This window comes from Mucilaginibacter aquaedulcis (genome assembly GCF_030409325.1).
GTDB classification, from domain to species: domain Bacteria; phylum Bacteroidota; class Bacteroidia; order Sphingobacteriales; family Sphingobacteriaceae; genus Mucilaginibacter; species Mucilaginibacter aquaedulcis.
In genome coordinates this window covers 230,687-439,674 of the sequence record NZ_JAUFPR010000008.1, presented here as the reverse complement: position 1 = coordinate 439,674, position 208,988 = coordinate 230,687, and the positions used below count along the sequence as shown (strand labels likewise).

Here is a 208,988-nt window from a genome sequence, read left to right as displayed (position 1 = left end):
AAGTTTCAGAACCCTTTCCTCTCAGACTTTCGTCCTCCGTAGCGGGCTGCAAAAGTGCAAATTGTTTTTCATATCCGAAAATTTATTTGAAGTTTTATTTGGCGCTTTATTCCGCTTCTTCTTTCTCACTCCCCTTCATAAGCCCCACTTCAACTAACCTTCTAAGAACAATCCCGCTTCCTAGTTTGCGGGGTGCAAAGATAGATACTTTTCTACCTCATCCAAACTTTTTTACCCCAATTTCATTACTTTTCTATGATCTGTCTGTTTATCAAGCACTAAATTTATGTAGAGGCTGCTTATCGCTCTTATCTTTGGCTAAGGATGCGCGTTTTATAGCTGAATTAACTTAACTTTTAAATCATACTGAGTTTTCTTGTCTACATGTGTATCTTTAATAATAGGTCATTATAGGCATGTAACAGATCGCGCCATCACAAACTTCGATATACATTATATATATAGTAACGTTTTAACAGTTTCGGGTGATCACCTTTACTATACATAGAACAATTAAAGCATTGATAATTTTAATAGTTGCAGTATATATACTACATTGGGCATCGTATCTTTATAAACTCCAAATCAGGAATAGTTAAAAGATGTTAAATACACCTTTATATATAAGCGGAGCCAAAACCGCGTTATATATTAGCCGATAAATAAATAATTGATTGATTTATATTATTCCCCTATCTTTGCAAAATGTTTAAAAAGCAACTTACGTTATTAGCCAGTGTTTTAGCTCTGTTAATTATCACACTTGGTAGTTGTAAAAGCAAATACGAAAAGTTAAAGGCAAGTAACGATTATGCCAAAAAATACCAGGAGGCTATTAAGTATTACAACAAACAGGACTATAACAAAGCCTTAGGCTTGTTTGAAGTGTTGGTTGAACGCTACCGCGGACGCGCCGAGGCAGAGGATCTGTTTTACTATTACGCCTTCACCAACTATAAACTGAAAGATTATACTGCAGCAAGATACCACTTCAAAACCTTTGCTGATACCTATCCATCAAGCACAAGGGCCGAGGAATGCCGTTTCTTTTCAGCTTATTGCTATTATCTTGATTCGCCGATATACTCACTTGATCAGGACAATACTTTAAAGGCTATTGAGTCGTTACAATTGTTTATCAATCTTTATCCAAAAAGCGACCGTGTTACGGAGGCGAGCAAATTGATCCAGAATCTGCGCGACAAACTGGAAACCAAGGCTTATGCCAACGCTAAGTTATATTTAACTATCAGTGATTATCAATCGGCAGTTATTGCCTTTAATAATGCACTGCGCGATTATCCGGATACCAAGTATGGTGAGGAAATGGAATTCCTGACTATCAAGGCACAATACTTATACGCCAGCCATAGCCGCGAGGAAAAACAAGAGGAACGTTATAACCTGGCAGTAGTTTACGCTAACCAGTTTAATGAAAAGTTTCCCTCAAGCAAATACGGCAACGAAGCCAAAGGACTTATAAAGGATAGCGAAAGAGGTGCACAATATGCTAAACGCATTATGGCCGAAGCCATGAACAACTATAAACTGGCCGAAAAATTAGCTAAAAAAGACTCTGTTAAAACGCTACCTCCATCAGAAAAAAATCAGCCACAAAAAATACCATATTAAAAAAATTATATATGACAGCAAATAACACCAACAAACCAGCAGTAGCGAGCAGCACTGTAACCCGCGATTTACGCGAGCTGGATGTAAACACTCACAATATATATGAGTCGCTTGTAATTATGTCAAAAAGAGCGAACCAGATATCAAACAATATTAAAGAAGAGTTACACCAAAAACTTTCTGAGTTTGCATCGTCAAACGATAACCTGGAAGAAGTTTTTGAAAACCGCGAGCAAATCGAGATCTCTAAACATTACGAAAAACTGCCAAAACCATCATTGGTTGCAGTTCAGGAATTTTTAGATGATAAGGTTTACTACCGTAACCCAACTAAAGAAGCATAAGCTTTTTAATTCAAAAGTTAAAAGTCAAAATTCAAAATTCAGGCGTAGCCTATTTTGAGTTTTGGCTTTTTCTTTTTAAGTATATTTGTGAGTTGAGATTCTTTTGAATTTTGACTTTTGAATTTTGACTTACTCAAATGCTTGAAGGTAAAAATATTGTTCTGGGCGTTTGCGGCAGTATTGCTGCATATAAATCGGCCCTGTTAGTAAGACTGTTAGTTAAAGCCGGTGCCAATATACAAGTGGTAATGACTCCCGATGCTACCAACTTTATAACCCCTCTTACACTTTCAACGTTATCTAAAAACCCTGCTCACGTTAATTACTTTAAGGCCGATACCGGCGAATGGAACAACCATGTTGAGCTTGGGCTTTGGGCCGATATGCTCATTATAGCACCGGCCAGTGCCAATACCCTGGCAAAAATGGCCAATGGGTTGTGCGATAACTTATTGCTGGCGACCTACCTTTCGGCCAAATGCCCGGTGTATTTTGCACCTGCTATGGATCTGGATATGTGGCTGCATCCTGCTACCCGCGCAAATGTGGCCAAACTGCAATCATTCGGCAATACGTTAATACCTCCTGGTAATGGCGAACTGGCCAGTGGACTTTATGGTGAAGGCCGCATGGCCGAACCTGATGAAATTGTGAGCTTCCTGACTTCAACCTTAAAAAAAAAACAGCTCTTAGCTAATCAAAATATCGTTGTTACCGCAGGGCCAACTTATGAGGCTATAGATCCGGTTCGCTTTATAGGTAATCATTCATCAGGTAAAATGGGCTTTGCCATTGCTGATGAGCTGGCTGCCATGGGTGCAAATGTTACCCTCATTACAGGGCCAACCGCGCAAATAAGTAAACAGCCTTCGGTGAAGCGAATCGATATAACATCAGCTGCAGAAATGCTGACGATCTGCCAAAGCAATTTTGCTGAAGCTAAAGCCTGCATCATGAGTGCTGCCGTGGCCGACTATACTCCAGCCCATGTGGCACAACAAAAGATAAAAAAGCAGGATGGAAACTTAAACATTGAGCTTAAAAAAACTACCGATATCTTAAAGACACTTGGCGAGCAAAAAACAAAAGATCAGGTATTGGTGGGCTTTGCGCTGGAAACCAATAACGAAGAAGAAAACGCGATAAGCAAACTGCAAAGGAAAAATCTTGATTTTATTGTGTTAAATTCGCTTAACGATGCCGGGGCCGGTTTTCAAAAGGATACCAATAAAATAACCATTATTGACCGTAACTTGCAGAAAACTGTTTTCGACCTCAAAACCAAAGATGCCGTGGCACAGGATATTTGCCTTAAAGTAGCTCAACTGATTAACCAATGAAGAAGATATTCCTTTACATACTGTTAGCCATATTCGGGTTTCGTGCTGCAGCGCAGGATCTGAATGCCAGGGTGCAGGTGCTCTCACCTAAAATATCGGGCAGCAACAAACGCATTTTTCAGACTTTGGAAACTGCCATGAAGGAATTTTTAAATGGTCGTAAATGGAGTGCCGATGCCATACTTCCGCAGGAACGCATTGACTGCAACTTCGTACTTAATGTAACCAACTGGGATGGCAGCAGTAACTTTAGCGGCGAATTACAGGTACAATCATCAAGACCGGTTTACAATGCTACTTATAGCTCAACACTGATAAATCTGAATGATAAGGATATTGACTTTGTATATAACGAAGGGCAAACCATTGATTATACCGATCAAAGCTTCCAGAACAACCTGAGCTCCATCATGGCTTTTTACGCCTATGTTATTATCGGGATTGATTATGACAGCTTCTCCTTATATGGTGGTTCGCCATATTTTGCCGCAGCTCAAACGGTTATCAACAACGCGCAAACGAGTTCATACCGGGGATGGAAAGCCTTTGATGGTAATGTGAATCGATACTGGCTGGCCGAGAATCTGAATAATAAAGTTTACGAGCCGTTGCGCAGCTTTATATATGATTATCATCGCAATGGTTTGGATGTAATGGCAGATGATGCAGCCAAGGGGCGTAAAGAAATATCATCTATCCTCCCATCGCTGCAGCAAATAAACCGGCAGCGTGTAGGCTCAATGTTGCCCCTTATATTTTATACCGCAAAAAGCGATGAACTGGTGTCGTTATTCAGTAAAGCCGAACCACAGGAGCGTCTGCAGGCTATGAACATACTGGTTCAAGCCGATCCGGCAAACGGCAACAAATATCAAACGCTGCAGAAATAGGTTATACATACTCTAAATAAACAAAAAGAGGCACATTTATTTTGTGCCTCTTTTTGTTTATGAGCCCGTCTATCCTACTCTTTTTCAAGTACTATCAAAAAAATTTCACAAAACTCTTGCAAATACGAAAATCATCGTAGATATTTGTACGAAGAAATTCGTATAAGAGCAAAATGGATATAAAACCAACAGAAAGCGAGCTGGAGATACTACAGGTGATGTGGAGCAAAGGGCAATGTACCGTACGTGATGTGCATGAAGAGCTGGCAAAAAATAAAGATGCCGGTTACACCACTACCCTCAAGCTAATGCAGATCATGCATGATAAAGGTATGGTTGAACGCGATACATCGTCAAAAACGCATTTATATAAAGCATTGTTTAGTCAGGAGCAGGCTCAAAGCAACGCTTTGGATAAAATATTGTCTACTGTATTTAAAGGCTCTACCTCCAACCTTGTGATCCAGGCCTTGGGCCAGCACCGGGCATCACAGGATGAAATAGATGCTATTAAGAATTATCTTGATCAATTTGATAACAATAAAAAATAAACGCCATGCAAAGTTTGTTCTATAACATAAGCCAGGTTTTAGGTATTACCCTTATCCATTCAGTATGGCAGGGCCTGTTGGTGTGGTTTGTGCTGCGCCTGTTATTTACATGCACACCATCTATGTCAACAGTTAACAAGCATAACTGGAGCATGGCTGCATTGTTGGCTATAGCTGCGTGGTTCACCGGCACTTTAATTACACAGTTTCAAAACCATACCTGGGTTAGTTTATCGGCAGCTGCATCGCCAGAGTTTTTACCTTATTTTAATTTCCCTTTAAAAAACACCGCCCACACTGTAACCACGAGTTATTATAACTATGTTATTGAAGGGTATCTGCCTTATGTTTCGGCATTCTATTTTGCTGGCCTGGTTTTCAATATACTCAAAATGGGCCTCAACTGGCAAAAAATAAGCCTCATCAAAAGAACCATGATACCTGCCCGCCAGGTACAGGTATATGCCGATAACTTTTGCCAAAAGCTGCATATCAAGAAATATGTAAGTGTAAACTTTAGTCGCTTTATTGATGTACCCTGTATGATAGGCTTTTTTAAACCTATCATATTATTACCGGTTACATTAACAACCTACCTGTCTGTTACCGAAATTGAATCTATTTTATTGCATGAGCTATCGCACATTAAACGGAATGATTATCTGTTAAACATGGTTCAGCAATTTGTAACCATACTGCTTTTCTTTAATCCCTTCGCCCAATTAATTAACCGAATTATAAACCAGGAACGTGAAAACCACTGCGACGACCTGGTGATACAAACCACTGCCCAACCATTAATTTACGCGCAGGCGCTTTTAAAACTGGAACAATCAAGGCAAGTGAATTTACCGCTGGCCCTGGCTGCAACCGGAAAAAAATACCATTTATTAAACAGAATTGAACGCATCATGAAACCACAAAAACCCATAGGCAACATACGCCACCTGTTAGTGGCCTTAGCTATAATAACCGCCAGCATAAGCAGTGTAGCATGGTTAAACCCTACCGTAAAAGATGGCAAGCTATTCATAAAAAAAGTCAGCTATCCAAAAGCAATGGTTAACCTGTTTACTGATACCATTAAAAAAGATACTGCTAAACGTAAGCCCCGTACAGCTGCTAAAAAAACTGCGAAAGTGCAAACCCCGCATAATAACAAATTCAAATATACTGATGAGCATAATGGCCTTAACGATGCTGAACTTAACAGGCTTACAGCCGAAGTTGCCAAACATGCCCAGGCCATGAGTAAATACTATGACAGCCCCGAGTTTAAAAAACAAACCGAGCTGCTGGCTCAAAAAGGCAAAGCCATGGCCGATTATTATAACCGTCCCGAAATGAAACAACTGCAGGAAAATCAACAGAGAATGGCAGATGAATTTCAAAAAGAATGGGGTGATAAAAGCCAAACAAAAGAAATGAGTGAGCAAATGAGCAAGATGGGTGATAAAATTGGTGAGTACTTTAACAGTCCTGAATTTAAAAAGATGAACGAGGAGCTCAGGAAAAAGTACAATATCCCGGCCGATAAGCAATATTTTGACGATAATAAGGACGAAAACTACCGGAAATATCAGGCCGAGCTGCAAAGCAAAATTTCACCGGAGGTGAGGGCTCAAACAGATCAGTTAAAAAAACTGGGCGAGCAAATGCGCAGCCACTATGATTCGCCTGAATTTAACAGAAAACGCGATCAGCTAAGGGCTATGGGTGATAGCATGAGAAGAATGTATGCAAACCAGGATATGAAATTAAAACAAGCCGAAATGAAAAGAATAGGCGAACAGATGCGCGGCTACCAGAACAATCCCGAAATGAAGAAAGAACAAGAGCTATTACAGCAAGCATCTAAAAACCTACGCAACTATACCCAAAGCCCTGCCTTTAAGAAAAAAATGGAAGAGTATCGGAAGCAAGCAGAGTCATACGATTTTAAGTATGACTATAAAGTAGATACTGATGTTAAAAAAGACACGGTTCAATAATTTTAAATAGCGAGGTCAATACCCTGAAATTCGTAATTTAGTATCCTTAATAAAATAAGGATACTTTTTTTATGCTTCAAAAGCTAACCATTAATAACTACGCGTTAATTGATAACCTTGAAATAAGTTTTGGCAAGGGGTTAAATATACTCACCGGCGAAACCGGTGCCGGTAAATCGATCATATTGGGTGCGCTTTCGCTTATTTTAGGGCAGCGTGCAGAAAGCCGTTATTTTTTCAATCAGCAAAAAAAATGTGTTATTGAGGGCCTTTTTAAAATTGGCGATTTTCAGTTAAAGTCGTTTTTTGAAGATAACGACCTGGATTATGAAGCCGAAACCGTTTTACGCCGTGAAATATCAGCCGATGGCAAATCAAGGGCATTTGTAAATGATACCCCGGTTAATCTGACCGCGCTGAAACAACTTGGCGAAAAACTGATAGATATACATTCGCAACATGCCACCCTCGAAATAAATGATCCTGAATTTCAGCTGCTGGTAGTTGATGCCGTTGCCAAACATGACAATCTGTTGCAAGATTATCAAGGTAAATTCAGGGCTTACCGAAAGTCAGTAGCCAAATTGAATGAGTTGATAGCGGAGAGTGATAAAGCCAAGGCCGACTTGGATTATTTTCAATTTCAGTTTGATGAACTTGAAAAAGCAAACCTCAACGCCGATGAGCAGGAACTACTTGAAAAAGAACTTTACGCCTTAAATAATGCTGAAGAAATAAAACGCAACCTTTTTGGCGCCTATTATTTAATGCAGGAAAGCGAGACTTCGGCCCTGACCCAACTGCGTGAAGCCGGTCAACAGTTAGGTACGCTCGAAAAATTTGATGCTGAAATTGAAGAACTTCACCAGCGGCTTAACAGCACCATCATCGAATTAAAGGATATCGCGGCCGAAATTGAGGTAATTGAACAGCGCACCCAAACCAATGATGCCCGTGTTGAAGAAATTAACACCCGCCTCAGCCTCATTTATAACCTCCAAAAAAAGCACCGCGTAAACACCAATGCCGAATTGTTGGAGATACAGGAAGACCTTTCTGACAAGATACAGAAAGTATTATTCAGCGATGAAGCGGTAGAGCAACTACAAAAACAGCTGACCACTGATAAAACAGAACTGGAAAAACTGGCAGCCCAACTTACGGCCAATCGGGTAAAGGCTATTCCGGCTATAGAAAAACAGGTATTGGCTACATTGGCAGAAATGGGAATGGGAAATTCAGCACTAAAAATTGAAATCTCTCCCCTATCTATTAAAGGAGCTGAAAAAGCAGACCGGGATAATTCACACTCAGGCGGATTGGGGGCCAATGGTGCCGACCAGATCAAATTCCTGTTTTCTGCCAATAAGGGACACGCGCTGGCCGAAATGAGCAAAGTAGCTTCGGGTGGTGAGCTTTCTCGTTTAATGTTGAGCATTAAATCGCTTATTGCACAGTACACCGCCCTGCCTACTATTATTTTTGATGAGATTGATACAGGTGTATCTGGCGAGGTAGCCAACAAGGTTGGCCAGATCATGGAACAGCTTGCGGGCAACCTGCAGGTGATCACCATTACGCACCTTCCACAAATTGCCAGCAAGGGCGAGTTTCATTACTTTGTTTATAAAGATGATTCGGCAGCTACTACCTATACCCGCATCAAACAATTGGATAAAAAGGAAAGGGTATTGGAAATTGCCAAGATGCTTAGTGGAGATAAACCTGGAGAGAGCGCGCTACAAAATGCGAGGGAACTTTTAGAAAGTTGATATACATTTAGCACACAAGAAAAATTCAAGATATAAAAAAAAGCGCCCGACTAATTGCCAGGCGCTTTTTTTATGCTTTCTGAATAATTATTGTGTAGAGTCTACCAACACAACTTTCACCTTGATATTATCTGCAGGTGCCTGAGCCAGATGAGCACCGTTAGCACCCTGTGCGTATATAGTTACCGAACCAACAGATGATGTATAGCTATAAGAGATACCGTTGTATACTTCGGGCAGTGCCTCATAGGTTGCTCCATCATCATAAGAGATGTAAACCAATACTCCGCCATTTGCTTGTGCATACTGATCTTGTTCTGGCAGATCTTTAAGAGTTGATGACCATGATTTATTACCTGCATCATCAGTGTAAACTGTCCAGCCAGTTGTTCCGTTAACGGTATAAATTGCAGTAATATTAGCCGGTGTAATATACTTTTTAGTACATGAAGTTGCTGCCAGTAATATGGTGCAGCATACAAGAGTCAAGATTTTTTTCATACAGTAATGTTTTGTAGTTATTAGTAAGACGTAAATTAATTAAAAAGGTTTAACGTTTTTTGCTTTCTTTTATTTTTAGCTAAAATGAACAACCATGTTAAAACAAAAAACCCGGCCAATGGCCGGGTTTCGTTTATTTAAAAGGGTTTGCAATTATTTCTGCTCTTCCTGTTCAGGCTCTTTGCTTTCGCCTTTTTCATCAATGATAGTGATCTGACTGGTTTCCTTGTCAAAATCAACTTTCATAACATCGCCCTCGCTCAATTCGCCTTTTAGTATTTCTTCAGCAATTGGATCTTCCAGGTATTTCTGGATGGCACGTTTTAACGGACGTGCGCCAAATTGCGAATCATAACCTTTTTCGGCAATAAACTCTTTAGCTGCTTCGGTAAGTTCAATTTTGAAACCTAAACCGTTAACTCTGCTAAACAAGTAAGCTAATTCAATATCAATGATCTTGAAGATCTCGTCTTTACCCAAAGAGTTAAACACGATCACATCATCAATACGGTTCAAGAACTCTGGTGCAAAAGCACGTTTTAAAGCGTTTTCAATAACACCTCTTGAATGTGTTTCGGCTTGTAAGGTTTTAGCGTTAGTGCTGAAACCAACACCTTGTCCGAAATCTTTAAGCTGACGGGCACCAATATTTGATGTCATGATGATGATGGTATTCCTGAAGTCAACCTTACGACCCAATGAATCTGTCAACTGACCTTCGTCTAACACCTGCAACAGAATATTGAATACATCCGGGTGAGCTTTTTCAATCTCATCCAGCAAAATCACTGCATAAGGTTTACGACGTACTTTTTCAGTTAATTGTCCACCTTCTTCATAACCCACGTAGCCCGGAGGCGCTCCTACCAAACGTGAAACCGCGAATTTTTCCATGTATTCGCTCATGTCAATCTGTATCAGGGCATCCTCGGTATCAAACATAAAGCGGGCAAGTTCTTTTGCAAGCTCAGTTTTACCAACACCGGTTGGACCTAAGAAGATGAATGAACCAATTGGTTTTTTAGGATCTTTCAATCCTGCGCGTGTACGTTGTATGGCACGTGTTAATTTTTTAATAGCCTCATCCTGACCAATGATCTTGCTTTTCACGGTATCAGCCATGTGCAGCAATTTCTGGCTATCAGCCTGACCAACCCTTTGTACAGGGATTCCGGTCATCATGGATACTACTTCGGCAACATTATCTTCAGTTACAGTGTAACGTTTTGATTTTGTTTCGGCTTCCCATGCAGCTTTAGCCTGATCAAGTTCAACCAGTAAATTCTTTTCAGTATCACGCAGTTGTGCGGCTTCCTCATATTTCTGGCTTCTTACAACTTTGTTTTTCTCAATCTTGATCTGCTCAATCTTCTGCTCAATATCCAAAATGTTTTGTGGCACATGGATGTTGGTTAAGTGAACGCGTGATCCTGATTCGTCTAAAGCATCAATAGCTTTATCCGGTAAAAACCTATCGGTAATATACCTTGTAGTTAAAGTAACGCAGGCATTGATAGCTTCCGGAGTATAAGTTACGCCATGGTGCTCTTCATATTTTTCTTTGATCCTGTTCAGTATTTCAATGGTTTCTGCAGGAGTTGCAGGTTCAACCATTACTTTCTGAAAACGACGGTCAAGAGCTCCATCTTTTTCAATATACTGGCGGTACTCATCTAAGGTAGTTGCGCCAATGCATTGAATTTCGCCCCTGGCCAAAGCAGGTTTAAACATATTTGAGGCATCCAATGATCCCGAAGCACCACCAGCACCTACTATAGTATGTATCTCATCAATAAACAGAATTACATCAGGTGATTTTTCCAATTCGTTCATTACCGCTTTCATGCGCTCTTCAAACTGACCGCGGTATTTTGTACCGGCAACCAAAGAGGCCAAATCAAGTGTAACTACACGTTTATTGAACAATACACGTGATACTTTACGCTGAACAATGCGCAGGGCCAATCCTTCGGCAATAGCCGATTTACCAACACCTGGTTCGCCTATTAATATAGGGTTGTTCTTTTTACGACGTGATAATATCTGTGATACCCTTTCAATCTCTTTTTCACGACCAACAATAGGGTCAAGCTTACCATCTTCGGCGGCACGGGTTAAATCGCGGCCAAAGTTGTCAAGCACAGGAGTCTTTGATTTAATATCAGAAACCTTTTTAGGCTGACTAAATGACTCTTCTTCTTTAAAATCATCATCGCCACCTGTAGGTGATCCTGGCATTTCGTCAGTAACATCATTTTTATGTGATTCAACCTCGCCTTTAAATACTTCATAGTTTACATTAAACTGCATCAGTATTTGTGAGGCAATGTTATCCTCATCGCGAAGTATGGAAAGCAACAAGTGCTCGGTTCCAATTACATCGCTTTTAAATATCTTGGCTTCAAGATAAGTTATCTTAAGTACTTTCTCGGCTTGTTTAGTTAACGGGATACTGCCAATATGTACGTTTGTTCCAATAGTTCCTTTAACGGCATCTTCAACGGCGCGGCGTAGTTTGGCCGTATCAACGTTCAAACCTTTGAGCAATTTAATTGCTACTCCGTCTCCGTCCCGGATAAGCCCCAGTAAAAGATGTTCGGTACCAATATAGTCGTGTCCCAGGCGTAAAGCCTCCTCTCTGCTATATTGAATAACATCCTTAACCCTCGGCGAAAATTTAGCTTCCATATATACCTTTCTTATTATGAACGTCCTAATCTATTAATTTTGTTTTTACAAACCACGACGCTTGTGTTAACATTTATCAACAATATTGCCAACATTTAACGGTTTGCAGAAACAGACATTGATATGATACGCAAGCTATTAAAGTTTAGCTTTATTCAGCAATTTTAATCTCAAAACACCTAATTAGTCGCTATTTTTTACAATATACAAACTAAATACACCTATTTGATACAAAAAATTCAAAATAGTTTAAACATTTTAACATTTATTTGAAAGCAATGCAGCAAAACAGGCATTTCGTCACTATATATGACAATTAGGCATTAACTTGTCAATTGGTTAGATTTATACCTTATATACGTAAAACTACCCGTATCAGTTGCCATTATATACTGTTTAACGCAATAATAACATAACAAGTATAATTCGCTTTTTGCTTTAGCTTACGCTACATTTTTAATTAAAACCGCGTGATCAGTTAAGTGATAGTAATAATGCCCGATTTTTTGCCTTCGACATCACTATTTACAAGTCTCTCTTGCTGTGGTTTACAGGCGATTAGTGCGTAAATAAAATCCCCATTTGCGGAAAAAAATCTGCTCACTACTTGATATTTGACAGGGTTAATACCTGCGATATTTGCCTTACCACAAAACTCAGGTGGCATTACTACAGTTAATATATGTAAAGGTGCGATTTTTCTCCGCCAAAAAGACCATATAATTGTCAATAAGCAACTGAAATATAACACCTTACAACAAAATTATATTTAATTTCTGATGCGTAATTGGTAAAATAGGATAATGGTATTGAACTAAGTGATCAGCCCTGAACACGCCTTTTGGCTATAATGTTAATTTAAATTGTTTTAGCTTTTTACGCATTGCATTAATTACTCATTTAACAGATATTTGCCTCACTAATTATACTACCAGCATGGCAGACGAAAAGATCATATTTTCAATGGCTGGGGTTAGCAAGATCTATCCCCCGCAAAAAACAGTTTTAAAAAATATTTACCTGTCCTTTTTTTACGGGGCCAAGATCGGTGTTATTGGTTTAAACGGTTCGGGTAAATCATCTCTGTTAAAAATTATAGCAGGCATTGATAAAACCAATATAGGCGAGGTTGTTTTTTCGCCGGGTTATACCGTTGGCTACCTGAGCCAGGAGCCAGAGCTTGATCCTGAAAAAACCGTACGCGAAATAGTTGAGGAAGGCGTTGCCGAAACTACTGCCTTATTAAAGGAGTACGAAGAAATAAATGAGAAATTTGGTTTAGAAGAATATTACAGCGATGCCGACAAAATGGATAAGCTGATGACACGCCAGGGCGAACTGCAGGATCAGATTGATGCGGTAAACGCCTGGGAACTGGATACTAAGCTGGAGCGTGCCATGGATGCTCTGCGCTGCCCGGAACCTGATACTAAAATTTCGGTATTATCGGGTGGTGAGCGTCGCAGGGTAGCACTTTGCCGCCTTTTATTAAAAGAGCCCGATGTTTTATTACTTGATGAGCCTACCAACCACCTGGATGCCGAATCAATTGATTGGCTGGAGCAGCATTTACAACAATATAAAGGTACCGTTATAGCCGTAACGCACGACCGCTACTTCCTGGACAATGTAGCCGGATGGATCCTGGAACTTGACCGAGGTGAAGGCATCCCGTGGAAAGGCAATTATTCTTCATGGCTTGATCAGAAGGCTAAACGTCTGGCTCAGGAAGAGAAAAGTGAAAGCAAGCGCCAGAAAACACTGGAGCGCGAGCTGGAATGGGTACGTATGGGACCTAAAGGCCGTCACGCTAAATCAAAGGCCCGTTTAGGCAATTACGAAAAACTGGCATCTGAGGAAACGAAGGAACGCGAAGAAAAATTGGAGCTGTTTATTCCGCCGGGCCCGCGTTTGGGTAATGTGGTGATTGAGGCCAATGGCGTAAGCAAATCATACGGCGATAAATTATTGTTCGATAACCTGAGCTTCTCTTTACCTCCGGCAGGTATTGTGGGCATCATCGGGCCAAACGGCGCGGGTAAAACTACCCTATTCCGTTTAATCACCGGGCAGGATCAGCCAGATGCGGGTACTTTCCGTGTGGGCGAAACCGTTGCCTTAGGTTATGTTGACCAGATGCATGATGATCTTGATCCTAACAAATCTGTTTGGGAAAACGTAACCGGCGGACTGGAAACTATTATGGTAGGTAACAAACCATTAAACTCACGTGCTTACGTATCTAAATTTAACTTTAATGGTGCCGATCAGCAGAAAAAAGTAGGCGTACTATCGGGCGGTGAGCGTAACCGGGTGCACCTTTCTATCACCCTGAAAAAAGGATCGAATGTATTGTTGCTGGATGAGCCCACCAATGATATTGACGTAAACACGCTGCGTGCACTGGAAGAGGCTTTGGAAAACTTTGGCGGCTGCGCCGTAGTGATCAGCCACGACCGCTGGTTCCTGGATCGTATCTGTACACACATCCTTGCTTTTGAAGGCAACTCGCAGGTATACTTTTTTGAAGGAAACTATTCAGATTATGAAGAGAACCGCAAAAAACGCCTGGGTGATGTAGCGCCGAAGAGGATTAAGTATAAGAAATTGACGGTGTAATATTGAAATAAGACTTACGAAGTTTTAAAAACTTAGTAAGTCTTAAACCATCCGCTCGCCATTGTTTGATATCCCGAAATGACGCGTTTTTTATTTCTCATCTTTATCGGGAACTTTTTGCCCCCAACTGAATTTAACTTCCCCGTTAATTTCCTGTCATAATGTGCAAGTCTCCCCAAAAATATACCTAACTATCAATTCCTTATATCAACTCACTAAAAAAATTCCTAACTTGCCGTTTTCTAATATTATAAACACAAAAGGCCATGACTGAGACGCTGGACATCAAGATCACCAAAACCACTCACTCCCGTTTAGCTGAAACGGATTTTGACAACTTACCATTCGGAAAAACATTTTCTGACCACATGTTTGTGGCCGATTATGCTGATGGTGAATGGAAAAACCTCCAGGTCATTCCCTACGGCGAAATTGGGCTTAGTCCGGCAATTTCTGCATTACATTACGGCCAGGCATTTTTTGAAGGTTTAAAGGCCTACAAACATGCCGATGGCAAAGTAACTATTTTCCGTCCCGATAAAAACGCTATCCGCTTTAACAAATCGGCCGAGCGTTTATGTATGCCGACACTGCCCGAAGAAATATTTTTACAAAGTATGGCAGCCGTAGTTGATATTGACCGCGACTGGGTGCCATCAAAAGCAAACCATGCGCTGTATATCCGTCCGTTCATGTTTGCTACAGACCCATACCTGGGTGTAACACCATCATCAACTTATAAATACATGGTGCTTGCAGGCCCGGTTGGCCCTTATTTTTCAAAAACACTGCGTGTAAAAATTGAAACATACTACACCCGAGCTGCCGAAGGTGGTATGGGCTTTGCAAAGGCTGCCGGCAATTATGGCAGCTCAATGCTGCCAGGCCGTAAAGCAGCGGAGGAAGGCTTTGACCAATTAATATGGACAGATGCTAAAGAGCATAAATATATTGAAGAAATGGGCGCGGCTAATGCCATGTTCCTGCTTGACGGTAAACTGATCACCGCCGAAGCTAAAGACACTATTCTGGATGGTGTAACCCGCGATACTGTAATTGCTTTAGCTAAAGAATGGGGCATTCCGGTTGAAACCCGTAAGGTTTCTGTTGCCGAAATAATTGAAGGTGCCAAAAATGGTAAACTTACAGATGCTTTTGGCGCAGGCACTGCAGCAACTATCGCCTCTGTTGGTTCTATCAGCGTTGATGGCGAGGAGTATTTCCTGAACGATCCTAAAACTCGCGAGTTTTCGCAAAAAGTATTAGCTACGCTTGATGCTGTAAAATATGGCAACGCTCCTGATACTTATGGCTGGAACTACCTGGTAGGTTAATAAATAAAAATTTAACCACAATAAAAAAAGGTGCGTCAAATGATGCACCTTTTTTATTAAAATAATATTGGATGTCATGCTGAGCCCGTCGAAGCATGGTGAACAGGGCCTCTTCGCTCGATCCTTCAACAAGCTCAGGATTACAGGCCTCTCTCCTTCTGCTCTTAAAAACTACAACCTTCCGCAGGCTTTATTCCTTCCTTGTCGACAGTTAAATAAGGCTTGCCTTTTTTAAAGCCCACTATCCAGATGGTATCAAAATCATCATCCGGCCATTGCAGGTTGCCAACTTTTAAGCCAAGAGCTTTTAATACAGGCTTTAGCTGGCTGTGTTCCCACACAATAAGGATGGTTCCTTTTTTACTGCTTAACTCCGAAGCTATGCCTTTAGCATCTTCTTCTTCAAATGCACTGTTAATAGCTAAATTGTACTTAATAGCAAAAGGTGAAATAGTTTGGAACATACGCCCCCTTGAGGTAGATTTCCCCTGATTTAACGCCGGTACATAAACACGATCGGGCAATCCAAATTTAGCCTTTAATACTTCGGGTAACTTCAGGGCCCGGTTTAATCCCGCGCAAGACAGGTTATCGCCATCAGCGGGCTTTTCTGCATGGCGGATAAAGATCAGTTTCAGATTTTTACTTTGCGCATTGGCACAAGATACCAGGCACACTGTAAACAATATGAATAAAAGGGATAAAGCTATTTTTTTCATGATAAGGATGTGATGCAGAACCCAGACACTCTTAAACTCATCACTCATCTATTCTACACTAACAGTAAGGCCTTCCTGCTGTAATATTTTACGGTATATTTCCATTTCGGTAAATGACCCCTCCAACACCGGGCATTTGCCTTCATTGTGCACTTTCCATGCTATTTTTTCAGCCTGCGCTTCGGAGTAATCCAGGTATTTCATCATGCAGTGGATCACGTGATCAAAAGTATTAAAATCATCGTTCCATAATATAAGGCGGTGAACTTCTTTAAGCCCTGCCATTAACTCCTCGAGGGTAAATGTTTCTTCCTGTGTTTCGGTTGGCATACGTAACTACAAATTTACTTAAAACAAATAATAAATGTGTTAAAATTGTGTTTAATGGGCTTAAAAATCATGTTACAATAACTCCCGACCCTAAAACCCCTAAACTCCAAAAACTCATGAAAAAGGCTTCGTCCTATTTTATTTTAGCATCCAGCATGCTCTCATTTACAGCAGGTATAACCAAAGCACAAACCGGCAAATCTGCACAAACCACCTTACAAGCACCACCTAACATTATTACTGTTGATGGCAACCTGAAAGACTGGGGCGACAGTCTGCGTTATTACAACGATGAGAAGAAGTTTTATTATACACTGGCCAATGATAAAACTACACTTTATGCGGCTATTCGCATTCCCGAACGTATGGACCAGATGAAAACCCTGCATGCCGGCATTACCTTGGGTATAGATATTCATGGCAAAAAGAAGGAAACCTTTGCTATTACCTTCCCGCTTGCCGATCCAGGCTCGGCACCTGAGTTTCCAAAGCCACAGAGCGATAACGGAGAAATTACAAAAGAAGACCGTGATGAGTTGCTGCGTGAGCGTGTTACCAAACTCCGCAACATTAAGGTAGAAGGGTTTAAAGATATTGAGGGTGATATGATAACCACCTCAAATACATACGGCATTAAAGCAGCTATTGATTATGATGCACAAGGTAATCTGGTGTATGAGCTGGCTATCCCGCTTCAGTTTTTTCATGCGGATGAAAAAGATATAGCCAAAAACGAGTGGGCCTTTAACTTTAAAATAAACGGAGTTCAACGACCGGCAGGTGCAAACGGTAGCGCGAATAGTGATCATCAGAGCGGCGGCGGAATGAGTGGCATGGGAGGTGGCGGCGGCAGAGGTGGCCGTGGCGGCGGCATGGGAGGCGGCGGTGGTCGCGGTGGCAGAGGAGGCCGTGGCGGCGGTATGGGAGGAAACAGCACAGATGGAGCATCGCATAGTGAAATGTCAAAATCATCTGATTTCTGGGAGAAGTTTTACCTGGCCAAATAGTAAAATATTTCTGTTTTTGATATGCTGTTAATATGATGATCATCCCGGAACACTTACGAAGTTTTAAAAACTTCGTAAGTGTTTAAACAGTATATAAAAGAATATCAAAATTAAAAAGTCAAAAACCCTGATCAGATTTTTGACTTCTTAATTTTGAATTTTAACTTACTCCTCCTACTCTACCTTATATTTATAAACCTGCCTGCCCAGGTTACCATCGGCATCAATACCTTCAACAACAACCCGGTAAGTACCCTTGGCATCGGCATTGAAAAACGATATAGCAGCGTTCCCCTCTTTATCAGTTATGATAGATGGTTTCCAGTATATGGTTGACCTCAGATCCTGCATTTGAGTATTTGTTTTAGGATTATCATATTGCGGCGAATAAAACTCCCTTGCCTTATAATATCCCTTGGGCGAATAAGTAACCACGCCTGGAGCATAACGGTTGTAAACAGCTCCTTCATCTCCCCTTTTGGTGGTGATCACGAGCAATCCGTTTCCTCCTCTTGATCCGTATATGGCCGTGTTACCACCCGACCTCAAAACTTCGATGCTGGCGATATCATTTACAACCAGGTTATCCAAATAATCGCCCTCCATATAAATACCATCAACTATCAGCTGCATGGCACCGCCGCCCCGGGTAGTATATGGCCTGCCGTTACGAAATATTACCCCCAGGAGCCTGCCCTGTAATATGCTTGATAAATACGGGCCACCCATATTTTCCAGATCTTTATAGGTAAGTACCTGATCGGCATTGCCGGCGCCATTTAAATTAGCCGAGTGTTTTACAGCTGTGGTACGTACATCGCGCACAACAACTTCTTTCAGTAAAATGGTATGATTGCCAACGCCATATTTTACCTGTTCATCAAATAGCTTTTTACTGTTTTGCAGATAGGCCGGGCTAACTTCATTAATATTTACCTGAATATCGGGAGCGTTTTTATTTTTACTAACAACCTGCGGAGCAATATTATCCAGTTCAATATCCAGATTTTTCCTGTCCTTCGCCGTGCGGGCCTGTACCACAAACTTTATACTATCCCTGAAAACAAGATTACTAAAAGTAAATTTACCCTGATTATCTGATACGGTATCTAAAACAAAGGTTCCACCAGCGGTGGTAAACAAGGTAACTTTACCATTTGGAACCGGTTTACCGCCAAAGGTTTTTAAATGTCCTGTTACCTGTAACGTTTTCTCGGGTTGGTAAACAATTGGAGGGAAGGTATTATTGATCAATTGCTTCCACTCAAACCGACGGTAACCCTGGGTAAGCATCAGTACATCCAGATCGGCTTTGGTTTTTCCGTTTTCATTATTGAAATAGTAGCCAGGTTTTTCAATATAGCCTTTCAAATCTGACGTAAGCAGGGTATTTGACAGGATACTTTCTTCGGCTGTTTCATCAACAGGCACTTTTGACATATCAATAACCGAACCCGAGAAGCTACCCACCACTGGCTTATCTTCCTTATTTTTAGCATTCAGATTTATGGTAACCTTTTGCCGCGGAGCATATTGCTGACTTGCCGAAGATACGGCAACCTTAAGCTGATCATTACGCTGAATATAAACCAACCGCTCATTCAATGGTTCGCCCGATGCCGAAAATAATGTAAACTGAATAATACCCGACGGAAACTTACTTTTTGGCACAACGCCGTTAAAGGTTTTGGCACCGTCAGGACTTTTAGCTGCATAATAAATTTCGCCGCCACCCTGAGCCACCAGGGTAAGCCCACCGGCAGATGTTGCATTATGTAATATGGTACTTCCCGGGGATATTTTTACGGATAGATTATCATCATTTGAATTATCAATGCTTAATGCATAACCATTATCAACAGCAGCGGGCAAATTAAAATCCCCTGCAGAACCATCGGCATAGGTTACGTGTGCCTTATAAGTTTTCCCGATTTCGGGCTTAAGTTGAAATATGCCCATACCCAAATGAGTAGAATTAAACGTAGTAACCACTTGGTTTTGATTGTCAACAATATTCCCTTTGATATCAACACCTAAATCATCGGCCCCTACGGCTTTAAAGGCAACCTTTAAACTGGCACCGTTTACCAGATTTCCGCCCTCCGGAAAAAATTGCACATCAACCTGGTTTGATACAGCTTTTACAGCTATAACTTTGGTTGCTGTTTTTTTATTGGCCAGTTTAATGTTGGTTATAATGTGCCCGGAGCTGGCAACATTTGCCATTGGAGATATAAAAGCAACATCTATATTTCCTTTATCATTAGTAACGCCCTTACCCTTAGCAGCAGTTTTACCATTAAACTCAACCCGGTAACTTACTTCGTTGCCTGCATAAGGTTTGCCATCCAGATCACTATAATTTATGAGCGCCCTAACGTTTGGTTTTCCGTTCTGATCGCTGTAAGTGAAATTGCTTTTGGTAAATACGGTATTGCTTACACTATTAACAATGGATATGGTTTTATCAAAAAAGTAAGCATCCCCAAAATTACGCATCCAGTTGGTATAGGCTCTGATGCGGTAATTGCCTTCCTGCAGGGTATCCGGCAATGCAAAATCGCCATTTGCCAGTCCGCTCTGTAATGGAAGTTTAATACTGCGTTTTATAGAGTCGTTTTCATCAATGAGATCAACGTTTAAAATATCACTATATATAGATAGCTGGTGTTTGCTGCCAATGGTTACATAAGCCTTAAACCAGATATCGTCGCCAACGGCATAATAGGGTTTATCAAGATGGAGGTATACTTTTTCCTGCGGACGCTCGGAACGCCATTTATCAAGCTGGGCGATCAGTTTGCTTATAAAATCATCTCCGGGGCCAGTAAATCCAAAAATTGCGGTAACAACCAGGATCATGAACAAGCCGGCGGATATTTTTTTGTATTTCATGGTAATGCATTAATATTCAAGCTACACAAAATATCCAATAGGTGATGAATTTGTGTGAGGTTTTAGGTTTTTGTAAAAGTTAAATATACCACAAATCAGCCGTTGCTAAATCGCGGTTATAGAAACTATTTTGCGGTTTGACGGTGCCTAAACCATAAGGTTTAATGACATTAAAAAAAATTCCTTAAAATTTATTCTTCCACATCATGCTTTCAACCGGGCGTGTTGTGGGGTTGTTATATTTAGCGTTGTTTTTGGTATTGTACATGGTTTCAATATCGCCCTCAACTACAAAATAAATCAGCTGTCCTATGGGCATACCGGCGTAGATGCGCACAGGTTGGGCGCATGAAATTTCAAGTGTCCAGGTGTTGCAAAAGCCAACATCACCTTTACCGGCCGTGGCATGAATATCAATGCCCAAACGGCCAGTGCTTGATTTTCCTTCCAGAAAAGGCACATGACGGTGTGTTTCGGTGTACTCCATGGTAACCCCCAGATAAAGCGTATTTGGCTGTAATATAAAGCCATCTTTAGGTATCTCAAAACCATCAATCTCATTATGCAGCTTTGCATCAAGCACCCTGTCGCGATAGGTAGCCAGGTGTTTGCCCAAATGTACATCGTACGAGTTGGTACCCAGGCATTCGCGTTTAAAGGGTTCAATTATAATATGGCCTTTTTCAATTTCCTCAAGAATGCGCTTATCTGATAATATCATGCTGGGGCTAAATTATAATTAATTAAAACAATTGGCAATACAAGGTATCAAGTAATTCTGTGTTAGTATTTGATAATTAGTATCAAGTAGTTAGTATCAAGTATCACGACAGCTCCATTATATCATTTTTTAAACTTAACTACTTAATACCTGATACTAACTACTTGATACTTTATCACTAAAATATTTTAATTAAATTTATTTGACATAAGTTTGCCACCTATTTTGCAACTTTACTTATTATGGCAATAGCATACAGGCAGCGTATTGATGACGATACCGAATTTGCACTCTGGAAAATTGAAGAGGAGGCTAACGACCTGTACAACCAATTACAGCTTGACGAACAGGAAAAAGCGTATGTTGAAAAACTAAGCAATGGCAAACGTCACTTGCACTGGCTTGGCACCCGCGTACTACTGCGCAAAATGCTGCATACTGATGAATATATTGACTGCAAAGTTGATGCCCACGGTAAGCCTTACCTGGTAAATTTGCCATACCATATTTCATTAAGTCATTCTTTTGATTATGCTGCCGTGATGATCAGCAAAACCCATAAAGTGGGTATTGATATTGAACAAATTAAAGAAAAGGTGGAACGTATTGCCGGCAAATTTATGCAGGCCGACGAACTGGCCTTTATTGAAGAACAACACAGAATTGAGCAGCTATACGTTTGCTGGTGCGCTAAGGAAGCTGTTTATAAATGCAACGGGGAGAAAGAAGTATCATTTGCTGATAACATTTTTTTAGATCCGTTTAACTTTGAAACCAAAGGGCAACTCAGTGCCCATCTCCATAAAATAGATATCAGTCTTGATTATACCGTAAACTATATGCAATACGAAGATTATATGATAGGTTACGTAAAGGGACAAATGTAATGAAGAATAAAAAAGTATTTTTTCAGGACTGGGGTTTGATCGACTATCAGCAGGCCTGGGATAAACAGGAAGAACTGTTTTCTGCATCAGTAAAAACCAAACTTAATAACCGCAATTCCGAACTGGCTTATGAAGCGGCAGCCAAAACACTGGTACCAGCCGATACCTTTGAGCCTTTTACACCTGATGAAGTTTTTAACTACCTGGTATTTTGCGAACACCCGCACGTGTATACCTTAGGCAAAAGCGGCAAGCCCGAACATTTACTGCTCGACGAACAGGGATTAAAAGACAAGCATGCCGTTTACTATACCATTAATCGCGGCGGCGATATTACCTACCATGGGCCCGGGCAAATTGTATCATACCCGATACTTGACCTCGACAACTTTTTTACCGATATACACCTTTACCTGCGTAAGCTGGAAGAAGCTGTAATACTCACCCTTGCCGATTATGGCCTGCAGGCTGGCCGATACCCCGGTTACACCGGCGTTTGGTTTGATGCTGATAATGAGAAAGCCCGTAAAATATGTGCCATGGGTGTACGCTGCAGCCGCTGGGTAACCATGCATGGCCTGGCCTTTAACATCAATACCGATCTGGATTATTTTAATAATATAGTTCCCTGTGGTATAGACGATAAGGCAGTAACGTCTATGCAGAAAGAATTAGGTAAAGAAGTTGATATAAATGAGGTTAAAAAAATCCTGAAACATCATATTTCCGTACTATTTGGTATGGAGATTTTATGATGAAAGCATTCTTTTTAATTTTACTATCAATAAGCAGTCTTTCTGCTTGCTCAAAGAACATTGGTTCGATGGAATCAAACATAACTGCACCTATGCCTCAAATACCTATTGTCGACACATTAAATTACCTTGCCCTTGGCGATTCATATACCATTGGTGAATCGGTAGCTGCCAGTGAATCATTTCCGTATCAGCTTGCTGCTTTACTTCCTGGTCATAAAGTAAACACACCTACCATTATTGCCAAAACCGGGTGGACAACCGACCAGCTTGTATCTGCCATTGACAATAGTGATATTAAAGATAAAACCTATGATATTGTTACTTTGCTTATAGGTGTGAATGATCAGTATAGCCGTGGCAGTCAGGAAAACTACCGTACAAAGTTTATACAGGTTTTAAATACAGCCATCAAATTTGCCAAGGGCGATAAAACCCGGGTGTTTGTACTATCCATACCTGATTATGGAGTAACTCCATTTGCCAATGGTAAGGAAGCCATTATTGGCCCCGAGATTGATCAGTTTAATAACATCAACCGCCAGGCAAGTGCCAATGCAGGTGTCCATTATATAGATATAACACCGATATCAAAACAAGCGGCTGATAACCTAACCCTGATTGCTAACGACGGACTTCACCCATCTGCCATTATGTACCATTATTGGGTTGAACAACTTAAACCGGTTATAATCAGCCGACTTAATAAAAAATAATTTGTGAATTATATACTTTAATTAACACTCCGGCAAACTGATGGGGATGTTAATGGCCAGCCCGCCATCGGATGTTTCCTTGTATTTAGAGTTCATATCAAGCGCGGTTTGCCACATGGTTTTCACTACGGCATCTAAACTTACCTTGGCTTTTTCCGGGTTACTTTGCAAAGCAAGCTGCGACGCGGTGATGGCTTTAATAGCGCCCATGGTATTGCGCTCTATGCAGGGTATCTGCACCAGGCCGCCTATTGGGTCGCAGGTTAAGCCGAGGTGATGCTCCATAGCAATTTCGGCAGCCATCAATACCTGCCTTTGTGTGCCACCCATACATTCGGTTAAAGCTGCAGCAGCCATCGCCGATGATACGCCGATCTCGGCCTGGCAACCGCCCATAGCTGCCGATATGGTGGCACCCTTTTTAAATATGCTACCTATCTCTGATGCTGTTAACAAAAACTGGATGATCTTTTGCTCGCTGTTGCCGTCGCAAAAAGTAATGTAGTATTGCAGCACTGCCGGTATCACCCCCGCGGCACCGTTGGTGGGAGCCGTAACCACTCTGCCAAACGAGGCGTTTTCTTCATTCACAGCAAGCGCGAAACAACTAACCCAATCCAGTATATTTTTAAATCCGTCGCCGGTTTGGCGTATGGCAGCAACCCACTCCTCATAGTTGGTATAGGTACGATTGCCGATCAATTTACTATTGAGTTTAAAAGCGCGACGGGCTACGTTTAAGCCGCCAGGCAATTGGCCGGTGGTATGGCAGCCCCGGTATATACACTCCTTTAAGGCCTTGAAGATATTTAACACACCTGTGCGGGTTTCCTGCTCGCTGCGCCAGGCAAGTTCGTTCTCCATTACCACTTCCGATATTTTTAAACCGGTTTTGATACACCAATGCAGCAGGTCGGCAGCGGTATCAATAGGAAAAGGCAGATCAACCTCCTGCTTGGTTGGGCCGGTGGCCCCTTCTTTTACCACAAAGCCGCCACCGATGGAATAATAGGTTTCGGATACGGCCCTTCCGTTATTTAAAAAGGCCTGAAAAGTTACCGCATTAGGGTGAAATGGCAAGCTCTCGTTAAATAAAAACAGCAGGTCATCCACTACAGAAAAATTAATTTCCTGTTTACCTGTTAACTGTAATTTATGGGTATTAGTTATGGCCGAAATTTTGGGAACTATCTGGTCAACCTCAAAGGTTACCGGATCATCTCCGCTAAGGCCCAGGAGTATAGCTATATCTGTACCATGCCCCCTGCCGGTTTTAGCCAATGAACCGTATAATAATATCTTTACCTGTTCAACCATAGGTAACAGCCCCTGTTCTTCAAGTCCTTCAGCAAACTGCTGCGCAGCCCGCCAGGGGCCAAGTGTGTGCGAACTGGAAGGCCCTATGCCTATCTTAAACATATCAAAAACCGAAATTTGCTCTCTCTGCATCAGGTCAAAATTATAAATAAAATATCATTCGTACTTTGTAATAAAAGGACTATGTATTTAATTTTCATCCAAATATTTTATATTTTGCAGTAACAAACTAAACCGTTTACTTAAACCAAAAACCAAATGCAAAATTATGACCCTTCTTCGGCGCCATCATCTGCCGCGCTTGCAGCCATGTTTGGCGCATTTTTAATCCCTTCGCTCATTGTTGGTATTATCTCTATCATTGGGATGTGGAAAGTATTTGAAAAAGCAGGGAAACCCGGATGGGCAGCCATTATTCCGATATATAATGTTATAGTTTTACTTGAAATTGTTGGAAAACCAGTATGGTGGATAATATTATTCTTAATACCGTGCATTAATATCATATTCGGCATCTGGACACTTAATTTATTAAGCAAAAGTTTTGGCCAAAGTGAAGGCTTTACAGTTGGCCTAATATTATTGGGGTTTGTTTTTTACCCATTACTTGGCTTCGGAAATTATCAATACCTGGGCCCTGCCGGAGCTGGTGCGGGAGCAGTTGGGTTTAAACCGTTTGACCCATCAAAAGATTATAAAGATCCTTTTAATACAAACCCGCCGCAGTCTTAATGTCGTCGGGTTATCTTCAAGTGAAAATATTTTGCAGTCAGTTGAACTTTGTTCACTGGCTGCAAAATCATTTAATCCCCTGTCCATTCAAATATATAACCGGCATTGATTGCCCCGGATGCGGTTTCCAGCGATCAGTGATGGCCCTTTTTCAAGGCGATCTTCAAAAGAGTTTTGCTTTATATCCTCCGGCAATTCCTCTGCTCCTGTTTTTTGCTTATGGCATAGCTGATGCTTTTATAAAGTTAGATACCCCGACATCGGCCGTAAAGAAAACCTTATTTATGTTTGTAGGCAGTATAGTGTTGGTGAGCTATGTGGTTAAAATATGGGGCTTTTATGTCCTCTACAAAACATCAGCCTGAGCTATGATATGGCTGTAATCTTTAACAATAGTTTGCAGAAATAACATATCATTCATTTCGGCAGGAGGCGTAACATTTAAAAGTTCCTTAATACGCTTTGCCATGTTATAAACCAACATACTGTTCCGGCTTTTTATATAGTTATTGATCACTTCATTAATCAACTCTATATCCTGCTCACTTAGCCTTGCTGCCTCGTTAAAAATGGGTTGATAATCATCAGCTTCAGGCTTAAAGGCAATATTGTTCATTTTAGTGCGCGGGTTAGTACGGATAAGTGTTGTACCAGCCACCATATCACCAAGCCGTTGTGATTTGTCTGATACGGCAACACAGATCAACCCACACACACCTCCGCTTAAAGTAAAATCAACTATGCGGAACAGCCAGCGCAACAGGTATTGCCCAAACTTTGGGCGTGCACCATCAAGACTTACTACTTTAATTTTCATTATACGCTTGCCCACGCTCTGGCCTCCCATCGCGGTTTCGCACACCAGATCATAGAAGACATATAAAACACCGATGATCAGAACAACAATCCCTATCAACATATCCTGACTATGATTTATACTTCCGGATAAGCCTATAGTCATAAATGTTGTGAAAAAAATAACTACAAATATTCCTACATCAATTATATAGCCCACCATACGTTCGCCAGCTCCGGCTACCTCATAATCAATATCTATATTCTGTGAAGTGGTTATCCTTATGGTTTGCATGCAGTAAAAATATAAAGATAAATATGCTTTTTTTTGTTGATATATGTATATTTTCTAATTATTTTAAACCAATATTAAATATACCGGGTATTCATGCGCGAACCGCTTTTTGTTAAACAAAACTCCACTAAATGGACAAGCTTTGAGCAATCGCCAACTGACGACCCTGACGAACTTGCTGATCGTTTTATACAAATTACCGATGATCTGGCATATGCCAAAACCTTTTATCCTAAATCAAAAACTACGGCATATTTAAACGGTTTGGCGGCAGGGCTGCATCAATCCATCTACAAAAACAAAAGCGAGAAGAGCAACCGTTTCCTCACCTTCTGGAAATACGAATTACCATTATTGTTTAAAAGTTATCACAGGCAGCTGCTTTATTCCTTTTCGTTTTTCATGATCTTTTGCCTTATAGGGGCACTATCGGCTAAATATGATGAAAACTTTGTTCGCCTTATTATGGGTGATAATTATGTGGATATGACCAATGCCAACATACTCAAAGGCGATCCGTTTGGTGTTTACAAAAGCGGCAACGAGGTAAGCATGTTTTTTTCAATAGCGGCCAACAACATTTATGTTTCGCTGGTAACTTTTGTAAGCGGCATCATATTTACGGTGGGCTCGATTTTCTTTTTATTTCGCAACGGGTTAATGCTGGGTTCGTTTCAGTATTATTTTTTTAGTAAAGGATTGGGCATACAATCAATCCTGGTGATATGGATACACGGCACTTTAGAAATTTCCTCTATCATTATAGCAGGCGCGGCAGGCATTATTCTGGGCAACAGCATTTTATTCCCAAAAACCTTTAACCGTATGGTTTCGTTAAAAAAAGGTGCCAGAGATGGCATGAAGGTAGCTGTAGGCATTATCCCTATTTTAATTGTGGCGGCTTTTTTTGAAGGCTTTGTAACCCGGCATACAGAAATGCCCGTTTGGCTCAGCATAACAATTTTAGCATTATCGCTAATATTTATGATATGGTATGTAATTATATACCCTAACAAAATTTATAAAACAACCCAAACCTATCATGCAACCCAAAGTTGAGTTAGCCAGAATACGTGATTTTGGCGAAATTATAAACGACACCTTTCTATTTGTCAGGCAGAACTTTAAGCCTCTGCTGAAATACTTTTTTATTTTTTGCGGTATTTTTATTGCAGGCAGCATTATAAGTGCAAGTCTTATGCAACTCAAAATGGTGGGTGCCATGAGCAGCATCAGCAGTGGTACTTACAACAGGGAATACCGGCCATCCATTTTTAACTTTTTTGGTATTGAGTACGCTTTCACTATCATTTTCGCATTACTGAGCTTTGTAACTATGCAGGTTACTATTTTAAGCTATATAGCTTTATATAAGGCTAAGGATAAACAAATACCCACCTCCGAGGAAATGTGGGGATACATCAAATATTATTTTTTGCGTGTATTAGGCAGTTCCATTTTACTGAACATACTTATTGTTTTTGCATTGCTTTTTTGCATTATACCGGGCCTTTATCTTGCCCCCATATTTGCATTGATATTTCCGATCATGGTGATGGAAAACACCAGCTTTGGATATGCCTTTAACCGTTCGTTTTATTTGATCAAAGAAAACTGGTGGGTAACCTTTGGTTCGCTTATAGTGATATGGATAATTTTTTATGTGTGTATGATGGTAATTACTATCCCGGCAACTATCATTAACACCATGAGCTTGGTTTTGCATTATTCATTTTCAAAACCGGCCGCTGTAGCAACAGCTGTCCTTCAGCATGCCTGTCAAATATTCACGGTGTTACCTATAACCACTTTGTGCCTCTGTTACTTCAATTTAACAGAAAGTAAGGATGGCACAAGCTTGTTAGATAAAATAAATAAGATGAGCACCACAAACCCTGATACCGATTTACCGCCCGAACAATATTAATGATGCCGCGCCTGCTTTGTATTATTCTTTTTGTATTGTCTGTTCATTCAGTGCAAGCCATTGTGGTGGATAAACCCGCAAAACATACTACGCCATTAATACTTAAAACAGATAGCTCAACAGTAGCTGTGCGTTATTTAGACAGCACTTCATTAAAAGCCTATACCACGCTACCCGAATTTCAATATAAGGATGATCTGCAAAAAGATCCGTCCTGGTGGACTCGCTTTTGGGCCTGGTTCTGGAATCTGTTTAAACCCATCAAAATCAATAAGCACGATCCCAGTCCTTTTCTAAAAATATTACTCAATGTGTTTAAGTATTTGATTATTGCCTTGGGCATAGCTACCGTGTTTTTTATGGTGCTTAAACTGGCTGGTATTAATATGCTGAATATTTTCAGGCGAAAACCGACGTTGGCAGGCTTGCCATTTACCGAGTTATTAGAGGATATTCATGATATTGACTTTGATAGTGAAACCGAAAAAGCTATAACGCAACATAATTACCGTTTGGCTGTTCGGTTGCTTTATCTAAAATGTCTTAAACAACTCAGCGATGCCGATTTAATAAAATGGCAGATCGACAAAACAAATAACGCCTACATCAACGAACTTACTGATAGCGAAAAACGGCAATTTTTTAAAACCTTAACCCTCCAGTTTGAATATATCTGGTACGGCGAATTTCCTATTGATGCCCCGGTTTTTAAAAAGATAAGCACTTTGTTTCAGGATTTTAACAAGAGCATAGCATGAAAGATTTCAAGATCTATATCACTATTGCCAGCTTGTTAATTATTGGTTACTTGGTTGCACAATACAATAAGCCCGCACCGGCTAACTGGCTGCCTACCCTGGCTTATCATGACAAAATTCCTTTTGGAACGTTCATTTTACATGACCAGTTAAACCAAATATTTCCCGGGGCAGCTATCGTAAACACCAATAAGTCTGTTTATAATGCATTTCATAATAAAGGCCTGCATAATGGCAATTACATGATCATTGCCAAAAAGATAAGCCTTAACAAGTTTGATACAGATGAGCTATTAAAATACATTAATGCGGGCAACTCGGTTTTCATGTCGGCATTTGAGTGGCAGGGTTACCTTGCCGACTCACTGAAAATTGATACGCGTGAAGCTTATTCAAAAAAGAATGTGTCACTCAATTTTGTCAGCAGCCAATTAAAAGCACAACACAATTACTCATTTAGCCGCGATATTGTAACCCAATATTTTAGCGGGCTTGACAAAGCAATGGCTACCGCAATAAGTAAAAACGATGCTGATCAGTGTACATTGTTAAGCTATAAATTTGGCAAGGGCAGCCTTTACCTGTGTGCCACACCCGAGGTATTTACCAATTATAGCCTGCTTACCCAACAGGGTGCCGATTATGCGGCTAAAGCATTATCATACATGCCCAACGCCAATTATGTTTATTGGGATCAATATCAAAATGGCGATATTCCGGAAGATGAATCACCGCTGCGGGTATTTTTCGGCAACGCGAGTTTACAATGGGCTTATTACCTGAGCCTGTTCAGTATGGTAATATTTATCATTTATGAGGCAAAACGCAGGCAACGAATCATCCCGGTGATAGAACCCCTACAAAACTCGACAGTTGATTTTGTGACCGTTGTTGGCCAGGTTTATTACGAAAAACGCAACAACAGCAATATCGCGCATAAAAAAATAACTTATCTGTTAGAGCATCTGCGCGAGCATTACCGTTTAAAAACCAGTAAGCTCGATTACGAGTTTATTAGGCTTTTATCTCAGAAAACGGGCATCGACAGGCAGTTTGCTGACGATCTGATCAATGTTGTCAATTACATCAGCGTTCAGCAGCAGGTAACAGATATGGAATTAATAAACCTTAATAAACTGATAGAAAAGTTTTACAGCCAATCCGGATATAATGGAAAATGAAAATTTTGAACAAAGAACCGATCTGAGCAAACTAAGCGCCGCGGTTGATCAAATTAAAAACACACTTGCCCGCATCATTGTAGGGCAGCAGGAATCTATCGACCTGCTGATTGCCGGTATACTCGCCGACGGGCATATCCTGATAGAAGGTGTACCCGGAGTTGCCAAAACACTTACTGCCAAACTCCTGTCAAAAGCTATTGATGCCCAATACTCGCGCATACAATTTACACCCGATCTGATGCCTTCTGATATACTGGGTACATCGGTATTTAATCCTAAAAGTACCGAATTTAAATTTAAGCGTGGGCCAATTTTCGGCAACATTATATTGATTGATGAAATTAATCGTGCTCCGGCTAAAACGCAGTCGGCATTATTTGAGGTGATGGAGGAGCGCCAGATTACCATTGACGGCCAAACCTACAAAATGCAGGAACCTTTTACCGTACTGGCTACCCAAAACCCTGTGGAGCAGGAAGGAACTTATCGCCTGCCCGAGGCCCAGTTAGATAGGTTTTTATTCAAGATAGAGATCAAGTATCCGTCGCTTGCAGAAGAAATAACAATTTTAACGCAGCAACATCAGCAAAAAACAACAGATCAGCTCAGCGATATTTCACCTGTTTTATCCGCTGACGATATTATTGCTCTGCGCCAGCAGGTACGCACACTTCATGTTGAAGCAAAACTACTGGAGTTTGCTGCCAAAATTATTTACGAAACCCGTAATCATAAATCATTATTCCTGGGTGGGTCGCCGCGGGCATCGCTGGCGTTAATTAATGCGGCCAAGGCGCTGGCTGCAATAAGAGGGCGTGACTTTGTAACACCTGACGACATTATTTATATAGCTGCTCCCGTATTAAGGCATCGTATTATGCTTACTCCTGATAAAGAGATGGAGGGCGTAAGCCCTGACGACGTGGTAGCTCAAATTATACAGAAAATTGAAGTACCCAGATAATACACCTCTGTGAAAAATATAGTCAGCCTGTTTTATAAAAATCTCTTTTTAACCAACCGTTTATTTGGCGGCCTGGCTGGCTGTGTGGTGCTTTTTATATTGTCGTTCTTCTTTCCCTGGCTGGGTATCATCCCCCAACTTGTTTTTTGGTCACTGATTGCGGTAATGTTGATTGATATTATCTTATTATATAAAACCCCAAAAGGTGTATTTGCCAAACGGCACGCTCCTGAGCGGCTAAGCAACAGCGATGACAATGAACTGGGTATTTATATTGAAAGCTCTTATACATTTCCTATAAGTGCAGGCATTATTGATGAAATACCTTTCCAGTTTCAAAAACGGGATATATGGTTTAGAACTAACCTAAAACCGCGCGAACGCAAGCTCATCAATTATCTGCTGCGCCCAACCCGCAGGGGCGAATACGAGTTTGGCGATATCAGGGTTTACATTAAATCTCCATTAGGGCTTATCAGGCGTCGCTATAATTTTGAACAGACCGAAACACTACCTGTTTATCCCTCGTTTCTGCAAATGCGTAAGTATGAGCTGATGGCCATCTCCAACAGGCTAACCGATATTGGCATTAAGAAAATACGCCGCATTGGACATAGTATGGAATTTGAGCAGGTTAAAAACTATGTTGCCGGCGATGATTACCGTACCATAAACTGGAAGGCTACTGCAAGGCAAGGCAGCTTAATGGTAAACTCCTATGTTGATGAAAAATCGCAGCAGGTATACTGTATCATTGATAAATCAAGGGTAATGAAGATGCCTTTTGAGGGATTAAGTTTATTGGATTATGCTATAAATGCCAGCCTCGTGTTATCAAACGTAGCATTGTTAAAAGAAGACAAAGCCGGGCTGATCACTATATCTGAAAAATTGGGGGCAGTAGTACCAGCCGATAGGCGTCCCGCGCATTTGAATAAGATACTGGAGGTTTTATATAAGGAAAAAACCAGGTATCTGGAAACTAATATGGAGCTCCTGTACAGTACCGTTCGCAAGGTGATCAAACAACGCAGCCTTGTTGTATTTTTTACCAATTACGAAAGCATGAACGCCCTGCAACGGCAGCTTCCTTATTTAAAAAGGTTGGTTAAATACCACCTGCTCCTGGTGGTGTTTTTTGAAAATACCGAGTTAAAAACACTAAGCGAACAACCTGCGACAGATGTGGAGGGCATCTACATTAAAACTATAGCCGAAAAATTTGCCTATGATAAAAAGCTCATAGTAAAAGAGCTTGCAAAATATGGCATCCAGTCAATTTTAACCAGCCCGCAAAACCTTACTGTGAATACTATTAACCGTTACCTGGAGATCAAGGCTAAGCAGAAGATATAATTTACAGCGATAATAAAAGGTCTTGCTTCCTCTTCCCCTATCCTGCTTTAGGGAAATTGATGCCTGCAGTTGCAAGGTCTTTTATAATTTTTTCCTGAAGGGCAATTTTTACGGTTAAAAAGTTAGAAGGATTAACCCACACATTTACCAAAAACCGAATAGAATCAATCTCTAAACTGCTGATACCAATGCGCGAGGCCGGAGTTTTCAGCACGTTCCCCGTTGTATCAATGGCATTTTGTATTATAGTTTTTACCTGTTCAATATCGTTGGCATAAGCAACCTTTACGTCAAAATCCAACCGGCGTTTACCCTCACGGGTAACATTAACTATAACCTCATTAAATAATTTACCATTAGGGATGATAACGGTTTTGTTATCAGCTGTAAGCAACACCGTATAAAAAATTTGTATAGAAGTTACCTTACCATCCTGCCCCTGTGCTATAATGCTATCGTCGAGTTCAAAGGGTTTTAGTAAAAGTATCAAAACACCACCTGCGAAGTTTTGGAAAGTGCCTGACAGGGCCAAGCCTGCCGCCACACTAAAGGCACCAATAATGGTGGTAAATATGGTCATCTCCAACCCTATGATATTCATTACCCAAATAATGAGCAATACATACAGGGTGGTAATACTAAGACTTAAAAAGAAGGGTTGTAATGATGAGTGTATGCCTCTTTTGAGCATCCGGTTGCGAAGCCGGGTACGCAGGAATCTTATTACCCAAAGGCCTATAAAAAATATGATTATTCCACCAATATACTTGGGGCCGTGATCAAGCAGCCAGGTATGGAAATCTTTATAAAAGTCCTCTACTTTATACATACTCTTATCTTTCATAAACGATGAAAGCAAAAGTAAATTTATTTACCGTAAATGGTAACAAAAAGTTCCGGGCCTTTTATCAGTACCCAATCAACTATGGTACTGCGCACTAATTTTGATGTTTGAACTATGATTTTCATGGTATTGAACCTATTCAAATGCTATGCCTAAAAACTTAGCTTTAACATTTGTTATGCAAAAATACACATACATGTTACCTTAAATATTAAAAATTAATCAAATGATTAATTAATGACTATCCGTTTACGTTTACATGACTATGAGCCTGTATAAAAACAAAATCCCTGTCTGGAAAACCAGACAGGGATTTGTATTATTTAAAAGCATTAAGCTTGTGATAATTACATCATGCCGCCCATGCCGCCGCCGCCCATTGGTGGGCCACCAGCTGGAGCATCTTCAGGATCATCAGCCAATACAACTTCTGTTGTTAACAACATAGCTGCAATTGAAGCTGCGTTCTCTAAAGCTACACGACCAACTTTAGTTGGATCGATAACGCCTGCACCAATCAGGTTTTCGTATTTATCGGTACGTGCATTGTAACCAAAGTCGGCAGTGCCTTCTTTAACTTTTTGCACTACGATTGAACCTTCGATACCTGCGTTTTCGCAGATCTGACGTAAAGGCTCTTCGATAGCACGACGGATGATCTGGATACCAGTGTTCTCATCTTCGTTATCACCTTTAAGATCAGTTAAAGCAGCTACCGCGCGGATGAAGGCAACGCCACCACCTGCAACAATACCTTCTTCAACAGCAGCACGTGTTGCGTGTAAAGCATCATCAACACGGTCTTTTTTCTCTTTCATTTCAACTTCTGTAGCAGCACCTACGTACAATACAGCAACACCGCCAGATAATTTGGCTAAACGCTCTTGTAATTTTTCGCGGTCATAATCAGAAGTAGTTGATTCGATCTGAGATTTGATCTGGCTTACACGGCCTTTGATCTCATCGGCAGAACCTGCACCATTGATAACAGTAGTGTTGTCTTTGTCGATAACGATTTTCTCAGCAGTACCTAAGTAAGAAAGGTCAGCATTTTCTAATTTGTAACCTCTTTCTTCAGAAATTAAAGTACCACCAGTCAGGATAGCGATATCCTCTAACATTGCTTTACGACGATCACCAAAGCCTGGAGCTTTAACAGCAGCAACTTTCAGTGAACCGCGGATCTTGTTAACTACTAATGTAGCTAATGCTTCGCCATCAAGGTCTTCAGCAATGATCAACAATGGTTTGCCAGTTTGTACTTGTTTTTCAAGGATAGGAAGTAATTCTTTCATCGAAGAGATCTTTTTATCATAGATCAGGATGTAAGGATTTTCTAATTCTACTTCCATTTTGTCAGCATTGGTAACAAAGTAAGGAGAAAGGTAACCACGGTCAAACTGCATACCTTCAACAGTTCTAACTTCAGTTTCAGTACCTTTAGCTTCTTCAACAGTGATAACACCGTCTTTACCAACTTTAGCCATAGCTTCAGCAATTAATGAACCGATAACCTCGTCATTGTTAGCAGAAATTGAAGCTACTTGTTTTATTTTGTTATTGTCTTCACCAACAGTTTGTGACTGGCTTTGCAGATTTTTAACAACCTCAGCAACAGCTTTGTCAATACCGCGTTTCAGATCCATTGGGTTAGCACCAGCTGCAACGTTTTTAATACCAGCAGTTACAATAGCCTGAGCTAAAACGGTAGCAGTAGTAGTACCATCACCTGCAATATCAGCAGTTTTTGATGCAACTTCTTTAACCATTTGAGCACCCATGTTTTCTAAAGCATCTTTCAGTTCGATCTCTTTAGCAACAGTTACACCGTCTTTAGTGATAGCCGGAGAACCGAATTTTTTATCAATAATTACGTTTCTGCCTTTAGGACCTAATGTTACTTTAACTGCATTAGCTAAAATATCAACACCGCGTTTTAGGGCGTCGCGTGCTTCCACATTGTATTTAACTTGTTTTGCCATTTTTTTTGTTATTGAATTATCGAGTTATCGAATTAGTTATTTTAATTCTCAACAGCTCAATAATTAAGTTTTTAGATTTTTAATTGATCTCTTTTTGATTTAATGATGTAGAATAACTCCGCATCTGTTAAATCAATAATTCACTAATTAGTTACAGTACCGCGTAAATATCAGATTCGCGCATAATTAAATACTCTTTACCTTCATAAGTAATTTCGGTACCTGCGTATTTTCCATATAAAACCTGGTCACCAACTTTTACAGTTAAAGGCTCATCTACTTTACCATCGCCTACGGCAACAATAGTTCCACGCTGAGGTTTTTCTTTAGCGGTATCCGGGATAATAATTCCCGAAGCGGTCTTCTCTTCGGCAGCTGCAGCTTCCACCACAACTCTGTCTCCGATTGGTTTAATGTTTAATGACATAGTTATATCTGTTTATTTTATTTAAGTTTCATGTGGCATTCCTCATCAATTATGCCAAGCAAACGTAATGGCAAATATTGACAGGTTAAACTGTTGTAATGTCAGCTAAAAGTTATTTTGATTTTTAAGCTTAACAATATTTTAATACGTCCAGTGCCATCATGGCAGTTGGCATATTTAACAAAAAAGGCTTTGGAAAGCATTCCAAAGCCTTTTTTTATACTCTTCAAATTGATAATTACTTAGCCGGTTTATCAGCAGGTTTGCTTGCAGGAGCAGTTGGTACTGTAAGCGGTGCACTTGCAGGAGCTGATGGTTTTGAAGCTTTTTCAATTTGGTTACGCAAAGCAGGGTTATCGCTGCTTTCGCCGCCGCCTTTAACAGCAACGTTAATAGCCAATGATAAAACCATAACGCTTATAGCCAATACCCAAGTACCTTTTTCTAAAAAGTCGCCTGTTTTTTGAACACCCATGAGTTGTGATGAGCTTGAAAAATTTGATGACAAGCCTCCGCCTTTAGGGTTCTGGATCAGAACGATAAGCCCTAAAAGGATACAAGCGATAACTGTAATGATGATTAAAACTAAATACATTTCTTTATATTAATTGGTTTTCTTTTCTAACTGCTCAATTTGGATGGCAAAGTAACGGCTTTTTTCCGGGAATTTCAACATCAATTTTTTATAGGTAGCAATTGCTTTATGATAAAGCATCTGATCGGCATATATCTGCGCCAGTGTTTCGCTTACCAGTTCATTCCTGTCTTCAGAGCTTTTCTTGGCCTTATTTTCATTATCTAATTTATCTATAGCAGGCGGGCGTATCTGTGGCTCCTCCTGTATAAATCTTTCAATAATAATATCTTCTTTCCGTCTTATTTCAGGAACATCACTTTGAGGCGTTTTTTCAAGATCCTCTAATGATCTTACATGAAAAATATTTTCAAAGTATTGCTGTTGCAAAGCATCTGAAGCCTGCTCTTTCAGCTCCGCTGCCTGGGCCTGACCCGGAACTACCGGTGCCGGTGCAGCTAACTGCGGACTTGCATAAGGCTGATAAGTAGCCGCATACTCACGACGCGTTTTATCAAGCCACCACATAAAAGTATAAGGCATTTTTTCATCATTATACTTAGATACGTCCTGGCTTTCAGCGTTGTTATCAATCTGAGCTCCTTGCGTGTATGTAACCTCAGTTTCTGCCGGAGTGGCTTCTTCTTTGGTTTCTGCATTATTTTTTTGATCGGCTGCCGAGTTGTCAAACACAAAGTAATCAGTGCCGGCTATGCTTCCAATGATCCAATCTTCTGATTCAAGGTTAATATCCGGTTCACTTATCTTGTCTTTTTCTTCATTAACCGGGTTGGCAGTATTATCTTCTGTTTGCTGAACATCGTGCCCTGAAAAGCTGATATCTTCAATACCAACAATTTCATCATATACATCATCTTCAATATTGTGTTCAGGCTGCTCCGAAACTACCGAATCATTCCTGCTCTGGTCATCATGATCAACAATGATATCTTCAGCATTTAGTGCTTGAACCGGTTCGGTTTCACTTTCGACTGAAGATTCAATTACCGGTGCTTCTGTTTCTGTTATTTCAGATACAGCACCAATATTGAAGTAATTTTCGCTTGCATTTGTGTCAGTTTCATTAACAGCTATAGTATTTGAAACCGGTGCATGCCCTACAATTTGATCGGGAGATACGATAGCCAGGCTATCAATATCATTAATAAGCTTGTATAATGAATGAGGTTCAAAATAGGCGGCAGCAGTTTGTTTTAATTCTTCATCGCGGTTTGCATGGGCCAGCAGGGCATGCAGCATGCCACTTTGCGGAAACTCATTTACAAGTTGCTGCAAATCATTGCTGTACATTTGCCCGGTATTGGCCGGGTTAGCCAGCAATTCCAGTAATATTTCGTTCTGCCTGTTATTCAAATCTTGATCCACGTGGTTGAAAGTACGAATTGCCTACCAATTAGAAAAGGCCTTGTTAAAAATATCTTCGGTTAACTGCTTTGTGATCTCCTGTATCAGATTTTGTTCCTGCGAGGCGATATCCCCTCTGAAGTTGGCAAACCTTGTAAAAGATTCATCAAAATTGATCTTCTTATCAGCGTCATAAACAAATTTCACCTTCACCGTAATACTTAGCCTGTTAGCATCGGCAATAGGTGCCACGTTGTTGGCTACCGCCTCAATAGATACGGGAGCAATGCTATAACCTGTAATACTGCCCGACATGGTGGCATCGGCCTCACCCCGGCTAATACTCAAACGGCTCTGCGTACGGATCCTGTCTTTCAGGGCCTCGGTAAATGTTTGGCTCAGGTTGTTAACTACAAGCGGTGCCGTGTTTTCAAAAAACTGCACGTTGATGGTTTTCAACGCCGGCGGAATCGAAGCGTTTTTGAGGGTATAACAGGATGATAAAAATAAACTTAATGAACAAACAATGATAACCCCTAATACTTTTTTCATTAATTATAAGTTTAGCTCTTTTATTTTCCTGTATAATGTTCTTTCTGATATACCCAGCTCGTTGGCTGCCAGCTTACGTTTTCCTTTATGCTTTTTCAAAGCCTTACGTATCAGATCCGATTCCTTTTCAATCAACGATAGCGATTCCTCTACCTCTTCGGCCTCGTGCGTTATATTGTATGAATCAACATTGGCATTGTTTGCATTGTTGTTGGTATTGGTATTAACGGGCTGTTGCAAAGTAAATTGCGTTTCTGGGTTACCGGGTAGTTCAATATCCCGGTACAACTGATTAAGCGTTTGTGAATGATTGCTGTAATTAGCAGCCACACCACCATGTTCAATAATATCAGCTACCAGTTTTTTTAACTCCACCATATCCCTTTTCATATCAAACAGCACTTTATAAAGGATATCCCTTTCAGAAAAATCCTCTTTAGGCTGATTGTCCAAACGCATAGGCAAATTACGATTGCCAGTTTCATGTGGAATATAGGTAAGCAATGTTTGTGCGGTAATAATACGGTCTCGCTCCAGAACGGCCAGTTGTTCGGCCATATTTTTTAGCTGCCTTACGTTACCCGGCCACGAGTAATTAATTAATACCTGCTGAGCCTCGTCGTCCAACTGAATAGGCGGTGTACGGTATTTGTCAGTAAAGTCAGATGTAAACTTTCTGAAAAGCAGGTAAACATCCTCTTTCCTGTCGCGCAAAGGAGGTATCTTTAACGGAACAGTATTTAAACGATAGTACAGGTCTTCCCTGAATTTTCCACTTTTTACGGCATCATATACATCAACATTGGTAGCAGCTATAACGCGTACGTTTGTTTTTTCAACTTTTGATGAACCTACCTTTATATATTGCCCCGATTCCAGTACACGCAACAAACGCGCCTGTGTACCCAGCGGCATTTCGGCTATCTCATCTAAAAAGATGGTACCACCGTTTACGGTTTCAAAGTAGCCTTTACGCTCGCCTACTGCGCCGGTATAGGCACCTTTCTCATGTCCGAATAACTCAGAATCGATAGTACCTTCCGGGATGGCGCCGCAGTTTACCGCAATAAACGGCCCGTGTTTACGAGGACTCATCTGGTGGATGATATGCGAAAACACCTCCTTACCACTACCACTTTCACCTGTAATCAGTACCGAAATATCGGTAGGCGAAACCTGGTTGGCAATATTTATAGCCCGGTTAAGCAACGGCGAATTGCCGATGATACCAAAACGCTGTTTAATTTCTTGTATGTCCATAATAAGATAGAGTCAAGATATTAGAGTCAAGAATCAAGAGATTGTTTCGGATTTCAGTACGTGCTCTCTAAATGCAAAAACCATTTTTTGAACCTCCGCTACAGCCTCCATACAATCCCTTAATTTATTAATCGACCCATAGTTTCTACGCTCACATATTAATAATTGTGTTTCAAGTTCAAAAGATGATGATATAGATATTGATAAAAACTCAGCAAAATGCTTATTTGTATTTTTTCCTGAGCCTTCAGCTATATTTGAAGGGATTGAACACGAACTTCTGTTTATTTGATCTATCAAATTATACCGTTCATTTACTGGTAGATCTTTGCTAAAGTCAAATATTAAATCAGTCAAATCCATTGCTTTTTGCCATACTTTTAAATTCTTAAAATTATGCCGCATTCAATTCCTATCTTATCTCTTGATTCTTTTCTCTTGTTTCTAACTAAACCACTTTTCCTATCAAAGTAGCCGAAGTTGATCTTTCAATCAGCACGTTCACATATTCGCCGGGCTTGTAGTTTTCACCAACCGGGAATATCACCATGGCATTCTGATCGCTGCGGCCACAATAATCTTTATCTGATTTTTTAGAGTACCCTTCTATCAATACCTTTTCAACTTTGCCTATACGGGCCTGCATCCGGTAAAAAGAATACTCCTGCTGTTTGGCCACAATTTGTGCCAGGCGGTTTTGCTTTACTTCTTCAGGTATATCATCCTTATAACGTTTGGCTGCTAAAGTGCCGGGCCTTTCGCTATATTTAAACATGTAGGCAAAATCATATTTCACGTAATCCATCATGGATACAGAATCATTATGCTCCTCATCGGTTTCACTGCAAAAACCGGTTATCATATCGGTTGATATGGCACAATCCGGAATAATACGGCGAATAGCATCTATCCTGTTAATGTACCATTCGCGGTCATACGTACGGTTCATCATTTCCAGTATGCGGCTGTTGCCTGATTGTACCGGCAGGTGAATGTAGTTGCAAATATTTTCGTAATTACTAATGGTATATAATACATCGTCGGTTATATCCTTTGGATGCGAGGTTGAAAACCTCACCCGCAAATCAGGATTGATCAGGGCCACCATCTCTAACAGGTTAGCGAAATTAGTGACAGAAGCCTCACCTGGATTCTCTCCAGAGGTAAGTACTTGTTCTGAACTTGAAGTCTCAGCCTCAGAGCCTGCTTTCCATTTATACGAATCCACATTTTGCCCTAACAGGGTAACCTCGCGATAGCCTTTGTTAAACAGATCTGTACATTCAGCAACTATTGATTGCGGATCACGGCTGCGTTCGCGGCCGCGGGTAAATGGCACTACGCAAAACGAGCACATATTATCGCATCCGCGCATGATAGATACAAACGCGTTAATACCATTACTGTTTAAGCGTACGGGGCTAATATCCGCGTAAGTTTCCTCACGGGATAGCAATACGTTCACCGCCTTTTGGCCGCTATCAACCTGGTCTATCAAATTAGGCAGATCACGATATGCATCCGGGCCAACAACTACGTCAACCAGCTTTTCTTCTTCTAAAAATTTTGATTTTAAACGCTCGGCCATGCAACCCAGTACACCTACTACCAATCCCGGGTTTTTAACCTTCGAAATCGTAAATTCCTTTAAACGGTTACGCACGCGCTGCTCCGCGTTTTCGCGAATGGAGCAGGTATTTATAAAAATAACATCAGCTATATTATGATCGGTAGTGGTTTCAAAACCTTGCTCCGATAATATTGACGCAACAATTTCACTGTCTGAAAAATTCATGGCGCAACCATAACTTTCAATATAAAGTTTGCGGCCATTGTTTTTACCGGTCACAGGCTCCAAAACTAAAGCCTCGCCCTGCCTGCTCTCATCGTGTGTTTTATCCGGGATAACCAAATCCATCATTCATTCAAAAATTAGTTTGCAAAAATACATAAAATTTAAATACCCAAATGACATATTGGCAGCATTTAACAAAATCAAAGTTTTATTGTTATATTCCTGAACTAATATCAATTGTTTACCAAAGCGCATGAGTATAGTAACAAACCGGCTTAAAAAGGCGTTAAACCTAAACAACAATTATAACAATAAGAAAACGAACCGGTAAATGGAGCTTAAGTTTTTAAAGCATAGGTGGCAAAAAATATTTTTCAAATTTTTACTGATCCCCTTCATAATTATTCTGCTCCTTGCTTTGGTCATTAACCAATACTGGTCGCCAATTTTAGCCAGTAAGGTACATGATGTTGTTTTAAACAGCAGCGATGGTTTATACAAGGTTGATTTTTCTGACGCCGAACTACATGTGCTTGAGGGTAAAATAACACTATATAACATCACACTGCAACCCGATACAGATGTTTATAAGCAGAAAAAGAAACAACATCTTGCGCCTAACAATCTGGTTGAGCTTAGGGTGAAAAAGTTAGTGCTGCTGAATATACACCCGCTAAGTTTATATTTCAGGCATAAGCTCAACATAGGGCGGGTAATTTTAAATGAGCCCGAAGTAAACATAAGCTATCAGCTTAACCATACTAAGGATACTGTAGTAAAAGACCATCGTACAGCATGGCAAAAAATCTCGAAAAGCCTGAAGTCAATCCACATTGGCCAAATATTACTGAACGATGTAAAGTTGAAATACCAGGACTATTCGGGCAATAAGGTAGTTATATCCGAATTAAAGGAGATGAACCTGAATGCGACCGACCTGCTCATTGATTCGCTGACGCAAACAGACCATTCACGATTGCTTTATTGCAAAGATATTATCACCGAACTAAATAATTACACCGGAAAAACACCCAGCGGGCTTTACACTTATAAAATTAAATACCTCAAGCTTTCAACCCTAACCTCAAAATTAAACATCGAGGGACTGCATTTGGAGCCTGCTCAAACAGGTGTGTTTTTTAATAAAAGCCAGCATGATCGTTTCGGGCTAAATATTGATACCTTACAGCTTAACCATTTCGATTTTTTAAACTATCACAAATACCGGCGGTTAAACGCTGCAAGCCTGGAACTAAGCGGGGGCATATTGAGGGTATTCAGTAACCCTTACGGCAAAAAAGATTCTACAGTTAATCGTGTAAATACCTTCCCCCCTATGATGATTCACCAGATAGGGACCGATATGCGGATAGATACCGTTCGTATCCGTAATTTTGATGTAGAATACTCAGAACTCAATAAAAAATCAAATCAAATAGGCACCCTTACCTTCAATAATACAAGGGGATATTTCTATAATTTAACCAACGATAGCGAGGCCCTTGCCAAAAATAATATGGCAACAGTACAGCTTACCACCTACTTCATGAACCGTGGTCGCCTCGATGTGCAGTTTAATTTTAATTTAACTGATAAAAACGCAGCTTTTACATACAAGGGAGCTTTGGGCCCAATGGATCTGGAAGTACTTAACCCGGCTATTATGCCACTGGCCATGGTTAAAGCATCATCGGGCACGGTTAAGCAATTAAGCTTCGATATTCAGGCCAATAGTAAAGTATTTAAGGGTAAGGTGGGCTTTTTATATAATGACCTTAAAGTAAACATATTTCAGGCCGATACGGTTAACGACCGTTTGAAAAAACGTTCCATCATGTCCATATTCGCGAATTTATTTGTTATTGAGCACAACAATCCGGATACTATTGGCGATGCGCCTCGAATTGCAAATGTGATCTATTCCCGCCCCAAAGACTCGCCGTTTTTTAAAACCATGTGGAAAACACTGCTCGAAGGCATAAAACCATGTGTTGGCTTTGATGATAAAAAACAAAAAGAAACCAAACACCGAATTGAAGAGCATCAACAAAACAAAAAAGACCGCCTGAGCAAAAAAGCCGAACGAAAAAAAAGAAAAGCTGAACGCAAAAAGGAAAAAGAACTAAAAAACGCCCAACGCCGTTTACAAATGGCTACTGCAGCAGAAGTTTAAGGTTGATACCAAAATTGGTGAATGCCGTATTAAAGGTTTGCGAGGTATATGGCCTTGTTAAGTTTGAATCATAAAACAAATTCAGGTTAAAACGTTGGTTGATCACGTAATCAACTGACGGCCGCACGGTGATGTTTTGCGCTCCTGATGATATTTCGGCATCTTCCACATCGGCACGATATATCAGCGTTTTATTATCACGCAGTGAAAAATCAAGCTTAAAGTTAACATCATTGTCTTTACCCGGGCCACCTAACCACCCAAAAGGGAAATGGAAATTTTTGGTATGGTAACCAAAACCAAAAACAATTATCCGCTCATTTTGCTGAGCCAGCTGGCTATTAAGCATACTCAGGCTCAAAGCCCTGCTCTGCCTGTATTCTAAATTAGTGGTCATGCTGTTCTTGAACCTCACACTTGCGCCAAGCAAGGGTACAAACTGTTCAAAAATTGTAACCTGCGAAAACTGGTATAACGGCAAAAAGTCGTTGTTCAAATCCCTTGAATTAGCAGCGCCATTGGCTTCCTGGTATTGCAGCAGTGAGGTAAATCCGTTTACGTTATAGGATGAACGATAGCCATGACTCAGATCAAATGAATCAAAAATATCCTGTAAAAATGGTATTTTACCTAAACCGTTATAAGTGATCTGCCAGTTAGGAATTGGTATGGTTGGGAATTGACTAAGATTGCTGCTTGATGCCTTTTTACCGGTATACGCAGCCAGGAAAGCAGGAACAAGTACGTTCTGCGAGTTTGGACCATAACCATCTGCATACCCATCTGTACTTCCTGATGAATTTGGATTTAACGCGCCCAGCCTTTGCGAAATAATGGCTCGATTATCCAAAAGCTTCTGGTATACCGGCGAGGTATTATTTACACCCGTACTTTTTTTGAATGCCGTAGCAATTGTTAAAAAGGATATGCTGTAGTTACCGGTAGTTACAGGGCTAAGAGTTTCAATATTGTTAGTTGTTGGCAGGTATTTAAAGTTAGCCTGGTAATTACGATCCTGGGTTTTAAAGGCGATCAGCTCAATACGGAGATCTTTAATAGGTTCAATAATCCCCCTGAAGTGCATGTCTTCGTTAAGCGTAGTAACATACAATTGGTTTTGGAGGGTATCACGGGTTATCCAGCCATTGGTTACTGCCTTGGCTCTGATATCTGCCTGGCTGCCCAATAAGAACCCTAAGCCCGGAGCGCCGTAATTAGCATCCGATCCAAAAAAGCCCGATTGCGGCAAATAACCCGGTAAAAATATACCTTGGGTACGGGTATAGGTTCCGCTTAAGTTTTTAATACTTGTTAATAAGTTAATGAGAAAATTACTATCCTTTGAATTAGGGTTGTTGGCTTTACGTATAAACGGGAACTTATTATAAAGCGCAATCATATTCAGGGTTGGGTTTATTTGTATAGCCCTTGAGTTTTGAATACTATTACCAACATCATACGATGGATCATCTATAGCAAAAAGCGGTTGGGTTTGCCAGTTAAAGTGCGCGCTGTACCTGGCCACTACGGCTGCCCAATCCATACCCGGAATTTTGTTAAGAGGCACCGTGTAGTTAAAGTTGATAGTGTGATTATAGTTGGTGGTACGGCCAAGCTTTTTAAGGTTATCCCAAAGGGTATCGCGTTTTAAACCGTTTAACCGGCCGGCTGGCTCATCAACTACCGAAAGGTTGGTGGCATCAATATCCATCTGTAACGACTTGGACAAATTCCACCCGATACCGTATACCCTGGTAATGTTAAAATACTTGTTGAAAGTGGTGGTTGGCACCGGGATAAAGTTATTCGGGTCATTATCCCTCAGTGTGTTTTCTGAATAAAAACGATCAAAGTTGATACTGAAGTTTAACCTTGATGGCAGTATACTGAAGTTAATATCGCGGAACAGGGCAAGTAAATTACTCTTGATGATCTTAGCAAACGGACTATAGTACTTAGGCTGATTGGTATAGTTATAGGCCAGCGTAAAGTTATAGGTCTTTTCCAAATCGCTTTGTGTTACGAAGTCATGATGCGTGTACTGTGTAAAAGCGTACGAAGCGTTTAAATTTTCAACATCCCAAATTCGGTTGGGTGCGCTGGCGTCTGTTTTGGCTTTGTGTACATTGGTGAAGTTTATACTCTTTCGCAAAGTATAATCAACGGCCGCGTTTCTTATCGAGTCGCGCTCCTGGCTGCTGGTAGCTGCCGCAAGGGAAGCTTTGAGTTCCACATCGGGCGAGCCAGGATCATATTGTGGCATACTGATCTGCTTTGCCAGGTTTACGTAGGCCGGTATATGGATACCGCTTTTATCCGGGAAAAACTTTCCGAGTTCCATGTTTGCTGATACATCGTAGGTTTGGTCATCACTACGGCTGCGGTCATTCAGCCTGGAGTCAAGCGTACCGAAGCCTATAGTTGTTTTAGATCCGGCTACGGTAATATCGGCAAAATCGGCAAGCTTGGCATCAAAGCGGGCAGTGGCGGCCCAACCTCCCCGCTGATCAAAATCGGTTAAACGCATCTCATCAAACCATACAATGCCCGATTTATCTAAACCATCATCAACATTAGCCTGTGCATCGCCTTTTAATGGATTCCGGACACCCAGCATAATAGTACGCAGGCGGCTCAGATCTGGCTGACCTTTGATATACACCACCTGATCACCCTCCACATATTTAAATACATCGGTATAAGGTACATTGGAGTGGTTCCGTTTTAACTTGGCCCGGGTTAACAGATCAAGTTCCAGATCAATGGCGTTAGCTGTTGGCCATATCGCGTCCGGATCGCGGGTGCCGGGCTGGGTAACTTTCAACGGTACCTGGTACTCATAATAGTTATCCTGGTAGTCAACACCCAAGCGTACAAAAGCATTCAGGTCATTATCTTTTAGCTGTTCACCTTCGGCGTGTACAAACATTTGCAAACGTTTGTAAGAGCGCAGGTCATTGTAGAATGTCTTGAAGGCCGCTCTTGAATATCCATCACGCAAACCTTTTACGGTTAATGATAATGACTGCTCATTTAGCTTGGTATCGGTTTGCAGGTTGTTATAATTACGCTGGCGGTTAATACCGGGAGGTACCACATAAGGTATTGGTGTACGGTTACCATTTTGCTCAATATTTACTGCCTGTACATCAAGGGTTGAGTTATCAAGTGGTGGATTTTGTATAATTGGATCAGCAATTACATTTAGCGGATTCCTTTCGGTATTAAAAGTACGCCATTCGCCGCGCACGAGTTGCAGTGTGGCGAAACGCAATATGGCGGTATCGGCAAAGTTGGTCATGAACATACGCATAAAACGTATGGCCTTGAAATCCTGAATATTACCTACCTGACTCTGGTAAGCCGTAATTGGTATGCGGAACTGATACCAGTTAATCATTTGGGTTGTACCGTTAGCCAGTTTTACCGAAGCAGTAACTTTATCGCTGATATTATTTTGACCAACTATCATATCGCCGGGACGGATAGATACCCTATATTGAAAATATGAATCTTCCTGGCTCATGTTGTTGTCACGGTTGATATCCTCGCCATCGGGCAGCGATGTAGATGCTGAGTTCTGGATACCCAATTCTGCCTGTGACTGCTCAGCGGTTTTGGAGTTACCTTCTGTACCGTTGTATTTACTGTACCTGTCTAAAATCCCTGCTCTGGCCTGGTCAAGTTCGGGGCCCTGGTAGTACTGATAATCGTCAGATGAGGGGTCATTATTAATAGCATTGGCTGCCTGGGCGTTCAGTTGCCCTTTGATCTGGTTAACTATCGGAGCAAACTTGGTTCTCTCATCGTTATCATTCAAACCGTCTAAACCCACATCCTGCAACTTGCGCGAATCTGGATTATTATCAAAAGCATTAATTACCGGTTGCAGTTTTGAAACCCTGCCCCAATTGGTTTCATCCACCTGTGACAAGTCGCCGTTTACAGGTAAGCTGTTCTCTAAACCTTTACGTCCGTCTTTCAATATATCCTCAGATAAACTACCGAGGTTAAAATACAGATCACCACCAGCCGAGTTAGGTTTGTAGATAAAAGGATCAAGTACCCAAAATTCAATATAAGCCACATTCAATGATTCAAAATCATTGGTTTCCATTTTCCTGAACATACCACCCCAGCGTGTTTTTGGATTTTGCAATGTACCATCCCCATTAATACCGGTAGTTACGTAGTTATATGGCCCGCGCACGGTTGGGTAAAAAGCCATATTGAGTGTAGCCAGGCTTAGTTGCTGCCCCGTTGCCGATTGCTTGTAAGGAAACACCTCCTGCTCAATTACCTGCCTTACATAATGGTTTGAAAGCTCCGACCTTGAAATCGGGATACTGCCCACGTTGGTATAAAATATAGGGTCGATGTTATAGAATGCAAGCCGGGCCCGGTTATAGCCATAGCTCAAATCGTTAAAGGTAGCAGATTCCGGGAAAAGCTGCGGAGTACCTGATATTTGCCAGGTATTGGCACTTTTTATATCAATAATGGATTGGCTGTTCTCAAAATCATCAAGGTACGAAGTTCCGTTTTTGGAGCCTGCAAAATTTAACGCGCCCGGGCTTCCGGGTAATAATTGAGCAAACTCTCCTGTAAAGTTTATGGACGACGGAACCTTGGTATGTATTCCCGGGATCTTATCAACCAAACGTGTTAGCAGCCTCGACTCTGAACTGTAATTGGCATCAAAACCCCATATGGTGTTTGAAATGGATTCGTCGCCGGCCACTTCGTTTTGGGTAATTGGCTGTTCTGTTAAGTGCATCACGGTGGCACCAACGTTCAGTTTATCATTAACGTGATAATCAAACCGTGAACCATATAACGATTTCTGCTGAACACCAAACAGTTCATTATTTTCAAGTTTTACGGTAATAGGCTGCCCTGATGAAAGTAAAGCCTGGTTAAGTATCCGGATCCGGCCTGCGTTATAATCAACCGTATAATCATTTCCCTCCTGGAGTTTTAAAGAGCCTGCCGTTACGTTTACTGACCCTTGTGGAATATTCACCGCGTTAAGCTGATACTCCGAACCACCCGTAGCCGTATAAGTACCCTTAATTACATACCTGTTTAAATTGGGGAAATATTGCTGGGCTATGGTTTTGGTTGAATCATATAGCGGCTGGTAAACATACCGTTTGATCAGGTCCTGTTCTCCGGGATTAAATTTAGCGGCAAGGTCAGACCCAAAGGGTTCCAGCACCGGGAACGAAATGCGGCCGTTTTGCGAATCAATAGTTACACCTTCTAAAAAGTCAAAATACCCATCGGGCTGTTTGGCATTTTGCTGGTTGAGGTTATCGAGCCCAGCTATTTGCAGCCAAAGTTTTCCTTTGGTGGTTTGGCCTTCCTCCATCACTGTTTTCTCGATGCCCGATTTATCGTCGAGCCGGGTAACGGTCAGTTTAAAATCTGTATTACTGATCTGGAAAGCACCCAGCGAGTAGATGTTTTTCATCATCAGATCCCAGCTTGGCAGGTTGGTTTTAAGCAATTCGTTTTTCAGCAACTTAACAAACAGCACCTTGGGCGCGTTAGGATCAACCGCTACATCACTGCTAAACTCACCAACCTGGTACTGTACACCATTTACTGTATACTGATAGGCTACTGCCAAAACCTCATCATTATTCAAGGGGTAATTAAGCGATATATAACCTAACTGTGGATGCAGTGTAAATTCCTTATCGGTAAGTTTACGTGCATAGGTAAGTTTGGAATAGTTATCGGTATTGCCTGTTGTTTGAAAATATGTAGCTATTGAGTTGGAATTAGTTAAACGCGCATCGCCAGGCAGGTTGTTTAATAGTGTGTTGGATTGCTGATTAAATCCCGGGCCCTTAAAACCGGCAGGTAAAGCGCTGAAACCCGCGCCACCCTGCACACGGGTTTTGTTGTAAGGATTGTTTTCGCCCAGATCCAAAAACGCAACAATGTCCCTTGAATCGGTTGTTACGTTGGTACGGTTAGTTGTCCAAACCTCAATTTTGGTAATATTTATATTGGAGCTGATGATGGGAATGTTAGCCAGCGCCCGGTTATAATTATTTCGGAAGTATTGTGATAAAAAGAAGTGCTTGTTGGCCTCATAATCTGCCGGGGTTAACCTAAACTCGCCTTGCTGCGAACCATTGGTAATAGTAATGGTTTTTGACTCTGACCGTTGTTGCGACAAAATACTCGTTACATCAAGCCGGCCAAACTTCAATTTGGTTTTTACACCAAAAAGGGCTTGCGTACCTGTTATTAAAGAGGTATTTAAAGGCATACTAACCGTACCGGCCTCCACCTTTTGAATGATCTCATCGGGCGAGCCTGTATAGTCGAGCTTTATCTGGTTATCAAACTGAAACTGTGCGTCGGTATTATAATTGGTGGTTATTTTTAATTTATCACCAATATTTCCGGTTACGTTAAGCTGTATCTTTTGATCGAAATTAAAATTGAACTGGTTGCGTTGGCGTGTTGTGAATAAAGGGTTTTGGTTTTGGTTTAGTTGTCCGGCTAAGATCATCTCTGCCGAGCCTTGAGGTCTGATATCAATGTTTTGGCCTCCGAATATTTGCTCAAAGGTTCGGCTGCGTACTTTTATTGATGGTATAAATCCTGGCTGCTGTGAATCGTAAGCATAATTATCGGCCAGTTGTTTATAGTACATCCGTTGATTTACCTTTCCTTTCAGCTTTAAATACTGGGCAAAAGTGAGGTATTGTGGCGGCCGGTATAATAAATTACCTACACGCTCGTACAGGATGTACATGTTTGTTGCAGGGTCGTACTCAATTGTACGCACCATGTTAGGCGGATCGGGATCGAAAATACCTTCCCTAAGCCTTACGTTTTTAGGTTCGGTTAAATTTACGGGTGCGCCTGGTTGCGTCGTATCTCTTTTAGCACCCGGAAGCCGTTGTTGTGCATATACACTACCACCCAGCCCACTAAACGCCAAAATGAACAACACACTTATAATAATATTATAAGTAAATATTTTTATCAAAGGTTAGTAAGAAATTTGTACGTAATTATAGAGTTTTTAAGGCGAACTTTATAAGTTGTTCAACGGTTAATTCTCCATTATTTTTATTCAATTCCTGATCCAATACCTTCTCGGCCGCATTCTTCGCAAACCCAAGCATAACAAGTGCCGAAAGCGCTTCGTCTTTAACTGTTTTGCTTACAGGCACAACAGTTAAAGTGTCCGGACCTTCTTTGCGCAGTTTGTCCTGCAGCTCCAGGATTATTCGCTGGGCCGATTTAGGTCCTATCCCTTTAATTCTTTGTATTAAAGCAACATTGCCGCTAACAATGGCTGCTTGTATTTCGGCAGGGGTTATTGATGACAGCATCATTCGCCCTGTATTTGGCCCGATGCCAGATATGGATACCAGGTGTAAGAACAAGCGGCGCTCGCCATCGTCGGCAAAACCGTACAAGGTAAGCGCATCCTCTTTTACGTGCTGCCAGATAAATAGTTTGCAAAATTCTGCTTCACCCAGCCTGGAATATGTATTTAATGATATATTAATGTGATAACCTATGCCCCCCGCATCTATAACTACATATGACGGACTTTTGAATACCAATTTACCACTAATATAATCGTACATAATATTTATTTTTTATACATATAATATCAAGTTTTAGTATCAGGGATGAAGACTGGTGCAAGAATTTATGTGCAAGAGTCTTAAAATCTTGATACTTGATACTAAAACTTGATACTCTTTATTTACCTGTAAGTTTACTAAAAATGCCTGTAGGTTTTGCGGCTTCAGCTTTAGCCTGTGCGTCAACTACTGCAATAGTTACCATGTTTACAATTTCACGAACCGAGCTTCCCAATTGCAACACATGCACCGGCTTTTTCAACCCTAACAATATTGGCCCAACAGCCTCTGCCCTACCTATTTCCTGTAATAATTTATAGGCAATGTTACCCGATTCCAGATTAGGGAATATCAGGGTATTTGCCGGCTTTCCGTTCAGGGTTGAGAAAGGGAAATTATCGGCAAGCAAATCTGAGTTTAGGGCAAAGTTGGCCTGCATATCACCGTCAACTACCATATCAGGATAGCGTTTGTGTAGTAAGCGTACGGTTTCCCTTGTTTTTTCAGGTACCGGCCCATCGTTTGAGCCAAAGTTTGAGTATGAAAGTACAGCTATCCTCGGGTTTACATTAAACTGTTTAACCGAGCGCTCAACAAGCACAGTAATATCAACAAGCTCCTCAACCGTAGGGTTTTCATTAACAGTAGTATCACCAAAAAACACAGGCCCTTTTTCGGTTATCATCATATACATACCCGCCACACGGTTTACACCCATTTCAGTACCGATAATTTGAAGTGCCGGTTTAATGGTTGTAACATAGTTTTTGGTAAGACCGGATATCAAAGCATCGGCCCTGCCAAACTGAACCATGCAGGCTCCGTAATAGTTGCGGTCAATCAACAACTTTCTGGCCTCGAACAATGTTATGCCACGGCGCTGACGTTTTTTATACAAAAACTCCGCGTACTCTTCCATGTTTTCACAGCCTTCACGAGGATCAATGATCTGCACATCACCAAGATCGAGCTCGTTTTCGCTCATGATGCGTTTTATACGCTCCACATTACCCAATAAAATTGGTGTGGCTATACCCTCTTCTTTAACGATCTGAGCCGATCTTAAAATTTTGTAATTATCAGCTTCCGCAAATACCACGCGTTTAGGGCTCTGTTTTGCCTTGTTGGTTAAGTTACGGAGCAGTTTATCGTTGGTGCCTAATCTCAGTCTTAATTCTTCATGATATGCTTCCCAGTCGGTAATAACTTTACGTGCTACTCCTGAGTCAATGGCTGCTTTAGCTACTGCTGATGATACCTCAACAATAAGTCTTTGATCCATTGGTTTAGGAATGATATAATCCTTACCGAATTTTAAGTTGGTAATATTATAAGCCAGGTTAACCGCTTCCGGAACCGGCTTTTTAGCCATCTCCGCAATAGCATGCGTAGCGGCTATCTTCATTTCCTCATTAATAGCGGTAGCCCTAACATCAAGCGCGCCCCTGAAAATGTAAGGGAAACCTAAAACGTTGTTCACCTGGTTAGGAAAATCGGAGCGGCCAGTGGCCATAATAATATCGTCGCGGGTTTTAATAGCCAGATCATAAGTGATCTCAGGCTCGGGATTGGCCATGGCAAACACGATAGGTTTTTTAGCCATAGCTTTCAACATATCCGGTGTTACCACATTACCTGCAGAAAGGCCAACAAACACATCGGCATTTTTCATGGCATCGGCCAGTGTTTTAATATCGGTACGGGTTGTTGCAAATTCCAGCCTGATGTCGTCAAGATCGGTACGATCAGGTGTCAGCAGTCCGTTAATATCAAACATCACCAGGTTTTCTTTTTTAACACCGAGTGACAGGTACATTTTTGAACAGGATACCGCTGCGGCACCTGCACCATTAACTACCATTTTTATTTTATCAAGCTTTTTGCCCTGTATCTCACATGCATTCATTAAAGCGGCCCCGGATATGATGGCCGTTCCATGCTGATCATCGTGCATTACAGGGATATTCATTTCGGCCTTAAGCCTGCGTTCTATCTCGAAACAGGTTGGTGCCGATATATCTTCGAGGTTTACACCACCAAAAGTGGGCTCAAGCGCTTTTACAATTTTTACAAAGTCGTCAACATTTTTGGCATCCAGTTCCAGATCAAAAACATCAATATCTGCATAAATCTTAAACAGCAGCCCTTTACCTTCCATTACCGGTTTGCTGGCTTCGGGGCCAATGTTGCCTAAACCCAGTACGGCTGTACCATTACTGATAACAGCCACCAGATTCCCCTTGGCGGTATACTTGTATACATCCTCTACATTTTCAGCAATGCGCAAACATGGCTCGGCCACACCAGGCGAATAAGCCATGGTTAAATCACGTTGCGAATTGGTAGGCTTAGTAGGAACTACCTGTATTTTTCCGGGGCGACCTTGTGAGTGGTAGTTTAAGGCGTCCTGTTTACGGTTATTATTCTTGTTCATTTCTCAAAATTCAAGCGCTCAAAATTACAATTCTTTTTATGGTAAGCTGTATAAAAAAACCCGGCTTTGAAATATATCAAAACCGGGTTATTCATACTCAGGCCTTTAACCTTTATTTATGTTTTTATAATTGTTTAGCATATGAGCTATACTTATAATAAAAGCTTATATAACCTTTTTAGCTTTTTGACTGACCGAGGCGCTGGTTGAAGCCTCATCGCCATTGGCAACCTTAATGGTTACCCCTACTGGTGCCTTGTTACTTTTCAGGTGATTCCACACTTTCAGATCCTGTACCTCTACCCCATATTTATCGGCAATAGCGGCCAGCGTTTCTCCTCTTTTAACTTTATGACGCGAGGGTAAGCGGCGTTCAGGTTTATTCTCGGTGTATGATGCATAGGCTACCTTTGGCTCAGTTAGCACAGGCTCGCTGGTACCGTTCAGTACATTGTAAAGGGCGGCATAATTTTCCTTGGCGGTTTGAGGTAATATCAACCTTCTCGGCGTGGCTGCACTGCCGTTGACAATCAGCCTGCGATAAGCCGGGTTTAAAACGGCCAGCTCATGAATATCTACATTCAGAGCCTGCGAAACACTGCTCAACGTAACGTATTTTTTCACCATAACGGTGTCGGTCTTTATCGAAAAGTTACAAGCCTGCGCAACTATGTTATGTTTATTAAAATAATGCATCACATAGTTCATGGCAATAAAGGCGGGTACATACCCGCGCGTTTCGGTAGGCAGGTACTGACGGGCGCTCCAGAAATCATTAGCACCTGCTTTTTCAACAGCACGCTCCACATTACTTTTGCCACAGTTGTATGAAGCTATGGCCAGCAGCCAATCGCCAAATTCCTGGTAAGCATCTTTTAAATAAGCAGCGGCAGCGTAGGTGGCCTGGATAGGATCACGACGCTCATCAATATAACTGTCAATATTAAGCCCGTACAATTTACCTGTGGTGTACATAAACTGCCACGGACCGGTAGCCCCAACCCTTGAAACCGCATTAGGATCAAGTTTGGATTCAACTATCGACAAAAACTTTATTTCTTCGGGGATACCCGCATCACGGAAAGCTTTCTCGTAAATGGGGAAGTAATATTTAGAAAGCCCCACTACCTGGCCCATCTCGTCGCGGTTTTGCATGTACAGGTCAATGTAACTTTGTACGTATTCGTTATACTCCAGCGGAATATCTTTACTGATAGAATCTAATCTGCGTTCATAAATACCTTTGAGCGGTGCCGGTGCTGCAGGCGCTATCGTTTTGTTAACAACAGCGCGAAGTGTGGTATCTCTAAAAACGGGTAGCCACTGAAAGTTTAATTTTGCTGAAGAAAGTGTTTTAGCATGGACAATTTGCAATAAGAAAAGGCAGATGGTAAGCGTAAATAATCTCTTCATTCTTTAGGGTTTTAATTAAAGAAGACACATGCCGACAAGGGCGAATTTTACTAATTTATCAAATTTTTTAAAGTTCAAGGAAATATTTTGAAAAATTCAGCAATTCCTGCTCGTTAAAATGTTTGGTTAGCAATTGTAAACCTAACGGTAAACCCTTACTATTATTGCCCACCGGTAGCGATATAGCCGGTACGCCGGTTAGTGAGGCTTGTACGGTAAATATGTCGGAAAGATACATTACAATAGGATCTTTTTCGGTTGTACCAATTTTAAAGGCAGGTTCAGGAGCCGTTGGCACCAGTATAAAATCGTATTCGTTTAATATCTGATCGGTTTTTTCCTGTATCAGCCTGCGTACCTTTTGAGCTTTGGCGTAATAGGCATCATAGTAACCAGCGCTGAGTACAAATGTGCCCAGCATGATACGGCGCTTCACTTCCTTACCAAAACCTTCTGACCGGGAACGTTTATAGGTTGACTGCAGATCATCGGCCGACGGGCTGCGATAACCATAATGTACACCATCAAACCTGGCCAGATTGGATGATGCTTCGGCCATAGCTAAAATGTAGTATGCCGGTACCAGGTAATCTAATTGCTCAAATGCTATCGGCGTTACAGTATGCCCTTCGGCGCGAAGTTTATCAATATATTTTACAAGCTTGTCTTTTATCTCACCATCAACACCGGGGCTCGAAAGTGCTTCCTGCAAATAGGCTATCTTTTTTTTGCCCGGCTTTTCTATATGATTTGAAAACGCGGGTACATCTTTTTGTGCCAGCGTACTATCGTACTCATCCGGACCGGCCATTACCTCCAGTAAAAGGGCAGCATCTTCAACCGAACGGGTAATTGGCCCAACCTGATCAAATGATGACGCAAAGGCGATGATACCATGTCTTGATATGCGGCCATAGGTAGGTTTAAAACCTATTACCCCGCAAAATGATGCAGGCTGCCTTACAGAACCACCTGTATCTGTCCCGATGGCGGCATGGCACATGTTGGCCTGTACAGCAACTGCCGAACCGCCCGATGAGCCACCAGAAACCCGTGTTTCATCGGCCTGGTTTTTTACCGGACCAAAGTACGAGGTTTCGTTAGCGCCGCCCATGGCAAACTCGTCGCAGTTACAACGACCAATAATTACTACATCTTCGGCCAGTAGCCGTTCAACAATGGTTGATGAATAAATAGAGGTGAAATCTTTTAATATTTTTGATGAAGCGCTTACCTGGTGCCCCTTATAGCAAATGTTATCTTTTATGGCGATAACCATACCGGCCAGTTTTCCGGCGGTACCGTTTTTTATACGGATGTCTACGTTTTTTGCGTTGATTACTGCTTCGTCTTCAAAAACTTCGTTAAAAGCATTGAGGTGAGCATTCTTTTTAATTTGATCGAGGTAGTTTTTTACCAGTCCTTCTACTGTAATTTCCGCACGTTGCAACCCGCTCCTTATTTCACTTAAAGAGGAATAAAATTTAGCCATGGGGCTAAAATAAAAAACTTATCTGTTGAAATAAGAAATAATTCAACAGATAAGTGTATATACTTTGGAAAATCAATAATCTAAATTAAACCGGGGATACTTAATGTATTAAGCTTTTGGTTTTTCTTCAGTTGTTGATGTATTGCTTTCGCCGTTTTGCGCGTCTTTAAATTCTTTAACGCCTTTTCCTAAACCTCTCATTAGTTCAGGTATTTTTTTACCGCCAAACAATAAAAGTATTGCAATGATGATCAGAATAATTTCTGGTGCGCCTAATCCACCCATGATTTTTAAGTTTTATGTTATGTAAATATTATTTATGACTTGAATTCTTCGTGTTCTGTTTTTGCAGGCTCTTCCGCTGTTTTTTTAGTAAGGTCGATATGAGTTTCGGTTGCCGGCTCTTCTGCTGTACTTACGTAGTTATCCGAAATTGGGATTGTATTGGGTACAGGGTTTGAATACGGTGTAGTATGCTCTGCTGTAACATTTTCGCTATGTTCAGTCTCAGGAGCGGTAGTATTCTCAATCTGCGGGGTTTCCTGAACCTTGGTTTCGGTCTTTTTATCCTCGTAGTTGTTTATCTGGTTATTGATCTCACGTTTTACATCTTCAGAGGCATCTTTAAAATCACGAATGCCTTTACCCAAGCCACGAGCCAGATCTGGAAGTTTTTCGCCCCCAAATAGCATCAATGCTGCAAAAAGTATCAGTACCATCTCACCTGTACCAATATTTAAAAATAAAAAAACTGAACTTAACATAGCATTTTTTTTAAGGTTACAAATATATACAATTATAATTTCATAAAGTTCATAACTAATTAGTTAGGTGCCAACCATATTTTAGGGTTCACCGCCGATACGCCTTTGTAAATCTCAAAGTGAGCTTCCGTTTCACCGGTTGACGGATCGGTTGCTACCGTTCCTAAAACCTGTTTGGTTGTTACCTTTTGTCCTCTGGCCACACTAACTGATCGCAAATTGGCATACACCGTAAAGTACTCCCCATGCCTGATCATCACCAGGTATGTACCGCTTACGTCAACTACTTTTATCACGTCGCCATCAAACACAGCCCTCACATTGCCTCCCGGCGTTGTACGAATATCAACACCTGTGCTTTCGCTCTTAATACCCTCAGGCGTGCTGTAAACACCAAACCCTTGTGTTATACCCCCATTGGCTACCGGCCATGGCAAACGGCCCCGGTTACCCAAAAAGTCGTTTGATAATTTGGCTGCCTCCGGCGTAGCATTCAATATACTTGAAGTAGTACGCACTACAGGCTTAGCTGCTACCGCCGGCGGCGTTTTATTTTCGGCCTTGGCCTTTGCTGCTGCTACACGTGCCGCTTCCCGCGCCTCTTCTTCGGCCTTGCGCCTTGCCTCTTCAATTTCCCTGCGAATGGCAGCACCAATCTCCTTGTTGGTTTTAGCAATTTTCACTTGCAAATCACGCTGCTGCTTTTTAAGCTGCCCTTCATGCTGCGACAGATCGCTTACCACCTTCACCTGGTTGTTTTTTTCTTTACCCAGGGTTTCTTTTTCCTTTTGCTGATCAGCCAGCAAGTTACTTTTCTCCTGCTTGTTTTTATCAAGCTCGGTTATTTTTATATGCAGGTCTTTTTGAGTACCCTGTATGTAACCCGCCTGGCGCTCGCGATAAGTACCAAACTGCTGTAAATATTTTAAACGTTTGTAGGCCTGGTTAAAATCTTTCGCGGCAAAAATAAACATCAGCTTATTGTAAGCACTTTGATTGCGGTATGCAAAAAGTACCATGGCCGCATATTCTTTTTTTAGCTGGTCAAGCTGCTTTTGTAAGCTATGTACGGTATTATTGCTCTCGGAGATCTGGTTATCTAAATTTCTTACCTCCGAATTAATAATATTTATTTTTTCTTCTCTCAGGTTTATCTGGGCCTTTAACAAGCTCAGCTGCTTTAAAGTAGCTCTTTTATTTTGAGAGGTTTCCTGGTAATCTTTATTTAATTGCTCCAGTTCCTCTGATAATTTATCACGTCTTCGTTTTAACTCGGCACTGCTTTGTGCATGCACATCAACCGCAATAAATACCGCTATTATAAAAAATACTGCTTTTAGAAATTTCATTAAACAAACATAATTAATTATTTGGCCGGTTCGTAACTGGCGGGAATACTGAACGGATATTCCTGCTGCACATCAAAGTCGGCTTTTGTGTAATGCAAATTAAGTTGTATTTTTTTATCTTTTACTACAGATGCTATATCTATTTGCGATGGCATTACCCTATTTGTTGCCTGTATAAAGCTATTATTAATCACCTGTAATGATTGCCCCTGGCTTTCATTTGATAAATTGGTTTGCGTAACCTTTAAATCGGCACCTATTAAAAGCTTGTATAACAGATCATGAAGGTTACCGCTAATGGCTGTAGTGCCGTCGGCATTAACAAAATCGGCATTTTCATTCAACAGCTCGGGTATTGCATTACCAATAAGTAATGATTCAAGCGTTTTATAATTTACCTCAGGGCTTGCAAATTTATATACATAGCTAAATGGCTTGCGTAAATACACACCCTGTAGCCTGTTGATCAGCAAAATACTATCAGGTGTAATAAGCGCGCGAGCGGCCTCAACACCTAAAATTGCGGTGATGGAAACCCAGATCCGTTTATCGCGTTCGATGCGTATATTCAGGGTTACATCATTGCTGTTATTACCAATGCTAAGTTTGGTTTTGGCTTTACCTGCAAACGTGTTAAAATTTACCTGCTTGGCACGTATGGCTTCCAGCTGGCTGCTTTTTTTGTTATCAACCGGCTTTGCTGCCGAGTCGGCCTTGCGGGTTACCAATACATGTTTTTTTGCCGCGCAGCTTACCATAGTAAGCAAACAACAGGCTATTAACAATCTATTCAATGTACTTTTTTTCATTTATCTTACGCTCTAATGCCGGCGACTGATCACCGTAGCCTTTGGCTTTTTTCCAATTTGCTACCGCGGCATCTGTATTACCAAGGTAAAACAATATATCGCCATAGTGCTCATACTTAGCCGAACTATTTTCTTTATCATGCGCCAGTGCCTTCTCCATCCAAACCTTTGCTTCGGCATACTTCTTCTGTTTAAACAATACCCATGCATAGGTATCTTCAAAAGATGGGGTATTGGGTTGAAGCTCGTTTGACCGGGCCGACATCAGCGCTGCCTTATCCAAACCCTCACCTCTTAACGATAGATAATAGGCATAATTGTTCAAGGTATAAGCATTGTCGGGATTATAAGTCAAAGCCTTTTCATAAGCCGCATCAGAACTCTTGTTATCATTCAAAGAATGATAGCAATCTCCCAGTAATGAAAAACTTAACGAAAGTAGATCCTTATCCTGAATTTCTAATGAAGTTGCATTGTTTACGTATCCCAGGGCTTTTTTAAAATCTTTCTTTTGCGCCCAGGCCACACCAACCATATAATTCATCCAACCCTGGTTAGGGAACAACGACAGGGCATTTTCACCATCCTTAATGGTGGCTTCCATATCGTTTTCACTTAACTCGATACGTACCAGCTGCTCATGCACGGCGTATACCTGGTTGTTAAGTTCAATTGACTTCTTGTACGCAGCTTTTGCTTCTTTGTACTTTGTATTTTGCAGCAGCATATCGCCATAAAGTGCGAATGCTTTGGCATCAGCGGGATGGGCAACCGTTAATACCCTGCTTAACTCCAAGGCGCTGGATTTGGCGCCCGCATCCGGAAACTTGGGAAAATATCCACTGATGATACGTACCTTTTGATCAATGTTGATATCTGGGTTTGAGAAAGCCAGTACTAACTGATTAAAGGAGGCATCATTGTTCTTTTTATCACGATAGATATCGGCAAGCGCTAAATGCACCATGCCATTATTACTATCCAGTTTTTCTGCCTGTTGTAAAACTTTAAGCGCCTTATCCGCCAATCCGTTTGAGTTATAAATTTCGGCCAGCAATAAATAGTAACGCATTTGCCCCGGATTGTTATTGATGGCTTTTTCAATTTCGGCAGCTGCCTGATCAACCTTACCTTGCTTGAGGTAAATTTTTTGACGACTGGCTAAAATATCATCATTGGTACCCGTAATGGCCTCCAACTGGTCATAAACCTTAAGCGCGTCATCATATTTTTTTAAAATAACATATGCGTTTGCCTTGTCAAAATAATAATCAGGCTTTTCCGGGCTAATTCTGATGAGCTGGTTAAACACATGCTCAAGCTTGTTGATATTATTACTTTTTTCGTAACTATCGGCCAGGGCAGCCCAGTACCACTCGTTATTGGGATTAATAGATACCGCTTTCTCCAGTAAAGGTTGCGCACCGGCATAATCGTTCTGACCTTTTTTAATATTGGCCAGTTCAAACATGGAGGCGTCATTTGCCGGGTCTGTTTGTAAAACCCGTTCAAACATTTCGGCAGCGTGTTTGGTATTTTCGATAGTTTTTTCGCGAATGGCCGAGAAAAAAAGCTGCTTAACCATCATGCTATCGAGCACGGTTAATGGCTTGGCTGCAGGCGGCTGCTTTTGCGCATATACATCATGGGTCAGGAAAAAGGAAATAAGAAACAGGGCAGCTACAACATTACCTGTTTTAAATTCTTTTTTTCTATATGCTAACCCCGGGTTTTTCATTATTGTATCTTTTATGAAATCAGGGCTATTTAACCGCGGTGTGGCCAAATCCGCCTTCACCACGTGTGGTTTCATTTAATATCTCCACCTGATCCCAGTTCACTTTTTCGTGTTTGGCTACTACCATTTGTGCAATACGATCGCCATGGTTAATTTGAAAATCATCTATCGAAAAATTGATGAGCAATACTTTCACCTCTCCCCTGTAATCGGCATCAATAGTACCCGGCGAATTAACAATGCCGATACCATGTTTAAAAGCCAGTCCGCTGCGCGGTCTTATCTGGGCTTCAAAACCCTCGGGCAGTTCAATAAACAAACCTGTAGGGATCAGTTTACGCTCCATTGGTTTAAGGACAATGGTTTCGTCTGTATCGGCACGCAGATCCATGCCTGCGGCGTGAGCCGTTTCATAAGCCGGTAAGCTATTGTTTGATCTGTTAACTATCCTGATGATCATCGTTTACTAAATATAGCTTTTAATTGTTTACGTTCTGTATAAAAGGCAACTCCTACAAATGCCAGCAACATAGCGTTACCTACAAATATATTACGTTTAAATGTGCTGAACGACAAATAAACGAGTATTATTGATGATACGATATAGATTAGGTTTTTTTTAAGGTTGTATGGTATTGGGTAATTTTTTTGCCCCCAGATGTATGACATGATCATCATGCTGGCATAAGCGATCAGTGATATCCAGGCAGATGCCATGTAGCTGTACTTTGGTATAAAAATTACGTTAAGCACTATGGTAACGATGGCGCCGATGCCTGAGATATACAAACCATACTTTGTTTGATCAGATAGTTTGTACCATATGGATAGGTTAGTATAAATACCCAGACTTACATAACCCAGTAGCAAAGGTGGCACTACCGGCAAGCCAACCCAGTAAGCTCTATTATTTACGTAGTGTTTCAAAATTTCGATATTGGCCACCACGCCCACGAACATGATGCACATGGTTATCACAAAATAATCCATGATGCGGGAGTAGGTTTGGCCCGCGTTTTTATTTTTAGCATGACTGAAAAAGAAAGGCTCGGCCCCCATGCGAAACGCCTGGTTAAAAAGACTAAGAAATACGGATATGCGCGCACAACCCGAATAAATACCAACCTCATGTTCGCTGATGTTATCAGGCAGTAGTTTTCCCAGTAAAATTTTATCAAAGTTTTCGTTTACGATGTATGACAAGCCTGCAACCATTACCGGCCAGCTGTAGGTAAGCATGTTTTTAAACATTACGCCATCAAAACTAAATTGAAGTTTTAACAACTCGGGCAGTAATAACAATAAGGTTATAAAACTGGCCACCAGGTTTGATAAAAATATGTAACCCACCCAGCCCATTGAAAACCATTGTTTGCACCATGCAGCTCCGGCGATATTGTTTTTAATAATGTATGGAACTATCCATATAAAAATAAGGTTGAGTGATACGGTAACACCTATGTTGATAAGTTTAATACTGCCATATTTTATTGGCCTGTTATCTGCACGGAGTTTTGCAAAAGGAATAGCACACCAGGCATCCAGCACCAAAATACCTGCAAAATAGCGGATGTAAAGTTCAAACTCAGCCTGCGGTGTGTCTTTACCTATTTTGATCAGCCCCGCTATAGTATGGGTAAATGGAATAGTGAATATTAAAAATACTACCGTTACCATGAATACGGCCCAAAAGCTATTGTTATACACCTGAGCCTTCTTGTCCTGAAATTTATTCAGATACCTGAAAAAAGTAGTTTCCATACCAAAGGACAGCACAGCCTGCAAAACAGATGCATAGCTAAACATGGTACTGAAAATACTGTATACATTAGGATTATATGCTCGGGTATAAAGCGGGGTAAGTAGGGCACCCAATAAACGCTGAACTATGGTAGTTACTCCGTAAATAGCAGTTTGCCCTGCAAATTTTTTAGCCGTTGACAATGTTGATTTATAGTGGGGTAATTAAATAATAAAACCTGTAAAACTACAGGCTCCTTTTTACAACCTCAAAATTACGATAGTTTTTTAAATCGCCCTCATTGGTTTCAACAGAAGTTACTACTGCGTCCTGGGGGCCCTCATTACACCAGTCCATAAACATTTCAAGTGTGGTATCATCGGCTTCGGCAGCTATAAAAACATCGCCATTAGGCTCATTTTTAATAAAGCCGCGTACACCCAGCTGATCGGCAACCGCCTTGGTTGATTTGCGGTAGAAAACACCCTGAACTTTTCCTTTTACTATAATATCGAGATGCCTGATCATTTTTAAGCTTAAGTATTTATTTGTTGATTGAGTAAATTAGGTTTTAAACTTTACAAAGTAACTCAATACTACTCAATCAACCTAATAAGCTATTAAACTAACTTGCGTACTTTACTTTCAGGGGTCATGGCGAGTCCGTCTAAACCGGTAATAAGATTTAGTCCCGGCGTTTTACCAACCTCAAGAGTACCTTTTTCATCATCAATCCCTAAAAAGGAGGCACCATTAATAGTTCCCCACTCAATTAGTTTCTGGGTGCTGATTGCAGGGAATTTTTTCTGGATAGTACGCATTTCGCTCAGTATACATAAACTTGTGTTTGATGCCAGGCTATCGGTACCCAGGGTAATATTAAAACCCTGATCAATAAAGAGCTGTATTTTGGGAAGATAACCCTCAATATATAAATTGGCATTAGGACAAAAGCACCAGTTTATTTTACGATCAAACCGCTTTATGAAATAAATGTCCTTTAAATTGGTGCATGTATTGTGAACCAGCAAAACCTTTTGTTTGTTGGTTAACAACGGAATGATGGATTGCAGCGAGTTACGGGCTTGTGGTTTAAAATGACTGATATCCATACCAAAGTATTCGTAAAGCTCAATAAAGCTCCCCAGTTTGTACCGGTAAAACTTGTTTTCATCTTCACACTCCTGGTTATGTATACTGATCAGATTATTTCCTAATTCACTATGTTTCCTGATCAGTTTAAATAACTCTTTTGATACCGAATAAGGGGCATGAGGGGTAATAGAGCATGACTGCGGCTTAAACTGGTTCATTAAATCTACCGCGTTACTAAACACGGCCTCGGCGTTTTGAGGCAAAAAGCCAAAAGTTTCTACAAAGGTATGGTAGTATAACTTACTGGCTGCCTTAACCGGAATGGTTGAATTAGTGTTCGAGATATCGCCAACGGCTACTATCCCGTTATTGTACATTTCTTCATCTGCTTTCTGGATAGCCTCAAGAACTTCATTATCATCGGCTTTTCTGAAAGCCTGTACATCTTTTATAAAACTTACTAATCCGCGATGAGGCTGAATTTTATCTTTTAAATGCGATAGCTCAACATGGCAGTGGGTATTTATAAAACCCGGGCAAATGATACCACTTAACTGTTCAATTGGGCCTTTAGGGGGATTATTATGGTCTGTAACAGCGATGATCTTACCCTGGTCATCAACAGTAACAATTCCATTTTTAATAGGATCGGCATAAACGGGAAAAACGTAATCGGCTCTAAAACTTTTCATTAACTATTAACTTATTATCTAACTCAAAACGTTTTTCATCAAAACAATCCTACAAAATTAATACAATTAACTTTTAGTTACTGTTTTTAATCACTTAAAAAGAATGACTTTAAAACGAGACAGATTTTTTTAAATTTAAGTACTTTTGCGTTGTGAATAATGCAAAAGGTAAAATAGACATCCGCAGCCTTAGCCTGGAAGCCTTGCAGGAGCATTTTATCCGTATGGAGGAAAAAAGTTTCAGGGCTAAACAGGTTTATGAATGGCTTTGGAAAAAATCATGCTTCTCTTTTAACGAGATGAGCAATATTTCAAAAGAACTGCGCACCAAACTTGATGAAAACTTTGTTATCAACAATGTTAAGATAAACTCATCCCAAGTTAGTGCTGATAAAACTATAAAAAATTCTTTTATTTTACATGATACCCATTTAATTGAGGGTGTTTTAATTCCTACTCCCGGCCGTATGACGGCCTGTGTATCATCGCAGGTTGGCTGCAGCCTTACCTGCAAGTTTTGTGCAACGGGATACATGGAGCGTAAAAGAAATCTTAACCCCGATGAAATTTATGATCAGGTAGTACTGATCGACAAGCAGGCCCGTGAAAACTATGGCGTGCCCCTGTCAAACATCGTTTATATGGGCATGGGCGAGCCATTGCTGAACTACGCTAATATGATGAAATCTGTTGAGCGTATTACTGCGGAGGATGGCCTCAACATGTCGCCGAAAAGGATCACGGTATCTACAGCAGGTATTGCCAAAATGATCAAAAAACTGGGCGATGATCAGGTTAAATTTAATCTGGCCCTCTCATTGCATGCCGCAAACGACGAAAAACGCAATACCATAATGCCTATCAATGAGCAAAACTCATTAAAGGCGCTGGCCGAAGCTTTAAAATACTATTACGCCAAAACCAAAAACCCGGTAACTTACGAGTATATTATTTTTGATGGCGTTAATGATAATATTAAAGATGCCATAGAGCTGGCTAAATTTTGCAAGCACCTGCCCTGCAAGGTAAACATCATTGAATATAACCCCATTGCCTTTGCCAGCTACATTAATGCAGGCGAAGACAAAGTAGAAGCTTTTGCCGCTTACCTGCAAAAGCAAGGCATCAACACCCACCTGCGTCGTAGTCGTGGTAAAGATATTGACGCTGCCTGCGGACAATTAGCCATTAAAGAAAAAGCCAAAACAGCCGAAGTTTAAAATATCTGCCTTAAATTCATGGCATGAAAGTGCTGCGCGGTTACCTGGCCGATTTTATTTCCCTGCTTTTTCCTGAGCTTTGCCCTGCATGCCAGGCCAGCCTGGTAGCTAATGAGCATATCATTTGTTCGGATTGCACCTACAATTTACCCTATACCAACTTCCACTTACAGGCTGATAATATTGTAGCCCAGCAATTTTATGGAAAAATTAATGTACAGGCGGCTTATGCCTTGTATTATTTTACCAAAGGAGGCAAAGTACAAAACCTGATGCACCACTTTAAATATATGGGAATGCAGCAGATAGGAGGCCTGCTTGGCAACATGGCTGGTGCTCAACTGATCCAAAATCCTGTTTTTAATGCTGTAGATGTGATCATTCCCGTACCGCTGCATAAAAGCCGGCTTAAAGAACGGGGATATAATCAAAGCACCTGCTTTGCCAATGGCCTGGCGCAAAAATTAAATGCCGTTGTTGAGGATAACAATTTACAACGCGCGGTAGCCACAGCTACCCAGACTCATAAATCGCGCTTTGCCAGGTTTGAGAATATGCAGGAAGTATTTGTGGTTAGGCAGCCCGAAAAGCTAACCAACAAACATGTGCTGCTGGTTGATGATATTATAACCACCGGCTCAACATTAGAAGCCTGCGGCATAGAACTGCTTAAAGTACCCGGATTAAAATTAAGCATAGCTACCATTGCTTATGCGCAGTAAGGGCAGAAATTCTAAACTCTAAATTCTAATAAAAAAACAACTTGTAAATCGGAAATCTAACATCCGATATCCCAAATGCCTATTGGTGTTGGTAGCGACTCAGCTTATCGTACAGCGTTTTGGGGTCAAAGGGTTTGAGCACAAAATCGTTCATACCGGCTTTGTCAATTTCGCTCATCTGGTTATTGAGCAATGATGCCGTTAGGGCTATGATAGGTAATTGCTGAAAATAAGGTTCTTGCTTTGCACGGATGATCTGCGTGGCTTCCAGTCCACCCATTTCAGGCATGTGAATATCCATCAGTACAACATTATAGCCCCGGTTTGTTTCAATTTTATGAATGGCTTCGATACCATTTTCGGCAAAGTCAGCATCAGCACCCCATTTCTTCAGGATCTTATTGATCAATAACCTGTTTATCTGATTATCATCAACTACTAAAATATTTATTTTAAGTCCTGTATCCACAATGTTCTTCTTGCTGCTTAAATAGTTATCTGCCTTGTTAAAAGTAATCGTAAACCAAAACGTAGAGCCCTGCCCCTTCACACTATCAACATTTATTCTTGAATCATGCAGCTCTATCAGTCTTTTACTAATAGCCAAACCTAAACCTGTACCTCCGTATTTACGCGTGGTATCTGCCTCGGCTTGTTTAAATTGTTCAAATATGGTGTTCAGCTTATCAGCAGCTATGCCAATCCCGGTGTCTGAAACAGAGAAACGTATACGTACGTCCTTTTCGGTTTGCTGAATAACTTTCAGATCAATATTGACGCCGCCATTATCCGTAAATTTCACGGCATTGCTTACCAGGTTCAATAATATCTGGCATAAACGGGTACGGTCACCTAATACAACTTTGGGTATGGCCTCATCAATACTTTGACTAAGATAGATATTTTTTTCATCTACCTTATAACGCATAGATGTGATGATACTTTGAATAAGTTCATAAATATCAACGTTGGCCTTTTCCAGTTCAATGTTGCCGGTTTCAATCTTGGTAAAATCCAGCACATCATTGATCAGCGTCATCAAGTTTTCTGCCGAAAATTTCAGAATGCTGAGATTTTCCTTTTGCGACTCATCCGCGTTCTCATCCTGTAACAGGTGCGATATGCCAATGACTGCATTAAGGGGTGTACGTATTTCATGACTCATCACCGAGATAAACATATCCTTGGCCCGGCTTAGTTGCAAGGCTTCTTCCTTGGCTCTTATCAATTCTATCTCGGCTTTCTTCTTAGCCGTTATATCAATAATTACTTCAATATATTTATCTACCTCACCGGCACTGTCAAGTATTACCGAGTTGATAACCGAGATCCACAATGGCTGCCCATCTCTGCGATAAATGAGCAGATCAACCTCAAATGATTGTTTGTTGCGCGATAGTTCACGTGCCTTTTGAATACTGGCAACATCAGTAAGTTCGCCCTTAAGCACATCGCCCAGGTGATTGTAATGAACATCGTTAATAGTGTAGCCGGTAATGTTTTCAAAGGCTTTGTTCACCCATTCTACCTTGCCCTCGCTGTTATTAATAATCACTCCGCTGGTGGTGTTACTTGCTACAAGCGAAAGTTTGGTAAGCTCTTCTTCAATTTTTTTGCGTTCGGTAATGTCAACCATTACACCAATTTGCCTGTCAACCTTACCGGCCTCATTAAACAATGGACTATTTGTTAGAGACACCCAACGCGGCGTACCGTCTTTTTTATATAATTTGATCTCTATTTCGTAAGGCTTATTTTCTTTAACAGCTTTTATTGCGCTTTCAAATACAGCCAGATCAGTATCTTCACCAACAAGTGTTTTACCCATTACCTTACCTTCCAGCTCTGCAAAGGTATAGCCTATGATGTTTTCAAGAGCCTCATTTAGCCATAATACCCTACCCTCCGTATCCCTTATAAAAATACCGCTTGGCGATTTACGTGCCGCGAAAGAAAGGATCTCCAGCTCATGTTCAATTTTTTTGCGGGAAGTGATATCGATGATCACCCGTATATATTTATCAATTTCGCCTGCACTGTTACGGATCACCGAATTGATAACAGATATCCATATCGGTGTGCCATCCTTATGGTTCATTAAAAGCTCAACCTCGTATGATTTCTTGTTTTTTATCGAGTGTTCTAATTTTTCAATGGCAGCCTTATCAACCGGCTTACCTTTCAGGGTGACCCCTAAATATTTATTTTCAACATCGGCTAAAGTGTAACCGGTGATATGCTCAAACGCATCGTTCACCCAAACCACTTCATCGGCCTCGTTACTGATCACAACCCCATTGCTAACCTTACTGGCTACTAATGATAATTGTTTTAGTTCTTTTACAACCTGTTTCTGATAGCTCACATCCCGGCCGCTGGCAAACCACTTTTCGTTGCTAAAGGTTGCCGCCCAGCTTATCCATTTAATGGTATGGTCGGAAGTAAGAATCGGCGTTTCAAATTCAAGTTTATTTTGGCCGCTTAAACCTGCCTGTAGTTTGTTTAAAAACTGCTCACGTTCCTTTTCCCTAAAGAAATCCCATATCGGTTTACCAAGCACCTCTTTAACACCATAACCTAAAACAGGTTTAACAGCCTTGTTAATGCGCTCGATTTTGAAATCGCGGTTCAGAATACAATGAATATCGGGCGAACTGTCAAAAAGATCATAAAACTCCTTATGAAGGGCAAGGCTTTGCTCAAGCTGAAGCGTTTGTTTGCGCAGCACAAAGTGCGACATCACCTCGGCGGCCAGTATTTGTAAGGCATCGCGCTGCTCGGCTGTAAGTTTATGCGGAACGCTATCAACAACACAAAGTGAACCTAAGCGGTGCCCATCAGGATCAATTAAAGGCGCGCCGGCATAAAACCTGATGTTTTCTGTGGTAACGTAGATATTATCCTTAAATGTTTCATCAAGCAGGGTATCATCTACCTCCAGCAGCTCATCTGACTGGATGGTATAATTGCAAAAAGCGCCGGCACGGGGTGTTTCCCCCCTGTCGGCGCCATGTTCTGACTTATACCATTGCCTGTCGGCATCAATTAAAGTGATGAGTGCTACTGGAACATTACATATATAAGAAGCAAGCCTGGTTATGGCGTCGTACTCCTTTTCGGGCAATGTGTCTAATACATCATATGACCGCAGGGCTGCTAATCGTTCTTGTTCTGTTAATAAGTTTTCCTGCTGTCCTATGATCATTAATTATTCCGAGCCGTTCTCTCTGTACAATGGGTAATCGTACATCAGCTTATGAACCTTTTTACGTACTTTTTTCAAAGAAGGTTCATTTTCCGGATTGGTAATTACAGCATCTATCAGTTCAACAATGTGCTCCATTTGTTTCTCTTTCATGCCACGGGTTGTGATGGCTGCAGTGCCCACACGTATGCCTGAGGTAACAAACGGCGACTTATCATCAAAAGGCACCATGTTTTTATTTACGGTAATATCTGCATTTACCAGGGCGTTTTCAGCAGCCTTACCGGTAATGTTTTTATTGCGAAGATCGATCAGCATTAAATGGTTATCGGTACCACCTGAGATGATCTCATACCCGCGCTTAACAAAAGCTTCGGCCATGGCCGCGGCATTCTTTTTAACCTGAACAATGTATTTCATATAGCTATCGCTCAGAGCCTCGCCAAAAGCAACGGCTTTGGCAGCAATGATATGCTCAAGCGGGCCACCCTGCGTACCCGGAAAAACAGCCATATCTAATAATGACGACATCATCCTTACTTCGCCTTTAGGTGTTTTGATACCAAATGGATTTTCAAGATCTTTACCTAACATGATCAGGCCGCCACGAGGGCCACGTAAGGTTTTGTGTGTAGTTGTAGTAACAATATGGCAATGCGGAAGCGGATCGGTTAATAATCCCCTTGCAATTAAACCTGCCGGATGCGATATATCTGCCAATACCAGAGCGCCTACTTTATCAGCCACTTTGCGTATAAACTCATAATCCCAATCGCGTGAGTAAGCCGAAGCTCCGCAAATGATCAGTTTTGGTTTTTCTGCAAGTGCAACACGCTCTAATTGTTCATAATCAATAAGGCCGGTTTCCCTAACCACACCGTAAAAGTGAGGCTCATACAATTTACCGGAAAAATTAACCGGAGAACCGTGGGTTAAGTGACCACCATGAGAAAGATCAAATCCTAATATTTTATCGCCGGGTTGAAGAACGGCCAGCATAACAGCAGCATTTGCCTGGGCTCCAGAATGTGGCTGAACGTTTACCCACTCGGCATTGAACAGTTGTTTGGCTCTTTCAATAGCGATGGTTTCAATTTCGTCAACAACCTGGCAACCGCCGTAATAACGTTTACCCGGTAAGCCTTCGGCATATTTGTTGGTAGCAACAGAACCTGCCGCTTCCATAACCTGACGGCTCACAAAATTCTCAGACGCTATCAGCTCAATGCCCTCTTCCTGGCGTTGCTGCTCTTCATCCAATAACTTAAAAATTAATTTGTCTCTTTTCATTATATATAATTAAAAACGGCACTAAGTTAGTAAAAAGCTTAAAGCTAAATGCCAAAGGCTTAAAGCTTTTTTGTTTTGCCATTGTAGAAATTCATCATTTAAAAAGCTAAAAATAAAGATGCTTTTGGCTTTTAGCCTTCAGCATTTAGCTCATCCCTGGCCGATATGCGGAAATTGTTGTAGCCAAGCCCTATCTGTATATCTATAAGTTCCTGCTGCAGCATCTCCAGTACGGCCAAAAAATTATAAACAAAATGCACCTTATTTTCTGAGTGACCGGCTATAGCCTTAAAATCAAGCATCTTATTGATCTTCAGCAGATCAACCACGGCTTTCTTCTGTTTTTCAATAGTGTATGGGTATTGTACTACCGTATGTTTTACCTCTTCGCTCCGGTTCAGATAATTACGCATCAGGCGTTCATGAACCATCATCAGCCGGTATAAACTCAATTCAGAAAGTTCTTCGCCAGGCTGCGTAACCTTTTCTACCTGCTCCAGATCATGCTTAATGTTGCCTCGCTTTTCCTGCTTAAAACGTTCATCTTCAAACGGACGAAGTTCATCACACAGTTCCTTGAACTTTTTATACTCGATGAGTTTTCTGATCAGGTTTTCCTTGGTATCGGCCTCATCGCCGGCTTCGTCCGCATCATAACGTGGTAGCAGCATTTTGGCTTTGATACGCATCAGCGTGGCGGCCACGAAAATAAACTCACTGGCCAGCTCCATGTTAAGACTGGTCATTTGATGTATGTAGTTTAAAAAATCGTCGGCAATGCGGGCTATAGGTATATCGTGAATATCCAGCTCGTCCCTTTCAATAAAAAAAAGCAGCAGATCAAAGGGGCCTTCAAATTGCGGTAATCTTATAGCAAAGCTGTCATCGGTCATAAATCTGCTCAAAAATAAGATTTTTTTAGTATTAAGTAGTTAGTATCAGGTATCAAGACAGCAGCCTCTTTTTCTCAAGCGCTGAAAAATACTTGATACCTGATACTAATTACTTAATACCATTGCTAAAACAATTAATACATTTATATGGCCTGTTTTTATAAATAAAATAACTTACTTTGTAAGTTAAATATTCTTACACATGTCAATGCAGGTACCAGCCGGAGATTTGTTAAAAAACATCAACTATCCATCTGACTTAAAGCAACTTAACGAAAGCGACCTTGAAAGGGTTTGCCAGGAACTGCGCCAGTATATCATCGATGTGGTATCAGTAAACGGGGGCCATTTTGCCGCCAGTTTAGGCACAGTGGAACTAACAGTTGCACTTCAATATGTACTTAATACACCGTATGATCAACTGGTGTGGGACGTAGGCCACCAGGCTTACGGTCATAAAATACTTACCGGGCGCCGCGACGAATTTCATACCAACAGGGTATATAAAGGCATCAGCGGATTTCCAAAACGTTCAGAAAGCGAATACGATACATTCGGCGTAGGTCACTCGTCAACATCTATATCTGTGGCATTGGGGATGGCTGTAGCATCGCAATACAAAGGTGAAACAGACAGGCAGCACGTGGCAGTTATTGGCGATGGCGCCATGACAGCCGGGATGGCCTTTGAAGCCCTAAACCACGCCGGTATTGAAAACTCAAACCTGCTGGTTATCCTGAATGATAATAACATGTCTATCGATCCTAACGTGGGTGCTTTAAAGGAATATCTTACAGATATTACTACCTCAAAGCCCTACAACCGTTTCAGAGACGATATAGCCCATGTACTCGGAAAGATCTCAGCCATTGGGCCGGATGCCTTTAAAATGGCTCAAAAGATAGAAAAGAGCATCAAAGGAACCCTGCTTAAACGCAGCAATTTTTTTGAGGCCTTAAAATTCAGGTATTTTGGCCCTATTGACGGACATGATGTAAATCATCTGGTAAAGGTTTTAAAAGATCTGCGCGATATACCGGGGCCTAAACTATTGCATTGCATTACCACCAAAGGTAAAGGCTATGCTTTGGCAGAAAAAGATCAAACCAAATGGCACGCACCCGGCTTATTTGATAAAATAACCGGCGAGATCAAAAAAACAAAATACGATAAGCCACAGCCACCCAAATATCAGGATGTGTTTGGCCTTACCATTATTGAACTGGCCGAGCAAAACCCTAAAATTATGGGTATCACCCCGGCCATGCCTTCAGGCTGTTCACTTAACCTCATGATGAAGGCCATGCCAACACGTGCTTTTGACGTGGGCATAGCCGAGCAGCATGCAGTAACATTTTCGGCAGGTTTGGCTACACAGGGTTTAACACCTTTCTGTAACATATACTCCAGCTTTATGCAGAGGGCATATGATCAGGTGATACACGATGTGGCTATCCAGAATTTAAATGTGATCTTTTGTTTAGACCGGGCCGGCCTTGTTGGTGCTGATGGCCAAACACACCATGGTGCCTATGATCTGGCCTTTATGCGCTGCATACCTAACATGACGGTATCGGCACCTATGAATGAGGAAGAATTACGTAACCTGATGTTTACCGCACAGCAGGAAAACATGGGACCGTTTGTGATCAGGTATCCGAGAGGCAGTGGTGTTATGGTTGACTGGCAGCGTCCGTTCAAAGCCATACCTGTGGGTAAGGGCCGTAAAATATGTGATGGTGATGATGTAGCTATTTTATCAATTGGCGCCATAGGTAACGAAGTAGTAAAAGCTACTGCCGATCTGAATGCAGAAGGCTATTATCCGGCACATTATGATATACGGTTTGTTAAACCACTTGATGAGGCTCTGTTACATGATGTATTTCAAAAATTTGATAAGGTAATTACTGTTGAAGATGGCTGTATTGAAGGCGGCATGGGAAGTGCCATACTTGAATTTATGGCCGATAACGGTTATCATAAAACCCAGGTAAAACGCCTGGGAATACCTGACAGACTGGTGGAACATGGCGAACAGCCCGAGCTTTGGGCCGAATGCGGTTATGATGCCCCGGGCATTATTAAAGAAGTTAAAGACTTTGGTGCAAAACGAAACACGCATACCATAGCTTCATAAAAGAACAAAGAGTGGTTGATTAAGTGAGTGGTTAAGTGGTTATCAAAAAAGAAAAACCAATCACCACACACCTAATCAACCACTCTTTTTTCTATCAATGCGTTTTATAGCTCGCCAAATCGTTGTAAATACTGCGGAATGAACTGCGGATGCCAAATGTGATCAACTTAGTTTTATCATTGAACTGGCTATTTTTTTCGGAGCGATATATACCGCCCAATTCAAGACGCAGGTTATATTTAGGGTTGATCAGGTAGGCTACTTTACCTTCCAGGTAAACCATGTTGGTGGTTAGGCCCTGGCCGGTATAATTACCATATTGCCTTGCAGGGTCAATGTAGCCCTGAAACAGGTCTTTACCAAAGTTAAGGTAATCAGTATCTAAACCATAGTGGCCGTAATCGGCTTCAAAAGAGTAATCAAACCTTTTGTGCGAGTAGTTTAACAGGGCCACACCTTCACGGAAGTTTGCACCCCACGGATGCGCCAACGGCTCGCCATTTTCTGCATAGTTGATCACCGAACTGCGTTCAGAATAAGTGTATGGTTTTACGTTGTTGGTTTCAACCAAATAGTTTAAGCCTGGTATGCTAAACAAGTTTGCGCCTCTTAAACCCAACTGCCAGCCATATTTATTTCGGGAACTGCCCGAGCTTGAAAAAAAGTTTTTAGCCTCAAACTCATCCAAAGCAAACTGACCGTAGGCTGTTATTCCGTCGCTTAGCTTGTATTTTCCTGTAAAGCCTAACAGTGCGTTATCCGGTGAGCCGTTTGTGGCCTCAAGCGGCCTTAAAAAGGTTATGGGATTTACATAAGTGAAATCAAATCCGCGCGGGTGCCCTTTATCATCCTTCGCCCCCCATACAACAGCATCAAAGAAGCCTAAGGATAAACGGTTGCTCACATTCCAGTCGAGATAATGGAAAACACCATATTTTTTCCTGTCACCATCATCAACCTTGATCGATAGCGGATCATCAAAATATGCCCACATGGCCATATATTTCACGTTGCCCAACGTAGCCGTTAACTTAACAAAGGGGTATGGAGAAGCATAATCAGACAAAAGCTCTGACCGGTAACCGTCGCCAATAAATGTTTTATCGCGCCCCGCGGTTATATTCAAATATTTACTGGGTGTGTATGATACCAGCGCCGTAATATACGACCACCGGTACTCATTACCATAAATACCTGCATAAGCCTGTCCCGGCGCTATACCTATCTGGTTGGTATAATTTGCCAGATAAGTAGGTAATACGGCCCTGTTTTCGTAGGCACTTACATTGTAATAAAAATTGCTGCCAACGGTACCGCCTATCTGCAAACCAAGCGTACCAAAATTGGTATTGCGTTTTCCCTCAAAATCACGACTGAGGTTAAAATCAGGTAACAGATCTGTGTAAAAAGTGTAATTGCTGCCCTTAACATCTATTTGGTGCTCATTAAAAAATCGCCCTTTAAGTCCGCTTAAATTCATGATAGAATCGTAGCTGTGCCTTAGCAAAGAATCATCTGCAAAAGCTGGCTTTAAGGAACTATGAACACGTGTTTTAGTTGAGTAAATATCGGCATCAAGTTTTTGGTAAAACTGATAGGTATAAGGCTGATATACAGATTGGGCTTTTGCAATTCCACTTACCAAAAAAAGTAGTATAAAGCTGGTAAATAGTTTCCTCATATGTAGAATTGAAAAGGTAAATAAAGATTATTCAAAATAGTTTAGTGTGTTAAAGCCCCCTTTTTTCAGGTATTCGTCTTTTTTAACCAGATGAAGGTCGGCCTGTACCATATCGGTTACTAATGCCTGAAGATCATATTTAGGTTTCCACCCTAATTTCTCAAATGCTTTTGAGGCATCACCTATTAACAGATCAACTTCCGTAGGCCTGAAGTATTTGGCATCAACCTTAACTACAGTTTGGCCAAACTTTAAGTTGTCCATATTTAAACCAAGCTCAGTAACTTTTTGCTGGTCAATATCAATAATCACGCCACGCTCATGCTCATCTTTACCGCTAAATTCAACTTCAATACCTAACTCATTGAAGGCTATTTTAATAAAATCGCGCACGGTGGTGGTAACGCCTGTAGCAATCACAAAATCTTCGGCTTTGTCCTGTTGCAGCATTAGCCACATAGCTTCTATGTAATCTTTCGCGTGTCCCCAATCCCGTTGTGCGGAAAGATTTCCCACATACAGGCAATCCTGCAGGCCTAAGGCAATCTTTGATGCGGCACGGGTAATTTTGCGCGTAACAAAAGTTTCGCCACGGATAGGGCTTTCGTGATTGAATAAAATACCGTTACAGGCATACATACCATATGCCTCCCGATAATTTACAATGATCCAGTATCCATATAATTTTGCTACAGCGTAGGGTGAGCGGGGATAAAAAGGTGTGGTTTCGCTTTGCGGAACGGCTTGCACCAGGCCGTAAAGTTCAGATGTTGATGCCTGGTAAATACGTGTTTTTTTGGTTAGTCCTAATAATCTTACGGCTTCCAGTATACGCAGGGTTCCTACGCCATCGGCATTTGCGGTATATTCGGGAGTTTCAAAACTCACCTTAACATGGCTTTGGGCAGCAAGGTTATATATTTCGTCGGGTTGAACTTCCTGTATTAATCTGATCAGGTTAGTAGAATCAGTCAGATCGCCATAATGGAGCTTAAACTTTACATTGGGCTCATGAGGATCATGATAAAGGTGATCAATACGTTCGGTATTGAATAATGATGACCGCCGTTTTACCCCATGCACCTCATATCCTTTTTTCAGTAAAAACTCGGCTAAATAAGCACCGTCCTGGCCAGTGATGCCAGTAATTAAAGCTATTTTCATTAAGCAATTCGTAAAAATTAGGTCATGCAATATTATCTAAATTAATTGAAAGATTTGCATAACACTTTGATAAAGGTATTTTTACGTATTATTTAGGGGAAAAAATACGCATATTTAATATTTGCGATGCCTAAAACTTTAAGGCCTTATCCGCAAACTAAATACCGGAAACTTCATTCTCTAATTCCTGGTACCACTCCGCGCCATACTTACGTATAAGCGGATCTTTTAAAAACTCATGCACCCGTACTTTAAGTTCATCGCCAAATGTGCAAGCAGGGCTGCAAATACTCCAGCGATCGTAATTTAATACATCAAATTCAGGGTAAGCCGTAATACGGATAGGGTACAAATGGCACGAGATCGGCTTTTTCCAGCTGATGGCACCTTCCTCATATGCTTTTTCAATACCACATTTAGTAATACCGTTTTCCCATATTACATAAGCGCATTCTTTATTTATATCAACACAGGGTGTGGTATAGTCGCCTTCAAAATCCTTAACATAAGTACCCACCTTTTCAATGGTTTTGATGCCTTTGGCAGTAAGGTATGGTTTTACTTTTGGATATATCTCATTTAAAATATCAAGTTCATCGGCATTCAGGGGCGCGCCAGAATCACCTTCCAAACAGCAGGCTCCCTTGCACTTATTCAGGTTACATACAAAATTTTCCTTCACTACATCCTCGTGCACTAATACGTTGCCAACCTCTATCATACTTTTATTTTTAATTTTTTATTGGGTTTAAGGGATATTTTAAACCTGTGGCTCCCTGCAAATCCATTGTAACACTTCCCAATATAACCTCAACATGCGCCTTTACAGGTATCCTGTTGCCATCATTTGTTATCCAAAGGTACAACTTACTATCCTTACGAAAAATACGTCCCGGAATAATGGTTGGATTAAATTTTAAACAATTGAACTTACCCATTGAACAACTTACTACCTCGGTACCTGCATAAGTTATCCCCATGGAGTGAAAGCCATCTTCCAGGAAATACTGCAACTCAAACTTTTCGCCGATCTTCATCTTTGAAACATCAATAGTACGGGCAAAATAATAGGCCGATACAAAATCAAATGTTTTGCCTTTAAACTGATATACCCCTTTATTAGCTGTAACCTTGCTGTCTTTTTGATCAAAGGTTACATTATCGCTATGTTTCCATTTACCCTCGCGCCTGTTCTCGGTGTAAAAATAGGGCTGCAGTGTGTTTTCATCAACGTACGATTCATATTTGTTACGCACCTTATAGAAAACATCAAACGAACCGGCCGTTTTACCTTCGGCAATTAAATGGAAGGCCGGTTGTCCGTCAAATTTTTTATCACTGGCTTCTACCCTTATGTTGGCCTCAGCTGCGGTAAAAATGCCATATTTCATTTTATAGCTCAGCTTCTCTCCTACCTTAAAAACCGGATCATCTATTTTTTTCAGTTCCTGAGAAAACGTGTTGCCAAAACATAAAAGCAAAAACAAAACACAGAATGAGTATTTTCTCATAGATTTTTTTAAGATTAATGAAGCCAGTTCCTGATACATCAGGATGAAGATATGACAACTGCAATTATAAATGGTTTAAATCCACTTTTATTGCCCTGTCATATAAATAGCTCAGTAATCCCTGAAATAAAAAATCTGTTAGTCAATGCGTTTGTAAATAGGTACAGTTGAGCAAGGTTCGCCAAACATGAGGCTTTTAACTACAGGCGTCAACTTTTTGGTTAACTCCACATAGGCGGAAACCGGCACCTCGGTATCGCCGCAACCCTTTAGTACAATACGCTGATCACGGTATTGTTCAAAATCGGCCTTTGCCATTTCTTTTTCGAACAGCACGGTTTCCAAAACATCCTTATCACCAAATACAACTTCGCGCGCGTAAGGTGCCATACGATTGGCCAGCAGCATATAGGCCCAGGCAGGTACTATGGCATCGGCACTGCAGGTAATACCTACGTTCTTGCCTTCGTATTGTACCCAGTCGTGCTCTTTTACAAACTCCCTAAAATCCTTTTCACGCAGGATAAGGCCATGGAACAGGTTTTCTTTGATGTCATAAACAACACGCTCACCGGCAGGATAAAATGCCGCAGGGTCTAAAGTAACCAAACCACTTTGAGCCACTTTATTCACTATATTTTCCTGTATATCCATAATTGTTGAAAATGATAAATGCTTAAAATTCCAAGCTCTAAATTCTAAAACCTAAACTCTAAAAACTAAATTTTAAGTCAGAATATTAGATAAAAAAAATCCGGGAACAACATTAAGCTGCTCCCGGATGTAAAATTACTTTAAAAATCTCTTATAACAATTTTGCTCTGTTATCTTTTACATTGGCGTTATCTTTCAAGGCCTCTAATATTTGTCCTTGTGAACGCTGCAATAATGTTTGAGCTATCTGTTGTTTTTCTCTTACCGTGTTTGTAAGTGCCGGTGGATTAGTAAACCCATCAACTACATAAACATAAACACCTTGCTGACCGTTAACCGGTTTTGATAATTTGTTTGGCTGTGAACCAAAAACAGAACCGATAACCTTGTACTCTAACGATGCACCAGGAATAACCGGGTTAGCAAATACAATGTTCTGAACCGGAACAGCTTTGGTGCCTGCTTTTTGAGCAACCTGATCAATTGATGATGATCCGTTCAGTGCTGCCTGGAATTTCTCGCCCAGTTGTTTTGCTTTAACGTCGTTACGTACGGCAGGCTCAATTTGTTTTTTAACCGCATCAAGTGATAATACACCTTTGGGTTTAATTGCGCTTAACTGGGTAATGATATATTGATCGCCAACGGTGAATACTTTATCAGTAATGTCACCTTTTTCAGCTTTATAAGCCCATCTAACTACTTCCCTTGCATTGTCTAAACCTGGCAGGCTCGCGGCAGTACCGGCAAAGTCTTCAGCAGCTCTTTTCTTTAATCCTTCTTTTTTAGCCTCAGCATCAAAGTTATCTTTTGTTAACGCTCCCAAAAATTTCTGAGCAGCGCTGTAAGCAATAGTTTGCGTTTTGCTGCTGGCCTGTATCGGCTTATCAACAACAGCAACCTTAATAACTTTTACTGAACCTTTTTGATCTTCTACCTGAATCAAATGAACACCAAATTGTGAAGTAACCACAATAAGATCACCTTTGTTGGCTTTATAAGCCGCGTTGGCATACTCAGGAGTGATCTGGCCGCCTGCACCCATCATACCGTTAACATCAAATGATGGAATATCACCGCCTTTGCTGCCGCTGCCTTTATCAACTGAGAAAATTGCTGCAAGTTCTGCAAATGATTTACCACCCTGAATCAGTTTTTTAACAGAATCGGCACGGGCTATAGCTTTCTCTACACCGCCTTCAGTAGCCGGGTTAAATAATATATGCCTGGTTTTAACAGAATCAAAAGTTGTTTTAACATCTGTTAACTTTGCTATTTTGTAGCTGCCGTTTGATACATAAGGACCATATACAAAACCTTTAGCTGCATTGAACATTACGGTATCTAACTTTGGCTCAAGACCACCTTTTTTCTGAAATGCCAAAGGCGCTTTTGTTTCAGAGTTGATCTGTACAAACAACGAATCGTTGGTGCTGGCTTTAAAGCTTTCGGCAAGTTTATCAGCCTGAGTCTTAATTGCTACTGAATCTTCTTTTGATGGCGCTGCATTAAAGCTTACATACTCAAATGACCTTACATCCTGCGGGTTTTTAAACTCACCTTTGTGCGCATTGTAGTAAGTGTTGTAGTCATCGTCAGTTAAGGTAACTTTCGCATCGGGAATAGATGAATACTCCAGAGTTGCGTATTTAAAGTTTACCAATTTATTTTTAGCCTCGTAATCGTCTTTAGCTTCCAGTGAGTTAACATACAAACCACTTGTAACCAAAGCCATGTATTTGGCCTGTTTTTTTGCCTCAAATAATTGCATCAGGAAATCGGCCCATGCTTGTTTCTGGGTAGGATCTGCCTTACCTGAATTTAAGTAAGCTTTAAACTGCTCCAATTTGTTTCTGTCGAACTGACCTGTTTGAGGATCAGAGAACTGACGTGCTATCTGTTGATCAGGGTTGTTACCGCTAACCATTGATGTACTTTCGTCGTCACCAACTACGATACCTGTTTTTTCGATCTCTTTTTTCAGCAGAAGCTCAGACAGGAATGAATTCCATGTAGTTTCCTGCAAATAGCTGGTGATCTGCGGTGAAATGTTTTGACCAGATTGTTTAAACTGGGCTGTACTTTGCTCCAGCCTTTTATTAAACACATCATAAGGCACCTTTTCGCCGTTTACAACGGCCAGTTCATTGTTGTCGTCTCTAAAAAAAGAGCCGCCCTTGCTAATTACTTCACTTGCAATAAAAGCAAAAAGCGCGAAACCAATAAATGCGGCAACTATCGTCCCCATTCTTTCGCGCATGTAACCCATTATCCCCATATACTTTTTATAATTATTGTTCTATTCTTCAAAAGAGGGCGCAAGATACAATTTTTAGTAAAATTCTATAACACAAAATTTTCCTGATAAAAAAACGTTATTGCGTTGCATTTTCGTCTACGTGAAACAAGCCTTTGCTATTCCTTAATTTGGGATGCACAAACTTATCATCGCTCACAAAATCATCACCATTCATCACATTGCCGCCTTCCATAGTAATTTCAACGGTTTTATGAGAATATATTGTTTTAGTGGCCGAATCCCAAAATAACTGTTCAGACTTATAGGTTTCGCCCTTGGCATTAGTTGCCACTACATTTTTCTTAAATTCATAAAGTTTATCACCGTTATGAATGATGCCGGTGTCGGCAATAATGGTACCATCTTCTTTACCGGTCTGTTTGTCGTAGTGGATCACCTTGATACCTTTAGGTGCTATTCTATAACTTTTTTTAGGATTTTCAGGATTGTACTCTAATACTAATGGTGCAGTTAAATGGAAAACCACCTTTGCCGAATCGCTCATAATGAGATCAACACCGATAGTTGGCGCTACTATAATACCCACTTCATTGGAGGCTATTTCCTTAACCTTATTCAGATCATTCTCGCACGATGATATGGAAAACATAAGCACGGGCAATAACAACAGGCTCAGCCTTTGTAAATTTTTCACCCGGTTATACATGTTGTTAATCAAATTTATATTTCTGGAACCACCTGTCGTTCAAGGTAAAGCCCAGGTGAAGGTTCACATAGTTCTCTCTCACTAAACCATTTACCAATGAACCTCTCCGGCCAACCTCTGCCGAAATATTTATTTTATAAAAGCTGCCATTGTTAGGGCGCAGCGGCAAACCTAAACCCGCAGTAACCGCGTATCTTTTGATCCTGGTGTTGTTTACAACCATGTAGGTTTCATCATAAATACCACCTAAACGGTAATCAACAGAAGCAAGATAGTTACGCAGGGTAGATATGTTAGGAGTATACTGACCACCAATGTTAATGGTACGGCTGTCTGTTAAACCCTGGTTTACGCCTCCAATGCTAAGGTTTGACCATTTGCTCATGGTATAATCGGCACCTACCAGGAATTTACCGTCGCTTTGAAAAGATATACCGAAACGGTTGGTTTGCGGAAGTTTAATTTTTGATTTTGGATCCTGTTTACTAACAACACTATCCAGCGGAATATCCTCATTACCGTTTGAGTCATTGGTGTACTGGCTCACAATAAAGCTGCTTGTTGAATTAAGTTTTGAACTGGCCGATGCCGAGTATCCTAAAACAAGGTGTTTGGTTTCAGAAAAATCAAACGAGTACTGGATACCGTAATCATAGTTTAAGCCTCCAATGGAATTACTTTGCTCAATTTTTGAGTTAATAGTTCCGCCAAGACCAGGGATCTCGGTAGTGCTAATATCTTTTAATGTACCAAATATGTACGATACGTTACCACCCAATAACAAGTGTTTGCCTATGCCAAAACCATAACCAAAATATGCTTTTGATAAACCACCGTCGCCGCTGTAAGTATAATTGGTAACATTGGTATCGGCAGGTGACGTTGTACCTGAACCTTTAACCGAGTTTTTATAGTTATAGCCACGCTCGCTGTAAGGTAATAAACCAAAGCTTAATGCCGAACGTTTGGTTACCGGTACCGCAAAGGCCACATGGCTTAACCTGAAGTTACTGTTGGTTTGGCTGGCCGAACCTGTTTGGTTTAAGGTTAAAAAGTTTGCATAAACACCTATATCAATAGTAGTAAGGTTTATGGCGCCATACGAAGCCGGGTTTATAACATTGATATTGTTGAAATAGCCAATCTTGTTGGTAGCTACACCTATACCGCCCATAGCCACATTTTGAGGCATTAACTGAGGGTCGATATCGCCTATACCGTACCGTGAGTATGGAGAGCTTGAAGTAGCAGTTGATTGTGAATGTGCCGCGAATGAAATAGCAGCAAATAAAAATGTTATTAAGAACCTGGTATATTTAATCATTATGCTTTTGTATAGCTGCGTTTAATCCTTTTAAAACCAAATAAGGTTCAATTTTAATATAGGGGGCAAAGATGCTATTTTTCAATAGAGTATCAAAAAAAATACTATCGCCCCCGCTTAGTATAATATTCAATTGCGGGCTTTTGCTTTTATAACTTTCAATAAACCCGCACAATTCATATTTTATTCCGTTTTGCACACCTGAGCGTATGGCAGCTTCTGTATTGCCGCCGTAGGCTGTGTTAAAGTTTGCATCTGCACTAATCAGTGGCAGGCCTGCCGTATAATGATTTAAAGCCTTATAACGCATATTTAAACCCGGCGATATACTGCCGCCAAAATAATTTGCCCCGGCATCTATATAATCATATGTTATGGCTGTGCCACCGGTAATTACCAGGTTATTTAAGTGCGGATATAAATGGTTTGCACCAATAACGGCCGCTAATCTGTCTGTACCAAGTGTTTCTGGAGTTAAATAATGGTTTTGTATACGGGTTTTAACCAGGGTGCTGAAATAAGTGATCTCAACTTTTTGGCTCAAGTTGGTTTGCCAGGGCTCAATATGTTTTTTAACAGACGATATTATGGCCCTGTCAACCTTATAATTGCTCAGAAAATTTTCCACCACGGTAGCATCAACCATTTCAAACTGATCAACTACCAGCAATTCATTCAGCCTAAAAACCGCGATTTTTGTATACGTATTACCAATATCGATAACCAGATTGGTCATCAGGCCTTCACCAATGATAATATTGATTCAAAAATAGCAAGTCCGTCTTCATTAGCCACCAGGCTATCAGCAGCACGTTCAGGGTGTGGCATTAAACCAAATACGTTCCTGTTAGCATTACAGATACCCGCAATGTTTTGTAAAGATCCGTTAGGGTTAGCCTCGGCCACAATGTTACCTGCCTCATCGCAATACCTGAACAATATTTGCTCATTATCATTAAGCTTTTTCACTACATCAGCATCGGCAAAGTAATTACCCTCGCCATGAGCGATAGGGATCCTGTATGCCTGCTCCTGTACTAATTGAGCGGTAAGTAATGATTGGGTTGTTTGCGGCTTTAAATAAATGTTGCGGCAAATAAACTTACGATTTTCGTTATGCAGTAATGCACCATCCAGCAAACCGGCTTCGGTTAGTATTTGGAAACCGTTGCAGATACCCATCACATAACCACCTTTTGCTGCAAATTGAATAACTTCCTGCATAATTGGCGAAAAACGTGATATGGCACCAGAACGAAGATAATCGCCAAAAGAAAAGCCCCCTGGTAAAACAACAAAGTCAACACCCTGTAAATCATGGTCTTTATGCCATAATCTTACTACCTGCTGACCCATTATTTTTTCTAATACATATATGATGTCTTCATCACAATTAGATCCGGGAAATATAACTACTCCAAATTTCATGTTACAAAACTAATATAACCGCTGAAATTTGAACGAATGTAAAAGTTAAAAATTGTTAAACTGAAAGCAGATGATGCTGATTAGCAGCAATAAAAACAGGCTTTCGTAAAACCATTTGCGGGTTGCATACAGAAAAAAATAGGCAAAAAACACCGCAACAGGCGCTATACACAATAAAAAATGATTTAAGTGGAATGAGGCGTTCACATAAAATGAAAATGCCGTGATAAAAAAAATAAAAAATAACAGCTGAAAAGATTTTCGTATTTGCACGTAACTTTTGAAAAAATTTTGCTGCAATTTGAAAAAACAGAGCACCAGGATCACAATTACAGGCACAAGCAGCAGGTAATTATAGGAGTTGATGCTGATATGATCCGGGAACTTTGTAGCCAGCGGCCGCCAGATATTGGAAAAACTGGAGAGTTTATCGTTTAAATAATATAGCACAGCCAGGAAAAAAAACACGGTACCATAACCCAGCATGCCAGATATCCATTCGCGCCAGTTGAATGGCTTAAACAGCACCAGTGCTATCCAGATCACTAAAAATAAATAGATGAACGGAAAATAGATCAATGACCCCAGTGCCACGATCATCCCCAGATCATACACGGTAGATTTTGCATCATCGCCTTTGTATAAACTGAACAGCTTAAACAACATCCAAATGATCAGGAAATTACAGATAAGCGGGGCGCTCAGCACCAAAAAAGGCGCAAACAAACCCGACAGCGTTACATACATCAACGCCGGTAAAAATGTGGGTTTACCCAGTAGATTATAAAAATTAATGAGGTAATTGAGCAGCAGCGCCTGTATAAAAACAAATACCGAGGCCAGCAGGATATTTAAAACCGGCGAAAAAGCGTATTCATACGAGATAGGTACCAGCAACCTGGCAAAGGGCTCAACAAATATAAACTCCACCCGGGCCGGAACATGGAACAGGTACCCCACGCGCGACAAGAACAATACTACTATTAGCCATAAAGCATTCAGTGGATTAAAGGCTCTGAAAATATTGATCATAAAGGCGCGCTGTTTTTCGGGTGGTAAAATTAGCACAAAAACCTTTTAAGCTACAATGCTTTGTGGCTTTGCATATCGCTTTATCAAATCATCAACTATGCGGGCGGTATCGTCAGGAAAATTTACGATTACTTTTTTATCGTCCTGTATCCAGTTATTCAGATGCCCGGCAAATTTATCATTGATTTCATTAACCACGGGCACACCCATTTTTGATGCGGCAAGCGCGTTGCATTGCTGCTCATACTGCCCTTTCATGGGTATCATCAGCACTTTCTTTTTTAGGAATAAGGCTTCTGCAGGCCCTTCAAAGCCGCCGCCCGTAAGCAGGCCTTCACAATTGGCCAGGCTTTTATTAAAGGCTTCGTTATTTACCGGAAATATCTCAACATTACCTTGCCGGTATGGTGTTTTTTGCCGTTTGGAAAAAATTTGCCACTTGGCATCGGTCAGGCTGAGGTGCTTCAAAAGTGTTTTATCATCATAAGCCGGCAGATATACGGTGTAGTGCCCCAGGTTGGCCGTTTCCATTTCGCGGATGCCGCTCCTGATCACCGGGGTATTTATAAAATCATCATACCGGTCAAAATGAAAACCAACATGATAAGTGGTTGGCGAATAATATTTAAACAACCACTCGGCATAATTCCATTTGGCAGGCCTTGGTGTTTTTGGTGATACAAACGAACACTGATGGCTTAATGATACTGAAGGCACCTTTTGCAGGCGGCAAGCCCAGGCACTTACCGGTTCAAAATCATTAATAATTAAATCGTAATGATTTAGCGGCAAGCTGTGCATATCGCGCCAAAGCTGGGGCAGGTTCATGATCTTAAATGTTGCCCAGTTATCAACCCCACCCTTTTTGCCAAACACAAAGCTAAAACCATGAAATTTATATTTAAGCGGCTGCGTAAGCGAAACTTCGGCCTCGGTGCCACTTATTAACAGGTCAACCTCGCCATATTGCTGTAGTAAAGGCACAATTTCGCGGGCCCGGCTTATGTGTCCGTTACCGGTTCCCTGTATGGCAAAAAGTATTTTCATGATAGTAACGGTGTTTTAAACTCCTGTAAGGCAACAGCATAAGCCAACCTTTGCATAGTTTTAAACGTGATGATTCATAGTTTTAGTTGCGGCGGTCAAGTTACAAATTAGTATCAAGTAGTTAGTATCAAGTATCAGGATTTCTTGTAAACAGCTGATCGCTTTTTAAAGTCATGATACTTGATACTAACTACTTGATACTAACTACCTGATACAATTAATGAGGCTCCTGTTTAAAGCGTTCCAACAAAGTTTTAACATCAAGCTTGGCATCCAGATCTTCGGCATCTGTTTTATCATCTTCGTCGGCATCGGTATTAAAATCGTCGGGGTTATATTTGAATATTTTCCACTCGCCATTCATATATTCCAACGAGGTAAGGCTCTCTACCCAATCGCCCGAGTTTAGGTATAGCACTGAACCCGTTTTATCGGTATTTTCAATAGCCCTGATCTCGGCGTGGTGAATGTGACCGCAAATTACGTATTGGTAGTTTTTGTCGACGGCAAGGTCGGCGGCGGTTTGTTCAAACTGGTTAATGAATTTTACAGCCTCTTTGAACCTGGCTTTTACTTTTTGCGAAAAGCTCATTTTTTGACGACCAAAAGCCGTTAAAAACCAATTGGTAAGGCTATTGATCAGGATAAGCGAATCATAACCAACGGCGCCCAGCTTGGCCAGCCATTTGGAGTGCTGCATGGTAACATCAAATATATCGCCGTGAAATATCCAGGCCTTTTTACCATCGATGTTGAGTACTATTTTATTGAGTAACTGGAATGACCCCAGGTTAAAATCGGTGAATTTGCGCAGCATTTCGTCATGGTTACCGGTGAGGTAATGTACGGGGATGCCATCTGTTACAAATTTGAGGATGCGGCGTACCACCTTCATATGTGATTCGGGCCAGTATGATTTACTGAACTGCCATATATCAATAATATCGCCGTTGAGGATAAGCATTTTAGGTTTAATGCTCTTTAAATATTTAAGCAGTTCTTTGGCATGGCACCCATATGTACCAAGGTGCACGTCAGATATTACTACGATATCAACTTCACGTTTCGACATTAAAATTGGGGGGTTAATTGCTCATCCGGCAGATATTGCCAGTTAATGGTTTTCATTGAATTGCTTAACAAACGATTACTCGTCGTCTTCGTCTTCATTAACATTTAGTTCATAAGGGCTCATATAAAATGCGCCAACCAGTAGCAGCAAACTTATAACAACCAGATAGGCGTATTCAAAATTCATCACATAATGATTTTAACAAATGTCGGTAAACCAAATTATCTTATTGTTAAGACGTTATTAAATATAAAAGGTTACTTCGGTAGGTGAAATTTCTTTTTTATACGTTCAATCTGCTTTAAATGATGCTGCAGGTGTATACGGGTAAACTTAAACCACTCCTTAGCATTAAGCATACCCAGGTTAGGGTGCGCATAACGTACCTTGGCCGGAGAATTTGCTACCATGGGCATAACCTTTTCAATGCGTTGCCTGAATTTGATCAGCAGGTTTCTCGCATCTTCTTCTGTGATCTTGTTGCCCTCGGTACCATCAGGGGTTTTGATGGGCACCGGAGGAAAACAGCCAAACATTAAAACAAAGTGTCCTTGCAGGGATAAACCCTTTGAAGTTGGCGGACAGTTACTGTTTGAGCAGCGTTCCATAGCTATCATTGAGCCTGATGAGGCTTTCATGATATGGCTGTAAACCTCCGAAAACGACCAGCTTCCATCGGCCGGGGTTTCGGCAAATAGCTCATCAGGGATAACATCCAGTTGTTCGCGATAAGTAGTTAATGCCGCTTCAATGGCTCTGTACTCCCTGGCAATGTTCATAACATTAAAGTTAGCTCTTTTAAATGAGTAATCTGCACCGGCACATCAGGAGGCTGCGGGGCATTGAAAGGATTAAAATAAATAGCATCCATACCAAAATTAAGCGCGCCGTATACGTCGGCCTCCAGGCTATCACCTATCATTACGCTTTCCTCTTTAGTAGCACCGGCCAAATTTAAAGCGTATTCAAATATGGCTTTATCGGGTTTATTCACTCCTGCATCTTCAGATACAATGATGTGCTGAAAATAGCCCGCCAGGTTGGAGCCCGCGATTTTTAACTGCTGCGATTCCTTAAACCCGTTTGATATTAAATGCAGTGTGTACTTGGCTTGAAGATACTGTAAGGTTTCGTGCGCGTGCGGGAACAGGTTAGTTTTGGTAGGGCATAATCTTACGTAAGCATCCTCAAAATCAACAGGAATAACATCCGGGTCGAGGCCAAGCTCTATAAATGTTTTTTTGAAACGAGCCTCGCGCAGCTCATCCTTGGTGATCTGCCCAACATGGTATTGCGCCCAAAGCTGGTGGTTATGGCGGGTATATGTTTCAATAAACACATTGGCCGATGATAAGCCTATGGTATGCAGCTGGTGAATATGATAAAGCTCATGCAGGGTTTCTTCGGCGTTTTTATCAAAATCCCAGATGGTATGGTCAAGATCAAAGAAAATGTGTTTGTAGTTTTTCATTTCGGAGTTCGGGTGTTTGATTTTGGATTTATTTAAATCAGGGGTTCAAAATCAAAACACTTTTAAAAATTCAAAATTAAAATTTTCTACGACCAAATCCGAAATCGAACATCCGAAATCCAAAATCATCAGGCTTTTTCGCCAAAGGCAAGGTCGCCGGCATCGCCCAGGCCGGGAACTATATAGGCCTTGCTGGTCATTTCTTCATCAATAGCACATGCCCATATTTTTGCCTTGGGCAAGTTAGCACGTACATGGGCAACACCCTCGCTACTGGCTATAACGGCAGCTATGTGCAGCTCCTTAATTTTGTATTGGGCCATCAGTTCTTTGCAAACTACCACTACACTTTGCCCGGTGGCCAGCATGGTATCGCACAAAATAAATATCTTATCGTCGAGGTTTGGGGTTGATATATGATCTACCTGTATAATGAAACTTCCGTTACGTTTTACTTTTCGATAGGCGGTAATAAACGCCGAAGGTGATTGATCAAAATAATTCAGGAAACCCTGCTGAAAAGGCAGCCCGGCCCTTAAAACAACTCCCAGCACCGGTTCATCAGCAGAAATATTTACAGTAGCTGTACCCAATGATGTTTGCACTTCCTTGGGCTCGTACTTGAAGCTTTTACTGATCTCATAAGCCAGTATCTGCCCAAGCTTTTCCTGGTTATATCTGAATCGTGTTTTATCCTGCTGAATTTCGGCATCACGCAGTTGGGCCAAAAATTGGTTGGCCACGGAGTTTGTTTTGTTCAGGATAAAAATCATGACTTAAATTTAATTCTTTTAAACCACAATAACGTATGTCGTGTTTTAAATTAATATGATTGGGCCGATAAACTATTGCTGACATACAGTTGTCATTATCATGTACTTATTTTGATCCATCAAAACCTATTACCGGATTATTCGTATTTTTACATAGTAACATGGATTTTAATTTAACTTCACAATACTCACCTACCGGCGACCAGCCCGAAGCTATCAGGCAGCTGGTTGAAGGTGTAAATAATGGCGATCCGTTTCAAACCCTGCTGGGTGTCACCGGATCGGGCAAAACATTTTCGGTTGCTAATGTGATACAGCAAACGCAAAAGCCAACATTAATATTAAGTCATAACAAAACACTGGCAGCACAGCTTTATGGCGAATTCAAACAGTTTTTTCCGGAAAACGCGGTAAACTATTTTGTATCGTACTATGACTATTACCAGCCCGAAGCATTTATACCTACCACCAATACCTATATTGAAAAAGACCTGCAGATAAACGAGGAGATTGAAAAACTTCGTTTACGTACCACTTCGGCATTGATGTCGGGCCGCAGGGATGTTATCGTGGTATCGTCCATATCATGTATTTACGGTATGGGTAACCCCGATGATTTTGCCGACTCGGTTTTCAAGTTCGCGGTAGGTACGCGCATTAGCCGCAACGCTTTTTTGCACCGCCTGGTTGAAATTTTATATGCCCGCACCACAGCCGATTTTAAACGCGGTACTTTCAGGGTGAAAGGCGATACAGTTGATATTTTTCCGGCCTATCTGGATTATGCCTATCGGATCTCTTTTTTTGGCGATGATATTGAAGAACTCAGCAGCTTTGATGTGAGCACCGGCAAAACGGTTGAAAAAATGACTCACATGGTGGTTTATCCCGCCAACTTGTACGTGGCCCCCCGTGAGCGTTTTCTGCAATCTATCTGGGCTATACAGGAAGAACTGGAAACCCGCAAAAAGCAATTTATTGACGATGGCCGTTTCCTGGAAGCCAAACGCCTGGAAGAAAGGGTTAACTACGATCTGGAAATGATACGCGAACTGGGCTACTGCTCGGGCATTGAAAATTATTCGCGCTTTTTTGATGGGCGGCAGCCCGGGGCACGTCCTTTCTGCCTGCTTGATTATTTCCCCGATGATTATCTGATGGTGATTGACGAAAGTCACGTAACCGTTCCTCAGATCAGGGCAATGTATGGCGGCGACAGGTCGCGTAAGATCTCATTGGTCGACTATGGTTTTCGCCTGCCTGCGGCTTTGGATAACCGGCCGCTCAATTTCCAGGAGTTTGAAAAATTGGCTCCCCAAACTATTTATGTAAGTGCTACCCCCGGCGATTTTGAATTGGAAAAATCTGAAGGTGTAGTGGTTCAACAGGTAATACGCCCAACTGGCCTGCTTGATCCCGTTATTGAGATTCGCCCGGTGATAAACCAGGTTGATGACCTGCTTGACGAGGTTGACAGAACCATAAAAATGGGCGACAGGGTATTGGTTACCACCCTCACCAAACGTATGGCCGAAGAGCTGGCTAAATACATGGACAGGCTTGGCATTAAATGCCGCTACATACACTCCGAAGTAAAAACCCTGCAAAGGGTGGAGATTTTAAGAGGTTTACGCCTGGGCGAATTTGATGTACTGATAGGTATCAATCTGCTGCGCGAAGGACTCGATTTGCCGGAGGTATCTCTGGTAGCTATTTTGGATGCCGATAAAGAAGGTTTCCTGCGTTCGGAAAGATCGTTGATACAAACTATTGGCCGAGCTGCCCGTAATGATCGAGGCAGGGTTATCATGTATGCCGATAAAATAACCGACTCGATGCAGATCACTATGGACGAAACTAACCGCCGGCGCGATATTCAGATTGCTTATAATACCCAGCACGGTATAATCCCTACAACAGTAGGTAAAAGCCGCGAGGAAATCATGGAGCAAACATCTGTTGTTGATTTTAAAGGTGGCGTGCAGCAAGCCTATGTAGAGGCTGACACTGTATCACTGGCTGCCGACCCTATAGTGCAGTACATGACCAAGGCCGATCTGAAAAAATCAATTGACAATACTAAAAAAGAAATGCTGGCAGCCGCCAAGAATATGGACTTTTTACAGGCCGCCAAATTACGCGACGAAATGTTTGCCCTTGAAAAAATGATGGAGGAAAAGTTTTAGATGAAAAACATCTGAATCAGAATTTCCAGAATTTATGAATTTTAGAATGTAATTACGTCATTTTGTTATTTCTCAATTCTGGAATTCTGATTCAGACAACCTTATATCATAATAAAACAATTTTAACGTTATATAACTTATATTTGTAAGCTAAAAATTAATCAGATGCTTCTAATTCGTTTTTTACTCATATCAATTTGCATATTATATATAATACGCAGCTTAGCGCGGTACTTATTACCGGTACTTTTTGAAAGTGTGGTAAATAAAGCGCAGCAACAACATAGCCAGCAACAGCAACGTCAGTCAAGAAAGCCTGAGGGCGCTATAAAGGTTGATTACATTCCGCAGGGCAAAAAGAATACTGTTCCCGATTCTGAAGGTGAATTTGTTGATTACGAAGAGATAAAATAATTCGTATGATACCCGAAGAAATATATAAAAGACGCCCTAATCATAATAATACCCCTGAGTCTATCACACTGATCGTTATCAACTATATTGTATTTGTAGTTGCCTTACAATTGTTTGCCACCTGCGCCAAAATCAATACTTTTTTTTGGGTTGCCTTAGGTGCGCTTGCCCTTTACAATTTTTTCAGCATCCGTAAATATCGTGAGGATTACGGCAAACCCCAGGCTATAGCTTACATAATAAGCATTGGCGGCCTGCTGCTGCTGTTTTTCCTGATGCGCAGCCGCGACCTCAATTGTTAAGCAATTCCTTTACAAACTAATAATTCCTATTCTCATTCAAATTTCTATTTTTGAGGAATATATATTACCCATTTTCCAAAAAAACGTAAATGAACAACTGGTTTAAACGTAATGGTACTCATTTGGCCGTTATTGCACTTTTTATAGCTATATGCTTTTTTTTCCTCACACCTGCTTTTCAAGGTAAAACATTAGGCCAAAGCGATGTTATTGGAGCCCAATCTACCCAAAAAGAAATAATGGATTACCGGGCCAAGGATACAACCATACTTTGGACCAATCAAATATTTGGCGGAATGCCCGCTTTTCAGATCTGGGCACCTTATCCTGATAATATCACCACGCATGTTGTGTCGGCAATAAAAGCTACATTCCCTAACCCGGTTGATACCGTACTCATACTTTTATTGGGAACCTACTTTTTATTCATTGTACTTAAGTTAAACCCATGGCTTGCGGCAGCCGGTGCAGTTGCCTTTACGTTTTCCTCATATAATATAATTTTACTGGTTGCTGGGCATTCCAATCAAGCCTTTGCTATAGCATTTTTTGCACCAATACTTGCCGGTATTATTCTAACCCTTAGAGGTAAACATATTTTAGGTGGAGCTTTAACAGCTTTTTTCCTGGCTATGGAAATAAGGGCCAACCACGTTCAAATGACCTATTACCTATTATTATCATTAATAATATTAATTGGGATTGAACTGTATCATGCAATAAAAACAAAAAACTTACAGGCATACTTAAAGTCAATGGCTTACATTGGCGGAGCAACTTTGCTGGCACTTGCTGTAAATGCTTCAAGCTTATGGAGCACTTATGATTACGGAACTGAAACCATTCGTGGAAAATCAAACCTAACACAAACTGCTAAAGAACCAAGTAATGGCCTTGATAAAGATTACGCTTACCAATGGAGCCAGGGTGTTGGTGAATCATTCACATTTTTAATACCTAACGCCTATGGCGGCGGTTCAGGAACCGAAGTACTTGATCAAAATTCAGAAACTGCTAAAGCACTGATAGCAAAAGGGGTTCCGGAAGATCAGGCCGTAAATTATACCCGGCAAATCACCGCCTCAGTACCGGGCATGACTACCTATTGGGGTAATAAACCAGGTACAGCAGGCCCATATTATTTTGGAGCAGTAGTTTGCTTTCTGTTTTTGTTTGGCTTGCTTATCATCAAAAACCGCATTAAATGGTGGTTATTAGCTACAGTAATATTAACCATGTTCCTTTCATTTGGCAGAAATCTACCATTTTTGTCTGACCTGTTTTTCAACTATTTCCCTTTATACAATAAATTCCGTGCGGTTGAGTCTATATTGGCTGTGGCCAGTATCTGTTTCCCCATACTTGGCTTTTTGGCAATTCAGGAAATTATTGAATCAAAAGATCGTACTGTTATTCTGAAAAAGCTATTGCTTTCATTATACATCGTGGGTGGTCTTGCCTTATTATTTGTTGTAGTTCCTGATCTTATCTTAAGCTTCAGGGCCGAGGATCAGGCTACCGGTATTGGTTATTTAACTCAGGCTTTTCAAAATAATGCAGCCATGGCCAATGATGTTGCTGCTGCTATTGTTAGAGACAGGATATCCCTGGCCCGGATGGATGCCATACGTTCATTGATATTTGTGCTTTTAACTTTTGGAGTTGTTTGGGCATTTATCAAACAAAAAATGAATGTGCTTACCTTATCCATAGTTTTACTTGCCTTAACATTAATTGATATGTGGCAGATAGACAGGCGCTATTTAAAAAATGAAAACTTTCAGGATAAGATTGAAACAGCCCAGGCTATTAAACCTCGTGAAGTTGATCAGTTTATCGTGAAAGATCCCGATCCGGATTACCGTGTATTTGATGCAACAGCTGATTTCAGGTCAGATTCATTCAATCCTTTTTTCCATAAGTCTATAACAGGTTATTCGGCTGCAAGGTTAAAAAGATATGAGGAATTGTATTTAAGCCAGTTTACCAAAAGCGTTAATCAGGATGTTTTGGATATGCTGAACACCAAATACATTATTTCATCTGACCCTAAAAATCAAAACCTAAAGATGCAGGCCAACCCTACTGCGTGTGGCCATGCGTGGTTTGTGAAGAGTGTTAAGTATGCAGATAATGCCGACCAGGAAATGCAGGCCATCAGTAGTTTTTCTCCTAAAGATGAGGCCATTGTTGACAAGCAATACAAAAGTATTATCGACGAAAAATCATTAGGGAGCGACCCTGCCGGCACAATTACGCTTACTCATTACTCACCCGATCATATGACTTATAAAAGCGGTTCTACTACTTCGCAGATCGCTGTTTTCTCTGAAATTTATTATAACAAAGGCTGGAAAATGCTGATCGATGGCGTGGAGAAACCATACTTCCGTGCCGATTATCTTTTACGTGCAGCGCAAATACCTGTTGGTAACCATACTATCGAATTCGATTTCCACCCAACCTCATACTATGCTGGAGAAAAAATCTCTTTAGCAGGTTCAATACTATTGGTATTGGCACTGGGTGGTGCCCTTTATACCGAAACCAAAAAGAAACAAGCAGAAGTGAAACCGGCTGCTAAAAAAGTATAAAACTTTAACTGATATAAGAAAAAGCGATGGGTTAACAACTCATCGCTTTTTTTATGGGTTGATCAGTCGTTGGTACGTTTGTTTTTGAGCCAATACCAACCCAGATTAAAGGCTATAACTACGTGATTTAGTATTGTTGGTACCAGCCCATAATAACGTTTCATAATGTCGAAACGTTCCTGCAAACTCTGCTTGTGCTTCTTTTTCGACATTCCCCCTACCAGGTATTTGGCTACATGCCGATTTACGTTCACTATAGTTTTGGCCTTTTTAGCCGCCCGGATTATCCAGTCGATATCCGCACTAAGTTGATATCTGCTATCATAGGGTTCAGCCAGTGTACGCCTGATATATATAGCCTGGTGGCTGATGCTCATGCCATATTTAAAGCCGCGCCAGGTAAATTTTGCGGGCGCCTTATGCCTGCGCTGGCCAAGGCTTTGACCTTCATCATTGATCATTTCGGTTTCGCCATAGTATATATCGGCATCATTTGCACTGGCAAAAACCGCGGCCACTGTACCGGAATCATAAAACTCATCTCCCGAGTTCATGAATATTATATAGTCGCCTGTTGCTATAGCCAAGCCCTTGTTCATGGCATCATAGATACCTTTATCCTTCTCGCTGATAAGCTTGCTGATACGCTTTTCATATTTACCGATAACCTGCAACGTACCATCGTTTGACAGGCCATCTATAATAATGTATTCTATATTAGCATATGTTTGCCCAAGTACCGAAAGCATGGTACGTTCGATATCGCGCACGTTGTTGTATACAATGGTAATAACCGTAAGTTTAGGGTTAAACATGGTTACCTCCTTTGTAGCTCAGCAATTCATGGTACAGAGCGATATGCTTTTTAGCGATAACTTCTTCCGAAAAGGTATCCATTACCGTTTGCCGGGCCTGTTGCTGTAGTTTATCCTTATCAGCATAGCCTATCACCCACTCCATGCCATCTGTAAAGCTCTCAGATGAACGATAAGTAGCCAAATAGCCATTGTATTCATGCTGCACCATATCGGGTATTCCGCCTGTTGTAAAGGCTATAACAGGGGTTCCGCAGGCAAGGCTTTCCATTACCGTGTATGGAAGATTATCTTCCAGCGATGGGATCAGGAATGCATCGGCAGCGGCATAGTGTAGTGCCAGTTGTTCATCATTATTGATAGTGCCCAAAAAACTGGTTTTGAACGGAAAATCGGGCACACCCTCGGTGCCTCGGTTACCGAAAACAACAAGTTCTACCTGGTCGGCTTTGGCACCTAAACGTTGTTTTAGTAATTCCATGCTTTCCAGCAGGTACTGGGTGCCCTTGTGCAGGTCTTTTCGTGAGGGCATAAAGCCGCTCAGGAAAATGAACTTATCTGTAGGCAAGCCCGCTTTTTCTTTCGCATGCTTTTTATTGACCGGTTTAAAAACATCGGTTTCAAGAGTGTTGGGCAATTGTTTTACCAACTTACCACGCATCAGGCTGCTGCTGAGTACCGACTGTTTCATCCATGAACTTGGGGCGGCAATGGCAAAATCAAGCACCTTGTAAGCCTCATGCTTTTGCTGCCAGATCCGGTGTGAGATGTCATTTTCTGAAGCCTCGATCAGCAGTGGGCAATTGCCACATTGGCGCATATAATGATCGCAGGTATAGCGTACATGGCAACCGCCGGTAAAAGCATTACTATCATGGAAAGTCCATACAACGGGTTTATTCAGTTTGGCTATCTCGGCAAGGTGCCGAGGATTTAAAAAGCCATGGTTTATCCAGTGCAGATGTATGATATCGGCATTTTTAACTTCCTGGTTATGAATCACCGACCGCCCGAACCAGGTAAATGAAAACGGCGTGCGCGATAGGGGTTTCAGGTACTTTTTGGCCCGTAACCGCTCCAGGATAATGGTTGCAGCCGTGTATGCCTTTTGTACCGCGTTGGAGTTAAAAGTAAGTACCTTTGGATTTTTTCCAAACTTATAATGTACAATAACCTTTGAATCGATACCCTGGCTGAGCAGTGCCCGGTTCAGGCGCATACAGGCCCGGCCCGCGCCGCCATTGCCATCATAAGTGTTCAGATGCACTACTTTTAACATGGCCCAAAAATACATTTATTAGTAGCAACCTGAATAAAATTTGAAGGGCAAAAACTCGTCTTGTTTTTGGAGGTACATCGCCGGGCAAAAACTTCTTAAAGTTTTATTTTAACAAATTTTCAGCAGAAAATTTTCAAAAACGGATCGCTTTTTATGAAAATCGGGGGCTTTTATTCGTATTTAACCCATTTTAAAGCGTTTTGATAAGGTTTTTTCAGGTTTAAAAAGTTATAATATATTGACTATCAATACACTGGGTAACCACCTGCTAATTCTGGATATTTCCCGGCTTTTAATGCAATAGCCCGGCCTTACTTTTTTAGTATGCCGGGCTATTATTATATAAAGATACGGAATTTCTGGCAGGCAGTCATTTTGAAAGGCGTAAGGAATCTCGAATGTTCAACATATCGTGAGCATAAGATCTCTCCTCGTACCTCGTTCGAGATGACAAGTATAATAATAAGCGCTTACCCCATCTTTTGCCTTACGTAGCGTACTACGCGTTTGAGCAGGTTGCCTTTGCGGTGGGCCAGGAAGTTTTTGATGGCGAGGTAGGCTCTTTCGTCCTCCTCTATTACATCGGGGAATTTTTTTACGGGTTGCTGTGAGATATGCACATCATACATGCTTTCACGGTTGGAGTGTACGCCTGTACCATCGTGCCCGATGTTGTTGATGAGCGAGCGTGAGGGGTTCAGCGTTAAACCGCCTCTTAAAAAGATGGAGGCATACCAGCGTATGGCCCATGAATTATTTTTGCCGGCTTTAAATTCCTGTACCTGTCGCCAGAAATTCATTTTGCCTTCGATAGAAAAACGGAGAATATCAAGCGGATCAAACCGGGCTATCAGTTTATCAATATCGGGTTCAAAATGGTTCCAGGCGCGTGCCCAGGTTGCCCAGCCCCAGCTGCTGGCCGCACGGTAAAAGAATGACTCGGGCAGGCCCTTATCCTTCAGGTTGTACATGTACGCGCCAATATGCATCACCTTTTCCTGCTTGGCATAATAGGTTAGGGCCTCATTAAAATACTCGAGGGTATAGGGTGACGACAGCAGATCATCTTCAAAAACGATCACCTTGCCATACTCATAAACCAGTTGGGTTACGCCGCTGATAATGGATTCGGCCAAACCAAGGTTTTGGCTGCGCTCAATGATCTTTACTGATTTAAAACTCCACGTTTCCCTGATTACCTGCCTCACCTGCTCCACCTTTTCACGGTCGGCATCAGTTTTAGGGGCATCACTAAATATGTACAGCCTTGACTCATCTGCAAGCACATTTTTTTGCAAATGGATCAGCGTACGGCGCGTATGATCGGGCCGGTTATAAACAAATAACGCAATAGGGGCAAGTTGCTGCATGGGTAATCAAAAAATCAGAATAATTCGGGTTGCTGACTGGCTTTTTTACACAAAACGGTATAAGCGTTCGCAAATTGTTCACTTACTTTTTTTCCGAAGATTTTACTCAGATTTTGCTTCACTTTAAACTCGGCAGTGATGCGCAGATTGGTGAGCAGGCTCTTCTTTTTTTTCTGGTTGATGTAAGTATTGAACCTGGTTACTTCCGGATCAATAAGCGATACCAGATCGTTCTCTACCTCAAAACCTTCGGTACTTAACAGGTAACGCAGCGATGTTGGCGTGTACACGTTGATGTGCCCGTAAGCCAGAAAATGCTTAATGCGGGTATCAACATTAAATTTATAATCGCGCGGTACTTCAATAACACAATATTTGGCCACCCGCCTCATTTCGCGTAGCAGTAGACGTTCATGCTCTACATGCTCCAGCACGTGCGACAGGATGATCAGATCAAAGCTATCATCAGCAAAAGGCAGTTTATAACCATCAAACACCTGCACCGCGGTAAGATTTTTGATTCCGCGCGAGCGGATATGATCAACCCCGCTGGCCGATATTTCTACCGCCTGGTACTCGGGCGCAAAGCTATTATCTGATAAAAATTTCAGTATACTGCCATCCCCGGCGCCAACTTCAAGCACATTTTTAAAGGAAAGACCGCGGCACACCTCTATAATGTGCTGCCCCTTGTACTTGCCGCTCAGCGTACGCCAGGCTTCGTCGTGCTTTTCATAAAACTGATCGTACGCGGTTTTAACGTTACCGCTAATTATTGATTCCTGCATGGGTTTACGAATGTAAAACTATACCCTTTAGTTTCTGTTTCAAATAAATAAAAAATTATTTTTTTATCGCCAAAGGAGCAAAATTGTAATAAAATTTAAACACTGGTACCGGGCGTTTTCTTCTTCAAAATACGGTCGAATATAATATTGATATCTTCTGATATTTTTAAAAAGTAAGCCAGTGCGGTATATATAATACCTATAATGATACTGCGGTACACCATATCTATATATACGTTTTTAATGGCCGGTAAATAAAGACCTACCAGCAAACATAAGGTACTCATAAGCAACACCCATAAATGTTCGCGCCCGAAAGGCTGCAAATCGAATTTTATCTTCACAAACACGGTATAAGCCAGGTTAAGCAGAAATACGGTAAGCGCGTAAGTTACAGCTGCCCCCATCATCCCCAACCGCGGAATAAGCGCCCAGTTTAACAACACGCATACAATAACTGCCGATACGATAAATACGGTAGTGAGGCGGTAGTATTTTGAAAAATTCATGATGTAACCATTTACCCCCCCGGTCATATCAACCAGAAAACCTATACCCACTACTATAAACACACCATAAAAATTGGCATACTCCGGCTTGTGCAATAACATGATGATAAACGATTTATTAACCACCAAACCTATAAACAACAGGCAGCCTATAAGCATTTGCACCACCGATGTTTTATGATAAATCTTGCCGATCTTGGCCAGATCATTTGCCGCCCATGATTGTGCTATGATTTGCAGGGAGGTGCGGCTCAGGGCCTTGGCCGGTAAACTAATAACTACAGCTATGCTGAAAAACGTGGCATATACCCCAACAAAAGTTAAGGACTGCTTAGTTAATAAGCTGAGCATAATGTTATCCAGATTTTGAATAAGCACATAGGAGCTGCCGCTTAAAACCGTGTAAAAACCGTAGTTGAAAAATTTACCTTTATCGGCTAACAACTGAGGCGACATGCGCGAGAACTTAAAATTTTTGCCTTTGGAGATATATACCAGCAAAATGAGCGACACGCATACATTGGCTACAATGTAGATAAATAAAAAATCGTGATAACTGATAACCGTAAAAGCCAGCAACACCACACTCACCAGTGTAAATAACCGCAAACCGATCTCCCGTAAAAAGGACGACAATACATTTTTAAAAACAGTAGAAGCCATGCTTTCCAGTGTGGCATAAACCATAGTTAAAAATGATAGCGGGATTATAAAGTAGGCATACTTTACCAGTAATGCCCCGCCCTTATTTTGACTATAATGGTTTAATATAGGCTCTCTGAACAGGTAGAACACGAGGGTAAACAACGCGAAGCCCAACAGAGTCCACAAGGCGGTAAATGTGGCAAAGCCGCCGTGGGTTTTATCGTCACTGCGGTAATAGGGAAAATATTTTAAAATGATATTACTGATACCTACCGATGCTATTTGCGCATACAACAGCGATATAGTGATCATGAGCTGAAAAAAGCCGATCTGCTCGAGCGTTAAAAATCGCTGAAATAAAAATATACCATTAACAAAGCCCAGGGCAACACCGCCATACAGTATTAAAGTATTTAAAAAGCCCTGCTTTTGTAATAGGTTCATTTGAATATGTTAGTTGTTGCTTTGCTGAGTAAGCATAGCCATTTTTTTATTTAAACGTTGTCATTTCAAACCCTCGGTGATGAGACAAAAGCCCATGATGAGGTAGCTTCATCAAATCAGGCTATTTATCGACTCACCCCGACATCGCTGCGCTTGTCGACCCTCTCTTCAGCTTCGCTGGAAAGAGGGTAAAGGAGTTTTTTCTTTACCATTTATCTTTCATCCATTCTCCTCCCATCTTTTCGCCACAGGCGAAGAGAGGGTGGTCCAGCGGAGCGTAGACCGGGTGAGTCTTTTGCATACAATGCATTGAACTCCCCTCGCTCCCCGCACTTATCTCCCCGCTCTATCCTTTAAGCTTTGCTGAATAATACTATCCAATATGGCTATTCTTTTTTCAATGTTATAGTTAGCCAATATATGTTCGCGCCCTGCTTTGCCCATTTGCGCGGCCAATTCAGGCGAACCTGCCAAAGTTATCATATGCTGTGCCATGCCGGCAACATCATACTCATCAGTAAGTAAGCCGGTAACACCATCAACTACAGCCTGCTTGATACCGGCGTGGCGGGTTGATATAACCGGCAACGCCGAGGCCGAAGCTTCCAGTATGGTATTGGGCGTACCTTCCATATCACCATCATAGGCTGTAACCGAATGCTGCACAAAGCACCGCATTTTTTTCATCAGTTCAAGTATCTGCGGGGTTGATTGTTTGCCAGTAAAAGTAACCTTTTCAGCAATACCCAATTCGCAAGCCTTCTGCCTGGCAGCATCAAGCAGTGGGCCCTCACCTACCATCCATAAACGGGCATCGGCAAACGCATGGGTTACCGTTTCAAAAGCCTGCAGCGTTATCAATGGTGCTTTTTTACCTACAAAGCGCCCTACCGCCAAAAAGTTTGGTGCCGATTGTGCCACATTAACCGGGCTGAACAGGTTTACATTTACACCGTAAGGATTCAGGAAAAGCTTATTGGCCGGGGCACCTAAATTAAGCAGTGTCTGGTACATATCTTCAGACACTACGACAATGGCGGTGGCATAGGCAAAGGCTTTTTGGTACAATGCCTTGTATTCGGTAACTGTGGGCTGGTGATGCGCGTCGGCCCCATGAAAGTGGATCACTAAGGGTACACCCGCCATTTTACAGGCCGTAGCTACCCGAGCGCCAACCATGCCATACTCGGCAAGTATCACATCAACTTTTTGTTGGGTAAGATATTTAGCGAGGGCTTTGTTAAGCTCAGCTATGTTATCCTTTTTGAAGATACGTTTTTTAATAAGATATAACAGCACAGCCAGCGGCGAACGGATCAGGAATTTCCCTTTATCATCATATACCGGGAACGCGCCGCCATACAAAACCTTTTTATGGCCCACCAGCCTATCAACATGGGCTTGTACAAAAGTTTCTGAATAGGAGTTTTTATTGGGCTTTATGATGCATAAATTATACTCCATACCCATTACTTCAATTTTTTACGAACATAGTATCCTCTGAAAATACTTTCAATTTTTGATTTGAGCTTGCTGAACATCCGTTGCCCTTTTTGTGTGGCATTAACAGGTTTGGGATGAAAGAAGGCTGCCTCAAAGTCGTCATTCTTTTCCAGCACGATGTGGGCATAGTCGCCCACGTTCCAAACGTTTTTACGCTGATACAGGATCACCTCGGTACCGGTATCGGCAGCCAGTTTGCCAATCACCTCAAAGGAAATATGTTCATCAACGGGTTGCATGGTTTCGGGCTTGTTCACTAATGACCATTTAAGGTTATGCGGCGTAGGTACCGTTAAAATGATCTTGCCTTTATTGCGCAATATTTTGGCTAATGCGGCATGCACGTCGGGCCTGTCGTTCACGGCAATGTGTTCGTAAACATCCATAAAAACAATCAGGTCAAACTGCTCATTAAAAGTATCGGGCAGTAATATGGTTTCCCTGAAGTTCAGTTTATCATCAGCAAAAAGCTTTTGGGCTATCTGGATGGAGAGCGTACTGATGTCTATCCCGGTAATTACGGCATCGGGCCAGCGTTTATGCATACGTGAGCATACGTTGCCCATGCCGCAGCCAACTTCTAAAATACGCAGGGGTTTTGAGGGAGCAAAGCGTTTAATGGTTTTCCAGGCATATTCAATGCGCGGATTGATCTTGATATAATCGTTCAGTTTATTTTTAACGTGCTCATCATAATAAGACACAACGGTTTCGCGATTCAGATTTTGGACCATTACAAATACAGAGAATATATTTAAAGCTATGCTTGCGCTACAAAGTTAATAAATAATATTAAAGCGGTTTTTGAGCTACAATTACATAAATGGCTCCGTCGCGGTCGCGCTGTGGTTGCGAGCTGATTTTATCAAACAAAATAATGAATGTTTGCATAATGAGAGCAAAAAGCGGCTTCAGAAAACCAGGCAGCTTTTGATATATACCATCCTGAAACAACTGCAGGCCACTTGCCGGCAGGCCCAGCAAACCAAAAAACGAACTGATCTGAAAGCCCTCAGCCTCGATGATCCTCCGGAGGCCGGCGCTCGTCCAGCGCCAGTAATCATTAGGGGTTGGGTGATAAAACCAATACCCATGCGTGCTGATGAGCATTGAACCGCCTGGTTTTAAAATGCGGTAGGCCTCCTGCAAATAGCCTGCGGGGCTATCCACATGTTCCAGTACCTGGTTTGATAATACCAGATCGGCATAGTTATCGGGCAGGGTGGTTTTGCTGTCAAAATCAATATGATGTTCGGCCAGGGGGTTAAGGTCAAGGTCGATGCCCAGGTATTTGCCTACCATGGGTTCAAGCACTTCGCGGTAAGGCATATCGCCGCAGCCAAAATCGGCCAGCAGCAGTTGCTTGTTAGCCTGGGTAAGCTCCTTTATTTTTTCAATAGTCCTGTTTTTTAATTTATACAGGGATACATAACGCGGATTAAATAGGGTTGGCTTAAGCCTGTTGCCTTTCATGGGGGCCAAATCTAAGTTTTTTATGCAAATGCAGCAGTATATAACACAAAAAAGCCCTCCGTTTTGCGGAGGGCCCTGTATGTTAATTTACCTTACCAATTATTGGCTGGTAAATTTTTTAGCGTTGATTTTTCTTTCGTTCTCGTTCAGGTATATTTTACGCAAACGGATGCTTTGAGGAGTTACCTCAATGTATTCATCAGCCTGGATATACTCCATTGATTCCTCTAACGAGAATTTAATAGCAGGTGCTATACGTACGTTGGTATCACTACCTGATGCACGCATGTTGGTTAACTGCTTGCCTTTGGTTAAGTTAATAACCAAATCATTATCACGGATGTGCTCGCCTAAAACTTGACCTTCGTAAATATCAACTCCCGGATCAACGTGGAACCTGCCACGATCCTGTAGTTTATCAATAGCGAAAGCGGTAGTTTTACCAGTATCCATTGATACCAATACACCATTTAAACGGCCCGGGATCTGACCTTTCCATGGTTCGTATGCTTTAAAGCGGTGAGCCATGATAGCCTCGCCACCGGTAGCGGTTAACACGTTGTTACGTAAACCGATAATACCACGTGCAGGAATATCAAACTCTAAGTGCTGTAAATCGCCTTTTGGCTCCATGATCAACAGATCGCCTTTGCGTTGTGTTACCAACTCAATTACCTTACCGGCAACATCGCCCGGTACATCAACGATCAGGGTTTCAACCGGCTCACATTTAACACCATCAATTTCTTTGATGATAACCTGTGGCTGACCAACCTGCAACTCATAACCTTCACGGCGCATGGTTTCAATCAGTACTGACAAGTGGAGGATACCACGGCCATACACTAAGTATGAATCAGGCGATTCGGTTTCAACAACCTTAAGCGCCAGGTTTTTCTCCATCTCTTTGTACAAACGATCGCGCAGGTGGCGTGAAGTAACAAATTTACCTTCTTTACCAAAGAAAGGTGAAGTATTGATGGTGAACAACATGTTCATAGTAGGCTCATCAATGTGGATTACTTCCAGTTGCTCTGGTTTTTCAAAATCAGCAATAGTATCACCGATGTCAAAACCTTCAATACCTACTACGGCACAGATATCGCCCGAGCTAACTTCAGTAGCGCGTACTTTACCTAAACCTTCAAACGTATATAGTTCTTTAATTCTTGATTTTTGGATAGTGCCATCGCGTTTTACCAATGATACCGGCATGTTTTCTTTGATGGTACCACGAGCTACACGACCGATAGCGATACGACCTACGAAAGATGAATAATCTAACGAGGTGATCTGCATTTGCAGTGTACCTTCGGCAATAGGTGCAGGCGGGATGTTTTCAAGTATGGCATCCATTAACGGGAAAATATCTTCAGTAGGTGTTTTCCAGTCGGTGCTCATCCAGCCTTGTTTTGATGAACCGTAGATAACAGGGAAGTCCAGTTGATCTTCAGTTGCTTCAAGGTTGAAGAATAATTCAAAAATTTGTTCGTAAACCTCATCAGGGCGACAGTTTTCCTTATCAACCTTGTTTACAACAACAATAGGTTTTAAGCCTAAAGCCAATGCTTTCTGAGTTACAAAGCGGGTTTGAGGCATGGCGCCTTCAAAAGCATCACAAAGTAATAACACACCATCAGCCATTTTCAATACACGCTCAACCTCACCACCAAAATCGGCGTGACCAGGGGTATCAATAATGTTGATCTTAACATCTTTGTACCTTACTGAAACGTTTTTGGATACGATGGTAATTCCTCGCTCACGCTCCAGGTCATTATTATCCAGTATCAGCTCACCGGTTGATTCGTTATCTCTGAATATTGAACAACTGTGTAATATTTTGTCAACCAATGTGGTTTTACCGTGGTCAACGTGTGCGATAATCGCAATGTTTCTTATTTTTTGCATGAAAATGCTCCCTAAAATTTGGCGCAAAGGTACGTTTAATATATGAGATTTTAAAGTATTGGCAACTTATAGACAAACATTTATGTAAAAATCATGTCAATAACTGCCAATCTGAGATAACTTAACACATTGATTAGGCAAAGTTTGCATAACTTTAATACAGAATTAAAGATGTTCGGCAACACAAACTTTGCTTGATTATGTAAGCTTCTGACAGCGATACTCACTGTATCTTTTGGCTAACTTATATACGTTGTCATTTCGAATCCTCTCGTTGGGGCAAAAGCCAGGCGAGGGTGAGAAATCTTCTGCGCTATGCTCTGCCGACAGTTACAGGGAGTACAGGATTTCTTCTTCGCACCCACCCCTCCCAACTTATGGAAATGACAGAAATTTTATGCGTTATCTTCGCTCCCCGCTCCATACACTCCCACCAATCACCTACCTCCCAAACGCCCAAACCAAAAACTTAGGCATAGCTTTGGCCCAGGTGGTGGTGTCATGGCTGCCGTTAACTACCTCTACATATTGTATATCGGCTGGGCGGGTGTAGCCCTTGTTTTCCAGTTCTTTGATCAGGTCAATGGTATCGTCAATAGAATCTATGATGCCGTTTTGATTACGGTCGGTGCTTTCATCTTTTGTACCGGTTTGCAGCCAGAATTTTAACTCAGGTTTGCCTGCGGTATCACGGATCACTGAATGCATAATGCGGTCGGTATCGCTGTAGCCTTTGCCCAAATCCCTGCTCCGCCACCAGAACGAGCCCGAAAATACACCCACTTTATCAAACGTGGCACTGTTGTTCCAGGCAATATCAAAAGCCGATAAGCCTCCTAATGAAGATCCGGCATAGGCAGTAACTTCAAAATCACTGATACCTGTTTCTGCTTTTATCTGCGGTAATAATTCTGTTATAATAAACTGCGTGTACGCATCGGCCTTTGAGCCACGCTTTTTAAAATCGGGTTTGCCAGCTACGCCGTATTCCTGCAATCTGTCGTCACTTGCGTGCAGGGCAGCTACCAATACGGGCTTTATGCGGTTGGTATTATATAACTGCTCAAGCGCTGCTTTCACTTCCAGGTTATCCAGCTCTTGCCCGTCGTTCAATAGCAACAGGCTTAGCGGTTCTGTAACTTCATGCTCATCGGGCATTAAAAGGGTACAGGTAACCTCGCGGTTAAGCAAAGCAGAGTTTATAATTATATTTTTTTCGGTTATCGTCATTTCAGTTTCAGCCCAGCCCCAATACATCGTTATTCAAATTTTAAGGCCGCAAAAGTAAGCTATCTTTTTATTTTTTCAGAAAATTGGCCTCACCTAAATCCTCTCCAAAGGAGAGTACTTTAACTTAAAATCCTTCAAAACCCTCTCTTTTGGAGAGGGCAGGGTAAGGCTTTTACGTTCAATATAACCTTTAATCAATCAAGCAGTTGTCTTTCTCAAACAAACCTCTTAACTTACAGTCACAAATAAAAAAGACATTATTTTGACCGAAAAATATCACCGCTGGCACTCACCCAACCTCAACACCCACCTGGAAATGCTGGTATTTGGCGACCGCGGTTTCCCCGTGATCCTTTTCCCCACAACCAAAGGCCGTTACTACCAAAATAAAGATTTTGGACTTATAGAGAGTGTACGCTGGTTTGTTGATGAAGGTTTGGTAAAAATATATTGCCCTGATACTATTGACGATCGCAGCTGGTACGATAAGGGCATACACCCTGCCGACCGCGCCCGCAACTATACCTGGTATGATAAAATGCTGGTTGATGAACTGGTACCCTGGGCCATGCATGAAACCGGGGTAGGTAAAGTAGCTATGGCAGGCTGCAGTTTTGGCGGATACCATGCCGCAAACTTCGCCTTTAAACACCCCGAAAAGGTGGCGCACCTGTTTACCATGGGCGGTGCCTTTGATATCAGAATGTTTACCGACGGCTTTTACAATAACGATGTGTTTTTTAATAACCCGGTCGACTTTTTACCGGGCGATAATAACCAGGCGTTGTGGAACATCAATATCATCCTCGGCACATCAGAGCACGACATCTGCAAAGAATATAACATACAGCTATCAAACATTTTAGCCCAAAAAAACATTAATCATTGGTTGGATATCCGCCCAAATGCCATTCACGACTGGCCAATCTGGCGCGAGATGTTCCCGCATTATTTATCAACCATCAAATAGACGATGGAGTGAGGTTAGAGAAAAGAACAAAGACTAAAGGAAAAAAGACTAAGGACAGCAAGAGTTAAGAACTAAGATTCAAGATAAAATTAACATTAACTGCAAACTACCAACTGCAAACTGAAAAACATCATGAAAAAAATAGGCATCTTATTCGGACAGGAAAATTCATTTCCGCAAGCCTTTGTTGACCGCATCAACCAAAAGGCCGAAAAAAACATCTCGGCAGAGTTTGTTCGCATTGATAAAGTGCTGCAGGCCGAACCGCTGGACTATGCTGTAATTGTCGACCGTATATCGCAGGACGTCCCTTTTTACCGGGCGGCACTCAAAAACGCTGCTATAAGTGGTACTGCGGTTATCAACAACCCTTTTTGGTGGAGTGCCGACGAAAAGTTTTTTAATAATGCCCTGGCTGTAAAGCTGGGCGTGCCCGTACCCAAAACGGTGATCCTGCCTTCCAAAGAACTACCAGATGATACCACAGATAAATCATTCCGCAACCTTGCCTACCCTTTAGATTGGGACGGGATATTTAACTATGTAGGGTTCCCGGCCTATATGAAACCCTTTGATGGCGGTGGCTGGAAGGAAGTTTACCAGTTGCAAAACCGCGAGGATTTTTTTAACAAATACGATCAAACCAAACAATACGTAATGATGCTACAGGAAGAGGTAGTGTTTGATGATTATTTCCGCTGCTATTGCATTGGTGGCAAACATGTGCGCATTATGCAGTACGAACCGCGCAATCCGCACCACCTGCGTTACGAGCATGGCAAGGCCCCGGCCAGCAAAAAACTACTGGATGCGGTTAAAGATTACGTTATAAAACTGAACCAATACCTGGGCTATGATTTTAATACCGTTGAGTTTGCCGTACGTGATGGTATCCCCTACGCTATTGATTTCTGCAACCCGGCTCCCGATGCCGAAGTAACCAGCGTTGGCCAGGAAAACTTTGACTGGGTAGTAGAAACTGCCGCCGATTACGCTATTGAACGCGCCAAAAGCCAGAAAGACGGCCTGGATAACCTTACCTGGGGCGAATATGTAAAAACCTCGGCTGCCAAAACACCGCTGGTAAGCGCGAAACCCAAACAGGTAAAAGAGGATGTTTCTGTGGGCAAGGTTGATCATCCTATTGAAACTGAGGGTAAGGTAAAGAAGGTAGCTAAAGCAAAAGCTCCGGCGGCAAAAGCTGCTGCCCCCGCAAAGGCAAAAGCCGAACAAAAAGTAAAGAAAGAAAAAGCAGCAAAAGAAAAAGAAAAACCTCAAAAAACCGGAAAGATATAATATAAGTGCAGGGTAAGCGCGATTCCCCTCTTGAGAGGGGCGAAGGGGTGTGTTTATTGAGTATTAAGGTTTTATATCATACTAAAGAACACACCCCTGCTACCGCACTGCCAAACACACCCCCTCTCAAGAGGGGAGTTTGAAAAATATATACAAGTGCAGGGCAAGTGCGATTCCTTCCCTCGGGAAGGAGGAGGAAGGGGTTTTGCAAGCATGCAAAAAACACAAACTGTCATCTCGAACGAGGTACGAGGAGAGATCATATACATGCAGCATACTCGAGTACAAGATTTTTCGCTATCGCTCAAGAGATAGTTTCTTCCTACGGGCGAAATGGCATTGAAGATTAGAAAAGAAAACCAATTATGAACGAGTTTACCTTAGGTGTTGAAGAAGAATTTATGGTGATTGACCCTGTAACGAGGGAGCTAAAATCGCACGAGCAAAAAATTGTGGATAGTGCGCAAAAGATCCATGAAGACCAGGTAAAGGCAGAAATGCATCAGGCCGTGGTGGAAGTTGGCACCCACATTTGCCATAATACCCAGGAAGCCCGTGCCGAGGTAAGTAAGCTTCGCACCACTGTGGCCCAGCTTGCCGGCGATATTGGCCTGCGTATTGGTGCTGCGGGCACTCACCCCTTTTCGCACTGGCAGCACCAGTTGATTACAGACCATCCGCGGTATTTTGAAATTGTTGATGAAATGCAGGAGGCTGCCCGCTCAAACCTCATTTTTGGTTTACACGTGCATGTGGGTATCCAATCGCGCGATATGGCTATTCATATTGCCAACCAGGTAAGGTATTTTTTACCGCATGTGTTTGCGCTATCCACCAATTCGCCTTTTTGGGAAGCACGTAATACCGGATTTAAATCATTCCGGACTAAGGTTTTCGACAAATTTCCACGAACCGGCATACCCGATGTTTTCAGCAGTATTGAGGAGTATGATAACTATATTAAACTGCTGGTAAAAACCAATTGTATTGATAACGCCAAAAAAATATGGTGGGATATCCGGGTACACCCATTCTTTGAAACCATAGAGTTTCGCATTTGCGATTGCCCTATGCTGGTTGATGAAACCATTGCCTTTACAGCGCTGTTTCAGGCATTATGTGCCAAACTTTATAAGCTGAGGCAGCAAAACATGAAGTTTATCACCTACTCGCGAGCCCTTATTAACGAAAATAAATGGCGCGCCGCCCGTTATGGTATCGACGGCAAGATGATTGATTTTGGTAAAGAGATGGAAGTGAACACACGGTCGCTGGTATTAGAGCTGCTTGACTTTGTTGACGATGTGGTTGACGATCTGGGCTCGCGCGATGACCTGCAATATGTTCACAAGATACTGGAACACGGCACCGGCGCCGACAGGCAGTTAGCCATTTACCAACAAAATAATAACTTTGCAGACGTGGTAGATTTTATTACCTCACAAACTTTAAAGGGATTATAACAAATGGCAATAAATAAACCGGAGATCAGGGTAGCGATACTTGATCTGTATGATGGGATAGCAAACGAGGGGATGCGCGGTTTCCAGGATATTTTAAACAGCTACAAAGCACAACACGATCTGAACCTAAACTACACCATTTTTGACGTGCGCAAGCGCTGCGAAATGCCGGGAACAGATTTTGACATCTATATTTCGAGCGGCGGCCCCGGCGATCCGCTGATCACCGAAGGTACCGAATGGGAGAAAAAATATTTTAACCTTACCGATAAGCTGGAAGATCATAACCTTTCAAACAACAGTGATAAAAAGCATATGTTGTTTGTGTGCCATTCTTTTCAGCTCATGTGCCGCCATTATAAACTGGGCGATATTAATATGCGCAGATCACCTTCATTTGGGATCTTGCCCGTAAATAAAACCCAGGCAGGTATTGATGAACCTGTTTTGGCAGGCCTTGCCGATCCGTTTTATGCTGTTGATTCGCGCAGTTGGCAGGTGATCAACCCTAACCAACAACGTTTTGAGGAGCTGGGTATGCAGCTGGTAGCTATTGAAAAAGAGCGCCCACACATTGATCTGCCACGGGCAATGATGGCCATCCGCTATAATGATTATTTTTTTGCAACCCAGTTTCACCCCGAGGCGGGCACTATCGGCATGAAAAACCTGTTGCTAAAAGATGAAAAAAAGCAGGAAGTGGTAAATGAGCACGGCGAAGCCAAATACAATGAAATGCTTGACCGGTTGAACGATCCGGATAAGTTAACTCATACCCGCCAAACACTCATCCCTAATTTTTTAGACCAGGCGGTGCTGAGTTTGCAGGATGCTATATAACAAATTAAGAAACTACGTTTTTGATCAACTGCTGGTTAAGGTAAACCAGCAGATCGTTTAAACTCTTCATTCTTTCGGCCGTGAGGGCATCATCAGAGTTAAAGAAACGGTAAAAATTCAGGTCAAGGCAATCGATAAAAGCAAGCAGCATACTGGTAGTAAAAACATACTCACCGGGGGCGTAAGCTATAGGGCATAATAAAACACCGCAACTTTCCTCAGCAAAGCTGATAAAGAAGCTGTTGTGCGTGTTTTGCTCTATTTCAATTATATATGCCCGCTCTGCCATAGTATACTATACTGTTGCCAATTGTAGACATTATTACCCGGTTATGGCCTGCTGTAAAATATTCAGCGTGGCATCATCGCCAGATATATAGTAATCCATATTGGTATAACTATAATGTACATCATAATTTTTGCGCTTTATAAGGCCTAACAGAACCTTTTCAAATTGCGCCTTTCCTACTTTAAGTAATCGTCCGAAGCCCATGATATTTGATTTAGGTTAAATATAAGTCAAATACTATGCCCATTTATAACTGAGGGTCAGAGTTCTACCATTAGTTTTACTGTTTCAGTTTAATTATGATGTCTTTAGCCTCGCTATTATCCGGATCAAGTTGTAACGATCTTTTATAATTCAGCAAAGCGTTCTTTTTATCGCCTTGTTTGTAATAGGCCTCGCCCAAGCTATCATAAACATTCCCTGATGCCGGAAAAAGTTTCACATTATATTCAAAAATGGCTATCGCGTCGCTTAACTCATCATGGCTTAAATAATTATATCCAATCTCATTCAGTGTGCTCTCATTATCAAAATCATACTCGTCGGGCTTTTGAGCTTTCAGGCTTTTATAAAATGCCAGCACCTGCCTGGCGTTCTTTATATCAGGGTGCTTTTGAATTTCGGTCAAAACAGACCGAGCTGCCTGGCGGTAAGGCTTGTCATCTAAAATAGCTTCAATGGCATCACTTAATTGGTAAACATTATCATGCCTATTGTTAGTTAACAAAATAATGGTCCTGTTTTTTGGGCCGTCCGTTATTTCCTGAGCCTGGTAACGCATGGCTATACCATCATGAACATGCCTCATCAGCTGATCACCATTCATAGCGCCGGTACCCAGACCGCTTTGCTTTCCCGGAGCCACAGGGGTAATAATAGCCCGGGTTGAAGCAGGACTGATGATCCTGAAGTTTTGAAGACACTGCGCCCAGGTGTAAAAATCATCGAGGTTAAGGCAGGTCCATCCCATGATAGGGTAATCTAACACATCCTGTTTGCCATCGTCATTAAATGATTTGGCTACGAGTGTATCATTATCGGTTGGGTCAACAATCCCATGCTCGATGCCATAGGGTTTTAATAATTTTTGTTCGATAAAATCCTTGATAGATAGCCCCGATATCTTCTCGATGATCTGCCTCCTCAAAAAAGTATTGTTGTTGTTATATGCATATTTGCTGCCGGGCTCAAAATCAAGCTGCTGTAAAGCTTTAAGATCTTTCCAGTTATCGGCATCCCCATGCACGGTTTGATATTTTACCTCGGGCAAACCGCTGGTATACTGCAACAGATTTTTAATACTGATCTTATTAGCCCAGGAAGGCAAATCGGGGAAAAACTTTGATACCTTATCATCCAGACTTAATTTGCCCTGCTCCTGCAACACCATAAGGCCAACGGCATCAAATTCCTTTGCAATTGAACCTATATGAAAACGGTATGCTGTTGTAAGCGGTATTTGTTTTGAGGCATCCGCATAACCTATCGCGGCTTTGTATATTACCTGGCCTTGATCAACAACCAAAACATTTCCGTTAAAAAGCCCAAGCTGGTTGGCATGTTGCAGGTAAGCCTTTATTTTTTCGGATTTGGTTTGCTGGGCAACAGCACAATTGCCAAAAATAATGACGGTAAAACACAATAAAAGGCAGCTTTTGTAAAGGTTGATCATGGTATATGAATGTGTAAAACTCAGACGCTTCAGTTAGCCATATAGTTACACCGAATGAGAACTTTAACGATGTGCATCTCATTTTAATGTCATAAACAAATTTAAACATCAGATGTTTAATATAAAACATCATATCTTTGTGGGGTAAATAATTAACATCATGGAAAAGAGAGAATCGCTTAGCAACCGTGTTATCAAGCTAATTAAAAATGATATTGCACAGGGTAAGTTTAAGCTCAACGAAAAGATACCTGCCGAGCCCGAGTTGATGCAATTATACAGCGTGGGCCGCTCCAGCATCAGGGAGGCCATTAAAACACTCGCCATATCGGGCATACTGAAAGTACAACAGGGCTCAGGCACTTTTGTAAACTCATTTGTGAGTGCCGAAACCATTGAACAACGCCTCAAACGTGCCGATTTTGACCAGATTAACGCTGTACGTAAACTACTGGAGGGCGAAATAGTAAAGCTGGCAGCCCAAAATAATTCTGCAATACACATAACTCAAATTGAGCAGAACCTCGAAAAACGTAAACTGGCCATACAATCAGAAAACCGCCAGGCCTGTGTTGATGCCGATATTGCCTTCCACATGGCTATAGCCCAGGCCTCTCTCAACAACGTACTGGCCGATCTGTACGAAAGCTTCACCCTCATCATCCGCGATTTTTTTTCAAAAAGGGAGGCGCAGGGCATCAGTCATTTTGCCATGAGCCATCACTTACATGAGCAGCTGTTTAAGGCCATCAAGGCGCAGAAAGTTAAACAAGCCGGCCAGTTGATACAGCAAATTTTAGATAATAATTATTAATACATAAATCATGACCATACTAACTTTCACATTGATATTACTTGCCGGTGCCTACCTGGCCGGTTTGGTTGGCTCACTTACCGGCTTAGGCGGCGGGGTAGTTGTAATACCGCTGCTAACCCTCGTGTTCCATGTAGATATACGTTACGCCATTGGGGCGGCCCTGCTGGCATCCATAGCTAATTCATCGGGCGCTGCAAGTGCATATATCAAGGAGGGCATTACCAACGTACGCTTAGGCATGTTCCTGGAAATTGCCACTACCATAGGTGCGGTGTGCGGCGCATTAATAGCTGTGTACACCCCTACCAACACCATAGCTATATTATTTGGTGCCATCCTGCTATTTTCTGCCGCTATGACTATCCGCAAAAAAAACCAGGAGGCATTAACCGAGGGCAGCGGATTATCCTACAAATTAAAACTCAATAGCAGCTACCCCACCAAAAACGGCGAGGTAGAATATAAACTTAAAAATGTGGGTGCTGGCTTCTCCATCATGACCCTGGCAGGTGTTTTATCTGGTCTGTTAGGTATTGGCTCTGGGGCGTTGAAAGTTTTGGCTATGGATTCAACCATGCACATTCCTTTTAAGGTGAGTACCACTACCAGTAATTTCATGATAGGTGTTACTGCCGCGGCCAGTGCCGTGGTATATCTGCAGCGCGGATATATGGACCCGGGCATCGCCTTTCCGGTAATGCTCGGTGTTTTGGGCGGAGCATTCACCGGTTCAAAATTGCTTACCCGCATGGATCCTAAAATACTTAAATACATCTTTTGCGTTGCCATCACCTTTGTTGCTGCCGAAATGATATTTAACGGCTATAACCACAAATTTTAAAAATCATTATCATGAAAAAGATACTTTCAAAAACACTTGTCCCCGATCAGGATATTGAAAAACTAATAGGCTACCTGCTCAGGTATGGCGTAGTAACCGCAAGCCTTATAGTACTTACAGGCGGCATTATTTATTTATTTCAGTATCAGCACAGCGCTATCCCCCAATACCATGTATTTATTGGCGAAAAGGCAGGCTATACCACCCTGACACAGATATTTGGCGGGGTTGAATCTCTTAACGCCAAGGGCATTATACAATTCGGGGTTTTGGTGCTGATCGCGACACCAATCCTGCGCATCTTTTTCTCGTTGGTAGGATTCGTATTTGAAAGAGACAAGCTTTATATCCTGATAACCCTCATTGTGCTAAGCGTAATGATGTTCAGCATTTTTGGCGGACTAAAGGTGTAAGATCGACTCACCCCGCCTGCGCTTCGCGCAGCGCCCCTCTCTGCTTCGCAAAGAGGGGGATTTTAAAGAGTAAAAGCCTCGCCCAATTCTCTCAAAAAAGTAATAGCCTATGAAAAGGCAGATTTTTGGAATTGTATGGCACACCAACAACTCACCCGACCTACGCTTCGCTGGACTCCCCTCTCTTCGCCTTCGGCGTAAAGAGGGGACTTGAAAATGGATAAAAGATTAAAGAAAAATTCCTTCACCCTCTTTCCAACAAAGCTGAATAGAGAGTAGACAAGCGTAGCGATGTCGGGATGAGTCGAATCTGGAATATCCCCATATAAAACCAAAAGAGCCATCATGCAAACTGCGTGATGGCTCTTTTTAATATCCTTTAAACGGTATTACTTGTTATCCGTATTGAACAATTTTGACTTATCAACTTTTTCAACCATCATACCATCGGCAAGTGTTTTGGATATGGCCGAATATGGGGCCGACACTACTTCTTCACCGCCTTTCAATCCGGTTAGGATTTGTATATAAGTATCGTTCTGAATACCTGTGGTTACCTGCACTTGTTTTAACTTACCGGCATTGTAAATAAATACATATTCCTTTGCCGGTGCGCTAATGGCCGGTTTATTTTTATCATCATCCTTTCCTGGGGCTGCTGTTTCCTTCTTTTGCTCACGTGTGGTTACCGACTGTATAGGAACCGACATCGCTTTAACATGATTGGTATTAATATCAACCGTAGCGGTTAATCCCGGGCGAAAAGGCGACGGGTTATCAACCGTTTTTTTCAACAACGCGGCGTAAGAGTTGGCATCTATCCGCACCTTTACGGTAAAGTTGGTTACCTGATCGGCAGTGGTGCCTACCACGTTGGCCGAGCTTCCTATCTCAATTACTGATCCATTGAATTTTTTACCCAAAAAGGCATCAATTTCAATATTCGCGCCATCGCCTAAGCTAATGCGGTTAATGTCGTTTTCGTTTACATCAACATTCACGTCCATTTTACTCAAGTCAGATACCGTCATGATCTCAGTACCGGCAAATTGCTGGGTACCCAAAACACGCTCACCTTTTTCTATCAGTAGTTTTGACACTACGCCGTCAACAGGCGAGTAAAGGCTGGTTTTGGCCAGGTTATCCTGAGCTTCCTTAACTGATGCTCCTGATTGCAGCAGGCCAAACTGCGCTCCTACCAGGTTTTGCTTGGCAGCTTCCAAACTGGCTTTAGCGTTTTCATAACTGGCCTTGGCATTATCAAATTCAGATACAGTAAGCACCTTACTTTCAAAAAGTGTTTTGCTGCGTTTAAAAATAGCTTCCTGGTTTACAAAGGTAGCCTGAGCCTGCTTAAGCATTTGGGCAGAGTTACCAACGCTTGCTTTTTGAGTGCTGTATGATGCCACTGCCCTGTCATACCCCGACTTTAATATATCCGGACGTACACGGCAAACCAGCTGGCCTTTTTTAACCACATCACCTTCTTTAATAGGAAGCTCAACCACTTCGCCAGAAACTTCCGACGTTATTTTAACCTCCACATGCGGTTTAATTTTTCCGCTGGCCGATACCGTTTCATCAATATCGCGCACATCAGCCTTTTCGGTTGCTATCTGGGTAAGGGGCGGTTTACCAATTAAACCGGTAGCTTTAGCTATGATGAGCAGCACAATTATAGCTCCCAGGCCAATCAAAATATATTTAGTAGTTTTTCCCATGATTATGCGGTTGGATATTTTTATGATGTTTTAAATTAAGCCTGTTTGTTAAAGCGTTATCGCGTTGCCCAAATAATAATCAATCACCTTGCTCCTGAAAATCAGCTGATATTTTGCCTCTATCATATCAAACTGCGATTTATTCAGGTTGGTTAACGAGGTGTTATAATCAAGCGAGTTAACTAAACCAACTGTGTAACGCTGCTGGGTAATATTAAACGCGTCTTTATTAGCATTATAGGTTTGCGTGGTTGATGTATACTTTTTCTCGGCCGCACGCAGGTCCCAAACTGCCTGGTAAATAATTTTGCTTAAGTTATTGCGAGCCAGTTGAGCGGTTACCTCAGCATTTTGAGCCTGTATCTTTGCTTTACGTACGGAGGTACGGGCACTAAATCTGCCAAAAATAGGTATCTGTAAACTCACACCTGCGGCCTGGTTAAAGTTGTCACTAAACTGTGTAAAAAGCGGATTAGCCTTAAAAGAACTTTGGGCAACCGGAGCAACCACTACCTGTTGCGTGTTTTGCACAATACCTATGGGGCTAAACTGTCCGGTGAGCGCTGTATTATACGGAATATTTTTGGCTCCTGAATAGTAAGAACCCGCCTGCCCAAATAAGGTAACTGTTGGGTAATAAGCGGCCCTTGCTACTCTGATAGCCTGCTCATATGATTTTTGCTGAATCTCGGCAAGCAGCACATCCGGGTTCACGGTTAAAGCTGTTTTTAATATATCCTGTGGATCATATAGTGTTTTAATATCATTAAGCTTGCTGATATCCGGTTTTTCAACCACTATTTCGGTAGCCGGGTTCATTTCCATGTACTGCTTCAGGGCAAGCATGGATAGCTCCAGCTGATTTTCTGAATTGGTATAATCCAGTTCGGAAGTGGAAACCTGTGCCTTGGCCTGCGACAGATCTGCCAGGGTTTGATTACCTACGTTAAAGTTCTTTTGGGCACGGTCTAAAGTTAGCTTTGAAATATCAATTTGCTGTTGCGATGCCTTTACCAGATCCTGGTTGGTTAATACCTGCAAAAAGGTTGTAACCACGTTTAGTATTAAATCATTCTTAACTTTGGCGGTTGAGGTTTTATTGGCATCAAGCAATATTTTGTTCTGAATTACCTGATTGCGCAACTGCCCACCCTGAAATACAGTAATTTGGGCGGTTACGTTACCATTGATGGCAAAGATGCGTTGGTTAATGAACTGGTTGGTTGAAGGGTCAATATTACGACCGAAGTTGAATGTTCCCTGTGGGTTTGCAGTAAGGCTGGGTAATTGATTATTTTTTGATTGTTTCAGATCTTCATCAGTCAAGGCCTCGGTAAACTGGGCCTGCTTAATGGTCAGGTTACGCTCAAGGGTAAGATCTATAGCTTTTTGCAGGGTTATTACTTCCTGGGCCTTAGCATAAAAACTTATTGCTGTGAACAGAAAAGTGCAAACAAGAGTTGTTTTAACGGGTAGTGATAGTTTCGGTTTCATAAAGTTTTTCTGTTACAATGGTAAGCATCGGATGCTTACCTTGCAATGTTCATTTTTGTTTATTTTTAAATTAAACATTTAACTCTCGATTTTTATATGTATCTGGTTAAAACACCCTGGTTGCTTAAAAAGCTATATCCCGAACTCATTTGGAAAATAAACCAACCAACTAACCGCTGCATTTATCTTACTTTTGACGATGGACCTATACCTATTGTTACAACACACATATTAAATATTTTAAAACAATATAATGCCAAAGCCACCTTTTTTTGCATTGGCGATAATGTGACCAAGCATCCCGATATTTTTGAGCAACTAACGGCCGATGGCCACGCCATTGGCAACCATACCTACAACCACTTAAAAGGCTGGAAAACAGACACGACAGTATACTGCGATAATTATCTGCAAGCCGACGGGATATTGAACACTCCCCTCTTTCGCCCACCATATGGCCGTATCAAAAAACAGCAGATCAAAGCCCTGCAGGTAGCCCGCCCCGATATTAAAATATTTATGTGGGATGTACTCAGCGGTGACTTTGACATCAACCTAAGCCCCGAGTCCTGCCTGCAAAATGTTCTGAAACATACCGAAGCCGGGTCGATAATCGTTTTTCACGACAGCCTGAAGGCTTATGACAGGGTAAAATATGCACTGCCAAAGGCATTGGAAATTTGGAGTAAAGCGGGGTATGAGTTTGGGGTATTGGCGTGAAAGATTGGTTGGTAGGTACGAAGCAATCTTTTTAAGCAATCGAACAATGCCTATCGTATACCCGCTCTTGGCCGCGGGAGGGCCAGTTACTTTTCCTTGATGAAAAGTAACCAAAAATCAAGACAAAAAAAAGCTTCTACCCACAGGCAAAACTCCCGGCCAGCTTTTTTGTCAGGTATTTACCCGCAATCTTTTCATTCCAAGCTTTTTATTCAATATTATAAATTCTGTTAATTCCTTAATTCGATAAATTCTCGTTCAAACATTCAGCAGATCAGCTTCAGGCGAAAGGCAGGCAGAACATGTTGGCCTGTGTGTTAGGAGGGGCATTAGCAAACCTTGCCGAAGCAGGGCAATGAGCGAACGAAGTCGAGGTAAGGTTTTAGCAGCCCGTGGTTCTGACTGCTTTGCGGGGTAAAGGCCTGTGCGGCAAAGAAGCCTCTCTGCTGAAAGCCTTTTTGGTTACTTTTGTGGCGACAAAAGTAACTGGCCTCCCCGCGGCCAAGAGCGGGTGCACGCCAGATCTGCTCGCTATAGATCCTTTGCTATACTCAGAATGACACGTCAATATGAAAATGAGATTGCTTCGTTTCTCTTACTACGCGCTCAAAATTACTCCAATCCTCCCTTCTTATTCAACTTATTTAGAACCACTCCAAATAACATTTACCCGATTGACTAACAGGTTTTAGGTGTAATTTTTGTAAATTCGCCGCACTGAGTTCACATCGTGAATTTGGTGGTAAATTATTTTACTTTTCACCTAAAAAATCAAATACAAATGGCTTTTGATTTAGATATGATCAAAAAAGTTTACGACCGCTACAGCACCCGTGTGGATGCTGCCCGCAAAGCGACTGGTAAACATCTTACTTTAACCGAAAAAATATTATATGCCCACCTTTCTGAAGGCGATGCTCAAAAAGCATTTGGCCGCGGAGTGGATTATGTTGATTTTGCACCAGACCGCGTGGCGATGCAGGATGCAACTGCTCAAATGGCCCTGCTGCAATTTATGCAGGCTGGCCGTCCGCAGGTTGCTGTGCCTTCTACCGTTCATTGCGATCACCTTATACAAGCAAAAGTTGGCGCCGTTGCCGATTTAAATACAGCCGTTGATGTAAACCGCGAGGTTTATGATTTCCTGGCCTCTGTTTCTGATAAGTACGGTATCGGTTTCTGGAAAGCCGGTGCTGGTATCATTCACCAGGTTGTTTTAGAAAACTATGCCTTCCCGGGCGGTATGATGATCGGTACCGACTCGCACACGCCTAACGCGGGTGGCTTAGGTATGATCGCCATTGGTGTTGGTGGTGCCGATGCCTGCGACGTTATGGCCGGCTTACCTTGGGAGCTTAAATTCCCTAAACTGATTGGTGTTAAGTTAACCGGTAAACTTTCTGGCTGGACTTCAGCAAAAGACGTTATATTAAAAGTAGCAGGTATCCTTACGGTAAAAGGTGGTACCGGTGCTATTGTTGAATATTTTGGCGAAGGTGCCCGTTCACTTTCAGCTACAGGTAAAGGTACCATCTGTAACATGGGTGCCGAAATTGGCGCTACTACATCTATCTTCGGATATGATGAAAAAGCTGCCGCTTACCTTTCAGGTACTAAACGTGGCGACATTGCTGAATTAGCTAACGCCATTGCCGAGCACTTAACCGGCGACGAGGAAGTTTACGCTAACCCTGAGCAATATTTTGATCAGGTGATCGAAATTAACCTGAGCGAATTGGAACCACACGTGAACGGTCCGTTCACTCCGGATCTGGCATGGCCTATCTCTAAATTTGCTACCGCTGTTAAAGAAAACAACTGGCCTGCAAAATTAGAAGTTGGTTTGATCGGTTCTTGTACCAACTCTTCATACGAGGATATTACCCGTTCTGCATCTATCGCAAAACAGGCTATTGATAAAAAATTAAAAACACAGGCTGAGTTTACCATTACTCCGGGTTCTGAACTGGTGCGTTACACTGTTGAGCGTGACGGCTACCTGGATACTTTTGGTCAGATGGGCGGTGTGGTACTGGCTAACGCATGCGGACCATGTATTGGTCAATGGGCCCGTCATACTGACGATCCTACCCGTAAAAACTCTATCATCACTTCGTTTAACCGTAACTTCGCTAAACGCCAGGATGGTAACCCTAACACACACGCTTTCGTAGCATCTCCGGAAATTGTTACCGCATTTGCTATCGCCGGTGATTTAACTTTCAACCCGTTAACTGATACTCTTACCAACGAAGCTGGTGAGCAAGTTAAGTTTGACGAGCCTCAAGGTATTGAAATGCCGGTTAAAGGCTACGCTGTTGAAGATGCAGGCTACCAGGCCCCAGCCGAAGATGGCAGCACAGTTCAGGTTATTGTTGATCCAAAATCATCACGCCTGCAATTGCTGGAGCCATTTACTCCATGGGAAGGTACCGACATTAAAGGCTTGAAACTGTTAATTAAAGCTAAAGGCAAGTGTACTACCGATCATATCTCTATGGCTGGCCCATGGTTGAAATTCCGTGGTCACCTGGATAACATCTCTAACAATATGCTTATCGGTGCTATCAACTATTTTAACAATACTGCTGATAGCGTTAAAAATGAAATTACAGGCGAATACGGTCCGGTACCTGCTACCCAGCGTGATTACAAAGCGCATGGCATCGGCACCATCGTAGTAGGCGACGAAAACTATGGCGAAGGTTCATCACGTGAGCACGCGGCTATGGAGCCTCGTCACCTTGGTGTACGTGCCATATTGGTAAAATCTTTTGCCCGTATCCACGAAACCAACCTTAAAAAACAAGGTATGTTAGGTATCACTTTTGCTGATCCAGCAGACTATGATAAAATTCAGGAGGATGACGTTATCGACATCGATGGCTTAACTACTTTTGCCCCTGGCCAGCAGTTAACCGTTGTATTGAACCACAAAGATGGTTCGGTTGAATCGTTCCCGGTAAACCATACTTATAACGCTCAGCAAATTGAGTGGTTTAAAGCTGGTGGCGCCCTAAACATCATCCGCAAACAAATGGCATCGTAATTATTTCGGATATAGGATTTTCGATTTCGGAATGTTGAATATTGAAAAAGCCTCCCTTATCAGGAGGCTTTTTTTGTTAGCGATGCAATCGCTAAACCATATTAAGCACTCGTTGCAAACGAGCGCAAGAGATAAGGTAAGTTATCCTGCCTTGTGCTCGTCTGTGACGAGTGCTTAACGTGGTTTTGCGTTTATAACGCAAAACCACTATCAATAAATACTAATTCTATTATACCATTTTGCCCGGCGTAAGCAGCGGCAGAGCTATATAAATAATGTTCCGGCTCAGCTACAATACCCGCCCTAACTGGATTGTAATTAATGTAATCAAGCTTTTGCGTTAGAATATAAATATTATCACACGCTATACCGTGATAACCGTCTTGCCATACTTTGTAATCCTGTATCCGGGTATTGTATCTTGCATTGTACTGAAAGCGATAAAGCATCCAATCCCGGCGACTCTCCGGCTCATCATTTATCAACTTAATTATTTGCTTATTGGTATGCTTTTTAAGATCCCTGATGATGTCTGGCAATACGGCCGGATGTTTGGAAGAAACAAGCATATGCAAATGGTTACTCATTAAACAATAAGCATAAATTTCAAGTCCTTTTTGCTGTTGACAATAAATTAATGATTCAACAATAAGTTGTTTATAAGCGGGACGGGTAAAAATATCGACCCAATCCACTATGGTAAATGTTACAAAATAAATTTCCTCGGGGTCTCTGACACGATATTGATGGGACATGGTTTTAGGTTTTCACTAAAATATAAATTTTTAGTGGCGATGCAATCGCCATCCCACATTAAGCGCTCGTTATAAACGAGCGCAAGTTAAGAAGTGTAGAGAGTTCAGGTGGACTATTACTCCCCCTTTAGAGGGCTGAGGGGCTCTTCACCACCCTTTTCAGCACCAACAGAATTTGACCGTTGAGGCTGTAGCCACTTATATTGTTCTGGTAAAGATTAATCAGCTTATCATAGTATAATACTACCACAGGCGATTGCTCCATCACAATTTGATCCATTTGCTGATACAGGGCATACCGGGTAGAATCATTTTTAACATGATAGGTTTGTTCAAACAGGTCATCAAATTGTTTATTGTTGAAACCCGTATAATTAGGACCGAAAGGAATTTTGTTTTTGGAGTAGAAAACGGAAAGATAATTTTCACCATCGGGATAGTCGGCTATCCATTGGCCGTAAAAAAAGTTGATGCCATTTTTTGATACTAACTCACGCAGACTGGCGCCCTGGGTAATTTCTACATTAGTTTTAATGCCTATCCTATCCAGCTGTCCCTGTACATACTCAATCAGGCTCCGGTAGCCTACTGTGGTGGCTAATGAAATCTCTGGCAGGTTTTTACCATCCGGAAAGCCGGCTTCCGCAAGGAGTTCACGGGCCTTTTCAGGATCATAAGTGTAACCTTTTACTGATCTGCTAAAGCCCGGCATCCCCTCCGGGATGAAACCTGCGTAGCCGGGCGTTCCCATACTGTTGCGCAGGTATTTCATCATTTTTTGTCTGTCGACAGCATAATTAATGGCCTGCCTTATTTTGAGTATCTTTAGGGGTGATTTTTTAACAATAGCCAGGTTGCTATCAACCAAAATACCCAGGTACATGGTATTTAAATAAGGCGCTGTGTTTAAAACAAATTTGCCCTTATACTTTTGAGTAACCTTGCCCGATTTGGTTAGTATATCATTGCGGTAACTTCCATCAATATCATTTAAAAAATCAAGCTTCTTTTTTATGAACTCCAGAAAAGAGGTTTGTTTATCGGCTATGAACGAAGCCTTAACAGCATCCAGATAAGGCAAACGGACACCATTTTTATCCCTCTCCCAGTACTTTTCGTTTTTTAGCAGTACCATCACCTCCCCTTCCTTCCAGTATTTGAACTTAAAAGGGCCAGTACCTACCGGGTGACTTCTGAAATCCTTACCATAAAACTCCACCACTTCTTTTGGTACTACAGAGCAATACTGCGCGGTAAGCATACTCAAAAAAGGTGCGAAAGGTTGTTTAAGCCTGATGCGGAAAGTACTGTCATCAGGCGCTGTAAATGCATTTTTCCCTTCTATTTTATCACTGAATATCCAGGAACCGGATGAAGCCACCTTAGGGTCAATTAAACGGCTAAAACTATAAACAAAGTCAGCAGCTATTGCTTTGCGGCCAACGCCACCGGTAAAATGAGGGTCGTCATGAAAATAAACATCGTTGCGTAAGTGAAAGGTGTATAATAAACCATCGGCAGATACATTCCACGTTTTGGCAATACAGGGTATTACTTTAAGGCTGTCATTGATTTGCACCAGACCGTTAAAAATCTGGTTATCCATCCAAATAGTATAGCGGTTACGGCAAAAGGCAGGATCGAGCGAGGTTAAGCCCTCTTCAAGATTAATGTTAAAAACCGTTTTATGCGATTCCGGAGCATCTGTATGGCAAGCTGTAAGCTGAAGCAACAACACACAAAACAGTGATAAGAGCCATTTATTCATTAAGGGCTAATGTAATAATTATTGGCTTAGCGTAATTAAGCTTTACCGATTTATTGCGGGTGAATAAGGTAAGCTCAGGAGGATTCCCTCATCTTATGAGATGCCGAAATAAATTCGGCATGACGTTGGGAGAGCCGTGCTGCCGCGGAATTAGCACAACGCATCTCGTAGCAGATAAGTTCAATAATAGATTCTTCGTTCCTCAGAATGACAAACATAGTTTTTCTATAAAACAAAAAGCCTTCTCAAATGAGAAGGCTTTTTAATATCATAAATCCGAAATCAAAATTCCGAAATCCTTTTATTCTTCAACAAGGCTTTCGCCGGTAACGGTATCTTTAATTTTGGCTTCCAGTTCTTCCTGTAGTTCCGGGTTATCCAATATCAGTTGTTTAACCGCGTCGCGGCCCTGGCCAAGGCGGGTTTCGCCATAGCTGAACCATGAACCTGCTTTTTTAATGATATTGTATTCAACACCCAGGTCAATGATCTCACCGGCTTTTGAAATACCTTCACCAAACATAATGTCAAACTCGGCAATACGGAACGGAGGTGCCACTTTGTTCTTAACGATCTTCACTTTAACACGGTTACCAGATACCTCGTCAGTATCTTTAATTTGAGATATACGGCGTACATCCAAACGTACCGAAGCATAAAACTTAAGAGCATTACCACCGGTAGTAGTTTCGGGGTTACCGAACATTACACCAATTTTATCGCGCAGCTGATTGATAAATATACAGCAGCATCCGGTTTTTGCAATGGTACCAGTTAACTTACGTAAGGCTTGCGACATTAAACGTGCATGCAGACCCATTTTTGAGTCACCCATTTCACCCTCTATCTCAGCTTTAGGAACTAACGCTGCAACGGAGTCGATAACTAAAATATCGATAGCTCCCGAGCGGATCAGGTTATCTGCAATTTCCAGTGCCTGCTCACCGTTATCAGGTTGAGAGATCAGTAAGTTCTCTACATCAACACCTAATTTTTTAGCGTAAAAACGGTCGAAAGCGTGCTCTGCGTCAATAAATGCAGCAATGCCGCCTTTCTTTTGCGATTCTGCAATAGCATGAATGGCCAGGGTTGTTTTACCTGACGATTCCGGGCCGTATATTTCAATAACTCTTCCTTTTGGCAAACCGCCTACACCTAAAGCTATATCAAGGCCTAATGAGCCTGTTGATATTACTTCTGTAGCCTCAATAACAGAATCGCCCAACTTCATGATGGTACCTTTTCCGTATGATTTTTCAAGCTTATCTAACGTAAGCTGCAGTGCCTTTAATTTATCTGAATTATTTTTATCTGTGCTCATCTTAAAATTATCTTCAACAAATATAAATGTTTATTTTTGATTTACTAATTTTTTTAGTAAAATATTAAATTCAGGTTGTCATGCTTAGTTGAAGCATGGAGGGAAGCCATTACACACGATCCTTCGACAAGCTCAGGATGACAGGCCCTTTTTAGGACAAACTCCTCTAACAAACTTAGTCAACCTGATAAACTCAACCAACTAATACGCTAAATATCTTTATCCACACTTCGCTTTTTGAGCTCTTTGGTAATGGTGTTGAGGGCCTTTTTCTTTTTGGCCTCTTTGGCCTTTTTAATTTTGGCGGCCTCGGCACGGAGCAGCGCGGTCTCGGTATTGTTGCGTTCGTAGTATTTGCAAAACCAGGTTATAGGGCATATTTCGCATTTAGGGCCGCGGGCCACACAAATGTACCGGCCATGCAATATGAGCCAATGGTGGGCCACACCTAATATATTCTGAGGTAAAAACTCTGTTAACTGTTTTTCAACCGCAAGCGGCGTACGTGCGTTGGTGGTAAGCCCTATGCGGTTACTCACCCTGAAAACATGGGTATCAACCGCTATGGCAGGCGCATCAAACACTACCGATGCTATAACATTGGCGGTTTTGCGGCCTACGCCAGGCATATTTTGCAGATCATTAATACCTGATGGCACCTCACTGTTAAAAACATCAACCAGCATTTTGCCCATACCTACCAGGTGCTTGGCCTTATTGTTTGGATAGCTTACACTGCGTATATAAGTAAATACCTCTTCTGGAGTTGATGCCGCAAGAGATTCGGGCGTAGGGAAACGCTCAAACAGCGAAGGAGTTACCTGGTTAATACGTTTATCTGTGCACTGGGCAGATAATATTACGGCTACCAATAACTGGAACGGATTATTATAATGAAGTTCGGTAACAGGATTGGGCTGCTGTTTTGAAAAATGTTCAACAAAATGGCGGTAACGTTCGGCCTTAAGCATTTTTAAATTGAATGGAAAATAAGGATCAATTGATCATAATAAAAACATGGTTAAACATATATTATAATATGTATTAACCATATGTATGATGCTATAAAATTTGTGTAAAAATAGAAAGGTTCATAAATCATTTATTGGGTTTTGGTTGCTGCCATTTGCAAAACATCAACCTTATCAACAATTATGATCTATGAACCAGTACCGTGGTGGCTTAACGTAAGCTTTTCGAGTAATCAAGTATCTGGTGTATGGTTTGTACCTTTGGTTTCTTGTTCAAAAGGTCCAAATCAGCACGAATTGAATTATAAAAAATCACTTCGTCGGCATCCAGATTTTCTTGTCCATTCTCGTTCATTAGAGCTTGGTTAGCACTTCCATTTAACGTTTTTGTAAAGGTTTCATCCATAAGCTTTATTGTAATAAATTTTATATGATTTATAACGGTGGCTTAAAGATAATATTTTGTTAAATGAAAATTAAATGAATTTTTTTATTGCTGTTAACGCACTGTTTTTAACTAAGTAGCTGAATAATTGATTAATGCGCAACCTAACTATTTATTATTACGCTATATAAATTAATTATTGAGCAATAATAATCTTCCGCGGCTGCTTAATTCTTCAAACTCATCTCCTTACTTTGCATCATTTTGCGCAGATTATTGAGCGCATAACGCATACGGCCAAGGGCGGTGTTAATACTCACCTCGGTAATATCAGCAATTTCCTTAAAGCTCATATCCCCAAAGTGACGCATAATCAACACTTCCTTTTGCTCAGATGGCAGCAGCTGTATCAATGATTTAAGATCTTTATGGGTTTGTTCACGCACCATGCGGTCTTCGGTGCTTTCATCGTAATTGCCTAAAACTTCAAAAATATCAAAGTCGTCGCCATTGCTTACCATAGGGGCACGTTTTTCGCGGCGAAAATGGTCAATAACTAAATTATGTGCAATGCGGGTTACCCAGGGCAAAAATTTACCTTCTTCATTATATTTTCCGGCCTTAAGGGTGTTAATCACCTTTATAAAGGTATCCTGAAAAATATCTTCGGCCAGGTATTCATCTTTTACCAGCAGGTAAATGGAGGTGTATATTTTAGTTTGGTATCGTCTCACCAATTCTACAAGCCCTGCTTCATCACCGGCAATGTATAGATGGATTAAATCCTGATCACTTTTCAATTGAAAATCCATAGAAGGTACTACTTAAACTTAATTTTTTAATTAATAAAAATGTCTGAAGTAAAGTATATCCTATAGCGTGCTCCTTAGGGGTTAAGAAATTGTTATCCCAAATAAAACAATTTCCGGGCTAAAAAACAAATTATATTTTTTTACTTTCTTCTTGTCTATCAGTTCAATTGGGCCACAATTACACCCATTTTGTTCATAATTGTATTATCCCCTGGGTTTGACTTCAGGAACTCCAAAAGGTTTAATCAGGCTTTCAATTATTTTGAAATTTTGTTCTCTGTTTGCCGCATTAAGTGTTTAAAAGTCAACAAACTGTAAACTCATTAATTTATTTAAGGCAAAGCCAAAAACAAAGCAAAACCGATTTGGATTCTGCTAAATATTTTAGGATTTTTGCACTTTCAAAAAAGTTCATGGCAAGTACATCATTGTTCACGGTATAAATATTGTTTGCAACGCAATATTTGACAATTAAATGATTTATGAACCCATGGCCATAATGAACTAATTCAACGAATGACTAAAGAAGCAGAAAAAGACCCGCAAAAACATATCATCATTAAAGGGGCCAGGGTACACAACCTAAAAAACATGGATGTGGCCATCCCCAAAAACAAGCTGGTAGTGGTTACGGGCATGTCAGGATCAGGCAAATCATCACTTGCCTTTGATACCTTATATGCCGAAGGTCAGCGCCGCTATGTTGAAAGTCTTTCTTCATATGCCCGCCAGTTTTTGGGCCGTATGAATAAACCCGATGTTGACTATATTAAAGGTATAGCACCAGCCATAGCTATTGAGCAAAAGGTTATTACCAGTAACCCACGCTCAACTGTTGGTACCTCTACAGAAATATATGATTATTTAAAGCTGTTGTTTTCACGCATCGGCAAAACCATTTCGCCGGTATCAGGCCAGGTGGTTAAAAAGGATTCAGTTACCGATGTGGTTAACTTTATCCTGTCGCTGCCCAATGAAAGCCAGGTCACCATACTTGCACCCCTATACCCGCATAACAACCGCAGCTTAAAGGAAGAGCTTGCCGTTTTAATGCAAAAAGGCTTTGTAAGGGTTGAGTATGAAAATAAGCTATCAAAAATTGAAGCCCTGCTGGAGGATGAATCCATAGGCAATGCCTCATTAGTTGCTGAGGTACACGGCGAAAAAAAGGCCAAAGGCAAAAAAGCTAAAGCCGAAGCTGAAACTGAAGATACCGTAACTGTAGATACCGAAAACCCAACCCATTACCCTGGTGTAAGAATTGTGATTGACCGTGTATCAAAAAACGAAGAGGACGAAACCATAAGCCGTTTGGGCGATTCTATACAGACCGCTTTTTTTGAAGGCAAGGGTGACTGTTATGTTCGGTACCAGGAGCCAGATGCCGATGGTGAGGTGGAGCGCTTTTTTTGCGACCGCTTTGAGCTCGACGGAATAAAATTTGAAGAACCTTCACCAAACTTTTTCAGCTTTAACAACCCATACGGTGCCTGTAAAAAATGTGAAGGTTACGGCAAGGTAATTGGTATTGATGAAGACCTGGTGATTCCTGATAAAAGTAAAAGTATTTATGAAGGTGCCATAGCTCCATGGCGCGGCGAAAAAATGCGCGAGTGGAACGACCAGCTTGTTAAGCATGCCCTGCAGTTTGATTTCCCGATACACCGCCAGTACAACCAGCTCACCGAAAAACAACAACGCCTTTTATGGACAGGTAATAAATACTTCCGCGGGTTGGATGAGTTTTTCAAGGAGATGGAGGCACAAACCTATAAAATTCAATACCGGGTAATGCTGTCGCGCTACAGGGGCAAAACTACCTGCCCGGAGTGTAAGGGCAGCCGTCTGCGTCAAGATGCATCGTACGTGAAAATAGGCGAACGCTCTATTACCGATGTAGTATTGATGCCGCTGGATAAGGCCCTTGAATTTTTTCAGGGTTTACAACTTAACGATACTGATGCCAAAGTAGGCAAACGCCTGCTGATGGAGATCACCAATCGCCTGGTATTTTTAAATGATGTGGGTTTGAGTTATTTAACGCTCAACCGTTTATCAAACACCTTATCGGGCGGTGAATCACAGCGTATTAATCTGGCTACCTCTTTGGGCAGCAGCCTGGTGGGTTCGGTTTATGTACTGGATGAGCCAAGTATTGGCCTGCACCCACGTGATACCCAGCGCCTGATAGGTGTGCTTAAATCGCTTCGCGATGTGGGTAACACCGTATTGGTGGTTGAGCACGAGGAAGAGATCATGAAAGCCGCTGATCATATTATTGACATCGGCCCCGAAGCCGGCACTCATGGCGGCGAACTGATATTTACCGGCACCTATGACGAGATCATTAAGGATGATAACAGCTTAACCGGCCGTTACCTGAGCGGGAAGGATGAAATAGCCATCCCTGCGCACCGCCGCAAATGGAACGATTTTGTGGAGATCAAAGGCGCCCGCGAAAATAACCTGCAGCATGTTAACGCTAAATTTCCTTTAGGGGTGCTTACTGTAGTTACAGGCGTATCGGGCTCGGGTAAAACCAGTTTGGTAAAACGCATACTTGCCCCTGCCCTGCAAAAAGCATTAGGCAATTACTCGGGCGAGCAAACCGGAGCTTATGACAGCATTGATGGCGATTACGCTAAAATAGAACAGGTTGAACTGGTTGACCAGAACCCTATCGGCCGTTCATCGCGCTCAAACCCTGTAACCTATGTAAAAGCCTGGGATGAGATCCGTAACCTGTATGCATCGCAGCCGGCAGCTAAGGCAGCCGGACTAAAACCATCGGCCTTTTCTTTTAACGTTGAAGGCGGCCGCTGCGACGTATGCCAGGGTGAAGGCGAAGTAAAAATTGAGATGCAGTTTATGGCTGATATTTTCCTAACCTGCGAAACCTGCGGAGGTAATCGCTTTAAACAACACATCCTCGATATTACCTACAATGAAAAGAACGTAGCCGAGGTGCTGCACATGACCATTGACGAGGCCCTGGAGTTTTTTGCCAAAGAGCCTAAGATTATCTCCAAAATAAAGCCTTTGGTTGATGTTGGTTTGGGTTATGTACAGTTGGGGCAATCGTCAAATACTTTGTCGGGTGGCGAGGCACAGCGTATCAAGCTGGCATCATTCCTGGTGAAAGGGAATAATACCCACAAAACACTCTTTATTTTTGACGAACCTACCACCGGCTTGCATTTTGCCGATATTAAAAAACTGCTCAAGTCATTTGATGCCTTGCTGGAACACGGCAACACTATTATAGTGATTGAGCACAATATGGATGTTATTAAATGCGCCGACTGGATAATTGACATTGGCCCTGAAGGCGGCGACCGTGGTGGCAAGGTGGTATTTGAAGGAGTTCCTGAGGATCTCATTAAAGAGAAAAAATCACATACCGGCTTTTATTTAAAAGAGCGGTTTGGTAAGTAAACAAACCGGTTTGATATTAAAACGCCTTTCTGTTTTGCAGAAAGGCGTTTTTGTTTACAGGTATACTGTGAAAAAAGTATACAATTAAGCTTTTATCTTGACATTCCTTAACGGAATATTTAAATTTACTGATACGCCTTACCTGTCACTGTCCATTACCTAAACACACTTTTTTAAATTTTAAGTATCATGGCTGGTACAAAGGAGTTTTATGATGATATACGTACCTTGTTTGATGGGCATATGTCGCAAAGCCAGGTTGATGGCGTTGAAAGTATATTAACAGCTGTAGCAAATGCCGGCATTACTGATGACCGAAAAACTGCCTATATGCTGGCTACCGCTTTTCATGAAACAGCCAAAACCATGCAGCCCATTAATGAATTTGGAAAAGGTGCCGGGCACGATTACGGCCGTAAGCTAAAAATGGGCGGCGGACCTGGCCAGCGCATCCCCTACAATACTCCTGATAAATTATATTATGGCCGGGGCTACGTACAGTTAACCTGGTACGAAAATTATGATGCCATGGGAAAGCTGCTGCACATTGATCTGCTTAATAACCCCGAACTCGCCTTGCAGCCAGCTGTAGCAGCTGCTATCATGATCAAAGGGATGACGGGAGGCTTTTTCACCGGCAAAAGCCTGGGCAGCTATTTTAACGTTAACCTTACCGACTGGATCAACGCCCGCAGAATAATCAATGGCCTCGATCTTGCAGCAACTATTGCAGGCTATGCCAAAACTTTTTACAAAGGACTAACGGAGCAGGCTGTGGCCGAAAATTAGAATGGACTATAATTAGCTATAAAATTTCTCCAACGAAATTTCGCGAAGATCTATTTCCTCTCTTCTGTTTTCAACAAGATCATTTAGCTGGGCCTTCAACTCAGGGTTATGCCTCCAGAAATCAGGATTAATATTTACAACGCTTGATAACAGATCACCCTCATACATATCACCTTCAGCAAATAAATCATGATTTAATTTTTCCATCGCAAGCGGAATAAGAAATGATAAGCCAATCTCCTGCCCTATCATTAATCTCAAATTCTCTATAGTATACTCACTAAGAGGGCGGTTAACGAGCTCGTAAATTCTTTTTATTAAAGGTGTTTGAACATCATCGGGGTGGACCACAGGCATCGCCTTTAAATTAAACAGCGATTGATAACGCCAGTCATTTTCAAGCTTCATAGTAATCTTAAAAATCCTTTAGGCTCTTACTGCCCGCCTGTTTTCAGGTACATATAGATAATGCCGCCAACAACAATAATGGCAAGCACTATTAAGCCGGTAACTCCTTTCTTTTTATCCTGGCGCATTAGCCAAATCAAAAAAGCTACCAATGGCAACACAAAAATTGCCCAGAAAATAAGTGAAGGAATATTCATATGCGCTCCCTTACCCCTAAAGAGGATAAATTAGTTTGTAAAATTATCAAAATATTTATTAGTGAGCCCCCTTATTCTCTCTTTCGGGGTAATAGCCAATGATGACAGTAACTAAAAAGCGGTCATGCTGAGCTCCGTCGAAGCATGGTGGACAGGCCTCTGCGCTCTATCCCTCGACGGAGCTTAGGATGCCCCTCTTTTCGAGTGTTTTTATCTCTCTGTACCTGACCTCTCCAATTCCCCCTTTAGGGGGTTAGGGGGCTTAAAAAGGCATACGTGCCAGCGGTGCAATATTTTGCCCGGTAAACTCGCCTTTTAAATATTTATAGTAACCGGCAATGGCTATCATGGCCGCGTTATCTGTACAGTATTCCATTTTGGGGATAAAACTTTCCCAGCCATTTTTGGCACACATTTCCTTTAACCCTTCGCGCAGGCCTGTATTTGCCGATACGCCCCCAGCCAGTGCAATCTGTTTTATGCCGTATTCTTTAGCGGCCTTTTGCAGTTTGTTAAGCAGTATGGTGGCAATTCTTTTTTCTACCGAGGCGCAAATATCAGGCAGATTCTGGCTAATAAAATCCGGATTCTTAGCTACGTTATCTCTTATGAAATAAAGGATGGAGGTTTTAAGCCCGCTAAAGCTAAAATCGAGTCCGGGGATTTGTGGTTCCGGAAATTTGTAGGCATCCGGGTTACCCTGGCGCGCGTATTTATCAATAAGGGGACCGCCGGGGTAAGGCAGGCCTAAAATTTTGCTGGTTTTATCCATGGCTTCGCCCGCGGCATCATCCAGTGTTTCGCCAATAACTTCCATGTCAAAATGGTCTTTCACCAGCACGATCTGCGTATGCCCGCCCGATACGGTAAGGCACAGGAACGGGAACGACGGTTTATGATCGCCAATAAAATGAGCCAAAATATGAGCCTGCATGTGGTTAATATCTATCAACGGCAGGTTTCTGGCAAGGGCAAATGCCTTGGCAAATGACACCCCTACTAAAAGCGAACCTAAAAGTCCCGGTCCGCGCGTAAAAGCTACTGCATCAACATCATTTTTGTTTACTTTTGCATTCACTAAAGCTTGTTGAACAGCAGGAACAATATTTTGCTGATGAACCCTTGAGGCAAGCTCAGGGACAACACCTCCGTACGCTTCGTGAATGGTTTGATTTGCAATTACATTGCTTAGTATCAACCCATCAACACAAACAGATGCAGAGGTTTCATCACATGAAGATTCAATTCCTAAAATTACAGGCACGTTATTAAGTCAAAAATCAAAAGTTAAAAGTCAAAAATAACAGTCTTAGCTTTTGATGGGTTATAAATACATTTTAAAAAAGTAAAACATTTCAAGCGCTTTTGAATTTTACTTTTGAAATTTTAATTAAACACAAAGTTATTAAAAAAGTACTCAATATAGCGTTAGGGATAGTGTTGTTCATTTTATTGACACTGAGCATACTTTTACTGGCTTTTCAGTTTAAACCCGTACAAACCTGGGCGGCTAAACAAGCCACTGCCTACCTTACCGACGAGCTTCATACCAAAGTTGCTATCAAAAGTCTTTATATACGTCCTTTTACTTCTGTAGTACTGGAAGGCCTTTACGTACTTGATAAAAAACAGGACACGCTATTGAGCACGCCCAAACTGGCTGTTGATATTGATGGATTTTCGCTTTTTAGCAGCATTAAGCAGCGGGTTATCAACTTTGAGTCTATTGAACTGGATAATGGTTCGTTCTATCTTAAAAAACAAAAGGACAGCACCACTAACCTCAAATTTATTCTTGATTATTTTGCCGGCGATACCACCAAAAAAGACACCACTAAAAAAACTCCAGGCAAACCGTGGACACTTAACTTTGATAAGATCGTTATCAACAACTTCCATTTCCGCTATAAAAATCAGCTGATTGATACGGTAGAGAACAAGGTTAACTTTGATGATATAGATGTAAACCATTTCAGCACGGTGGTTACAGGAATGGATATTAAAAACCACCTTTTTAAGGGAAATGTTCAGCACCTTACCCTGCAGGAAAAAAGTGGCTTTTATGTTAAGGACTTTACGGCCCATACCACTATTGATACCAACCAGATACTGCTGCTGCATTTATCCATACAAACCAAACACTCACATCTGAAAGATTATTTCCGGATGAGGTTTAAGTCATTTGATGATTTTGACAACTTTGAGAACCGTGTAAATATGGATGCCAATTTCAAAACATCGCGCATATCATCAACCGATATTGCCTACTTTACCAGCGGGATGGGCAAGGTAAGTTTTGATCTCGGTATTGATGGGCAGGCTAAAGGCCTGGTAAATAACCTGAGAGCTAAACACGTTACCATTACCGGCGGGCAGGCCACCTTTATCAAAGGCGACTTTAACCTGCGCGGATTACCCGATTGGGATAACACCTTCCTTGAACTGAAGTTTGACCAGATAGCATCAAACAAAAAAGACATGGATTACCTGATCAGTCATTTTTCGGGTACACCTACTATGAAAGCACCGGCTATTATTGGCAAGTTTGGCAATATTAACTTTACGGGCAGGTTCACCGGTTTACAAAATGACTTTGTGGCCTACGGTGTATTCAAAACCGGGCTGGGCAGGTTTGATTCAGACATTAACCTTAAGATTGATAAAAAAGGAACCCCAAGCTACAGCGGCAAACTTGATGCCTTTAACTTTGATCTGGGTACCCTCCTTGATGAGCAAACCCTTGGCCGCACCACCTTTAATGCCGATATTAAAGGCAGCGGCGATGAGCTTAAAAACCTGAGCGAAGTGGTTGATGCCCACATCAATTCCATTGATTTTAAAGGATATACCTACAATAACCTCACCGTTAACGGCTCATTTATCAAGAAACTGGCCAATGGGCACATCACCATTAATGATAAAAACGTTAAACTTGATTTAAAGGGCAGCGTAAATTTAAATCCTCAGTTGCCTGCATTTGATCTGACTGCCTCTGTTAAGGATGCACGCCTAAACAAGCTAAAACTGATCACTGATACCATTACCATCAGCACCCAGTTAAAAACCGCGTTTTCGGGTACCGAGCTGGATAATATACAGGGTAACATTTTACTTTCCCCGGCACGGGTGGTTGATCCGCGGAATAATTACCTGGTCGATTCGCTATACCTTTCATCTACAGGAACGGGCAATAACCGGGAGATTGCCCTGCGGTCAGACTTTGCAGATGCCAGCATCAAGGGCCGTTTTGACCTGGCTACGCTTCCATCGTATTATAAAACTATTGCTAAAAAGTATATTCCATCAATAAAAACAACCATTGTTACGCCCAAACCACAGCAGTTTGCGTTTAACCTCAGGCTTAAAAACTTAGACCCGCTTACGGCCATATTTGTACCCGATTTAAAGATTCCCGATCAGGGAACGTTGGTGGGGCAGTTTGATTCTGAAAAGAAAATGGCCACACTTTCGGGCTATATCAAGACCTTTAAATATGGCAAAACTGTTTTCCACGATTTTATTATTGACGAAAACACGACCGACAGCATGCTGGGCCTCAACTTATCATTAAGCCGGGTTGACCTTACTGACAGTTTATTTATTAAGGATATTAACATTACCAACTTTGTTAAAAACGACAGCTTAAATTTCAACGTTAAGCTATCTGATAAAAACGCGGTAAACCAACTCGACCTTTACGGCCTGGTGCAGTTTGGGCGCGATACTACAGCCAAGCTGATGCTGCTACCTTCTGATGTAATACTCGAGAAACAAAAATGGCACATACAGGAGCAGGTGCGCATTCGCCTGCTTGATGGCAAAACACAGGTTCAGGGCTTTGAGTTATCCAACGGCCCGCAAAAGGTACGCATCAACGGCTTTATCTCTGATAACCCTGCCGATGAGCTTAAGCTTTCTTTTGAAAAATTCAATATGGGTACGCTCAATCAGCTTACCCGAACATCGGGCATATTTTTAAAAGGCAATTTGGATGGGGATGTAAAATTCACCTCCATTACTAAATCGCCCGGGGTAGACGCCCATCTGATCGTTGATTCACTGTCAATGAACAAGACACTCATTGGCAAGGTGAAGATCGAATCAACTCTGGGTAACGACCGTAAGCAGGCTAACATGAAGTTGAACATCCTGAACCGCGGCCTGGAAACCATGAATATTGCCGGGATATATGCCTTTGGGCAAAACACTGATGACAACCTCGACTTTGATATTAAGATGAACCAAACCGAGGCTATCATCTTCGCCCCTTTTATCAAGGATCTGGTATCAAACGTTAAAGGCAATATTTCAACCGATCTGAAGCTGAGCGGCAAGCCTTCAAATCCGCAATTGAACGGTACCTTAACACTTGAAAATACCGGGGTAACGGTTAACTACCTGAAAACCGCCTATACAGTTAATAATAAGCTTAATGTTAATAACAGCGTTGTTGATATCAAAAACATGGTGCTGAAGGATGTTAAAGGAGGTACAGGAACCGCCAACGGAACTGTTGACTTAAACAATATTGATAACCCCAATATACAAGTGGTTGTTGATGCACGCAACCTGATGGCCCTTAACACCACTTTTAAAGATAACCACCTTTACTATGGTACTGCTTACGGCACCGGCCGATTTAGCTTTAAGGGCCCGGTTGATAATATGAAGATTGATATTACCGCACGTACTGAGGCGGGTACTATTTTCAATATCCCGCTTAATACCTCATCAACCGCCAGCGAGTATGACTTTATTAAGTTTGTAAGTCACAAGGATACCGTTAAAGCTCCTGCAAAACAACGCGCATTTAATGGTGTTACCCTAAACTTTGACCTTAGCGCCGATGAGAAAACAATTGTTAAAATTGCCACCGACTACGGCTTGCTGGAGGGCAGTGGTGTTGCCAACAATTTAAAGCTGAACATCAACAGCCTTGGCGATTTTGAAATGTATGGCGACTTTTTAATAAGTACCGGTAAGTTTGAGTTTACAGCCAAAAACTTCATCAGTAAAAACTTTACTGTTAGTCAGGGAGGTACCATCAGGTGGACGGGCAACCCATCAAACGCCGAGATAAACCTTAAGGCCCTGTATGAGGTGCGTACCTCCAAGGCCCCGCTTTATACCGCGGCAGGCTTGCAGGCGCCCACATCATCGCAACAAACGTTGGTACAGGCTCAACTGATCCTCACCAAATCGTTATTGCAGCCAATGATAGATTTTGATTTTAACTTCCCTACTGATCCATCGGTAAAGGATGATCTGTCAACCTACTTGGCCGATAATAATAACCGCAGCCAGCAGGCTATCAGTATCATTGTACGCCGTTCTTTTTCGTCAAACAACAACAATAACTTAACTAACCAAGTAGTAAGTACTGCCAGCGAAGCGGTAAGTGAGTTTGCGTTTAACAAACTAAACAGCCTTATATCGCAATCAAACATCAAGTATTTCGATTTAAATATACGCTCGTTTAATGAGGCCAGCGCGTCGTTAAAATTTTATGATGGCAGGCTATCTTTTAGCGGCAGCTTATTCAACAATAACGGCACAAATGACCCATTCAATAACAACAATACAACGTTGTTTTCAAGAGGCAATTTAACTAAAGACTTTGAGGCGCTATACCAGATCAGGAAAGATGGAAACCTTACAGCCAGGTACTCCTACCGGCTTTTGAACAATACATCGCTCAATACTTTAAACAACCTGGATTTTCAGTATGTAAACGGTATTGGTTTAGTGTACACCCGCGACTTTGATACATTCGGCGAGTTTATCAGAAACATATTCAGGAGAAGCCGGCGCGACAGAGCGCCGGTTACTCCGAACCCGGTACCCACCAATACTGGCGGAACACCGGCTGTTAAACCTGATGACGAGGAGAATTAATTAATGATCGCGCATGATGGCGTGATCCATTTTATCTCTCTTGGTACGTAAATATAATTCGTTGTGCGGGTTTGATGCTATTTCAATTGGCACGTTCTCAACAATTTCCAAACCGTAACCGATAAGGCCGGCACGCTTTTTAGGATTATTGCTCATCAAACGCATTTTTGAAATACCCAGGCTACGTAATATCTGCGCGCCGATACCGTAATCGCGCTGATCGCCTTTAAAGCCTAATTGAATATTGGCTTCAACAGTATCAAATCCATTTTCCTGCAACTGGTAGGCTTTCAATTTATTGATAAGGCCTATGCCCCTGCCTTCCTGGTTCATGTAAACTATAACCCCTTTCCCCTCTTTGCTAACCATCTCCATGGCCTTGTGCAGTTGAGGACCGCAATCGCAGCGGCATGAGCCAAAAATATCTCCGGTAACACATGAGCTGTGTACACGTACCAAAACAGGCTCACCGGGCTCCCAGGTGCCTTTAACAAGGGCCAGGTGGTTTTCGCCGGTATCAAGTTGGGTATAGCCAATCATATCAAAATCCCCCCATTGGGTAGGCATCTTTACAGTTACCTCTTTCTTAACCAATGTTTCGGCCCCCAAGCGGTAAGTAATAAGATCTTTTATAGATACTATTTTGAGATTAAATTCTTTAGCCATGATCATCAGATCAGGCAGGCGAGCCATTTCGCCATCCTCCTTCATGATCTCACATATTACACCTGCAGGCTCAAAGCCGGCCAAAACAGCCAGGTCAATGGCAGCTTCGGTATGGCCAGTTCTGCGCAGTACACCTCCATCTTTGGCAATAAGCGGAAAAATATGTCCCGGCCTGCCCAGATCTTCGGGTTTGGTTAATGGATCTATCAGCGCCAAGGTAGTTTTTGAACGGTCAGATGCGGAAATACCTGTGGTACAACCATGACCAAGTAAATCAACAGAAACTGTAAAATTAGTTTCGTGAGATGTTGTATTATGACTAACCATAGGTTCAAGCTCCAGTTCGCGGGCACGTTGCTGGGTAATTGGCGCGCACACCAGTCCCCTGCCATAACGAACCATAAAATTGATAGCTTCGGGCGTGGCGTTACGAGCGGCGGTTAAAAAATCGCCTTCGTTTTCACGATCCTCATCATCAACCACAATGATCATTTTACCGGCTTTTATATCTTCTATGGCTTCCTGTATCGTATTTAGCATTATATTGAATTTGGGATAGCTCAAATAAATGAGCCATAAGTATTTAAATAATAAACAAATTTATGATATATATAAATTATTCTGGTCGGTATTATGTAAAATGCATGTAACTGCAAATAATGCTGATATACATGATTACGAATAACTTATACAGTTGAGTTGCTTTTACGCTTAATTAATTTATTAAAAAAGCGCTTATATATCTCCATATCAAATATAACAGAATCAGTAGCAGCTTTATAGGAAAGGAAAAGCCCTATAGGGGTAAGCACTATGATAGCTATCCACATACCGAAAAAGGTTGATACATTACCCGCCTTAACAGATTTTTCACCAATGGTTGATATGATATAATATATGAGGAAAAAGATCACCGAAATTACTACCGGCAAACCCAATCCGCCTTTACGTATAATAGCACCCAATGGGGCTCCAATTAAAAACAAAGCTATACAGGCTGCAGAAAGCGTGAATTTTTTTTGTACTTCAGAGGCATAACGGCGTATGGTCATAGAATCGGCCTTGTAGCGGTCGGTACGGTTTTTCAATACATCCTTTACAGACCTGATTTCTGACATGGTACTTGATAATGCCATAACCTGTTCTGTAGGTTTCATGGCTTTTAACACCCCACCCTTATCGGCTGGCAGGTATTTTTTCTGCGTTGGCTTCGCCGGAAGTGCAAAGTACTTGATATAGGGGGTAATTAGTTTATAATTCGCTACAATACTGCCGTTAACCTGCTGCTGGACAGAATCAACAAAAAACTTCAGCTGTTTTAAGTTCATCATTTGTGATGCCGACTTAAACTCATTCTCATCGGTACGGGCCAGCTTAAAGCTTGAAAGATCAAACTTCTGCTCAGTTTCCTTAAACCGGAATCGCTGTAATTGTCGTCTTGGGTCAAAATCACCTTCAGCTTTAGATTCTTTGTAGCTAACACCGTTTTTCAACTTCAGTACCAGGAATTTATCGCCCATCGTTCTGAACATCACTCCCTCCTTCGCCATAGTTACATCTGTATTACTGCCATCGGCAGAGCGTTGGTATATGGTAATATCACGAAGTGTTTGGCCATCAGGGTCTTTGTGTTTTACCCGGATGGCATAGCCGGTAAAGTTATTGCTGAAAACGCCTTCGGGCAACAGATCGGCCGATTTTTGCTTGCGCGCATCATATAGCAGCGAATAATATTTAAGGTTGGCTACCGGCAACATATAATCTGAAAAAAAGAATGCTGCAATACTCAGTATCGATACAATAACGATCATGGGGTACATAGCCCGGCGCAGGGATATACCCGCTGCTTTGATGGCTACCAGTTCATAATTTTCGCCAAGAGCGCCATAGGTCATGATGGTTGAAAGTAGTACGGACAAAGGCAGGGCCATAGCCACATTAGTGGCCGAGTTGTACATCATAAGCTCCAGTATGGTATACCAGGCAAATCCTTTGCCTATCAGATCATCGATGTATTTAAATAAAAACAACATCAACAATACAAACATTACGATGAAAAGCGTAACTACGAAAGGCCTTATAAATGATTTTAGTAGTAAAAGATGTATCTTTTTCATCAGCACAATTTGTATTAACAGGCGTAAATTACCTTTTGAACCCGCTAACCTTCATTAACGCACAAAAAGTAATTCACCATACAAAATTAGCTAAAATTAAGTTCCCTTAAGCACCCAATGTACTGATGAGGTATTCGATCTGGTTATCCCATATCAGCTTGCGCTCGGCAATGGCATCTTCAGTGGCAAAATCAGTGATGCTTAATGCCACATCATTGGTAAGTTCATCCTGCAGAATTTCCATTTCAAAATAAAACTGCGGATCATCCTCAACCCACTTAAACCTAACCAGTTTATTTTCTTTTATAATAAGCAGCTTTGCTTTTTGCGGTTCGCCATCCCAGATAAATGTATAAACCTGGTCTCTTATGTTCACATCATCAGCAAACCACTGCGCCAAGCCATTAGGCTCATTTAAAAATGGGAACAGTATTCTGGGAGATGATTTTATCTCATACTCAATAACAAATTTCTTTTTCTCGGACATTGGGGTTTATACTTGTAGGCTGTAAAGCCGTAAATGTTAGCATTTTTTCTAAAGAAAACGAATTTCTATTATATATCCAAACTTTTTAGACCTACCGATTGTTAACGCCCTTACAAACCCACAAAATAATGCGTAAAACCGCTATTTTGACATGCAAATAAAAGCAAGCCTACCAGCAAATCAACACCTAAACACATACAAACCCGTAAAAACACGCTCCAATTAGTAATTATATATCTGATTAGCAGATTGATGCATAAAATTTAATATTTTTTAAAAGTAAAACGAATTTCTGCTATATTTGCAATCCTTTTTAGGGAGAACCATATTCTTAATAAAACGGCGGGGTAGCTCAGATGGTTAGAGCGTAGGATTCATAACCCTAAGGTCGGCAGTTCGATCCTGCTCCCCGCTACTTGAAAAAAGCCTGTTGCATTTAGTTGTAGCAGGCTTTTTTGTTTTTGTTAACGAAATTCATGGCTGCTTATGCTTATATCAAATAAGTAAAATCAAGCTCAAATCAGAAATTAATAATTTGATTATATGGCAGTTGCTCCTTATTACCGCCATATCAACCAATTCTGTCTTTAAAATAATGGCAGCAATCGTTCAATGAATGAACCGTTCAACAATTTCAATATATATTGATCAGTGGAGAAGCTCCAATAGGTGAATCAATTGGAGTAAAGATTTACCAGGCTCGCAGGATGGGACTTGTCAATCATTTTTTGAGGAGAGATCAAAAAATTAAATAACCTATTGGGCAGATTTATAGATTCAGGCGATTGAAATTTGCGGTAAACGCTGAGTTTAATTTAACCAATGAATACAGTTAGGGCATTAAATTTCAAAGTTGAATTCAAGGATTAATGATCTCATCAATGTCTATATAATAAAGGGGCATCTGAAAATCAGACACCCCTTTATTCAATTTATTATTTTACTTGGCATTCACTAACAAATTCAACGTTCCGAAATTACCACTTACGGTAACTCCTGAAGCATCAACAATTTTCAGTGGCAATGCATAGGTAACTTTAGGGTCCATTAGGTTTGTATTAAATTTAATAGGGTATTTTACCTTCCTTTCACCCGCCGGGATAGTTATTTTGTTTGACAACGTATAATCTGCTGCAGGCAGTAATGGGTATGATTTCCCATTGGCTTTGTTAAACTTATTTAAAACGGCTGTATCAACCGCCATTGTAACTGCTACATCAGCTGGATTTGCGTTTGGTGCAGCATAGTTTACATATATGTAATAATCATATGGGGTAGCTTGTACCGCTGCCTTTACATCCATAGAATTTCCACCACCATTGCCTGCCAGACTGGCTGTTGGCAATTCAACTATAGGGGTATCTTTTGTAAAATCGGGTTGTGGAAGACTATCCTTGCAGGAAGCCAATAAAACCGTAGCCAGTAAAGGCATCAGGCATTTTAATACACTGTTCTTTTTCATCCTCATTCTTGTAAAATTTTCAATTATTATTTAACGTCCCAGAACACCCTTGATGTGAATTGGCTTATAGTACCTTCGGCCAAAGCGTTATCGGGGTTGTAGTTATATTCACTTTGCGGGTACGGCATCCTCACAGGAACCTTACGGGTTGTGGCAGCCGGATTGTTTGATATCGGAATATCAGCCGGAAGCCCTAATCTTCTGTAATCACACCATGATTCAATGTCGTTAAATCCGTTCATTGAAGCCCATTTCTGTTTGATGATCAAAACAAGCTTATTATCATAACTTACATTTTCGGCACTTAGGCTGGTACCCGCGTTAACCGGTGCATCCCAGTTAGCTACAGGTTGTGAGTTATAATATGCCGCAGCATCGGCCGCTGTTAAATCAAGCGCAATAAATGATTGTGTTATAGCAGCCTGATAAAAAGTTTTGGCATCTCCGTTGATTAAACCTCTTTGAGCGGCCTCGGCCTGTAAAAACAAACTTTCAAAATCGGTAATTATAGGTTGTGGTTTAGTTGCATCGGAAGGGAAGGCAACCAGGCCCGGACCTATAGAAGATACAGAGTCTATCTTATCATTGATGGTTGCCGTAGGGCCAAATTGACGGCCTACGTAAGTACTTCCCTTACCCTCGTTAATAGTGGTGTAAAACCTGCCTAAACGGGCATCTTTATTGTTCTGATAAAAATCAACCGAGTATTTTGACGCTAAATAATATTGATGACCACCGGTTGTGGTTTTGTCAGTAGCCGGGGTATACCCAAATTGTGAATAAAAAGGGTTTTGTTTACCATTGCTATTAACATAACCAGGTTGAACATTTGCTGTTTCACCGGCACCAATATAGCCAAAGCCATTTGCTGTAATTTTAGCGATTTCCGCCTTGATGTAATCTGTTCTCCCCGGCATTTCTGTTTGACGAAGCAACAGGCGTAATTTAATGGTATTTACCAGTTTGCCCCATTTGGTTAAATCGCCGCCGTACACAATATCATAAGATAAATCACTGCTGGCTAATTTAGGGGAACTTTTTAGCAAGGTTGCTGCGCTGTCTAACTGTTTAGCCAGGTCTTCATAAACGGCTAAGTCTTTATCATACTTGGGGCGAATAAATTTTACTGACTGCAAAGCCTGAGAATATGGAATATTTCCATAAAAATCAACCAGATACTGAAAGTCATAAGCTTTTAAAGCTTTCGCGAAGGCTACAAAATAAGGCTTGTTAAGTGTTTTACCTTGCTGCTCCAGGTAATAATAATCTTCAAGATTATCATATAGGTTAGGCCATGTTTTCGTTGCTCCGTCATAGTTTGATGTAATATTATAACTACGTTCTTCTAAAAAGCCCGAAACACTACCGCTGAAGTTCCAATAACCAATCCACGGTGACGCAAAACGATAAAATTCGTAAGATCCTGTTGTTGAAGATACTGTTGTATTTAACGCATTGGTTAATACTAAACCCGGATAAGCATTTGTAGAGTTATTTGGATTGTCATTAATATCAAAACTCTTTTTGCAGGCACCCAAACTGAGCGCAAGAAGTGCCACTGTAAATATTCTTTTCATCTTTTCTGTTTAAATTATAGGGTAATGCTTGCGGTAAAACCATATATACGTGTTGGCGGAGTTTGGTTAAGGTTATTGTAACCCTGCGCATTATCTGTACCTACGTTTATTTCCGGATCTGTATAAATGTTAGACTTAGGCCTGAACATAAACAGGTTCCTGCCTACCAATGCAATGCTGGCCTTTTTCACGAATTTAATTCCTCTTAAGAAACTCGCAGGTACATCATAATTTAAAGACAATTCTCTGATCTTAATAAAATCGGCACTGACTACGTAGTTTGACATTACATTATTGCGGATACCATCTGCCCAAAAACCGCCGCCACCAGTGTTGGTAGTGATATTGGTATTAGGTGTATATACGCCAGGTGATGTTTGTATTACTGAGTTTGGATATACAAAGCGCTCTCTGCCTCCCTCTGCCGAGGTATAGCTTACTCCCGAGAAATCAAGTGTGCTGGCAATTCCATTGTAAAATACGGCTCCGCTTCTAAGTTCGGCAGTTCCTGACAATGTGAAGTTTTTAAACGAGAAACTGGTGGTAGCACCTATGATATTCTTAGGATTTGTTTGGCCAAAATCTTTCAATGCGTTAGCTACCGATGGTAAACCTGTTGTACCATTAACTACAACACGACCCTGAGGATCCCTTACATAATCAGTTCCTAATAAACGAGGGTAAGATTCTCCCACTACGATATAGTTACTGCTACCAATACTAAGTTGATTCAGGCCCTGGTATAAAGAAGTGGCTTTGTTTTGATTATGAGAAAAATTAATGCTCATATTCCATTTAAAACCATTGTTTAAAGAAACGATCGGAGATGCCGCTATGGCTATCTCATATCCTTTATTAATACCACTTCCGGTATTAATAACAGCGTTTGAAAAACCGGTTGAATTGGATATGTTAATACCAGTTTTTATTTCCTGATCTTTAGTTACTTCATAGTAATAAGATGTTTCAAGTGTTATGCGGTTATTTAAAAATCCTAAATCAAGACCTATTTCTTTTGCTACGGTTTGCTCTGGTTTTAAGTTAGGATCGTAAACTATGTTACCAACTGAAAACCCAGCTGTATTACCATAAGGGAAACCGCTTCCTGTTGCAAACGTAGATTGCAGCGTGTAAGGATCTATCTGAACCATATACACTTTGGAGATACCTGCTCTTAATTTACCTGAAGATAGGATAGCATTATTTTTTAATGCCGGTATAGCATCTGTAAATATAAAAGATGCATCTACAGAAGGATAAAAGAATGAGCGATTATCTTTTGACAGCCTTGAATCAGTATCTTCCCTGCCTGTTGCATGTAAGAATAAATAATCTTTATAACCCAACGTTAAATCCCCAAATACACCAAATTGGCGAGAGTGAGATATGCTTTCGGAGGCATTTGGAACCCCCAATACGTTACCAACATTATATAAGTCAGGTATTACTAAAGTGCTTGCTCCTACCCCAATATCTTGTTGAGAATTATCAATATACTGCGCACCGGCAATAAATTTTAACGAAAAATCTTTGCTCAGTTTTTTGTCAAACGTAGCAAGAAAATCTCCGTTATAACGGCTTTTAAACTGATCGTAATCACTCTCAGAAGCCTGACCATTATTCGCAGCAATTGCTTTTCCGCTTGCTTTTGCAAAATCAGAATAGGTAAAAGCAGCCTGGGTATATTTACCTACAATTGTTGAAGTACTGATACCACCACGCACCAATAAGCTTAACCAATCATTTACTTTATAGTTTAATGACAAGTTACCTAACAATGCATCCTTACGTTCATTTTGACGCTGAAGCTGTAAACCCTGATAGGGGCTCTGGTAATAATCATTATAAAAGTTATTGGGATCACCATATAAAGAATGCAGGTCTGAATATTGAGACAACGGAATTTCAGATGGTGTGTTGATTACGTTATTATAAACCTGATTGTATGATTTATTGTAGTTACGTTGGCTATAATCAATAGAGTAATTAGCACTCAGGTTTTTGTAGTTACGTGTTCCATTGATACGGAACGATGTCCTGTTAGATTTATCACCAGGTGTGGTACCTTTACTGTCTACACGTTGAGCGTTTATAAAAACCGAACCTTTTTCATCACCACCAGAATAAGTCAGATCGTTTTGTTCGTCAAGACCGGTATCAAAAAAGTCTTTCTTTTCATTTGCCCTATCTGAATAGGTTACCATTTGCATGCTGCCATCTGGCAACGGGCGACCTATCCCTCTAACGCTGCCGTCATAACGGTCGCCAAAGTTTTGATTTTCAAAAGGAGTAAACTGTGGAAAACCAAAGGCATCTGCATCAGTACCGCCACCAAACTGGTTTTGCAGTTTAGGGAAATAAGATAATTTGTTAAGCATGGTGGTGTTAGTGAAGGTAATTGATCCGCCACCTTCAGACTGACCTTTCTTAGTTGTAACTAATATTACACCATTTGAGGCTGCCGAACCATAAAGCGCTGCCGCATTGGCACCTTTCAACACGTTAACACTTTCAATATCGTTCGGGTTAATAGAGTTCATGTAACTCAAATCTGTAGTTACCCCGTCAACAACTAAAAGCGCCTGGTTATTACCAACAAATGATCTGTTGCCACGCAATACAACCCTGATCTGGTCTCCCGCATCAATCTGGTTGTTTGCCTGGTTAATTTGTAAACCGGCAACTTTACCAGAAAGCCCGGCGGCTAAGTTAGTAGGTTTACTTTTTGTTAAGTCTTTCCCAGAAACTGATTGGGTAGCATATCCAAGTTCCTTAGCCTTACGTTTAATACCCAAGGCTGTGGTTACCACTACCTCCTGTAGCTGTCTGCTATCAGGATCAAGGCTCACAATCAGGTTTCCATTTGCAGGTATAGTTGACTCTCGCTTTGTATATCCAATAAAGCTAAAGGTTAATATGCTGTTTTTGTTAGGTACAGTTATTGTAAAATCACCATTGCCGTTGGTCATGGTACCTGTAGTGGTACCTTTAACAACTACGCTCACTCCAGGAAGTGGGCCATTATCATCTTTTGCTGTTACTTTACCGGTAATTTTAAGCGTTTGCGCACTTGAACTTACGGCAACAAACATTAAAAGCCATAAACACTTTTGTAAAAATTTATTCATTAGTAGTTAAAGTTTAGTTATTATTTATTCATTTTAGTTATTGAAAATCTGCTGTTTATGTAATTTTATCCTCCTTTCAATTTTAAATTATTAATTAAATTGACAAAACGTTTTATCAACTAGTCGTCAAAATCCTAGCTTTATTAATTCATCTACATGTATAAGTTCAAAGAGAAATTGAATTGTTTTATTTTTGAGCGGTGCTCAACATTTAATATCAATGGCCGCTATTTACATTTTGTTCGTATCCTTATTAAAAGACCCGAACATGAGCTTTTGGAAATCCCGTCAGATAACACAGTGGGAATGTAAAGGGCACTTTCACAATACATTAATAAAACGTTTTACCAAACTTACGTTAATAAAGTGTTTTGGCAAATTTTTTTTGTATAATTTACAGATAAGTCCATCAAAAATTACTTAAAATACTATAAAAGACTACTTTAAATGAAATATTTTTTTCTATTTTATTTAAAGTCACTATATCATTAAAAAAAAGCCGCCATTAAATGCAGGAATGAACTATTTACCAAATACGGCAAATAAATAACAATAAATTTGTCATTTGAAGAATTTATATTAATAAAACATCTTTAAAAATCAATGAAAAACGCAAAATAACAAGACTTTTTATCAAACATCTAATACAGTTTGCTTATATTCTTTATTAATGCCGACGTTTTTTTTTTAAGTTACGGGCACTACAACCATTAAGCTACTCTTAAAGATGAAACCAAATTTTCTATATATCAGCCTATTAAACTAACTGGAATTGAACCGCTTAAAAATTAAGCCCAGTTCACTATACCCTTATCTCCCTTTATTAGCAGAGTAAAGCCTGCTCAAAGTTTCACGACTTACACCGAGATATTCGGCTATATATTTTTTGGGTATCTTTTGTATCATATGCGGATACAGCTGGCCAAATTCTTCGTACCGTTGCTGTGGTGTACTGGAGAGCAGCGAAATGATGCGACGTTGCTGGGCAACGTATCCTTTAGTGAGCTTTACCCTGAAAAAATGCTCCATTTTATGAAGATCAGAAGATAGTGTTTCCCGGCCATGAAGTGTCATGCACAGTACTTCCGCATCCTCCATACAGGTGATATGCAATGTTGCCTTTTTTTCATTAAAATAGGCCTGGTAATCTGCCATCCACCAGTTTTCACCGGCAAATTGTACAATATACTCCTTCCCTTCATCATCCAGGTAAAACATCCTGAAAATACCCGACATGATCAGAAATTCAAAGGTGGCATGATCGCCCTCCTGAATTAAATACTGATGCTTTTTAACTCTTTTAGGTGTAAAAAATGTTTTGATGTGCTCAAACTCCTCATCGCTTATAGGCGTGATCTCTTCGATGTGTTTTCGTAAATTATCCCATGAATAATGGTTCATTGTTACTGATGCTAATAACAGGTTATAAATTTTAAGTTACAATTTAGAAACGGAAACCGCTCAATCTGTTTTAGTTTATAACCTGCCATTTTTTAATGCTGTACCTGGTGTTTTTAAATTTCCCATCGCGCTTAGTCTGACCTTTATTTTTGTTCCAGATCAGGTTGAGCATATTATAGCTGCCTTTTTCATAATTAAAGGTTATGCCATCGTCTTCAAACAAAGTGGCACTGGCATCGGCCTTGCCATATACATAGCAGGTAATATCAAACCTGGTGTCGGGTGTAACATACTCAACAGGCCTGGCTAAAGGCAATATAGTACCGCCTTTTATAAATATGGGTAACTGAGTCAGATCAGGCTTTATAGTATACTCCCGGCCGCCCTCATAAGGTTTGTTGGTATTAAAATCATACCAGGTACCCTGGGGCAGGTAAACTTTTCTTCCATCCTGCTTTTCGGTTAAAGGCGCTGCCAGTATGCTGTTGCCTATCATATATTCATCAGCTAAATTATAAGTGTTTTTATCATCGGGGTAATCCATCACTAAAGCCCTGAAAGGCGGAATCCCTTTAAAGTGATAATCGGCAAAAGCATTGTACAGGTATGGGATCAGACTCATTCTGAAATTGAGTAATTTACGAATGTCGGCCTCTACTGTCTGGGCATTATCCATCAGTTCACCTTTGTTGTTCTTTTCGCGGTTTATTTGCAGCCATGGCGGATTTTGCAGATACCAGGAATTATACAGCGTTTGCGCAGAAAGTACCGCCGTTTGACTGCGGCGCATGAAATCTTTTATAGAATTGGATTCACGTACCTCCGGCGACCAGATCATTCCCGAAAAACCTGAATTGAGGATCATCCGGATATACTCTTCATGCACATAAGTATCACTATACAAAGCTGCAGGATATGATGATGCAAAGGCGTTAGATGCCCGCACATCAAGATAGGTGCGCTGGTTTAACTTTTTATAGATGCCATATATTGTTTTCTGATAAAGCAAGCCAAATAACTGATGCATTTGCTCACCATCAATGCCTGACGGAAACTGGCTCAGCTCCGGAAAACTCCAGGTATCACTGCCAAATGATATGTTTGAGTTATCACACTCATCCATTTTAAAACCGGAGATGCCTGGCTGCACAAATGTTGTTTGGTGATAGTTTGCAAAAATGCTGGTTGCGGCGGTATCAGCAAAATCGGGCACCAATCCGTTCCAAACCAGGTAATTCCCTGCTTTATTTTTGAGCGATTTATATATTGGAGATTTAGGCGATACAAATGCATGCTCCCAAAGGTTAAGGTGGAAACCTTTATGTTTCATGCTGTCGATAAATTCGTTAGGGGTAGGGAAAAAATCTTTATTCCATACATATGAGCACGAATATGCCGCCGTTTGCCATTTAGGTTCTAAACCAAGCACATCGCATGGAATGTGGTTGTCGCGGAAATAAGCTGCCATTTTATCAACCTGGCTTTGCTTAAAATCGGCCTTAACACGATATTTAACGCCCAATCCCCAAATTGCCGGTAAAGCCCCACCGCCGCCAAACAGGTTGTACCGCTGCATTGCATTTTTAAGATCGGGGCCTTCAAAAACAAATACTTCAATGCCTTTAGCTCCCGGAATATCCGCAGTAACATATCCGGAGGCTTTATGGTCACTTTTATATAATTCTTCTACCGAATTGCCACCCTTTACCTCAGCACTTACGGCATTATTATTTGTTAACCGGGCGGTACTGCCGCAATAAAAAGTGGTGTACCGCGCGGTATTAATTAAAATACCATAGCCTTTGTTTGATACATAAAATGTTGCCGGGCCATGTGTATAACCCAGATCATTCAGCGGGTTATCATTAACAATCGGCCGTTTCTTTAATCCCCGTTGGTTAAATGAGCCTATCTGCAAACCGAACCCATATAATTGTTCGCTCGGGTCTAAAGGAACTTCTACCACAACACCCCGCTTATTAATACTGATCCTGATATCAGCCATATTGAAAGGCAATTTCCCTGAGGGTAATTTATCCAGCGCAGCCTTTGCAGGAGGTTCCGAACAAAAACCATAAGGCGTAAACTGATCAATCTCTCCGGTTGAGATTTTGGTTACACCCGCCGCCATTTGTGTGGTTTGGCCGTAAGCGCACATGATACCTATCTGAAACAGGAGACACGTTACAGCACTGATAAAGGAATATTTTTTCATAGTTAAACTGGCAGCAATATACAGAACGATTTGGAAGCAGTTAGAACGGAAGGAAAAATAGCTCCAAACAGCCGAGCATATCCACGCCCGGTCAATCTTTCACAACAGACCGGGCATGGATAAATTCAGAATTAAAGCATGAAGAACAACATGGCTGACTGAGCGTCTTTAAATTTTATTCCTGGCTCATTAATGCCAGTGAAAGGGCCGCGATATCGCCTATATTTTCACCCAGCCCTGCCGGAACTATGCGGCAGGCCTCTACAGATTCGGCATAGGCTTCCTGTTTAATAACCTCCATCATTACCGGTTCAAGCAATTGCCGGGCACGCCCGTAAATACTGCCCAGTATTATCATTTCGGGGTTTAAAACATCTATAAGCATAGCCAGCCCCCGGCCTAAATAATGAGCACATATCCTGTAAACTTCTATTGCCAGCTCATCGCCCTGCAACGCGGCTTCGGCTATTGTTTTTGCAGAAATGTTGGGCAGGTCATTTATGGTTCTGCAAAAACTCACCGTTTCGCCAACCTGTAGTTTTTCGCGGGCTTTTATCTGGCCCAACTGGGCAATACCGCCGCCACTGCAATACCCCTCAAAAGACCCAGCCTTACCAAAACCAACCGGCCCCATTTCTGAAAGGCGGATATGCCCCACTTCGCCGGCAAGATCCGACGGGCCCGAATACAGCTTTCCATTAAGTATCAAACCTGCACCCATCCCTGTGCCAAAGGTTAAAAATATCAGGTTATCAATACCCTTACCTGCTCCATATTTCCACTCGGCAACTGCGCAGGCGTTAGCATCATTTTGCAGCAGGGTTTTAACTTTAAAACGTTCCTCGGCCATTTTTACGATGGGAATTTTATCCCAGCCAATTAAATTTGGCGGGGATAAAATCAGTCCTTTTTTACTGCTCAGGGGGCCACCACAGCTTATGCCAATGCCCTGGAGTTCGGCTGCTGTTAGGTGATGCTCCTGCAATAAATTTTCTGCTGTGGAAAATAACAGCTCAATCATTTCATAAACCGGCTTATCTGTTGCAACAACCCGTTTATCTGCAATCACAATTTCATCATTAACCACGCTACCTATTACCACCGCGCATTTGGTGCCACCAATATCAAATCCTAACAACATATATTTTAATCTTCTTTAAGGGGACTAATTGTGATTGACTTAAAATTCACCTGGCCGTGCTTGGCATAAAACCAAACAAAACTTCCGTTTTGTTCATAAGTACGGTTAACAATAGTGCGCCGGTGATCAACATCTACATCAATAATTCCATCTTTGATCACCACATCAACTTTGATAGGTTTATTCAGGCCATCAACCCCTTCTATAGCGGTATTGCCAAGTTTTACTATTTTATTAGCTGCCGAAAAATTGAGCCTGTAACCACCATCGGCCCTCGCACCCGAGCGCAAATACAGGCCAAATTCCTCGTTTAAACCTACAGGTTCAATTTCCATGGTAATGCGGCAATTGGCCGGCACGTTTTCAACATGTGCAGAGCCTACGCCTCCCGGCGAATTAATACTAACGCTATGGCTATCCGGTGATGATGATTGCAGATCATTAACAATTTTAATATTTAAAGCTTCAGCTGTTTCGGGGATCATTTCTGCCGGAAAGCTGGTTGTCAAAGTACCATCTGATTCCTGACCAACCTCCCTGAACAAAGAGTTTCCGCCGAAGATCTCTCCATTATTATCCTTACCCTCAAAACGGTTAGGCACCCAGGCTGCTGCTATGCGCCTGCCATTCTTAAATTCGGCTGTTTTAACCACGTTTGACCAATCTTCATTTAAAGCCTGGTAACGCGGAGCCTCCCACGGACCATAAGGCTTGCGTGATTTTACGTATGATGTATTGCTGTTGTCGCTATAAACCAGGTAATACCAGCCTTTCCAGAAAAAGTAATCCGGGCATTCAGGTGTAGATGGCTGACCGGTTAGTATCGGTTCGTGAACAGTCCAGTTTTTGAGGTCTTTTGAAGATAAATGCACCAACGCGCCGCCATTGTTTTTCATCACGGTGTTTTCCTGCCAGCTGGATACAAACAAATGAAACTCACCTGTTTTTTCATCTACAAAAACTTTCGGATCCCTGAAATCACGCTTGCTGTAGCCCGGTGCCGATGTATAAAAGGGATTGGGCTTTTGCTTTTCAAAGTTTACACCATCATTACTTATGGCATAACTTAACTGCTCGTTAACCTTACCATCATTAAGTAAGCGGGTTGCATAAAAGGCATAGTACTTTCCTTTATAAAACACTACAGAGCCTGTACAGATAGATTTTTCCCAGGGCTCATCAATTTTGAGCACCAGCGGAAATTGTTGCCAGGTTTTAAGATCGCTTGATTTACTGAGTGCCCACTGGTGGCCACCCAAACCATTTAAGCTTTTATGATGGGCCGAATCAAGCAACCAGTAATAGTAATAAACGCCATCCTTAGAAAAAGGGATACAGTCGCCAACAAAGAGGTTTCCCTTTGGCTTAAAGTACTGCATACTTTTGGTAGCTTGTATAGTGGGATCATATTTAACACCCAATTGCGCCTGCGCGTACCACGCCATGAAGGCAAATGCACAGGTAAATAGTAGTTTTTTCATTTGATATGTTTAGATTAAATGTCTTTGGGACTATCCCCGTTACGCCAGTGGCTTTCAATAGCCTCCAGCGATTTTCCTTTGGTTTCGGGTATATAATAGTATCCCCAAACCGCGCCAATAACACAAATTACCGCATAGCTCCAAAAGGTATAATCGATACCGAGCGCGTTAACCAGTTTTAAAAAGGTGAATGCGATAACCGCGTTAAATCCCCAATGGGCCAGCGAACCGATACTCATGCCCACACCACGTACACTAAGCGGAAACACTTCAGAGATGAGCAACCAACCCAAAGGCGCCAGACTAATAGCTATAAAAATAATGTAGCACACAATACTTATTACGGCAAATACCGGCAAGCTTGCTCCTAAAGCTTCCTTGAAATGAAAACAGGCACCCAGTAATGCCAGCGAAGGGATCATGCCGAAAATGCCTATGAAGTAAAGTTTACGCCTGCCTACCTTATCTAACATAAATACAGAAAGTAAACAAGCCAGCACATTTACCCCACCAATAATAATGGCCGGGATAATGCTTGCTGTATTACTAACTATACCTGCTATTTTGAAAATAATTGGCGAATAATAAATGATGGTATTCACTCCCGAAAATTGCTGAAAGAAGAAGATCCCTACAGTAATGATAAGCGGAGCCCTGAGCCATGGTTTCAGTATTTCGCCTGATGATACTTTAGCTTTGAATGATAAGGTGATCTCATCTTCCAACTCGGCAATGGTTTTATCAACCAGGTCGGCATCCTCCAGTTTCAATAAAATTTTCTTGCCCTCATCCCACCTGTTTTTGCTCATAAGCCACCGTGGTGTTTCGGGTAAAAAGAACATTCCAAACAGCAGGATAGCCGCCGGTACAAAGCCTACCAGGAACATCCACCGCCAGCTTTCATTATTATTATCATTTGATAACCAGTAATCTGTAATATAGGATAGCAGAATACCCAGGGTTATCATGAGCTGGTTTAGTGTAACCAATGCCCCCCTTACCCGTGCCGGTGATATTTCTGAAATATACATAGGCACAACGTATGAAGTAATACCAATGGCAAAACCAATGATCACGCGCATAATGATCAGTACGGTAACACTGGGCGCATAAGCACAACCGAGTGCACCAACAGTAAAAATTATCGCGTTGATGATGATCATCCTTTTCCTGCCAATAATATCAGACAGCTTGCCGCTGGTTACCGCGCCTGCCACCGCGCCAATGAGCACTGTGGTAGTGATCCATTCAATACTGGCATCACTAAGCTGCCAGTATTGTTTCAGAAAAGGTAGTGCACCGGAAATAACCCCGGTATCAAAACCGAATAAAAGACCACCGGTTGCTGCAATAACCGCGATAAGAAGGACATTGGATTTTAATTTCATATAATTTAGTGTTTGGTTTAGAATCCTGGATTTTGCTTATATAATCCCTTGCTATAATTGATCTGATTGAGCGGGATAGGTAAATACTCATCACGGCCCTTGGTAAATTTAGCAGTTTTCAGATAAGTTCGCTTGGTTGACTCAGAAGCAAAATAACTATTCAGGTAAGTATCCGCAATTCCCCATCTAACGAGATCAAAAAAGCGGTTACCTTCCATAGCAAATTCCAAACGGCGCTCCCTGCGCATAGCCTGACGGGCAAAATCCTGTGTCCAAACACAATTAACACCGGGCTGATAGGTACCTACTTTATAGTTGGATATAAATGACCCATCAACCTGTTTTAAACGTGCGGTACTGTTGCCGGCCCTTTGCCTAACCATGTTGATCAGCGGCAAGGCTTCTAACGGGCGGTTTAGCTCTATCAGCGCCTCGGCTTTCCAAAGTAGTACATCCGCAAACCTGATCAGTTCCCAGTTTTTTGAGCTCGACATAAACGGCGGGATTTTCTGAAACGAAGGATCATTTGCAGCCGCGTCATCTTTCATACTGGTGAAAAATCCGTAAATAGCAGGTGCACGCGCCCAGGAAGTTTGGTAAACAAAAGTAGGCACATATTTAAACGGATGGCCCGGAATACCAACAGTATGATCAAGCCTTGGGTCAAACGTCTGGTTTAAAAAATCGCTTACTTTAGTAGCATCCACATCATTATACCCGGTAAACATCGGCAAGCCATTCGCATCTGTTTTAAAGTTATTCACCAGATCCTGGCTTGGTATATGCTGCCAGCAGCAGCCATATTCAGGGTTCATAGAATAGGTAAGCGAATGCCCCATATCTATCCGGCCAAACTGGGTGCCATCATTTTTAGAATATTGAATCGCAAAAACCGATTCGGGACCATTTTCTGTTGCTGCCAAAAAGTTATCCCCAAAATCGCCAGCTAAAGCATAACCGCTTAAGTTGATCACACTATCGCACAGGGTTACTACCTGATTAAGCTTGGTTTGATCAATCCCGGTAACATTATGATTATCATCTTGCGTGTAAGCCTGGTAAAGCAATGCTTTGGCAAGATAGGCCAACGCAGTATACTTGTTAGGCCTTCCTTTGTCTGATTGTGTTGCCGGTAAGGTATTGGCAGCAAACCTGAAATCGTCGGTTATTTTGGCCCAAAGCTGATCGCTGGTTAGCTCAACATTTGATTTTTTGCTGTACTCATCAGTAGGCAGGTTTTCATCAATATAGGGTATACGGTTCCATAAAATTTTACCCATAAAGTAATAGTTACCACGCAAAAAACGCATTTCGCCCTGCCTTGGTGTTTTCTGCGGATAATCGGCCGCGTTGATGTTATTAACACGGAGCAGTGCATTATTAACACGGGCAATACCGTTGTATATCTGTGCCCACATCTGATCGGTTAGGCTGTTGGTATTTTGATTGGTTACAAAAGTTTCATAATCGTTCCACTCACTGTTATCGCCTACGCCATCTCCACCTTTGTAGGCATCACCGCTGCGCATACTACCCCAGGGCCATAGGCTGTTGGATGTATGCAGATTTTCGTTTCCGAGCGACGAATAGGCCGCCACCACCATTTTTTCTACGTTAACAGGGGTATTGAGCTGATCGCTCGCCAACACACCCTGCGGCTGCTCGTTAAGTGATTTTTTACAGGATGCCAACGTTCCCAGTAAAAAAGCTATGTATAATAGATATTTTTTCATTTCCTTAATTTTTGAGATTCTACTAAAATGACAGGTCTAAACCGATGGTTGTAATAGCCGGAATAGGGTATGCGCCGCTTGGGTTTTCAGGATCTGTTGCGGTGTATGATTTACTTTTAACCGTGAACAGATTATTTGCCTGGATAAACACCCTTGCCCGCTGAACTTTAATACTGCTTAAAGCATTCCGCAGATTATAGCCGATCTGTATGTTACGGAGTTTTAAGTACGATCCATTTTCGAGATAGTAAGTAGATGTTCTGTTCTCGTTGTTCCTGTCAACCAGTGTCAGCGCCGGAATGTTAGATGACGTATTAGTAGGTGACCATGCATTCAGCGTACGTGTTCCCCAGTTTGTTCCCGGCCAGATAGATGAAAAATCGGTATAGGTTTTATATGTGTTGTACACCTGAATACCCTGCACTCCCTGGAAAAAGAGCGACATGTCAAAATCTTTATATGACAGGTTGAAGTTTAACCCATAGGTAAAATCAGGGTTACCATTTGAGATGTAAGTCCGGTCATTATCATCAATTTTGTTATCGCCATTCAGATCCTTGTACCGGATACGACCCAAGCCTTTTCCCGGCTGGGCAGGCGAGGCATCTACCTGGGCCTGGCTTGTGAACAGACCATCAGCAACATAACCAAAAATAGAATTGATAGAGTGCCCTACAATGGTTTGTGTGCTTCCGTTACCCGGATAGGCCGTTAACACCTCCGATGGCAAAAAGGTAACCTTGTTTCTGAAAGTGGCGATATTGGCGCTTATTGAAAAGTTAAGGTCCTTGCTGATCTGCCCGTCATAGTTTAATAAAGCTTCAAAACCTTTGTTCTGCATACTGGCACCGTTGAAGGTTGTGGTACCCCCTTCGCCAATAACAGCCAGGTAGCCTGGGGTAATTAATATGTTAGATGTTTTTTTAATAAAATAATCAACCGAGCCGGTTATCTTCTGACCAAATAATCCAAAGTCGATACCAAAGTTTGATTCTTTAGTTCCTTCCCATTTTAATGAGTTGTTACCTTCCTGTATCTTCACAAAACCTGATGGAAGCGTACCTGTTCCGGCACCGGTTATGTCGTAAGCAGTTCCCCTGTCGGCTGTAAATGTAGGATCGGTACCATAAATAGCAGAGTACAATGCATATGTGGCATAGTTACCCGCTGTTTGATTCCCGGTTTCGCCATAGCCATAACGCAGTTTCAGATCGGATATAAAAGAGAGTTTTTTAACAAATGATTCTTCGCTCAAACGCCAGCCCAATGATGCTGATGGAAATGTACCATACCTGTTATTTTGCCCAAACCTTGATGAACCATCTCGCCTGACTGTAACCGAGGCGATGTACTTATTATCATAAGTGTAATTGGCCTTTCCGAAATAAGAAAGCAAAGAATAAGCGCCACCATTACCACCATTCAAAATATTGGTTGAACCGGCATCAAGATAGGCATAGTTAATATCCTCCACCGCATAACCCTGCCTGCTGCCAAAAAAGTTCTGGTTCATGTAGTGGATAGACTCCTGACCGGCAAGAAAATTGAACTTGCTTTTTTTGAGATCAAGATCATAGGTCAACTGGTTTTGCCAGATGAGGTTGCCATCAAAATTCTGTGAGTTTGCGGTAAGATTTGAAGGATCGACAAGAAAACCTGAAACGTATGATTTTCTTAATGTTCTTTCATAAAGACCATCATAATCAACACCAAATGTGGTTTTAAAATGCAGGCCTTGTATAATGGCAAGATCGGCAAAAGCGTTTCCGGTTATCCTTCCGAAATAACTTTGATTTTGTTTGTTATCCTGAATCAAACGAACAGGATTTTGCCTGTCGGTCATTCCCGCGGCCGGACCACCCCATCCACCTGTAACGGTATATACCGGCACAATTGGGTTTTGAACAAGAGCCCCAAACAGAACGCCGTTCACATCAATCAGCCTGTCGTTAATAAAACTTGTGTTTAGGTTTTCCCCAACTTTTAATCGGCCATTAAAAAAACTGTAATCTGTGTTTAATCTTAATGTTACCTTTTTGGTGTGAGTTTCCTTAACAATACCCTTGTTATCATAATAGCTTACAGAAAAAAAGCTGTTGTTTTTTTCGCCGCCATTACTAAAGGCCACGTTATAGTTCTGTAATAACGAGGTTTGGCCAATTTCATCAAACCAGTTGGTATTGGCCGGTTTCATGGTTTTAGCACCATCAATAAACTCGGGTAAAATAACACTGTTAAGTACCGGACTGGTAAAATCCTTGTTCCAGTCAAACTGATAGATCTGGTTATTATTAGGATCGGTGCCATCATTAACAGAGGCTTTAAAATAGGCCTCGCCATGCTGTTGCGTATTCAGCATAGATAGTTTGGAGTTGTAATACTGCAATGAGGTTGAGGCATTAACATCAATACGGTTAATACCTTTTTTACCCTTCTTGGTGGTAACGATAATTACCCCGTTTGCCGCCCTTGAACCATAAATAGTGGCCGATGATGCATCCTTCAATACCTGCATCGATTCAATATCGGCCTGGTTAATTTCCTCAAGCCCCCTTGTGGTTGGCACTCCATCAATTACATAAAGCGGATCATTATTATTTAATGTACCTACACCGCGGATACGAACGGTAGCACCTCCTTCAGGAGAACCGTTAGTGGTGATCAATACACCGGGAATCCTGCCCTGCAGTGCCTTTGTGGCGTTTCCCTGCGGAATGTCTTTAATATCCGTCATCTTCACCACAGAAACCGCACCAGTCAGATCAGCCTTTTTTTGGCTCTGGTAACCGGTTACTACCACCTCATTCAAATTCCCTGATAAATACTCCATTACAATAGTTATTGGGTTTTGCACATCTTTTACTACATAAGTATAAGCCTGCATACCCACGTATGAAAAATTAATCTGGGAGTTTAAAGCCGCGTTTATACTGAATTTCCCATTAACATCAGTAATAACCGTGGCCTGACCCGACTTTACGGTAACGCCTACCAGCGGCTTACCTAAGTCTTTGTCGGTGACCGTTCCGGTCACCGTTTTCTGTTGGGCAAAAACGCCTGTACAGAAAAAAAACAACATGATTGTTAAAATTTGCTTCATAAAAAAAAGTTTAATATTGGGTTTCATAATTTGTTCAGGAGGAGATATAGCTAAGGCGGATTCCACCTTAATCGATTAAAGTAACTTATCATTCGTTTGCTCATCGGTTTATCCGTTAGTTTATTGGTGAAAAATCTATAATTGTCTACCTTAATCGATTAAGGCAATTGATAAAAAATTATTCTCTGCAGGATTTACCCGCTATAAAATCGGTTTGAAAATATAATTGCTTGTGTGTCTTCTGTTTATTAATCAGATCAACCAATATATCTACCGCTGCCTCTCCCATTTTTTCCAGGGGTTGCCGCGAATGACTCACCGGGCAATAAAACAGATCAAAAGCATCCGCTTCATCAAAACTCAGCACAGAAATATCCTTAGGTATACGAATACCATAATCATTAAACTGCTTGAGCCCCGCAATTGAAAGCCTGTCGGTAGCAAACAGTACGGCATCGCAAGGATTCAGCCTGTCAAGTATCTGCCTGGTAGCCAATTCCATATCCTCTTTCAGGTGCTGCGGACGCAAATGCCTCATCCACTCCGGATTAGCTTCCAGGTGATGATCTTTTAATGCATCCCGGTATCCCCGGTCACGTTCGCGAAGATGGAAAAGCGAGGTTTCAAGATTAACAAAGCTGATTTTTTTATGCCCTGTTTTAACCAGGTATGAAATGGCATCGTATGATGCCTTATAATTATCAAGTGCTACATAGTTGGTATCTATGTTTGGAAAATAGCGATCGACCAGTACAAAAGGTGTCCCTGATTGTTGTAAAAGCACAATTTGCTCTTCTGAGTCCTCGCCCGGCACTAAAATAAGTCCATCTACCTGCCTGTTTATGAGCACATTGGTAAGCTGTGTGAATTTTTCCGCATCCTCATCGCTGCTTCCGTAGATAACCGTAAAATTCCGGCGTTTTGCCTCAGCCTCAATGGATCGTGTTATCCCGGTACTGAATCGATAATTGATATCGGCAACCACCAGACCTATAGTGTGTGTTTTTTGAGTTCGCAGGCTTTTAGCTACCTGATTGGGCTGATAATTTAATGCAATAGCAGCCTGTTTTATTTTTTCCGCATTTTCTTTACTTACCTGCTTCTCTTCCGCCTGGCCATTCAGCACATACGAAACCAGCGCCGTGGATACACCAACGTACTGAGCGATATCTTTGAGCACCACTTTTTTCACGGAAATAAAGGTATTATAATTTGGTTAAATTGGAATTGTAATCCAAATGTAATACTTTAAACGATTAAAGCAAATGATTTTTGTAAAATGTGAAATAATTCGAGAAAATTATCTTGGATATACGCAGGTCAATCCGTTTAAATAGGGTTTATTTCATAAAGTGATCTTCTTGAGCACTTCAACAGCAAATTCTACCTCTTTTTCATTTATTGAGGCAAATCCAAACCGAATAGCATCATATGTTAAATTTTCTCCTTTATGATAGGCGGCCCCGGTAAGCTGCAAGCCTAAAGCAGAAGCTTTATGAATAATGTTTCGGAGCTGATAGTTTTCATGAAACTTTAGCCAAAGCGCCATTCCTCCTTGCGGTTTCTTAAATTCTACCAGATGACTAAGCTCGCTGCCGATAAGATTTGAAGCGTAATTGCATCTCTGGTTATACAATTTATTGGCCTTCATGATAAACCTTGAAAATTCACCGCTTTGCATAAGTGATGCTATAATCTCTTCCATCAATGCATCGCCTCTTAAATCTATCAGGATTTTTAATTTAATGGCACTATGCAAAAAATCAGGGGTTGATATCATATAGCCAAGCCTGAAATTAGGACCAAGCACTTTAGTAAGCGAGCCTATATAGATCACGTTGCCGTTATGCACGCCGCTGGCCAATGGTAAGTATGGGCTATGCTGATATTGAAAATCGTAGTCATAATCATCCTCTATAACACTTAACTGGTAAGTCTTTATAAGCTCCAGCAGCTTTGTACGGCGCGTTGAGCTTAGCGTAACCGTAGTTGGGTGATGGTGATGTGGAATAATATATAACAGTTTTATTTGATTGTTGATCAGTGCATCTTCTATAGCATCAACATCAGCACCTTCACCATCTACCGGAATAGTGATCAGCTGCGCGCCCAATTGCCTGAAAATAGCATCAGCCAAAAAATAACTGGGCGTGGTGACTAAAACCTTATCGCCGGGCTTTATTATTAATGAAGCTGCTATATAGATGGCCATTTGGGCGCCCCGGGTTACCATCAGGTTTTCCGGCTCTATGTTCAGTCCGCGGGTATCGTTCAAAAATAAAGATAAGGCCTCCTTAAAGATCTGGCTGCCATCAACACTCCAGCTTGTAGAAGCTTTTTTTAATGCCTGGTGTGTAAGCAGCCGCCTGTATTCGTTAGAAACCCTATCAACCGGGAATATATTTACATCAGGGAAACCGTCGTTTACAATAACCTTAAAATCGGTGGTTATCTTGGTTAATGAAGGCACATGCTCCAGCTTATCAAATAAAACCGCTGACTTAGCTTTATAGCTTGACCTCGACTTACTGGCATAAGTGCGCGGCTTTACTATTGGTAAAAGAGTTGATACCCGATATTCTTTCCTTTCCTTGCTTATGATCCAATCTTCGGTAATAAGATCATTATAAGCAGCCATTATTGTTTTCCGGTGCAGGCCCAAGTCTGTCGCAAGCAGGCGCGTGCTGGGCAGCTGCATATCGGGCATTAATATTCCCTTTTGAATTAATAGCACAAGTTGCGAAGCAATTTGCTTAAACACTGCCTCGGGGCTGTTCTTGTCTATTTTTAATAAGGTTTTAAAGGGAAGCATAATTAAACAAAGTAAGATTTATCACAGAAACATCAAATTGTGCTGGTCCCTCTGAATGCGAAAAGCTGGTACCCAAAGCGGTGAACATACATATTTAAGTTTGTACACTCAAAGATATCACAATCAAAAAGATTTAATCAATAACTGTGATACCCGTTGGGCAACAAAGCATAGCCTTTGTTCAAACTAAACAAGTTAACAAAATGAAAAATTTATTGATCATTAACGCAAGCCCAAGAGGCGAGCGCTCAACCAGCAGGAACCTTACCAATTTGTTTGGTACTAAATGGATAGAAAGCAACCCCGATTATACCATTCAGCACCGTGAAGTTGGACAGGAAGCCATACCCCATGTATCTGAATTATGGATAGCAGGCGCATTTAAACCTGCTGAGTTAAGAACCGAGGAGGAAGTAAATGCACTAAAGATAAGCGATCAGCTAATTGCCGAGCTAAAAGCCGCTGATGTAATTGTATTGGGAACCCCAATGTACAATTGGTCTATACCAAGCGCTTTAAAGGCTTATCTTGACCAGGTAATAAGAGCTAACGAAACTATTGCTATTAGTAATGCTGATCCGAAAAATCCGTATACCGGTTTATTAAAGAATAAGAAAGTTTATCTGCTATTAACAAGAGGTAACGCGGGCTATGAAAAAGGTGAGTTTTATGCACACATGAATTTTCAAACGGATTACCTCAAAACGGTTTTCAATATCATGGGTATTACCGATATTCAAGAAGTAGCACTTAACGGAAGCGCGTTTGACCAGGAGTTGTTTGAGCAATCAAAAAAAGATGTTCATTTTAATATAGCCGAAATGGCTGCAAACACAGAGCGCAAATCTTAAAAGATTTGCGCTCTGTGTTTATTATAAATCGCTATCGATACCCTTAAATATTGATAGCGATACAAATCAATTGATCGGCTTGGCAAAATGATTGCATGCCAGATGAAAGCCTTTATTAAGGTATAGGCGGTGTGCGGTATGCAGCGCATAACCACTATCAAGATGAATGCTCTTTATCCCTTCATTTGCCGCCTCACCGGCAACATAATCTAACAGTGCACCGGCATAACCCAGTCCCCTGAATTCTGAAAATGTAAACAGGTCATCAACGTAGATCATAGGGCCGGTACGTAGCATATTGATGGTTCGGTAACCTATAAACGCACCAGCTTTGGTATTATCGGCATTGGGGATATAAACCAATTCAAATCCTTCCTGGTTTATCATTTGAAAAACCTGGTCAACTACCGTTTTCGGATCTAAATTCCCGCGAAATTCCAGGATTGCTTCTTTACAAATCTCAATATCAGCTTTAGTTTTTGCTTTTCTGAATTCCATAAATTATTCTTACTACTTACAACAAAATTTAATTACAAACTCCTGCCCTGGATATAGCCGTCAATACTCCATTTGTAATGATCAATGCCCGAAAGCACCAAAGCACCACCCGTAAAAACAAAAACCGGGTAGCCAAACGGAGCGCCGATGCTTAAAAAAATGGCCATGCATATACCAAATACCATTGTCAGGATACCTGCGCCCAAGGCAATTTCTTTAATTCTGAAACCTATGATTAGACATATACCAAATACGGCTTCGGCAATTGTAGCAAACAAACCCATCAGGTTGGCAATTGACCGACCGGCAAACGGAACCAGGGTGTTGGTATAGTCAATAAAGTGTTGCCAATCGCCCCATGTAACTCCTGCTGAACCATGAGGCCCCATTAAACCAAGCCTATCCATTACAGGTAATAAAAACCCAACCCCGAGAGCTAATCTTAAAATAAGCTGGGCTATTCCAGATGCGTTTTTCATTTGTTTTTTATTTTAAAATCAAAGATAAAGCCTCCCGGTTAAAGTATCAGGTACCAGTTATTAGATTTTGGAGGGGCCAGAAGGAAAGTTTTTTTTGTAAGAAGATTGCTTATGCAAAAGCGATTAATAAGCCTATTTCCTGGTAGGAAGAAAAGCCTGAACCTCTTAGTAAAATCCTCTTGTCCGTTCTGCTAAAAGCTGTAGGTTTATTAGTTGTTTTGGAAGAAACGTGATTTAAAATACCTGCAGTGTTAAAAACAAAACAACGCATCGTTAAAATTCAACCTATAAAAAGCATTACTTTTATATTTTATTTAAACCTGAATGAACACAGTCATAAAGAAACGGATCACATCCATTGATTTTCTTAGGGGCACCATCATGATCATTATGGCGCTTGACCATGTAAGGGATTACTTATACTCAGGCTCGTTTCTTTATGATCCGCTTGATCTCAGCAAAACAAGCGGCATATTATTTTTCACCAGGTGGATCACCCATTTCTGTGCTCCTATATTTATGCTCCTGGCCGGAACATCGGCATACCTTATCGGGCAAAAGAAAAACAAAAAAGAATTATCCATATTTCTGGTAAAAAGAGGGATTTGGCTGGTATTTCTGGAGCTGGTAGTTGTTAATTTTGGGTGGAATTTCAATATAACCTTCCCCATGCTTCTATTTATTACCATATGGGCACTGGGCACCAGCATGATCATACTGGCAGCATTTATTCATCTTCCCAAAAAACTTATCCTTGTTATTTGTATCACCATTATTGCCGGCCATAACTTATTAGATAATGTACACGTGGCAGGTAATTCTTTGCCTGCTTTTGGCTGGTCGCTGATTCATGATCAGCAGTTTTTTATGTGGCATAAGGAAATGCTTTTAGTAGGTTACCCCATTGTTCCATTAATGGCTATTATGCCTTTGGGCTATTGCCTGGGTTCCTGGTATGCTGCTGATTACGACGAGCATAAAAGACAAAGAAACCTATTGTTATTAGGCAGTTTCACCATTGCGGCATTCATTATTCTGCGCTATACCAACCTTTATGGCGACCCTGTAAAGTGGACTGTGCAAAAGGATGCATTTTTCACCTTTTTATCATTTATAAAGGTAAATAAATACCCGCCATCCCTACTCTATGTTTTGCTTACTCTGGGCGGAGCTTTTTTATTCCTCTCATTAACCGAAAAATTAAAAGGTGGTGTGGTAAAAGTAGTTTCGGTATATGGCAGGGTTCCTATGTTTTATTATCTCATCCACATTTATATTATACATTTAGTAGCAGTTGTTTCTTCTGCGTTTTTACCCGGTCAAAACTGGAAACTATGGTTCCTGACAAAACCCATCTGGTTCACTACCGATCTGAAAGGTTATGGCTTTTCATTGCCAGTGGCTTACCTCATCTGGATAGTGATAGTAGCAGGCCTGTATCCGCTATGTAAACGATACGATGCCTATAAGCAATCTAACAATAAAACAAAATGGTGGCTGAGTTATTTGTAGCAAGAGTTAAACCTCTATAGGGCATTACCAAAAAAAGAGCCGTCACTTTTATAGCGACGGCTCTTTTTTGTTTACAACAAATCTTGTTATTTACGATCTGATAAAAGCCAAAAGATCTTTGTTGATGGTTTCAGCCTCAGTAGCCGGCATTCCATGAGGGAAGCCTGGATAAGAGATTAATTTTCCGTTTTTCAAAAGCTTTACCGCCTTTTCTCCTGCGATATGGAAAGGAACTATCTGGTCGTCTTCACCATGCAAAACTAACACCGGAAAATCTACACTTTTAAGGTCTTCAGTAAAATCAGTTTCTGAAAAAGCCTTGATACCATCGTGATGCGCTTTTACTCCGCCCATCATTCCCTGGCGCCACCAATTATCTCTGATTCCCTGCGATATTTTCGCGCCTTCACGATTATATCCGTAGAAAGGAATTGTAAAGTCCTGAAAATATTGCGCCCTGTTAAATGCTGTACCCTGACGTATCTCATCAAATATAGCCATAGGAACACCATCCGGATTGCTATCAGACTGTACCATGATCGGGGTAACCGCACTGATGAGCACAACCTTGGCCACACGGCCTTTTCCAAAATTCGCGGCGTAATGAATAGCTTCACCTCCACCTGTTGAGTGGCCGATATGCACAGCATCCTTCAGATCAAGCGCCTCAGTTATCGCGGCAACATCAGATGCATAGGTATCCATATCATGTCCGCCAGAGGTTTGGGTAGACCTGCCATGCCCGCGGCGGTCATGAGCTATAACCCGAAATCCTTCTTTCAGGAAAAACATCAGCTGTGCATCCCAATCATCGCCAGATAGGGGCCAACCGTGATGAAAGAAAAGAGGCTGTCCTGTTCCCCAATCCTTGTAATAAATTTCGGTTCCGTCTTTTACTGTAATCTTACTCATTGTTGTTTTGATTATGGTGATGTAATAAAATGCTGGGAAAATGCCTTTGGTCGCAATACAGTAATGTGTTATTCTTTTATGCTGTTACAAACAAATATGGGATGTGGTCACATACCAAATACCGCACAAATCAAGGTGGGAACCAAAGCCGGGCTGAAAAACCTAAAATTAATAAATAAAAGCCGGTTAGCAGGTTCAAAAATCATCAAAAATTGATCAAATATTTGTCAAAATCAGCCATATTCATTGCCTGTAAATTAAATAAATCCCAACCTCATTTTTGGCTACAACAACAGCAGATTAGGCTAAGCGTGTTTAGTCATTACTGCAGACCTTTACTTTATCAAAAAGAAACAATTATGAAAATTATAATAACAGGCTCGTTGGGGCATATCAGCAAACCGCTTACTGCTACCTTAGTGCAAAGCGGGCATATAGTTACGGTTATCAGCAGCAATCCCGAAAAACAAAAAGAGATTGAAGCCTTGGGTGCCACCGCCGCGATTGGTTCATTGCAAGACGCAGAATTTATCACAACAACATTTACCGGGGCAGATGCAGTTTATACCATGGTGCCGCCTGCCAATTACTTTGATCATGGTCTTGATCTTGTTGGCTATTATCATCAGTTGGGCCGTAACTATGCTGCCGCAATTGAAAAAACAGGAATAAAACAAGTTGTAAACTTAAGCACCTTTGGCGCTGATCTGGAAAAAGGATCGGGCATATTACTGGGTGCCCACGGTGTGGAGGGCATTCTGAATAGATTGCCGGCAGATATAGCCATCACCCACATGCGTCCTACTTCCTTTTACTACAACCTGTATGCTTATACTGCTATGATTAAATCGCAGAGCGTTATAGCAGCCAATTACGGAGCTGATGATGTAATTCCGTGGGTATCACCCATTGATATTGCAGCTGCCATTGCCGAAGAAATTACCACACCATCCACCGGCCGGAAAGTACGCTATGTTGCCAGCGAGGAACTGACCTGCAACCAAACAGCCACTATACTGGGAGCAGCCATCGGAAAGCCCGATTTAAAATGGACAATTATTACTGATGATCAAATGCGCGATGGTTTGGTAGCTGCCGGTATGCACCCTGGTATTGCCGCCGGAATGGCAGAAATGTACGGTAGCCTGCATAACGGTGTATTAGCGACAGATTATTATCGTCACAAACCGGAAATGGGCAAAGTAAAGCTAACCGATTTTGCAAAAGAATTTGCAACTGCATATAACGCAAAATAAGTATATTAGGATATGGCCGGCACACAACCACACCGCATTAAAAGTATTAGCGAGTTTCATCAGTTCAGGGCTTTACCCAAGCCCGAACATCCGTTGATAAGCGTAATCAACTTTGAAAACATTAAAAAGCTGCGCGATGACGAGCCCAAAAGCATCACCCTCGATTTTTATTCCATTTCGTTAAAAAGGAATATCAACGCCAAGATGAAATATGGCCAGCAACAATACGATTTTGATGAGGGTATTATGTTTTTTATTTCGCCCGGCCAGGTATTTTCAATTGAGGGTGGTCGCGAATTAAAACATTCGGGATGGTGCCTGCTTATCCATCCCGATTTTTTATGGAACACAGCACTGGCTCAAAAAGTAAAGCAGTACGAATATTTTAGCTATGCGGTACATGAGGCCTTGTTCCTGTCAGACAAAGAAGAAACAACTCTTATCAACATTTTGCAGAATATTGAGCAAGAGTACCGCTCCAACATCGACAAGTTTAGCCAGGATGTTATTATTGCCCAGCTTGATCTGCTGTTAACCTATGCCGAAAGGTTTTATCAGCGACAATTCATCACCCGTAAAATAACCAACCACCAAATCCTTGATCGCCTGGAAACGCTGCTCAACGATTATTTTAACAGCGATGATCTCATAAAACAGGGATTACCTACGGTAGCGTACGTTTCCGACACATTAAATATTTCGCCCGGATATTTGAGTGGCTTATTAAAAACATTAACAGGTAAAAGCACCCAGCAACATATTCACGACAGCCTTATTGCCAAGGCAAAAGAGAAACTATCTACAACAGGCTTATCAGTAAGTGAAATAGCTTACGAATTAGGCTTTGAACATCCGCAATCATTCAGCAAGCTGTTTAAAACAAAAACCAAGGTTTCTCCATTAGAGTTCAGGCAATCGTTTAAATGATAACTTTTGGAATTTATATGTTCAAATAATTCAGTTATTGGTCATTACCATAATTATTACATAAGTATTCTTTTAAAAGATTTACCTTTAATAAAATTCAGACAAAAAAACTAATGGATTTTATTACCTATCAGCAATTATTCGAGGGCATTTTAACTAATCCAAACCCTCCGGCGCCTTATGATAATCCTGCATATGTGCATTACACCGAGTTAAATTGGTCGCGCCAGCAACGATGGTTTAAAACAGGCATCCTTAACACCGAGTTGATGGATTTTGTTGAAAACATCAGAAAAGAGCAAACATGGACAATTATTACCGAGCCATGGTGCGGCGATGCAGCCCATACTTTACCCTTTGTACAAAGAATTGCCGAACTAAATCCACTCATTAAAGTTGATTATCAGCTAAGGGATTCGCCCCCCTTTCTTATTGAACAATATCTCACCAACGGAACCAAATCTATCCCTAAACTCATCATTACGGATGTTGAGAGCAACCACCAGGCTGTATGGGGTTCGCGCCCGGCAGAGTGTCAGTTATTATATTACCAGATGCTTAAAGATAACGTAGAGATGGATCAACGAAAAATAGCTTTACAGCAATGGTACAATAATGACAAAGGGAAAAGCTTTCAATTAGAGTTGCTTACGCTTTTAACCAATCTGTGATCATAAACAAATTTGATAAATAACAAAAAGCCTTCAGCATATACTGAAGGCTTTTTGCTATTTATCGTTACTCGCCGCTTATCATTTACTTAAAAAGAAATCAAGCAGATCCTTTTGTACCTGCGGAGTATTTTCCTGAACAATCCAATGCCCCGAACCTTTAATTATAGATTCTTTCACATTGACAGCTACCAACCTGCAATGGGCAGCCAGATATGATCCAGCAAAATGTTCAGACCCCATGGCCAATAAAGGCATTTTAAGCTTATTTTTCATTAACTCCTTATTATCCGCGGCATCTTTCTCAAAAGCTCCAAACCAGTGGAAAGCTCCGGTTGTTGCACCAGGTTCCGAATAAGCCCTTATAAATTCATTTTTCTCTGCAGTAGTAAATGGATTCTTCACGTAACCCACTACAGGCCAAAAGTTAGTTAAAAATAACCCTGCCCTGCCATTAACAAGATCGCCTGAATGAGGGAAAGCAAAAAAACCAAACCACCAGGCCTGCGCTTTAGTCTGAGTCCATACCGGTTCAACCCCTGGAATCAAGGCATCCAGCAAGGCTACCTTTTTTACATCGCTGCCATATTGCGCGGCGTAGGCATAAGCAACCATCAAACCTATATCATGACCAACAAGGTTGATATTTTTGTAGCCTAAAGATTTCATAAGTTCATGCATATCATGAGCTAACGCTTTTTTATCATAACCACTTGCAGGTTTATCAGATTCGCCAACTCCCGGCATATCAGGCGCAATAACAGTAAAGTGCTTTGACAATTCGGGCAGTATACGATTCCACATATACCAGTTTTGACCAAAACCATGGATCAAAAGTAAAGGCTCGCCTTTGCCACCCGATACGTAATGAATATTTATGCCATTAACTTTAGCCATATGATGCATAAAGTTGGCAGGCGGATCTGCGGGTTTTACCGCAGCCTGTACGTGACCAGCAATGATAAAACCCAAAGCCATAAACAGGCAAATGATTTTTAGAAGCAATTTTTTCATGAATTTATAGATTTAAGTTATTGATTTACAGCTAATAAATATAAGCTATAAATGTTAATATGTATGTACATTAATCATTATTTACTACACTTTTAATAGCAATCGTTATTGATGCCTCTGTATTTCATAAAACCTTCAAACACCTTTTAATTTGTTACCTCTTTGTTACACCAGGTATTATGCTTGTTCAGTAATTTTAAATGATAAATACATTGTTTTATGGAATACATCAGATTTGGAAATACCGGCATGAGCGTATCGCGTTTATGCCTGGGAACCATGACCTATGGCAAGCCTACCGAACGCTGGCCATGGGCCCTCAACGAAGAGCAAAGCCGCCCTTTTATTAAAAAGGCACTGGAGCTGGGCTTTAATTTTTTTGACACTGCAGATGTGTATACAGCCGGTGCCAGCGAAGAGGTAGTTGGCCGGGCATTGAATGATTTTGCCAAACGCGATGATATTGTACTGGCTACCAAAGTTTTCAATGCCATGGGCCCGGGCCCTAATGATAAGGGACTATCGCGCAAGCATATCATGAGTGCTATTGATGCCAGCTTAAAACGTCTCGGTACCGATTATGTTGATCTGTACCAGATACATCGCTGGGATTACAACACTCCGATTGAGGAAACCATGGAGGCCCTGCACGATGTTGTTAAGGCCGGCAAGGCTCGTTACATCGGTGCGTCATCAATGTTTAGCTGGCAGTTTGCCAAGGCTCAGCACATTGCCGAGCAGCACGGCTGGACCCGCTTTGTTTCCATGCAGCCATATTATAACCTCCTTTATCGGGAAGAAGAACGGGAAATGCTGCCCTTATGCGCCGATCAGAAAATTGCGGTGATACCATGGTCGCCGCTGGCACGTGGCCTGCTAACCGGCAAACGTACGAAAGAACGTAACGAAACAGAACGAGCCAAGACCGATGTCTTCGGAAAAAGCTTATATAACGACTCGGATTTTGCCATTGCTGATCGTGTAGCCGAAATAGCCGAGCAAAAAGGCTTACCCAGTGCACAAGTGGCTTTAGCATGGGTGCTTACTAAGCCCGTTATTACCGCCCCAATAATTGGAGCCAGTAAACCAGGGCACCTTGAAGATGCCGTGGCCGCGCTGTCGGTAAAATTATCTGCTGATGAAATTACCAGACTGGAAGAGTTATACCAGCCACACCCTGTATTAGGGCATAGTTAATTTGAAAAAATCAATAGGAAAATAGTTACCATAAAGTTAAGTACTTATCTGCCACGTTACTCAAAGTGTACTTTACAAAAAATCTGTAACTTTGAAAATATGGGTATAACTAACTACGCGGCTTTCATAATAGCATCTTTCCTGTTTATTATTTCACCAGGCATCGATACTGTTTTCATCCTGAATAAATCCATTACGCAGGGGCGTAAATCGGGCATATTCGCTACTTTGGGTATTACAACGGGCGTTTTGGTTCATACCAGCCTGGCAGCTTTTGGACTATCGCTGATCCTTGCACAATCGGCCATGGCTTTTGCGGTTTTGAAATATTTAGGAGCAGCCTACCTAATCTATTTAGGCATAACCAAGTTTTTTTCGGGTGAAAGCATAGTGAAAGAAAGTAAACAGGAGCCTTTGGTATCGGTTAAAAAAACCTATGTCTCGGCAGTATTCACCAATACGCTTAATCCGAAGGTCGCTATATTTTTCCTGGCCTTTTTCCCTCAGTTTATACAACCCGCATACATGCACAGTGCCCTCCCCTTTATTTTTCTGGGAGTAACCTATGCTGTAATGGGTTTATTATGGTTTATGGTATTAACCTTTTTTGCAGGTTCGTTTTCTGCCAGGCTAAAAAGCAATGCTATGATTGGTACCTGGTTAAATAAGTTTTCGAGCCTGGCTTTTGTGCTGATGGGAATTAAAATAGCACTGACCAAAAAGTAAATACAACACAAACCACTTGGCTTATGTTGTATTTATAAACAGTGCGCTTGTTATTGATTATAAACAAATTTATATCCTATGCCCCTAACGGTTTGTAAGTATTGAGGCGAATCGGCATTGGTTTCAATTTTTTTACGCAGACGTACAATGTGCATATCCAAGGTACGGGTATTAACATCGGCATTGTAACCCCAAACCTCCATCATCAGTTCTTCGCGGTTTATCACTTTGTTCTTATTTTTCAAAAAGTAAAGCAATATCCTGTTTTCCAGAATGGTGAGTTCAATTTTGCGGTTATCCCTGATCAACAGGTGGGTATTTGGCAGGTGCTCCATGTTGGCAAACCTGTATGATTCTGGCTTTTCGCTGTTTAACGAAAACTTGATCTTGTTATCAATCATCGCTACCAAAACATCCATATTAAATGGCTTGGTGATGTAGTCAGATACGCCAAAATTGTATGCTTCAATCTTATCAACATCCTGGGCCTTGGCCGTCATCATGATGATCAGTTTATCGTATCCCTTTTCCCTGATATTGTTACATACCTGCGATCCGGGCTGGCCGGGCAGCATCCAGTCCAATAAAACAATATCGGGCTGTTCTTCCAGTATTATATTCTCGGCATCAGTACCGTTATCAGCTTCCAATACTTTATATCCTTCAGATTGTAAACGTTCTGCAACCAGGAAACGCAGGTTTTCATCATCTTCAACCAGCGCAATTTTGATTTCTTTGTTCATATTTTAATTTTCGTATGGAAGCGTAACTATAAATTCCGAACCCTCGTTAACCTTACTATGAACAGTTATTTCTCCATTCATAAAATTAACCAGTTCTTTACAAAATGCCAAACCCAAACCTACACTTCCATTTTGGTTATATTGATTTTCTATCCTGTAAAACTTTTTAAAAATATTATTCAACTCTACCTTGGGGATACCTATCCCTCTATCAATAAATGAAAATACGATATTTCCTTTCTTATGTGTAATATTAATATTGAGCTCCTTTTTTTGCGGGTGCGAATACTTGTAGGCGTTCTCAATCAAATTCTGAAATACACTACCCAACAATACCGGATCTGTATAAAAAGTATGTACCCCGCTTACCTTACAATGCAGCTTAAAATCGGGGTATTTTATTTTAAAGGTATCAGTATATCTGCTCACAAAATCATCTACAACTATTTCCTCTTTTTTCAGAATGATAGATTTATTTTCAAGCTGCGTAAATGAAAGCAACTTGTTCATGAGCTCGTTGAGTTTATCGGCTTCCTCATCTAATATTTTACCATAGTGCTTGCGCTGCCTTTCGGTCAGTTCACCGTCGCCACGTAAGTTTGAGCCTGCTATTTTTATTACACTTACCGGAGTTTTAAACTCATGCGTAAAATTGTTTATAAAATCATACTGCAGTTTAAAAAGCTTCATGTTAACATTGAGGTTGCGGTAAATGAGCCAGCCTATCAACACCAGGAAAAGCGATATTAACAGCACCACCGCGCCAATAGGCATAAACCTGCGATTAATTTCAGCGGTTAAATAGCCTTGCCCCGAGCTAAAAAATAATTTATAATCAGAAAATGCTCCGGGGAATGATACCTCGGTGATCAGTTTGCCGCCTTCGCTATCAATGGGATCATATACCACCGGCTGTATAGATACGCTCTGATACAACTCATGGCGTGTATTTTTAACTTTCAGCAAATATGGGTCAAGGTGAAAGGTCATCATATTTTGCTTATATGATGCTGACGTAATGTTATCGCGCTGCTGCAGCTCACGGTATATTTTAATGTCTTCGCGCCTTAAAATATTGGTATAAGTTATTTTATCGGGTTTTACATCCCAAAACGTTTTAAACAGCTCATCCTGCGTAGATACACGGGAAGTATCTGAAAAAGCGATAAAGTTGCTCAGCTTGTCCCCCATCTCTTTAAAATCAGACTCATCAGCCGGGCGGCTCTGACGAGCACTATATATCTTGCCATTCTGATACCAATATTGGAATATGGCTTTCACTGATATATCAAGATTATTTCTGCGGATCGTTATTGGCATTTTACTGCCTATCAGCACATCATAAAAAACAATCTTTTTCAAAAAGGCATAATCATGGAAAACAGAGGCTGCATACTTTGCCGCCGATGTTGAATCTAAAAAACCCTGGTACGAGGTTATTTCAGGTATCTTGTTCTGGAAAAAATCGTTGTACGGTTTTATGGTTTGCTCCAATACTTCTATTTTTTTTGAGGCAAACTCATTTTCTACATATTTGGCGGTAAGGTTATATGATACAAAAAGCGCAACCACAAAAGTTACCGATATAAGCACCAGGAATATGATGATCAGCGAAAAATTTTTACGGTAAACATTTTTTTGTACTGGCATCTGGGGCTTAAGGTTTAACCCGCATATTACTTTCCAGGAATTTTTCTATCTCGGCGTACATTTCCATGCGAGTATGTTCACTTCTGAAAAAGGCGCGCTCGTTAGGTTTTAAGAAGTATTTCACATCAACATTTTTTTTGCGCAACTCGCGCACAAACTGGTTTAACTCACTAATATTTGCACGCTGATCCTTTGCTCCCTGAAAAATAATTAACGGTACTTTTATTTTATCTGTATGAAATACCGGTGAAATAGCCCTTAGCTGGTCAGCATCCGTTTCTGGGTTTCCAACCATTTCATAGGTCATTTTTAAATATGGCTTCAAAAACGGCGGAGCATCTTTTATATAGGTGAAAAAGTTGATCAACCCATATTGTACAACCGCACAATTGTAAAGCCCCGGGTGAAATGACACACCGTATAAAGCCGAAAAACCACCAAAACCACCACCAAAAATAGCTATTTTTTTAGGGTTGGCTATTTTTTGGTTTATGAGCCAATTTACGCCATCGGTAATATCATCCTGTATTTTACCGCCTACCTGCTTAAATCCTGCACTCCTGAAAGCCTTTCCATATCCTGTTGATCCGCGGTAATTAACCTGGAAAACAGCGTAGCCCCGGTTAGCCAAAAATTGTACCTGCTCATCATAGCCCCAGGAGTCACGAGTCCAGGGACCGCCATGTGGCATCACAACCATGGGCAAGTTTGATCGTTTATCGCCCTGCGGCAATGTTAAATACCCATTGATCAGTAAACCATCCCGTGCCTTATAAGCCACCGGTTTCATGGAGCATAATTCCTCGGGTTTCAAACTTGAATTCATATCGCCAAGTTTGGTCAGCTTATCTGTAGTGCTTTCATACAAATAATATGAACCCGGATTACGATCTGTATAAGTATTTAAAATGTACTTGTTTTCGGCGCTGTCACGGTCTACCACCTTTATTTCATTACCCATCAATTGCGGGCGTTGCTGCAGGTTATGGTATATGCGTTCAATATCGGGCGCTAAAAAATGTTTATGGGGTTTCGCCTCTTCCCATGAGGCAAACTCAACCCGGTGTTTATTTTTTGAATATTCAACATACAATACATCAGCTTTGTTGCAGCTAAATATTGTTTTTTGTTCTTTACCGTCCTCAGCATTAATTTCAACCAGGGCGGTTTTATCACGGTTAACGTTAGATAGGGCGTAGAAATAATTTTTTACCCCCGTAAAGGCAACAGGCTTAACCGAGTTTTTAAAATTATTTTCAATGATTGGCTTAAAGGGTGTACTATCATCGGGCCGGTATAAAATGGTTTCATTTACGCCATCTGATGCCTTTACCAGCCGTATTTTACCATCAGCGTCAGGAAACCACTCGGTAATGTTACCCGGATTTACGAGGTAAGGTTTTAGTTCGCCGGTATTTATGTTAAGCTTATAAATATCAAAATTAGCAGGATCGCGCTTATTCATCTTAATCGTGATCATATCAGGCTGTTGCTTATTACGGTTAAGCAAACTCACCCTTACCTTTGCCTGCGCCATAATGATCCGCTTTTTATTGGTTGGCACATCCATGGCGTACATTTTCAAACTATCAAAATCAATAACATCCTGGCTAAATACAAGCTGGTCATTATACGTCCAGAAATAATCGGGCCTTATGGAGTAATCATTGAATGAAGTGGCCATATGCTCCTTACCATCTGCCAGCGATTGTATGAAAAGGTTTTGCTTATCCTTATATGGCTTTAAGTAAGATACGTACTTACCATCGGGAGATATTTTATAAAAGCTTTTTTCAGGGGTCCTGAAAAAATCGACAATAGGTATCTGTCTAACTTTATTCTTGCAGGAAAACAAGGTTAGGATAAAAGCAACTGCTAAAAGATATTTAAACTGGCCAAGCATATAAAATTGCCCCATTTTACTAATCTGGTCAAAATACGTCAAATAACTCAACGTTATCAAAATGTCACTACAATTTTACCCGCTTATAACGTTGTATTAACAATTACATGATCTGCTTAAACCATTAAAAATTAAATCATTATTTTTGAACAGATGAGGGCTATAATCAGTGTTATTATTCTTGCTTTTATAACAAGCACCAGGCTTTTTGCACAGGATAGCGATAGCGACCTGCAGCTGGCCAAGCAATACAACACTAATGGCGAACCACAGAAGGCACTTGATATATACCAGAAACTATACCGTCAAAATAACGAGGTTTACTACTCCTATTACGTTAGTACGCTGCTGAACCTTAAAAAGTTTGATGAGGCCGAAAGCACCGTTAAAAAACTGATCCGCAAACACCCTAACGAGCATCAGTACCCTATTTTACTGGGCACCATTTACACCCAACAGGGCAACCAGAACAAAGCCGATGCTATATATGATGATCTGATCAAGAATCTCCCTGCTGATCGTAATGAAATTGCCATGCTTGCCGGGCAGTTTTACCAGGGATCAAACCTTGATTATGCCATCAAAATATTTTTACAGGGCCGTAAAATACTCAACAGCAATGATGCCTTTACCTATGAGCTCATAAACCTTTACCGGTTTAAAAGAGATAAAGCCTCCCTTACCGAAGAATACCTTAATTTTTTGCCTACTAATCCAAATTTTATTACCCAGGCCGAAAACGCTTTTGCTACCGTATTTGAGGGAGATGCTGATTATAATATGCTAAAAAGCGCCCTTCTTCGTCGCATACAGAAAGACCCGCAGCAGATCATTTATACCGAATTGCTTACTTGGCAATACATGCAGCAAAAGGAATTTGACCTTGCCCTTAACCAATCGCTTGCGTTAAGCCGCAGGCAAAATGACGACGGCAACAGCATTTTTGAACTTTGCCGAACACTAACCGCTAACGAGGCTTATGATACCGCTATTCGTGGCTACGATTTTATTATCAGCAAAGGCAAAACCCTGCCCCTGTATATTCCTGCAAAAATTGAGCTTATTAATACCAAAAATTTAAAGGTAACATCGGGCAAATATGTGCAGGCCGATCTGCTTGGTCTGGAGCAGGATTATACCGACCTGCTTACCGAATTTGGGCGAAGCAACAGCACTGTTTTCGCCATGCAAAAGCTGGCACAGCTACAAACATTTAAGCTGCATAAATTGGCAGAGGCTCAAAAGCTTTTGGAAAGCGCCGTAACCATACCTAACATCAGGCCCGAATTGCTGGCATCCTGCAAGCTTGACCTGGGTGATATATACCTGATCAACAATCAGCCCTGGGAGGCTACCCTGCTGTACAGCCAGGTTGAAAAAGATTTCCCCAATACCGATATTAACCAGGATGCTAAGTTCCGCAATGCCAAGCTGGCCTACTATACTGGTGATTTTACCTGGGCCAAAGGGCAGCTTGATGTACTTAAAGCAGCTACATCGCAATTGATTGCCAATGATGCGCTTAATCTGTTGCTATTGATTGAAGATAATACCGCGGCCGACAGCACCGGAGGTGCTTTAAAAACCTATGCGCGGGCTGATCTGCAAATTTTTGCCGAACGCCCTGACAAGGCATTAATTACCCTGGATAGTATTGATAAGAAATATCCTAACAACAGCCTCAGCGATGATATTCTGATGTCAAAATCAAGGATATTGATCCAGCAAAAAAGCTACTCGGATGCTGTGCCTCTGTTAAAGAAAATCGCCGATGATCATCCTAATGATCTGTGGGCAGACGACGCTGTTTTTATGCTGGGTGATATTTACGATAATCGCCTCAATGATAAAGCCAGCGCCAAAATATGGTACGAAAAAATCATCACCACCTACCCCGGCAGCCTCTGGATTAATGAGGCTCGCAAGCGTTTCAGGCTATTGCGAGGTGATAAAGCGGATTCTTGATCTGGTTCATTGGTTCTACTTGTTCATTAGTTTATTGTTGCATTATTTGAGATTTAAAGGATGATTATGGGCTTTTCACCAATGAACCAATGAACAACTAAACCAATGAACTAATTAATTACTTTTGCATCACCATGATTGTATATAACGACACTATAATAATTGAAGAAAGCATTCACGACGAATGGCTTAACTGGATCAAAACTGTTCAAATACCTGCTATAATGGCTACGGGCTGTTTTCAATCGTACAAGATGTTAACCGTTATCGATTCACCTAACGAAGGGGTTACCTACTGCATTCAGTACAATGCCGATACTATTCAGCAGTTTCAGCAATTTTATATGAACCACCTGCACAAGTTTCAGGCGATACACCAGGAACAGTTTCCTGATAAGTTTGTGATGTTCAACACCCTGATGGAAACGGTGGAGTAAATAATAAACTGGATGTTATGCTGAGCCTCCCGAAGCATGGTGGGTAGGCCTCTGCTCACGATCATTCGACAAGCTCAGGATGACAGGCTATCAAAAGATTGCTCACATAGCGGGCTTGAGACTGCAAAGCATTACAATTTTCGTCATGCCGAATTTATTTCGGCACCCCACAAGACAATTATAAACAAGACGTTAACTCAGCTTGAGAGATCTTGAAACAAGTTCAGGATTACGGCTTTAAAACAAAAGGGGCGCTTTTTCCAAAGCGCCCCTTTTGTTTTTACTTGGTGATGAGGTTATACAACTCATCCAATTTCGGTGTCAACACAATTTCTATCCGGCGGTTTTTAGCACGGGCCTCATTGGTTGGGGCCGGGTCAATTGGTTGAAACTCGCCTTTACCGGTGGCGGTTAATCTGTGCGGATCAACCTTTTCGGTTTCGGTAAGGTAACGGGTAACTGATGTTGCACGCAGCACACTCAAATCCCAGTTATCCTTGATCTGGCCCAGGTTCAATACCTTTTTATCATCTGTATGACCTTCAATGGCCATATTAATATCCGGTTCTTTATTAAGCACTGCAGCCAGCTGTTTCAATGCTGCTTTACCCTTATCGTCAATAACAATACTGCCCGACGGGAACAATAGTTTATCGGCCAGCGATACATACACCTTGCCGTTACGGATATCTACACTCAGGCCGCTTTGCTGAAAGCCTAATAATGCCTGTTGCAATTTGTTTTTAAGCGCGTTGGCCGCTTCATCGCGTTTACGTAAAATATCTTCTACTTCCTTTAGGCGGGCCTCCCTTTTTTCCAGATCGGCAGCTAAACGTTTTAATTTTGATGAGCTCGTGCTCAGGTTACTGTTCAGCGCGCTGTTGTTATTTCGCAAGTTGGCCAGTTCACGGTTAAGGCGCATAGTATCGGCCTTTAACTGAAAAACCTGTGTTTCTAAATTTTCTGTACGGGTGGTAAGTGAGTCGCGCTGGGCAATTAAAGCTTTGTAAGCCTTCGGCGACATGATCTTACAGGAGTAAAAAGTAAGACACATAGCTACGGCCAACAAATAATAAGTAATCTTCATTGTAATATTGGGTTTATCTGTACTATGCAAGTGCATTTCTTAAAAAAACATTAAGCGGGTATATACGGCTGCACACTTCGGCGATCTCTGTTGGCGCATCTTTTTTAATGATATCCTTATCGGTTATTTTATGCCAGGCTACAAAGCTTTTTAGCTTCAGCAAGTCGATGTTTTCATTATCGGGCTCATACCCCTTCGGAACAGATTTGAGTTGCTCCTGCTGCTTAAAATCGCCAAATAGCTTAATAAATTCTTTATCATCAATTATCTGCCGCAAATCATGGGCATTATAATCAATTTCCTGGCGTATCGCTTTTAAGTGCGCTGCTTCGGGCATCCAGTAACCTCCGCCAATGAAAGAGTTATCAGGCTGTATCTGCAGGTAGTATTCGGCACCGCCGGGCCTTAAACCTGTGGTGGGTAAGCTAATGCCGAAGTTATTTTTATACGGTGTTTTATTTTTGCTGAAACGGATATCGCGGTATATGCGCATTACGCATTTTTTAGGATCAAGCGCTTCGTCAATTCCCGGATCTATTTTATGCATGGTTTTCAACAGCTGTCCTGTAAATTCAATTACATTTTCACGGGCCTTATCATAACGGTCTTTATTGTCTAAAAACCATTCACGGTTATTATTAGCTGCCAAATCTTTTAAAAAATCAAGACTTTCCTGGTGTATCATCGGTATCTAAATATGATTGGTAGTGTATTTTTGGTGATAACCAATATAACAATAGCACCCGCGAATATCTGAAATTTATAGGCGCCAATGCAAAACAGCCTAAAATTATGACACTAAGATACAACCATGGCGAATCGGAATTGTGCGTAACCAGAAAAGTAAGCCAGGCCAAAATCAAGGCTTCGCCAACATTTAAGGCATAACTTACATACATGGCTGCATAAAAATACCCCGGCTCAATTTCAAAATACAAATTGCAGCGGGGGCAGTTCAAATTAATTTTATTCGAGAAGCTGTAAGGCGTACCCTGAAACATATCGCCCTTGCGGCAGCGCGGGCATTTACAGTGCAGCATAGCCCACGATTTTGACGTTTGGGACATTATTAGGAGAGCGCTCTCTTTAAGGAGAATAAGAATTATTAATTCAGATGCAGTTTTTCTTTACGCATGCTGATATCAATGTTTTTACGGCGGTATTTCTTATACCATATGTAACCTAATATCCCGGCAGCAAGGTAAGGTGCACCTAACAGAAATAATATACCATTATTTAAGCCTTTGGCTGCATTGCCACCGCTTTGTGTATTGGTTTCAACCGTGGCGGCGCATTGGGCACATTGAGCCTGTACAGGCTGCCTGCTGCCAATCAAAAGACTCAGAGCTGCTACAAATAATAAAATTTTAAAACCCGTTTTCATATTGGCAAATTTAACTAATAATTGTTTAAAAATGGTAGTATGGTTTTATCATCAAATACACAATAACACCGGTAACAGTAACATACAACCATAATGGAAACGTCCATCTTACCAGTTTCTTATGTTTGGCTACCTGCATTTGTAAACCGCGGTAAAAACTCAGCAAAATTAATGGTAAAACACCGGCTGCCAATATAATGTGAGGCACCAGAATACCCAGGTACAATGTGCGCATACCACCGGCGGCGGCACGCTCTTCAGGCGAAAGTACACCGTCGAAATTTGAATCACCATATAGGGTATCATTGCGCATCAGGTAATGAAACAAAATGTATGATACCAGGAATAATGATGATAAGCAAAAGGTAATGATATTAAGTCTTTTGTGCACCTTAATATTACCCTGCTTAATAAAGTAAAGAGAAGCCAGTAGCAATACCGTACATGTGCCATTCAAAAAAGCATTAAGCATGGGCAAATAAGGTGTAAATGATGGCGCAATTGCAGGCCCCGGGATCAAATGGCGGTTAAGCACCACCACCACGGCAATCACAAATATGGTAACTCCCGCAACAAAGCGGATTATAAATTTATCAGTCATTTTGTTGGAGTATGGAATAATAACAAAAGATAAATGACTTGTTATAAGCTGCGGTCTTTTGTCCTTAATTTTTGTTCTTTTATCTAATAAAGCGCCTTATCAACTTTTCGCAGTTCTTCGGCAATCAATACTTTAATTTCGTCTGTAAGGCGGTTGATGTCGTTGGTATTGGCACCCGAATAGTAACCCCTGATACGCCTTTCCTGATCAATAAGGATAAGCTTATCGCTGTAAATAAAATCGTCATCACCGGCCTTCAGCGCATCAACCAAAAACCCTTTACGGGCCAGGCTGTAAATTGATGAAGTATCACCGGTTAAAAACAGCCAGCGGTTTGATGCCGGTTTCAGACTTTCGGCATATTGCTTTAAAACAGTGGCCGAATCCCTGTCAGGGTCAACAGTTATGGAGGCAAAATAAACCATCTTGTTTTTACGGTAAGTATCAACCAGATAACCCATGTTACGGTTAATGGTAGAACAAACAGCCGGGCAATGGGTATAAAAAAAGCCTGTTACAAATATTTTACCCTTAAAGCTATCTTCAGATGCCGACTTACCATACTGGTCAGTTAACTTAAAAGCTGGTAGTTGATGATAAATGGTATCCGGAATATACTTGCCATGAAATTTATGGCCGGTTTTAGCAACCGCTTTAGGCCCGTAAATAGCCAATGGTTTATACCTGTTTTTACCCTTTGCGGTTAGTAGATAATATAAAAATCCTGGCACTGCTAATATGAGTACCAGGATTATAATTTTTTTCCCTATAGTGGCCATTATTATCTCCGCAGATCAATCCAGTGGTGGCTTTCGTTAGTAAGTACCAGGATTAAACCGATGATGAACAATATCGGAACTATAATAGACAATGCTAAACCAAGTTTTTCGAACTTTAAGTGCATGAAGTAAGCAACTATATAAAATGCTTTAAATAGAGTTAAAACAATATATACAGGGTTTGCATACTTGATATCCAAATAACCGTGAGGTACTAATAAAAGTGCTATAATAAACTCTACAGCTGTAATAGCCGACAAGATAAGAGCTACTTTAATTATTCTTCCCTTGCTCATTGACTCATGCTCGCCACCTTCGTGGTGAACTTCGTGTGATTCTGTTGACATATATATAATGTTTTTATACTAAATAAAAGAATGTAAATACAAATACCCATACAAGGTCTACAAAGTGCCAGTAAAGACCTACTTTTTCGATCATTAAGTAGCTACCTCGTTTTTCGTAAGTACCTAACAATACGTTAACGGTAATAATTATGTTGATTAAAACACCTGTAAATACGTGAAACCCGTGAAAACCTGTTATGGTAAAGAATAAGTTTGCAAATTCCTGAGCAGTCATATGCCTTGCAGCTTCTGTGCCACCCTCGTTAAAGAACTTTCCTAACTCCTCTAAGGCAGGAGTACTACCCCACCAAAAACCTTCGTGATGTAAGTGGCTCCACTCTAAAGCCTGGCAACCCAGGAACATTAAACCACCTATAACTGTAGCTATCATCCAGCCAATAACTTCTTTCTTAGAATTACGGTGGCCTGCCTCAACAGCCAATACCATAGTAACCGAACTTAGGATCAGGATAAAGGTCATTATACCCACAAATACCAGTGGGGCACCGCTATCAACTAAACCAGGTACCGATTGGAAAACCTTATCTGCCGCCGGCCACACACTTGCGCTAAAACGTAATGAACCATAAGAAATTAATAACGATGAAAAGGTGAAAGCATCCCCAAGGAGGAAAAACCACATCATTACTTTTCCGTATTCAACATTGAAGGGCGATCTCCCTCCAGACCATGAGGTTGATTTAACCTCGTCTATTTCTGATACTGCTGTTGCTGTACTCATTTGTACTTAAATATGGGTGTATTAATTTTGATTCAAAAGTAAAAAAACATACAGATAAATCCATATAATTCCGAGAAAATGCCAAAAAATAGATGTCATTTCCATTTTAAACAGGTTCCTTACCTGCGGAATATTTTTGTATGTCCCCCAAAGGGTATTTAATAGTAATAATATGGCTGCAATTATGTGTAATAAATGCATGCCGGTAAAAATATAAACAAAAGAACGCGACGCGTTAGGGTCTGTAAGATGCACGCCCATCTTATATGCCAATACATACCAGGCATATATCTGAATTACAAAAAAGGCTACGCCCAATAAAAACGTAAGCCATAAAAACATACGCTGTTTACCAAATTGCAATCCCTTTGCTGCCTTTTGAGCCAAAAACAAAGTCACACTACTTAAAATAATAGTAATGGTACTGTATTTAAAAGCATCGGGCATAATTACGTTAAGGCCGTGCCCCTTGCTACCGCTGTAAACTATAAAACCACTGCTTATAGCTGCAAAAAACATAAACGATGTGAATATAAATAACCACATGTTAAACTTTTTTGGAGCCAGATCAAGCCTGTCGTTATTTTTCTGAACCTGAGCCATCATTTCACTTTCCTATAAAATCAAATAAAAACATTAATTGAACTACGGGCAAATACATAAACGAGCCAAACATCAATTTTCTGGCCGCCTCAATTTCCCTGGTGCGTAACAAGCCAAAGGCCTGGTATAAGAATATTAAACTGCATACTAAGGATACCCCGCCAACGTAATAACCACCATGATGGTAAATAGTTGGTAATAAACTTACTGGCAGTAAAATTAATGTAAAGATAAAGGTAATTACAGCACTTCCTAAATTACGGCTACCTGTAGGCAACAGTCTAAAACCCGCCAGCTTATAATCATCGTCTAAAACCCAGGCAATAGCCCAGAAATGAGGGAACTGCCATACAAATTGTATCGCAAATAATATCAGGGCTATTTCATCAATACGGCCATGCTGCTGGGCTGCTACGTAACCAATAAGTGGTGGTAATGCTCCAGGTATAGCTCCTACAAATACAGCTATCGGCGATTTACGCTTTAAAGGTGTATACGCAAAAGCGTAAAGTAAAATAGAGAACACTGATAACAAGCCAGTCAATAAGTTAAGGCTACCTAACAAATAGGTGCCGGCCATTCCCATACCCAAACCTAAAACCAGGGCCTGCCCAGTATTCATTTTACCTGAAGGGATTGGACGATCCATCGTACGCTTCATCAGTTTATCCAGATCCTTTTCAATGATCTCATTAAAACTGTTAGCTGCTGCTGTTACCAGGAAACCACCTACAATTAATTTTACCCAGTTTATCCAATTTATTCCGCTCATCCAATTTTCGTGATTGTTAGCCATGCTCCCAATCAAAAATGATATAGATGCCGAAAAAACCACTAAAAAGGTTAGCCTTGTTTTAATCAGTTTTGAGAAATCTTTCCAATTCATTTGCTTAGCCCCCTAACATTAACCGACCTGTGTAAATTCAAAAGCAAATAAAATTGCGCCCCAAATATCAGGCTTGCCAAAACAATATGTGTTGCCTGTGCAAATGGCGGCAACGACCAATATGATAATAAAATGCCGGTAACTATCTGCAGCATGATTATAAGAAATGTAAAACTCATTAACTGCTGATGTATAGAATGCCTGCTAAATTGTTTGCGTATAAGTGCATACAACATTACGTTAATTACCAATACCAATATGGCCATATCACGGTGATGCGAAAATATTTCGCCCGCATTATTTACCCAACTATTACGATAGCCACCCTGAAACTGAGTTGCTACAGCATCAATTTTTTCACGCACCTCGGTTCCAAACGCAATTTGCAGGATGCTTAACAGCAAAGCCACAACTGTAATAATGAATACAAGCGTACTTGTTTTTAATGCCGGATTATCTATTACTCTTGCTTTATGATACGTATAGATAACAATTGCAAGTATAGCCAGAGCCAATAGCATATGCACAGTAACTATCCACGCCACAAGGTTTGTAGATACTACTATTGAACCCAGCCAGGCCTGAAAACCAACCAGTATAACATTGAATATGCTTAAAAGAGCGATGCCTTTATTTGCGTTCCAATAACTGAATGAATATATGGCCGATAGCAGTAAAAATAAGCCGGATATAGCACCAATAAGCCTGTTCACATATTCCGTCCAGGTTTTGCCGGCGTTAAATTCTTCAGGTAACAGGATCGATTTGTCTTCGCGGATACGTTTTGCCAAATCACTGTAGCCAAATACATCCAATGTTTTGGCAAAGCGTTCGTTTTTGGCTAAGCGTTTGTCAACGTATTTCTGTTTATAATCCTTAGGCAAATCAGCGTTGCTTGTAGGTGGAATATATCTTCCAAAGCATTTTGGCCAATCAGGACATCCCATTCCGGAACCAGAGCTACGCACAACACCACCAGCTAATATCAGAACAAAAAGCAGAATGATTGTTATGAGATTGATCTTTTGGAACCTGTTTTTAGATGCGGATATGCTCATGAATGGCGATAGTAGTTAACAGCGAGTGGTGAGTAGTGAGTCATGAGTTTTAACGTGAACTCACCACTTACTACTCACCACTCACTAGTTACCACTTATAATTATTTTACTTGTTCGTTTGCTTTCAGCGTACTTTGGAACTTGTTCAACTCCTCTAATCCTTTAGGATTATCTTCAAAATCTGTAGGAAGATTTGAACTCATGGTTTGAGAGAAAGGAACTGTTTGAGGTATATAATCCTCTTCGGCACCTGGCTTGCTGTAATCATATGGCCAACGGTAAACAGTTGGTATTTCGCCCGGCCAGTTACCATGCAAGTGTTCAACAGGAGTAGTCCACTCCAGTGTATTTGACTCCCAAGGGTTTTGAGTTGCTTTTTTACCAATAAATATTGAAGTAATGAAGTTGTATAGGAAAGCAACCTGCGCACATGCAGCCATGATAGCTGCCCATGTCACAAAAGTATTTACAGTTAACCAGCGTTGCATGCTCACGAACTCAGTGAATGCGTAGTAACGACGTGGTACACCATCAAGACCCATAAAGTGCATTGGGAAAAACACGAGGTAAGCACCGATAAAGGTTAACCAGAAGTGTAGATAGCCTAATTTCTCGTCCATCATTTTACCAAACATCTTAGGGAACCAGTGGTAAACACCTGCAAGCATACCAAATATAGCTGCCGAACCCATTACCAGGTGGAAGTGAGCAACAACGAAATAAGTATCATGCAAGTTGATATCCAAAGTAGCGTTACCCAGGAATATACCTGTTAAACCACCAGAGATGAAGAATGACACCATGCCTATAGCAAATAACATAGCAGGTGTAAACCTGATGTTACCGCGCCATAGTGTAGCCAGCCAGTTAAATGTTTTTACCGCAGATGGTACCGCGATGATCAGCGTAGTGATCATAAACACACCACCCAGGAACGGGTTCATACCGGTTACAAACATGTGGTGACCCCATACAATGAATGATAATACAGTAATACCGATCAGAGAGTAAACCATCGCGTGATAACCGAAGATTGGTTTACGTGAGTTTACAGACATAACCTCAGATGAGATACCCATAGCCGGCATAATTACGATATATACTTCCGGGTGACCAAGGAACCAGAATAAGTGCTGGAACAGGATCGGGCTACCACCCTCATATGGCTGCTGCACACCGTTTAATACGATGTCAGATAAGTAAAAGCTTGTTCCGAAACTGCGGTCAAATATCAATAATACAACACCCGCAACTAACACCGGGAACGCAAGCATACCTAATATAGCGGTAAGGAATAAAGCCCAGATAGTCAAAGGCATTTTCCAAAGGTCCATACCTTTTGTACGCATATTCAATACTGTACTCACATAGTTGATACCACCGATCAGTGATGACGCGATGAAGAATACCATACTAACAAGCCACAGCGTCATACCCATACCAGAACCCGGCATCGCTTTCGGCAATGCTGATAATGGAGGATAGATTGTCCAGCCACCGCTTGCAGGCCCTTTTTGAACCAGGAATGAAGATAACATGATAACACTGGCAATAAAGAAAAACCAGTATGATAGCATATTCATGAACGGCGAAGCCATATCACGTGCACCTATTTGAAGAGGTATCAGTAAGTTGGCAAAAGTACCGCTCAAGCCGGCTGTTAACACAAAGAACACCATGATGGTACCGTGAATGGTTACCAGCGACAGGTAAAAGTCGGCACTGATACGTCCGTTAGGAGCAAAACGACCAAGCAATGTAGTTAACAAAGGGAATGTTTTATCAGGATAAGCCAGTTGGATCCTGAATAAAATAGATAATATCATTGCAATGACAGCCATAGTAATCCCTGTGATCAGGAATTGCTTGGAAATCATTTTATGATCCATGCTAAATACATATTTAGACAGGAAAGACTGATTATGATGATGTTCGTGACCGTGATCGTCGTGATGTGCTACTCCGTGGTCGTGAACTGCTAATGTTGACATATCGCTTATCTTAATTCTTATATTAATTATTTAATGCTAACCTATTCTGTATACCTGTTTTTGGCTGATCTGCCGCCGCAAAATGCAACTCTTTTCTTAACTGATCAGTTAAATAAGGTTTTTGTCTTGATAACCATGCCTGGTATTCAGCCTCGGTAACAACACGCACAACTTTCTGCATGTTATAGTGACCGCCACCGCATATTTTGTTGCAATAAACTAAATATTCAAATTTAGGGTCGTCAAGTTTGGTGCGCATTTGCGCTGTTGTAATTGTTGGGGTAAACTTAAAGAAAGTAGGTAAGCCCGGTACCGCGTTCAATTGAACTCTGAAGTGAGGCATGTAAACACTATGGATCACATCCTGAGCCTGAATATTCAACCTTACAGATCTGTTAACCGGTAAATACATTGTATCTGCAGAAAGATCATCAAAGCTTGATTTCTTTTTGAAGTTAACACCTAACTTATTAGCGGCTGAAACCATTTTGAAATCTTTAGGACCTAACTTGCCATCTTTACCAGGGTAACGTAACTCCCATGCAAACTGGTGACCGGTAATATCAACGTTAATTGATGCCACCTCACCTTTAGCATCGGTGTTATCCATAATTTTTTGCCAGGTGAAAAAGCCAAACACTACTAATATGGTTAACACGATAGCTGGTGCAATAGTCCAAACTTTTTCAATAGTATTGTTATGCGGCAAGAAGTGAGCTCTGCGTTTTTCAGAATGCCTGTAGTTGAATAAAAACGTAAACAGTAATATCTGGGTTGCAAAAAACACTATCATTGTTAAAACTGTAGTGACGGTAAACATCTCATCAATTTTAACACCATGAACAGATGCTGCCTCAGGCAAAGTCATGCTACCTTGAACAGTAAATGACCAGTAAGCACCGTATAAACCTACAGCCAGGAACACCAGGCAAAATACAGCCATAACTGTATTCCACTTCATGCCTTTTTTTCCCTGTATTTTAAGGGTTAGGTCATATATTTTAAGGATTTTACCTACTACTGCTATGCCCAGGCATATCAGAAAAAACAACAGCAAATAATATGATACACCAGTCCAGTCAACTTGCGGAGCGTCAGGCTGGCCACCCGGGGTCGCGGCTGCTTCAGTTTGTGCCATCAATACGTTTGTGCCCAAAAGCATAAACGCAGTGATGAATGATAGTAATGTTTTAGACTTTATAAAGTTTCTGAATCCCATTTTAGTGTCAGTTTGGTATTCTGTATTTTGATGCAAAAATAACAATTATTATATGTGATGATGAAGGCTCTCTTGCAAGAACGGATGTTTTTTAGGAATAAGCGACTTAAATTTACTTAATGCATTCAACATCAGGAATGTAAATAAGCCTATAAATCCTACGGCAACACCTAATTCAATATAGCTGAAACCAACTTTATCACCTACTGTACCTGGCATGATCATGATAAAGTAATCAAGCCAGTGACCTACGATCAGTAATATACAAGTAGCCTTTAACACGCTCGTGGTACGTTTTGAGTCGCGCGCCATGATGATCAGCAAAGGCCCCATAAAGTTGATCACGATATTAAGCCAGAACCAGAATTTATATTCAGGCTCCCATCTTCTCAGGAAGTAAACACTCTCTTCAGGGATGTTAGCGTAATAGATAAGCAGGAACTGTGCAAACCATACGTATGTCCAGAAGATAGAGAAACCAAATATCAGCTGACCAAGATTGTGCAGGTGATCCTGAGTAACCCATTGCATATAACCATTTGCTCTCAACAAAATAATTGTTAATGTAATAACTGATAAGCAGCTCACCCACATAGCGGCGAAGTTATACCAGCCAAACATGGTTGAAAACCAGTGTGCCTCTAATGACATTACTACGTCGAAAGAAAACACCGGCTGAGTAAATCCGAAGATCACTAAGAATGCAGCTGAAATTGTAAAGCTTTTCTTATAGTAAAATAAGCCGCCTAATTCGTCTTCAGTTTCTGAGTATTTAGCCAGTAACCAGCCAAATATAACGTAAGCACCTAAAAACACGATTAAACGAACCAGGAAGAAAGGTACATTCAGAAAGCCTGCTTTACCTGCCAAAACCGGGTCATAATTTTCGCTGCCGGGAGTAGTTACACCAGCCTGATGCCAAATTTTATATAAGTAAGGCGCAATCGCGTCTTTACCTTCAATTTCAGTATGGTGCGTTAAATTTAAACCGGCAATTATAATTACCAGCAATATGACAGCTGCTATTGGCAGTACCCTTGCAAATGCCTGGGGTACGCGAAGTAATGAAGCCGACCAACCTGCCTGAGCTACGTACTGTAGTGCGCAGAAAAATACGCCAGCTGTACATACACAGGTAAAGTAGTAACCCATGAGCAATAAATTAGCAAATGTACGCTCACCCTGACCGGTTAAAAAACCAATGGCTGCAAGCAAAACGCCTATGGCTATGGCAGCTAAACTCCATGTTTTTGCCTTACCGGTAAAAACAAATTGCTCGTCTAAACTATTATGAGTATTCATTCAATTCTAATTCTTATAAAGTTTGTAAATGGTGAACATACATAATCACTTTCCAGCGTTCTTCTGGGGCCAGCTGTGAAGCGTAAGAACCCATCGCATTTACACCGTAAGTAATGGTATGATATATTTTACCGTCAGTTAAATCTTTCATGGCACCACCACGTGATGACTGGCCTTTTGAGTATGACGGAGGAGCAGGATAACCATGCTGAACTACCAAACCATCGCCCTGACCATTAACACCATGACAAGGAGAGCAAAAATGCTCAAATAAAATTTTCCCGTCTTTATAGTTTGCCTGGGTTTGTGCAATTACGGTTTTAACCTCAACGCTTGCCAGTTCGTAACCATCCTTTGTATTTGGATAATCAAACTTTGTAAATCCTACAGGTATAGTTCCGGCTGGTGGTACCTGCGCGGTTTTACCGTCTTTAAAGTTCGGGTTTTTCTGATCCGGATCGTATGCGAGATGCTCATACATATTAGGGGCGTACTCCCATCCGGTACTCCTTTTATCTTTGCACGACGTTACTACGATCGAAGCCGCGATAATGATAACTATTGTTCCTAATATTCTAAATTTATTCATAGCTAACATATTTTCTGTCGTTATGCTTAACTTCAACTGCCCCTGCTTCTTTTAATATATTGTTGATATCCTCGTGTGGTATATTTCCTTTAGCATCAATAGCAATCACAAACTTATCGTTGGTTGCTCTCAGATCCATTACCCTTGGCGCGCGGCCCGGGAAAAGGTGTGTTGCAAAGAAGAAGGTAAATGCCATACCATATGATGCAAATAATACCGTCCACTCAAAAGTTACCGGGATAAAATCGGGTATAGCGAAAAAGTTTTTACCACCGATGTCCATTGGCCAGTCATGTACCAAAAAGTAATAAACTATGGTAAAGATGGTTGTTCCGCCCATGCAGCCGAACATAAATGCTGCATAGCCTAATCTTGAATCTTTTATGCCAAGTTTAGCGTCAATACCGTGGATAGGCATTGGCGTGTAAACGTCATAAATAGGGACACTATTTTTTTGTAGTCCGTCAATCCCGTGCATCATTTCATCGGGATCATCAAAAATGCCTAATATATATTTAGTGCTACTCATCGCTTGTTATGCTTTTTCGTATTCAGAATGGTCAACGCTATCAAACTTGATCAAGTTATCTTTGTAGAACTCTACATGCTCTGCCTCGAAGTGTCCTTTTGCTATTAATTTCTTCTTAGCCTGCTCACTTGAGCTCTTCAGTAATAATTTCACTTCGGCAATAGCTACTGAAGGTAATACTCTGATGAAAAGAAGGAACATGGTAAAGAATATACCTATTGAGCCCACAAACACACCCACATCTATCCAGGTTGGGTAAAACATAGCCCAGCTTGATGGAATATAATCACGATGTAAAGAAGTTACGATGATCACAAAACGCTCAAACCACATACCGATGTTTACGATGATAGATAATACCCATGAGATAGGGATGTTTGTTCTAACTTTTTTCGACCACATCATCTGGGTCATCAATACGTTACAGCCGTACATCATACAAGCAGCCCACCAGTAAGGTCCAATAAACCTGTTTAAGAAGGTATATTGCTCATACTCGCCACCTGAGTAGTAAGCTATAAAGAACTCAGTAATATATGCCACACCTACAACCGAACCTGTTACCAGAATAATTTTATTCATGGATTCGATGTGGAACATGGTGATATAATTTTCAAGTCCTAATACTTTCCTCGTTACCAGCAATAGTGTTTGCACCATGGCGAAACCAGAGAAAATAGCTCCCGCAACGAAGTAAGGAGGGAAAATGGTAGTATGCCATCCCGGTTCAAGCGATGTAGCAAAGTCCATAGATACAATGGTGTGTACCGAAAGTACCAGTGGTGTTGATAAACCTGCCAAAATAAGTGACACAGTTTCAAAACGTTGCCAGGTTTTAACAGAACCGGTCCAACCGAATGATGCTACCGAATAAATACGGCGGCGAAGACCGGTTGCACGGTCACGGATTGAAGCCAGATCCGGCAATAAACCTGTATACCAGAATACTAATGAAACTGAGAAGTAAGTTGAAATCGCGAATACGTCCCAGATAAGCGGTGAGTTAAAGTTAACCCATAAAGAACCGTACTGGTTTGGTAATGGAAGCGAATAAAGAGCCATCCACGGGCGACCCATGTGAGCACCGATGTAAGTGGCCGCGCAAATTACCGCGAAGATGGTCATCGCCTCGGCAGAGCGGTTAATTGAGTTACGCCAGTTTTGACGGAACAGTAACAATACAGCCGAGATCAGTGTACCGGCGTGACCGATACCTACCCACCATACGAAACCAGTGATATCCCAGGCCCATCCTACAGTTTTGTTCAAACCCCATGATCCGATACCGTACCAGAATGTGTAGCTTATAGAAAACACCCAAAGTAATGCTCCTAATGATGCTACGGTAAAACCTATCCACCAGGCTTTCCCCGGCATATTTTCTACAGGGCGCAATATATCGTCAGTAATCTGACCATAGGTAATGTTTTTACCCGTTATTAACGGTTCCCTTATTATTGATTCACTATGAGATGCCATATATTTTAATCTCTGTATATAAAAATTTTAAGCCTCTAATTCTGATACGTTTCTAATTTTTGTTTGGTAACCAATACCTGGCTGTACGTTCAATTCCTCAAGCACGTAATAAGTTCTTTCGCTCTTCAATGCTTTTGAAACTTCTGAATTAGGATCATTTCTGTTACCAAAAACAATGGCGTTTGCAGAACATGTTTGCTGACAGGCAACTTTGATCTCACCATCTTTCAACGGACGTTTTTCAATTTTTGCCTTTAATTTACCAGCTTGTATACGTTGTACGCACATTGAGCATTTTTCCATTACACCGCGGAAACGGGTAACAACATCAGGGTTTAATACCAGTTGAGTATGCTCATTGTTCAGGTAGTTATCAAAACGAGAATCGTTCCAGTAGTTGAACCAGTTAAAACGGCGAACTTTGTATGGACAGTTATTTGCGCAATAACGTGTACCTACGCAACGGTTGTAGGCCATCTGGTTTAAACCTTCTGATGAGTGAACGGTTGCTAATACCGGGCAAACTGTTTCGCAAGGTGCGTGATCACAGTGCTGGCAAAGCATAGGCTGGTGAACTACTGACACACGGTCAAAAGCATCATCTTCCAATTTCGCAATCTCGTATTCTTCAGTAACGTTTTCGTTTTTCTCTTCGTAGCTGTAGTAACGGTCGATACGTATCCAATGCATTTCGCGACGGCGGCGTACTTCGTCTTTACCTACAACAGGGATATTGTTTTCTGCGCTACAAGCTACCACACAGGCACCACAACCGGTACATGCATTAAGATCGATAGCCATAACCCAGTCATAAACAGGGCGGTCGTGACTTGGCACATCCCATAAGCTCTCTTCGTCGTAGTTTTTATGGCCACCCTCGTTACCGCTATGTACGGCAGGGTTCTTTTTGTATTCAGAAAATTTAGCTTCGCGGATCACGCTACGACCTTCGTATGAATGGTGCGTTTGTGTTTGCGCAAGCGGAGATTTAACGCTTGTTTTATCAAAAGTGCTAACTATAGCGCTGGTTTGGAAAGTTCCATTGCGGAAGCTGTAGAAAGGGAATGCATTTTTACCTACATTATTACCTACAGGGCCAGCTTGTGTACGGCCGTAACCTAAAGCTATGGAGATAGTTCCCTGAGCCTGACCTGGTTGTGCCAGTACAGGAAGTTCAACTGTATAACCATTAGCTGTAATTTTGATTACATCGCCTTCGTCAAGCTTTAATTTTTTAATATCAGCAACAGAAACTGCTACAAAGTTATCCCAGGTAACTTTCGATACCGGATCAGGCAACTCCTGTAACCATGGATTGTTAGCACGTTTACCATCACCTAAAGCTTGTGATTGATACACTTGTAACTCAAATTTACCATCACCGGCAACAAGGGCTGCGCTATGAGTTAATATGGTTTGAGCAACTGCATTCAGATCACGGCTGAAGGTATAAGCACCTGCAGTATTTGCAGGAGTATTGATCATACCGGTTTGCAATAAGGTTTCCCAACCTTTTTGGCCAGATAAACCACCTTTTGCTAACAGGCCATTGTTCCAGTTATTACGTACATAAGTGTAGTAATCTTTGACCGCGTTTTCTGACCATACCAACAAGCTGTGTTCTGCCTGGCGGGTATTGTAAACCGGGTTAATGGTTGGCTGTATTACAGTATAGTATCCTTCAAGAGCATTTGAATCACCCCATGACTCTAAGTAGTGATGATTTGGAGCAACTACGTTTGCTAAGCTTGCTGTTTCATCATCATGATCAGCAAATGATACTTTTAAACGAACTTTATTAAGAGCGGTTTTAAATTCGGCACCTTTAAAGTAATCATAAGCAGGATTAACATTCAGTAAAAATACTGCTGCAACCTCACCACGATTCACTTCATTGATAAACTCAACAAACTCAGCATCGTTACCGGCGTATTGTTTTGATGGGTTATCCAAATCAATAGTAGTTCCGTAGCTACCTAATAATGAGTTGATGGCGTTAACTAAAACCTGAGTAGCTACATCATTTGAACCTGCTACAACTAAAGCTTTTCCTTTAGCGGCAACCAATTCTTTAGCAGCTAAAGTGATTGCATTATCAACCGCTTTATTAGTTAATTTTTTAGAACCTGGTAAAGTTGTACCAGAGATAGCGTTATATAAGCTGATCAGCGCGATACCTTCTTCAGATGGTTTAACCGGGTAACGGTTATCTGCGTTGGTACCAGTTAAGCTCATTCCAGTTTCAAACTGGATATGGCGCGACATCTTTTTGTTTTTAAGCGACTGGCCATTACGGTTTGATACGTACTGACGGGTAAACTCTTCGCCCGAGATCCAGGTTCCAAGAAAATCAGCACCAAAGCTTACAATAACATCAGCTTTATCAAAGTTATAGTGAGGTAGAACGGCTTTACCAAAGCTGTTTTGGTTAGCCTGAATTATACCTGTATAAGACACCGCGTCGTAATTAATATGTTTAGCAGTTGGATATTGCGCAATGAAATCAGCAATAACAGCTAAAGTAGAAGGGCTGTGTACGGTTGAAGTTATTAAGCGGATGTTTTTACCCGCTGCTTTGATAGCTGCAAGTTCTTTAATAACAAAAGCATCAACTTCTGACCAACCTGCATCGCTGCCGTTCAGTTTTGGATCTTTCAAACGGTTTACATCGTACAGATCAAGTACCGATGCCTGAGCCTGTGCACCCAAACCACCTTTAGCGAAAACATCATTCGGGTTACCCTCAACTTTAATAGGGCGGCCTTCACGGGTTTTAACCAGGATAGCCTGTCCTTCATAAGTTGAAGAATAATAGTTAGCTACACCAGGAGTAACCTCCTCAGGTTTAATAAGGTAAGGAATTGATTTGTGTACAGGAACACGCTGACAGGCAGCCAATGTTACCGCACCCACACCAAAGCCAAGCGCTTTTAAAAAGTCACGGCGTGGAGTTTTAGCCGATAAACCGTCGCCACTAAGTATTTCCTCAATTGGAATCGGTTCGGCAAACTCGTTTTTATTTTTCTCAACAAATTCTGGTGTTCTGTTTAGTTCTTCTAAACCTTTCCAGTATTTTTTATTGCTGTCCATTTAAGTTATATAAACTGTAATGCTAAAAATTCTTATTAATTAATAGTGACATTTACCGCACTCGATACCACCTAATACTGCGGCAGTAACCTTCTCGCCCTTCTTGATCTTGTCATGAGCAGCAAGTATGCTATCATAGTAAGCGTTTCCTTTACCGTTAACTTCGGTACGTTTGTGGCACTGAATACACCATTTCATGGTAAGCGGTGAGTATTGGTAAACCTCTTTCATGGTTTGAACCGGACCATGACAAGTTTGACATTTGATACCGCCAACTTTTACGTGCTGTGAGTGGTTAAAGTAAGCCAGATCAGGCAGGTTGTGAACGCGTATCCATTGGATAGGCTTAGCCGCAGTGCTGTCATACTTTTGTGTTTTTGGATCGTAACCCAAAGCATCATATATTTTGTGAATCTCTGGCGACTCGGTTTTAACAACCTTGTGGCAGTTCATACAAACGTTTAATGATGGTATAGAAGCATTTTTAGATTTGTAAGCTCCTGAGTGGCAGTACTGACAATCAATTTTCATTGTACCAGCGTGCAGCTCATGTGAGTATTTAATTGGCTGTACCGGTTGGTAGCCTGTGTGTACGTTAGTGTTCCATAACGTAACCCATCCCCAGCTGCCCATAGCGATAGTACCGCAAAGGATAATGAAGAAAACAAGCTTCTTATTTTTAAGGATACTTTTAATCAGTTCAGCTTTCTTATCAGCAGCTTCGGCAGCAGCAGGCTCAGCTTCTTCTTCAATTACAACACCTTTACCTTTAAGTAATAAGCGCTCTAATGTAGCTACTACCCTGTTTAATACTAATATTACGATAAACGCAATAATAATAACTGCTATCAATCCCCAGATAACCATACTGCTCGGACCGCTTTCAGCTGCAGCAGCGTTAGCGCCACCGGCTGGGCCACCTTTGGCCTTTTCGTCCTGCATGGTTTTCCATGAGCCGCGTACATACGCTAATATGTTACCTACATCACCGTCAGAAAGCTCGGTGAATACGGTCATGCCAGCCTGGTTAAACTGATTGTAGATCTTTAACGCTTTTGGATTTTTTGCTGCGATCAACGCCTGGTTGTTCTGGATCCACTGGATAAGATACTTGTCGTCCGTTTCTTCGGTAAGCTGCGGACCCAGGGCGGGACCAACAAGCTGCACGTCGATCTTATGACAGGCTGTACATTTGGCTTTAAATATTGCCTCGCCTTTAGCCGCGTCGGCCTGAGCATAAGCATTTGAAAGACCCCAAAAAGCAAACCCGGCAATTAACACAACCGACCTTGAGAATTGTTTAAAAATCAATGAGAAGCTTCTCATAAAGTGTAATTATGCTAAATAATTTTTATATTAATGTTTGAACCCGCTGTAAAGATGTATGCACCATCTGATATTTACAGGCACAAAAGTAAAATTTATTACAGTATCGCTGACACATAAATGACACCAACCTATAATTTATAATCGTTCTAAATAATCGCAAAAAGCCTTTTAAATACAAATAGAGGCCTTTTTGGCCGGCAATGCCATTTTTTGCGGATCGATTGCATTGCCGGCCAATTGAAAATTTAAATTATTGTTTTAATATCCAGGCAAATATCAGGGGAGCAACAATTGTGGCGTCGCTTTCTACAATAAACTTAGGCGTATGGATATCCAGTTTACCCCAGGTTATTTTTTCATTTGGCACAGCACCTGAGTATGAGCCATATGATGTTGTTGAATCAGATATCTGGCAGAAGTAGCTCCAGAACGGAACGTCATGCATTTCCATATCCTGGTAAAGCATCGGTACAACGCAAATCGGGAAATCGCCGGCAATACCACCACCTATCTGGAAAAAGCCAATGCCTTTACCCGATGAGTTTTTGGTATACCAATCGGCAAGCCAGGCCATATATTCAATACCACTTTTCATGGTTGATGCCTTTAACTCGCCTTTAATAATATAAGATGCAAATATGTTACCCATGGTACTGTCTTCCCAACCCGGAACAACAATAGGCAGGTTCTTTTCGGCAGCAGCCAGCATCCATGAATTTTTAGGGTCAATTTCATAATACTGCTCCAGCTCGCCGCTTAGTAATATTTTGTACATATACTCGTGCGGAAAGTAACGCTCACCACTGTTATCAGCATCTTTCCATATTTTGTGGATATGTTTTTGCAAACGGCGGAAAGCTTCTTCTTCCGGGATACAGGTATCGGTAACGCGGTTATAGTGATTTTCAAGCAGGTCCCACTCTTCCTGTGGGCTCAGGTCGCGGTAGTTAGGTACCCTTTTGTAGTGCGAATGTGCTACAAGGTTCATGATATCCTCTTCCAGGTTGGCACCTGTACATGATATAATAGCAATTTTATCCTGGCGTATCATTTCGGCCAGCGAAATACCCAGCTCAGCTGTACTCATGGCACCGGCAAGGGTAACCATCATTTTACCGCCTTCGTCAAGATGCGTTTCGTATCCTTTGGCGGCATCCATTAATGCTGCTGAGTTAAAGTGCAGGTAGTTTTTTTCAATAAACTGCGAAATAGGTCCTCGTGTGATGCTCATAGTGTATCAATAAAATTCGGCACAAAAGTAGGCATTTTATTGATGTGAGGATGTGCAAATTTCAGATGTGCAAATGAGTGGATGTGGAAATATGCATATTTCAGACGTGCAGATGGATTGGAATAAAAATTATGCGGTTTCTTCACGTATTTTAATGGTACGTATTTTAGGCAGGTTATTTTCATTATCGAGACTCCGCACATTTTCATCATCTACCCATCTTCACATTCGCATATCTGCACATCCACGCATTCGCACATTTCCACATCTATAATCATATATTTGCGGCCGCATTACCTATGAAAAAAATAATCATCACTCTGCTTATATTAACAGGCGTTCAAAGCGCCTTTTCACAAACCAAGCTGCTTCCAAAATTTATCCGCAAAATGTATTTTGATAAGGATACTACTAAAAAAAGTAGCTTTGTTATTTTACCGGTACTCAGTTCGGCGCCCGAAACAGGGCTTGAAGCCGGAGGTGCCGGTTTATATTCCTTTTATACAGATACAGTAAGTCGCATAACCCGGGTATCAAACATTTTTGGTTATGCCACCCTTACTACTAAAGGACAAAACAGGCTAAGCCTGAGCACCAGCTACTGGACACCTCAAAACAAATATCACTTTACTGCAGGCATTGGTTATATCAATTTCCCTTTTGACTTTTACGGCATCGGCAATAATACACTCAAAGCCAATACCGACCGTATTGGCCAGAAACGCCTTAAAGTAAACTTTGCTGCTGAAAAAAAAGTAGCTGATAATTTTTATGTGGGCGTAGTTGCCGGCGGCGACCATTATAGCTTTAGTGATGGACAAGCCAACAGTATTTTTTATACCGACCCTCGTGTGCAGTTCAGGGATGGCGGCACGAGTGTATATGTAGGCCCAAGCCTTATTTTTGATAGCAGGAATAATAATACTTATACCACCCGTGGCGCTTTAATCACTACTTCACTGCAATTAACCAAAGGCATTTCAGGCTTTGATTATAAGGGAGGCTTTTTTAATTTCGAGTACAGCCAGTTCTTTTTGCTAACCAAAAAATTAGTACTGGGGATAGATATTCAGGACCAAAGCATGCTCGGCGGCCAATCGCCGTTTTTTCTGCTGCCAGCCATGGGTAACGACGAAATTATGCGGGGCTACTACAATGGCCGTTATCGCGACCGTAACTTAACCGTTGGCCAAACTGAACTGCGTTACCGTTTGAGCGAGCGTATTGGTGTAGTTGGTTTTGTGGGCACCGGCGAAGTGTTTAACAAAGATTTTAGCTTCAGCGAACTGAAACCAAATTACGGAGGCGGTCTGCGTTACTTTTTCGACATAGAAAAAGGTCTGAGCATCCGTGCCGATTACGGCATTGGTCAAAAAATTGCAGGCGAAGCCAGGCAGAGCGGCTTTTATGTTGGTTTAGGGCAATCTTTTTAAGTTAGTTCATAGATCATAGTTAATAATTTTCTAAATCCTATGATCTATGAACCATAAACTACTAACAATCAGTATCTGATCAAAAAGTGCTCCTTTTCGGCTCTGCCAGGTTTAAAAAACACCAGACCTATCCAAAACAGATCAACTGTAACGGTAACCTGCGGATGCGCTTTGATCAGGGCCCAGGCTTCTTTCATGCCTTCGCTCCAGTAAATATCATCAAATATCAATAACGTGCCCTCATGTACTTTTGGCAGGCACCACTCAAAGTACTTCAGGGTAGCATCCTTCTGGTGGTTGCCGTCAACAAATACAAAATCAAGTTTATCTATATCCTTTATTACAGCAGGAAGGTTATCGTCAAAATTTCCGGTTATCAGATCAATAGCTGTAAACCCGACTTGCTCAAAATTCTCCTTAGCTACAGCTGCAGTTTGCGGACACCCTTCCAACGTGTAAACATGTGCATCTGGCGCAGCATTTTGCAGATACAGGGTGGTTGTGCCCAGGCAAGTGCCTAATTCAATAATATTTCGGGGCTTAAAATGCGCTGCCAGCCGGTAAAGCAATTGTGCCAGTTTAGGCTGCTTTAGGGCATTAGCCGCAATATCGCCTATACGTTTTTGCTTGTTATTGTTCAGAAGCGAACCAGCGCCCAGATCGGTAACGGAAATCACGCGATTGTCAACAAGTAATTTCTGGCGTATATTTTCAACCTCATGGTATACTTTTTGGTCGGCATAATCGTAGATCACAGTATCAACCAGCTTGTAAACAAACGGAGAGTGTAAGCCGTGCCTGTTTTTTGCCCTGAGGCGGTGCAACAGGTAATCCTTAACAAACCTAAAATTTAACATCGCTGTAAAAATAAATAAAGGTTTAGTATTTTAGCATTGCAGCGTATGATTAATCCGAATGAAGTAAATTCCCTGATCCGCTTACTTGACGACCCTGACAGTGAGATATATGAACATGTGCATGCCAAGTTACTGGCATATGGTGTAGAAGCTATTTCTTATCTTGAAACCGCTTTTGAGCAGGCTTTTGATGCCGTACAACAGGAACGCATTGCCAACCTGGTTCACGAAATTCAGTTCGCCACACTTAAAAACGATCTCAGGCTATGGCACCAAAGCGGCGCTTTTGACCTGCTGCAGGGTATCCTGATCATTAACCGTTATCAATACCCTGATCTTGACGAGCAAAAGATCATTAACCAGATTGAAGGTATTAAACGCGACATCTGGATACAAATGATGCACGAGGCCAGCCCAAAAGAACAGATCAAACTCATTAACCACGTTTTTTACAATATATACGGCTTTAGCGGCAATACCTCAAATCATCTTGACCCGCAGAACAGTTATCTGAGCCAGGTGTTGGAAAGCAAAAAAGGCAACCAGATATCGCTGGCCATTATATATTCTATTGTAGCCCAAAAGCTGGATATACCCGTTTATGGCGTAAACCTGCCGCAACACTTTATCCTGGCCTATTTGGACGAAAGCCAGCAAAGCGAATTTGAGAGTGGCATACTGTTTTATATAAATGCCTTTAACAAGGGCTTTATATTTGGCCGCAGGGATGTGGATATGTTTCTGAAACAGCTTAACCTTAAATTTGACAAGCAGTTTTACGAACCCTGCTCCAACACCGATATTATTAAACGGGTGATCCGTAACCTCATAAGCGCCTACGAAAATTTAGGTGCCGCAGAAAAAGTTGCCGAGATGAACGAATTACTGGAAATATTGGAATAATTGATCCTCCCCTGCCCCATTTATGACAAATACTCCATCAAATGACATCGTTACCCCCAGGTTGATACTCCGGGTTATGAGTAATGAAGTTATTGAAGCGTGTTTGGCAGGAAACTTACGCATTGCAGGGCGCCTGTTAGGGGCCAGCATTCCAGAAGATCTGTTGGAGCATACCAGCAGTTTTAAATATGGGCAGCAGCAACTTAATGATGATCCTGATTATTTGCCTTGGTCGGCCAGGGCGCTGATTTTACCTGAGGAAAAGGTGATGATCGGCCTGATTCGTTTCCACACCCGTCCCGATCCTGAATATCTGCACACTTATGTGCGCGATGCCGTTGAGCTGGGTTACCGCATATTTAAAAACTACAGGAGGCTCAATTATGCAACTGAAGCTATCAAAGCAATGATGACCTGGGCGCAAACTGAATTTGGCATCAATAAATTTGTTGCTTCCGTGTCACCCGAAAATAAGCCATCACTCCAGTTAGCAACCCGCATTGGCTTTACAAAAATTGGCGAAGCAATAGATGATGTCGATGGTATGGAATATGTTCTTTTATTTGAAAGAGATAAGAAAGACCTTTTAAATTGAGCTTTTTTTTCCTTTTAACTATTTGAATTTCGCCGATTAAACTTACCCTTTTGCCCTTCATAATTAGGCTATTAACCTAATAAGCCTTTTTCTTCTGTGATATGGAAAATATTTTTGTTCAGAAAACAGGAAGCCATGACAGACGAACAAATAATCAGGGATAAAATTACCACCCTCGGTGATATTTTTAAAAACCCCAACGATGAGCTTTTCAACACTCTTTTTACAGCCGATTGTGATTATATCACCTTTATGGGTGAGCACTTAAAAGGCATCAAAGAAAACTTACGAGTACATACCGCCCTGGCAAATAACTGGTTATTTAAAGGCGCTGAATTGTTTACAGACATTAAGCAAATTAAATTCCCGGCCGAAAATGTTGCTATAGTTATTGCCACGGGAGCTATCAAATTCCGCTGGCAAAAAAAGGTTAATAAAAAGAGGCTATCCATCAATACAAACGTTTTTGTAAAGCAAAACGCCGATTGGAAGATAGCCTCATTTCAAAATAACAGGATCAAAGCACCAAATTTTATTCAGCGGCTGATGATGGGTAAATAACTATTTACTTGCTCCACCCTTCAAAAAACCGTTCTCATCCAGCCAGTTGGCGGCCCAATCAAACCATTTGTCTTTGCTTTTGGAATTATTTAGGCCAAAGCCGTGGCCGCCTTCCTGAAAAAGGTGCATTTCGGCCTTTACATGGTTTTTGAGCAGGCCATCATAAAACAACAGGCTGTTTTCTACCGGAACTGTTTGATCGTCCTGCGCATGTATCAGAAATGTTGGTGGTGTATTGGCAGTAATTTGTTTTTCGTTTGAATACAGGTCAACCTGCGCTGCGGATGGTGTTTTCCCGATCAGATTTTCTCTTGAACCGGTATGTGCATGTTCGCCGAAAGTAATTACCGGGTAAATGAGCATCATAAAATCAGGACGAACACTGATGTTTTCCTTATTCTCAATCACCACTTTATCAAAATGCGTTCCGGCTGTTGAGGCCAGGTGCCCTCCTGCAGAAAAACCGATGATACCAATTTTAGCCGGATCAATACCCCATTCCGCAGCACGCTTGCGCACTGTCATGATAGCTGCTTGCGCATCCTGCAACGGCCCAATTGATTTATCGCCCATAATATCATCACTGGGCAGGCGATACTTTAAAACAAAGGCAGTAACACCAATTTTATTGAACTCCTGCGCAATAGCTGTACCTTCATGTGCCGATGCCAGAATACTGTAACTGCCACCCGGACACACCACAATAGCGGCACCATTGGCCGTGCCCTTTGCAGGCAAATAAGGTGTTATAGTAGGGTCGGTAACTTTAGAGATATGAAAATCCTTATTGGTGCTTTCCACATAAGCAGCCGGGGCCGGTTTTGAATTAGGCACACCTTTTTGATATAAAGGGATTGATTTTTCCTGGCTGTAAGCCATAGTTGTGGCAATGGTTAAAATAAAGGCAGATAAGATAAATTTCATAGGTCAGTTTAATATGGTGAGGGCAAAATACTATTTCTACCCGAAACAAAAAACGGTGCTGTTGATGCAGCACCGTTTTTATTGTAACATTATAGTGGTAATTATTTAAAAATTAACCTTTTGGCCCGCCAAACTCCATCAGATAAGCTTTCAGGAAATCGTTAATATCTCCGTCGAGCACTGCCTGCGCATTGGAGGTTTCATGATCTGTACGCAGATCTTTCACCAGTTTGTATGGGTGCAGCACATAGTTGCGGATCTGCGATCCCCACTCTATTTTCTTTTTATTACCCTCAATGGTATTGGTGATCTCCATGCGTTTACGCATTTCAATTTCATACAATTGCGATTTTAACAAGCGTATAGCATTATCCTTATTCTGAAGCTGTGAGCGCGACTCCTGGTTTTTGATTATAATGCCCGATGGTTTGTGATATAAACGCACAGCGGTTTCAACCTTATTCACGTTTTGCCCGCCGGCACCGCCTGAACGGAAAGTTTCAAACTCAATATCGGCAGGATTAATGTCAATTTCTATCGTATCATCAACCAGCGGATACACATATACCGATGCGAATGAAGTATGGCGTTTGGCATTGGCATCAAACGGAGATACCCTTACCAAACGGTGAACGCCGTTTTCGCCTTTAAGGTAGCCATAGGCAAAATCGCCTTCCAGCTGCAGGGTTACCGTTTTAACACCGGCCACATCACCGGGCTGGTAATCCTGTTCGGTTACTTTATAGCCGTTTTTCTCTCCCCACATGATATACATGCGCATGAGCATACCTGCCCAGTCGCAGCTTTCGGTACCACCGGCACCTGCGGTTATTTGCAGTACGGCATGAAACTGGTCTTCTTCGGCCGAGAGCATGTTTTTAAACTCCAGCTCTTCAACCACTTTTATGGCCGCGTTGTATTGTTCCTGCATTTCGGCTTCAGTAGCATCTCCGCCCTGGTAAAATTCAAACAACACACCGGTATCATCAATAGCTGATGCCACTTTCTGAAATTCGTCTGTCCAAACTTTCTTTGCTTTGATGGATGCCAATACCTTTTCGGCTTCCTTAGGGTGATCCCAAAAATGCGGACCTACAGTTATTTCCTGTTCTGTATGTAATAGTTCAAGCTTCTTGTCGATGTCAAAGATGCCTCCTCAGGGAAATTACTCTATCCCTTAAATCCTGAATCTGTTCTTTAGTCATTTGGCAAATATATACAATTTGATAATCGGCTTAAATAAAAAGGCCTGCAAATTGATCAAACAATTTGCAGGCCCGGACATAGTGTACTACGATATTTTAAGCCACCATTAGTTTATTAACCAAAATACTCAAATCGGCACGGTTACCATTGAGTTTGGTTAGCATATTGGTTAAACCAAATTCTTTGATCTGTTCGCTTTTTGATTCGCGTACCAGCTGCTGCATAACAGCAGGGATCAGTGAGTTTGCCGTTTCCAGCGCATGAATTGGGTCTATATGATAAAACGTATTTAAACG

The 208,988-nt window shown here is 41.4% G+C and carries 176 protein-coding genes and 1 tRNA gene (1 of these 177 cut by a window edge); 57 read left to right on the top strand and 120 right to left on the bottom strand.

Annotation, left to right across the window (positions count from 1 at the left end):
- The 9 genes from QWZ01_RS25980 to recN form a co-directional block, all read left to right on the top strand.
- Window positions 1-353 (top strand): hypothetical protein (locus QWZ01_RS25980; protein ID WP_290328741.1); only part of this gene is annotated, 353 nt, incomplete at its 5' end.
- Window positions 354-705: 352 nt separating this feature from the next.
- Window positions 706-1,632: an outer membrane protein assembly factor BamD gene (locus tag QWZ01_RS25975; RefSeq protein ID WP_290328739.1), complete on the top strand. Its 927-nt coding sequence runs from the start codon at window positions 706-708 to the stop codon at window positions 1,630-1,632.
- Window positions 1,633-1,643: 11 nt separating this feature from the next.
- A complete protein-coding gene (locus QWZ01_RS25970; protein ID WP_290328737.1) occupies window positions 1,644-1,976 on the top strand; it encodes a DNA-directed RNA polymerase subunit omega in 333 nt (110 codons plus the stop codon).
- Window positions 1,977-2,113: 137 nt separating this feature from the next.
- Window positions 2,114-3,316, top strand: a complete 1,203-nt coding sequence (coaBC, locus tag QWZ01_RS25965; RefSeq protein WP_290328735.1) for a bifunctional phosphopantothenoylcysteine decarboxylase/phosphopantothenate--cysteine ligase CoaBC — start codon at window positions 2,114-2,116, stop codon at window positions 3,314-3,316.
- A complete protein-coding gene (porD, locus tag QWZ01_RS25960; RefSeq protein ID WP_290328732.1) occupies window positions 3,313-4,206 on the top strand; it encodes a type IX secretion system protein PorD in 894 nt (297 codons plus the stop codon). Before coaBC ends, porD begins: the two co-directional genes overlap by 4 nt.
- A 41-nt stretch (window positions 4,207-4,247) precedes the next feature.
- On the top strand, window positions 4,248-4,346 hold the full coding sequence (locus QWZ01_RS26110; protein ID WP_494337324.1) for a hypothetical protein: 99 nt from the start codon (window positions 4,248-4,250) through the stop codon (window positions 4,344-4,346).
- Window positions 4,347-4,379: 33 nt separating this feature from the next.
- Complete coding sequence (locus QWZ01_RS25955; protein WP_290328731.1) at window positions 4,380-4,757, top strand: BlaI/MecI/CopY family transcriptional regulator; 378 nt, start codon at window positions 4,380-4,382, stop codon at window positions 4,755-4,757.
- A gap of 5 nt (window positions 4,758-4,762) precedes the next feature.
- Window positions 4,763-6,748, top strand: coding sequence for a M56 family metallopeptidase (locus tag QWZ01_RS25950; protein ID WP_290328729.1), 1,986 nt, complete (start codon window positions 4,763-4,765; stop codon window positions 6,746-6,748).
- A gap of 71 nt (window positions 6,749-6,819) precedes the next feature.
- The gene (recN, locus tag QWZ01_RS25945) at window positions 6,820-8,520 is read left to right on the top strand and encodes a DNA repair protein RecN (RefSeq protein ID WP_290328727.1); all 1,701 of its coding nucleotides are present in this window, start codon (window positions 6,820-6,822) and stop codon (window positions 8,518-8,520) included.
- Between the two features lie 87 nt (window positions 8,521-8,607).
- On the opposite strand, the gene QWZ01_RS25940 is transcribed toward recN, so the two are convergent.
- The 3 genes from QWZ01_RS25940 to QWZ01_RS25930 form a co-directional block, all read right to left on the bottom strand.
- Window positions 8,608-9,021 (bottom strand): hypothetical protein, encoded by a 414-nt coding sequence (locus QWZ01_RS25940; protein ID WP_290328725.1) that lies wholly within the window; start codon window positions 9,019-9,021, stop codon window positions 8,608-8,610.
- A 153-nt stretch (window positions 9,022-9,174) separates the two neighbouring features.
- A complete protein-coding gene (locus QWZ01_RS25935) occupies window positions 9,175-11,709 on the bottom strand; it encodes an ATP-dependent Clp protease ATP-binding subunit (RefSeq protein WP_290328723.1) in 2,535 nt (844 codons plus the stop codon).
- Window positions 11,710-12,187: 478 nt separating this feature from the next.
- Window positions 12,188-12,376 carry a hypothetical protein gene (locus tag QWZ01_RS25930; protein WP_290328714.1) on the bottom strand — a complete coding sequence of 63 codons (189 nt, stop codon included), beginning with the start codon at window positions 12,374-12,376 and terminating at the stop codon, window positions 12,188-12,190.
- A gap of 269 nt (window positions 12,377-12,645) precedes the next feature.
- Between QWZ01_RS25930 and ettA the strand changes: the two genes are divergently transcribed.
- Together ettA and QWZ01_RS25920 are read left to right on the top strand one after the other, a co-directional pair.
- Window positions 12,646-14,328 carry an energy-dependent translational throttle protein EttA gene (gene ettA / locus QWZ01_RS25925; protein WP_290328712.1) on the top strand — a complete coding sequence of 561 codons (1,683 nt, stop codon included), beginning with the start codon at window positions 12,646-12,648 and terminating at the stop codon, window positions 14,326-14,328.
- Between the two features lie 266 nt (window positions 14,329-14,594).
- Window positions 14,595-15,662: a branched-chain amino acid aminotransferase gene (locus tag QWZ01_RS25920; RefSeq protein ID WP_290328710.1), complete on the top strand. Its 1,068-nt coding sequence runs from the start codon at window positions 14,595-14,597 to the stop codon at window positions 15,660-15,662.
- Between the two features lie 164 nt (window positions 15,663-15,826).
- Here QWZ01_RS25920 and QWZ01_RS25915 read toward each other — a convergent pair whose 3' ends face one another.
- Together QWZ01_RS25915 and QWZ01_RS25910 are read right to left on the bottom strand one after the other, a co-directional pair.
- Complete coding sequence (locus tag QWZ01_RS25915; RefSeq protein WP_290328708.1) at window positions 15,827-16,381, bottom strand: histidine phosphatase family protein; 555 nt, start codon at window positions 16,379-16,381, stop codon at window positions 15,827-15,829.
- A 48-nt stretch (window positions 16,382-16,429) separates the two neighbouring features.
- Window positions 16,430-16,711: an ATP-dependent Clp protease adaptor ClpS gene (locus QWZ01_RS25910; RefSeq protein WP_290328706.1), complete on the bottom strand. Its 282-nt coding sequence runs from the start codon at window positions 16,709-16,711 to the stop codon at window positions 16,430-16,432.
- 116 nt (window positions 16,712-16,827) lie between these two features.
- Between QWZ01_RS25910 and QWZ01_RS25905 the strand changes: the two genes are divergently transcribed.
- Window positions 16,828-17,718, top strand: coding sequence for a hypothetical protein (locus tag QWZ01_RS25905; RefSeq protein WP_290328704.1), 891 nt, complete (start codon window positions 16,828-16,830; stop codon window positions 17,716-17,718).
- Between the two features lie 174 nt (window positions 17,719-17,892).
- Here QWZ01_RS25905 and QWZ01_RS25900 read toward each other — a convergent pair whose 3' ends face one another.
- On the bottom strand, window positions 17,893-20,613 hold the full coding sequence (locus QWZ01_RS25900) for a TonB-dependent receptor plug domain-containing protein (RefSeq protein WP_290328702.1): 2,721 nt from the start codon (window positions 20,611-20,613) through the stop codon (window positions 17,893-17,895).
- A 184-nt stretch (window positions 20,614-20,797) separates the two neighbouring features.
- Window positions 20,798-21,334 carry a dCTP deaminase gene (gene dcd / locus QWZ01_RS25895; RefSeq protein WP_290328700.1) on the bottom strand — a complete coding sequence of 179 codons (537 nt, stop codon included), beginning with the start codon at window positions 21,332-21,334 and terminating at the stop codon, window positions 20,798-20,800.
- Between the two features lie 242 nt (window positions 21,335-21,576).
- Between dcd and QWZ01_RS25890 the strand changes: the two genes are divergently transcribed.
- The 3 genes from QWZ01_RS25890 to QWZ01_RS25880 all read left to right on the top strand — a co-directional run bounded on the left by QWZ01_RS25890 (window position 21,577) and on the right by QWZ01_RS25880 (window position 23,692).
- Entirely contained in the window at window positions 21,577-22,221 is a 645-nt protein-coding gene (locus QWZ01_RS25890) for a 4'-phosphopantetheinyl transferase family protein (RefSeq protein WP_290328698.1), read from the top strand.
- The gene (lipB, locus tag QWZ01_RS25885) at window positions 22,221-22,976 is read left to right on the top strand and encodes a lipoyl(octanoyl) transferase LipB (protein ID WP_290328696.1); all 756 of its coding nucleotides are present in this window, start codon (window positions 22,221-22,223) and stop codon (window positions 22,974-22,976) included. The genes QWZ01_RS25890 and lipB overlap by 1 nt, the downstream gene beginning before the upstream one ends.
- Before the next feature lie 68 nt (window positions 22,977-23,044).
- Window positions 23,045-23,692, top strand: a complete 648-nt coding sequence (locus QWZ01_RS25880) for an SGNH/GDSL hydrolase family protein (RefSeq protein ID WP_290328694.1) — start codon at window positions 23,045-23,047, stop codon at window positions 23,690-23,692.
- Window positions 23,693-23,713: 21 nt separating this feature from the next.
- Here the strand turns inward: QWZ01_RS25880 and QWZ01_RS25875 are convergent, their stop codons facing one another.
- Entirely contained in the window at window positions 23,714-25,141 is a 1,428-nt protein-coding gene (locus QWZ01_RS25875) for an L-serine ammonia-lyase (RefSeq protein WP_290328692.1), read from the bottom strand.
- A 126-nt stretch (window positions 25,142-25,267) separates the two neighbouring features.
- On the opposite strand from QWZ01_RS25875, the gene QWZ01_RS25870 reads away from it, so the two are divergent.
- Both QWZ01_RS25870 and QWZ01_RS25865 read left to right on the top strand, forming a co-directional pair.
- Complete coding sequence (locus QWZ01_RS25870) at window positions 25,268-25,741, top strand: DUF5684 domain-containing protein (protein ID WP_290328690.1); 474 nt, start codon at window positions 25,268-25,270, stop codon at window positions 25,739-25,741.
- The gene (locus tag QWZ01_RS25865; RefSeq protein WP_290328688.1) at window positions 25,741-26,106 is read left to right on the top strand and encodes a DUF2752 domain-containing protein; all 366 of its coding nucleotides are present in this window, start codon (window positions 25,741-25,743) and stop codon (window positions 26,104-26,106) included. The genes QWZ01_RS25870 and QWZ01_RS25865 overlap by 1 nt, the downstream gene beginning before the upstream one ends.
- On the opposite strand, the gene QWZ01_RS25860 is transcribed toward QWZ01_RS25865, so the two are convergent.
- Entirely contained in the window at window positions 26,088-26,831 is a 744-nt protein-coding gene (locus QWZ01_RS25860) for an RDD family protein (protein WP_290328686.1), read from the bottom strand. The two genes, QWZ01_RS25865 and QWZ01_RS25860, sit on opposite strands and share 19 nt — an antisense overlap.
- Before the next feature lie 93 nt (window positions 26,832-26,924).
- Between QWZ01_RS25860 and QWZ01_RS25855 the strand changes: the two genes are divergently transcribed.
- Genes QWZ01_RS25855 through QWZ01_RS25830 form a run of 6 tightly spaced genes read left to right on the top strand, consistent with a single transcriptional unit; the run spans window position 26,925 to window position 33,020 of the window.
- Entirely contained in the window at window positions 26,925-27,890 is a 966-nt protein-coding gene (locus QWZ01_RS25855) for a stage II sporulation protein M (protein ID WP_290328684.1), read from the top strand.
- Complete coding sequence (locus QWZ01_RS25850) at window positions 27,874-28,758, top strand: hypothetical protein (RefSeq protein ID WP_290328682.1); 885 nt, start codon at window positions 27,874-27,876, stop codon at window positions 28,756-28,758. The genes QWZ01_RS25855 and QWZ01_RS25850 overlap by 17 nt, the downstream gene beginning before the upstream one ends.
- Window positions 28,759-28,793: 35 nt before the next feature.
- Complete coding sequence (locus QWZ01_RS25845; protein WP_290328680.1) at window positions 28,794-29,516, top strand: hypothetical protein; 723 nt, start codon at window positions 28,794-28,796, stop codon at window positions 29,514-29,516.
- Window positions 29,513-30,697 (top strand): DUF4350 domain-containing protein, encoded by a 1,185-nt coding sequence (locus QWZ01_RS25840; protein ID WP_290328678.1) that lies wholly within the window; start codon window positions 29,513-29,515, stop codon window positions 30,695-30,697. The genes QWZ01_RS25845 and QWZ01_RS25840 overlap by 4 nt, the downstream gene beginning before the upstream one ends.
- A complete protein-coding gene (locus QWZ01_RS25835; protein ID WP_290328676.1) occupies window positions 30,687-31,664 on the top strand; it encodes an AAA family ATPase in 978 nt (325 codons plus the stop codon). Before QWZ01_RS25840 ends, QWZ01_RS25835 begins: the two co-directional genes overlap by 11 nt.
- Before the next feature lie 9 nt (window positions 31,665-31,673).
- Complete coding sequence (locus tag QWZ01_RS25830; RefSeq protein ID WP_290328674.1) at window positions 31,674-33,020, top strand: DUF58 domain-containing protein; 1,347 nt, start codon at window positions 31,674-31,676, stop codon at window positions 33,018-33,020.
- A 37-nt stretch (window positions 33,021-33,057) separates the two neighbouring features.
- Here the strand turns inward: QWZ01_RS25830 and QWZ01_RS25825 are convergent, their stop codons facing one another.
- The 9 genes from QWZ01_RS25825 to miaB all read right to left on the bottom strand — a co-directional run bounded on the left by QWZ01_RS25825 (window position 33,058) and on the right by miaB (window position 41,945).
- Entirely contained in the window at window positions 33,058-33,864 is an 807-nt protein-coding gene (locus tag QWZ01_RS25825) for a mechanosensitive ion channel family protein (protein ID WP_290328672.1), read from the bottom strand.
- A gap of 347 nt (window positions 33,865-34,211) precedes the next feature.
- On the bottom strand, window positions 34,212-35,846 hold the full coding sequence (groL, locus tag QWZ01_RS25820; RefSeq protein WP_290328670.1) for a chaperonin GroEL: 1,635 nt from the start codon (window positions 35,844-35,846) through the stop codon (window positions 34,212-34,214).
- A gap of 151 nt (window positions 35,847-35,997) precedes the next feature.
- Window positions 35,998-36,273 (bottom strand): co-chaperone GroES, encoded by a 276-nt coding sequence (gene groES / locus QWZ01_RS25815; RefSeq protein WP_076375713.1) that lies wholly within the window; start codon window positions 36,271-36,273, stop codon window positions 35,998-36,000.
- A 238-nt stretch (window positions 36,274-36,511) separates the two neighbouring features.
- Window positions 36,512-36,868, bottom strand: a complete 357-nt coding sequence (secG, locus tag QWZ01_RS25810) for a preprotein translocase subunit SecG (protein ID WP_290328665.1) — start codon at window positions 36,866-36,868, stop codon at window positions 36,512-36,514.
- 9 nt (window positions 36,869-36,877) lie between these two features.
- Window positions 36,878-38,233: a hypothetical protein gene (locus tag QWZ01_RS25805; RefSeq protein WP_290328662.1), complete on the bottom strand. Its 1,356-nt coding sequence runs from the start codon at window positions 38,231-38,233 to the stop codon at window positions 36,878-36,880.
- Between the two features lie 21 nt (window positions 38,234-38,254).
- Window positions 38,255-38,764: an LptE family protein gene (locus QWZ01_RS25800; protein ID WP_290328660.1), complete on the bottom strand. Its 510-nt coding sequence runs from the start codon at window positions 38,762-38,764 to the stop codon at window positions 38,255-38,257.
- 3 nt (window positions 38,765-38,767) lie between these two features.
- Window positions 38,768-40,024 (bottom strand): sigma-54 interaction domain-containing protein, encoded by a 1,257-nt coding sequence (locus QWZ01_RS25795; protein ID WP_290328658.1) that lies wholly within the window; start codon window positions 40,022-40,024, stop codon window positions 38,768-38,770.
- A gap of 33 nt (window positions 40,025-40,057) precedes the next feature.
- Entirely contained in the window at window positions 40,058-40,429 is a 372-nt protein-coding gene (locus QWZ01_RS25790; protein ID WP_290328656.1) for a four helix bundle protein, read from the bottom strand.
- 43 nt (window positions 40,430-40,472) lie between these two features.
- Window positions 40,473-41,945 carry a tRNA (N6-isopentenyl adenosine(37)-C2)-methylthiotransferase MiaB gene (gene miaB / locus QWZ01_RS25785; protein WP_290328654.1) on the bottom strand — a complete coding sequence of 491 codons (1,473 nt, stop codon included), beginning with the start codon at window positions 41,943-41,945 and terminating at the stop codon, window positions 40,473-40,475.
- Between the two features lie 292 nt (window positions 41,946-42,237).
- Between miaB and QWZ01_RS25780 the strand changes: the two genes are divergently transcribed.
- Window positions 42,238-43,992, top strand: coding sequence for a hypothetical protein (locus QWZ01_RS25780; RefSeq protein WP_290328650.1), 1,755 nt, complete (start codon window positions 42,238-42,240; stop codon window positions 43,990-43,992).
- Here the strand turns inward: QWZ01_RS25780 and sov are convergent.
- From sov to QWZ01_RS25710, 14 genes are all read right to left on the bottom strand, one after another.
- On the bottom strand, window positions 43,973-51,004 hold the full coding sequence (gene sov / locus QWZ01_RS25775; RefSeq protein ID WP_290328648.1) for a T9SS outer membrane translocon Sov/SprA: 7,032 nt from the start codon (window positions 51,002-51,004) through the stop codon (window positions 43,973-43,975). The genes QWZ01_RS25780 and sov overlap by 20 nt on opposite strands.
- 25 nt (window positions 51,005-51,029) lie before the next feature.
- Window positions 51,030-51,614: a Holliday junction branch migration protein RuvA gene (ruvA, locus tag QWZ01_RS25770; protein ID WP_290328647.1), complete on the bottom strand. Its 585-nt coding sequence runs from the start codon at window positions 51,612-51,614 to the stop codon at window positions 51,030-51,032.
- A gap of 118 nt (window positions 51,615-51,732) precedes the next feature.
- On the bottom strand, window positions 51,733-54,048 hold the full coding sequence (locus QWZ01_RS25765) for an NADP-dependent malic enzyme (RefSeq protein ID WP_290328645.1): 2,316 nt from the start codon (window positions 54,046-54,048) through the stop codon (window positions 51,733-51,735).
- A 165-nt stretch (window positions 54,049-54,213) separates the two neighbouring features.
- Window positions 54,214-55,461, bottom strand: a complete 1,248-nt coding sequence (locus tag QWZ01_RS25760) for a lytic transglycosylase domain-containing protein (protein ID WP_290328644.1) — start codon at window positions 55,459-55,461, stop codon at window positions 54,214-54,216.
- A gap of 67 nt (window positions 55,462-55,528) precedes the next feature.
- Entirely contained in the window at window positions 55,529-56,953 is a 1,425-nt protein-coding gene (gatA, locus tag QWZ01_RS25755; protein WP_290328642.1) for an Asp-tRNA(Asn)/Glu-tRNA(Gln) amidotransferase subunit GatA, read from the bottom strand.
- 108 nt (window positions 56,954-57,061) lie between these two features.
- Window positions 57,062-57,238: a Sec-independent protein translocase subunit TatA/TatB gene (locus QWZ01_RS25750; RefSeq protein WP_172337492.1), complete on the bottom strand. Its 177-nt coding sequence runs from the start codon at window positions 57,236-57,238 to the stop codon at window positions 57,062-57,064.
- Between the two features lie 32 nt (window positions 57,239-57,270).
- Window positions 57,271-57,717: a Sec-independent protein translocase subunit TatA/TatB gene (locus QWZ01_RS25745; protein ID WP_290328636.1), complete on the bottom strand. Its 447-nt coding sequence runs from the start codon at window positions 57,715-57,717 to the stop codon at window positions 57,271-57,273.
- A gap of 59 nt (window positions 57,718-57,776) precedes the next feature.
- Window positions 57,777-59,066 (bottom strand): murein hydrolase activator EnvC family protein, encoded by a 1,290-nt coding sequence (locus QWZ01_RS25740; protein ID WP_290328634.1) that lies wholly within the window; start codon window positions 59,064-59,066, stop codon window positions 57,777-57,779.
- Between the two features lie 17 nt (window positions 59,067-59,083).
- On the bottom strand, window positions 59,084-59,875 hold the full coding sequence (lolB1, locus tag QWZ01_RS25735; protein WP_290328633.1) for a lipoprotein insertase outer membrane protein LolB1: 792 nt from the start codon (window positions 59,873-59,875) through the stop codon (window positions 59,084-59,086).
- Complete coding sequence (locus QWZ01_RS25730; RefSeq protein WP_290328631.1) at window positions 59,853-61,613, bottom strand: tetratricopeptide repeat protein; 1,761 nt, start codon at window positions 61,611-61,613, stop codon at window positions 59,853-59,855. The genes lolB1 and QWZ01_RS25730 overlap by 23 nt, the downstream gene beginning before the upstream one ends.
- Window positions 61,614-61,638: 25 nt before the next feature.
- The gene (gene dut, locus QWZ01_RS25725; protein ID WP_290328629.1) at window positions 61,639-62,073 is read right to left on the bottom strand and encodes a dUTP diphosphatase; all 435 of its coding nucleotides are present in this window, start codon (window positions 62,071-62,073) and stop codon (window positions 61,639-61,641) included.
- Complete coding sequence (locus QWZ01_RS25720) at window positions 62,070-63,557, bottom strand: oligosaccharide flippase family protein (RefSeq protein ID WP_290328627.1); 1,488 nt, start codon at window positions 63,555-63,557, stop codon at window positions 62,070-62,072. The genes dut and QWZ01_RS25720 overlap by 4 nt, the downstream gene beginning before the upstream one ends.
- A gap of 43 nt (window positions 63,558-63,600) precedes the next feature.
- Window positions 63,601-63,882 (bottom strand): acylphosphatase, encoded by a 282-nt coding sequence (locus QWZ01_RS25715; protein ID WP_353959443.1) that lies wholly within the window; start codon window positions 63,880-63,882, stop codon window positions 63,601-63,603.
- Window positions 63,883-63,974: 92 nt separating this feature from the next.
- A complete protein-coding gene (locus QWZ01_RS25710) occupies window positions 63,975-65,141 on the bottom strand; it encodes an amidohydrolase family protein (protein ID WP_290328625.1) in 1,167 nt (388 codons plus the stop codon).
- A 152-nt stretch (window positions 65,142-65,293) separates the two neighbouring features.
- On the opposite strand from QWZ01_RS25710, the gene rlmN reads away from it, so the two are divergent.
- Window positions 65,294-66,361 carry a dual-specificity RNA methyltransferase RlmN gene (gene rlmN, locus QWZ01_RS25705; RefSeq protein ID WP_290328623.1) on the top strand — a complete coding sequence of 356 codons (1,068 nt, stop codon included), beginning with the start codon at window positions 65,294-65,296 and terminating at the stop codon, window positions 66,359-66,361.
- A gap of 23 nt (window positions 66,362-66,384) precedes the next feature.
- Entirely contained in the window at window positions 66,385-67,083 is a 699-nt protein-coding gene (locus QWZ01_RS25700) for a ComF family protein (protein WP_290328621.1), read from the top strand.
- 79 nt (window positions 67,084-67,162) lie between these two features.
- Here the strand turns inward: QWZ01_RS25700 and QWZ01_RS25695 are convergent, their stop codons facing one another.
- From QWZ01_RS25695 to QWZ01_RS25685, 3 genes are all read right to left on the bottom strand, one after another.
- On the bottom strand, window positions 67,163-70,288 hold the full coding sequence (locus tag QWZ01_RS25695; protein WP_290328619.1) for a PAS domain S-box protein: 3,126 nt from the start codon (window positions 70,286-70,288) through the stop codon (window positions 67,163-67,165).
- Between the two features lie 3 nt (window positions 70,289-70,291).
- Window positions 70,292-71,578, bottom strand: a complete 1,287-nt coding sequence (glyA, locus tag QWZ01_RS25690) for a serine hydroxymethyltransferase (RefSeq protein WP_290328617.1) — start codon at window positions 71,576-71,578, stop codon at window positions 70,292-70,294.
- 131 nt (window positions 71,579-71,709) lie between these two features.
- A complete protein-coding gene (locus QWZ01_RS25685) occupies window positions 71,710-72,471 on the bottom strand; it encodes a segregation and condensation protein A (RefSeq protein ID WP_290328616.1) in 762 nt (253 codons plus the stop codon).
- 208 nt (window positions 72,472-72,679) lie between these two features.
- Here QWZ01_RS25685 and dxs point away from each other — a divergent pair, with 208 nt between their 5' ends.
- A complete protein-coding gene (gene dxs / locus QWZ01_RS25680) occupies window positions 72,680-74,611 on the top strand; it encodes a 1-deoxy-D-xylulose-5-phosphate synthase (protein ID WP_290328751.1) in 1,932 nt (643 codons plus the stop codon).
- Between the two features lie 94 nt (window positions 74,612-74,705).
- Here dxs and QWZ01_RS25675 read toward each other — a convergent pair whose 3' ends face one another.
- The 16 genes from QWZ01_RS25675 to upp form a co-directional block, all read right to left on the bottom strand.
- Window positions 74,706-76,292 carry a capsule assembly Wzi family protein gene (locus QWZ01_RS25675; protein ID WP_290328614.1) on the bottom strand — a complete coding sequence of 529 codons (1,587 nt, stop codon included), beginning with the start codon at window positions 76,290-76,292 and terminating at the stop codon, window positions 74,706-74,708.
- Window positions 76,293-76,319: 27 nt separating this feature from the next.
- Window positions 76,320-77,456, bottom strand: coding sequence for a GDP-mannose 4,6-dehydratase (gene gmd, locus QWZ01_RS25670; protein ID WP_290328612.1), 1,137 nt, complete (start codon window positions 77,454-77,456; stop codon window positions 76,320-76,322).
- Between the two features lie 157 nt (window positions 77,457-77,613).
- Window positions 77,614-78,177 (bottom strand): DUF3109 family protein, encoded by a 564-nt coding sequence (locus QWZ01_RS25665; RefSeq protein WP_290328610.1) that lies wholly within the window; start codon window positions 78,175-78,177, stop codon window positions 77,614-77,616.
- Window positions 78,178-78,187: 10 nt separating this feature from the next.
- The gene (locus QWZ01_RS25660; RefSeq protein ID WP_290328608.1) at window positions 78,188-78,967 is read right to left on the bottom strand and encodes a DUF3108 domain-containing protein; all 780 of its coding nucleotides are present in this window, start codon (window positions 78,965-78,967) and stop codon (window positions 78,188-78,190) included.
- Window positions 78,968-79,105: 138 nt separating this feature from the next.
- Window positions 79,106-79,621 carry a DUF2480 family protein gene (locus QWZ01_RS25655; protein WP_290328606.1) on the bottom strand — a complete coding sequence of 172 codons (516 nt, stop codon included), beginning with the start codon at window positions 79,619-79,621 and terminating at the stop codon, window positions 79,106-79,108.
- Between the two features lie 151 nt (window positions 79,622-79,772).
- Window positions 79,773-81,890, bottom strand: a complete 2,118-nt coding sequence (locus tag QWZ01_RS25650; RefSeq protein ID WP_290328604.1) for a peptidylprolyl isomerase — start codon at window positions 81,888-81,890, stop codon at window positions 79,773-79,775.
- Window positions 81,891-81,996: 106 nt separating this feature from the next.
- Window positions 81,997-82,575 (bottom strand): LPS export ABC transporter periplasmic protein LptC, encoded by a 579-nt coding sequence (gene lptC, locus QWZ01_RS25645; protein WP_290328601.1) that lies wholly within the window; start codon window positions 82,573-82,575, stop codon window positions 81,997-81,999.
- A gap of 16 nt (window positions 82,576-82,591) precedes the next feature.
- The gene (gene bamG / locus QWZ01_RS25640) at window positions 82,592-83,911 is read right to left on the bottom strand and encodes a BamG family beta-barrel-assembly machinery protein (RefSeq protein ID WP_290328598.1); all 1,320 of its coding nucleotides are present in this window, start codon (window positions 83,909-83,911) and stop codon (window positions 82,592-82,594) included.
- The gene (locus QWZ01_RS25635) at window positions 83,904-84,647 is read right to left on the bottom strand and encodes a type III pantothenate kinase (protein ID WP_290328596.1); all 744 of its coding nucleotides are present in this window, start codon (window positions 84,645-84,647) and stop codon (window positions 83,904-83,906) included. The genes bamG and QWZ01_RS25635 overlap by 8 nt, the downstream gene beginning before the upstream one ends.
- Complete coding sequence (gene purQ, locus QWZ01_RS25630; RefSeq protein WP_290328594.1) at window positions 84,647-85,339, bottom strand: phosphoribosylformylglycinamidine synthase subunit PurQ; 693 nt, start codon at window positions 85,337-85,339, stop codon at window positions 84,647-84,649. Before purQ ends, QWZ01_RS25635 begins: the two co-directional genes overlap by 1 nt.
- A 45-nt stretch (window positions 85,340-85,384) precedes the next feature.
- A complete protein-coding gene (locus tag QWZ01_RS25625; protein ID WP_290328592.1) occupies window positions 85,385-86,407 on the bottom strand; it encodes a DUF6427 family protein in 1,023 nt (340 codons plus the stop codon).
- Between the two features lie 9 nt (window positions 86,408-86,416).
- Window positions 86,417-87,418, bottom strand: a complete 1,002-nt coding sequence (locus QWZ01_RS25620; RefSeq protein WP_290328590.1) for a glycosyltransferase family protein — start codon at window positions 87,416-87,418, stop codon at window positions 86,417-86,419.
- Between the two features lie 217 nt (window positions 87,419-87,635).
- Window positions 87,636-88,490, bottom strand: coding sequence for a UDP-2,3-diacylglucosamine diphosphatase (locus QWZ01_RS25615; RefSeq protein WP_290328589.1), 855 nt, complete (start codon window positions 88,488-88,490; stop codon window positions 87,636-87,638).
- 257 nt (window positions 88,491-88,747) lie between these two features.
- Window positions 88,748-89,269, bottom strand: coding sequence for a DinB family protein (locus QWZ01_RS25610; protein WP_290328587.1), 522 nt, complete (start codon window positions 89,267-89,269; stop codon window positions 88,748-88,750).
- Complete coding sequence (locus QWZ01_RS25605; RefSeq protein WP_290328584.1) at window positions 89,266-89,961, bottom strand: YjjG family noncanonical pyrimidine nucleotidase; 696 nt, start codon at window positions 89,959-89,961, stop codon at window positions 89,266-89,268. Before QWZ01_RS25605 ends, QWZ01_RS25610 begins: the two co-directional genes overlap by 4 nt.
- 128 nt (window positions 89,962-90,089) lie before the next feature.
- Entirely contained in the window at window positions 90,090-90,734 is a 645-nt protein-coding gene (upp, locus tag QWZ01_RS25600; protein ID WP_290328582.1) for a uracil phosphoribosyltransferase, read from the bottom strand.
- 161 nt (window positions 90,735-90,895) lie between these two features.
- Between upp and uvrB the strand changes: the two genes are divergently transcribed.
- From uvrB to QWZ01_RS25580, 4 genes are all read left to right on the top strand, one after another.
- A complete protein-coding gene (uvrB, locus tag QWZ01_RS25595; RefSeq protein ID WP_290328580.1) occupies window positions 90,896-92,920 on the top strand; it encodes an excinuclease ABC subunit UvrB in 2,025 nt (674 codons plus the stop codon).
- A 165-nt stretch (window positions 92,921-93,085) separates the two neighbouring features.
- The gene (locus tag QWZ01_RS25590) at window positions 93,086-93,334 is read left to right on the top strand and encodes a DUF4834 family protein (protein WP_290328578.1); all 249 of its coding nucleotides are present in this window, start codon (window positions 93,086-93,088) and stop codon (window positions 93,332-93,334) included.
- Between the two features lie 5 nt (window positions 93,335-93,339).
- Window positions 93,340-93,636: a hypothetical protein gene (locus tag QWZ01_RS25585; RefSeq protein WP_290328576.1), complete on the top strand. Its 297-nt coding sequence runs from the start codon at window positions 93,340-93,342 to the stop codon at window positions 93,634-93,636.
- A gap of 89 nt (window positions 93,637-93,725) precedes the next feature.
- Window positions 93,726-96,230 (top strand): hypothetical protein, encoded by a 2,505-nt coding sequence (locus QWZ01_RS25580; protein WP_290328574.1) that lies wholly within the window; start codon window positions 93,726-93,728, stop codon window positions 96,228-96,230.
- 62 nt (window positions 96,231-96,292) lie between these two features.
- Here QWZ01_RS25580 and QWZ01_RS25575 read toward each other — a convergent pair whose 3' ends face one another.
- From QWZ01_RS25575 to QWZ01_RS25530, 10 genes are all read right to left on the bottom strand, one after another.
- Window positions 96,293-97,045 carry a glycosyltransferase family 2 protein gene (locus tag QWZ01_RS25575; RefSeq protein ID WP_290328572.1) on the bottom strand — a complete coding sequence of 251 codons (753 nt, stop codon included), beginning with the start codon at window positions 97,043-97,045 and terminating at the stop codon, window positions 96,293-96,295.
- Window positions 97,038-98,324, bottom strand: coding sequence for a glycosyltransferase (locus QWZ01_RS25570; RefSeq protein WP_290328570.1), 1,287 nt, complete (start codon window positions 98,322-98,324; stop codon window positions 97,038-97,040). Before QWZ01_RS25570 ends, QWZ01_RS25575 begins: the two co-directional genes overlap by 8 nt.
- Window positions 98,325-98,794: 470 nt before the next feature.
- Complete coding sequence (locus QWZ01_RS25565) at window positions 98,795-99,694, bottom strand: glycosyltransferase family 2 protein (RefSeq protein WP_290328568.1); 900 nt, start codon at window positions 99,692-99,694, stop codon at window positions 98,795-98,797.
- 14 nt (window positions 99,695-99,708) lie between these two features.
- A complete protein-coding gene (locus QWZ01_RS25560; protein WP_290328566.1) occupies window positions 99,709-100,482 on the bottom strand; it encodes a class I SAM-dependent methyltransferase in 774 nt (257 codons plus the stop codon).
- A 95-nt stretch (window positions 100,483-100,577) separates the two neighbouring features.
- Entirely contained in the window at window positions 100,578-102,080 is a 1,503-nt protein-coding gene (locus QWZ01_RS25555) for a lipopolysaccharide biosynthesis protein (RefSeq protein WP_290328564.1), read from the bottom strand.
- A gap of 333 nt (window positions 102,081-102,413) precedes the next feature.
- Window positions 102,414-103,544: a glycosyltransferase gene (locus QWZ01_RS25550; RefSeq protein ID WP_290328563.1), complete on the bottom strand. Its 1,131-nt coding sequence runs from the start codon at window positions 103,542-103,544 to the stop codon at window positions 102,414-102,416.
- A 5-nt stretch (window positions 103,545-103,549) separates the two neighbouring features.
- Window positions 103,550-104,317 (bottom strand): class I SAM-dependent methyltransferase, encoded by a 768-nt coding sequence (locus QWZ01_RS25545; protein WP_290328561.1) that lies wholly within the window; start codon window positions 104,315-104,317, stop codon window positions 103,550-103,552.
- A 58-nt stretch (window positions 104,318-104,375) separates the two neighbouring features.
- Entirely contained in the window at window positions 104,376-105,056 is a 681-nt protein-coding gene (locus QWZ01_RS25540) for a class I SAM-dependent methyltransferase (protein WP_290328559.1), read from the bottom strand.
- A 99-nt stretch (window positions 105,057-105,155) separates the two neighbouring features.
- Window positions 105,156-106,967 (bottom strand): translational GTPase TypA, encoded by a 1,812-nt coding sequence (gene typA / locus QWZ01_RS25535; protein ID WP_290328557.1) that lies wholly within the window; start codon window positions 106,965-106,967, stop codon window positions 105,156-105,158.
- A gap of 441 nt (window positions 106,968-107,408) precedes the next feature.
- Window positions 107,409-108,197, bottom strand: coding sequence for an alpha/beta hydrolase (locus tag QWZ01_RS25530; RefSeq protein ID WP_290328555.1), 789 nt, complete (start codon window positions 108,195-108,197; stop codon window positions 107,409-107,411).
- Window positions 108,198-108,459: 262 nt separating this feature from the next.
- Here QWZ01_RS25530 and QWZ01_RS25525 point away from each other — a divergent pair, with 262 nt between their 5' ends.
- The 4 genes from QWZ01_RS25525 to QWZ01_RS25510 all read left to right on the top strand — a co-directional run bounded on the left by QWZ01_RS25525 (window position 108,460) and on the right by QWZ01_RS25510 (window position 112,766).
- Complete coding sequence (locus QWZ01_RS25525) at window positions 108,460-109,167, top strand: esterase family protein (protein WP_290328553.1); 708 nt, start codon at window positions 108,460-108,462, stop codon at window positions 109,165-109,167.
- Between the two features lie 132 nt (window positions 109,168-109,299).
- Window positions 109,300-110,463: an ATP-grasp domain-containing protein gene (locus tag QWZ01_RS25520; RefSeq protein ID WP_290328551.1), complete on the top strand. Its 1,164-nt coding sequence runs from the start codon at window positions 109,300-109,302 to the stop codon at window positions 110,461-110,463.
- Between the two features lie 365 nt (window positions 110,464-110,828).
- The gene (locus QWZ01_RS25515) at window positions 110,829-111,926 is read left to right on the top strand and encodes a carboxylate-amine ligase (RefSeq protein ID WP_290328548.1); all 1,098 of its coding nucleotides are present in this window, start codon (window positions 110,829-110,831) and stop codon (window positions 111,924-111,926) included.
- 3 nt (window positions 111,927-111,929) lie between these two features.
- Window positions 111,930-112,766 carry a type 1 glutamine amidotransferase gene (locus QWZ01_RS25510; protein ID WP_290328546.1) on the top strand — a complete coding sequence of 279 codons (837 nt, stop codon included), beginning with the start codon at window positions 111,930-111,932 and terminating at the stop codon, window positions 112,764-112,766.
- A 4-nt stretch (window positions 112,767-112,770) separates the two neighbouring features.
- Here QWZ01_RS25510 and QWZ01_RS25505 read toward each other — a convergent pair whose 3' ends face one another.
- The 3 genes from QWZ01_RS25505 to QWZ01_RS25495 all read right to left on the bottom strand — a co-directional run bounded on the left by QWZ01_RS25505 (window position 112,771) and on the right by QWZ01_RS25495 (window position 114,727).
- The gene (locus QWZ01_RS25505) at window positions 112,771-113,055 is read right to left on the bottom strand and encodes a hypothetical protein (protein ID WP_290328544.1); all 285 of its coding nucleotides are present in this window, start codon (window positions 113,053-113,055) and stop codon (window positions 112,771-112,773) included.
- A gap of 33 nt (window positions 113,056-113,088) precedes the next feature.
- Window positions 113,089-113,259, bottom strand: coding sequence for a hypothetical protein (locus tag QWZ01_RS25500; protein WP_290328542.1), 171 nt, complete (start codon window positions 113,257-113,259; stop codon window positions 113,089-113,091).
- A gap of 76 nt (window positions 113,260-113,335) precedes the next feature.
- Window positions 113,336-114,727 carry a serine hydrolase domain-containing protein gene (locus tag QWZ01_RS25495; protein WP_290328540.1) on the bottom strand — a complete coding sequence of 464 codons (1,392 nt, stop codon included), beginning with the start codon at window positions 114,725-114,727 and terminating at the stop codon, window positions 113,336-113,338.
- Between the two features lie 160 nt (window positions 114,728-114,887).
- Here QWZ01_RS25495 and QWZ01_RS25490 point away from each other — a divergent pair, with 160 nt between their 5' ends.
- From QWZ01_RS25490 to QWZ01_RS25480, 3 genes are read left to right on the top strand one after another with little or no spacing between them, the layout of a single operon-like run.
- Window positions 114,888-115,541 carry a FadR/GntR family transcriptional regulator gene (locus QWZ01_RS25490; protein WP_290328538.1) on the top strand — a complete coding sequence of 218 codons (654 nt, stop codon included), beginning with the start codon at window positions 114,888-114,890 and terminating at the stop codon, window positions 115,539-115,541.
- 10 nt (window positions 115,542-115,551) lie between these two features.
- The gene (locus QWZ01_RS25485) at window positions 115,552-116,385 is read left to right on the top strand and encodes a sulfite exporter TauE/SafE family protein (RefSeq protein ID WP_290328536.1); all 834 of its coding nucleotides are present in this window, start codon (window positions 115,552-115,554) and stop codon (window positions 116,383-116,385) included.
- Window positions 116,386-116,396: 11 nt separating this feature from the next.
- A complete protein-coding gene (locus tag QWZ01_RS25480) occupies window positions 116,397-116,798 on the top strand; it encodes a DUF1634 domain-containing protein (RefSeq protein ID WP_290328534.1) in 402 nt (133 codons plus the stop codon).
- A 389-nt stretch (window positions 116,799-117,187) separates the two neighbouring features.
- On the opposite strand, the gene QWZ01_RS25475 is transcribed toward QWZ01_RS25480, so the two are convergent.
- Complete coding sequence (locus QWZ01_RS25475) at window positions 117,188-118,519, bottom strand: efflux RND transporter periplasmic adaptor subunit (protein ID WP_290328533.1); 1,332 nt, start codon at window positions 118,517-118,519, stop codon at window positions 117,188-117,190.
- 48 nt (window positions 118,520-118,567) lie between these two features.
- Window positions 118,568-120,013 carry a TolC family protein gene (locus tag QWZ01_RS25470; RefSeq protein WP_290328531.1) on the bottom strand — a complete coding sequence of 482 codons (1,446 nt, stop codon included), beginning with the start codon at window positions 120,011-120,013 and terminating at the stop codon, window positions 118,568-118,570.
- A 96-nt stretch (window positions 120,014-120,109) separates the two neighbouring features.
- On the opposite strand from QWZ01_RS25470, the gene QWZ01_RS25465 reads away from it, so the two are divergent.
- Both QWZ01_RS25465 and QWZ01_RS25460 read left to right on the top strand, forming a co-directional pair.
- Window positions 120,110-120,733 (top strand): polysaccharide deacetylase family protein, encoded by a 624-nt coding sequence (locus QWZ01_RS25465; RefSeq protein WP_290328529.1) that lies wholly within the window; start codon window positions 120,110-120,112, stop codon window positions 120,731-120,733.
- A 781-nt stretch (window positions 120,734-121,514) separates the two neighbouring features.
- Window positions 121,515-123,782, top strand: coding sequence for an aconitate hydratase (locus QWZ01_RS25460; protein WP_290328527.1), 2,268 nt, complete (start codon window positions 121,515-121,517; stop codon window positions 123,780-123,782).
- Window positions 123,783-123,973: 191 nt separating this feature from the next.
- On the opposite strand, the gene QWZ01_RS25455 is transcribed toward QWZ01_RS25460, so the two are convergent.
- From QWZ01_RS25455 to QWZ01_RS25430, 6 genes are all read right to left on the bottom strand, one after another.
- The gene (locus QWZ01_RS25455; protein WP_290328525.1) at window positions 123,974-124,537 is read right to left on the bottom strand and encodes an REP-associated tyrosine transposase; all 564 of its coding nucleotides are present in this window, start codon (window positions 124,535-124,537) and stop codon (window positions 123,974-123,976) included.
- 127 nt (window positions 124,538-124,664) lie between these two features.
- Window positions 124,665-126,305, bottom strand: a complete 1,641-nt coding sequence (locus QWZ01_RS25450) for an ABC transporter substrate-binding protein (RefSeq protein WP_290328523.1) — start codon at window positions 126,303-126,305, stop codon at window positions 124,665-124,667.
- A 301-nt stretch (window positions 126,306-126,606) separates the two neighbouring features.
- Window positions 126,607-127,626, bottom strand: coding sequence for a recombinase RecA (recA, locus tag QWZ01_RS25445; protein ID WP_290328521.1), 1,020 nt, complete (start codon window positions 127,624-127,626; stop codon window positions 126,607-126,609).
- Window positions 127,627-127,835: 209 nt separating this feature from the next.
- A complete protein-coding gene (nth, locus tag QWZ01_RS25440) occupies window positions 127,836-128,597 on the bottom strand; it encodes an endonuclease III (protein WP_290328520.1) in 762 nt (253 codons plus the stop codon).
- A 211-nt stretch (window positions 128,598-128,808) separates the two neighbouring features.
- Complete coding sequence (locus tag QWZ01_RS25435) at window positions 128,809-128,952, bottom strand: hypothetical protein (RefSeq protein ID WP_290328518.1); 144 nt, start codon at window positions 128,950-128,952, stop codon at window positions 128,809-128,811.
- A 257-nt stretch (window positions 128,953-129,209) separates the two neighbouring features.
- The gene (locus QWZ01_RS25430) at window positions 129,210-129,794 is read right to left on the bottom strand and encodes an RNA polymerase sigma factor (protein WP_290328516.1); all 585 of its coding nucleotides are present in this window, start codon (window positions 129,792-129,794) and stop codon (window positions 129,210-129,212) included.
- Between the two features lie 516 nt (window positions 129,795-130,310).
- Here QWZ01_RS25430 and uvrA point away from each other — a divergent pair.
- Both uvrA and QWZ01_RS25420 read left to right on the top strand, forming a co-directional pair.
- The gene (uvrA, locus tag QWZ01_RS25425) at window positions 130,311-133,229 is read left to right on the top strand and encodes an excinuclease ABC subunit UvrA (protein ID WP_290328514.1); all 2,919 of its coding nucleotides are present in this window, start codon (window positions 130,311-130,313) and stop codon (window positions 133,227-133,229) included.
- Window positions 133,230-133,418: 189 nt separating this feature from the next.
- Window positions 133,419-134,018 (top strand): glycoside hydrolase family 19 protein, encoded by a 600-nt coding sequence (locus tag QWZ01_RS25420; RefSeq protein WP_290328512.1) that lies wholly within the window; start codon window positions 133,419-133,421, stop codon window positions 134,016-134,018.
- Window positions 134,019-134,030: 12 nt separating this feature from the next.
- On the opposite strand, the gene QWZ01_RS25415 is transcribed toward QWZ01_RS25420, so the two are convergent.
- From QWZ01_RS25415 to tsaD, 3 genes are all read right to left on the bottom strand, one after another.
- Window positions 134,031-134,426 (bottom strand): contact-dependent growth inhibition system immunity protein, encoded by a 396-nt coding sequence (locus QWZ01_RS25415; protein ID WP_290328510.1) that lies wholly within the window; start codon window positions 134,424-134,426, stop codon window positions 134,031-134,033.
- 26 nt (window positions 134,427-134,452) lie between these two features.
- Window positions 134,453-134,623, bottom strand: a complete 171-nt coding sequence (locus QWZ01_RS25410; protein WP_290328508.1) for a hypothetical protein — start codon at window positions 134,621-134,623, stop codon at window positions 134,453-134,455.
- 262 nt (window positions 134,624-134,885) lie between these two features.
- Complete coding sequence (tsaD, locus tag QWZ01_RS25405) at window positions 134,886-135,887, bottom strand: tRNA (adenosine(37)-N6)-threonylcarbamoyltransferase complex transferase subunit TsaD (RefSeq protein ID WP_290328507.1); 1,002 nt, start codon at window positions 135,885-135,887, stop codon at window positions 134,886-134,888.
- A 101-nt stretch (window positions 135,888-135,988) separates the two neighbouring features.
- Between tsaD and QWZ01_RS25400 the strand changes: the two genes are divergently transcribed.
- A complete protein-coding gene (locus QWZ01_RS25400) occupies window positions 135,989-140,518 on the top strand; it encodes a translocation/assembly module TamB domain-containing protein (RefSeq protein WP_290328504.1) in 4,530 nt (1,509 codons plus the stop codon).
- Here the strand turns inward: QWZ01_RS25400 and QWZ01_RS25395 are convergent, their stop codons facing one another.
- From QWZ01_RS25395 to QWZ01_RS25385, 3 genes are all read right to left on the bottom strand, one after another.
- The gene (locus QWZ01_RS25395) at window positions 140,519-141,724 is read right to left on the bottom strand and encodes a bifunctional 3,4-dihydroxy-2-butanone-4-phosphate synthase/GTP cyclohydrolase II (protein ID WP_290328502.1); all 1,206 of its coding nucleotides are present in this window, start codon (window positions 141,722-141,724) and stop codon (window positions 140,519-140,521) included.
- Window positions 141,725-141,870: 146 nt separating this feature from the next.
- Window positions 141,871-143,301: an LptF/LptG family permease gene (locus QWZ01_RS25390; RefSeq protein WP_290328500.1), complete on the bottom strand. Its 1,431-nt coding sequence runs from the start codon at window positions 143,299-143,301 to the stop codon at window positions 141,871-141,873.
- 106 nt (window positions 143,302-143,407) lie between these two features.
- Window positions 143,408-143,788: an START-like domain-containing protein gene (locus QWZ01_RS25385; protein ID WP_290328498.1), complete on the bottom strand. Its 381-nt coding sequence runs from the start codon at window positions 143,786-143,788 to the stop codon at window positions 143,408-143,410.
- Window positions 143,789-144,129: 341 nt separating this feature from the next.
- On the opposite strand from QWZ01_RS25385, the gene QWZ01_RS25380 reads away from it, so the two are divergent.
- A tRNA-Met gene (locus QWZ01_RS25380) sits at window positions 144,130-144,203 on the top strand.
- A 525-nt stretch (window positions 144,204-144,728) separates the two neighbouring features.
- On the opposite strand, the gene QWZ01_RS25375 is transcribed toward QWZ01_RS25380, so the two are convergent.
- The 12 genes from QWZ01_RS25375 to QWZ01_RS25320 form a co-directional block, all read right to left on the bottom strand.
- Window positions 144,729-145,250, bottom strand: a complete 522-nt coding sequence (locus QWZ01_RS25375) for a DUF1735 domain-containing protein (RefSeq protein WP_290328496.1) — start codon at window positions 145,248-145,250, stop codon at window positions 144,729-144,731.
- Between the two features lie 26 nt (window positions 145,251-145,276).
- Window positions 145,277-146,827, bottom strand: coding sequence for a SusD/RagB family nutrient-binding outer membrane lipoprotein (locus tag QWZ01_RS25370; protein WP_290328495.1), 1,551 nt, complete (start codon window positions 146,825-146,827; stop codon window positions 145,277-145,279).
- 14 nt (window positions 146,828-146,841) lie between these two features.
- Window positions 146,842-149,955 carry a SusC/RagA family TonB-linked outer membrane protein gene (locus QWZ01_RS25365; RefSeq protein WP_290328493.1) on the bottom strand — a complete coding sequence of 1,038 codons (3,114 nt, stop codon included), beginning with the start codon at window positions 149,953-149,955 and terminating at the stop codon, window positions 146,842-146,844.
- Window positions 149,956-150,765: 810 nt separating this feature from the next.
- Window positions 150,766-151,356 carry a Crp/Fnr family transcriptional regulator gene (locus QWZ01_RS25360; protein WP_290328491.1) on the bottom strand — a complete coding sequence of 197 codons (591 nt, stop codon included), beginning with the start codon at window positions 151,354-151,356 and terminating at the stop codon, window positions 150,766-150,768.
- 70 nt (window positions 151,357-151,426) lie between these two features.
- Complete coding sequence (locus QWZ01_RS25355) at window positions 151,427-153,571, bottom strand: glycoside hydrolase family 31 protein (RefSeq protein WP_290328489.1); 2,145 nt, start codon at window positions 153,569-153,571, stop codon at window positions 151,427-151,429.
- Between the two features lie 175 nt (window positions 153,572-153,746).
- Entirely contained in the window at window positions 153,747-154,712 is a 966-nt protein-coding gene (locus tag QWZ01_RS25350; protein ID WP_290328488.1) for an ROK family protein, read from the bottom strand.
- Between the two features lie 5 nt (window positions 154,713-154,717).
- A complete protein-coding gene (locus QWZ01_RS25345) occupies window positions 154,718-156,193 on the bottom strand; it encodes a family 43 glycosylhydrolase (protein WP_290328485.1) in 1,476 nt (491 codons plus the stop codon).
- A 14-nt stretch (window positions 156,194-156,207) separates the two neighbouring features.
- The gene (locus QWZ01_RS25340) at window positions 156,208-157,605 is read right to left on the bottom strand and encodes a sugar porter family MFS transporter (RefSeq protein ID WP_290328749.1); all 1,398 of its coding nucleotides are present in this window, start codon (window positions 157,603-157,605) and stop codon (window positions 156,208-156,210) included.
- Window positions 157,599-159,314, bottom strand: a complete 1,716-nt coding sequence (locus tag QWZ01_RS25335; RefSeq protein ID WP_290328483.1) for a RagB/SusD family nutrient uptake outer membrane protein — start codon at window positions 159,312-159,314, stop codon at window positions 157,599-157,601. Before QWZ01_RS25335 ends, QWZ01_RS25340 begins: the two co-directional genes overlap by 7 nt.
- 22 nt (window positions 159,315-159,336) lie before the next feature.
- The gene (locus tag QWZ01_RS25330; protein WP_290328481.1) at window positions 159,337-162,414 is read right to left on the bottom strand and encodes a SusC/RagA family TonB-linked outer membrane protein; all 3,078 of its coding nucleotides are present in this window, start codon (window positions 162,412-162,414) and stop codon (window positions 159,337-159,339) included.
- Window positions 162,415-162,592: 178 nt separating this feature from the next.
- Window positions 162,593-163,606, bottom strand: coding sequence for a LacI family DNA-binding transcriptional regulator (locus QWZ01_RS25325; protein ID WP_290328479.1), 1,014 nt, complete (start codon window positions 163,604-163,606; stop codon window positions 162,593-162,595).
- A 153-nt stretch (window positions 163,607-163,759) separates the two neighbouring features.
- Window positions 163,760-165,226, bottom strand: coding sequence for an aminotransferase-like domain-containing protein (locus QWZ01_RS25320; protein ID WP_290328477.1), 1,467 nt, complete (start codon window positions 165,224-165,226; stop codon window positions 163,760-163,762).
- A gap of 203 nt (window positions 165,227-165,429) precedes the next feature.
- On the opposite strand from QWZ01_RS25320, the gene QWZ01_RS25315 reads away from it, so the two are divergent.
- Window positions 165,430-166,077 (top strand): FMN-dependent NADH-azoreductase, encoded by a 648-nt coding sequence (locus QWZ01_RS25315; protein ID WP_290328475.1) that lies wholly within the window; start codon window positions 165,430-165,432, stop codon window positions 166,075-166,077.
- Window positions 166,078-166,143: 66 nt separating this feature from the next.
- Here the strand turns inward: QWZ01_RS25315 and QWZ01_RS25310 are convergent, their stop codons facing one another.
- Both QWZ01_RS25310 and QWZ01_RS25305 read right to left on the bottom strand, forming a co-directional pair.
- On the bottom strand, window positions 166,144-166,575 hold the full coding sequence (locus QWZ01_RS25310; RefSeq protein ID WP_290328474.1) for a GNAT family N-acetyltransferase: 432 nt from the start codon (window positions 166,573-166,575) through the stop codon (window positions 166,144-166,146).
- Window positions 166,576-166,607: 32 nt separating this feature from the next.
- A complete protein-coding gene (locus tag QWZ01_RS25305; protein WP_290328472.1) occupies window positions 166,608-167,054 on the bottom strand; it encodes a hypothetical protein in 447 nt (148 codons plus the stop codon).
- Window positions 167,055-167,378: 324 nt separating this feature from the next.
- On the opposite strand from QWZ01_RS25305, the gene QWZ01_RS25300 reads away from it, so the two are divergent.
- Window positions 167,379-168,566, top strand: a complete 1,188-nt coding sequence (locus QWZ01_RS25300; protein ID WP_290328469.1) for an acetyltransferase domain-containing protein — start codon at window positions 167,379-167,381, stop codon at window positions 168,564-168,566.
- A gap of 90 nt (window positions 168,567-168,656) precedes the next feature.
- Here the strand turns inward: QWZ01_RS25300 and QWZ01_RS25295 are convergent, their stop codons facing one another.
- Complete coding sequence (locus QWZ01_RS25295; RefSeq protein WP_290328468.1) at window positions 168,657-169,478, bottom strand: alpha/beta fold hydrolase; 822 nt, start codon at window positions 169,476-169,478, stop codon at window positions 168,657-168,659.
- A gap of 359 nt (window positions 169,479-169,837) precedes the next feature.
- Here QWZ01_RS25295 and QWZ01_RS25290 point away from each other — a divergent pair, with 359 nt between their 5' ends.
- The 3 genes from QWZ01_RS25290 to QWZ01_RS25280 all read left to right on the top strand — a co-directional run bounded on the left by QWZ01_RS25290 (window position 169,838) and on the right by QWZ01_RS25280 (window position 172,332).
- Entirely contained in the window at window positions 169,838-170,734 is an 897-nt protein-coding gene (locus QWZ01_RS25290) for an NmrA family NAD(P)-binding protein (RefSeq protein ID WP_290328467.1), read from the top strand.
- A 12-nt stretch (window positions 170,735-170,746) separates the two neighbouring features.
- Window positions 170,747-171,661, top strand: coding sequence for a helix-turn-helix domain-containing protein (locus tag QWZ01_RS25285; protein WP_290328465.1), 915 nt, complete (start codon window positions 170,747-170,749; stop codon window positions 171,659-171,661).
- Window positions 171,662-171,774: 113 nt separating this feature from the next.
- On the top strand, window positions 171,775-172,332 hold the full coding sequence (locus QWZ01_RS25280; RefSeq protein ID WP_290328463.1) for a thioredoxin family protein: 558 nt from the start codon (window positions 171,775-171,777) through the stop codon (window positions 172,330-172,332).
- 81 nt (window positions 172,333-172,413) lie between these two features.
- Here the strand turns inward: QWZ01_RS25280 and QWZ01_RS25275 are convergent, their stop codons facing one another.
- A complete protein-coding gene (locus tag QWZ01_RS25275) occupies window positions 172,414-173,346 on the bottom strand; it encodes an alpha/beta fold hydrolase (RefSeq protein WP_290328461.1) in 933 nt (310 codons plus the stop codon).
- Between the two features lie 219 nt (window positions 173,347-173,565).
- Here QWZ01_RS25275 and QWZ01_RS25270 point away from each other — a divergent pair, with 219 nt between their 5' ends.
- The gene (locus QWZ01_RS25270; RefSeq protein WP_290328459.1) at window positions 173,566-174,543 is read left to right on the top strand and encodes an aldo/keto reductase; all 978 of its coding nucleotides are present in this window, start codon (window positions 173,566-173,568) and stop codon (window positions 174,541-174,543) included.
- 99 nt (window positions 174,544-174,642) lie between these two features.
- Window positions 174,643-175,269, top strand: a complete 627-nt coding sequence (locus tag QWZ01_RS25265; protein WP_290328457.1) for a LysE family translocator — start codon at window positions 174,643-174,645, stop codon at window positions 175,267-175,269.
- A gap of 50 nt (window positions 175,270-175,319) precedes the next feature.
- Here the strand turns inward: QWZ01_RS25265 and QWZ01_RS25260 are convergent, their stop codons facing one another.
- The 3 genes from QWZ01_RS25260 to QWZ01_RS25250 are packed head-to-tail and all read right to left on the bottom strand — an operon-like array spanning window position 175,320 to window position 179,580.
- Window positions 175,320-176,012, bottom strand: coding sequence for a response regulator transcription factor (locus tag QWZ01_RS25260; protein ID WP_290328456.1), 693 nt, complete (start codon window positions 176,010-176,012; stop codon window positions 175,320-175,322).
- Window positions 176,013-176,015: 3 nt separating this feature from the next.
- Window positions 176,016-177,662 carry a sensor histidine kinase gene (locus QWZ01_RS25255; protein ID WP_290328454.1) on the bottom strand — a complete coding sequence of 549 codons (1,647 nt, stop codon included), beginning with the start codon at window positions 177,660-177,662 and terminating at the stop codon, window positions 176,016-176,018.
- A gap of 7 nt (window positions 177,663-177,669) precedes the next feature.
- Window positions 177,670-179,580, bottom strand: a complete 1,911-nt coding sequence (locus tag QWZ01_RS25250; protein WP_290328453.1) for a S9 family peptidase — start codon at window positions 179,578-179,580, stop codon at window positions 177,670-177,672.
- Window positions 179,581-179,718: 138 nt separating this feature from the next.
- Between QWZ01_RS25250 and QWZ01_RS25245 the strand changes: the two genes are divergently transcribed.
- Both QWZ01_RS25245 and QWZ01_RS25240 read left to right on the top strand, forming a co-directional pair.
- Window positions 179,719-181,530 carry a tetratricopeptide repeat protein gene (locus QWZ01_RS25245; RefSeq protein ID WP_290328451.1) on the top strand — a complete coding sequence of 604 codons (1,812 nt, stop codon included), beginning with the start codon at window positions 179,719-179,721 and terminating at the stop codon, window positions 181,528-181,530.
- Between the two features lie 134 nt (window positions 181,531-181,664).
- The gene (locus QWZ01_RS25240; protein WP_290328449.1) at window positions 181,665-181,967 is read left to right on the top strand and encodes a DUF4286 family protein; all 303 of its coding nucleotides are present in this window, start codon (window positions 181,665-181,667) and stop codon (window positions 181,965-181,967) included.
- Between the two features lie 280 nt (window positions 181,968-182,247).
- Here QWZ01_RS25240 and QWZ01_RS25235 read toward each other — a convergent pair whose 3' ends face one another.
- From QWZ01_RS25235 to QWZ01_RS25140, 19 genes are all read right to left on the bottom strand, one after another.
- Window positions 182,248-183,054 carry an OmpA/MotB family protein gene (locus tag QWZ01_RS25235; RefSeq protein ID WP_290328447.1) on the bottom strand — a complete coding sequence of 269 codons (807 nt, stop codon included), beginning with the start codon at window positions 183,052-183,054 and terminating at the stop codon, window positions 182,248-182,250.
- 22 nt (window positions 183,055-183,076) lie between these two features.
- Window positions 183,077-183,739: a DUF2461 domain-containing protein gene (locus QWZ01_RS25230; RefSeq protein ID WP_290328445.1), complete on the bottom strand. Its 663-nt coding sequence runs from the start codon at window positions 183,737-183,739 to the stop codon at window positions 183,077-183,079.
- A 420-nt stretch (window positions 183,740-184,159) separates the two neighbouring features.
- Window positions 184,160-184,438, bottom strand: coding sequence for a hypothetical protein (locus tag QWZ01_RS25220; protein WP_290328441.1), 279 nt, complete (start codon window positions 184,436-184,438; stop codon window positions 184,160-184,162).
- Between the two features lie 25 nt (window positions 184,439-184,463).
- Window positions 184,464-185,039 carry a DUF420 domain-containing protein gene (locus QWZ01_RS25215; RefSeq protein ID WP_290328439.1) on the bottom strand — a complete coding sequence of 192 codons (576 nt, stop codon included), beginning with the start codon at window positions 185,037-185,039 and terminating at the stop codon, window positions 184,464-184,466.
- 83 nt (window positions 185,040-185,122) lie between these two features.
- Window positions 185,123-185,818 carry an SCO family protein gene (locus QWZ01_RS25210; RefSeq protein ID WP_290328437.1) on the bottom strand — a complete coding sequence of 232 codons (696 nt, stop codon included), beginning with the start codon at window positions 185,816-185,818 and terminating at the stop codon, window positions 185,123-185,125.
- 2 nt (window positions 185,819-185,820) lie between these two features.
- Window positions 185,821-186,165 carry a cytochrome C oxidase subunit IV family protein gene (locus QWZ01_RS25205; protein ID WP_290328435.1) on the bottom strand — a complete coding sequence of 115 codons (345 nt, stop codon included), beginning with the start codon at window positions 186,163-186,165 and terminating at the stop codon, window positions 185,821-185,823.
- 13 nt (window positions 186,166-186,178) lie between these two features.
- Entirely contained in the window at window positions 186,179-186,907 is a 729-nt protein-coding gene (locus tag QWZ01_RS25200; RefSeq protein ID WP_290328417.1) for a cytochrome c oxidase subunit 3, read from the bottom strand.
- A 21-nt stretch (window positions 186,908-186,928) separates the two neighbouring features.
- Complete coding sequence (locus QWZ01_RS25195; protein WP_290328415.1) at window positions 186,929-187,513, bottom strand: cytochrome c oxidase subunit 3; 585 nt, start codon at window positions 187,511-187,513, stop codon at window positions 186,929-186,931.
- 1 nt (window position 187,514) lies between these two features.
- Window positions 187,515-188,396: a heme o synthase gene (cyoE, locus tag QWZ01_RS25190; RefSeq protein WP_290328413.1), complete on the bottom strand. Its 882-nt coding sequence runs from the start codon at window positions 188,394-188,396 to the stop codon at window positions 187,515-187,517.
- The gene (locus QWZ01_RS25185; protein ID WP_290328409.1) at window positions 188,393-189,454 is read right to left on the bottom strand and encodes a COX15/CtaA family protein; all 1,062 of its coding nucleotides are present in this window, start codon (window positions 189,452-189,454) and stop codon (window positions 188,393-188,395) included. Before QWZ01_RS25185 ends, cyoE begins: the two co-directional genes overlap by 4 nt.
- A 101-nt stretch (window positions 189,455-189,555) precedes the next feature.
- Window positions 189,556-191,445, bottom strand: a complete 1,890-nt coding sequence (locus QWZ01_RS25180) for a cytochrome c oxidase subunit I (RefSeq protein ID WP_290328407.1) — start codon at window positions 191,443-191,445, stop codon at window positions 189,556-189,558.
- 22 nt (window positions 191,446-191,467) lie between these two features.
- Window positions 191,468-192,664, bottom strand: coding sequence for a cytochrome c oxidase subunit II (locus QWZ01_RS25175; RefSeq protein ID WP_290328405.1), 1,197 nt, complete (start codon window positions 192,662-192,664; stop codon window positions 191,468-191,470).
- A gap of 48 nt (window positions 192,665-192,712) precedes the next feature.
- Window positions 192,713-193,966 (bottom strand): quinol:cytochrome C oxidoreductase, encoded by a 1,254-nt coding sequence (locus QWZ01_RS25170; protein WP_290328402.1) that lies wholly within the window; start codon window positions 193,964-193,966, stop codon window positions 192,713-192,715.
- A gap of 13 nt (window positions 193,967-193,979) precedes the next feature.
- A complete protein-coding gene (locus QWZ01_RS25165; protein WP_290328400.1) occupies window positions 193,980-194,564 on the bottom strand; it encodes a c-type cytochrome in 585 nt (194 codons plus the stop codon).
- On the bottom strand, window positions 194,548-195,084 hold the full coding sequence (locus QWZ01_RS25160; RefSeq protein WP_290328398.1) for a DUF3341 domain-containing protein: 537 nt from the start codon (window positions 195,082-195,084) through the stop codon (window positions 194,548-194,550). The genes QWZ01_RS25165 and QWZ01_RS25160 overlap by 17 nt, the downstream gene beginning before the upstream one ends.
- 6 nt (window positions 195,085-195,090) lie before the next feature.
- The gene (gene nrfD / locus QWZ01_RS25155; RefSeq protein ID WP_290328396.1) at window positions 195,091-196,563 is read right to left on the bottom strand and encodes an NrfD/PsrC family molybdoenzyme membrane anchor subunit; all 1,473 of its coding nucleotides are present in this window, start codon (window positions 196,561-196,563) and stop codon (window positions 195,091-195,093) included.
- Between the two features lie 27 nt (window positions 196,564-196,590).
- Complete coding sequence (locus tag QWZ01_RS25150) at window positions 196,591-199,653, bottom strand: TAT-variant-translocated molybdopterin oxidoreductase (protein ID WP_290328394.1); 3,063 nt, start codon at window positions 199,651-199,653, stop codon at window positions 196,591-196,593.
- A gap of 39 nt (window positions 199,654-199,692) precedes the next feature.
- Entirely contained in the window at window positions 199,693-200,979 is a 1,287-nt protein-coding gene (locus QWZ01_RS25145; protein WP_290328391.1) for a c-type cytochrome, read from the bottom strand.
- Between the two features lie 253 nt (window positions 200,980-201,232).
- Window positions 201,233-202,213: a deoxyhypusine synthase family protein gene (locus QWZ01_RS25140; protein WP_290328389.1), complete on the bottom strand. Its 981-nt coding sequence runs from the start codon at window positions 202,211-202,213 to the stop codon at window positions 201,233-201,235.
- Between the two features lie 299 nt (window positions 202,214-202,512).
- Between QWZ01_RS25140 and QWZ01_RS25135 the strand changes: the two genes are divergently transcribed.
- On the top strand, window positions 202,513-203,646 hold the full coding sequence (locus QWZ01_RS25135) for a BamA/TamA family outer membrane protein (protein WP_290328387.1): 1,134 nt from the start codon (window positions 202,513-202,515) through the stop codon (window positions 203,644-203,646).
- A 68-nt stretch (window positions 203,647-203,714) separates the two neighbouring features.
- On the opposite strand, the gene QWZ01_RS25130 is transcribed toward QWZ01_RS25135, so the two are convergent.
- Window positions 203,715-204,503, bottom strand: coding sequence for an O-methyltransferase (locus QWZ01_RS25130; protein ID WP_290328385.1), 789 nt, complete (start codon window positions 204,501-204,503; stop codon window positions 203,715-203,717).
- Window positions 204,504-204,548: 45 nt separating this feature from the next.
- On the opposite strand from QWZ01_RS25130, the gene QWZ01_RS25125 reads away from it, so the two are divergent.
- From QWZ01_RS25125 to QWZ01_RS25115, 3 genes are all read left to right on the top strand, one after another.
- On the top strand, window positions 204,549-205,406 hold the full coding sequence (locus tag QWZ01_RS25125) for a transglutaminase-like domain-containing protein (protein WP_290328383.1): 858 nt from the start codon (window positions 204,549-204,551) through the stop codon (window positions 205,404-205,406).
- 76 nt (window positions 205,407-205,482) lie between these two features.
- Window positions 205,483-206,001 carry a GNAT family N-acetyltransferase gene (locus tag QWZ01_RS25120; RefSeq protein WP_290328381.1) on the top strand — a complete coding sequence of 173 codons (519 nt, stop codon included), beginning with the start codon at window positions 205,483-205,485 and terminating at the stop codon, window positions 205,999-206,001.
- Between the two features lie 96 nt (window positions 206,002-206,097).
- Window positions 206,098-206,562, top strand: a complete 465-nt coding sequence (locus QWZ01_RS25115; protein WP_290328379.1) for an SgcJ/EcaC family oxidoreductase — start codon at window positions 206,098-206,100, stop codon at window positions 206,560-206,562.
- Here the strand turns inward: QWZ01_RS25115 and QWZ01_RS25110 are convergent, their stop codons facing one another.
- From QWZ01_RS25110 to QWZ01_RS25100, 3 genes are all read right to left on the bottom strand, one after another.
- Window positions 206,563-207,486: an alpha/beta hydrolase gene (locus QWZ01_RS25110; protein ID WP_290328377.1), complete on the bottom strand. Its 924-nt coding sequence runs from the start codon at window positions 207,484-207,486 to the stop codon at window positions 206,563-206,565. It lies immediately after the preceding gene.
- A 112-nt stretch (window positions 207,487-207,598) separates the two neighbouring features.
- Window positions 207,599-208,691 (bottom strand): peptide chain release factor 2 gene (gene prfB, locus QWZ01_RS25105; RefSeq protein ID WP_290328375.1). Its coding sequence is split into 2 segments (ribosomal slippage): window positions 207,599-208,630 and window positions 208,632-208,691, totalling 1,092 coding nucleotides; the frame shifts between segments, so codons are not numbered across the junction.
- Window positions 208,692-208,787: 96 nt separating this feature from the next.
- Window positions 208,788-208,988, bottom strand: partial view of a hypothetical protein gene (locus QWZ01_RS25100; RefSeq protein ID WP_290328373.1) — the final stretch only. Its footprint extends 237 nt past the window's final position; 201 of the gene's 438 nt are visible here — the last part of the coding sequence; the start codon falls outside the window, past its right edge; the stop codon is at window positions 208,788-208,790.

What these genes read in the sequence shown, in the direction of transcription:
- QWZ01_RS25745 (WP_290328636.1), bottom strand. Translation starts at nt 57,717, where the DNA reads ATGTTAAGTTCAGTTTTTTTATTTTTAAATATTGGTACAGGTGAGATG.
- QWZ01_RS25415 (WP_290328510.1), bottom strand. Translation starts at nt 134,426, where the DNA reads ATGAAGCTTGAAAATGACTGGCGTTATCAATCGCTGTTTAATTTAAAG.
- QWZ01_RS25590 (WP_290328578.1), top strand. Translation starts at nt 93,086, where the DNA reads ATGCTTCTAATTCGTTTTTTACTCATATCAATTTGCATATTATATATA.
- QWZ01_RS25900 (WP_290328702.1), bottom strand. Translation starts at nt 20,613, where the DNA reads ATGAAATACAAAAAAATATCCGCCGGCTTGTTCATGATCCTGGTTGTT.
- glyA (WP_290328617.1), bottom strand. Translation starts at nt 71,578, where the DNA reads ATGAAAAGAGACAAATTAATTTTTAAGTTATTGGATGAAGAGCAGCAA.
- ruvA (WP_290328647.1), bottom strand. Translation starts at nt 51,614, where the DNA reads ATGTACGATTATATTAGTGGTAAATTGGTATTCAAAAGTCCGTCATAT.
- QWZ01_RS25270 (WP_290328459.1), top strand. Translation starts at nt 173,566, where the DNA reads ATGGAATACATCAGATTTGGAAATACCGGCATGAGCGTATCGCGTTTA.
- QWZ01_RS25850 (WP_290328682.1), top strand. Translation starts at nt 27,874, where the DNA reads ATGCAACCCAAAGTTGAGTTAGCCAGAATACGTGATTTTGGCGAAATT.
- QWZ01_RS25765 (WP_290328645.1), bottom strand. Translation starts at nt 54,048, where the DNA reads ATGAACAAGAATAATAACCGTAAACAGGACGCCTTAAACTACCACTCA.
- QWZ01_RS25260 (WP_290328456.1), bottom strand. Translation starts at nt 176,012, where the DNA reads ATGAACAAAGAAATCAAAATTGCGCTGGTTGAAGATGATGAAAACCTG.
- QWZ01_RS25160 (WP_290328398.1), bottom strand. Translation starts at nt 195,084, where the DNA reads ATGAGTAGCACTAAATATATATTAGGCATTTTTGATGATCCCGATGAA.
- gmd (WP_290328612.1), bottom strand. Translation starts at nt 77,456, where the DNA reads ATGAAAATAGCTTTAATTACTGGCATCACTGGCCAGGACGGTGCTTAT.
- QWZ01_RS25490 (WP_290328538.1), top strand. Translation starts at nt 114,888, where the DNA reads ATGGAAAAGAGAGAATCGCTTAGCAACCGTGTTATCAAGCTAATTAAA.
- QWZ01_RS25255 (WP_290328454.1), bottom strand. Translation starts at nt 177,662, where the DNA reads ATGCCAGTACAAAAAAATGTTTACCGTAAAAATTTTTCGCTGATCATC.
- QWZ01_RS25475 (WP_290328533.1), bottom strand. Translation starts at nt 118,519, where the DNA reads ATGGGAAAAACTACTAAATATATTTTGATTGGCCTGGGAGCTATAATT.
- QWZ01_RS25335 (WP_290328483.1), bottom strand. Translation starts at nt 159,314, where the DNA reads ATGAAAAAATATCTATTATACATAGCTTTTTTACTGGGAACGTTGGCA.
- recA (WP_290328521.1), bottom strand. Translation starts at nt 127,626, where the DNA reads ATGAGCACAGATAAAAATAATTCAGATAAATTAAAGGCACTGCAGCTT.
- QWZ01_RS25495 (WP_290328540.1), bottom strand. Translation starts at nt 114,727, where the DNA reads ATGATCAACCTTTACAAAAGCTGCCTTTTATTGTGTTTTACCGTCATT.
- bamG (WP_290328598.1), bottom strand. Translation starts at nt 83,911, where the DNA reads ATGATTAAATATACCAGGTTCTTAATAACATTTTTATTTGCTGCTATT.
- QWZ01_RS25420 (WP_290328512.1), top strand. Translation starts at nt 133,419, where the DNA reads ATGGCTGGTACAAAGGAGTTTTATGATGATATACGTACCTTGTTTGAT.
- QWZ01_RS25140 (WP_290328389.1), bottom strand. Translation starts at nt 202,213, where the DNA reads ATGAGCATCACACGAGGACCTATTTCGCAGTTTATTGAAAAAAACTAC.
- QWZ01_RS25615 (WP_290328589.1), bottom strand. Translation starts at nt 88,490, where the DNA reads ATGTCGAAACGTGAAGTTGATATCGTAGTAATATCTGACGTGCACCTT.
- QWZ01_RS25200 (WP_290328417.1), bottom strand. Translation starts at nt 186,907, where the DNA reads ATGAGTACAGCAACAGCAGTATCAGAAATAGACGAGGTTAAATCAACC.
- typA (WP_290328557.1), bottom strand. Translation starts at nt 106,967, where the DNA reads ATGCAAAAAATAAGAAACATTGCGATTATCGCACACGTTGACCACGGT.
- QWZ01_RS25800 (WP_290328660.1), bottom strand. Translation starts at nt 38,764, where the DNA reads ATGAAAAAAGTATTAGGGGTTATCATTGTTTGTTCATTAAGTTTATTT.
- QWZ01_RS25360 (WP_290328491.1), bottom strand. Translation starts at nt 151,356, where the DNA reads ATGAACCATTATTCATGGGATAATTTACGAAAACACATCGAAGAGATC.
- QWZ01_RS25660 (WP_290328608.1), bottom strand. Translation starts at nt 78,967, where the DNA reads ATGAGAAAATACTCATTCTGTGTTTTGTTTTTGCTTTTATGTTTTGGC.
- QWZ01_RS25550 (WP_290328563.1), bottom strand. Translation starts at nt 103,544, where the DNA reads ATGGAGTATAATTTATGCATCATAAAGCCCAATAAAAACTCCTATTCA.
- QWZ01_RS25355 (WP_290328489.1), bottom strand. Translation starts at nt 153,571, where the DNA reads ATGAAAAAATATTCCTTTATCAGTGCTGTAACGTGTCTCCTGTTTCAG.
- QWZ01_RS25505 (WP_290328544.1), bottom strand. Translation starts at nt 113,055, where the DNA reads ATGGCAGAGCGGGCATATATAATTGAAATAGAGCAAAACACGCACAAC.
- QWZ01_RS25860 (WP_290328686.1), bottom strand. Translation starts at nt 26,831, where the DNA reads ATGCAAACCATAAGGATAACCACTTCACAGAATATAGATATTGATTAT.
- QWZ01_RS25920 (WP_290328710.1), top strand. Translation starts at nt 14,595, where the DNA reads ATGACTGAGACGCTGGACATCAAGATCACCAAAACCACTCACTCCCGT.
- QWZ01_RS25345 (WP_290328485.1), bottom strand. Translation starts at nt 156,193, where the DNA reads ATGAAAAAACTACTATTTACCTGTGCATTTGCCTTCATGGCGTGGTAC.
- dut (WP_290328629.1), bottom strand. Translation starts at nt 62,073, where the DNA reads ATGATCATCAGGATAGTTAACAGATCAAACAATAGCTTACCGGCTTAT.
- QWZ01_RS25435 (WP_290328518.1), bottom strand. Translation starts at nt 128,952, where the DNA reads ATGAACGAGAATGGACAAGAAAATCTGGATGCCGACGAAGTGATTTTT.
- QWZ01_RS25910 (WP_290328706.1), bottom strand. Translation starts at nt 16,711, where the DNA reads ATGCCAACCGAAACACAGGAAGAAACATTTACCCTCGAGGAGTTAATG.
- QWZ01_RS25235 (WP_290328447.1), bottom strand. Translation starts at nt 183,054, where the DNA reads ATGAAGATTACTTATTATTTGTTGGCCGTAGCTATGTGTCTTACTTTT.
- QWZ01_RS25555 (WP_290328564.1), bottom strand. Translation starts at nt 102,080, where the DNA reads ATGAACCTATTACAAAAGCAGGGCTTTTTAAATACTTTAATACTGTAT.
- QWZ01_RS25460 (WP_290328527.1), top strand. Translation starts at nt 121,515, where the DNA reads ATGGCTTTTGATTTAGATATGATCAAAAAAGTTTACGACCGCTACAGC.
- QWZ01_RS25210 (WP_290328437.1), bottom strand. Translation starts at nt 185,818, where the DNA reads ATGGCCACTATAGGGAAAAAAATTATAATCCTGGTACTCATATTAGCA.
- QWZ01_RS25870 (WP_290328690.1), top strand. Translation starts at nt 25,268, where the DNA reads ATGCAAAATTATGACCCTTCTTCGGCGCCATCATCTGCCGCGCTTGCA.
- QWZ01_RS25905 (WP_290328704.1), top strand. Translation starts at nt 16,828, where the DNA reads ATGAAAAAGGCTTCGTCCTATTTTATTTTAGCATCCAGCATGCTCTCA.
- QWZ01_RS25750 (WP_172337492.1), bottom strand. Translation starts at nt 57,238, where the DNA reads ATGGGTGGATTAGGCGCACCAGAAATTATTCTGATCATCATTGCAATA.
- uvrB (WP_290328580.1), top strand. Translation starts at nt 90,896, where the DNA reads ATGGATTTTAATTTAACTTCACAATACTCACCTACCGGCGACCAGCCC.
- QWZ01_RS25205 (WP_290328435.1), bottom strand. Translation starts at nt 186,165, where the DNA reads ATGTCAACAGAATCACACGAAGTTCACCACGAAGGTGGCGAGCATGAG.
- recN (WP_290328727.1), top strand. Translation starts at nt 6,820, where the DNA reads ATGCTTCAAAAGCTAACCATTAATAACTACGCGTTAATTGATAACCTT.
- QWZ01_RS25395 (WP_290328502.1), bottom strand. Translation starts at nt 141,724, where the DNA reads ATGCTAAATACGATACAGGAAGCCATAGAAGATATAAAAGCCGGTAAA.
- QWZ01_RS25700 (WP_290328621.1), top strand. Translation starts at nt 66,385, where the DNA reads ATGAAAGTGCTGCGCGGTTACCTGGCCGATTTTATTTCCCTGCTTTTT.
- QWZ01_RS25560 (WP_290328566.1), bottom strand. Translation starts at nt 100,482, where the DNA reads ATGCAGGAATCAATAATTAGCGGTAACGTTAAAACCGCGTACGATCAG.
- QWZ01_RS25975 (WP_290328739.1), top strand. Translation starts at nt 706, where the DNA reads ATGTTTAAAAAGCAACTTACGTTATTAGCCAGTGTTTTAGCTCTGTTA.
- QWZ01_RS25230 (WP_290328445.1), bottom strand. Translation starts at nt 183,739, where the DNA reads ATGATACACCAGGAAAGTCTTGATTTTTTAAAAGATTTGGCAGCTAAT.
- QWZ01_RS25605 (WP_290328584.1), bottom strand. Translation starts at nt 89,961, where the DNA reads ATGAAAAACTACAAACACATTTTCTTTGATCTTGACCATACCATCTGG.
- QWZ01_RS25620 (WP_290328590.1), bottom strand. Translation starts at nt 87,418, where the DNA reads ATGAAAATACTTTTTGCCATACAGGGAACCGGTAACGGACACATAAGC.
- QWZ01_RS25760 (WP_290328644.1), bottom strand. Translation starts at nt 55,461, where the DNA reads ATGAAGAGATTATTTACGCTTACCATCTGCCTTTTCTTATTGCAAATT.
- QWZ01_RS25375 (WP_290328496.1), bottom strand. Translation starts at nt 145,250, where the DNA reads ATGAAAAAGAACAGTGTATTAAAATGCCTGATGCCTTTACTGGCTACG.
- QWZ01_RS25915 (WP_290328708.1), bottom strand. Translation starts at nt 16,381, where the DNA reads ATGAAAAAAATAGCTTTATCCCTTTTATTCATATTGTTTACAGTGTGC.
- QWZ01_RS25655 (WP_290328606.1), bottom strand. Translation starts at nt 79,621, where the DNA reads ATGGATATACAGGAAAATATAGTGAATAAAGTGGCTCAAAGTGGTTTG.
- QWZ01_RS25215 (WP_290328439.1), bottom strand. Translation starts at nt 185,039, where the DNA reads ATGACTGATAAATTTATAATCCGCTTTGTTGCGGGAGTTACCATATTT.
- QWZ01_RS25635 (WP_290328596.1), bottom strand. Translation starts at nt 84,647, where the DNA reads ATGACCAATCTGGTTATCGATATTGGTAATACGTATACAAAAATCGCG.
- QWZ01_RS25385 (WP_290328498.1), bottom strand. Translation starts at nt 143,788, where the DNA reads ATGTCCGAGAAAAAGAAATTTGTTATTGAGTATGAGATAAAATCATCT.
- QWZ01_RS25370 (WP_290328495.1), bottom strand. Translation starts at nt 146,827, where the DNA reads ATGAAAAGAATATTTACAGTGGCACTTCTTGCGCTCAGTTTGGGTGCC.
- QWZ01_RS25710 (WP_290328625.1), bottom strand. Translation starts at nt 65,141, where the DNA reads ATGAAAAGTTTTAGAGCCGATTACGTTTTTCCCGTTTATGCCGATCCT.
- coaBC (WP_290328735.1), top strand. Translation starts at nt 2,114, where the DNA reads ATGCTTGAAGGTAAAAATATTGTTCTGGGCGTTTGCGGCAGTATTGCT.
- QWZ01_RS25330 (WP_290328481.1), bottom strand. Translation starts at nt 162,414, where the DNA reads ATGAAGCAAATTTTAACAATCATGTTGTTTTTTTTCTGTACAGGCGTT.
- QWZ01_RS25280 (WP_290328463.1), top strand. Translation starts at nt 171,775, where the DNA reads ATGGATTTTATTACCTATCAGCAATTATTCGAGGGCATTTTAACTAAT.
- QWZ01_RS25510 (WP_290328546.1), top strand. Translation starts at nt 111,930, where the DNA reads ATGGCAATAAATAAACCGGAGATCAGGGTAGCGATACTTGATCTGTAT.
- lipB (WP_290328696.1), top strand. Translation starts at nt 22,221, where the DNA reads ATGAAGAATAAAAAAGTATTTTTTCAGGACTGGGGTTTGATCGACTAT.
- QWZ01_RS25890 (WP_290328698.1), top strand. Translation starts at nt 21,577, where the DNA reads ATGGCAATAGCATACAGGCAGCGTATTGATGACGATACCGAATTTGCA.
- QWZ01_RS25545 (WP_290328561.1), bottom strand. Translation starts at nt 104,317, where the DNA reads ATGGTCCAAAATCTGAATCGCGAAACCGTTGTGTCTTATTATGATGAG.
- QWZ01_RS25465 (WP_290328529.1), top strand. Translation starts at nt 120,110, where the DNA reads ATGTATCTGGTTAAAACACCCTGGTTGCTTAAAAAGCTATATCCCGAA.
- QWZ01_RS25835 (WP_290328676.1), top strand. Translation starts at nt 30,687, where the DNA reads ATGGAAAATGAAAATTTTGAACAAAGAACCGATCTGAGCAAACTAAGC.
- QWZ01_RS25320 (WP_290328477.1), bottom strand. Translation starts at nt 165,226, where the DNA reads ATGCTTCCCTTTAAAACCTTATTAAAAATAGACAAGAACAGCCCCGAG.
- purQ (WP_290328594.1), bottom strand. Translation starts at nt 85,339, where the DNA reads ATGAAATTTGGAGTAGTTATATTTCCCGGATCTAATTGTGATGAAGAC.
- QWZ01_RS25970 (WP_290328737.1), top strand. Translation starts at nt 1,644, where the DNA reads ATGACAGCAAATAACACCAACAAACCAGCAGTAGCGAGCAGCACTGTA.
- QWZ01_RS25240 (WP_290328449.1), top strand. Translation starts at nt 181,665, where the DNA reads ATGATTGTATATAACGACACTATAATAATTGAAGAAAGCATTCACGAC.
- QWZ01_RS25675 (WP_290328614.1), bottom strand. Translation starts at nt 76,292, where the DNA reads ATGAGGAAACTATTTACCAGCTTTATACTACTTTTTTTGGTAAGTGGA.
- QWZ01_RS25935 (WP_290328723.1), bottom strand. Translation starts at nt 11,709, where the DNA reads ATGGAAGCTAAATTTTCGCCGAGGGTTAAGGATGTTATTCAATATAGC.
- QWZ01_RS25180 (WP_290328407.1), bottom strand. Translation starts at nt 191,445, where the DNA reads ATGTCAACATTAGCAGTTCACGACCACGGAGTAGCACATCACGACGAT.
- QWZ01_RS25145 (WP_290328391.1), bottom strand. Translation starts at nt 200,979, where the DNA reads ATGAGAAGCTTCTCATTGATTTTTAAACAATTCTCAAGGTCGGTTGTG.
- QWZ01_RS25125 (WP_290328383.1), top strand. Translation starts at nt 204,549, where the DNA reads ATGATTAATCCGAATGAAGTAAATTCCCTGATCCGCTTACTTGACGAC.
- QWZ01_RS25530 (WP_290328555.1), bottom strand. Translation starts at nt 108,197, where the DNA reads ATGACGATAACCGAAAAAAATATAATTATAAACTCTGCTTTGCTTAAC.
- QWZ01_RS25500 (WP_290328542.1), bottom strand. Translation starts at nt 113,259, where the DNA reads ATGGGCTTCGGACGATTACTTAAAGTAGGAAAGGCGCAATTTGAAAAG.
- QWZ01_RS25300 (WP_290328469.1), top strand. Translation starts at nt 167,379, where the DNA reads ATGAACACAGTCATAAAGAAACGGATCACATCCATTGATTTTCTTAGG.
- QWZ01_RS25865 (WP_290328688.1), top strand. Translation starts at nt 25,741, where the DNA reads ATGTCGTCGGGTTATCTTCAAGTGAAAATATTTTGCAGTCAGTTGAAC.
- groL (WP_290328670.1), bottom strand. Translation starts at nt 35,846, where the DNA reads ATGGCAAAACAAGTTAAATACAATGTGGAAGCACGCGACGCCCTAAAA.
- QWZ01_RS25515 (WP_290328548.1), top strand. Translation starts at nt 110,829, where the DNA reads ATGAACGAGTTTACCTTAGGTGTTGAAGAAGAATTTATGGTGATTGAC.
- QWZ01_RS25580 (WP_290328574.1), top strand. Translation starts at nt 93,726, where the DNA reads ATGAACAACTGGTTTAAACGTAATGGTACTCATTTGGCCGTTATTGCA.
- QWZ01_RS25285 (WP_290328465.1), top strand. Translation starts at nt 170,747, where the DNA reads ATGGCCGGCACACAACCACACCGCATTAAAAGTATTAGCGAGTTTCAT.
- QWZ01_RS25410 (WP_290328508.1), bottom strand. Translation starts at nt 134,623, where the DNA reads ATGAATATTCCTTCACTTATTTTCTGGGCAATTTTTGTGTTGCCATTG.
- QWZ01_RS25790 (WP_290328656.1), bottom strand. Translation starts at nt 40,429, where the DNA reads ATGCGGCATAATTTTAAGAATTTAAAAGTATGGCAAAAAGCAATGGAT.
- QWZ01_RS25880 (WP_290328694.1), top strand. Translation starts at nt 23,045, where the DNA reads ATGGAATCAAACATAACTGCACCTATGCCTCAAATACCTATTGTCGAC.
- QWZ01_RS25485 (WP_290328536.1), top strand. Translation starts at nt 115,552, where the DNA reads ATGACCATACTAACTTTCACATTGATATTACTTGCCGGTGCCTACCTG.
- QWZ01_RS25585 (WP_290328576.1), top strand. Translation starts at nt 93,340, where the DNA reads ATGATACCCGAAGAAATATATAAAAGACGCCCTAATCATAATAATACC.
- QWZ01_RS25570 (WP_290328570.1), bottom strand. Translation starts at nt 98,324, where the DNA reads ATGTTAAAAGTAGTGCATCTGAACACTTATGATGGCAATGGCGGCGCG.
- QWZ01_RS25110 (WP_290328377.1), bottom strand. Translation starts at nt 207,486, where the DNA reads ATGAAATTTATCTTATCTGCCTTTATTTTAACCATTGCCACAACTATG.
- QWZ01_RS25135 (WP_290328387.1), top strand. Translation starts at nt 202,513, where the DNA reads ATGAAAAAAATAATCATCACTCTGCTTATATTAACAGGCGTTCAAAGC.
- QWZ01_RS25940 (WP_290328725.1), bottom strand. Translation starts at nt 9,021, where the DNA reads ATGAAAAAAATCTTGACTCTTGTATGCTGCACCATATTACTGGCAGCA.
- uvrA (WP_290328514.1), top strand. Translation starts at nt 130,311, where the DNA reads ATGACTAAAGAAGCAGAAAAAGACCCGCAAAAACATATCATCATTAAA.
- QWZ01_RS25165 (WP_290328400.1), bottom strand. Translation starts at nt 194,564, where the DNA reads ATGTTAGCTATGAATAAATTTAGAATATTAGGAACAATAGTTATCATT.
- QWZ01_RS25390 (WP_290328500.1), bottom strand. Translation starts at nt 143,301, where the DNA reads ATGAAAAAGATACATCTTTTACTACTAAAATCATTTATAAGGCCTTTC.
- miaB (WP_290328654.1), bottom strand. Translation starts at nt 41,945, where the DNA reads ATGATGGATTTGGTTATCCCGGATAAAACACACGATGAGAGCAGGCAG.
- QWZ01_RS25695 (WP_290328619.1), bottom strand. Translation starts at nt 70,288, where the DNA reads ATGATCATAGGACAGCAGGAAAACTTATTAACAGAACAAGAACGATTA.
- gatA (WP_290328642.1), bottom strand. Translation starts at nt 56,953, where the DNA reads ATGGCTAAATTTTATTCCTCTTTAAGTGAAATAAGGAGCGGGTTGCAA.
- secG (WP_290328665.1), bottom strand. Translation starts at nt 36,868, where the DNA reads ATGTATTTAGTTTTAATCATCATTACAGTTATCGCTTGTATCCTTTTA.
- QWZ01_RS25650 (WP_290328604.1), bottom strand. Translation starts at nt 81,890, where the DNA reads ATGGGTTACATGCGCGAAAGAATGGGGACGATAGTTGCCGCATTTATT.
- QWZ01_RS25315 (WP_290328475.1), top strand. Translation starts at nt 165,430, where the DNA reads ATGAAAAATTTATTGATCATTAACGCAAGCCCAAGAGGCGAGCGCTCA.
- QWZ01_RS25175 (WP_290328405.1), bottom strand. Translation starts at nt 192,664, where the DNA reads ATGGGATTCAGAAACTTTATAAAGTCTAAAACATTACTATCATTCATC.
- QWZ01_RS25665 (WP_290328610.1), bottom strand. Translation starts at nt 78,177, where the DNA reads ATGATAGAGGTTGGCAACGTATTAGTGCACGAGGATGTAGTGAAGGAA.
- nth (WP_290328520.1), bottom strand. Translation starts at nt 128,597, where the DNA reads ATGCTTAAGGCCGAACGTTACCGCCATTTTGTTGAACATTTTTCAAAA.
- QWZ01_RS25220 (WP_290328441.1), bottom strand. Translation starts at nt 184,438, where the DNA reads ATGAAAACGGGTTTTAAAATTTTATTATTTGTAGCAGCTCTGAGTCTT.
- QWZ01_RS25130 (WP_290328385.1), bottom strand. Translation starts at nt 204,503, where the DNA reads ATGTTAAATTTTAGGTTTGTTAAGGATTACCTGTTGCACCGCCTCAGG.
- QWZ01_RS25740 (WP_290328634.1), bottom strand. Translation starts at nt 59,066, where the DNA reads ATGAAATTTCTAAAAGCAGTATTTTTTATAATAGCGGTATTTATTGCG.
- QWZ01_RS25520 (WP_290328551.1), top strand. Translation starts at nt 109,300, where the DNA reads ATGAAAAAAATAGGCATCTTATTCGGACAGGAAAATTCATTTCCGCAA.
- QWZ01_RS25295 (WP_290328468.1), bottom strand. Translation starts at nt 169,478, where the DNA reads ATGAGTAAGATTACAGTAAAAGACGGAACCGAAATTTATTACAAGGAT.
- QWZ01_RS25365 (WP_290328493.1), bottom strand. Translation starts at nt 149,955, where the DNA reads ATGAATAAATTTTTACAAAAGTGTTTATGGCTTTTAATGTTTGTTGCC.
- QWZ01_RS25565 (WP_290328568.1), bottom strand. Translation starts at nt 99,694, where the DNA reads ATGCAGCAACTTGCCCCTATTGCGTTATTTGTTTATAACCGGCCCGAT.
- QWZ01_RS25310 (WP_290328474.1), bottom strand. Translation starts at nt 166,575, where the DNA reads ATGGAATTCAGAAAAGCAAAAACTAAAGCTGATATTGAGATTTGTAAA.
- QWZ01_RS25685 (WP_290328616.1), bottom strand. Translation starts at nt 72,471, where the DNA reads ATGACCGATGACAGCTTTGCTATAAGATTACCGCAATTTGAAGGCCCC.
- QWZ01_RS25840 (WP_290328678.1), top strand. Translation starts at nt 29,513, where the DNA reads ATGAAAGATTTCAAGATCTATATCACTATTGCCAGCTTGTTAATTATT.
- groES (WP_076375713.1), bottom strand. Translation starts at nt 36,273, where the DNA reads ATGTCATTAAACATTAAACCAATCGGAGACAGAGTTGTGGTGGAAGCT.
- dxs (WP_290328751.1), top strand. Translation starts at nt 72,680, where the DNA reads ATGCAGGTACCAGCCGGAGATTTGTTAAAAAACATCAACTATCCATCT.
- QWZ01_RS25245 (WP_290328451.1), top strand. Translation starts at nt 179,719, where the DNA reads ATGAGGGCTATAATCAGTGTTATTATTCTTGCTTTTATAACAAGCACC.
- QWZ01_RS25430 (WP_290328516.1), bottom strand. Translation starts at nt 129,794, where the DNA reads ATGGATTTTCAATTGAAAAGTGATCAGGATTTAATCCATCTATACATT.
- QWZ01_RS25350 (WP_290328488.1), bottom strand. Translation starts at nt 154,712, where the DNA reads ATGTTGTTAGGATTTGATATTGGTGGCACCAAATGCGCGGTGGTAATA.
- QWZ01_RS25950 (WP_290328729.1), top strand. Translation starts at nt 4,763, where the DNA reads ATGCAAAGTTTGTTCTATAACATAAGCCAGGTTTTAGGTATTACCCTT.
- ettA (WP_290328712.1), top strand. Translation starts at nt 12,646, where the DNA reads ATGGCAGACGAAAAGATCATATTTTCAATGGCTGGGGTTAGCAAGATC.
- QWZ01_RS25120 (WP_290328381.1), top strand. Translation starts at nt 205,483, where the DNA reads ATGAGTAATGAAGTTATTGAAGCGTGTTTGGCAGGAAACTTACGCATT.
- cyoE (WP_290328413.1), bottom strand. Translation starts at nt 188,396, where the DNA reads ATGAATTGGAAAGATTTCTCAAAACTGATTAAAACAAGGCTAACCTTT.
- QWZ01_RS25170 (WP_290328402.1), bottom strand. Translation starts at nt 193,966, where the DNA reads ATGAATACTCATAATAGTTTAGACGAGCAATTTGTTTTTACCGGTAAG.
- QWZ01_RS25305 (WP_290328472.1), bottom strand. Translation starts at nt 167,054, where the DNA reads ATGAAAAACGCATCTGGAATAGCCCAGCTTATTTTAAGATTAGCTCTC.
- QWZ01_RS25455 (WP_290328525.1), bottom strand. Translation starts at nt 124,537, where the DNA reads ATGTCCCATCAATATCGTGTCAGAGACCCCGAGGAAATTTATTTTGTA.
- porD (WP_290328732.1), top strand. Translation starts at nt 3,313, where the DNA reads ATGAAGAAGATATTCCTTTACATACTGTTAGCCATATTCGGGTTTCGT.
- QWZ01_RS25730 (WP_290328631.1), bottom strand. Translation starts at nt 61,613, where the DNA reads ATGAAAAACCCGGGGTTAGCATATAGAAAAAAAGAATTTAAAACAGGT.
- QWZ01_RS25855 (WP_290328684.1), top strand. Translation starts at nt 26,925, where the DNA reads ATGCGCGAACCGCTTTTTGTTAAACAAAACTCCACTAAATGGACAAGC.
- QWZ01_RS25825 (WP_290328672.1), bottom strand. Translation starts at nt 33,864, where the DNA reads ATGAAAGATAAGAGTATGTATAAAGTAGAGGACTTTTATAAAGATTTC.
- QWZ01_RS25195 (WP_290328415.1), bottom strand. Translation starts at nt 187,513, where the DNA reads ATGATGGCTCAGGTTCAGAAAAATAACGACAGGCTTGATCTGGCTCCA.
- QWZ01_RS25715 (WP_353959443.1), bottom strand. Translation starts at nt 63,882, where the DNA reads ATGATCAGGCATCTCGATATTATAGTAAAAGGAAAAGTTCAGGGTGTT.
- QWZ01_RS25450 (WP_290328523.1), bottom strand. Translation starts at nt 126,305, where the DNA reads ATGAATAAATGGCTCTTATCACTGTTTTGTGTGTTGTTGCTTCAGCTT.
- QWZ01_RS25185 (WP_290328409.1), bottom strand. Translation starts at nt 189,454, where the DNA reads ATGAGCATATCCGCATCTAAAAACAGGTTCCAAAAGATCAATCTCATA.
- nrfD (WP_290328396.1), bottom strand. Translation starts at nt 196,563, where the DNA reads ATGGCATCTCATAGTGAATCAATAATAAGGGAACCGTTAATAACGGGT.
- QWZ01_RS25930 (WP_290328714.1), bottom strand. Translation starts at nt 12,376, where the DNA reads ATGCCACCTGAGTTTTGTGGTAAGGCAAATATCGCAGGTATTAACCCT.
- QWZ01_RS25575 (WP_290328572.1), bottom strand. Translation starts at nt 97,045, where the DNA reads ATGTTTAACCCTAAACTTACGGTTATTACCATTGTATACAACAACGTG.
- QWZ01_RS25470 (WP_290328531.1), bottom strand. Translation starts at nt 120,013, where the DNA reads ATGAAACCGAAACTATCACTACCCGTTAAAACAACTCTTGTTTGCACT.
- QWZ01_RS25150 (WP_290328394.1), bottom strand. Translation starts at nt 199,653, where the DNA reads ATGGACAGCAATAAAAAATACTGGAAAGGTTTAGAAGAACTAAACAGA.
- dcd (WP_290328700.1), bottom strand. Translation starts at nt 21,334, where the DNA reads ATGATATTATCAGATAAGCGCATTCTTGAGGAAATTGAAAAAGGCCAT.
- lolB1 (WP_290328633.1), bottom strand. Translation starts at nt 59,875, where the DNA reads ATGAAAAAAAGTACATTGAATAGATTGTTAATAGCCTGTTGTTTGCTT.
- QWZ01_RS25275 (WP_290328461.1), bottom strand. Translation starts at nt 173,346, where the DNA reads ATGAAAAAATTGCTTCTAAAAATCATTTGCCTGTTTATGGCTTTGGGT.
- QWZ01_RS25265 (WP_290328457.1), top strand. Translation starts at nt 174,643, where the DNA reads ATGGGTATAACTAACTACGCGGCTTTCATAATAGCATCTTTCCTGTTT.
- QWZ01_RS25480 (WP_290328534.1), top strand. Translation starts at nt 116,397, where the DNA reads ATGAAAAAGATACTTTCAAAAACACTTGTCCCCGATCAGGATATTGAA.
- upp (WP_290328582.1), bottom strand. Translation starts at nt 90,734, where the DNA reads ATGATTTTTATCCTGAACAAAACAAACTCCGTGGCCAACCAATTTTTG.
- QWZ01_RS25290 (WP_290328467.1), top strand. Translation starts at nt 169,838, where the DNA reads ATGAAAATTATAATAACAGGCTCGTTGGGGCATATCAGCAAACCGCTT.
- QWZ01_RS25610 (WP_290328587.1), bottom strand. Translation starts at nt 89,269, where the DNA reads ATGAACATTGCCAGGGAGTACAGAGCCATTGAAGCGGCATTAACTACT.
- QWZ01_RS25795 (WP_290328658.1), bottom strand. Translation starts at nt 40,024, where the DNA reads ATGGACATACAAGAAATTAAACAGCGTTTTGGTATCATCGGCAATTCG.
- QWZ01_RS25955 (WP_290328731.1), top strand. Translation starts at nt 4,380, where the DNA reads ATGGATATAAAACCAACAGAAAGCGAGCTGGAGATACTACAGGTGATG.
- QWZ01_RS25540 (WP_290328559.1), bottom strand. Translation starts at nt 105,056, where the DNA reads ATGAAAGGCAACAGGCTTAAGCCAACCCTATTTAATCCGCGTTATGTA.
- QWZ01_RS25250 (WP_290328453.1), bottom strand. Translation starts at nt 179,580, where the DNA reads ATGGGGCAATTTTATATGCTTGGCCAGTTTAAATATCTTTTAGCAGTT.
- QWZ01_RS25875 (WP_290328692.1), bottom strand. Translation starts at nt 25,141, where the DNA reads ATGCAGAGAGAGCAAATTTCGGTTTTTGATATGTTTAAGATAGGCATA.